Source organism: Sphingosinicella flava (assembly GCF_016025255.1).
GTDB lineage: Bacteria > Pseudomonadota > Alphaproteobacteria > Sphingomonadales > Sphingomonadaceae > Allosphingosinicella > Allosphingosinicella flava.
This window is the reverse complement of sequence record NZ_CP065592.1, coordinates 229122-455915: the sequence shown is the minus strand read 5'-3', so window position 1 is coordinate 455915 and position 226794 is coordinate 229122. Positions and strand designations below refer to the sequence as shown.

General features: G+C 62.8%; 221 protein-coding genes, 4 tRNA genes and 2 pseudogenes (1 of these 227 cut by a window edge). 107 read left to right on the top strand and 120 right to left on the bottom strand.

The annotated features are described in order from the left end of the window. A protein-coding gene (locus tag IC614_RS02315) for a L,D-transpeptidase family protein (protein ID WP_200972139.1) crosses the window boundary here: on the top strand, positions 1 to 859 show its 3' portion. 455 nt of this gene lie to the left of the window's left edge; 859 of the gene's 1314 nt are visible here — the last part of the coding sequence; the start codon falls outside the window, past its left edge; the stop codon is at positions 857 to 859. Here IC614_RS02315 and IC614_RS02310 read toward each other — a convergent pair. Then, positions 805 to 1932: a winged helix-turn-helix domain-containing protein gene (locus tag IC614_RS02310; protein ID WP_200972138.1), complete on the bottom strand. Its 1128-nt coding sequence runs from the start codon at positions 1930 to 1932 to the stop codon at positions 805 to 807. The two genes, IC614_RS02315 and IC614_RS02310, sit on opposite strands and share 55 nt — an antisense overlap. Positions 1933 to 2124: 192 nt before the next feature. Between IC614_RS02310 and IC614_RS02305 the strand changes: the two genes are divergently transcribed. Further along, the gene (locus IC614_RS02305; RefSeq protein WP_207791140.1) at positions 2125 to 2856 is read left to right on the top strand and encodes a LytTR family DNA-binding domain-containing protein; all 732 of its coding nucleotides are present in this window, start codon (positions 2125 to 2127) and stop codon (positions 2854 to 2856) included. Positions 2857 to 2958: 102 nt separating this feature from the next. Beyond that, complete coding sequence (locus tag IC614_RS02300) at positions 2959 to 3648, top strand: DJ-1/PfpI family protein (protein ID WP_200972136.1); 690 nt, start codon at positions 2959 to 2961, stop codon at positions 3646 to 3648. Between the two features lie 49 nt (positions 3649 to 3697). On the opposite strand, the gene IC614_RS02295 is transcribed toward IC614_RS02300, so the two are convergent. Next, a complete protein-coding gene (locus IC614_RS02295) occupies positions 3698 to 4390 on the bottom strand; it encodes a dihydrofolate reductase family protein (RefSeq protein ID WP_226372699.1) in 693 nt (230 codons plus the stop codon). A gap of 427 nt (positions 4391 to 4817) precedes the next feature. On the opposite strand from IC614_RS02295, the gene IC614_RS02290 reads away from it, so the two are divergent. Both IC614_RS02290 and rimO read left to right on the top strand, forming a co-directional pair. Next, positions 4818 to 5036: a hypothetical protein gene (locus IC614_RS02290; protein ID WP_200972135.1), complete on the top strand. Its 219-nt coding sequence runs from the start codon at positions 4818 to 4820 to the stop codon at positions 5034 to 5036. A 56-nt stretch (positions 5037 to 5092) separates the two neighbouring features. Next, on the top strand, positions 5093 to 6424 hold the full coding sequence (gene rimO, locus IC614_RS02285; RefSeq protein ID WP_200972134.1) for a 30S ribosomal protein S12 methylthiotransferase RimO: 1332 nt from the start codon (positions 5093 to 5095) through the stop codon (positions 6422 to 6424). Here rimO and IC614_RS02280 read toward each other — a convergent pair. The 5 genes from IC614_RS02280 to plsY all read right to left on the bottom strand — a co-directional run bounded on the left by IC614_RS02280 (position 6421) and on the right by plsY (position 11524). Next, the gene (locus tag IC614_RS02280) at positions 6421 to 6708 is read right to left on the bottom strand and encodes a hypothetical protein (protein WP_200972133.1); all 288 of its coding nucleotides are present in this window, start codon (positions 6706 to 6708) and stop codon (positions 6421 to 6423) included. The genes rimO and IC614_RS02280 overlap by 4 nt on opposite strands. Before the next feature lie 7 nt (positions 6709 to 6715). Beyond that, complete coding sequence (locus tag IC614_RS02275; RefSeq protein WP_226372698.1) at positions 6716 to 7183, bottom strand: FKBP-type peptidyl-prolyl cis-trans isomerase; 468 nt, start codon at positions 7181 to 7183, stop codon at positions 6716 to 6718. A gap of 2 nt (positions 7184 to 7185) precedes the next feature. Then, positions 7186 to 9711, bottom strand: coding sequence for a type I DNA topoisomerase (topA, locus tag IC614_RS02270; protein ID WP_200972131.1), 2526 nt, complete (start codon positions 9709 to 9711; stop codon positions 7186 to 7188). A 114-nt stretch (positions 9712 to 9825) separates the two neighbouring features. Next, the gene (dprA, locus tag IC614_RS02265; protein ID WP_200972130.1) at positions 9826 to 10920 is read right to left on the bottom strand and encodes a DNA-processing protein DprA; all 1095 of its coding nucleotides are present in this window, start codon (positions 10918 to 10920) and stop codon (positions 9826 to 9828) included. Then, a complete protein-coding gene (gene plsY, locus IC614_RS02260) occupies positions 10913 to 11524 on the bottom strand; it encodes a glycerol-3-phosphate 1-O-acyltransferase PlsY (RefSeq protein ID WP_200972129.1) in 612 nt (203 codons plus the stop codon). The genes dprA and plsY overlap by 8 nt, the downstream gene beginning before the upstream one ends. Positions 11525 to 11645: 121 nt before the next feature. Between plsY and murI the strand changes: the two genes are divergently transcribed. Both murI and hemA read left to right on the top strand, forming a co-directional pair. Beyond that, positions 11646 to 12437, top strand: a complete 792-nt coding sequence (gene murI, locus IC614_RS02255; protein ID WP_200972128.1) for a glutamate racemase — start codon at positions 11646 to 11648, stop codon at positions 12435 to 12437. 79 nt (positions 12438 to 12516) lie between these two features. Further along, positions 12517 to 13731: a 5-aminolevulinate synthase gene (gene hemA / locus IC614_RS02250; protein WP_200972127.1), complete on the top strand. Its 1215-nt coding sequence runs from the start codon at positions 12517 to 12519 to the stop codon at positions 13729 to 13731. Between the two features lie 41 nt (positions 13732 to 13772). Here hemA and IC614_RS02245 read toward each other — a convergent pair whose 3' ends face one another. Further along, positions 13773 to 14096 carry a hypothetical protein gene (locus IC614_RS02245; RefSeq protein ID WP_207791139.1) on the bottom strand — a complete coding sequence of 108 codons (324 nt, stop codon included), beginning with the start codon at positions 14094 to 14096 and terminating at the stop codon, positions 13773 to 13775. A 105-nt stretch (positions 14097 to 14201) separates the two neighbouring features. On the opposite strand from IC614_RS02245, the gene rpiB reads away from it, so the two are divergent. The 4 genes from rpiB to IC614_RS02225 are packed head-to-tail and all read left to right on the top strand — an operon-like array spanning position 14202 to position 17124. Continuing rightward, positions 14202 to 14660 carry a ribose 5-phosphate isomerase B gene (gene rpiB, locus IC614_RS02240; RefSeq protein ID WP_200972125.1) on the top strand — a complete coding sequence of 153 codons (459 nt, stop codon included), beginning with the start codon at positions 14202 to 14204 and terminating at the stop codon, positions 14658 to 14660. Further along, positions 14657 to 15949: a serine hydroxymethyltransferase gene (glyA, locus tag IC614_RS02235; RefSeq protein ID WP_200972124.1), complete on the top strand. Its 1293-nt coding sequence runs from the start codon at positions 14657 to 14659 to the stop codon at positions 15947 to 15949. The genes rpiB and glyA overlap by 4 nt, the downstream gene beginning before the upstream one ends. Further along, positions 15950 to 16411 (top strand): transcriptional regulator NrdR, encoded by a 462-nt coding sequence (gene nrdR / locus IC614_RS02230; RefSeq protein WP_200972123.1) that lies wholly within the window; start codon positions 15950 to 15952, stop codon positions 16409 to 16411. Then, positions 16408 to 17124, top strand: coding sequence for an RNA methyltransferase (locus IC614_RS02225; RefSeq protein WP_200972122.1), 717 nt, complete (start codon positions 16408 to 16410; stop codon positions 17122 to 17124). Before nrdR ends, IC614_RS02225 begins: the two co-directional genes overlap by 4 nt. Here the strand turns inward: IC614_RS02225 and IC614_RS02220 are convergent. Further along, positions 17121 to 17417, bottom strand: coding sequence for a chorismate mutase (locus IC614_RS02220; protein WP_200973057.1), 297 nt, complete (start codon positions 17415 to 17417; stop codon positions 17121 to 17123). The genes IC614_RS02225 and IC614_RS02220 overlap by 4 nt on opposite strands. A gap of 244 nt (positions 17418 to 17661) precedes the next feature. Between IC614_RS02220 and rpsD the strand changes: the two genes are divergently transcribed. Further along, complete coding sequence (rpsD, locus tag IC614_RS02215) at positions 17662 to 18276, top strand: 30S ribosomal protein S4 (protein ID WP_200972121.1); 615 nt, start codon at positions 17662 to 17664, stop codon at positions 18274 to 18276. Between the two features lie 126 nt (positions 18277 to 18402). Then, positions 18403 to 20058, top strand: coding sequence for a M28 family metallopeptidase (locus tag IC614_RS02210; protein ID WP_200972120.1), 1656 nt, complete (start codon positions 18403 to 18405; stop codon positions 20056 to 20058). Positions 20059 to 20120: 62 nt separating this feature from the next. Here the strand turns inward: IC614_RS02210 and IC614_RS02205 are convergent, their stop codons facing one another. Then, complete coding sequence (locus IC614_RS02205) at positions 20121 to 22217, bottom strand: prolyl oligopeptidase family serine peptidase (RefSeq protein WP_200972119.1); 2097 nt, start codon at positions 22215 to 22217, stop codon at positions 20121 to 20123. Between the two features lie 173 nt (positions 22218 to 22390). Between IC614_RS02205 and IC614_RS02200 the strand changes: the two genes are divergently transcribed. Then, a complete protein-coding gene (locus IC614_RS02200; RefSeq protein ID WP_200972118.1) occupies positions 22391 to 23368 on the top strand; it encodes an agmatine deiminase family protein in 978 nt (325 codons plus the stop codon). A gap of 19 nt (positions 23369 to 23387) precedes the next feature. Then, positions 23388 to 24236, top strand: coding sequence for an N-carbamoylputrescine amidase (gene aguB, locus IC614_RS02195; RefSeq protein WP_200972117.1), 849 nt, complete (start codon positions 23388 to 23390; stop codon positions 24234 to 24236). 2 nt (positions 24237 to 24238) lie between these two features. Here the strand turns inward: aguB and mutL are convergent, their stop codons facing one another. Next, the gene (gene mutL, locus IC614_RS02190) at positions 24239 to 26092 is read right to left on the bottom strand and encodes a DNA mismatch repair endonuclease MutL (protein ID WP_200972116.1); all 1854 of its coding nucleotides are present in this window, start codon (positions 26090 to 26092) and stop codon (positions 24239 to 24241) included. Positions 26093 to 26243: 151 nt separating this feature from the next. Here mutL and IC614_RS02185 point away from each other — a divergent pair, with 151 nt between their 5' ends. The 6 genes from IC614_RS02185 to IC614_RS02160 all read left to right on the top strand — a co-directional run bounded on the left by IC614_RS02185 (position 26244) and on the right by IC614_RS02160 (position 31892). Next, positions 26244 to 27287 (top strand): rod shape-determining protein, encoded by a 1044-nt coding sequence (locus IC614_RS02185; RefSeq protein ID WP_318963215.1) that lies wholly within the window; start codon positions 26244 to 26246, stop codon positions 27285 to 27287. A 12-nt stretch (positions 27288 to 27299) separates the two neighbouring features. Beyond that, positions 27300 to 28199, top strand: a complete 900-nt coding sequence (gene mreC / locus IC614_RS02180) for a rod shape-determining protein MreC (protein ID WP_200972114.1) — start codon at positions 27300 to 27302, stop codon at positions 28197 to 28199. Beyond that, positions 28196 to 28711: a rod shape-determining protein MreD gene (gene mreD / locus IC614_RS02175; RefSeq protein WP_200972113.1), complete on the top strand. Its 516-nt coding sequence runs from the start codon at positions 28196 to 28198 to the stop codon at positions 28709 to 28711. The genes mreC and mreD overlap by 4 nt, the downstream gene beginning before the upstream one ends. Continuing rightward, complete coding sequence (gene mrdA / locus IC614_RS02170) at positions 28708 to 30624, top strand: penicillin-binding protein 2 (protein WP_200972112.1); 1917 nt, start codon at positions 28708 to 28710, stop codon at positions 30622 to 30624. Before mreD ends, mrdA begins: the two co-directional genes overlap by 4 nt. Then, the gene (rodA, locus tag IC614_RS02165; RefSeq protein ID WP_200972111.1) at positions 30621 to 31730 is read left to right on the top strand and encodes a rod shape-determining protein RodA; all 1110 of its coding nucleotides are present in this window, start codon (positions 30621 to 30623) and stop codon (positions 31728 to 31730) included. Before mrdA ends, rodA begins: the two co-directional genes overlap by 4 nt. 86 nt (positions 31731 to 31816) lie before the next feature. Further along, a tRNA-Lys gene (locus tag IC614_RS02160) sits at positions 31817 to 31892 on the top strand. A 496-nt stretch (positions 31893 to 32388) separates the two neighbouring features. Here the strand turns inward: IC614_RS02160 and IC614_RS02155 are convergent. Then, positions 32389 to 33189 (bottom strand): hypothetical protein, encoded by an 801-nt coding sequence (locus IC614_RS02155; protein ID WP_200972110.1) that lies wholly within the window; start codon positions 33187 to 33189, stop codon positions 32389 to 32391. A gap of 113 nt (positions 33190 to 33302) precedes the next feature. Between IC614_RS02155 and IC614_RS02150 the strand changes: the two genes are divergently transcribed. The 3 genes from IC614_RS02150 to IC614_RS02140 are packed head-to-tail and all read left to right on the top strand — an operon-like array spanning position 33303 to position 42722. After that, positions 33303 to 36176 carry an SNF2-related protein gene (locus tag IC614_RS02150; RefSeq protein WP_207791138.1) on the top strand — a complete coding sequence of 958 codons (2874 nt, stop codon included), beginning with the start codon at positions 33303 to 33305 and terminating at the stop codon, positions 36174 to 36176. Positions 36177 to 36207: 31 nt separating this feature from the next. Next, positions 36208 to 39399, top strand: a complete 3192-nt coding sequence (locus IC614_RS02145) for a site-specific DNA-methyltransferase (protein ID WP_200972108.1) — start codon at positions 36208 to 36210, stop codon at positions 39397 to 39399. Continuing rightward, complete coding sequence (locus IC614_RS02140; RefSeq protein WP_200972107.1) at positions 39399 to 42722, top strand: DEAD/DEAH box helicase family protein; 3324 nt, start codon at positions 39399 to 39401, stop codon at positions 42720 to 42722. The genes IC614_RS02145 and IC614_RS02140 overlap by 1 nt, the downstream gene beginning before the upstream one ends. Positions 42723 to 42726: 4 nt before the next feature. On the opposite strand, the gene IC614_RS02135 is transcribed toward IC614_RS02140, so the two are convergent. Beyond that, positions 42727 to 42960 (bottom strand): DUF5818 domain-containing protein, encoded by a 234-nt coding sequence (locus tag IC614_RS02135; RefSeq protein WP_200972106.1) that lies wholly within the window; start codon positions 42958 to 42960, stop codon positions 42727 to 42729. Between the two features lie 98 nt (positions 42961 to 43058). Here IC614_RS02135 and IC614_RS02130 point away from each other — a divergent pair, with 98 nt between their 5' ends. The 5 genes from IC614_RS02130 to IC614_RS02110 all read left to right on the top strand — a co-directional run bounded on the left by IC614_RS02130 (position 43059) and on the right by IC614_RS02110 (position 44887). Then, positions 43059 to 43340: a helix-turn-helix domain-containing protein gene (locus IC614_RS02130; protein ID WP_226372695.1), complete on the top strand. Its 282-nt coding sequence runs from the start codon at positions 43059 to 43061 to the stop codon at positions 43338 to 43340. 111 nt (positions 43341 to 43451) lie between these two features. Continuing rightward, a complete protein-coding gene (locus IC614_RS02125) occupies positions 43452 to 43667 on the top strand; it encodes a hypothetical protein (RefSeq protein ID WP_200972105.1) in 216 nt (71 codons plus the stop codon). A gap of 23 nt (positions 43668 to 43690) precedes the next feature. Further along, the gene (locus IC614_RS02120; RefSeq protein WP_207791137.1) at positions 43691 to 44101 is read left to right on the top strand and encodes a hypothetical protein; all 411 of its coding nucleotides are present in this window, start codon (positions 43691 to 43693) and stop codon (positions 44099 to 44101) included. Between the two features lie 193 nt (positions 44102 to 44294). Further along, on the top strand, positions 44295 to 44522 hold the full coding sequence (locus tag IC614_RS02115; protein WP_200972103.1) for a hypothetical protein: 228 nt from the start codon (positions 44295 to 44297) through the stop codon (positions 44520 to 44522). A gap of 71 nt (positions 44523 to 44593) precedes the next feature. Further along, positions 44594 to 44887 (top strand): hypothetical protein, encoded by a 294-nt coding sequence (locus tag IC614_RS02110; RefSeq protein ID WP_200972102.1) that lies wholly within the window; start codon positions 44594 to 44596, stop codon positions 44885 to 44887. Positions 44888 to 45018: 131 nt separating this feature from the next. Here the strand turns inward: IC614_RS02110 and IC614_RS02105 are convergent, their stop codons facing one another. The 8 genes from IC614_RS02105 to IC614_RS02070 form a co-directional block, all read right to left on the bottom strand. Continuing rightward, entirely contained in the window at positions 45019 to 46809 is a 1791-nt protein-coding gene (locus IC614_RS02105) for a bifunctional DNA primase/polymerase (RefSeq protein WP_200972101.1), read from the bottom strand. Beyond that, the gene (locus IC614_RS02100) at positions 46806 to 47072 is read right to left on the bottom strand and encodes a hypothetical protein (protein ID WP_200972100.1); all 267 of its coding nucleotides are present in this window, start codon (positions 47070 to 47072) and stop codon (positions 46806 to 46808) included. Before IC614_RS02100 ends, IC614_RS02105 begins: the two co-directional genes overlap by 4 nt. After that, on the bottom strand, positions 47072 to 47281 hold the full coding sequence (locus tag IC614_RS02095) for a helix-turn-helix transcriptional regulator (protein ID WP_200972099.1): 210 nt from the start codon (positions 47279 to 47281) through the stop codon (positions 47072 to 47074). Before IC614_RS02095 ends, IC614_RS02100 begins: the two co-directional genes overlap by 1 nt. A gap of 114 nt (positions 47282 to 47395) precedes the next feature. Beyond that, positions 47396 to 48025 carry a hypothetical protein gene (locus IC614_RS02090; protein WP_200972098.1) on the bottom strand — a complete coding sequence of 210 codons (630 nt, stop codon included), beginning with the start codon at positions 48023 to 48025 and terminating at the stop codon, positions 47396 to 47398. Next, a complete protein-coding gene (locus IC614_RS02085; RefSeq protein ID WP_200972097.1) occupies positions 48018 to 49175 on the bottom strand; it encodes a tyrosine-type recombinase/integrase in 1158 nt (385 codons plus the stop codon). Before IC614_RS02085 ends, IC614_RS02090 begins: the two co-directional genes overlap by 8 nt. 223 nt (positions 49176 to 49398) lie before the next feature. Then, positions 49399 to 50676, bottom strand: a complete 1278-nt coding sequence (locus IC614_RS02080; RefSeq protein ID WP_200972096.1) for a type II toxin-antitoxin system HipA family toxin — start codon at positions 50674 to 50676, stop codon at positions 49399 to 49401. After that, positions 50673 to 50960, bottom strand: coding sequence for a type II toxin-antitoxin system Y4mF family antitoxin (locus tag IC614_RS02075; RefSeq protein ID WP_404829138.1), 288 nt, complete (start codon positions 50958 to 50960; stop codon positions 50673 to 50675). The genes IC614_RS02080 and IC614_RS02075 overlap by 4 nt, the downstream gene beginning before the upstream one ends. Positions 50961 to 51354: 394 nt before the next feature. Beyond that, positions 51355 to 52152: a hypothetical protein gene (locus tag IC614_RS02070; protein WP_200972095.1), complete on the bottom strand. Its 798-nt coding sequence runs from the start codon at positions 52150 to 52152 to the stop codon at positions 51355 to 51357. A 407-nt stretch (positions 52153 to 52559) separates the two neighbouring features. Here IC614_RS02070 and IC614_RS02065 point away from each other — a divergent pair, with 407 nt between their 5' ends. Beyond that, positions 52560 to 53645, top strand: a complete 1086-nt coding sequence (locus IC614_RS02065) for an endo-1,4-beta-xylanase (RefSeq protein WP_200972094.1) — start codon at positions 52560 to 52562, stop codon at positions 53643 to 53645. A gap of 6 nt (positions 53646 to 53651) precedes the next feature. On the opposite strand, the gene IC614_RS02060 is transcribed toward IC614_RS02065, so the two are convergent. Genes IC614_RS02060 through IC614_RS02050 form a run of 3 tightly spaced genes read right to left on the bottom strand, consistent with a single transcriptional unit; the run spans position 53652 to position 57335 of the window. Further along, positions 53652 to 54785 (bottom strand): NAD-dependent epimerase/dehydratase family protein, encoded by a 1134-nt coding sequence (locus tag IC614_RS02060; RefSeq protein WP_200972093.1) that lies wholly within the window; start codon positions 54783 to 54785, stop codon positions 53652 to 53654. A gap of 14 nt (positions 54786 to 54799) precedes the next feature. After that, a complete protein-coding gene (locus tag IC614_RS02055) occupies positions 54800 to 56266 on the bottom strand; it encodes a glycosyltransferase family 2 protein (protein WP_200972092.1) in 1467 nt (488 codons plus the stop codon). 13 nt (positions 56267 to 56279) lie between these two features. After that, entirely contained in the window at positions 56280 to 57335 is a 1056-nt protein-coding gene (locus tag IC614_RS02050; protein WP_200972091.1) for a UDP-glucuronic acid decarboxylase family protein, read from the bottom strand. A gap of 310 nt (positions 57336 to 57645) precedes the next feature. Here IC614_RS02050 and IC614_RS02045 point away from each other — a divergent pair, with 310 nt between their 5' ends. Then, the gene (locus IC614_RS02045) at positions 57646 to 58029 is read left to right on the top strand and encodes a hypothetical protein (RefSeq protein ID WP_200972090.1); all 384 of its coding nucleotides are present in this window, start codon (positions 57646 to 57648) and stop codon (positions 58027 to 58029) included. A gap of 3 nt (positions 58030 to 58032) precedes the next feature. Here IC614_RS02045 and IC614_RS02040 read toward each other — a convergent pair whose 3' ends face one another. Then, positions 58033 to 58815 (bottom strand): ZIP family metal transporter, encoded by a 783-nt coding sequence (locus IC614_RS02040; RefSeq protein ID WP_226372694.1) that lies wholly within the window; start codon positions 58813 to 58815, stop codon positions 58033 to 58035. 146 nt (positions 58816 to 58961) lie between these two features. On the opposite strand from IC614_RS02040, the gene IC614_RS02035 reads away from it, so the two are divergent. Then, positions 58962 to 59924: an NAD(P)H-dependent flavin oxidoreductase gene (locus IC614_RS02035; RefSeq protein ID WP_200972089.1), complete on the top strand. Its 963-nt coding sequence runs from the start codon at positions 58962 to 58964 to the stop codon at positions 59922 to 59924. Between the two features lie 19 nt (positions 59925 to 59943). Here IC614_RS02035 and IC614_RS02030 read toward each other — a convergent pair whose 3' ends face one another. From IC614_RS02030 to IC614_RS02015, 4 genes are all read right to left on the bottom strand, one after another. After that, positions 59944 to 60375: an acyl-CoA thioesterase gene (locus IC614_RS02030; protein ID WP_200972088.1), complete on the bottom strand. Its 432-nt coding sequence runs from the start codon at positions 60373 to 60375 to the stop codon at positions 59944 to 59946. After that, positions 60372 to 61517 (bottom strand): iron-containing alcohol dehydrogenase, encoded by a 1146-nt coding sequence (locus IC614_RS02025; protein WP_200972087.1) that lies wholly within the window; start codon positions 61515 to 61517, stop codon positions 60372 to 60374. Before IC614_RS02025 ends, IC614_RS02030 begins: the two co-directional genes overlap by 4 nt. Before the next feature lie 53 nt (positions 61518 to 61570). Further along, complete coding sequence (locus tag IC614_RS02020) at positions 61571 to 62029, bottom strand: DUF1465 family protein (RefSeq protein WP_200972086.1); 459 nt, start codon at positions 62027 to 62029, stop codon at positions 61571 to 61573. 90 nt (positions 62030 to 62119) lie between these two features. After that, entirely contained in the window at positions 62120 to 62329 is a 210-nt protein-coding gene (locus IC614_RS02015; RefSeq protein WP_200972085.1) for a DUF465 domain-containing protein, read from the bottom strand. A 158-nt stretch (positions 62330 to 62487) separates the two neighbouring features. Here IC614_RS02015 and IC614_RS02010 point away from each other — a divergent pair, with 158 nt between their 5' ends. Continuing rightward, entirely contained in the window at positions 62488 to 62646 is a 159-nt protein-coding gene (locus IC614_RS02010) for a DUF465 domain-containing protein (protein ID WP_200973054.1), read from the top strand. Positions 62647 to 62710: 64 nt separating this feature from the next. On the opposite strand, the gene dksA is transcribed toward IC614_RS02010, so the two are convergent. Next, entirely contained in the window at positions 62711 to 63163 is a 453-nt protein-coding gene (gene dksA, locus IC614_RS02005) for an RNA polymerase-binding protein DksA (protein ID WP_200972084.1), read from the bottom strand. Positions 63164 to 63379: 216 nt separating this feature from the next. Beyond that, on the bottom strand, positions 63380 to 63820 hold the full coding sequence (locus tag IC614_RS02000) for a host attachment family protein (RefSeq protein WP_200972083.1): 441 nt from the start codon (positions 63818 to 63820) through the stop codon (positions 63380 to 63382). A gap of 93 nt (positions 63821 to 63913) precedes the next feature. On the opposite strand from IC614_RS02000, the gene surE reads away from it, so the two are divergent. Beyond that, the gene (gene surE / locus IC614_RS01995; protein WP_200972082.1) at positions 63914 to 64678 is read left to right on the top strand and encodes a 5'/3'-nucleotidase SurE; all 765 of its coding nucleotides are present in this window, start codon (positions 63914 to 63916) and stop codon (positions 64676 to 64678) included. Between the two features lie 215 nt (positions 64679 to 64893). Here the strand turns inward: surE and IC614_RS01990 are convergent, their stop codons facing one another. Continuing rightward, on the bottom strand, positions 64894 to 65199 hold the full coding sequence (locus tag IC614_RS01990) for a helix-turn-helix domain-containing protein (protein ID WP_226372693.1): 306 nt from the start codon (positions 65197 to 65199) through the stop codon (positions 64894 to 64896). A 213-nt stretch (positions 65200 to 65412) separates the two neighbouring features. Here IC614_RS01990 and IC614_RS01985 point away from each other — a divergent pair, with 213 nt between their 5' ends. The 3 genes from IC614_RS01985 to IC614_RS01975 all read left to right on the top strand — a co-directional run bounded on the left by IC614_RS01985 (position 65413) and on the right by IC614_RS01975 (position 68650). Next, positions 65413 to 66750 carry an MFS transporter gene (locus tag IC614_RS01985; protein WP_200972080.1) on the top strand — a complete coding sequence of 446 codons (1338 nt, stop codon included), beginning with the start codon at positions 65413 to 65415 and terminating at the stop codon, positions 66748 to 66750. Then, complete coding sequence (gene cysK, locus IC614_RS01980; protein WP_200972079.1) at positions 66747 to 67664, top strand: cysteine synthase A; 918 nt, start codon at positions 66747 to 66749, stop codon at positions 67662 to 67664. The genes IC614_RS01985 and cysK overlap by 4 nt, the downstream gene beginning before the upstream one ends. 134 nt (positions 67665 to 67798) lie before the next feature. Continuing rightward, positions 67799 to 68650, top strand: coding sequence for an ATP-grasp domain-containing protein (locus IC614_RS01975; RefSeq protein ID WP_200972078.1), 852 nt, complete (start codon positions 67799 to 67801; stop codon positions 68648 to 68650). Here the strand turns inward: IC614_RS01975 and msrB are convergent. Further along, positions 68642 to 69097 carry a peptide-methionine (R)-S-oxide reductase MsrB gene (msrB, locus tag IC614_RS01970; protein WP_200972077.1) on the bottom strand — a complete coding sequence of 152 codons (456 nt, stop codon included), beginning with the start codon at positions 69095 to 69097 and terminating at the stop codon, positions 68642 to 68644. The genes IC614_RS01975 and msrB overlap by 9 nt on opposite strands. Positions 69098 to 69179: 82 nt before the next feature. Between msrB and IC614_RS01965 the strand changes: the two genes are divergently transcribed. The 5 genes from IC614_RS01965 to IC614_RS01945 are packed head-to-tail and all read left to right on the top strand — an operon-like array spanning position 69180 to position 72457. Beyond that, positions 69180 to 69974, top strand: coding sequence for a nucleotidyltransferase family protein (locus IC614_RS01965; protein WP_200972076.1), 795 nt, complete (start codon positions 69180 to 69182; stop codon positions 69972 to 69974). Next, a complete protein-coding gene (locus IC614_RS01960; RefSeq protein WP_200972075.1) occupies positions 69952 to 70686 on the top strand; it encodes a metallophosphoesterase family protein in 735 nt (244 codons plus the stop codon). Before IC614_RS01965 ends, IC614_RS01960 begins: the two co-directional genes overlap by 23 nt. Before the next feature lie 58 nt (positions 70687 to 70744). Further along, positions 70745 to 71047: an autorepressor SdpR family transcription factor gene (locus IC614_RS01955; RefSeq protein ID WP_200972074.1), complete on the top strand. Its 303-nt coding sequence runs from the start codon at positions 70745 to 70747 to the stop codon at positions 71045 to 71047. After that, positions 71023 to 71679, top strand: a complete 657-nt coding sequence (locus IC614_RS01950) for a hypothetical protein (protein ID WP_207791136.1) — start codon at positions 71023 to 71025, stop codon at positions 71677 to 71679. The genes IC614_RS01955 and IC614_RS01950 overlap by 25 nt, the downstream gene beginning before the upstream one ends. Before the next feature lies 1 nt (position 71680). Next, positions 71681 to 72457 (top strand): hypothetical protein, encoded by a 777-nt coding sequence (locus tag IC614_RS01945; protein ID WP_200972072.1) that lies wholly within the window; start codon positions 71681 to 71683, stop codon positions 72455 to 72457. Positions 72458 to 72492: 35 nt separating this feature from the next. Here IC614_RS01945 and IC614_RS01940 read toward each other — a convergent pair whose 3' ends face one another. Further along, entirely contained in the window at positions 72493 to 73569 is a 1077-nt protein-coding gene (locus tag IC614_RS01940) for a hypothetical protein (protein WP_200972071.1), read from the bottom strand. Between the two features lie 182 nt (positions 73570 to 73751). Here IC614_RS01940 and IC614_RS01935 point away from each other — a divergent pair, with 182 nt between their 5' ends. Continuing rightward, positions 73752 to 74747 carry a hypothetical protein gene (locus IC614_RS01935; RefSeq protein WP_200972070.1) on the top strand — a complete coding sequence of 332 codons (996 nt, stop codon included), beginning with the start codon at positions 73752 to 73754 and terminating at the stop codon, positions 74745 to 74747. Between the two features lie 44 nt (positions 74748 to 74791). On the opposite strand, the gene IC614_RS01930 is transcribed toward IC614_RS01935, so the two are convergent. From IC614_RS01930 to IC614_RS01920, 3 genes are read right to left on the bottom strand one after another with little or no spacing between them, the layout of a single operon-like run. After that, positions 74792 to 76588 (bottom strand): acyl-CoA dehydrogenase C-terminal domain-containing protein, encoded by a 1797-nt coding sequence (locus tag IC614_RS01930; protein WP_200972069.1) that lies wholly within the window; start codon positions 76586 to 76588, stop codon positions 74792 to 74794. Positions 76589 to 76606: 18 nt separating this feature from the next. After that, positions 76607 to 77029, bottom strand: coding sequence for a MerR family transcriptional regulator (locus tag IC614_RS01925; RefSeq protein WP_200972068.1), 423 nt, complete (start codon positions 77027 to 77029; stop codon positions 76607 to 76609). 40 nt (positions 77030 to 77069) lie between these two features. Beyond that, positions 77070 to 77501 carry a hypothetical protein gene (locus IC614_RS01920; protein WP_200972067.1) on the bottom strand — a complete coding sequence of 144 codons (432 nt, stop codon included), beginning with the start codon at positions 77499 to 77501 and terminating at the stop codon, positions 77070 to 77072. A 228-nt stretch (positions 77502 to 77729) separates the two neighbouring features. Here IC614_RS01920 and purF point away from each other — a divergent pair, with 228 nt between their 5' ends. Together purF and IC614_RS01910 are read left to right on the top strand one after the other, a co-directional pair. Beyond that, complete coding sequence (gene purF, locus IC614_RS01915) at positions 77730 to 79181, top strand: amidophosphoribosyltransferase (protein ID WP_200972066.1); 1452 nt, start codon at positions 77730 to 77732, stop codon at positions 79179 to 79181. Positions 79182 to 79207: 26 nt separating this feature from the next. Beyond that, a complete protein-coding gene (locus IC614_RS01910) occupies positions 79208 to 79918 on the top strand; it encodes an SDR family NAD(P)-dependent oxidoreductase (RefSeq protein WP_200972065.1) in 711 nt (236 codons plus the stop codon). A gap of 9 nt (positions 79919 to 79927) precedes the next feature. Here IC614_RS01910 and IC614_RS01905 read toward each other — a convergent pair whose 3' ends face one another. From IC614_RS01905 to IC614_RS01880, 6 genes are all read right to left on the bottom strand, one after another. Further along, the gene (locus IC614_RS01905; RefSeq protein ID WP_200972064.1) at positions 79928 to 80392 is read right to left on the bottom strand and encodes a hypothetical protein; all 465 of its coding nucleotides are present in this window, start codon (positions 80390 to 80392) and stop codon (positions 79928 to 79930) included. A 52-nt stretch (positions 80393 to 80444) separates the two neighbouring features. After that, positions 80445 to 81251 (bottom strand): PIG-L deacetylase family protein, encoded by an 807-nt coding sequence (locus IC614_RS01900; RefSeq protein ID WP_200972063.1) that lies wholly within the window; start codon positions 81249 to 81251, stop codon positions 80445 to 80447. Beyond that, on the bottom strand, positions 81241 to 82500 hold the full coding sequence (locus IC614_RS01895; RefSeq protein ID WP_200972062.1) for an SAM-dependent methyltransferase: 1260 nt from the start codon (positions 82498 to 82500) through the stop codon (positions 81241 to 81243). Before IC614_RS01895 ends, IC614_RS01900 begins: the two co-directional genes overlap by 11 nt. Before the next feature lie 12 nt (positions 82501 to 82512). Beyond that, on the bottom strand, positions 82513 to 83889 hold the full coding sequence (locus IC614_RS01890; protein ID WP_200972061.1) for a cryptochrome/photolyase family protein: 1377 nt from the start codon (positions 83887 to 83889) through the stop codon (positions 82513 to 82515). Between the two features lie 8 nt (positions 83890 to 83897). Next, the gene (locus tag IC614_RS01885) at positions 83898 to 84920 is read right to left on the bottom strand and encodes a 2-oxoacid:ferredoxin oxidoreductase subunit beta (RefSeq protein WP_200972060.1); all 1023 of its coding nucleotides are present in this window, start codon (positions 84918 to 84920) and stop codon (positions 83898 to 83900) included. 66 nt (positions 84921 to 84986) lie between these two features. After that, on the bottom strand, positions 84987 to 86867 hold the full coding sequence (locus IC614_RS01880) for a 2-oxoacid:acceptor oxidoreductase subunit alpha (protein ID WP_200972059.1): 1881 nt from the start codon (positions 86865 to 86867) through the stop codon (positions 84987 to 84989). A 146-nt stretch (positions 86868 to 87013) separates the two neighbouring features. Between IC614_RS01880 and IC614_RS01875 the strand changes: the two genes are divergently transcribed. From IC614_RS01875 to IC614_RS01860, 4 genes are all read left to right on the top strand, one after another. Next, entirely contained in the window at positions 87014 to 87481 is a 468-nt protein-coding gene (locus tag IC614_RS01875) for an RNA pyrophosphohydrolase (protein ID WP_200972058.1), read from the top strand. Positions 87482 to 87629: 148 nt separating this feature from the next. Next, positions 87630 to 88841 carry a hydrolase gene (locus tag IC614_RS01870; RefSeq protein WP_200972057.1) on the top strand — a complete coding sequence of 404 codons (1212 nt, stop codon included), beginning with the start codon at positions 87630 to 87632 and terminating at the stop codon, positions 88839 to 88841. Continuing rightward, positions 88838 to 89857 carry an arginine N-succinyltransferase gene (locus tag IC614_RS01865; protein WP_200972056.1) on the top strand — a complete coding sequence of 340 codons (1020 nt, stop codon included), beginning with the start codon at positions 88838 to 88840 and terminating at the stop codon, positions 89855 to 89857. Before IC614_RS01870 ends, IC614_RS01865 begins: the two co-directional genes overlap by 4 nt. Positions 89858 to 89859: 2 nt before the next feature. Beyond that, positions 89860 to 91113, top strand: a complete 1254-nt coding sequence (locus IC614_RS01860; protein ID WP_200972055.1) for an N-succinylarginine dihydrolase — start codon at positions 89860 to 89862, stop codon at positions 91111 to 91113. A gap of 26 nt (positions 91114 to 91139) precedes the next feature. Here IC614_RS01860 and pgl read toward each other — a convergent pair whose 3' ends face one another. Together pgl and IC614_RS01850 are read right to left on the bottom strand one after the other, a co-directional pair. Further along, positions 91140 to 91850, bottom strand: coding sequence for a 6-phosphogluconolactonase (gene pgl / locus IC614_RS01855; RefSeq protein WP_200972054.1), 711 nt, complete (start codon positions 91848 to 91850; stop codon positions 91140 to 91142). Between the two features lie 94 nt (positions 91851 to 91944). Then, a tRNA-Arg gene (locus IC614_RS01850) sits at positions 91945 to 92021 on the bottom strand. A 226-nt stretch (positions 92022 to 92247) separates the two neighbouring features. Between IC614_RS01850 and IC614_RS01845 the strand changes: the two genes are divergently transcribed. Further along, entirely contained in the window at positions 92248 to 92601 is a 354-nt protein-coding gene (locus tag IC614_RS01845) for a hypothetical protein (RefSeq protein ID WP_200972053.1), read from the top strand. Positions 92602 to 92610: 9 nt separating this feature from the next. Here the strand turns inward: IC614_RS01845 and IC614_RS01840 are convergent, their stop codons facing one another. From IC614_RS01840 to hemB, 4 genes are read right to left on the bottom strand one after another with little or no spacing between them, the layout of a single operon-like run. Then, complete coding sequence (locus tag IC614_RS01840; protein WP_200972052.1) at positions 92611 to 93165, bottom strand: gamma carbonic anhydrase family protein; 555 nt, start codon at positions 93163 to 93165, stop codon at positions 92611 to 92613. Beyond that, entirely contained in the window at positions 93153 to 93716 is a 564-nt protein-coding gene (locus IC614_RS01835) for a GNAT family N-acetyltransferase (protein ID WP_200972051.1), read from the bottom strand. Before IC614_RS01835 ends, IC614_RS01840 begins: the two co-directional genes overlap by 13 nt. Beyond that, the gene (locus tag IC614_RS01830; RefSeq protein WP_200972050.1) at positions 93716 to 95926 is read right to left on the bottom strand and encodes a spermidine synthase; all 2211 of its coding nucleotides are present in this window, start codon (positions 95924 to 95926) and stop codon (positions 93716 to 93718) included. Before IC614_RS01830 ends, IC614_RS01835 begins: the two co-directional genes overlap by 1 nt. Further along, the gene (gene hemB, locus IC614_RS01825; protein WP_200972049.1) at positions 95919 to 96917 is read right to left on the bottom strand and encodes a porphobilinogen synthase; all 999 of its coding nucleotides are present in this window, start codon (positions 96915 to 96917) and stop codon (positions 95919 to 95921) included. The genes IC614_RS01830 and hemB overlap by 8 nt, the downstream gene beginning before the upstream one ends. Positions 96918 to 96993: 76 nt before the next feature. On the opposite strand from hemB, the gene IC614_RS01820 reads away from it, so the two are divergent. Further along, on the top strand, positions 96994 to 97890 hold the full coding sequence (locus tag IC614_RS01820; RefSeq protein WP_226372692.1) for a diacylglycerol/lipid kinase family protein: 897 nt from the start codon (positions 96994 to 96996) through the stop codon (positions 97888 to 97890). A gap of 15 nt (positions 97891 to 97905) precedes the next feature. Here the strand turns inward: IC614_RS01820 and IC614_RS01815 are convergent, their stop codons facing one another. The 4 genes from IC614_RS01815 to IC614_RS01800 are packed head-to-tail and all read right to left on the bottom strand — an operon-like array spanning position 97906 to position 103190. Beyond that, a complete protein-coding gene (locus IC614_RS01815; RefSeq protein ID WP_200972047.1) occupies positions 97906 to 100614 on the bottom strand; it encodes a valine--tRNA ligase in 2709 nt (902 codons plus the stop codon). A gap of 41 nt (positions 100615 to 100655) precedes the next feature. Further along, positions 100656 to 101051: a DUF2497 domain-containing protein gene (locus IC614_RS01810; RefSeq protein WP_200972046.1), complete on the bottom strand. Its 396-nt coding sequence runs from the start codon at positions 101049 to 101051 to the stop codon at positions 100656 to 100658. 14 nt (positions 101052 to 101065) lie between these two features. Continuing rightward, entirely contained in the window at positions 101066 to 102526 is a 1461-nt protein-coding gene (locus tag IC614_RS01805; RefSeq protein ID WP_226372691.1) for a TolC family outer membrane protein, read from the bottom strand. Positions 102527 to 102539: 13 nt separating this feature from the next. Further along, the gene (locus IC614_RS01800; RefSeq protein ID WP_200972045.1) at positions 102540 to 103190 is read right to left on the bottom strand and encodes a protein-L-isoaspartate O-methyltransferase family protein; all 651 of its coding nucleotides are present in this window, start codon (positions 103188 to 103190) and stop codon (positions 102540 to 102542) included. Between the two features lie 174 nt (positions 103191 to 103364). Between IC614_RS01800 and IC614_RS01795 the strand changes: the two genes are divergently transcribed. The 5 genes from IC614_RS01795 (at position 103365) to IC614_RS01775 (ending at position 114188) form a co-directional block, all read left to right on the top strand. Next, positions 103365 to 103438: transfer RNA gene (locus IC614_RS01795), tRNA-Cys, on the top strand. A 246-nt stretch (positions 103439 to 103684) separates the two neighbouring features. Continuing rightward, the gene (locus tag IC614_RS01790) at positions 103685 to 105436 is read left to right on the top strand and encodes a ShlB/FhaC/HecB family hemolysin secretion/activation protein (protein WP_200972044.1); all 1752 of its coding nucleotides are present in this window, start codon (positions 103685 to 103687) and stop codon (positions 105434 to 105436) included. 22 nt (positions 105437 to 105458) lie between these two features. Then, complete coding sequence (locus tag IC614_RS01785) at positions 105459 to 111035, top strand: beta strand repeat-containing protein (protein ID WP_200972043.1); 5577 nt, start codon at positions 105459 to 105461, stop codon at positions 111033 to 111035. Between the two features lie 213 nt (positions 111036 to 111248). Beyond that, a complete protein-coding gene (locus IC614_RS01780; protein ID WP_200972042.1) occupies positions 111249 to 112949 on the top strand; it encodes a DEAD/DEAH box helicase in 1701 nt (566 codons plus the stop codon). Positions 112950 to 113096: 147 nt separating this feature from the next. Continuing rightward, positions 113097 to 114188, top strand: coding sequence for a sigma-54 interaction domain-containing protein (locus tag IC614_RS01775; protein WP_200972041.1), 1092 nt, complete (start codon positions 113097 to 113099; stop codon positions 114186 to 114188). Positions 114189 to 114192: 4 nt separating this feature from the next. Here the strand turns inward: IC614_RS01775 and IC614_RS01770 are convergent, their stop codons facing one another. Genes IC614_RS01770 through IC614_RS01680 form a run of 19 tightly spaced genes read right to left on the bottom strand, consistent with a single transcriptional unit; the run spans position 114193 to position 129858 of the window. After that, a complete protein-coding gene (locus IC614_RS01770) occupies positions 114193 to 114588 on the bottom strand; it encodes a flagellar export chaperone FliS (protein ID WP_200972040.1) in 396 nt (131 codons plus the stop codon). Positions 114589 to 114620: 32 nt separating this feature from the next. Beyond that, positions 114621 to 116234, bottom strand: a complete 1614-nt coding sequence (gene fliD, locus IC614_RS01765) for a flagellar filament capping protein FliD (protein WP_226372690.1) — start codon at positions 116232 to 116234, stop codon at positions 114621 to 114623. Between the two features lie 55 nt (positions 116235 to 116289). Beyond that, on the bottom strand, positions 116290 to 116712 hold the full coding sequence (locus IC614_RS01760; RefSeq protein WP_200972039.1) for a hypothetical protein: 423 nt from the start codon (positions 116710 to 116712) through the stop codon (positions 116290 to 116292). A gap of 58 nt (positions 116713 to 116770) precedes the next feature. Then, on the bottom strand, positions 116771 to 117910 hold the full coding sequence (flhB, locus tag IC614_RS01755) for a flagellar type III secretion system protein FlhB (protein ID WP_200972038.1): 1140 nt from the start codon (positions 117908 to 117910) through the stop codon (positions 116771 to 116773). Continuing rightward, positions 117910 to 118695, bottom strand: a complete 786-nt coding sequence (fliR, locus tag IC614_RS01750; RefSeq protein WP_200972037.1) for a flagellar biosynthetic protein FliR — start codon at positions 118693 to 118695, stop codon at positions 117910 to 117912. The genes flhB and fliR overlap by 1 nt, the downstream gene beginning before the upstream one ends. Beyond that, positions 118692 to 118970: a flagellar biosynthesis protein FliQ gene (gene fliQ / locus IC614_RS01745; protein ID WP_200972036.1), complete on the bottom strand. Its 279-nt coding sequence runs from the start codon at positions 118968 to 118970 to the stop codon at positions 118692 to 118694. The genes fliR and fliQ overlap by 4 nt, the downstream gene beginning before the upstream one ends. Position 118971: 1 nt before the next feature. Further along, on the bottom strand, positions 118972 to 119733 hold the full coding sequence (gene fliP / locus IC614_RS01740; protein WP_404829147.1) for a flagellar type III secretion system pore protein FliP: 762 nt from the start codon (positions 119731 to 119733) through the stop codon (positions 118972 to 118974). A 19-nt stretch (positions 119734 to 119752) separates the two neighbouring features. Then, a complete protein-coding gene (locus IC614_RS01735) occupies positions 119753 to 120022 on the bottom strand; it encodes a FliO/MopB family protein (protein WP_200972034.1) in 270 nt (89 codons plus the stop codon). Then, the gene (gene fliN / locus IC614_RS01730) at positions 120019 to 120348 is read right to left on the bottom strand and encodes a flagellar motor switch protein FliN (RefSeq protein ID WP_200972033.1); all 330 of its coding nucleotides are present in this window, start codon (positions 120346 to 120348) and stop codon (positions 120019 to 120021) included. The genes IC614_RS01735 and fliN overlap by 4 nt, the downstream gene beginning before the upstream one ends. Further along, positions 120345 to 121325, bottom strand: a complete 981-nt coding sequence (locus tag IC614_RS01725) for a flagellar motor switch protein FliM (protein WP_200972032.1) — start codon at positions 121323 to 121325, stop codon at positions 120345 to 120347. The genes fliN and IC614_RS01725 overlap by 4 nt, the downstream gene beginning before the upstream one ends. Then, a complete protein-coding gene (locus IC614_RS01720) occupies positions 121322 to 121900 on the bottom strand; it encodes a flagellar basal body-associated FliL family protein (protein WP_200972031.1) in 579 nt (192 codons plus the stop codon). Before IC614_RS01720 ends, IC614_RS01725 begins: the two co-directional genes overlap by 4 nt. 10 nt (positions 121901 to 121910) lie before the next feature. Further along, positions 121911 to 123128, bottom strand: coding sequence for a flagellar hook-length control protein FliK (locus IC614_RS01715; protein WP_207791135.1), 1218 nt, complete (start codon positions 123126 to 123128; stop codon positions 121911 to 121913). Then, positions 123128 to 123559, bottom strand: coding sequence for a hypothetical protein (locus IC614_RS01710; protein ID WP_200972029.1), 432 nt, complete (start codon positions 123557 to 123559; stop codon positions 123128 to 123130). The genes IC614_RS01715 and IC614_RS01710 overlap by 1 nt, the downstream gene beginning before the upstream one ends. Further along, positions 123556 to 124854, bottom strand: coding sequence for a FliI/YscN family ATPase (locus IC614_RS01705; protein WP_200973051.1), 1299 nt, complete (start codon positions 124852 to 124854; stop codon positions 123556 to 123558). Before IC614_RS01705 ends, IC614_RS01710 begins: the two co-directional genes overlap by 4 nt. Positions 124855 to 124883: 29 nt before the next feature. Beyond that, the gene (locus IC614_RS01700) at positions 124884 to 125528 is read right to left on the bottom strand and encodes a FliH/SctL family protein (RefSeq protein WP_200972028.1); all 645 of its coding nucleotides are present in this window, start codon (positions 125526 to 125528) and stop codon (positions 124884 to 124886) included. Further along, positions 125521 to 126540 carry a flagellar motor switch protein FliG gene (gene fliG, locus IC614_RS01695; RefSeq protein ID WP_200972027.1) on the bottom strand — a complete coding sequence of 340 codons (1020 nt, stop codon included), beginning with the start codon at positions 126538 to 126540 and terminating at the stop codon, positions 125521 to 125523. The genes IC614_RS01700 and fliG overlap by 8 nt, the downstream gene beginning before the upstream one ends. Beyond that, on the bottom strand, positions 126533 to 128269 hold the full coding sequence (gene fliF / locus IC614_RS01690) for a flagellar basal-body MS-ring/collar protein FliF (protein ID WP_200972026.1): 1737 nt from the start codon (positions 128267 to 128269) through the stop codon (positions 126533 to 126535). Before fliF ends, fliG begins: the two co-directional genes overlap by 8 nt. Before the next feature lies 1 nt (position 128270). Continuing rightward, a complete protein-coding gene (fliE, locus tag IC614_RS01685; protein WP_200972025.1) occupies positions 128271 to 128621 on the bottom strand; it encodes a flagellar hook-basal body complex protein FliE in 351 nt (116 codons plus the stop codon). A 16-nt stretch (positions 128622 to 128637) separates the two neighbouring features. Next, positions 128638 to 129858: a sigma-54 interaction domain-containing protein gene (locus tag IC614_RS01680; protein WP_226372688.1), complete on the bottom strand. Its 1221-nt coding sequence runs from the start codon at positions 129856 to 129858 to the stop codon at positions 128638 to 128640. Between the two features lie 264 nt (positions 129859 to 130122). Between IC614_RS01680 and IC614_RS12465 the strand changes: the two are divergent. After that, a pseudogene (locus IC614_RS12465) lies at positions 130123 to 130530 on the top strand (flagellin N-terminal helical domain-containing protein); the annotation flags it as partial. A gap of 690 nt (positions 130531 to 131220) precedes the next feature. Next, positions 131221 to 131481: pseudogene (locus IC614_RS12460) on the top strand (flagellin); the annotation flags it as partial. A 99-nt stretch (positions 131482 to 131580) separates the two neighbouring features. On the opposite strand, the gene IC614_RS01670 reads toward IC614_RS12460, so the two are convergent. The 9 genes from IC614_RS01670 to IC614_RS01630 all read right to left on the bottom strand — a co-directional run bounded on the left by IC614_RS01670 (position 131581) and on the right by IC614_RS01630 (position 138462). Then, positions 131581 to 132312, bottom strand: a complete 732-nt coding sequence (locus IC614_RS01670; RefSeq protein WP_200972022.1) for a sigma-70 family RNA polymerase sigma factor — start codon at positions 132310 to 132312, stop codon at positions 131581 to 131583. Further along, positions 132299 to 133120 (bottom strand): MinD/ParA family protein, encoded by an 822-nt coding sequence (locus IC614_RS01665; RefSeq protein ID WP_200972021.1) that lies wholly within the window; start codon positions 133118 to 133120, stop codon positions 132299 to 132301. The genes IC614_RS01670 and IC614_RS01665 overlap by 14 nt, the downstream gene beginning before the upstream one ends. Beyond that, on the bottom strand, positions 133117 to 135219 hold the full coding sequence (gene flhA / locus IC614_RS01660) for a flagellar biosynthesis protein FlhA (RefSeq protein ID WP_200972020.1): 2103 nt from the start codon (positions 135217 to 135219) through the stop codon (positions 133117 to 133119). The genes IC614_RS01665 and flhA overlap by 4 nt, the downstream gene beginning before the upstream one ends. Beyond that, positions 135216 to 136040, bottom strand: coding sequence for a transglycosylase SLT domain-containing protein (locus tag IC614_RS01655; RefSeq protein WP_200972019.1), 825 nt, complete (start codon positions 136038 to 136040; stop codon positions 135216 to 135218). Before IC614_RS01655 ends, flhA begins: the two co-directional genes overlap by 4 nt. Before the next feature lie 70 nt (positions 136041 to 136110). Next, positions 136111 to 136419 carry a hypothetical protein gene (locus IC614_RS01650; RefSeq protein WP_207791134.1) on the bottom strand — a complete coding sequence of 103 codons (309 nt, stop codon included), beginning with the start codon at positions 136417 to 136419 and terminating at the stop codon, positions 136111 to 136113. After that, the gene (flgM, locus tag IC614_RS01645; protein WP_200972017.1) at positions 136416 to 136694 is read right to left on the bottom strand and encodes a flagellar biosynthesis anti-sigma factor FlgM; all 279 of its coding nucleotides are present in this window, start codon (positions 136692 to 136694) and stop codon (positions 136416 to 136418) included. Before flgM ends, IC614_RS01650 begins: the two co-directional genes overlap by 4 nt. 57 nt (positions 136695 to 136751) lie before the next feature. Beyond that, positions 136752 to 137252 (bottom strand): flagella basal body P-ring formation protein FlgA, encoded by a 501-nt coding sequence (locus IC614_RS01640; RefSeq protein ID WP_200972016.1) that lies wholly within the window; start codon positions 137250 to 137252, stop codon positions 136752 to 136754. A 59-nt stretch (positions 137253 to 137311) separates the two neighbouring features. Next, positions 137312 to 137788, bottom strand: a complete 477-nt coding sequence (locus IC614_RS01635) for an OmpA family protein (RefSeq protein WP_207791133.1) — start codon at positions 137786 to 137788, stop codon at positions 137312 to 137314. Continuing rightward, positions 137785 to 138462: a motility protein A gene (locus tag IC614_RS01630; RefSeq protein WP_200973050.1), complete on the bottom strand. Its 678-nt coding sequence runs from the start codon at positions 138460 to 138462 to the stop codon at positions 137785 to 137787. Before IC614_RS01630 ends, IC614_RS01635 begins: the two co-directional genes overlap by 4 nt. A gap of 206 nt (positions 138463 to 138668) precedes the next feature. Here IC614_RS01630 and IC614_RS01625 point away from each other — a divergent pair, with 206 nt between their 5' ends. The 14 genes from IC614_RS01625 to IC614_RS01560 all read left to right on the top strand — a co-directional run bounded on the left by IC614_RS01625 (position 138669) and on the right by IC614_RS01560 (position 150129). Next, positions 138669 to 139022, top strand: coding sequence for a flagellar basal body rod protein FlgB (locus tag IC614_RS01625; RefSeq protein WP_200972014.1), 354 nt, complete (start codon positions 138669 to 138671; stop codon positions 139020 to 139022). 3 nt (positions 139023 to 139025) lie between these two features. Next, positions 139026 to 139430, top strand: coding sequence for a flagellar basal body rod protein FlgC (flgC, locus tag IC614_RS01620; RefSeq protein ID WP_200972013.1), 405 nt, complete (start codon positions 139026 to 139028; stop codon positions 139428 to 139430). After that, positions 139427 to 140086, top strand: a complete 660-nt coding sequence (locus tag IC614_RS01615) for a flagellar hook assembly protein FlgD (RefSeq protein WP_200972012.1) — start codon at positions 139427 to 139429, stop codon at positions 140084 to 140086. Before flgC ends, IC614_RS01615 begins: the two co-directional genes overlap by 4 nt. A 25-nt stretch (positions 140087 to 140111) precedes the next feature. Further along, positions 140112 to 141362: a flagellar hook protein FlgE gene (locus IC614_RS01610; RefSeq protein WP_200972011.1), complete on the top strand. Its 1251-nt coding sequence runs from the start codon at positions 140112 to 140114 to the stop codon at positions 141360 to 141362. Between the two features lie 14 nt (positions 141363 to 141376). Further along, positions 141377 to 142117: a flagellar basal-body rod protein FlgF gene (gene flgF / locus IC614_RS01605; RefSeq protein ID WP_200972010.1), complete on the top strand. Its 741-nt coding sequence runs from the start codon at positions 141377 to 141379 to the stop codon at positions 142115 to 142117. Between the two features lie 17 nt (positions 142118 to 142134). Next, positions 142135 to 142923, top strand: a complete 789-nt coding sequence (gene flgG, locus IC614_RS01600; RefSeq protein ID WP_200972009.1) for a flagellar basal-body rod protein FlgG — start codon at positions 142135 to 142137, stop codon at positions 142921 to 142923. Positions 142924 to 142925: 2 nt separating this feature from the next. Continuing rightward, complete coding sequence (locus tag IC614_RS01595; protein ID WP_200972008.1) at positions 142926 to 143579, top strand: flagellar basal body L-ring protein FlgH; 654 nt, start codon at positions 142926 to 142928, stop codon at positions 143577 to 143579. A gap of 11 nt (positions 143580 to 143590) precedes the next feature. Further along, positions 143591 to 144676, top strand: a complete 1086-nt coding sequence (locus IC614_RS01590) for a flagellar basal body P-ring protein FlgI (protein ID WP_200972007.1) — start codon at positions 143591 to 143593, stop codon at positions 144674 to 144676. Beyond that, positions 144673 to 144954, top strand: coding sequence for a rod-binding protein (locus tag IC614_RS01585; RefSeq protein WP_200972006.1), 282 nt, complete (start codon positions 144673 to 144675; stop codon positions 144952 to 144954). The genes IC614_RS01590 and IC614_RS01585 overlap by 4 nt, the downstream gene beginning before the upstream one ends. Further along, positions 144951 to 146297, top strand: a complete 1347-nt coding sequence (gene flgK / locus IC614_RS01580) for a flagellar hook-associated protein FlgK (protein ID WP_200972005.1) — start codon at positions 144951 to 144953, stop codon at positions 146295 to 146297. Before IC614_RS01585 ends, flgK begins: the two co-directional genes overlap by 4 nt. Before the next feature lie 11 nt (positions 146298 to 146308). Beyond that, positions 146309 to 147166, top strand: coding sequence for a flagellin N-terminal helical domain-containing protein (locus tag IC614_RS01575; protein WP_200972004.1), 858 nt, complete (start codon positions 146309 to 146311; stop codon positions 147164 to 147166). Positions 147167 to 147269: 103 nt separating this feature from the next. Then, positions 147270 to 148133 (top strand): flagellar motor stator protein MotA, encoded by an 864-nt coding sequence (gene motA / locus IC614_RS01570; RefSeq protein WP_200972003.1) that lies wholly within the window; start codon positions 147270 to 147272, stop codon positions 148131 to 148133. Next, a complete protein-coding gene (locus tag IC614_RS01565; protein ID WP_200972002.1) occupies positions 148134 to 149057 on the top strand; it encodes a flagellar motor protein MotB in 924 nt (307 codons plus the stop codon). Positions 149058 to 149079: 22 nt separating this feature from the next. Then, positions 149080 to 150129 (top strand): GGDEF domain-containing protein, encoded by a 1050-nt coding sequence (locus IC614_RS01560; RefSeq protein ID WP_200972001.1) that lies wholly within the window; start codon positions 149080 to 149082, stop codon positions 150127 to 150129. Between the two features lie 236 nt (positions 150130 to 150365). Here the strand turns inward: IC614_RS01560 and IC614_RS01555 are convergent, their stop codons facing one another. The 5 genes from IC614_RS01555 to IC614_RS01535 all read right to left on the bottom strand — a co-directional run bounded on the left by IC614_RS01555 (position 150366) and on the right by IC614_RS01535 (position 156966). Beyond that, positions 150366 to 150518: a hypothetical protein gene (locus tag IC614_RS01555; RefSeq protein ID WP_200972000.1), complete on the bottom strand. Its 153-nt coding sequence runs from the start codon at positions 150516 to 150518 to the stop codon at positions 150366 to 150368. 294 nt (positions 150519 to 150812) lie between these two features. Beyond that, positions 150813 to 151694, bottom strand: coding sequence for a carboxypeptidase-like regulatory domain-containing protein (locus IC614_RS01550; protein WP_200971999.1), 882 nt, complete (start codon positions 151692 to 151694; stop codon positions 150813 to 150815). Positions 151695 to 151860: 166 nt separating this feature from the next. Next, the gene (locus tag IC614_RS01545; protein ID WP_200971998.1) at positions 151861 to 153450 is read right to left on the bottom strand and encodes a peptide chain release factor 3; all 1590 of its coding nucleotides are present in this window, start codon (positions 153448 to 153450) and stop codon (positions 151861 to 151863) included. A gap of 198 nt (positions 153451 to 153648) precedes the next feature. Then, complete coding sequence (locus IC614_RS01540) at positions 153649 to 155808, bottom strand: M3 family metallopeptidase (RefSeq protein ID WP_318963121.1); 2160 nt, start codon at positions 155806 to 155808, stop codon at positions 153649 to 153651. 90 nt (positions 155809 to 155898) lie between these two features. Then, positions 155899 to 156966: a phosphotransferase family protein gene (locus tag IC614_RS01535; protein WP_200971997.1), complete on the bottom strand. Its 1068-nt coding sequence runs from the start codon at positions 156964 to 156966 to the stop codon at positions 155899 to 155901. Here IC614_RS01535 and IC614_RS01530 point away from each other — a divergent pair. The 9 genes from IC614_RS01530 to IC614_RS01490 all read left to right on the top strand — a co-directional run bounded on the left by IC614_RS01530 (position 156916) and on the right by IC614_RS01490 (position 164365). Continuing rightward, positions 156916 to 157575, top strand: a complete 660-nt coding sequence (locus IC614_RS01530; RefSeq protein WP_226372687.1) for an RNA polymerase sigma factor — start codon at positions 156916 to 156918, stop codon at positions 157573 to 157575. The genes IC614_RS01535 and IC614_RS01530 overlap by 51 nt on opposite strands. Continuing rightward, positions 157572 to 158195 (top strand): hypothetical protein, encoded by a 624-nt coding sequence (locus IC614_RS01525; RefSeq protein WP_200971995.1) that lies wholly within the window; start codon positions 157572 to 157574, stop codon positions 158193 to 158195. Before IC614_RS01530 ends, IC614_RS01525 begins: the two co-directional genes overlap by 4 nt. Positions 158196 to 158487: 292 nt before the next feature. Continuing rightward, on the top strand, positions 158488 to 158625 hold the full coding sequence (locus IC614_RS01520) for a hypothetical protein (RefSeq protein ID WP_200971994.1): 138 nt from the start codon (positions 158488 to 158490) through the stop codon (positions 158623 to 158625). A gap of 84 nt (positions 158626 to 158709) precedes the next feature. Then, positions 158710 to 159678: a HEAT repeat domain-containing protein gene (locus IC614_RS01515; RefSeq protein ID WP_226372755.1), complete on the top strand. Its 969-nt coding sequence runs from the start codon at positions 158710 to 158712 to the stop codon at positions 159676 to 159678. Positions 159679 to 159680: 2 nt separating this feature from the next. Then, positions 159681 to 160607, top strand: coding sequence for a transposase (locus IC614_RS01510; RefSeq protein ID WP_200971992.1), 927 nt, complete (start codon positions 159681 to 159683; stop codon positions 160605 to 160607). Positions 160608 to 160877: 270 nt separating this feature from the next. Next, the gene (locus IC614_RS12300) at positions 160878 to 161603 is read left to right on the top strand and encodes a cell wall hydrolase (RefSeq protein ID WP_226372686.1); all 726 of its coding nucleotides are present in this window, start codon (positions 160878 to 160880) and stop codon (positions 161601 to 161603) included. A 93-nt stretch (positions 161604 to 161696) separates the two neighbouring features. Next, positions 161697 to 162881 carry a non-hydrolyzing UDP-N-acetylglucosamine 2-epimerase gene (wecB, locus tag IC614_RS01500; RefSeq protein ID WP_200971991.1) on the top strand — a complete coding sequence of 395 codons (1185 nt, stop codon included), beginning with the start codon at positions 161697 to 161699 and terminating at the stop codon, positions 162879 to 162881. Next, the gene (locus IC614_RS01495) at positions 162841 to 164208 is read left to right on the top strand and encodes a 3-deoxy-7-phosphoheptulonate synthase class II (protein WP_200973047.1); all 1368 of its coding nucleotides are present in this window, start codon (positions 162841 to 162843) and stop codon (positions 164206 to 164208) included. Before wecB ends, IC614_RS01495 begins: the two co-directional genes overlap by 41 nt. A gap of 81 nt (positions 164209 to 164289) precedes the next feature. Further along, positions 164290 to 164365: transfer RNA gene (locus IC614_RS01490), tRNA-Glu, on the top strand. A 15-nt stretch (positions 164366 to 164380) separates the two neighbouring features. Here the strand turns inward: IC614_RS01490 and IC614_RS01485 are convergent. Both IC614_RS01485 and IC614_RS01480 read right to left on the bottom strand, forming a co-directional pair. Beyond that, complete coding sequence (locus IC614_RS01485; protein ID WP_200971990.1) at positions 164381 to 165556, bottom strand: zinc-dependent alcohol dehydrogenase; 1176 nt, start codon at positions 165554 to 165556, stop codon at positions 164381 to 164383. A gap of 10 nt (positions 165557 to 165566) precedes the next feature. Then, entirely contained in the window at positions 165567 to 166217 is a 651-nt protein-coding gene (locus IC614_RS01480) for an SRPBCC family protein (protein ID WP_200971989.1), read from the bottom strand. Positions 166218 to 166420: 203 nt separating this feature from the next. Here IC614_RS01480 and IC614_RS01475 point away from each other — a divergent pair, with 203 nt between their 5' ends. From IC614_RS01475 to IC614_RS01450, 6 genes are all read left to right on the top strand, one after another. Further along, positions 166421 to 167170, top strand: coding sequence for a prepilin peptidase (locus IC614_RS01475; RefSeq protein ID WP_318963702.1), 750 nt, complete (start codon positions 166421 to 166423; stop codon positions 167168 to 167170). 113 nt (positions 167171 to 167283) lie between these two features. Continuing rightward, on the top strand, positions 167284 to 167994 hold the full coding sequence (phoU, locus tag IC614_RS01470; protein WP_226372685.1) for a phosphate signaling complex protein PhoU: 711 nt from the start codon (positions 167284 to 167286) through the stop codon (positions 167992 to 167994). Beyond that, complete coding sequence (phoB, locus tag IC614_RS01465; protein WP_200971987.1) at positions 167994 to 168686, top strand: phosphate regulon transcriptional regulator PhoB; 693 nt, start codon at positions 167994 to 167996, stop codon at positions 168684 to 168686. Before phoU ends, phoB begins: the two co-directional genes overlap by 1 nt. After that, positions 168664 to 169467 carry a hypothetical protein gene (locus tag IC614_RS01460; protein WP_200971986.1) on the top strand — a complete coding sequence of 268 codons (804 nt, stop codon included), beginning with the start codon at positions 168664 to 168666 and terminating at the stop codon, positions 169465 to 169467. Before phoB ends, IC614_RS01460 begins: the two co-directional genes overlap by 23 nt. Before the next feature lie 174 nt (positions 169468 to 169641). Beyond that, positions 169642 to 171156, top strand: a complete 1515-nt coding sequence (locus tag IC614_RS01455; RefSeq protein ID WP_200971985.1) for a hypothetical protein — start codon at positions 169642 to 169644, stop codon at positions 171154 to 171156. Positions 171157 to 171235: 79 nt separating this feature from the next. Next, positions 171236 to 173917, top strand: coding sequence for a TonB-dependent receptor domain-containing protein (locus IC614_RS01450; protein WP_200971984.1), 2682 nt, complete (start codon positions 171236 to 171238; stop codon positions 173915 to 173917). Between the two features lie 41 nt (positions 173918 to 173958). Here IC614_RS01450 and IC614_RS01445 read toward each other — a convergent pair whose 3' ends face one another. After that, a complete protein-coding gene (locus tag IC614_RS01445; protein WP_226372684.1) occupies positions 173959 to 176079 on the bottom strand; it encodes a TonB-dependent receptor in 2121 nt (706 codons plus the stop codon). A gap of 195 nt (positions 176080 to 176274) precedes the next feature. On the opposite strand from IC614_RS01445, the gene bla reads away from it, so the two are divergent. Then, positions 176275 to 177495 carry a class A beta-lactamase gene (gene bla / locus IC614_RS01440; protein WP_200971983.1) on the top strand — a complete coding sequence of 407 codons (1221 nt, stop codon included), beginning with the start codon at positions 176275 to 176277 and terminating at the stop codon, positions 177493 to 177495. A 37-nt stretch (positions 177496 to 177532) separates the two neighbouring features. Next, the gene (locus IC614_RS01435; RefSeq protein ID WP_200971982.1) at positions 177533 to 178135 is read left to right on the top strand and encodes a TetR/AcrR family transcriptional regulator; all 603 of its coding nucleotides are present in this window, start codon (positions 177533 to 177535) and stop codon (positions 178133 to 178135) included. A gap of 109 nt (positions 178136 to 178244) precedes the next feature. Here the strand turns inward: IC614_RS01435 and paaE are convergent, their stop codons facing one another. From paaE to pcaF, 6 genes are all read right to left on the bottom strand, one after another. Further along, entirely contained in the window at positions 178245 to 179321 is a 1077-nt protein-coding gene (gene paaE, locus IC614_RS01430; protein WP_200971981.1) for a 1,2-phenylacetyl-CoA epoxidase subunit PaaE, read from the bottom strand. Between the two features lie 8 nt (positions 179322 to 179329). After that, positions 179330 to 179902: a 1,2-phenylacetyl-CoA epoxidase subunit PaaD gene (gene paaD / locus IC614_RS01425; protein ID WP_200971980.1), complete on the bottom strand. Its 573-nt coding sequence runs from the start codon at positions 179900 to 179902 to the stop codon at positions 179330 to 179332. Beyond that, positions 179896 to 180663, bottom strand: coding sequence for a 1,2-phenylacetyl-CoA epoxidase subunit PaaC (gene paaC / locus IC614_RS01420; RefSeq protein WP_200971979.1), 768 nt, complete (start codon positions 180661 to 180663; stop codon positions 179896 to 179898). Before paaC ends, paaD begins: the two co-directional genes overlap by 7 nt. After that, positions 180663 to 180947 carry a 1,2-phenylacetyl-CoA epoxidase subunit PaaB gene (gene paaB / locus IC614_RS01415; RefSeq protein ID WP_200971978.1) on the bottom strand — a complete coding sequence of 95 codons (285 nt, stop codon included), beginning with the start codon at positions 180945 to 180947 and terminating at the stop codon, positions 180663 to 180665. The genes paaC and paaB overlap by 1 nt, the downstream gene beginning before the upstream one ends. Before the next feature lie 120 nt (positions 180948 to 181067). Beyond that, positions 181068 to 182051: a 1,2-phenylacetyl-CoA epoxidase subunit PaaA gene (gene paaA / locus IC614_RS01410; RefSeq protein WP_200971977.1), complete on the bottom strand. Its 984-nt coding sequence runs from the start codon at positions 182049 to 182051 to the stop codon at positions 181068 to 181070. Positions 182052 to 182285: 234 nt separating this feature from the next. Beyond that, complete coding sequence (gene pcaF, locus IC614_RS01405; RefSeq protein ID WP_200971976.1) at positions 182286 to 183488, bottom strand: 3-oxoadipyl-CoA thiolase; 1203 nt, start codon at positions 183486 to 183488, stop codon at positions 182286 to 182288. Positions 183489 to 183535: 47 nt separating this feature from the next. Here pcaF and paaG point away from each other — a divergent pair, with 47 nt between their 5' ends. From paaG to lysA, 4 genes are all read left to right on the top strand, one after another. After that, a complete protein-coding gene (gene paaG / locus IC614_RS01400; protein WP_200971975.1) occupies positions 183536 to 184315 on the top strand; it encodes a 2-(1,2-epoxy-1,2-dihydrophenyl)acetyl-CoA isomerase PaaG in 780 nt (259 codons plus the stop codon). A gap of 90 nt (positions 184316 to 184405) precedes the next feature. Further along, positions 184406 to 186424, top strand: a complete 2019-nt coding sequence (gene paaZ / locus IC614_RS01395; protein WP_200971974.1) for a phenylacetic acid degradation bifunctional protein PaaZ — start codon at positions 184406 to 184408, stop codon at positions 186422 to 186424. A 187-nt stretch (positions 186425 to 186611) separates the two neighbouring features. Then, positions 186612 to 186977, top strand: a complete 366-nt coding sequence (locus tag IC614_RS01390; RefSeq protein WP_226372683.1) for a DUF1622 domain-containing protein — start codon at positions 186612 to 186614, stop codon at positions 186975 to 186977. A 13-nt stretch (positions 186978 to 186990) separates the two neighbouring features. After that, positions 186991 to 188253 carry a diaminopimelate decarboxylase gene (gene lysA, locus IC614_RS01385; protein WP_200971973.1) on the top strand — a complete coding sequence of 421 codons (1263 nt, stop codon included), beginning with the start codon at positions 186991 to 186993 and terminating at the stop codon, positions 188251 to 188253. Here lysA and IC614_RS12380 read toward each other — a convergent pair. Continuing rightward, the gene (locus IC614_RS12380) at positions 188250 to 188384 is read right to left on the bottom strand and encodes a hypothetical protein (RefSeq protein WP_264175501.1); all 135 of its coding nucleotides are present in this window, start codon (positions 188382 to 188384) and stop codon (positions 188250 to 188252) included. The genes lysA and IC614_RS12380 overlap by 4 nt on opposite strands. A gap of 157 nt (positions 188385 to 188541) precedes the next feature. On the opposite strand from IC614_RS12380, the gene IC614_RS01380 reads away from it, so the two are divergent. Continuing rightward, positions 188542 to 188982, top strand: coding sequence for a CBS domain-containing protein (locus IC614_RS01380; RefSeq protein ID WP_200971972.1), 441 nt, complete (start codon positions 188542 to 188544; stop codon positions 188980 to 188982). A gap of 115 nt (positions 188983 to 189097) precedes the next feature. Here the strand turns inward: IC614_RS01380 and IC614_RS01375 are convergent, their stop codons facing one another. The 3 genes from IC614_RS01375 to IC614_RS01365 all read right to left on the bottom strand — a co-directional run bounded on the left by IC614_RS01375 (position 189098) and on the right by IC614_RS01365 (position 193834). After that, positions 189098 to 190411: a dihydrolipoamide acetyltransferase family protein gene (locus IC614_RS01375; RefSeq protein ID WP_200971971.1), complete on the bottom strand. Its 1314-nt coding sequence runs from the start codon at positions 190409 to 190411 to the stop codon at positions 189098 to 189100. Positions 190412 to 190565: 154 nt separating this feature from the next. After that, positions 190566 to 192635 carry an alpha-ketoacid dehydrogenase subunit alpha/beta gene (locus IC614_RS01370; RefSeq protein WP_200971970.1) on the bottom strand — a complete coding sequence of 690 codons (2070 nt, stop codon included), beginning with the start codon at positions 192633 to 192635 and terminating at the stop codon, positions 190566 to 190568. Then, positions 192635 to 193834 carry an amino acid aminotransferase gene (locus IC614_RS01365; RefSeq protein ID WP_200971969.1) on the bottom strand — a complete coding sequence of 400 codons (1200 nt, stop codon included), beginning with the start codon at positions 193832 to 193834 and terminating at the stop codon, positions 192635 to 192637. The genes IC614_RS01370 and IC614_RS01365 overlap by 1 nt, the downstream gene beginning before the upstream one ends. A 121-nt stretch (positions 193835 to 193955) precedes the next feature. On the opposite strand from IC614_RS01365, the gene IC614_RS01360 reads away from it, so the two are divergent. Next, positions 193956 to 194426, top strand: a complete 471-nt coding sequence (locus IC614_RS01360) for an Lrp/AsnC family transcriptional regulator (RefSeq protein ID WP_200971968.1) — start codon at positions 193956 to 193958, stop codon at positions 194424 to 194426. 25 nt (positions 194427 to 194451) lie between these two features. On the opposite strand, the gene uvrC is transcribed toward IC614_RS01360, so the two are convergent. The 9 genes from uvrC to IC614_RS01315 form a co-directional block, all read right to left on the bottom strand. Beyond that, complete coding sequence (gene uvrC, locus IC614_RS01355; RefSeq protein WP_200971967.1) at positions 194452 to 196368, bottom strand: excinuclease ABC subunit UvrC; 1917 nt, start codon at positions 196366 to 196368, stop codon at positions 194452 to 194454. Between the two features lie 237 nt (positions 196369 to 196605). Further along, on the bottom strand, positions 196606 to 197253 hold the full coding sequence (locus IC614_RS01350; protein WP_200971966.1) for a F0F1 ATP synthase subunit B family protein: 648 nt from the start codon (positions 197251 to 197253) through the stop codon (positions 196606 to 196608). Further along, entirely contained in the window at positions 197246 to 197740 is a 495-nt protein-coding gene (locus IC614_RS01345) for a F0F1 ATP synthase subunit B family protein (protein WP_200971965.1), read from the bottom strand. Before IC614_RS01345 ends, IC614_RS01350 begins: the two co-directional genes overlap by 8 nt. 33 nt (positions 197741 to 197773) lie before the next feature. Further along, positions 197774 to 198001 carry a F0F1 ATP synthase subunit C gene (locus IC614_RS01340; protein WP_106639128.1) on the bottom strand — a complete coding sequence of 76 codons (228 nt, stop codon included), beginning with the start codon at positions 197999 to 198001 and terminating at the stop codon, positions 197774 to 197776. A 23-nt stretch (positions 198002 to 198024) separates the two neighbouring features. Further along, positions 198025 to 198810, bottom strand: a complete 786-nt coding sequence (locus IC614_RS01335; protein WP_200971964.1) for a F0F1 ATP synthase subunit A — start codon at positions 198808 to 198810, stop codon at positions 198025 to 198027. Positions 198811 to 198871: 61 nt separating this feature from the next. Continuing rightward, positions 198872 to 199192 carry an AtpZ/AtpI family protein gene (locus tag IC614_RS01330; protein WP_200973043.1) on the bottom strand — a complete coding sequence of 107 codons (321 nt, stop codon included), beginning with the start codon at positions 199190 to 199192 and terminating at the stop codon, positions 198872 to 198874. Between the two features lie 336 nt (positions 199193 to 199528). Further along, on the bottom strand, positions 199529 to 199918 hold the full coding sequence (locus IC614_RS01325; RefSeq protein WP_200971963.1) for a YdbL family protein: 390 nt from the start codon (positions 199916 to 199918) through the stop codon (positions 199529 to 199531). A 4-nt stretch (positions 199919 to 199922) separates the two neighbouring features. Further along, a complete protein-coding gene (locus tag IC614_RS01320) occupies positions 199923 to 200114 on the bottom strand; it encodes a YnbE family lipoprotein (protein ID WP_200971962.1) in 192 nt (63 codons plus the stop codon). Positions 200115 to 200125: 11 nt separating this feature from the next. Then, entirely contained in the window at positions 200126 to 203257 is a 3132-nt protein-coding gene (locus IC614_RS01315) for an intermembrane phospholipid transport protein YdbH family protein (protein ID WP_200971961.1), read from the bottom strand. Between the two features lie 518 nt (positions 203258 to 203775). Between IC614_RS01315 and radC the strand changes: the two genes are divergently transcribed. Continuing rightward, positions 203776 to 204459: a RadC family protein gene (radC, locus tag IC614_RS01310; RefSeq protein ID WP_200971960.1), complete on the top strand. Its 684-nt coding sequence runs from the start codon at positions 203776 to 203778 to the stop codon at positions 204457 to 204459. A 55-nt stretch (positions 204460 to 204514) separates the two neighbouring features. On the opposite strand, the gene IC614_RS01305 is transcribed toward radC, so the two are convergent. Beyond that, on the bottom strand, positions 204515 to 204997 hold the full coding sequence (locus tag IC614_RS01305) for an EF-hand domain-containing protein (protein WP_200971959.1): 483 nt from the start codon (positions 204995 to 204997) through the stop codon (positions 204515 to 204517). A gap of 150 nt (positions 204998 to 205147) precedes the next feature. On the opposite strand from IC614_RS01305, the gene purB reads away from it, so the two are divergent. Genes purB through IC614_RS01290 form a run of 3 tightly spaced genes read left to right on the top strand, consistent with a single transcriptional unit; the run spans position 205148 to position 209631 of the window. Beyond that, complete coding sequence (gene purB, locus IC614_RS01300; RefSeq protein WP_200971958.1) at positions 205148 to 206461, top strand: adenylosuccinate lyase; 1314 nt, start codon at positions 205148 to 205150, stop codon at positions 206459 to 206461. Continuing rightward, positions 206462 to 207022 carry a biliverdin-producing heme oxygenase gene (locus IC614_RS01295; RefSeq protein WP_226372682.1) on the top strand — a complete coding sequence of 187 codons (561 nt, stop codon included), beginning with the start codon at positions 206462 to 206464 and terminating at the stop codon, positions 207020 to 207022. A gap of 5 nt (positions 207023 to 207027) precedes the next feature. Beyond that, positions 207028 to 209631 carry an HWE histidine kinase domain-containing protein gene (locus tag IC614_RS01290; protein ID WP_207791159.1) on the top strand — a complete coding sequence of 868 codons (2604 nt, stop codon included), beginning with the start codon at positions 207028 to 207030 and terminating at the stop codon, positions 209629 to 209631. 138 nt (positions 209632 to 209769) lie between these two features. Here IC614_RS01290 and dnaJ read toward each other — a convergent pair whose 3' ends face one another. Then, positions 209770 to 210888: a molecular chaperone DnaJ gene (dnaJ, locus tag IC614_RS01285; protein WP_200971956.1), complete on the bottom strand. Its 1119-nt coding sequence runs from the start codon at positions 210886 to 210888 to the stop codon at positions 209770 to 209772. Positions 210889 to 210965: 77 nt separating this feature from the next. Then, positions 210966 to 212891: a molecular chaperone DnaK gene (dnaK, locus tag IC614_RS01280; RefSeq protein ID WP_200971955.1), complete on the bottom strand. Its 1926-nt coding sequence runs from the start codon at positions 212889 to 212891 to the stop codon at positions 210966 to 210968. A 152-nt stretch (positions 212892 to 213043) separates the two neighbouring features. Between dnaK and IC614_RS01275 the strand changes: the two genes are divergently transcribed. The 7 genes from IC614_RS01275 (at position 213044) to IC614_RS01245 (ending at position 216762) form a co-directional block, all read left to right on the top strand. Continuing rightward, positions 213044 to 213469, top strand: coding sequence for a copper chaperone PCu(A)C (locus tag IC614_RS01275; protein ID WP_200971954.1), 426 nt, complete (start codon positions 213044 to 213046; stop codon positions 213467 to 213469). A gap of 10 nt (positions 213470 to 213479) precedes the next feature. Next, complete coding sequence (locus IC614_RS01270; RefSeq protein ID WP_200971953.1) at positions 213480 to 213983, top strand: copper chaperone PCu(A)C; 504 nt, start codon at positions 213480 to 213482, stop codon at positions 213981 to 213983. After that, a complete protein-coding gene (locus tag IC614_RS01265) occupies positions 213980 to 214435 on the top strand; it encodes a vgr related protein (RefSeq protein ID WP_200971952.1) in 456 nt (151 codons plus the stop codon). The genes IC614_RS01270 and IC614_RS01265 overlap by 4 nt, the downstream gene beginning before the upstream one ends. A gap of 57 nt (positions 214436 to 214492) precedes the next feature. After that, positions 214493 to 214816: a hypothetical protein gene (locus IC614_RS01260; RefSeq protein WP_200971951.1), complete on the top strand. Its 324-nt coding sequence runs from the start codon at positions 214493 to 214495 to the stop codon at positions 214814 to 214816. Positions 214817 to 214936: 120 nt separating this feature from the next. Beyond that, the gene (locus tag IC614_RS01255) at positions 214937 to 215239 is read left to right on the top strand and encodes a TFIIB-type zinc ribbon-containing protein (protein ID WP_200971950.1); all 303 of its coding nucleotides are present in this window, start codon (positions 214937 to 214939) and stop codon (positions 215237 to 215239) included. 54 nt (positions 215240 to 215293) lie between these two features. Then, positions 215294 to 215854, top strand: coding sequence for a DUF484 family protein (locus tag IC614_RS01250; RefSeq protein WP_200971949.1), 561 nt, complete (start codon positions 215294 to 215296; stop codon positions 215852 to 215854). Continuing rightward, positions 215839 to 216762, top strand: a complete 924-nt coding sequence (locus IC614_RS01245) for a tyrosine recombinase XerC (protein WP_200971948.1) — start codon at positions 215839 to 215841, stop codon at positions 216760 to 216762. Before IC614_RS01250 ends, IC614_RS01245 begins: the two co-directional genes overlap by 16 nt. Here IC614_RS01245 and IC614_RS01240 read toward each other — a convergent pair whose 3' ends face one another. The 7 genes from IC614_RS01240 to rsmI form a co-directional block, all read right to left on the bottom strand. After that, positions 216763 to 217161 (bottom strand): hypothetical protein, encoded by a 399-nt coding sequence (locus IC614_RS01240; protein WP_200971947.1) that lies wholly within the window; start codon positions 217159 to 217161, stop codon positions 216763 to 216765. Beyond that, positions 217109 to 217516, bottom strand: coding sequence for a hypothetical protein (locus IC614_RS01235; protein WP_200971946.1), 408 nt, complete (start codon positions 217514 to 217516; stop codon positions 217109 to 217111). The genes IC614_RS01240 and IC614_RS01235 overlap by 53 nt, the downstream gene beginning before the upstream one ends. After that, positions 217504 to 217971: a hypothetical protein gene (locus IC614_RS01230; RefSeq protein ID WP_200971945.1), complete on the bottom strand. Its 468-nt coding sequence runs from the start codon at positions 217969 to 217971 to the stop codon at positions 217504 to 217506. Before IC614_RS01230 ends, IC614_RS01235 begins: the two co-directional genes overlap by 13 nt. Positions 217972 to 218112: 141 nt before the next feature. Continuing rightward, positions 218113 to 218736, bottom strand: a complete 624-nt coding sequence (locus tag IC614_RS01225; RefSeq protein WP_200971944.1) for a DedA family protein — start codon at positions 218734 to 218736, stop codon at positions 218113 to 218115. Next, the gene (gshB, locus tag IC614_RS01220; protein WP_200971943.1) at positions 218733 to 219680 is read right to left on the bottom strand and encodes a glutathione synthase; all 948 of its coding nucleotides are present in this window, start codon (positions 219678 to 219680) and stop codon (positions 218733 to 218735) included. Before gshB ends, IC614_RS01225 begins: the two co-directional genes overlap by 4 nt. Positions 219681 to 219735: 55 nt before the next feature. After that, positions 219736 to 220086: a YraN family protein gene (locus tag IC614_RS01215; protein WP_200971942.1), complete on the bottom strand. Its 351-nt coding sequence runs from the start codon at positions 220084 to 220086 to the stop codon at positions 219736 to 219738. Then, on the bottom strand, positions 220083 to 220913 hold the full coding sequence (rsmI, locus tag IC614_RS01210; protein ID WP_200971941.1) for a 16S rRNA (cytidine(1402)-2'-O)-methyltransferase: 831 nt from the start codon (positions 220911 to 220913) through the stop codon (positions 220083 to 220085). Before rsmI ends, IC614_RS01215 begins: the two co-directional genes overlap by 4 nt. A 15-nt stretch (positions 220914 to 220928) precedes the next feature. Between rsmI and IC614_RS01205 the strand changes: the two genes are divergently transcribed. Continuing rightward, positions 220929 to 222104 (top strand): penicillin-binding protein activator, encoded by a 1176-nt coding sequence (locus IC614_RS01205; RefSeq protein ID WP_200971940.1) that lies wholly within the window; start codon positions 220929 to 220931, stop codon positions 222102 to 222104. Positions 222105 to 222114: 10 nt separating this feature from the next. On the opposite strand, the gene IC614_RS01200 is transcribed toward IC614_RS01205, so the two are convergent. Both IC614_RS01200 and IC614_RS01195 read right to left on the bottom strand, forming a co-directional pair. Further along, entirely contained in the window at positions 222115 to 224862 is a 2748-nt protein-coding gene (locus tag IC614_RS01200) for a hypothetical protein (RefSeq protein WP_200971939.1), read from the bottom strand. Between the two features lie 149 nt (positions 224863 to 225011). After that, a partial coding sequence (locus IC614_RS01195) for a hypothetical protein (protein ID WP_200971938.1) occupies positions 225012 to 226794 on the bottom strand: 1783 nt, incomplete at its 5' end.

Genomic DNA, 226794 nt, shown 5'->3' with positions numbered 1-226794 from the left:
TGCCCTGAAGGCGGACGGCGTCGCGGGGCCGGGCACGATCGCCGCCCTCAACCTGGGCCCGGACCATTTCGAACGGCTCCTGCTCGTCAATCTCGAACGCGCCCGCCGTCTCCCGGCGGAGAGCGATGCGGGCCGCTACATCCTGGTCGATGCGGGCGCCGCGCAAATCAGTCTTTACGAAAATGGCAAGGCGGTCGACAGCATGCGCGCGATCGTCGGCAGCGCCAAAACGCCGACGCCGATGATGGCCGCCCTGATGCGCTTCGCCAGCGTCAATCCATATTGGAACGTGCCGCCCGATCTCGTGAAGACCCTCATCGCGCCGAAAGTCGTCGCCAATGGCCTCCCCTATCTGGAAGAGCGGGAATATGACATTCTCTCCGACTGGTCGGACGATGCCGAGCCGGTCGATCCCGCAAGCCTCGATTGGCCCGCCATCGCCGCCGAGGGCACGAGCATGCGCTTCCGCCGCCGCCCCGGCCCGTGGAATTCGATGGGCCGGATCAAGTTCATGATGCCCAACGATTACGGCATCTATCTCCACGACACGCCGGACAAATCGCTTTTCGCGGCCGAGGATCGCTGGATCAGCAATGGCTGCGTCCGGGTGGAGGATGCCGAGCGCCTTGCCACCTGGCTCTTCGGCCGCATGCCGGAGGGGAGTGATCCGAAGGTCGAGGAGCAGGTCGATCTGGAAGACCCGGTGCCGGTCTACATCACCTATATGACCGCCGCGCCCACGGCGGACGGCGGCGTGCTGTTCAGGGCCGATCCCTATGGCCGCGATCCGGCCCTGATCGCTCGCTATTTCGGCGCGGATGGCGGCGATGCATCGGACATCGCGCTCGCCACGCCCTGATCCGCGCCGAAACGCCGTTCCGCAAGGATCATCGCGCCCACCACGCAGCCCGCGAAGAGCGCCCCTTCCAATGCCCCCGTCGCCATCTGGCTGAGCGGCCCGAACCCCTCTTCGCGCAGCAACCCGCCAATGGCGTCGAGCCGGAAACGGGACGCGGGAAAATCGCGGGCGAGCAGGTCGAGGCTTCCGCCCATCAGCCGCCCGCCGAGAAAAGCGATGAGGATCCCTGCGACGCCGCCCGCCAGAGCGGCCATTCCGGCCCCCTGCCGCACCGATAGCGCCCCGGTCCGGCCCCAAAGCCAGGCACCAAGCCCGACGGCACCGCCGAGCAATGCCCCCTCGCCCGCTCCGGTCATGCCGCCCGGCGAACGGCCAACCAGCAATTCGAAGGCATCGAGCCCGATCAGCTTGACAGCCGCACCGACGATGGCTCCGCCCAACGCGCCGCCAACGATCGCCCATCCGCTCCCGCGCCCGAAAAGGTGAAGCGCCGCCGCGATTCCGAAGCTCACGCCCGCCCCGCCGATCAGGGCGAGAAGGGTGGTGACGACCAGCAGCACCAGCAAGACCGACAATGCCCCCATCCCCGGCTGGACCGGCGGCGCCGTCCCGGCAAGACCGTAAAACAGCCCGCCAAGCACCCCCGCCGTACCGCCGCCGATCGTTCCCGCCACCCCGGTTCGCGAAAGCGCGTGCCGGGAAAGGGAAGGCGTCGTCACCGGCATCCTGCCCGCGGCCACGCGATTCTCATCCTCTATCCACGTGACGGGCGCGATGAAGCGATAGCCATGCTTCGGCACCGTCTCGATGAAACGCGGCCGCCCCGCCTCGTCGCCCAGTGCCCGCCGCAGCGTCCGGACGCATTGCGTCAGCGCCTCGTCCGTCACCGGCACCCCGCGCCAGACCTCCTCCATGAAACGGTCCTTGGTCACCAGCGCCCCGCCCTCCCGAACCAGAAGCGCGAGGGCGTCGAAATAGCGTCCGTTCAGTTCGACCGGCATCGCGCCGTGCCGCAATCGCCGCTCGCTCACATCGATGGAAAAGCCTTCGAAGCGAAAGCGACCCGGCGTCATTTTCCTTGAGACCTTTCCCGCTCATCAACCTGTCGCTTGTTCGCAGGTCAGGGCCCATTCATACAGGGCGTCAGATCAATGACAACAAGGGCGGAGCCGCTCCAAATCGGGAAAATCGCTGATGGGACTTCGGGGCTAGGCCGTTATGAAAGCGATTGACTTCCGGTCATCTCGCGAACATCGACGCGGATCATGACGGCCGCTGCGCGCTCCCTCATTCGCCCTCTTCCACCCGGCCCCTCAGTGCTTGTCGCGCTCTTTCTCGTGTTGATGGGCGCTCTTTATTACGTGCTGTACGACCTTCTTCTCCACCAGCGCTCATCCGGGGCAAAAGCGGTCCTTTGGGCGGCCGTTACCATCTTACCCTGGCTGTCCGCATTCGAAGCCAACAAGCTGGTTTTGTACCGCGCCGGAACGGCATTCGGGCGTGCCGCCGGCATCGCGGCAATCATGCTGACGACGCTGATCCTTTCGGGCTTCGTCCAATGGCTTTTCCTCATGCCGCCGGGTTCGTCCATTTGGTCCGTTCTACCCCTTCATATGATTTCAGACCTGCCCAAAGTCATCATCGTGACTTTGCTGACGGTGATTACAGCCTTTCTGAGCTTCGGGCGTACCGAGGAAAGCTCCACGGCGATCGGGGCGCTTCCTGCCAATCCGGCCGATATCCTCTGGGTGAAGGCCGCCGGCAATTACGTCGAGTTTCGGACGGATGCACGCTGCCATATCCATCGCATGACCTTGCAAGGGGCACAGGCACTTCTTCCCTCCGGCCAATTCGTGCGCATCAGCCGGTCGGTCGTGGTCAATCGCAACGCGGTGGCCTCCAACACCCTCGCAAAGGGCGAACATATCCGCCTAACGGACGGCAGCTTGCACAAGGTTGGCAATGCCTACCGGGCCGATGCCGCCAGCCTCGTCTAGGACGGACGTCCCTCCGCCCCCTTTTTCGTCCCTTCATCCCAAATCTGTCGCCCTCCTTTTTTGCAAGCTCTAGGGCAAAGCGGATTTTTGGGGAGTGTGGGAATGAACAGACGCGAAATCATGAAGTTCGGGGCGGCTGGAACGGCGATTGCCATTCTGGCCGGGGGAAAAGTGCTGGCGTCCAGCAAGTCCATCAAAGTGGCCTTCATGATCGGGCCCAATGCGAATGTGATCGACACGGCGGGTCCATGGGAGGTGTTTCAGGATTATGCGCCATCGACGGCGGGATCGCTTGGAATGCCCGCCTCGCCTTTTGAAATTTATACGGTCGGGCCGTCGCACGATCCGGTGACAATGACGGGCGGTTTGGTGGTGGTGCCGCATTATAGCCATGCCGATGCGCCGCAACCCAACGTCATTATCGTCCCGGCCATGAGGCCAACTGAATCCGGAGACCGCTGGCTCAAGCAAGCAAGCGCGAAGGCGGACATCACTGCTTCGATTTGCACCGGCGCATTCCATCTTGCCCGCGCCGGATTGTTCGACGGCCTCGCCGCTACGACTCATCACGAATTTTACGATAGCTTTTCGCGGCAATTCCCGAATGTCGACCTTCGCAAGGGCCGCCGCTTCGTCGACTCCGGAAAGATCATGAGCGCCGGCGGCCTGACATCGGGCATCGACCTCGCCCTCCATGTGGTCGCGCGATATTTCAATGAGTCGGAAGCGGCTGGCCTCGCGGCCTGGCTCGAACATGACAGCGAGGGCTGGCGCACGGGCATTCGGGCTTAAGAGCGAGCGATTGGCCGCGCTCAACGGACCGAGGTGAGGCAACCCGCATTCACCAGAGTCCCTCCTTCATTCGGTGGCGCCGTTCAAGCTCGGCTGCGGTCGGTGGGATCGCCTGAAAGCTGCCCGGTTTGACGCCGCCATCCGGCTCGTAAGTGGCGATGACGGTGCCGCCGCCTGTCACTTCATGGTCGATCATCCGCATCGACAAAGGCGGCGTTCCATCGCCGAACAGTCGCTTCCCGGACCCCAGAACCACCGGAAACGTCATGACGGTCAGCCGGTCGATCAGGCCCGCCTTCAACAGTTGCGGGTAAAGCGTGCTGCTGCCCTGGATGATGAGGTCCGGCCCGTCGCCCCGCTTCAATTCGGCCAGCGCACTCATGTCCGGCACGCGGTGGCTGTTCTGCCAGGGCAGGGGCTGATCGCCGCGCGTGACGACATATTTGGCGGCACGGTCGAAACGCGCGCCCAGCGCCTTGTCCTCGCCTTCGACGAACGGCCAGTAAGCGGCAAAGATATCGTAGGTGCGCCGCCCGAGCAGCAGGTCGAAATCGCCGGAGAACAACCTATCGATCTGCTGCCCCACCTCTTCATCGAAAGAGTTGAACAGCCATCCGCCCAGCGCGAAGCCGCCGGTCGTATCTTCGTCCGGCCCGCCCGGAGCCTGCATGACGCCGTCAAGGGAAATGAACGCGGCGCCGATCACCTTGCGCATGGGATCCTCCATGGATTCGGCGGCCATTCTGCCGCGCAAATAGAAACTTTCCTACAGGGGCATGTTTGAGTCATAGACTTGTCGATGCACGACACCTCCCAAATCCCCGCCTTCGACCCGGTTCCTTCCGCCTCCACCCGGCACGACGGCTGGACGCCGGACAAGCAGCGCGCCTTCATTCGCGCGCTTGCCCGCACCGGCATCCAATCCGCATCGGCGCGGGCGGTGGGGATGAGCCCGAAATCCGTTTATGCCTTGTTGAAGCGCGCGGGAGCGGGAAGCAGCTTCATGCGCATCTTCGACGCGGCCTTGGCGCTGGGGCGGGCCCGGCGCCGGGAGGCGGTGAAAACAGCGTCAGGGTATCAATTTCATCATGTTCGTTACCTTCGGCAACGGGGCGGAACGGCCCTCCCCCGCCCCGCGTTGAGGGAAGAATCATTGCAAGGACAACAACATGAGCGACGACAAATCGGCCCCGCCGTCCGGCACCCGCGATCAGACGGGCGGTGAATCGCAGGGCGGCGCCTATCCCAATCCCCATTCCGGAAAGGCGGACAAGGACAAGGACTTCCACGGCGGGCAGAGCGGCCAGGCCTATCATGGCCATGGTCAGCTTGGGCAAAAGGACGTGCCGGACGCGGAGAATCTCAACGCGCCCTCGAAGGACGATTAGGCCGCTTCACCGCGCTCTAGGAAAATGGCGCCGTATCCACTATGTGGGCGCCACTCATGGCAATTCAGCTCCCCTCTCCGCCGAAAGTCGGCATGGTTTCGCTCGGCTGTCCGAAGGCGCTCGTGGATAGCGAGCGCATTCTGACCAAGCTGCGCTCCGACGGCTATCAGATGTCGCCCGATTACGATTCTGCGGACGTCGTGCTGGTCAACACCTGCGGCTTTCTCGACAGCGCCAAGGAGGAGAGTCTGGCCGCGATCGGCGAGGCGATCGCCGAGAATGGCCGCGTCATCGTCACGGGTTGCATGGGCAAAGAAGCCGAAGTGATCCGCGAACGCTTTCCGGACGTGCTCGCCGTCACCGGTCCGCATCAGTACGAACAGGTGGTCGGCGCCGTCCACGACGCCGCGCCGATGCCGCCCAACGCCTTCCTCAATCTCGTTCCGGAAGGCGGCCTGAAGCTCACGCCGCGCCATTACAGCTATCTGAAGATTTCCGAGGGCTGCAACCACCGCTGCGCCTTCTGCATCATCCCCTCGCTACGCGGCGATCTCGTCAGCCGCCGCCCCGACGCGATCCTGCGCGAGGCGGAAAAGCTGATCGCCGCGGGCACGAAGGAATTGCTGGTCATCAGCCAGGATACCTCCGCCTACGGCCTCGATCTGAAGCACGCCTCCTGGCCGTGGAAAGGCGGCGAGGTGCGCGCCCACATGACCGACCTCGCCCGCGAGCTCGGCAAGCTCGGCGCCTGGGTCCGCCTCCACTATGTCTACCCCTACCCCTATGTCGACCAGGTCATCCCGCTGATGGCCGAGGGACTGATCCTCCCCTATCTCGACATCCCCTTCCAGCACGCGTCCCCGAAGGTGCTGAAGGCGATGAAGCGCCCGGCCAACGAAGCCAAGGTGCTGGAACGCCTCAAAAAGTGGCGCGAAATTTGCCCGGACATCAATGTCCGCTCGTCTTTCGTCGTCGGCTTCCCCGGCGAAACGGAGGAGGATTTCCAATATCTGCTCGACTGGCTGGATGAAGCGCAATTGGACCGCGTCGGCGCCTTTCGCTTCGAACCCGTGCAGGGCGCGACCGCCAACGACCTGCCCGGCACCGTTCCGGAAGAGGTGAAGGAGGAACGCTACGCCCGCATCATGGAGAAGACCGCCCTCATCTCCGCCGCCAAGCTGCAGGCGAAGATCGGCCGCACCATCGACGTGATCCTCGACGTGGTCGACGAGGAAGGCGGCGCCACGGGCCGTTCCAAGGCCGATGCTCCGGAAATCGACGGCGAAGTCCACCTCCGCGATGCGGGGGGTTTCGCCCAGGGCGATATCGTCAAGGTGCTGGTCGAGGATGCCGACGAACACGATCTGTTCGGCGTGCCGGTCCGCTAGAAGAAGTCGGTCAGCACCGCGAGGGTCGGGCCGGCGAGGAGGCAGCCCCAGACGATATCGAAGGCCCGCACCCGCCGCATGATCGTGCCGCGCTTCCGGGTCGCCAGATCGTGGATGCTGATCGCCAGCATCGACAGCCCGCAAAAGGCGGTCAAGGCGAGGGCCGCGACAAAGACGGGCTCGACCTGCTCCCACGCCGCATAAGCGGGCCAGAGGAACAGGGCCGCGATGCCCGACAAGGTGCCGGTCCCCGCCGCCCGCTGGATCGTCCAGAAGCTCAGCATCGGGAGGTCAGGATTGCCCCGGAATGGCGATCAGCTCGATGGTGAAGAGCAACGTCGCCCCGCCGGGGATCGGCCCCTTCCCTGCCAGCCCGTAGGCGATGTGGGCAGGGATGGCGAATTCGAAGGTGTCGCCGACGCTCATCAGCGGCACGCCTTCCTGCCATCCTTTGATCAGGCGCGGCAGCGGGAAAGTGGCGGGCTCGCCCCGAGCGATCGAGCTGTCGAACTCCGCCCCGTCGATGAAGCGGCCCGCATAATGGATGGTGACGGTATCCGTCGGCGCCGGCCGCGCGCCCGTCCCGTCGCCCTTCACCCGGCGATAGCGCAACCCGCTCGCCGTCTGCATCCAGCCCTCCGCGGGTTTCAGCGCATAGAGGTAAAGCACCTGCCGGTTGTGATACTCCGCCGTCCGCTCGGCCGGGGCCTCCACAGGAGCCTGGAGCGCGGCCATCAGCGCCAGTGCAGTTGCGAACATCGTCATTCCCCCTTTTTCGCTTTCTTGGCGGGCGCTTTTTTGGCCGGCGCCTTGGGTCCCTTTTTCTTCGCCGGTCCCTTGGCGGCACGGTCGTCGATCAACTGCGCGGCTTCCTCGAGCGTCAGCGCCTGCGGGTCGATGCTGCGAGGCAAAGTCGCGTTGGTCGTGCCGTCCGTCACGTAAGGGCCGAAGCGGCCCTCCATCAGTTTGATCTCCGCCTCGGTGCGCGGATGTGCACCGAGCACCTTCAGCGGCTCCCGCGACCCGCCGCGCGCTCGCGCGCCGCCTGCCGCAGCTTCGGCGAGCTTCACGACCGCCGCGTTCATGCCGGTTTCGAACACTTCGGCGGTCGAGCCCAGCTTCGCATATTTGCCGTCATGGGCGAGATAAGGCCCGTAGCGTCCGATGCTGGCGGTGATCGGCTTGCCGCTTTCCGGATGGTCGCCGATCGTGCGCGGCAGCGACAGCAACTTCACCGCCCAGTCGAGATCGACATCCGTTTGCGGCACATCGCGCGGGATGGAGGCGCGCTTGGCGTCCTTCCCGTCGCCTTGCTGGACATAGGGGCCGAAGCGGCCGGTGCGGAGCGAGATTTCCTCGCCGGTCGCGGGATCGCTGCCGAGCACCTGCGGCCCCGCATCCTGCCCCGCTTCCTCGCCACCCTGGCCGAAGCGGCGGGTGAATTTGCATTCCGGATAGTTGGAGCAGGCGATGAACGCCCCGAATTTGCCGCCGCGCAGGGCAAGCCGCCCCTCGCCGCAAGCCGGGCAGACGCGGGGATCGGTGCCGTCGCCTTTGTCCGGAAAGAGATAGGGGGCAAGAAACTGGTCGAGCGCCGCCGTGATGTCGGACGGTTTCTGCTCCATGATCTCCGCCGTCTTCGGCTTGAAATCGCGCCAGAAGGCTTCGAGCACCTTCTGCCATTCCGCGCGGCCGCCGGAAATGTCGTCCAGTTCCTCTTCAAGCCCTGCCGTGAAATCGTAAGAGACATAGCGCTCGAAGAAACGCTCCAGGAACGCCGTCAGGAGACGCCCGCTCTCTTGCGGGGAGAAGCGATTCTTCTCCAGCGCCACATAGTCGCGGTCCTTCAGCGTCTGCAGGATCGCCGCATAAGTGGACGGGCGGCCGATCCCCAATTCCTCCATCTTCTTGACGAGGCTGGCTTCGGAATAACGGGGCGGCGGCTGGGTGAAATGCTGTTCGGCATGAACCGATTTCTTGTGCGGCTGGTCCCCCTCGCTTATGCGCGGCAGGCGGCGGCTTTCCTCGTCCGCCTCGTCGTCGCGGCCCTCCTCGTACAGCGCCATGAAGCCGGGGAAGAGCACCACCTGGCCCGTCGCCCGCAGCGCCGTCTGGCCGGTGCCGTCTTCCATCTCGACCGTCGTGCGTTCGAGCCGAGCCGACTGCATCTGGCTCGCCATCGCGCGCTTCCATATGAGGTCGTAGAGGCGCGCATGATCGCCGCTTCCGGCCTTGTCCTTCGAGAAATCGGTCGGACGGATCGCCTCGTGGGCTTCCTGGGCGTTCTTCGCCTTGGTCTGATAGATGCGCGGTTTGTCTGGTACATAGCCCGCATCATAGCGGTTAGCGATGGCGCGGCGGGCGGCGGAGATCGCCTCTTCCGCCATCTGCACGCCGTCGGTCCGCATATAGGTGATCGCGCCATCCTCGTAGAGCGTCTGGGCGATGCGCATCGTGTGGCTCGCAGCGAAGCCCAATTTGCGCGCCGCTTCCTGCTGCAATGTCGAGGTGGTGAAGGGCGGCGGCGGGTTGCGGGTGAGCGGCTTGGTCTCGACGCTCGCCACGGTGAAGCGGCCATCCTCGACCGCTTTCTTCGCGGCTTGGGCGGTGGCCTCGTCGCCGATGGACAGGCGTTCGACCTTATCCCCCCGGAAGCGAACAAGGCGCGCGAGGAACTCCGTGCCGTCCGCCTCCATTGTGGCGGAAACGCTCCAATATTCCTGCGGCTTGAACGCCTCGATCTCGCGCTCGCGATCGACAATGAGGCGCAGCGCCACCGACTGGACGCGCCCCGCCGACTTTGCGCCGGGGAGCTTACGCCACAGCACGGGCGAAAGCGTGAAACCGACCAGATAATCGAGCGCCCGCCGGGCCCGATAGGCGTCGATCAGGTCCACATCCAACCCGCGCGGTTTCCCCATCGCCTCGGTTACAGCCGATTTGGTGATCGCATTGAACGTCACTCGCTCGACATGTTTAGGCAATGCGCGGCGCTTCTCCAGCACCTCCTGCACGTGCCAAGAAATCGCCTCGCCCTCGCGGTCGGGGTCGGTCGCAAGGATCAGCGCGTCGGCCTTCTTCGCCTCGTCGGTAATGGCCTTCAGCTGCTTCGCCTTGTCGGCATAGGCCTCCCACTCCATCGCGAAGCCGTTGTCGGGATCGACCGACCCGTCCTTCGGCGGCAGGTCGCGGACATGGCCATAGGAGGCGAGGACGCGATATTCCTTGCCCAGATATTTCTCGATGGTCTTGGCCTTGGCCGGGGATTCGACGACAACAAGTTTCATGATCGCTTTCTTCTCACACGTACGCGCGAGGGTGGTGATCGGCCATGCGGTTCGTCAAGGGCCTCGGCTGGCCCATCATCCCGATCGGGCGGCGGCGCCTGTTTCCGAAAAGACTCAGGCCAGGCTGACTTTGCCGCCGGCGTGCCGCTCCAGCCGCCCGGCGAGTTCCAACTCGAGCAGCACCGTCTGCACGATGGCGGGCGCCAATTCGGCCTGCCGGATCACTTCGTCCACCGGCACAGCGGTGGGGCTGAGCAGGTCGAGCACGGTGCGCCGTTCCGTCTCGCTCGCGTCCGGCGCGGCCGTGGGAGGCGTGTAATCGAGTTTCCCTTGGGCGAATGGGCGCAAGTGGAAAGGCCGAATGGTTTCCAGCACATCCTCGGCATTCTGGATCAGGATCGCGCCGTCGCGAATCAGGCTGTTGCAGCCTTGCGCGCGCGGGTCGAGCGGAGAACCCGGAACGGCCATGACGTCGCGGCCGAATTCCAACGCATAGCGCGCGGTGATGAGAGAACCGGATTTGGGCGCGGCTTCAACCACGACTGTCCCATGGGAAAGGCCGGCGATGATGCGGTTGCGATAGGGGAAGTGCCGGGCATGCGGCTCGACGCCTGGCGGCTGTTCGGCGATCAGCAAGCCGCGCTCGGCAATCGTCTTTTGCCGTTCTTCATTTTCGGGCGGATAAAAAACGTCGATGCCGCCCGCGATCACGGCGATGGTGCCGCCTTCCAACGCGCCGTCGTGCACGGCCGTATCGATTCCCCGCGCAAGACCGGACACGACGGCCGCGCCGCCTTGCGAAACGTCCTGCGCGAGCTTTCGGGCAAAGCGGCAGGCGGCTGCGGATGCGTTTCGCGCGCCAACCATCGCGATAGCGGGCTTGTCCAGAAGCGAGAATTGTCCCTTGGCGATGAGAGCGGGCGGCGCCGTATCCAACTCCGCCAGCAAAGGAGGATAGAGCCCCTGTCCCAAGAACAGATAACGTGCGCCAAGTTCAGCGACCCGCGCCATTTCACGCTCGACGAGCGCGCGCGGCGCAATGCGCGGCGCCTTGCCTCCGCCACGGGCAGCCATGTCGGGAATGGCCGCCAACGCCGCTTGCGCATTGCCAAAGCGGGCCAGCAACTGGAAATAGGTGACCGGCCCGATATTGTCGGACCGGATAAGCCGCAATCGCGCGATCTGGTCTTCGGAAAAAGTCTCAACCATTCGTTTTTCGGCCCACCTTGGACTCCGTGCCTTGAAGCAGCCGGACGATATTGTCGCGATGCTTCCAGACGACGAGCAAGGCGAACCCGAGGAAGAGCATCGCGAGCGGCACATTCCCGTCTAGGAAAAGAACCGCGATGGGCGCTGAGAGCGATGCGCTCATGCCTCCCACGGACGAATAGCGGGTGAGCAGCAGGGCGCCGATCCAAACGCCAGCGAAGATCAGGGCCGCGAGCGGCGCCATGGCGATCAAGATGCCGAGGAAGGTCGCCACCCCCTTCCCGCCCCGGAATTTCAGCCAGACGGGGTAGAGATGCCCGATCAGCGCGCCGATCGCCGCGACCCCTTCGTGGCCGGGCAGCAGGTAATGCACGATGAGGATCGCCGCCGTCGCCTTCAGCATGTCGAGGATCAGGGTCGCGGCGGCCAGCCCCTTGCGGCCCGTCCGCAGCACGTTGGTCGCCCCGATATTGCCGGAGCCGATGCTGCGCAGATCGCCCGCGCCGGTCGCCTTGGTGAGGATGATCCCGAATGGAATCGAGCCCAATGCATAGCCGATCAGGAAGGACAGGATCGGCAGTACGGCAATATCAGGCGTCAGCATGGACGCCGGTTTAGCGCATCGCTTTGGGCACGCAACCACTGAGTGTTCCGGCGAAGGCCGGAGCCCAGCGGCGCCGATGGAAGGGCTGGACCCCGGCCTTCGCCGGGGTACAAGGGCGCCGATGGCGAAACCGCTTCTCATCTTCGATTCCGGCGTCGGCGGCCTGTCCGTGCTGAAGCCGATCCGGTCCCTGCTTCCCACCGCCCCCATCGTCTATACGGCCGACAGCGCGGGCTATCCCTACGGGACGAAGACGGAGGCGGAGATCGCCGCGCGCGTTCCCGCCTTGCTCGGGCGCCTTGCCGAACGATTCGATCCCGAGCTGATCGTCATCGCCTGCAACACCGCCTCAACGATCGCGCTCGATGCCGTGCGCGCGGCGCTCGATCTGCCGATCGTCGGCACCGTGCCCGCCATCAAGCCCGCCGCCGCGCTGTCGCAAACCCGCGTCATCGGCGTGCTCGGCACCGAAGCGACCGTCCGCCAGCCTTATGTCGACCGCCTCTCCGCCGAATTCGCGAGCGACTGCACCGTGATCCGCCACGGCAGCGCCGAACTCGTCGACGCCGCCGAAGCCAAGCTGCGGGGCGAGCGGGTCGATCCCGCCATCTTCACGCGCGCCCTAGAGGGCCTCTTCTCCCAAAGCGGCGGCGAACGCATCGACACGATCGTCCTCTCCTGCACCCATTTCCCGTTGGTCGAGGAAGAACTCGCGACCGCCGCGCCGCACCCAGTCCGTTTCGTCGACGGCAGCGAAGGCATCGCCCGCCGCACCGCCTGGCTCACGCGCAATCACATCTGGCCAGAGACACCCTCCCAAGGCACCGCCATATTCACCCGTCGCACACCCAATATAGACGCTTATGTTCCGGCGCTGAAAGGCTTCGGTCTGGATCGCATCCTTTCGCTTTAGAATTGCGATCCATTCGCACTGGCCTTTTCGAACCGCTTTAGGGTAAGGGGCGCGCAAGCAAGTTCCCGAGGACAGCATCTTGGATTATCAGCGGGTTTTCGCACAGGCGATCGAGCGGCTTCATGCCGAGGGGCGCTACCGCGTGTTCATCGATATCCTGCGCAACAAGGGCGCCTTCCCCAACGCCCGCTGCTTCGCCGGCCATAACGGGCCGAAGCCGATCACCGTCTGGTGCTCCAACGACTATCTCGCGATGGGCCAGCATCCCGCCGTCATCGCGGCGATGGAAGAAGCCCTGCACGATGTCGGCGCAGGCTCCGGCGGCACGCGCAATATCGGCGGCAACACCCATTATCACGTCGAGCTGGAGGGCGAGCTCGCCGACCTCCACGGCAAGGAGGCGGCCCTGCTCTTCACCTCCGGCTATGTGTCGAACGAAGCCACGCTATCCACAATCGCCAAGATCCTGCCCGGCTGCATCATTTTCTCGGACGCGCTCAATCACGCTTCGATGATCGCGGGCATCCGCAATTCGGGCTGCGAGAAGCACGTCTTCCGCCACAACGACGTGGCGCATCTGGAGGAGTTGCTCGCCGCGGCACCCGCCGACGCGCCGAAGCTCATCGCCTTTGAAAGCGTCTATTCGATGGACGGGGACGTCGCCCCCATCGCGGAAATCTGCGATCTCGCAGATCGCTACAATGCCCTCACCTATCTCGACGAGGTGCACGCGGTCGGCATGTACGGTGCGCGCGGCGGCGGCATTTCGGAGCGGGACGCTGTCGCGCATCGCCTCACCATCATCGAAGGTACGCTCGGCAAGGCGGTCGGCGTGATGGGCGGCTATATCGCGGCGGACCGCAACATCGTCGACGTGATCCGCAGCTATGCGCCCGGCTTCATCTTCACGACCTCATTGTCGCCGGTCCTCGTCGCCGGGGCACTCGCCAGCGTGAAGCACCTGAAGGCGTCGAGCGAGGAACGGGAAGCCCAGCAGGCCGCCGCCGCGAAGCTGAAGGGCATCTTCGCCGAAGCCAATCTCCCGACCCTCCCTTCGACGACGCACATCGTGCCCTTGATGATCGGCGATCCGGTCAAGGCGAAGCGGATTAGCGACATTCTGCTCGCCGAATATGGCGCCTATGTTCAACCCATCAATTTCCCGACCGTCCCCCGCGGCACCGAGCGCCTGCGTTTCACGCCCGGTCCCGCCCATACCGAAGAGATGATGCGGGAACTGGCGGACGCGCTGGTCGAAATCTGGGATCGGCTGGAGATGCGGCTGGCCGCCTAACCCGCCATGAATGGTCGCTCCGGATTGATCCGGCCCCAAACTTAGTCCGGCATGGAACAATAAGGGGCGCCATCAAGCCATACCCATTTCCCGGCGTCTTGTGCCACCACGGCGGTCCGCTCCTCCCGCCTATTCGCAGCGTCACGATATTTGCAGACGAACTCGCCAGGTTCCTCTTCCACCTCGCGGCATTTCACCTCGACCGGCTTGGCACAGACTAGATAAGCGGATTGTTCGGTTCCAATGTCGGTATGGACGCGGTTTATCATGGCGGAGTGGAGGTCGTCTGCCGTGGGGCTGTCGCTCACGACATGCGCGCATGCGGTTAGGACGAAAACGTAGAAAATGCCGGATATAGCTCTCATGCCCTCTCCCCATGCCCCATTGATCGCACGGAGCCTATATATCCAGTAGCGAATCCTGCTTCTCTCCACTAGAGGCTGTGGCTCACCTTACCGGAGACGCATGCCATGGCCCTTCGCATCGCCATTGCTTCCGATCACGCCGCCGTGGATCTGAAGGCCGTGCTGACGGACTATTTGCGTCAAAACGGTTATGATGTCTCCGACCTCGGCCCGCCGTCCACGGACAGCGTCGACTATCCGCTTTACGGCTATAAGCTCGCGGACGTGATCGCTTCTGGGCAGGCCGATTATGGCGTCGCCCTCTGTGGCTCCGGCATCGGCATTTCCATTGCGATCAACCGCAACCCGGCCTGCCGCTGCGCGCTCGTTTCGGAGCCCCTCTCCGCCACCTTCGCGCGCTCCCATAACGATGCCAACGTCATCGCCATGGGCGCGCGCCTGATCGGGCCGGAAATGGCGAAGGCCTGCCTCGACGCCTTTTTCTCCACCGATTTCGCGGGCGACCGGCATCAGCGCCGCGTCGACCAGCTTTCCAACCCCATCCTCACCAAGGACCAAGCATGACCGATATCCGCGACGCCGGTTTCTTCACGGACACTCTGGCGAATGCCGACAGCGCCGTCGCCGATGCGATCGCGGCGGAACTCGACCGCCAGCAGAACCAGATCGAACTGATCGCATCCGAAAATATCGTGTCGAAGGCGGTGCTGGAGGCGCAGGGCTCGGTCTTCACCAACAAATATGCGGAAGGTTATCCGGGCCGCCGCTATTATCAGGGCTGCGCACCCTCGGACGCGGTGGAAAGCCTCGCCATCGAACGCGCGAAGAAACTCTTCAACTGCGGCTTCGCCAACGTCCAGCCGCATTCGGGGGCTCAGGCGAACGGCGCGGTGATGCTGGCCCTGACCAAGCCCGGCGATACGATCATGGGCCTGAGCCTCGATGCCGGCGGCCACCTCACGCATGGCGCGAAGCCCGCGCTTTCCGGCAAATGGTACAATGCCGTCCAATATGGCGTCCGCCCTGACGACCATCTGATTGATTACGATCAGGTCGAGCGCCTCGCCAAGGAGCATAAGCCCACCCTGATCATCGCGGGGGGGTCGGCCTATCCGCGCCACATCGATTTCGCCCGCTTCCGCGCCATCGCCGATGAAGTGGGCGCGCTGCTCATGGTCGACATGGCGCATTTCGCAGGCCTTGTCGCGGCCGGGGAACATCCGACCCCGTTCGGCCATGCCGACGTCGTCACCACCACCACGCACAAGACATTGCGCGGCCCGCGCGGCGGCATGGTCCTCACCGACAATGAGGACATCGCCAAGAAGATCAATTCGGCCGTTTTCCCTGGCCTTCAAGGCGGTCCGCTCGTCCACGTCATAGCGGCCAAAGCAGTAGCGTTCGGCGAAGCGCTGCAACCGGAGTTCAAGGCCTATGCGAAGGCGGTGATCGCCAACGCCCAGGCCCTCGCTGGCCGTCTCAAGGCGCGCGGCGCCGACCTCGTCGCAGGCGGCACCGACACCCACCTCGCCCTCGTCGATCTTCGTCCGCTTGGCATCACCGGCAAGGATGCGGACGAGGCGCTCGAACGCTCGGCCATCACCTGCAACAAGAACGGCGTGCCCTTCGATCCGCTGCCCCCCTTGAAGACCAGCGGCATCCGCGTCGGCTCGCCCGCAGGGACCACGCGCGGCTTCGGGGTCGCGGAGTTCGAGGACATCGGAGACATGATCGCCGACGTGCTCGACGGCCTCGCCGCCAAGGGCGAGGATGGCGATCCCGCCGTCGAAGCCGACGTCAAAGCCCGCGTCCGCGCGCTGTGCTCTCGTTTCCCCATCTATCAGGGGCTGTAATTGCGCTGTCCCTTCTGCGCCCATGACAACAGCCAGGTGAAGGACAGCCGTCCGAGCGAGGACGGCTCGTCCATCCGCCGCCGCCGTCAATGCGAGGACTGCGGCGCCCGCTTCACCACATTCGAACGCATCCAGCTTCGCGACATCATCGTCGTAAAATCGGAAGACCGGCGGGAAATATTCGATCGCACGAAGCTGGAGCGCTCCGTCGCCATCGCCTGCCGAAAGCGCCCGGTGAGCCAAGAGCGGATCGATAAGCTCGTCTCCTCGATCCAGCGCCAGGTCGAGACGAATGGCGAAAGCGAGATCGGGTCCAGCGCGATCGGCGAGATGGTGATGAACGGCCTCCAGGCGCTCGACACCGTCGCCTATATCCGCTTCGCCAGCGTCTATAAGGATTTCCGCGAAGCCAAGGATTTCGAGGATTTCGCCGTCACCGTCGCGGAGGCGGTCCGCGAATGACCGCGCCCGCCATCGTCCTGGTCAGGCCGCAGCTCGGCGAAAATATCGGCAAGGCCGCGCGCGCCATGCTGAATTTCGGTCTCACCGACATGCGCCTTGTCCGTCCGAGGGACGGCTGGCCCAACCCAGCAGCGGGGCCCGCAGCCTCGGGTGCGGATATCGTCCTTGAAAAGGCAAAGGTTTTCGACAGCGTCCCCGAAGCGGTGGCCGATTGTCCGCATGTTTATGCTACCACGGTTCGCAAGCGCGGCCTCGTCATTCCTGTTGTGACGCCTGAAGTTGCCGCGCAGGAGATTTGTGGTCACGCCGAAGGGAGCGCCATCCTCTTCGGTGCGGAACGCTCAGGACTTGAAACCGAAGAGGTCGCTATCGCACAGAAAATCCTCACTGTTCCCATCAATCCGGATTTTCGCTCTTTGAATTTGGCGCAGGCCGTGATTCTCGTCGCTTACGAATGGTCCAAGCACCAGGATCTGGCGGTTCCCACTGAAGGCGAACCGGCAGAACCTCGCGCCACTCAAGCGCAACTCGAAGGCCTAATTGTGCAGATGGACGAGGCGCTCGACCAAGCAGGCTATTATTTCCCGCCCGACCGCGTCCCTGCCACGCGCAAGACGATGCGCACGATCCTCTCGAAGGCTGGCTGGTCAAATCGCGAAATTCAGGCGCTCCGCGGTATGCTCCGCACGCTCGTCAATCCGCGCAAGCGTTAGCCGCGCATGGCATCATAGCGGTCGAATTCGTATGCGATCGAGGCTTCCACCAGCCGCTCATAAAGATCGGCGATTACTTTATCCGGTACGCCTTCATCCTTCGCATGGCGCCTTACATTGGCAATGACCTCGGCCTTGCGCTTCTCATCGCGCACTGCGCCGCGATCGGATTTGATCCGCGCAGCAGCGCGCATATAGCCGAACCGCTCCCCCAGCAAGGCGACAATCTGCTCGTCCAGCCGATCGACACCATAACGGACTTCCGTCATGGTCTGACAATCGTCTGGCTTCACTCGGTTCCTGATCATGGTCGCTCTTTAGCGCCTTGGCCCTTCCTGTCGAGGTTGACTTTGCTGGCCTCTCCCGTCATAGGCGCGCCTTCGCAATTGGCTCCGCACCCCTGGTGAAGCGGCGGCCGCGTCGGATGCAATGTCCGGCGGTGCGGTTCCAGGGACAGCAGCTCTCCCCGAAAAGTGGGAACCGGTTTTCGGATCAGGAGGGCTGAAACAGAAATGTTAGCAAATTGGAGTATGACACATGTCGAAGCGCACCAGCGCCAAGTATAAGCTCGACCGCCGCATGGGCGAAAACGTCTTCGGACGCCCCAAGAGCCCGGTCAACAAGCGCGAATATGGCCCCGGCCAGCACGGCCAGCGCCGCAAGGGCAAGATGTCCGACTTCGGCATCCAGCTCCGCGCCAAGCAGAAGCTGAAGGGCTATTACGGCGACGTCACCGAAAAGCAGTTCAAGCGGACCTTCACCGAAGCCAGCAAGATGAAAGGCGACGCGTCGCAGAACCTGATTGGCCTGCTCGAGCGCCGCCTCGACATGATCGTCTATCGCGCCAAGTTCGCGCCGACCATCTGGGCTGCGCGTCAGATCGTCAGCCACGGTCACATCCGCGTCAACGGCGTGAAGTGCAACATCGCGTCCCGCCGCGTGAACGTCGGCGACGTGATCGAACTGGGCCCGAAAGCGCAGGAAATGGCGCTGGTCATGGAAGCGCAGGCCCTCGCCGAGCGCGACATCCCCGACTATGTCGCTCCGGACGGCACGGCGAAGGCCACTTTCGTCCGCGTTCCGACGCTCGACGAAGTGCCCTATCCGGTGAAGATGGAACCGAACCTCGTCGTCGAATTCTATTCGCGCTAAGGTTTAAAATCTTTTCCGTTAAAAATGAGGCGGCCCTTCCGGGCCGCCTTTTCTTATCGAGTCTCTTCCCTTGTCCGCTTGAGACAGAGATGCCAAACCTGACGTCCGCATCTTAAGGGAGAAACCATGTTCCTGCGCTCCGTTTCACTGCTCTCTCTCGCCTGTGCGCTGACCGCCTGCGCGACCACAGACACTCCGTCCGCCAGCGCCGTTGCGCCGCAAATTTCGCTCGACACTTTGAAAACCGTGACCCAGCAATTGTCTTCCGATGCATTCGAAGGCCGCGCGCCGACGACCCCGGGCGAGGACAAGACGGTCAACCTCATCGCCGAACGGTTTCGCGCGGCGGGGCTTCAGCCGGGCAATGATGGCAGCTGGTTCCAGGACGTGCCGCTGGTGGAAACGCTCGCCACGCCGACGTCGCTCACCATTACCGGCGGTGCTCAGCCGCTGACCTTCAACTATCGCACCGACATGGTTGCCAACAGCTACCAGGTGCAGCCGAAGATCGATTTGAAGGACAGCGATGTCGTCTTCGTCGGCTATGGCATCAATGCGCCCGAACGCGGCTGGAACGATTATGCGGGCGTCGATGTGAAGGGGAAGACGGTCGTCATCCTGATCAACGATCCCGATTATGAGACGAAGGGGCTGGAAGGTCCGTTCGAAGGCCGGGCGATGACCTATTACGGCCGTTGGACCTACAAATATGAGGAAGCGGCCCGCCAGGGCGCGGCAGCCGCCATCATCGTTCACGATACCGAACCTGCCGCTTATGGCTGGAACGTCGTCCAATCCTCTTGGACCGGCGCGCAATATAATATGGACGCCGCGAACAACCATATGGATCAGTCGAAGGTGATCGGCTGGCTCACCAACGATGCCGCGCGACGGCTGATGGCATCGGCAGGTCAGGATCTGGCCGCGCTCACCGCCGCCGCGAAGCAAAAGGGTTTCAAGGCCGTGCCATTGGGCCTCAAAGCGAACATTTCGCTTGAAAACCAGATCAAGCGGCAGAAATCGCGCAACGTGATCGGCGTCCTTCCAGGAAAGAAGCGCCCTGGAGAATATGTTCTCTACTCTGCACATTGGGACCATCTCGGCCGCTGCGATGCGGCGCCGGATGGGGACGACATCTGCAACGGGGCGCTCGACAATGCGACGGGAACTGCGGCACTGATCGCTCTGGCAGAAGCGCACAAGAAAGCGGGCCAGCCGGACCGCTCGATCATCTTCCTCGCCGTCACCGCCGAAGAATCGGGGCTGCTCGGATCCAAATATTATGCCGAGAACCCGATCTTTCCGCTTTCTCAGACGGTAGGCGGCGTCAACATGGACGGCGTCAACATCATCGGCCGAACCCGGGACGTGGTGGTGATCGGGCCGGGCAAATCCGAGCTTGAACCCTATCTCCAGCGCGCGGTCGCGGATCAGGGCCGCGTCATCGTTCCCGAACCGACGCCCGAAAAAGGCTTCTTCTACCGCTCGGATCATTTCAGCTTCGCCAAGTTCGGCGTCCCGATGATCTATTTCGAAAGCGGCGACGATCTGGTGAACGGCGGCGTAGCGGCAGGCCGCGCCGCGGCCGACGATTATACCGCCAACCGTTATCATGGCCCGAAAGACGAATATCGTTCCGACTGGGATTGGTCCGGCGGCCTGCAGGATATCGCCCTCTTCTACCGCATCGGCCGCGAGCTCGCCGACAGCGACAATTGGCCGAACTGGTACCCGACCGCCGAATTCCGTGCTGCCCGCGACAAGTCGCGGGCAGGCCAGTAAGGCTGGCGAACATTTAAAAAGTGGCTCCTTGGCTTACCTCCGAGGAGCCACTATCAGCTCGATTAATCTGCTTTTGTGGCCTGGTTCCAAGCGAAGGCGTAAATGTCCGCCATTTCCTGAATCTTGAGATCACGGGCCGAACCTACACCATGCCCATCTTCAGCCTCAGTACGGACTAAAACGCGCCGTTGACCTCCAAATTTCGCTACAGCTCGCGCTGCGAACTTGCCGCTCATCCACGGCGAGACGCGCCTATCATTCAAACCGATCGTCAATAGTGTGTCAGGAATGTCTTTAGCCCCCTCGAGCATGAGGTAGGAATCCTGCATTACAAGTCCCTTAAACCCGTCCTCAGTGCGGGGATCCCCCGCTTCGGCGAACTGATTGGCGCCGTTTTCAGCCGTTTCGAGGCGGGCCGGATTCAACATCGCCACCCTTAATATCATACCTGCGAAAAGATCGGGCCGTTTCATTACCGCTGGCGAGACGAGTTGTCCGCCAGCGCTAACGCCTATAGCTGTAATTTGAGAGGGCTTAGCATAACCGAGCTGAATCAGGCGTTCGGCACAAGCAATAAAGTCAGCATGTGCATTGGGCTTGTTGGCAGCACGTCCAGCTTCATGCCAGGCACGCCCATTCTCGCCGCCGCCGCGCGTCCCGCAATAGGCAAAAACTCCGCCTTGCTCCAGCCAAGCAAGGTTGTTCCCACTGTAAGTAGGCTCGGTGTTGAGGAGACCATAAGACCCATATCCATGAAGAATGGTCGGGCGCCCTGCCGGCAATTTCCCTTCCGCTGGCATTAATATTGCCATCGGCACCCGTGTACCATCGGAACTGATCGCCTCATCGGTGATAACTGAATGCTTTGATCCAGCTTCCCAACTAGCCGATTTCAAATTGACGGGCTGGATGATTCCTCCTGAAACGCGGTAGTGAGTTCTATTCCGCAACCATCCCGTAAGCCCCATCAGCAAGGATCGGCCTTGATCACCGACATCCCAACTGGAGATAGCTCCATCGAATGGAAGAACAACTTCCCGGAACTCTTCAGAACCGTTCGGCTGGAAAAAGAGCTTTTCGGCACCCCCTTTGCTGGCGAATAGATACAATCCGTCCGCAGCCTCGGAAATGCTCCTCAGGATCACTTCGCCGCCTTCCATGATAGGGCGCAGCTTCAGCTCCGGATCGTTCAGGGAACCCTTTAATAACGTTCTCGATGAATTTGTTTTGGAAGAGAGAAGATAGATGTTGTCGCCAACAATTGTCGCGCTGCGTACCTGGTCCGCATATTCGGCGATCGAACGCCACTTCGGCGTACCAGCTAGAACCTCATCAATGCGCGTAACGAGAATTCTGCTGTCAGCCCTAGCGCCAGTGCCAAAACCCATCGCCCAGCGTGTTGAGGCTGGATTGTAAAAAGTAGGAAATTCGCGCGGCTCGAACGCCGGAGCATTGGGGACACCGGCTCCGAGCAAGGGAATACCCGGGCCTTTCTCACCAAACCCGATCGTATACATCCTCATGTTCAGGATTGGATCCACGCCAGGCTGCGGGTCCGCCATTCGTGTGTAAACAACCTTCCTTGAGGACAGCCAGTTCACAGGGAATTCTCCCCAAACCGGCCCTATGCGTGGCGCTATCTCGCGTCCGCTCTCAACGTCCAAAAAGCGAACTTCGCCCGCCTCTCCGCCGCCTTCTGCGACATGCACGGCGACTGTCCCGCCATCGGGTGAGACAGTGTAGTTGTTGATAGCGGCTAAGGCTGCGCTTGATGTCGCAGGATCCAATACCACCCGTTCGACGCCATCCTTACGCACGACGAGCTTCGACACGCGCGCTTCCGGATCCAACCTTAGATAGAACAGGCGCTGATTAGATATCTGGGCACTCGTGTAACTGACCCCTGCCCGGTTCGCGAGATTGAGCAGTTCTTCAAATTTCTCTCGCTCCGGCAATTTGCTCAACTCTTCGCGCGCATGCTGGCCAGCATTTACAAGCCAATCCCGTACCTCACCCGCGCGTTCAGGCTTCTCCATCCAGCGGTAGGGGTCTTGGATAGTTATTCCGAACCTCTGCTCCTCGAAGGGCTCTGCAACCGGTACAGGCGGAACAGCCGCAGTAAGAGCGGAACCGGCGACCGCAGCCAAAAGCATGTGCATGATACAATCCTCCCCAAAGTAAAGCCTAGCGCTGGCTTAGTTAAAATCAATAGATGCCGCGACCTGTTGGTCTGGTGCCCCGTAATGAGGGCATGGATCAGAGGGAAACTGAACATGACTTTTCCGTTCGTGCTGGTAAGGGGCTGACCCGGACAGCACGAACGGATTTGCGCATGACCTATCGCCAGCCGCCCGAATGGGCGCATCATGAATGGGTATGGATCGGCTTCCCGAGCCATGGCGACTTGTGGCTAGAAGATCTGGAGGCCGCGCAGGAGGAGGTCGCCGCTTTCGCCCGTGCCGTTCATGCGAATGGCAATGGCGAGGAAGTGCGCCTCGTCGCCGCCGACCCAAAGGCGGTGGCGCGGGCGCAGGAGCTTGCCGGTCCCGACATCACGATAATCGAGGAGATTTTCGGCGACATCTGGCTGCGTGACACCGGGCCGATCATCCTCAAGTCCGGAGAAAACCGCCTTCCTGCCAGCTTCCGCTTCAACGGGTGGGGCGGCAAGTACGACCTGGAAGGCGACGATACGATTGGCTTGCGGCTTGCCGACACGATGGACATGGAGGCCCGGCGCCATGACTGGATCCTGGAGGGCGGCGCGATCGACGTGGACGGTGCGGGACTTGCCGTCACGACCGAGCAATGCCTCTTGAACCCGAACCGCAATCCGGGTCTCTCCAAGGAGGAAATCGAAATGCGTTTGAAGGCCGATCTCGGCCTCGATCGCATCCTGTGGCTGGGCGATGGCCTTCTCAACGACCATACCGACGGCCATGTCGACAATCTTGCCCGCTTCGTCGGCGAAGGGCGGATTGCCATTCCCGTGGCGGAAGAGGATGATCCCAACATTGCCGTCTATGCGGATGCTTGGGCCCGCGCCGAAGCCTTTGGCCTGGAGGTCGTGCCCGTTCCCTCCCCCGGCAAAGTCGTGATGGATGGCGAGATCATTCCGGCTTCCTATATGAACTTCTACATCGGCAATGCGGCGGTGGTGGTGCCGATTTACGGCCAGCCGAACGACGCTGCCGCTGTCGAGGCGATTGGCGCCCTCTTCCCCGGCCGCAAAGCCGTGGGTTTCCGCGCCGATCATATCCTGACCGGCGGCGGCAGCTTCCACTGCATCAGCCAGCAGGTGCCGGAGTAAGGCGCCTTTGGAGAACAGAATGACCCAGGTTACCCTCGCCGCCCTCCAACTTCCCTTCTCCGATTGCGTGGAGGAGAATATCGCCGCCGTCGAAAGGCTGGTGCGCGAAGCGGCTGCCAAAGGCGCCAAAATCATCCTGCCACCCGAATTGTTCGAGGGCCATTATTTCTGCCGCACGCAGGATGAGGGTCATTTCGCGCGGGCCCTCTCGACGGACGAGCATCCGGTCGTCCTGGCGATGCGGAAGCTCGCCAAGGAACTCAGCGTCTATATCCCGACCAGCTTCTTCGAGGCGGACGGGCACCACCATTATAACAGTCTCGCCATGATCGACGACGAAGGCGAGGTCATGGGTGTCTATCGCAAGAGCCACATTCCGGACGGTCCCGGCTATTCGGAGAAATTCTATTTCCGTCCCGGCAATACCGGCTTCAAGGTCTGGAAGACGAAATACGGCACGATCGGCGCCGGCATTTGCTGGGACCAATGGTATCCGGAAGCCGCCCGCGCGATGATGCTGATGGGCGCGGATATCCTCCTTTATCCCACCGCCATCGGCACCGAGCCGCATGACCCCGATCTCGACACCAGCCGCCTATGGCGGCGGGCGATGATCGGCCATGCGGTGTCGAATGTCGTCCCCGTCGTCGCCGCCAACCGGATCGGCATGGAAGGGGATCAACGCTTCTATGGGCACAGCTTCATCTGCGACGAGAGAGGCGACATGCTTGCCGAGTATGGCGCGCAGGAAACCGGCGTGCTGGTCGCCACCGTGGATATCGTTCAGGCAAAGAAGCACCGCGCCGCCTTCGGTTTCTTTCGCGACCGGCGCCCGGAACTTTACACGCGGCTGGCGCAGGATATCTGAGCCTACTTCCGGCCGAACAATTTCTCGATGTCGTTATGGCCGAGTTTCACCCAGGTTGGCCGGCCATGGTTGCACTGCCCGCTATGAGGCGTGACTTCCATTTCGCGGAGAAGCGCGTTCATCTCGGCGACCGAGAGGATGCGGCCCGCGCGGACGGAGCCGTGGCAGGCCATGGTTGCCGCGACATGGTCGAGCTTTTCCTTGAGCGACAAGGCTTCGTCGAAAGCGGCGATCTCGTCGACGAGATCGGTGACGAGGCCCTGAATGTTTCCTTGACCCAATAAAGCCGGAGTCGCGCGGACAAGGACAGCGCGGGGGCCGAAACGTTCGAGTTCCAAGCCCATTTCGGCCAGCTCTTCGGCCCGCGCTTCCAGGCGGTCGGCGGCCGGCTCGTCCATCTCCACCACTTCAGGAAGGAGCAGAGCCTGGCGGGCGACGCCGCCGTTCGACATCGCTTTGCGCATCCGTTCGAGAACGAGCCGTTCGTGGGCGGCGTGCTGGTCGACGAGGACGAGGCCGTCATCGGCTTCCGCGACAATGTAGGTGGCTGCCACTTGACCGCGTGCAACGCCCAGCGGGTAGCGATTGGCTTCCGGCGGCGGCGCATGAGCCGGTTCGGCGCGGGCCTGGGGCGGTGGCGCATAGGCCTGGTGGGCATCCCACACGCTGCCTTGTCTCCCCTCCCCTTCAGGGTAGAGACCGGTGCGGGTGAAGAATGAGGAGTTTGTCGACGCACGACTTCCCCACCCCAACCCAGTGGGGCCGTAGCCTTGTCCCCCGGACAAGGCTGAGGTCGGCCCCACTCCTAAAGGGGAGGGGCTTCCGGTTTGCCAGTTGCCTAGAGCCGCGACTGAGGGGCGCTGGGCGCTACGGTGACCAGCCGCATCCAATGCATGGCGTAGGCCGCCGACAATTAATCCACGTATGCCGCCTGGATCGCGGAAGCGGACTTCGGTCTTGGCGGGATGGACGTTGACGTCGACTTCGGTGCCCGGGAGGTCGATGAACAGGGCGAGGATCGGGTGCCGGTCGCGGGCGAGCAGGTCCTGATAGGCGCCCCGCACCGCGCCTATGAGGAGGCGGTCCTTCACCGGACGGCCGTTCACGAACAGATATTGATGGTCGGCGACGCCCCGGTTGAAGGTCGGCAGACCCGCCACCCCGCCAAGCCGGACGCCGTGCCGGTCGTAGTCCACCGGGACACTGTTGTCGGCAAGGCCACGGTCGGTGAGCGCGGCAACGCGCGCCGGGCGATCCTCGCCAGGCTGAACGTGGAGAGCGCGGCGGCCTTCATGCTCCAGGGTGAAGCCGATATCCGGCCGCGCCATGGCAAGCCGCTTCACGACATCGACGCAGGCGGCATATTCGGAGCGGGGGGAACGCAGGAACTTGCGGCGGGCGGGAACTTTCCCGAAGAGATCGGATACGCGGATACGAGTGCCAGGCGGCAGGGCGGCGGGCCCCTCCCCCACCACCTGGCCGTTGTCGACAGTCAACGACCAGCCGTCGGCGCCCCGCACGCGGCTTTCCATATGGAGGAGGGACACGCTGGCAATGGACGGTAGCGCCTCGCCTCTAAACCCCAAAGTCGTCACAGCGTCGATGGCATCGCCGGGCAGTTTTGAAGTGGCGTGACGCTCCAGGGCCAGCCGCATGCTTTCCCTGTCCATGCCGCAGCCATCGTCGGAGACTTCCAGCAGGTCGATTCCCCCGCCCATCAGTGTCGCCGCGATCCGCGTCGCTCCGGCGTCAATCGCATTTTCAACCAATTCTTTCAACGCACTGGCCGGTCTTTCCACCACTTCACCGGCTGCGATGCGGTTAACCAGATGTTCGGGAAGGCGGCGTATTGACATGAATCAGCCTGTAAACGATGCGACGGCTTCCTGCGACAACGTTAACTGTTTTGTGGACGGGAAGCGCGGGGGCATCCTATACAGCGAGAATCCGGGCAAGCGGGGAATTTTCCGAAGAGCGGCGCCCGTCAAGGAAGCGAGACCTGATCCTATGTCCTTCATGCGTTTTTTGAAGTTTCCGTCGCACGATATGGCGATCGACCTCGGCACCGCGAACACCGTTGTTTACGTGCGTGGACGCGGGATCGTTCTCAATGAGCCGTCGGTGGTCGCCATCGAGACGATCAACGGCGTCAAGCGCGTGAAGGCGGTCGGCGACGACGCCAAATTGATGATGGGCAAGACGCCCGACCAGATCGAGGCGATTCGCCCGCTTCGCGACGGTGTGATCGCGGACATCGACGTCGCCGAGCAGATGATCAAATATTTCATCCAGAAAGTGCATGGCACGCGCCGCTTCCCGCGCTGGCCGGAAATCGTGATCTGCGTGCCGTCGGGCTCCACCTCGGTCGAGCGCCGCGCGATCCGCGACGCCGCCTCCAACGCCGGCGCGAGCCAGGTCTGGCTGATCGAGGAGCCGATGGCGGCTGCGATCGGCGCCGACATGCCGGTGACCGAACCGATCGGTTCGATGGTCGTCGACATCGGCGGCGGCACGACGGAAGTCGCGGTGCTTTCGCTGCGCGGCCTTGCCTATACCACGTCGGTCCGTGTCGGCGGCGACAAGATGGACGAAGCGATTTCTTCCTACGTCCGCCGTAACCACAATCTCCTGATCGGAGAAGCGACGGCAGAGCGCATCAAGCAGCAGGTCGGCATCGCCAAGCCCCCCGCCGATGGCAGCGACGGCCTTACCGTTCACATCAAGGGCCGCGACCTCGTGAATGGCGTGCCGAAGGAAATTACCATCAACCAGCGGCAGATCGCGGAGGCGTTGTCGGAACCTGTGGGGACCATCGTCGAGGGCGTTCGCATCGCACTTGAGAATACCGCGCCGGAGCTGGCAGCCGATATTGTCGACCAGGGCATCGTCCTGACCGGCGGCGGTGCGCTGCTCCAGGGCCTGGACGAGGTTCTTCGCGACGAAACCGGTCTTCCGGTCACCATCGCGGACGATCCGCTGACCTGCGTCGCCCTTGGAACCGGCCGCGCCCTGGAAGAGGAAATCTTCCGCGGCGTCCTTCAGACCGCGTAAAAGACCGGTCTCATGGCGCCGCCCTCCACCCGGCGTCCCGGTTTTTCCCGCAGGGCGCAATACGGACTGTTCATCGGCTATATCGTAGCTGTGGGCGGCGTGTTGCTCGCAGTGCTGCTGCTCATCATCGCCGCCGTCGATCCGCGTGGCTTTGCCGCCTTGCGCGGCGCGGCGCTTGACGTCACTGCCCCAATTACGGGCGCGGGACGGAGCGTGGTTCGTTTCTTCGGCAACGCTGGCGACGAAATCGGGGCTTATTTCAATGCGGCTTCGCAGAACCGGGCGATGCGCGCAGAGCTTGAGGCAAGCCGCCAGAAGCTGATCGAAGCGCGCGCGATCAATTTCGAGAATCGGCGTTTGAAGGCATTGCTGAAGGTCAGTCAAGCGACCGGAGACCGTGTCGCCACGGCGCGCATCGTCGGATCAAGCTTCGATTCCAGCCGCCGCCTTGCAACCCTTTCCGCAGGAAGCGCCTCGGGCATACAAATAGGCCAGCCGGTACGTGGGCCCGAGGGATTGATCGGCCGCGTGATCGAAACCGGCCGCCATGCCGCGCGCGTCTTGCTGATTACGGATGGATCCAGCAACGTTCCGGTCCAGCTGACGAGATCCGGCATCCCCGCCATCGCGACCGGCAAGGGTGACGGCTTCATCGAGATCAAACCGCTGGAAGTCGGTGAAAACCCTTTCCGCAAGGGTGACATCCTCGTCACATCGGGCACTGGCGGCATCTTTCCGCCGAATATCCCCGTTGCGCAAGTGACCCGCGCCGACCGTGACGCCACCATCGCCCGGCCGCTCGCGGATCCGGCCCGCATCGACTTTGCGATCGTCCAGCATATCTACCAGCCCGCCGCGAACTTGCCGCTCAACGAAGCCGAGCCGCCCCCGGGAAGCGAGGCCGCGCAATGAGCTGGATCGCGTCGTCGAACCGCGATGTGGCCCGCCGTGATGCCCGCAGGCGCTATGTCCCCCTGGTCTCGACCATCGCGGCCATCCTCTTCGCAATCCTGCCGATCGTCGTTACGACGCCCATTGTTCCGGATTTCGCCTTTCTGGTCCTGATCGCTTGGCGGCTGTTGCGGCCGGAAATGTGGACGGCGCAAATGGCGCTTCCCCTTGGCCTGCTCAACGATCTCGTCGACGGGCTTCCGCTCGGGCAGTCCATGGCTTTGTGGACGCTGACCTTTCTCGCCTTCGACATTCTCGATGCGCGGCTTAATTGGCGCGACTACTGGATGGACTGGTTTTTCGCGGCGCTGGCCATCCTGACCTATAGTCTTGCAGGCTGGGCGATCGGACGACTGATGGGCAATATGGCCAGCTTCACCGTCCTTTTACCCCAGATCGTCTTGTCGGTCTTCCTCTATCCGGTGGTCGCCCGCATCATTCTGATGCTTGACCGATGGCGGCTCGCCCGATGAGACGCCGCGCCAAGCCGCTCGTTACCGAAAACTCGCAGAGCTTCACCTTCACGCGGCGCGCGATGGTGCTGGGTGGGCTCCAAGCCGGGGTCGCGGCCTTGCTCGCGGGGCGGGTCAGCTGGCTCGCCATCGCTGAAAATGACCGCTACAAATTGATGTCGGAAGAAAACCGGTTCCAGATGGTGCTGGTCCCTCCCCGGCGTGGCTGGATCGTCGACCGTTATGGCAAGCCGATCGCGGTCAACCGCAGCGACTATCGCGTCGATCTGATCCCCGATCAAATCCAGGATGCCGAACGGATCATTCGCGAGCTTTCTCAAATCTTGCAACTGCCGCCTGAGGAAGTGACGCGCATCCGCAAGGAATTGGCGAATGCCGCGGGATACCAACCGGTCCCGGTCGCCGAAAACCTGCCCTTCGAGCAATATGCCGCCGTCACCGTCCGCCAGCCCGAGATGCCGGGTGTTGCTCCTCTAAGAGGGTTCAGCCGCTTCTATCCGGATGGTGCTGCCGTTGGCCACCTTGTCGGTTATGTCGGAGCGGCGAACAAGGAAGAGTATCAAGCCGCAGGCAAGGATCCGCTATACATCACGCCGGGTTTCAAGATCGGCAAGGAAGGTCTTGAAAAGACGATGGAGAGCCGTCTTCGGGGAACGCCCGGCGCGAAGCGGCTGGAGGTGACGGCGGGTGGCCGCCTGATCCGGGAGCTGGCGTCCCTGCCCGACAAAAGCGGCGGCAGCCTGCCGCTCACCATCGACGCGGGTTTGCAAGCCTATGCGGCGCGCCGGCTCGGCAATGAATCCGGTTCCTGCATCGTGCTCGATTGCCATACGGGGGAGATCCTCTGCATGGCATCCATGCCGGCTTATGACCCCAATAATTTTTCCGATGGCATCAGCCATGACGAATGGGGGATGTTGTCGGCGGATGAGCGCCATCCGCTGATCAACAAGTCGCTGAACGCTCTTTACCCCCCTGGATCCACGTTCAAGCCGATGGTCGCGATGGCACTGCAAGGCGCTGGCGTCGATCCGGACGAGACTGTGCATTGCCCGGGCGGCTACCGGCTCGGAAATCGCTTCTTCCGCTGCCTGGGGCGTCACGGTACCGTCAATATGCGCCGGGCGATCGCGAAGAGCTGCAACACCTATTTTTATTCGATGGGGAACCGGGTCGGGATCGACGCCATTGCAAAGATGGGCCATGCCTTGAGCTTCGGCGAAAAATTCGACCTGCCCGTCGTGTCGCAGAGTTTCGGCACCATGCCGGACACCGCATGGAAGATGCGCCGCTATAAGCAGCAATGGACGGCGTCCGATACGCTCAATGCCGCCATCGGCCAAGGCTATGTCATTGTGAACCCGCTCCAGCTCGCCGTCATGGCCGGCAGGGTCGCGTCGGGCCTCAACATCCAGCCAAGGCTGCTGAGGGGGCGCCACGCTCCAGCCAAGCCTCTGCCCTTCCCCAAAGAGCATTTCGAGGCGGTGCGCGGCGGCATGTGGGAAGTGGTGAACGGCGATGGCACGGCCGGCCGCAGCCGCCTGGAGCTCCCCGGCATCGAGATGGGCGGCAAGACGGGAACCGCGCAGGTGCGCCGTATCGCGGGCGCCCAGCGCGGCCAGAGCGGGGACTGGAAATATCGCGACCACGGCCTGTTCGTCTGCTTCGCGCCGACCAGCAATCCCCGCTATGCGGCCTCGGTCGTCATCGAACACGGGCTGGGCGGCGCCCGCGCCGCCGCCCCGGTGGCGAAGGACGTGCTGACTTATCTCTTCGATAAAGAGAAAGCGATGGCCGCGCTCGCCACGTTCGAAGAAGGGTGGGGCGGCGACATCAAGACGCGGATGGAGCGTCAGGCGGCGGCCTGGCTCGCGAGCAAGGGCAAGACGCCCCCGCCCGGAGGCGCGGCATGAGCTTCATTCCCGCCGCCGTCGCGCGCCTGTCGTGGCCGGCCATCATTCTGGCGGCCGTGATCGCCCTGTTCGGGGGCGTCGTCCTCTACTCGGTTGGGGGAGGATCGCCCTCTCCTTGGGCGTTGAGCCATGTCATTCGCTTCTCTCTTTTCCTCACGATGGCGATCGGCATTTCCTTCATCAGCCCAAAGCGGATGAAGCCATTCGTGTTCGTCGCTTATGGCGGCGTTCTCTTCCTGCTCATCCTCGTCCAGGCGCTCGGCTTTATTGGCGGCGGCGCGCGGAGCTGGCTGAACCTGGGTTTTATCGTCCTCCAGCCTTCCGAGCTGATGAAGCCGGTGATCGTGCTGGTGCTGGCGCGATTTTACGATCTGCTGCCAGCCGGGCAGATACGCTCATGGTCCGCTATCTGGCCGGCCGGGCTCCTTATCGGCATCCCGTTCCTGATGATCGCCGCGCAGCCGGATCTCGGCACCGCCTCGCTCGTCGTTTTTTCCGGTTTGACCATCATGTTCCTCGCAGGAGTGCCGCTGCGCCTGTTCGTGGGCGGGATCGCCGCGATCGCCATGGTCGTACCGATCGCCTATAATTTCCTGCTGCTGCCGCACCAGCAAAGGCGCCTCACCATCTTCCTCGATCCGGAGCTCGATCCGCTCGGCGCGGGCTATCATATCAGCCAGTCGCAGATCGCGATCGGGTCGGGCGGCATTTTCGGGAAGGGCTATCTGAACGGTACGCAGAGTCATCTCAAATATCTGCCCGAAGTCCATACCGACTTCATTTTCCCGGCGATGGTGGAGGAATGGGGTCTGGTGGGCGCCCTGTTCCTGATCCTCTGCTTCTTCCTGCTGCTGCGATGGGGGATGAAGGTGGCGCTCGATACCAAGCCGCGCTTCGACCGGCTTGTGGCGGCGGGTCTGACGACCACCATTTTCTTCTATATCGCGATCAATTTGATGATGGTGATGGGTTTGGCCCCCGTCGTCGGCATCCCCCTCCCCCTCTTCTCCCACGGCGGATCGGCGATGCTGACGGTAATGATCTCTCTCGGTATCCTGATGTCCATCGATCGGAACAACCGCCTGAAGCGAAAAGGCCTCGTTTAGCCGTTGCATCCCGCATCGCCCCATGCTAGCGGGCACGCCTCGCCGGAACGGAACCTCGTTTTCTTCGGGCTTTGCCTTGCAGGCATGGACGCATAGCTCAGTTGGTAGAGCAGCTGACTCTTAATCAGCGGGTCCTAGGTTCGAGCCCTAGTGCGTCCACCATTTTCCAATGACTTAGAGGCGAGATTGAGCAACCGCCCATTCGCGGGGTCCCATTTGGGTCACAGGATCATGGTCATGCAAGCATGCACATCGGAGACAAGCTGATCTACTTCCTGAGTAGATGTCGGAAAGCTTCCGGCCTTATGCGCATATCGATTACGCCTAGGTGCAATTGCTGATGAAAACGCGGTAGCAGCTGCATGGTCAAGATAGCCTCTGACATGAGGCGGAAGTCCTTTGAGCTGGTGAAGCATGCCACCAATTCCATTCGCTGGAACTCTGCCATTGTTGCTCAGGATAGTAGCGAGGCACGTGTCGAGCGACCGCGTCGAGTGGATGATTTGTAAAAGCCGCTGACGGCGCAACGGTTGCAGTTTCTGGCAGCGGCCTAGTTCGGAAAGTTCGTCATCAACGTAGTTAAACGCTACGCTCGAACCATAGTGATGCGACCCTCGCACTAGCGCTTGCATCAGCAGATGCCTTGATTTTCGAGCGCTCATCCGACCCTCGTATAGCGAGAGACCAGTTCCGAAATTTCGTCGGGGGACTTGCCTGTTCCTGCTGGCGTTAGAACCCAACCGGCAAACGCAGCCGCACGGATGGCTTTATCTGGGTCACCAGGACTTGATGGGAATAACTCCGCGAAAGCGGCTCCTGCTGGAGCTTGGGTAGGAAACGGTTCTGCCCCATCCATATCGTACCACCGATCAGCTCCTTCGACGGACAGATTGGCGATGGCTTGTAAAGTTGGTGGATTAGCGAAGAATGCCGCCTCGATGTTGTGGGAGAGGCGGTCGCGTCGCGGCTTCCGCGTTGAGCGGTTGCCATGTGCAGCGGTGGCCTTCGAGCGACCGCGTTGCAACACGCGCGCGAGTTTGTAGGTGTCGCCAAAACGCGCACTCGCAAGCCGATGTATTTTTTCGGAAGACTTACCATCTGGGAAGCCTTGCGGGCGGGATGAGATTGACGTCAGATCATCCCAGACCCTCTGATCCTTAATAGATATCTCCGTTACAAATGCGTTGGTTGGAAGCGAGTACGGGCGCTCACCATCAATTGATACAAAAACAAAGTTTGTATGCGGCGGCAGAGCCATCTTGTTCAACGTTAATCGCGCGGTGAAATGTTCTTGGCTGCGGAGCTCTTGAGCTGTCATCGCCATGATAGCGGTTAACCCAGCCCGACCGCCCACAATGATATCAACCGAACGCATGACCAACGGATGATCGGGCGCGCCCACCACCACGAAGTCGCCGCCCATTGAACGCCTCAGGCGGTCGACGATCGCTTTTCGCACATCGATTATTGTTGGACGCAAAGTTTCCCCCCAATCGCCAAGCGAATCGTATCAACGGCGGTTGAATGGGCAACTGCGTCGACATTCAGCGATTTATGCACTTAAAGTGCAGCATGCCAACTGCATACCATGCCAAGTACTTCGCCCATGACCTGACCAAGCACGCTCCTCCCGGGGCGGCTGATCAGCTCTCGATGGCGCTGTTCGACGCGTCGGTGGACCTGAACCCTCACCAGATTGAGGCGGCCATGTTCGCCCTGCAATCGCCGCTGGCGGAAGGTGTGATCCTCGCGGACGAGGTTGGTTTGGGCAAGACCATAGAAGCCGGGATCGTTCTTTGCCAAAAATGGGCGGAACGGAAACGGAAACTCTTGATCATCTGTCCGGCTTCGATCCGCCAGCAGTGGGCGGCGGAGCTGACAGAGAAGTTTAATCTGCCCGCGATGGTGCTGGACGCGAAGACCTATCGCGCCCTTAAACGTGACGGACACGCATGGCCGCTCGAACAGAAGGCGATCGTGATCCTGTCGTATCATTATGCGGCACGCCTTCAGGACGAATTGCGTCCTATCGCATGGGACCTCGTGGTCGTCGATGAAGCTCACAAACTGCGGAACGCTTATCGCCCCAGCAACCGCATCGGGCAGGCCCTACGGTGGGCCACGGAGGGCAGAAAGAAGCTGCTGCTCACGGCTACCCCCCTGCAAAACAGCCTTATGGAGCTGTTTGGCCTTTCCACGTTCATTGATGAAAACCTTTTCGGGGACGCAAATGCGTTCCGGTCAAAGTATGTAAACGCGGGCGGCAACCTTGACGAATTGCGGTTCAGGTTGGCCGATTTCTGCAAGCGGACGCTCCGCAAGCAGGTGCTGGAATATGTCCGCTACACGGAGCGAAAAGCGATTACGCAGCCGTTTCGGCCAACTGACCCAGAACAGGCGCTATACGACGGTATATCGAAATTCCTGCAAGCCGAAAACAGCTACGCAATCCCCTCGCGCCAGCGGCACCTCACGGCCCTGATCCTGCGCAAGCTGTTGGCGTCTTCGTCCCATGCAATTGCTGGAACGTTGGACACGTTGGGAACGCGGCTAGGAACAATTCGGGATGGCAATGAACCCGAAACCGATTGGACAGAGGAAATCATCACTGCCGAGGAAATCGAAGAGGAACTCCTTGATGAGTGGCTCGACGAAGACGACGAAGACGATGATGCGGTTGAGCCATTCAATCCGGCCAAGCTCAGGGCGGAAATCGAGCAGGTCACGGCGCTTGCCGAACAGGCGCGCGGGATCGGAACCGATACAAAGACCTATGCACTCCTGAAAGCGCTCGACATTGGCTTTGCCGAGCAAGACCGCATGGGAGCGCTGCAAAAGGCGCTCATCTTCACCGAGTCCCGCCGCACGCAGAATTATCTGCGCGCCTATCTGGAAGCCAACGGCTACGCCAATCAGGTTGTTTCTTTTAGCGGCACTAACAGCAGTGCACAGACGCAGGCCATCTATGAACGATGGCTAAAGGCGAACGCGGAGACTGGCCGCATATCTGGCTCCAAGGCCATCGATATACGCAGCGCGCTGATCGACCATTTCCGCGACCACGCCCAGATCATGATTGCGACCGAAGCGGCGTCAGAAGGCGTGAACCTGCAATTCTGCTCGATGGTCATCAACTATGACCTGCCGTGGAATCCGCAGCGCATCGAACAGCGCATAGGCCGCTGTCACCGGTACGGCCAAACACACGACGTTATAGTCATCAATTTCCTGAATGAGCGCAATCAGGCCGATCAGCGGGTGCATGAGCTGCTCCGTGACAAGTTCAGCCTGTTCAGTGGTGTTTTCGGGGCGTCGGACGAAGTGCTCGGCACGATCGAGTCCGGCGTCGATTTCGAGAAGCGCATTCTTGCCATCTATCAGGATTGCCGCACGCCTGATGCCATCGACGCCGCTTTCAAAGCGTTGAGGGACGAGCTGGACGAGCAAATCCGTGCCCGGATGGACGATACCCGCCGCGCCCTGCTGGAGCACTTCGACGAGGACGTGCATGCTAGGCTGAAATTGCGACTTGAGACCACCCGGGCGCAGCTTGATCAGGTGGGCCGCAAATTCTGGGATGTTACGCGGTTCATACTGAACGATGCGGCCGATTTCGATGAAAACGCGCTAACCTTCGATCTCAGCGAACCGCCCGCCGACCACATCCCGAAAGGTCGTTACCATCTGATCTCGCGTGCGGGCAGCGATGATGCCAGCCCCAACCCACATGGCTATTTCCTTTACCGCCTGTCGCATCCCCTCGGCGAAACGGTGCTCGATGATGCCAAGGGGCGGCCTACCCCGCTAGCCGAACTGGTCTTCGATGTGGGCACTCACCCCGTCCGCAACGCTGTCGTCGAAGGGCTGAAGGGTCGAAGCGGATGGCTGACGTTGCGCCGCCTGATCGTTACCTCTTTTGACACCGAGGAATATCTGTTGCTCTCCGGGGTCGACGATCGCGGCGCGTCGCTTGATCAGGAAGTATGCGAACGGCTGTTCTCGGTCGGCGCGATTACCCGGCACGCCGATGCTCCATCGTCGATCATCGCGACCCGGATTGAGGCGGGTGCCCAGCAGGCAGAAAAAGCCGCGCTCAACCGTTCGCTTGAAGCCAACAGCCAGCACTTCGCCGCCGCGCGGGAAAAGCTGGAGCATTGGGCCGAGGACAAGATTTACGCCGCCGAGCGGGCGCTCAAGGACACCAAGGAGCAGATTAAGGCTATGCGCCGCCAGTCGCGGAGCGCGGCCACGTTGGAAGAGGAGCACGAAGCCCAACGCCGCCTCGCTGAACTGGAGCGCAAGCAGCGCAAACAGCGGCAAGAAATCTTTGCAGTTGAGGATGATATCGCCGAAAGGCGAGACTCCCTGATAGCTGCGCTTCAAAAGCGGATGCAGCGCGGGCAAACCAGCGAAACCTTGTTCACCATCCGCTGGTCGGTCGTATAGGGATGGCCGCCTAGGGGGAGTTTGATTCTCAATGAGTAACTACGACGCGCTCGTCACCAAGCTGCGTGAGATTTTCCAGATCGACCGGCCCGAGCTGGATTTCGGTGTCTATCGAATCCTCAATGCCCGCGCCGACGAGATCAATGCCTATCTCTCGACTCGGCTGAAAGAGCGCGTCGCGGAGGCGCTGGCAAGCGGCAATCAAGCGAGCAGCGAGCATCTCCAGCGCGATCTGGACGACGCCATCAAGGCAGCGCAGGGGCTTGGCTTCGATCCCGAAACCACCGTCAAGGTGAAGGACCTGCGCGCCGCGCTGAAGGATGCGGCATCCGGCGCATCGGAACACGAGAACGCCGTCTTCACCCACCTGCTCGCCTTTTTCAGCCGCTATTACGACAAGGGCGATTTCATCAGTCAGCGGCGGTACAAGGGCGACACCTACGCCATCCCCTACGCCGGGGAAGAGGTGGTGCTCCATTGGGCCAACAAGGATCAATATTACACCAAGTCGGGCGAAGCCTTTTCCAACTACGCCTTCAGGCTTGACGATGGGCGGACCGTGCATTTCCGGCTGGTCGCGGCGGATACCGCCAAGGACAATCGCAAGGACAATGACAAGGAACGTCGGTTCGTGCTGGCCGAAGCGCGGACGGTAGAGCTGATCGACGAGGACGGCGAGCCTTACGAGGACGAGATCGTCCCTATCACCGAGGAAGGCGGCGATCTGGTCATCCGCTTTGAATATCGCGCGATGCCCAAGGGCAGCAAACAGGATGTCTTGGTCGATCAGGCGGTTGCGGCGGTTCTGGGCGATGAGACCGTCAAAGCCGGTTGGCAGGGCCTGACCGAGCGCGCGCCGACGGAGAAGAACCCGCAGCGCACGCTGCTCGAAAAGCACCTGAGCACCTACACGCAAAAGAACACCGCCGACTATTTCATCCACAAGGATCTGGGCGGGTTCCTACGTCGCGAGCTGGATTTCTACGTCAAAAACGAGGTGATGAATCTCGACGATGTGCAGAACGCGCAGGCGTTCGCCGCGATCGAGAAGAATTTGCGGATGATCCAATGCCTGCGCGCCATCGCGCTGGATCTGATCACCTTCCTCGCGAGTATCGAGGATTTTCAGAAGAAACTGTGGCTAAAGAAGAAGTTCGTCGTCGCGGCGCATTACTGCGTGACCCTTGATCGTGTGCCCGAGACGCTTTACCCGGCCATCGCCGGCAATCAGGCGCAATGGGCGCAGTGGCACGATCTGGGAATGCGCGACAGCGCCGATGCCGGCAGTGTCGATGACCTGAAGGCATCGCCCTATCTGATGGTAGATACCGCGCTGTTCGATGCGGCGTTTCGGGCGGACTTGCTCAAGGCTATTCCCGATTTGGACGGCAGCATGGACGGGCTGTTGGTGCATGGGGACAATTTCCAGGCGCTGACGCTGCTCTCCGAGCGGTATCGGGAAAAGGTGAAGTGCGTTTACATCGATCCGCCCTACAATACGTCAGAAGCTACATTCTTCTACAAAAACCAATACAAGCATTCGTCTTGGCTTACGATGATAGAAGGTCGCGTCGGGGCCTCTAAGAAATTTATGACCCGTGACTGCATATTTCAAATCACCATTGATGACATGGAGCTTTATCGTCTCAAATCTTCTCTTGACGAGATTTTCTCAGAAGAAAAATATATTGGCACGATTGCAATTCAGAGCAACCCTCGTGGTAGAGGTATAAATAGCTTCTTCGCGACGAGTCACGATTATGCGGTTGCGTATGCCAATAACCCCGAAGTCGCTATAATATGCGATGAAGTATTGAGCGATGAGCAGGGCGAGGGATATAAGTACGAGGACGAAATTTCGGAGTATCGACTGCTCCCATTTAGGCGCAGCGGCGGCCTTTCAACACCTGACGATCGCCCAAATTCCGAATACCCTCTTTTTGTTGATCGAGAGTCCAATAGGATTGTGGGCATCGGTGGTAAAAGAACCGCCGATTACCCTTCTGAATATGAAGCAATTTCCGCGTTTCGTATCATTGATGGCGAAATAAAAGAGGTCACGTTCGAAAGCCTTACATCAGATGTCGCGCTTGCTCGCGTCATGCCAATAGACTCGAATGGAGAGCGTCGAGTCTGGCGGTGGTCAGATCGACAGAAAATCCTTGAGCATGTGCTGATAGGCGATTTTATCGCGAAACGGCAGGGTGAAGGCGAATATTCTGTCCAGCTCAAGGACCGGATCAAAGAAGGTCGCAAGCCAAAGACGATATGGATCGACCCCAGTTTGGATGCGTCGAGCCATGGAACCAACCTACTAAAAAACATAATCGGTGGGCGGAAAGCCTTTGGCTATCCCAAGGCGCTCTACGCAACAAAAGCCTCGATTTCCGCTGTAGTGCGAAAAGATAAAGAAGCGATAGTTTTAGACTATTTTGGCGGAAGCGGCACAACGGCCCACGCCGTGATGTCTCTCAACAGAGACGATAAAGGTGAGCGTCGATATATATTGGTCGAGCAGGGGGATTACTTTGATCCTGTGTTGCGGCGACGCGCGCAGAAGATCGTTTATTCCGACACTTGGAGCGATGGCAGACCTACTGCACCCGAAACCGGTATCAGCCACGCCTTCAAGGTGCTGAAGATTGAAAGCTATGAGGACACGCTCAACAATCTGAACCTGAAGCGCGACGACGCTCAGACCGGATTGCTCGACGCGGTTACGTCTGGTGCCCGCGATGACTATCTCATTCGCTATATGCTGGATGTCGAGGCGCGTGGTTCTATCCTGTCGGTCGAGGATTTGCGCAAACCATTCGATTATACGCTCAATATCGCTGTGGACAGCGCGGGTGCCTATGCCCCGACCAAGATCGATCTTGTCGAGACGTTCAACTATCTGATCGGCCTCACCGTCCGGCATATCGATATCCAACTCAAGCAGGGCTTCGTCGCGGTAGAGGGCACGCTGCCGACCGGCGAACGCACGCTCGTTCTTTGGCGCGATTGCGACACGCTCGATTATGAGGGCCTCGCCAAGCTGTGCGACAAGCTGGCGATCAACCCCGCCGATAGCGAATATGAAGTGGTCTACATCAACGGCGATCATAACATCCCGTCCGTGCTGACCAGCAGCGCAGAGGATGGTGAGGTCACCAAGACGCTCAAGCTCCGTCAGATCGAACCGGCATTTTTGGAAGCGATGTTTGAGACGGGTGACGCCTGATGGCTCGCGCCCCACGTCCTCGCCGCACCTTTCATCAGGAGCTGGTGCTCAATCGCTGGATGCTTGGCTTCTTCAAGGGAGACGGGCTTGCCGCGCTCAAGGGCCGGCTGGCTGACCCGCGCCATGAAGGCGTGGACGATGACGGCCAGACGGGTTTCTTCCACGAACTGACTCGAAACTTGTTCGATGTCGATCGGATCGATGCGGCCGAGCTACGCCGCTATGACCTGAACATCGTCAGCCACTGGCAGGCTATCACCCACAAGCGCAATGCCGTCGAGGGCAGCGTGCTGACGATGAAATATTTCCAATATTTGAGCCTGCTTTTCAGCGAAATCTATCTCGACTGGTATTTCAACCGTCGCGACGAGCTGCTCACCGGACTGAACGACGAGCTGGAGCGCTATCGCGCCGAAAATGGCGCCGAACCCTTCCGTGACTATGTGGAGGCCGACCTTTCCAAGATCGCATTTTGGAGTGCGACCGGCAGCGGCAAGACCCTGCTCCTGCACGTCAACATCAAGCAATACCTGTATTATTTTCGGGCCAAGGGCGGCAAGGCCTTCCCTGACAAGATCATCCTGCTGACCCCCAATGAAGGGCTATCGCGCCAACATCTCGACGAGTTGTCACTGTCGGGCTTTTCCTTCCATCGCCTGTTCGACAAGAACCGAGCACCCGACTTCCCTGGCACGATCGAAGTGATCGACATCAACAAGCTCGGCGACGAGATGGGGGACAAAACCGTCGCGGTCGATGCGTTCGAAGGCGACAATCTGGTGCTCGTCGATGAAGGGCATCGCGGCACCGGCAGCGCGGGCGGCGCATGGATGGCGCGGCGCGAAGCGCTGGTGAGCAAGGGCTTTGCCTTCGAATATTCAGCAACCTTCTCGCAGGCCGTGGCCAAGGGCTTTACCGTCGAAAAGGCCGAAGAGGATATCCTTAAGCGCAAAGCCCGGCTGAAGTTTGAAACGACAAGCCTCAGGTCGCTGACACAGCCCCAGCGGGATTCGATCGCACTCACGACCGCCGAGCAGCGCCGGGCCAAGCTGGATGCCGTCCGAGAAACCTACGCCAAGGCGATCCTGTTCGATTACAGCTACAAGTTCTTCTATGCTGATGGTTACGGCAAGGAATCCCTGATCCTGAACCTTGCCGACGATGCGGACGAGCAAGTCCGCGCGCTTTACTTCACGGCCTGCCTTTTGAGTTTCTATCAGCAGCTCCTGCTATGGGAGACCAAAGGCGACGCGATCGCCGATTTCAATATCGAAAGGCCCCTGTGGGTGTTCGTTGGCAACACGGTCGCGGGCGAGGATAGCGACATCCTAACGGTGCTGCGATTCCTTGGCCGTTTCCTGAACGACGACGCGCAGATGAAAGTATGGATCACCGAACTGATCGCCGATCACGCCCAACTGCTCGACACCAAGGGCCGGAGCATCTTCGAAGGTCGGTTCACGCCGCTACTTGGGCAGGACGCGGATTCGGTCTACGGCGACATACTGCGGAGGATGTTCAACGCCGGTTCTCGCCAGCGCCTGAAGCTCGTCAACCTGAAGGGCAGCAAGGGCGAGCTGGCGCTGCGGGTGGGCACGTCCGAACCCTTCGGCCTGATCAGCATCGGCGACGATAGCGGTTTCTTCAAAACCGCTGATGAGGGCGAAGAGCCTTTTGACAGCGAAACCGACGATTTCGGCGCAGGCTTGTTTCAGACGATCAACCGGCCGGACAGCAAGATGACCGTCCTGATCGGCTCGCGCAAATTCACCGAAGGCTGGTCAAGCTGGCGGGTTGCGACAATGGGCTTGCTCAACATGGGGCGAGGCGAAGGGTCTCAGATCATCCAGCTCTTCGGGCGCGGGGTGCGCCTCAAAGGCCGCAATATGTCGCTCAAGCGTTCCGTGCCCCATGAATGGCCCAAGGGAGCTTATCTCGACAAGCTGGAAACGCTGAACATCTTCGGTGTCCGCGCTGATTATATGGCGACCTTCAAGGATTATCTGATCGAAGAAGGCATTACGCCCAGCGACGAAATGATCCAGATCGACTTTCCGACCAAGGCGAACTTGCCCACGGACAAAAACCTCAAGACGCTCAAACTCCGCGACGGCTATAAGGACAATCAGGCGAAGGGTTTCAAGCGGACCCATTATCCTTGGCTGTATGAAGTGCCCGCCGACTTCGCGGGAAAGATCAAGACGCCGCATATCACGCTCGATCTGTATCCCCGTGTCGAGGCACTTAACTCACAGGATAAAGGCAAGATTGTCGAGAAGGGCGAGGCGCGCCACTCCGGCAAGCTCGACCGCCAAGCGATAGCGATATTCGACTGGGACCAGATCTTTCTGGCGGTGCAGGAATACAAACTCCTCAAGAGCTGGAGTAATCTGCGTCTTGACCGGAAGCGGCTGATCGATTTCTGCACCGGGCAGGATGATTGGTATACGCTCTTTGCCCCGAAAGCCGAGCTGGCGGTCAGCGGTTTTGGCGATGTGTTGAAACAGCAGTCGATCCTGATCCGATTGCTGACGGACTACACCAATCGCTTTTATCAGAGCCTGAAGGCCGGATATGAAGGGCAATTCTATGATGTGGCGGAAATTACCGCCGATCACGGTTCGATGCTCAAGCTTTACCAGATCGACGTTGACGATAGCGATGACGGCGAAGCCTATCGCAAGCGGCTGGAGGAGCTGAAGGCCATCGTGGCCGCCGGCGACATTGGCAAAGCGAGCAAATGGCACGCTGCGAACATGGTAGCGATTAGCTTTGGCAGGCATCTCTATTATCCCCTGCTCTCGCCCGAACATGGCAAAGAGCTGCCGCTGAAAATGAGGCCGATCGCCTTCGACGCGCCTAGCGAGGTGAAATTCGTTGAGGACCTCCAGGCGTTCTATGAATCGGCGGCGGGAAAGCAGGCAATAGGTAATCGCAGTCTCTATCTGCTGCGCAATGCCGACACGAAGTCGAAAGGCCTCGGGTTCGCGCTCGCAGGCAATTTCTATCCTGATTTTCTGTTGTGGCTGGTGGATGATGCGACCGGGCGGCAATGGCTCAGCTTCGTTGATCCCAAGGGCATTCGTAATCTCGACCTCGGTGATCCCAAATTTGCGCTTCATACGACGATTAAGGACATCGAGGCGCAACTCGGCGATGATCAGCTCGAGCTGAGCGCGTTCATCCTGTCGGAAACCGCGTTCGGGAATTTACTGAATCTCGGATCGGGCGTGACCAAGGCCGATTTGGAGGCGCGCAACGTGCTGTTCATGGACAGCGGGCGCGACGCCTATCTATGCAAGTTAGTGGCAAACGGCGCCTAGAACGCTAGCCGTCCCGCCGTTTTCTCCAGCGGTTGAACCAAGCCGTCCAGCTCTGGCTCGGCGGCCACTCATCCCCCTCGCGCTTGATCCGCACAACCTCTAGGCGGTTGAAGCCGGTTCGGACCCCTTCTATCACGACCGCGCAATCGACGTGGCGCACGACGTGACGGTCCGGCTCAAGCTCCCATTCTCCGCCGCCATGAACTGCAAGGATGAACCGGCGCGGTTCCCGGCGCACAATACCCTCAACGGTATGAAGCGTACCTAGCGGCATTGGTCTGTTTGGCGATGCATAGCCACCTCTCTATGTAGTCGATCAGTGACATCGATAAGAAAGTGGCGGCGGTCTGGCAAAGTGAATTGTCACCGATTGTCTGTAGACTGATTGGCTACATGGCGGTCCATGTCGCAGCGATGGATATTAGGGAACGTCTTGCGAGAAATCTGCGTCTGCTGCGGCAGGAAAAGGGTTGGTCGCAGGAAGCGTTCGCGGACGAGGCTGGCTTGCACCGGACCTATATCAGCGACCTTGAGCGTGGCGCGCGCAACCCGACGATTACCGTGGTAGACAAGCTCGCCACTGCCTTGGGCGTGACGCCGGGGCGGCTACTGGACTGAGGCCGGACCTACCCCAAGCCACAGTATTTCGTTGAAAAGCCAGCTTGAGAGGCACAGAGCCGCCGTCCGGAGAGCCGGAGGTTGGGCCTGAGACGGCGCTGGTCTCGATGTATGATGCTGTCCAAGACGCAGGAGATTTTCATGGGCGGCATCGGATCAGGCGCGCGGCGTTCAACGCATATCGGCAACGTCGAGCAAACGCTGGCACTCGACATTCGCATATTGCGGCGGCTGGGCGTTGTTCGCCCCGGCGAATGCATGTGCGACACGGTACACTGCTCAATCGGCGCCTCAGCACTGCCAGTGCGCGCCTGCGCATCGATTTGAGCGACATCGAACGGGGCGGCGTCATGACGATCAGCGGTGATATGCCAAATGGTGCCATCAATCAGCATGTCGCCGTCGAAATGGTGGCATCACCGTTCGGGGGCCACCGTTGCTACTTCATCTGCCCGGTCACGGCACGACGCTGCGAAGTGATCTACTATGCCGGAGGCCGGTTCGGTTCTCGAGAGGCGCAACGCCTCAGCTATACGGTGCAGGGCATGAATGAACTCTCCCGCGCCCGCCGCAAGGCCGCCAAGCTGCGGAGCCGCCTGTGCGGGTCGGGTGGTCATCCGCGCCCGCGTGGAGGCAATCGCATCGATACGGTGAGACGCCTGCGGGAAGCAGAATATGCGGCGAAGACGCTATATCTCGACCAGCTGCGCGTCCTTGCTGATCCTTCTGGTTTCCGGTGGATGCCCGGCGAAAGCCGGTAACCCACCTGAGACTCCGATTTCTGCGCATCTCGAAACGCCGATAGCCTGTTTTGGAATCAGCGGGTCCTGACCGCATGGCGCGAATTTGCGCACCGGCAGTCGCGGGGAAATCAGCGGGCCTTGCGCGGGATTTTTCCTGACTTCGAAGCACCCATGATCTTATTGGGAAGATGGTCAACGAAAGGAGGCCATCATGTCCAACGACGAGCGGCTCGACTGGTCGCATCTATTATCCCACGCGCAGGCGTTATTCCCCGGCGCGATGATCGACGTGATCCACACGCCCGACGAGATCATTCATATCGACGTGGACGGGCACCGATACACATTCGAGATCGGCAGCGATGACGACGAATATTTCTTCACCGATGGGAAAGCGTCGTTCTCGATCCCGCTCATGGAAATCGACTGGAATTTCTAGGATTTCTCCTGACACGCCTTCCGAACCCATCTTAATGGAAATGTCGTTCAACAACCAAGGAGTGAACGACAATGACCACTACGACGAACGCCCCCGCCCCGGCTGCAAAGCCGCAACTTGATACAAGCAAGAAGGCGACCAGCGACAAGGACAATCCGAACATGGTCACGCTCGATCAGCTTTCCCGCGAAATGAAGATGTCCCCGCGAGATGCGCGGATGCTGCTGCGCCTCGCTGCGAAGCAGACCAAGCTCTATCCGACATTGGGCAAGGATCACGTCGCCCGGCAGCCGTGGCAGTGGACGCCGGGATCGAAGGCGCTGGAGGAAGCCCGCAAGGCCCTATCATCCACCCCCGCAGTGTGACACCCACTTTCCAAGTTTCCATGTTTTCACCGCCGACAATGACGCAAAAAACAATGCCGGGGCCGCACGTAATCGCGTGAAATCGATTTGCGCGCACCCCGGCATGAAAACTTGGAATCTTGGAAAGTAGATCAATCCTTAGACGGCAGTGACCAGTACCACCGGCCATCTTCTCCCTTGGCCTTGATGACGTCCAAAGCGTCGGCAGCCCGGTTCAGCGTCGAAGACCCTATCCCTCGTGCCTCAGCGTCCGTTTTGAGCGCCTTAACCGGCTTAGGACCGTCTGCGAGGCGTTCGGACAAATAGCCCTTGGCGTCTTCCTGCTCGTTCTGGACCGGCCCACGTTTTGCTGTAGGTTCGGAAAAGAACGTGTCGGCATCGATGTCCTCGAAGCGGTCAAAGGCAATTTTCGGCTGCTCGCCTTTGCGTCCATCGGCATCGCCCATGGTAAAGAGCATGGCCTGCCCCTTCTCCGAGTTTGCCTTGAAGTGGAAAACGACAAAGCCGCGCACGCCGTCTCTGCGCCTCGCAAGGCCCCATTGACTGCGGGCAATGCCTACAAAGTCCGTCGCACCGATACCCTTCTTCATTGCCCTGTCTTGCGGGCCTTTGCCGAAATGTCGGACGGTGATGATCGCGCACCGCTGCCGTTCGGCGATCTCGACCAGCTTTTCCATGAAGCCTCGGACCTCAATGTTGTTGCTGGCGTCCACACCCGACATGAAAGCCTGTATCGGGTCCAAGAACACCAGCCGAGGTTGATGCTTCGCAATCTGGGCTTCCAGCCAATCGACCATCTCCTGCGTCAACTGAAAGCGGCGCGACTGTATGAACACCCGCGACAGGTCCGCTCCGTTTGCCTCCAGCCGTTTTCGGATCACCGCACCGGGCAGGTCTTCGAAATTGAACAGGAAACAGTTGGCAGGCGGAATGGGATCGCCGTTGGGCAGCAGATCGCCCCTACTGACGCGGGCACAAACCCAGACGCACAGCTGGCTCTTGCCTTCACCCGGATCGCCGTCGAGCAGCCCCACGGTCCCGGCGCAGATATAGGGATACCATATCCAATCTAGTTCCTCCTCTGGTATGTCCGAGAAGGGAATGACGGTTGGCCATTCCTTGCCGGGCTTCTTGGAGATGCTGCGCGCGATGGATCGCAGTTCGCTGTCCGGCAACGGGTCGTCGGAAAGAACGTCATTTGCCGCTCGCAAGGTCGCCAATATGGCCTTTCGTGGCGCGCCCAGACGCCGCAAATATCCCGCCCAGCCTGTCAGTATGGTGTTGCGCTGACCTTTTGGGATCAGGGCGTTGTCACTGACGGTTTCCTCTTGAGAACGTTCAGCCGTAATGCTGGAGATGTTATCCGGCAAATCCGCGATGGGCTCATCCTCCCACACCGCATAGATCGCACCGGATAGGTGCCGTGAACCCGGCCCGACGACATAGCTGTTTGCCTTGCTCTTGATGTCCAGTTTGGTCCGAATGCCGATCCGGGGAGACATTTCCCCCCGGAGATAGCAATGGAACCCTCTGGCCGTTTTCACGAGCAATGTTGGCGGCGGATCGCATTCAGCGCGAAAGGCTTGCCACGCCTCCCTGCTGTCGCAATCGATCACGGTCAGCCCATCGGTGGCCACCGCATAGTTCATGTCCGGGTGCTTGCGATGCCAGCGCCGGATCGTTTTCTGATCGGTCGTTGCGTCCTTTACACCGTGCGGCACCAGAGAACTGATCGGATGCTTACCGGGGCTTGAACATTGATTGTCGCCACAGGTGCAGCGACCATCGATGACGCCGTGGATCGGCAGGACAGGTATGCCCTGCCCGGCGAACCATTTCATCAGCCCCCGAAAGCTGGCGCGGCGATCAAATCGACATCGAATGATCGCCTTTTCACTGGCATTCGCCGAGAACGCGCTCATTGCGTATCCTCCAATGCCGCGTCGAGGAATGCTGCGATTTCACCGCTCAGGTCGTCGAACACGGTGTAAGCGGCCTCGGATTTCAACCAGTCGGCCGCCTTCTCGAAGTCATGGTCCAGCGAAAATGAAAAGGTTTGCGAGCGCTTGTCGCACAAGGTGCCGGTTCGGCAATGGACCTCCTGTATCGTGACCTTGAATTCAATATCGAGCTCGGTTGCCTGAGGAGCTTGCACCGCTTCGCGCTTCTTGCTTCGCTTGCCCATCACCCTGCCTCCCGATCGGCGGCGAGCGCTTCTATGTGCGCATGAATTTCCGACGCCAGCCACGCGACCGAGTGTGCGCCGATGCGAACCCGCTTGGGGAACTGTCCGGCGGCTTCGAGCCGCAGCAAAGTCGATGGCGAGAGGTTGAGTCCGAGACGCGGCAGGTCGCTCCGCGTTAACAATATCTTGTTTGATGGTGGTGCCGTCATGTGAATTTCCTTTCGTTGTCGTGATTGACGGCAACGAAATATTCCCAGACGGCGAAGAGATACTACAGGGCTCGATGTGCGCTGCGCGCGGATTTCTGCTGCAATGTGCAGCGGCTAGATTGGGCCTGAGGAAAATTGGGCTAAGAGCCGGTCGAGACGCTCGTCATAGGCGTCGGTGATTTCGTGATAGATGGCGATCACGGCTTCGGGGAAACTGCCGATATAGCGTTTGTCCACGGCATCGTATGTGCCCCGACTTGGCGGCACTTCAGGTACAAACTCTACCAGAGCGCGGACGATATCATAGACCAGCATCGCCCGGATTTCCTGACTGTGCCCTGCATCCTCTGACTGCTGATAGCGAAGGCAACCATGTAGATAATCAGCAAAAACGGCCAACTCTTCCAGTTGGGCATGTAGCGTGTCGAAGTCAGGGATGAGCGGCGGCTTCGAATCCTCCGGCCATGTCGAGAACATTGACCGCTGTGCTGGTTCGAGCGCTTCGGCAAGGCGTTTCAAGGGATTGATGACCTGCGTTTCAAGCCAGCTGGCCCGTTGCGTCAGGCTCTTGTTCATCGGCGCATTTGGAAGATCGGACGGTGTGGTTGCTATGACGTGCCGATAATGACGGCCGACCTCCTGCAATCGCGTTTGGAGCCGCTTTATTCGTTCGTCATGTGCGCGGCCCGCAATTCGCAACGTCCCGCGTAATTTCGCCATGAAGGCGTCGTCAAATTCATTCATGCTTTCCGAGTTGCTCAAGAACCCGCCCCCAATCGTCCAATGCCTCCCGCTTCTCGGCATCATAGGCATAGCGATTGTAGACGGCGGCCACACCGGAAATTGTGCCGCTGATGTGGTTCAGCACCTTTTCGACGACATGCGGGGCAACGCCCGCCCTCGCCATGCCTGATGCGGCGGTCCGCCTCAAATCGTGCAATCGCCAGTCTGATGTCTGCGAACCTTCGGACAGGCGGCGTAGCATCTTCGAAAAGCCGCTGACCGGCGAATTCCGGGTCGTGGTGAACACATAATCGCAGTCGAGAAAGCGCGGCACCTCGTTCAAGACGTCGAGTGCATAGGGACTGAGCGGCACGACATGCGGCTTGCCGTTCTTGGATCGATCGGCCGGAATGACCCACTGCTTGGCGGTAAGATCAACCTCGCTCCAGCGCATTTCAGCCAACTCTCCCCGGCGTTGCGCGGTCGCCAGCAGGATCGGTACGAACTGGCGGAAGGGGTAGACGTCATTGCGGCACGCGCGCAGCAGGCGTACGATTTCGTCATCTTCCAACACCCTATCACGCGACTCCTCCTTGGTCGGGGCTTTGAGGCCGTTGATGGGGCTGATCTCGACGATGCCGCGTTCAACACACCAATTGAAGAGTTTGCGGATGTTCGAGAGGATGCGGTTAGCCTGATAGGTCGATCCGCGCGCGACGGCGGCATCCATGATTTCCAAAACGTCGAACCGCTTGATCTCGCGGATATCACGCTGCCCGAAGGTGCCGACGAATTCCCGTACCAAGATGCGCTCGGCCTCGCGCCAGCTTTTGTTGCGGGCCTGCGCGTGAAGACGGATGAATTCCCCGCAAACGGCTTCGACCTTCATATTAGGCGTGCGGCGACGCTTGGTCGGATCGATGCCTTCATCAACCTGCCGCAAGATATCCATCGCTTTCTCACGGGCCGTGGCCAATGTAATGCGGGGATAGACGCCGAGCTTCATGCGCTTCTGATTGAGGCCATATCGAAACTTGACCGAGAAGACCTTTTGCCCCTGCGCTGAAACTCGGACGCTCATGCCGGGGCACAAGAGGTCATGGACCTCATAGCGCTTCGCATTCGGTTTCAGAGCTTCGAGCGTCTTGTTGGTCAGGGCCTTTACCGGCATGTGTCATCCTTTCGATGACACTTCAATAATCACGGAAATCGGCCAATCTCAAAGAAATTCCCAGTGTCCGAAGGGCCTGCATCGGGAAAGTTCAGCACGATGCGATTTGACTATGCCACCCGCAACCCGGGGGGTGCTTTAGATCGAGGCTCTACGTCGATACGCGGACCAGACGGCGCGACACTGATTCTGGGTTTTTCAGTCTCACGCGATTGCGCGTCGTCTATCGATCGCGCACACTTGCCTTGAGCGTGAAACGCTGAGCACGATCCTGAATAACGTTCGCCTGTGCCGCTATGAGTTCGGGATCATCAAGCCCCGGAACGTTCAAGTCACGCCCGATTGTATCGGCCACGGCTTCCGCCAGTTGCGATGCCCGACGCCGCACGAAGGGCGCTGCGACGCCCGCATCGGCTGCGAACCGATCGAAATGCTTGGCCTCCAACTGCTCCAACGTCGCGGCTCCGCCGAACGTCATCGCGAAGCGTGAAGACAGCTCGGGCCAGATCACCGTGCCGACCAAGTCATAGAGCGGAGCGAGGACAATAGGACCGCCCCGGTCCTCCTGCCGCAGCAGGCTGAAGTTCTTCGCATGGGCGTCGGCATTGCCGATGATAACATTGAAGATGGCGGCATCGACCAGCTTCAGCACCTCAAGCGCCGGACGTGCCGCCGCCTCACGCAGCAGGGCGAAGCAGTCGCGAAACACCGGCCCGCCTTCAGCCGCATATTTGCGGTTCGATGGAACACCAAGCGCCTGCGCAAAATCCTCTTGATGCAACCGCCGGACTTCGCCATCCGCTGCCACACGATCGTAGCGGGTCACAAGCAGATAGGGCCGCCCGTTGACCTGCCTCCATTCGGCATCAACGGCATCAAGGCCGACGGCGCGCGCAAGGGCGAGGCAGAGAGCCTCATTCGCGGCAAGACCGGAAAACCGGTCAGGCTCAGGCTTGATCAGATGGGTTGAAGGCTGACCGGGTAAGGGAACGGCGATCTTGCCGCCGACAAGCACAACCGGGAGCTTGGATTGCGCTCCGGCGAGGCTGAGACGTGCACCCCCTTCCCCGGCAAGCATCGGCACGCGCGGCAACCGGGCGATCAAACCGGCAAGCGCTGCATCGTCCAAGGGTTCCGGGTCGCCAGTCGTCGCCTCTGGTGGAATCTCACCTGTGGGAAGAAACGCGAGCGCACCCGCGACATCGCCACCCAGCGCCGCCAGCAAGCGAAAGGGGTTGTCGGGCGAAACACCGAGCGCGCGGGCAATCGCGGTGCGCTGCGCTTCTTCGGGGAGCAGACCGCCAAAGACCGCCTTGCAGATCGCATCGTCATATTCGGCTTCGCGTTTGGGCATCGCGCGCGACAATGAAGGCGCGTCGGGATCAGCCAGCCAATCGGCAACATAGGTGAAATGCATCGCGCCGCCCCGATCGATCGAAAGCGTCCCCGTAATGCGCTGTCCCCACCAAACGACAAGATTGTCGAGGATCGGCCCGCTCATTGCGGCCGCCGAATATCGAGCGAGCACCCCAGCGCCGCCAGCACTGCGAGAACACGACCAAGCTGGACAGTCGGCTTGCCTCGTTCCAAGTCCACAAGGAAGCGCACGCCAACACCGCTGGCAGCGGCAAGCTCTGCCTGACGCAGTCCCAGTGCCTTACGTTCCTCGCGGACGATTTTCCCTACGGTAGTCGTATCAAGCATGATAATTTTCCCGAACGGGACATTATCAACATTTTCATGCCGATGCAAGGCCAATATTCCCGATCGGTAAATTTCATTCAATCAGGTGATGCTAAACCAAAGATGTTACCGATCAGGAATTTTCCTGACGCACGCAATTGCGATCGATATGAAGCTGTGGCTCGGCCGGTAGACAGATCACACCGCCATTACCCTCTACGCTCTGATACCCAGAAATTTGACGATCTTCCGTGTGGGTATCACGGGGGTCCCGGGCGCCCAAACTTGCATGAATAGGCCTGAAGTAATACGCCTCGGAATCAGCGGGTCGAAGATACGTTTTCGCGTTCCCCAAGATGCGAAATGACGCAGAATAACTAGTAATAACAAGAGCTTATGGCCAGCTCTTAATCAGCGGGTCCTATGTTCGAGCCCTAGTGCGTCCACCACCTTCCCATATTTATAAATTGAGGATCGGCAGCATCATGGCATCCGATCAAAAATGCAGCCAAGCGCCTAGCAGCAACCCTCGCTCGCGCAGGGCATTTTCGCCATCGACGGTCATCAGACCGCCGAGATGCAGGGACACTGTGTCGTTGATGTCGTAGACGCCGCTCAGGAACAGGTTGTGGTAGCGGTAATCGGGGAAGCCGTTGCGCCCTTCGCCGTCCGAGAAGGTGTTATAGAGGTTGGCGAGGAGCAGAACGCGGGGAGCGGGGCGGTAGCCGAAGATGACGTCGGCGTGGATTTCGTTGGGCGGATCGTCTTCGCGGACGGTGTAGCCGGCGTCGCCGATGATGAAGGCATCTTTTCCGCCCATCTGGAATCCGTGGCCGATTTGGCCGCGGAAATCGTAAGCCGTGCCTTCGATGCTGACCTGCGCCAGTTCGTCGCGGAAGGTGTCGGCGGGAATGCGGACCTTTGCCTGCACCGAGAAATGCGTGTTGCCGATATGCGCGACGCGGTAGCGGGCGCCGATGTCGACGAATTGAAACCCGGTTTCGTCGCGCTCCGGCCGGTCGTCAATGCTGATGTCGCGAAAGCTGGGGGTGAGGAGCAGGGTGAGATCGTCGGTCAGGCCATATTCGCCGTTCAGGTAGATTTGCGCCTGGCGGTAATCCATGATGTCGATGACGTCACCGTCATCATCGAACTGCTTGCTGCTGTGTGAATAGATGCCGGTGACGATCACGCGGCCCTCACCTCGTTCCATAACGAAACCTTGCGCCCAAGCGCCGGACGGAAGCGCAACGGAAGCAAGGAGGAGGACGTTGCGCGCGATGCGGTTCAGCATGGTTCGACCCTTATTCGTTCGGCCCTTTCCTCCCCCTTGAAAGGCGTTGTTTTAGGGGCTGATTATCCTCCATCACCGCAGCCTGGACTATGGCGAAAAACCCGTAGGACGTTCCTCCATTCCATCCTCCGCCAATGGCATAAGCGTGGGGATCGATAGCATGCGGCACAGTGCGGGCGCCGATTTTAGCCAGAAACCAGGCATTATCCCCAACTTTTGCCGGCTCGCCCCGTACAAGATGTTGAAATGTCGGCTTTTCCCTCTGTAGAAACCGCCTTGGGCAGAAGGAGCGCGGTGGGGCGCTGCGGGGTGAGCATTCGTTAACCTCGATCCGGCATCCACCGCGCAGGGCAATAGCGGGGTGGCACGTGTCTTTTCACGTTTCGCGCAGACATTTTCTTAGTGCGATGGCGGCTGCGCCCATCGCGGGCGGCCAGGCGTTTCAAGAAGCCATGGCGGCTTCGTTCAAGACCGATCCGGCGCCCTCGCTGGCGCAGGCCGCGCGCCGCAAGGGCCGTTTCTTCGGCGCGGCGATCCGGATGGACCAGCTCGACGCGGATCCCGAGTTGCGCGATGCGGTGCTGCACGAATGTTCGTCGCTGACGCCGGAGATTCATTTCAACTGGAACAGCTTCCGCTATCACAAGGACAGCTGGTGGTTCGAGCATGCCGACAGCCTGGTCGCGCTGGCGCAAAAGCACGATCTCCACGTGCGCGGCCATTCGCTGCTATGGGAGCAGACAACGCCGAAATGGGCGCTGAGGCAGCTCGCCAGGACCAAGGATTGGGGCCTTGTTCAGACGTTCTTCAAGGAAGTGCTGCCGCGCTATGAAGGCAAGATCCACGAATGGGACGTGGTGAACGAGCCGATCGACAGCGAGCGCGGTATCGATGGCCTGCGCACCACGATTTTCTACAAGGCGTTCGGACCAAGCTATATCGAGCGCGCGATGCGCGAGGCGCGACGCTGGGACCGGAAATCCAAGCTGTTCATCAACGAATATGGCTTCGACTACGACAATCCCGTCGAGGAGGATCGGCGGACTTTGTTCCTGAAGCTGGTGGAGCGATTGAAAAGAGACGGCGTCCCGCTGGATGGCGTCGGCGTGCAGGCCCATCTCGATCTGTCGAAGGGGCCGTTCAAGCCGCATGTTGTGCGGAATTTCCTGAAAGAATTGCGCGGTTTCGGAGTCGATATCGTCATCACCGAACTCGACGTGAAGGAGCATGACAAGGGCGCCCCCCTCCCCCTGCGCGACAAAAGGGTCGCCGCAGAGGCGCGGTCGTTCGTGGAAGTGGCATTGGACGAACCGGCCGTCACCGGCATCGTCACCTGGGGCCTCAGCGACCGGCACAGCTGGCTGGAAGACCAATCGAAGGGCCTCCCCTCGCCCGACCGTGCGCACAAGATCAATCGCGGCCTTCCCTACGATGCGCGGCTGGAGCGCAAGGACATGTATTATGCCTTGCGGGATGCCTTCCTGCAGGCGTGAAGTCGCTTAGATGACAAGACGGCTGCCGGTCAGTTCGCGCAGGCAGGCTTCGCCCCGGTCCTCCGGCGGTTTGGCCATGCGAACCCATTCGATCAGCTCATCCATCCCTTCATCGAAGCTGCGCTGAGGCCGGACGCCGAATGCCTGTTCGAGCTTCCCGATATCGGCGAAGCAATGCCGGATGTCGCCGACGCGATATTTGCCCAATATCTCCGGCGCGATATTCTTGCGCAGGAGCCGCGACAGCGTGAAGGCGATGCCGTTCACGGAAATGGACCGGCCGCTGCCGACGTTGAACACGTCCCACAGCGCGAGGTCGCTGGCCAGCGCGGCCGCGAAGGCATTGGCGACATCATGGACATGGACGAAATCGCGCCTCTGCTCCCCGTCCTCGAAAATGAGCGGCGGCTGGTCGTTGAGCAGGCGGGAGATGAAGATGGCCGCGACCCCGGTATAAGGATTGCTGAGCGCCTGCCGGGATCCATAGACGTTGAACAGGCGCAAAGCGACCGTGGGGATGCCCAGCGCGCGGCCCACGGACAGAAACATTTCTTCATGATCGCGCTTGTTGATCGCATAGATCGAGGTCGGGTGGAGGGGCTTGTCCTCGCCGGTCGCAACGGGTGCAAGCATTTCGCCGTTCAGCGACAGCTCCCATTCCCGCCGCGCCAATTGCTCGTGGGTGCGGGCAGGAGGAGATGTGAGGACGCCGTTCGCCCCGCGATAGGCTCCCTCGCCGTAAATGGACATGGAGGAAGCGACCGCGATGCGCCGCACCGTGTGAGACACGCGGGAGAGGGTTTCCAGGATCACCGCCGCGCCCAAGGCGTTGTTGCGGGTATAATCGACGATGTTGGTCATGCTTTGGCCGACGCCGACCGACGCGGCCAGATGGCAGAGATGGGTGACGCCACCAAGCGCGGCTTCGAACACGCCATCGTCCAATATGTCGCCCCGGATGCGCCGCACCGCCGGATTGAGATAGGTGGGCCATCCATCCGCATCGACTTCCGCATCGCCATGGACCTGAGGCAGCAGGCAGTCGAGTATGGTGACTTCGAAGCCGCGGTCCAGCAGGGTGTCGGCAAGGTGGGATCCGATAAAGCCGGCGCCGCCCGTGATCAGCACATGACCCATCATCGCATCTCTTCCTTTCAGTTGACAGACAAGATCGCGCGGCGAAACGGAGCATTATCCGCTGGGCCCGCGCCATGGACTTCGCGCACCAATTCTTCATTGGCATTGATCTTGACCGTGCGTTCCCAGACGAGTCCCTCATCGCGCCGATACATGCGCCAGCCGATCCAAAGGGGGATCAGCCAGATCAGCCAGAAGATCATGATCGACAGCGGGTTGACCCGGATCATGTACTGGATGCGGTCGCGGCGGCGCTTCAGGACGAAAGCGGTGCGTTTCCAGGTGTTCCAATAGATTAACATCAATGAGCCGAAGAACAGGGCAAGGTTGAGCAAGGCGAGCCCGGTCGCCCAAATGGGCAAAGCCGGCGTGCCCGCCGCATATTCGGCGACTGCCCATATGCCGGCGGGAAGACCCACGGCGTTGAGCCACAGCGACATGCAGGGTAGGAAATTCATCCAGGCTTTCACCCGCTCCTGAAAGGTAAAGCCCATATGGTCGAGCGGAACGGCAAGGCTTTGGAAGAAGCCGCATACCCATCTTTTGCGCTGGGTGATGCCATGACCGATCGTATAGGGCACTTCCTCGATCAGCGGATTGGCGATGATGCCGAGGGTGCGGCCGTTCTTCCACATCCGCATGCCGACCTCCGGATCCTCGATGGTGATCCAGGGATGGAAACCGCCCAGCTCGATCAGGTCCGAAGCCTTGAAGAACAAGCCCTTGCCCAGCACCCAATAAGGATGGGTGCCATTGGCCGACAAATGCGGGTATTTGCAGCCGTCCCAGACCATATGGTCGAAACTGTGCCAGGTGGCCGCCATCGTGTCGTTGAGGTTACCCGCGATGTTGGTGGCTTGCAGGACGTCGTAATGGAGCATGCCGGCCGCCGCCGCCTTGAAATGATCGCGCGGGGGGGCGCTGTCCGCGTCGATGTAGTTGACGAGGAAGTCCCCCTTCCCTGCTCTCTCCTCGGCTGTGCGGTAGAAAGCGTAGATAAGCTGGCGGGTCTTCTTGGGCGGCAGCGCCCGGTCATAAGCGCGCGGTCCGTGATGCCACCAATAAGCGTGGGGGTTGGCATCCCAGGATCGCCAGACCGGCGCCCAGCCCGGATCGCCGGTGGGCGGAACCTCTATCACTTCCAGGAAGGAGAATTCTCGCGTCAGGCGCCTAAGGCTGGCGACCGTTTGGATATCGTCGGCATTGGGGATCGCGATGACACGGTATCGGTCGACGGGATAATCGAGATCCGTCAGCGACGTGAAGGTCGTGCGCATGGTTTCCTCAAGTTCGCGCAGGACGGGGTAGAAGAGGACGATGTAGGGAAGCTCGTCATGGCCAAGGTGATCGGCCTCGCGGACATCCACCCAATTGATCGGGCGGCTGAACAGGTAGAAGTCGACGATGAAGCTGCCGAAATAGAGAAGCTGAATCGCCACGAAGGCGGCGATAAGCCCGTCCGTCAGGCTGAAGGGAAAGCTCATCGCCTCTTTCCCATCAGGCTGCAGCGAAACCGCGTTCGGCCATCCCACGCTCCAGACCGCCGCTTTCGATCTGCTCGGCGAAATAGTCGATCGTGCATTCAAGGCCCGCGCAAAGCGCGATTTTCGGCGCCCACCCAAGGACCGTTCCAGCCCGGCCGATATCGGGCCTGCGGCGGCGGGGATCGTCCTGCGGCAAATCCCGATAGACGATGCGCGATGCGGAACCGGTCATTTCTATGATGATTTCCGCCAGCGTCCGGACGCTGATCTCGACCGGATTGCCGATATTCACGGCGCCTTCGATCGGCTCGTCCGACGCCATGAGGCCGATTATTCCTTCGATCAGGTCGTCGACATAGCAGAAGGATCGGGTTTGCGATCCGTCGCCATAAACGGTGATATCCTCGCCTTTCAGGGCCTGAATGACGAAGTTCGAAACCACGCGGCCGTCGTCCGGCTGCATGCGCGGGCCGTAGGTGTTGAAGATCCGCGCCATCCGCGTCGCGATGCCGTGGCGGCGGGCATATTCGTACATCAACGTTTCGGAGAAGCGCTTGCCTTCATCGTAACAGGCGCGCGGGCCGAGCGTATTGACGTTTCCCCAATAGCTTTCGGGTTGCGGATGAATGTCCGGATCGCCGTAAATTTCGGAAGTCGAGGCATGGAAGATGCGGGCACGATCCCGCACCGCCCGTTCCAGGCAGTTCCGCGTCCCGCGCGAACATATGTCGAGCGTCGCGAGCGGATCGGACTGATAATGAACGGGCGAGGCCGGGCAGGCGAGATTGTAGATTTCATCGAAGGCCGGAAGATCGTCGGGCAGCGGAGCGACGATGTCATGCTGCACCAAAGAAAATTGTCCGGAACATAACAGATGTTCCACATTGGCGCGTCTGCCGGTGTGAAAATTGTCGAGCGCGAAGACGCGGTGGCCGCTTTCGACAAGGAAAGTGCAAAGATGGGAGCCCAGGAACCCCGCGCCCCCTGTCACGCAGATCGTTCGAGTCCGGCCCTGCGCAGTCCGACCGATGCCGCCGAGAATCAGACTGGGGGCGCGAAGCTCGAACATCCCTTCCTCCCTGTTTTCAAATAGAAAATCAGTTTCGATGATGACAGGAGGCCGCGCCTTGCGATTTCGCAAACCATGACACTTCTTTTTGCGGTGAAGCAAAGGCCGATGGTTCGCGTCCCGTTTCGGAACGCTCTTTCAGGCCCGATGGCGATGCGAACCATCTAGGTGCATAATAAGGTTACAGGTCAACAAGATATGGAGGAACGCAATGCGGACGGCATATCATGGAGCGGCACTAGCATTCGTCCTGCTGGCAAGCTGCAATCGCAACCCCCAAGCTGCGGCGACGAACAACATTCAAGCTAACATGGCTTCCCAAGCGCCGGCACGCTCCGATCCGGAGATCGTGGAAGGGCTTTCGGGCCGCACGGCACGGGTGCAGCTGGCCGATGGCCGTACCCTGCTGGTGACTCACCACCGCGACGGCACGGCGCATATGACGGGCGACGGCGGGCTCGATATGACCGGGCGCTGGTCGGTGTCCAACGGCCAGCTTTGTTTCGACTGGACCGGGCAGCCCCGCGAATGCTGGCCCTATGGGGGGCCGCTGACACCGGGCGAAAAGGTGCAATCGACCAGCAGCCGCGGACAGATCATCACGACCACCCTGTTGATGGACGGCGAAACCGGAATGGTTGAGGCCGGGAATGAAGCGGTAGCGTCGAACATGGCCGGAAACGCCGTCGAATAAGGGTCAGCCAAGTCCGATGTCCAGGGTCATCATCGTGACCAGCCCGATCGCCAGGCTGATCATGGCGGGCTTGCGGCTGCTGACCTGGCGGCGGACGTCAGGGATGATCTCCAGGGCGACGATGTAGATCATCGCTCCCGCGGCAAAGCCAAGGCCCCAGGGAAGGAGCGCGGAGGCGAGCGACACGGCGGCAGCGCCGATCAAGCCCGCGACCGGCTCGACAAGGCCGGAGAACAAGGCTGTCGCGAGCGCCCGGCGGCGCGAATAGCCGAGGCTGGAGACCGCGCCCGCCACGGCCAGCCCCTCCGGCATGTTTTGCAGGCCGATACCGATCGTCGTCGCCATGCCCGCCGCCATGTCGCCGCCGCCGAAGCTGACGCCGACCGCCATGCCTTCCGGAAAATTGTGAAGCGTGATCGCAGCGACGAACAGCCAGACCCGCCGGAAGCGCGTTTCGGCCATGCCGCGCGGGCCGAGCCCGAACTGATCGAGCGAGGGCATGTAGGCGTTGAGAAGGGCGAGCGATACGCCGCCCAGCAGGACCGCCGCCATGACGACGCCGACGGCCGCGCCCAGATCGAAACCCATCGCCTGCGCCTGGCCGATCCCCGGGATGATTAGGGAGAAAAAGGACGCAGCCAGCATCACGCCTGCGGCAAAGCCAAGCAGCAGGCTTTGCCGCTTCTCGTCCGAGGGCCCCATGCCCAGGATCGGCAAGGCACCGAGAAACGTGGCAAGGCCCGCCGCCAGGCTGGCGAGGAAACCGATGAGAACGAGCGACGTCACCGCGCGGCTCTTGCTTTCGGGCTCCCCATCTCGATCGTCATATGCCGTCTCATGATCGCCCTCCTACGTTTGGCCTTCCGGCGGGTTCCCATGTGGGGGCGCCGCCGGGAACTTGCGGCTCGCACAGTTTACGTTAAGGGAAGGGCATGACCTTGCCCGCGTTATTCGATCGCCTCCGGCTGCCCGTCATCGGATCGCCGCTCTTCATCATTTCCAACCCCGATCTGGTGATCGCGCAGTGCAAGGCGGGTATCGTCGGGTCTTTTCCGGCGTTGAATGCCCGTCCGCAATCCCTGCTCGACGAATGGCTGCACCGGATCACCGAAGAGCTGGCGGCTTGGGACCGGGATCACCCGGAGGCGCCGTCCGCCCCTTTCGCGGTCAACCAGATCGTCCACCGTTCCAACGCCCGGCTGGAACAGGACATGGCGACCTGCGCCAAATGGAAGGTGCCGATCGTCATCACGTCATTGGGCGCGGTAGAAGAAGTCAACCAAGGTGTGCACGGCTGGGGGGGCATCACCCTGCACGACATCATCAACGACCGCTTCGCGCGCAAGGCGGTGGACAAGGGCGCGGACGGCCTGATCGCGGTCGCGGCGGGCGCGGGCGGGCATGCCGGACGCCTGTCGCCCTTTGCGCTGGTCCAAGAGATACGCGATTGGTTCGACGGGCCGCTGATCCTGTCCGGCGCCATCGCCAACGGCCGCGCCATCCTGGCAGCCCAGGCGATGGGCGCGGACCTCGCCTATATCGGCTCGCCTTTCATCGCGACGGAGGAAGCGAACGCCGTCCCCGCCTATAAGCAAGGGATTGTGGAGGGCCGGGCGGACGATATCGTCTATTCCAGCCTCTTTACGGGCGTGCACGGCAATTACCTGCGTCAATCAGTCGTCGCGGCGGGCCTCGACCCGGACGCTCTTCCGGAAGGCGATCTCAAGACGATGGATTTCGGCGCGGCCGACGGTGCCAAGGCGTGGAAGGATATTTGGGGGTCGGGCCAGGGCATCGGCGCCATTCGGGAAATCATGCCCGCGGCCGGCTATGTGGCCAAGCTCAGCGCCGAATATGAAGAGGCGAAGCGGGAATTGGCGGCGAAGGCCAGATAAGCCCCGCCAAAGCTGACGATCAGGCGAGAGTTTCGAATTGCCGCCGCCAAGCATCCGGCAAAGGCGCGGGCTTGCGGCTGTCGCGCTCGACATAGACATGCACGAAATGCCCCTCGGCCGCCGCCTCGTCATCGCCCTTGCGGAAAACGCCGAGCCGGTAACGGACGCTCGAGCGGCCGATATGCTCTATTGCCAGCCCGATATCGACCGGCTCTGGATAGGCGAGCGGCTTGGCATAGCGGCAGCCGGTTTCGACCACGAGACCGATGGGATCGCCCTTCTCCACATCGAGCAGGCCCGATTCGATCAGCCAGGCATTCACCGTCGTGTCGAACCAGGCATAATAGACGACATTGTTGACGTGGCCGTAGGCGTCATTATCCGCCCAACGCGTGCCGATTTCCCGCCATACCCGGTAAGCGTCTCGTCCCTTCAGTGGTTCCCGGCTCACAATGCCGCCTCGTAAAGGCGGCGGGCATCGGCCTCGCCGACCGGGCAGGGATTGTTGATGAGCAGCCGTTCCTGCTTCATCGCTTCCCGGGCCAGCATATCGAGGTGATCGGCGCCGACGCCGACTTCGGACAGGCGTTGGGGAAGGCCGCTTGCCGCCGAGAGCGCGCCCATCCTTTCGATCAGCGCGCTCGCCTGGGCCTGCATCCCTTCCCCTCTCACATCCGGGACCAACAGGCAGCCAAGCTCCGCGTACAGGGGCAAGGCATGCGCCATGTTGTGGCGGAGGACGTGGGGCAGCATCAGCGCGTTCGACAGGCCGTGCGGGACATGGAAATGCCCGCCGAGCGGATAGGCGAGCGCATGGACCGCTGCGACCGGCGCGTTGGCGAAAGCGACACCGGCAAGATGGGCGCCAACCAGCATCGCGCTCCGCGCCTCCATATTGGCGGGATCATCGCAAGCAATCAGCAGATTGGCGGACAGCAGGCGCAGCGCGTCCTTGGCGAGCAGGTCGGACAAGGGATTCTTGAGCCGGGCCGAGGTGAAGGCCTCGATCGCATGAACCATGGCGTCGATGCCAGTGGCGGCGGTGACGTGGCGCGGCAAGCCGAGTGTCAATTGCGCATCGAGGATCGCATGGTCGGCGATCAGGGCAGCGCTGCTGACGCCTCTCTTCTCGTTATCGCCCACGGTGATGATGGTGACGGGCGTGGCCTCCGAGCCGGTGCCCGCGGTAGTCGGCACCAGGATCAGCGGCAGCCTTTTTCCAAGCGCCCTGCCGACACCCCATAGCGTGTCGAGATCCTCGCCCGTGGCCAGCAGATAGGCGGCGAGCTTCGCCACATCCATCGGACTGCCGCCGCCAAGGCCGACAACGGATGTGCAGCCCATTTCCTGCCCCAGTGCCACGGCTGCTTCCAGAGTGCCGAGCGAGGGATCGGCCTCTACCGCATCGAAGATCACGGCTTCCATCCCCTGCGCGGCGAGGCTGGCGAGAGCCGCGTCAGCAAGGCCCAGATTAAGAACCTGCGCGTCCGTCACGAAAAGACAGCGGCCTTGGGGTAGCAAAGCGCCAATCCGCTCCGTCGCGCCCGCTCCCGCGATCAGGCGCGGGCCATAATGGAAATCGAACGCCTTCATGGCCGCAATGCTAATCGGAGATAGACATCTGTCCAGACGTCCGGACACCGAAGTCAGAGAGAGCGCTGGAGCCGGCTCAAAAGGCTGCGAGCGGGGCTCGGCTGCGGCTCGTCACCGCCCGTCCCTTCATCGAGACGCTGAACGCGCGCGTGAAGATCGATGCTCGCATCGACGATGCGGCGCGCCGCGGCGGGCAGCAGGGGCAGCAGTTCCGTTTCGCTTTCCGGCGCCTCGCCAAGCCGCCGCTCGGGCCGGGCCGCATCGTCGGCGCTCATCTCTCCCGCCTCCACCGCGCGCTGATTCAACAGCCAGGCGATAACGTGCATCAGCCGCGTCGTGACCTTCAGCGACTCGCAGGAAAATCCGACGCGGATTAGCGGATCGAGCGCCATCCGGTCCTCGCGCCCCTCCCGATCGAAATAGGTACGCGCCTCGTCCGCCAAGCGCATTGCGTCCGCATAAAGCGAGTCGACCAGCTTGGGCGTGATCCGACTATGGGCGGCATCGAACATGGCGGGCCTTTTGCCATAAAGCGGACCCGGCGGGAACGGTAATTGCGCGCGGGAAAGGGCTGGCCTTTAAAGGGGCATGAACCATGACGATCAGGCGATGATGTCGGGAATCATCATGTCCTGAACCGTTTTGATCTCATCCTTCAAACGCAGCTTACGCTTCTTGAGGCGCGCGATTTGAAGAAGGTCCGGCGTCGCTGTCGCGGCCAGCGCGACGATCGCCGCGTCGAGGTCGCGATGCTCGATCTGCAGCCGGGCAACCTTTGCGGCGAGATCCGGCTGCTGATCCTGGTTGGTCATCCTGGCCCCCTTCAAACACACTTCGCCATGCGCGCACATGATGGTGCTCCGATCAACGGCACGTCGCAGATTATCGGGCAATCGTCTAAAGGGGAAAGACAAAAGCAAGAAAGCGAGTCTAGCGTCAAATCCGTCACCAAGAAGAGGAGATCATGGGAATGGCCAATGCGCATATCTCGGCACTTCAGGCGAAGCATGCCGACCTTGATGCCCGCATCGAAACGGAGGAGCATCGCCCCCTCCCCGACATGACCCTGGTCTCGCAATTGAAGAAGCAGAAATTGAAGGTGAAGGAAGAGATTAACGGCTTGCACTAAAAGCAAGATTCATCATGTTCCGGCCTGCGCCGGAACATGATGAAGGCGCAGCCGAACCCGGCGATCAATCGTCGCGGGAAACGCGTTCGTTCTTTTCGTGGCGTTCCTGCGCCTCGACCGTCATGGTCGCGATCGGGCGGGCTTCCAGACGGGCAAGAGAAATCGGCTCGCCGGTGACTTCGCAATAGCCATATTCGCCTTGCTCGATCCGGCGCAGGGCCGCGTCGATCTTGGAAATGAGCTTGCGCTGGCGATCGCGGGTGCGAAGCTCGATCGACCAATCGGTCTCGCTCGACGCGCGGTCCGTCATGTCGGCTTCCTGGATCGGCCCGCTCTTCAGCGAAGCCATCGTGTCGCGCGATTCCCGGACGATCGCTTCCTTCCAGTCGAGCAATTTCGCGCGGAAATATGCAAGCTGCCGGGGATTCATGAATTCTTCGCCCGGTTCCGGCCGGTAGCCTGCGGGCATGTCCGCACTGAATTCCGGGTCGAACGATTCGTTCAAAGCCGTAGCCATCAACCCCTCCACTCACCTCGCGGCCAAAATGGCCGCAGTCCGTCAGCGCTTGCGCCACCCCCGGTGAACCGAGCCTGTTGGCGCTCGCCTCGCGGGCCTATACCGTCGCGATATAGCCAGCACAAGGTGAACATAAGCTGCTGAATTTGTTTGAAGAGATTAAGGCCGGCCCCTATCGCCGCGAAGGGGCCGGCCCCTGCCCATCGAATAATCCGATCAGCTTTCAGAAATGATTCGTTCAATATCGGAGACTGGGTGGCCGGTCAGATCCTTGGGGATCTCCCCGATCAGCCGTTTCTCGACCTCCTTATGATAATGTTTGCGCATTTCGCCGAGCGTTCGCGGCGGAGCGACAATGATCAGCGATTCATATTCGTTCTGAAGCGCCCGCTGCTTCAGCATTGCGGCCGCTTCAGCCGCGAACCGGTCTTCCTCAAGCTGGTGAAAGTCGGTTTCCTCCATCGCACTGCGGGCAAAGCCGACGGCGCTCGAGGAGCGTCCAGGGGCATCGGTCGATTGCTCGCGATCGGGAGGATTGTCCTGCACCGTTTTCGTTTCAACGGTCAGGTTGGGATAATCGCTGTCCCCCTCATTCCGGAAAAAAAGCATCTTCTGCCCATCGGCAACCAGCACGAAACTGTTGTGCGGGACTTGCATCGCATTCTCCTTGTTCTGCCGGTTCTTGAACGCGGTTGGATCGGGGATGGTTGCCGGTTGCTAAGACTTGGAGCCAGGGCCATAGCTTTATCCATGCGGATACTCCTCACCAACGACGACGGCGTGAATGCGAGCGGATTGAAGGTGCTGGAACGGATCGCGCGGCGATTTTCCGACGACATCTGGATCGTCGCTCCGGCGGAGGAGCAATCGGGCGCAGGGCATAGCCTGACCCTCACCACGCCCGTCCGCTTGCGCAAGCTGGGCGAGCGGCGTTTCTGCGTCACCGGCACTCCGACGGATAGCGTGATGATGGCCATCGCCCACGTCATGAAGGACGATCCGCCCAGTCTCATTCTTTCCGGCGTCAATCGCGGTGCCAATCTGGGCGAGGATGTTACCTATTCCGGCACGGTGTCCGCGGCCATGGAAGGCGCCTTGGCTGGCATTCCCTCTATTGCCCTTAGCCAGGTCTATGCCCGCGAAGGCATGGGCGATACCGTTCCTTTCGCCGCCGCGGAGGAATGGTGCGAAGGCGTTCTCCGCCCTTTGCTCGCCGAGCCCATGGCGCCGCGCACGCTTATCAACGTCAATTTCCCCGCATTGCCGCCCGGCCAGGTCCGGGGGGTGCGGGTGGTTCGGCAAGGGCTGCGCGATTACGGCCGCCTGCGCCTCGTTCAGCGCACCGATCCGCGCGGCTACGATTATTTCTGGTTCGGATTGGGGCCAATGGTGGAAACGCCCGGCCATTCGACGGACCTGGAGGCGGTGGCCGACGGTTATGTCTCGGTGACCCCCCTGCACCTCGACCTCACTCATTCACCATCCCTTGGACGCCTCGCGAGTCTCTATCCTTGATGGTGCCGCGGCCGCGAAACGCGGCCTGTCCGTCATGAGCCTGCTGGCCTGGCCATCGCCGCTCATGAGTTGTACGCGAGGGAAGTTGAAACGAAAGACCTTCAGGCTAGCGGCATGATCGTCGAGATCCTGCCGATGACGGCAGCCGAATGCGCTTTTTGAATTATGCCATCACTGCCCGGCTATGGAGTGCCGCAAGGCTGCTTTGCGCCCGTTCAATGAAAATCCAGTTCCTGTTGCATCTGCTCGATCGCGATCGCATGCCCTGCCGGCTCCACGGTGAGCATCCCTTGACCGACGGCGCAGGTCACCATGTGAACGCGGTTGCGCGCGCGCATTTTCATGCGCACATTTTCGACATGCCGCTCCACGGTCCGCGGCGCGATGCCGATCGACTGCGCGGCTTCTTTCGCCGAGAGACCATTGGCGATCATCGCGAGAATCTCAATTTCCCGATGGGTCAGCGTCGCTGGAGCATATGTCCCGTTGCGCATGCGCCCTGTCCTTTCCCAATGCAGCATCCCTTATGCCACAGAGCATCGTTTGATCCCATAACTCAATGCAAATATTAACTATTTCGTTCCCATACGGGACATGCGAGCGAGCAATGGCAAAGCCGCCACAATCTGATTGCGATTTGCCAGAAAGAGCGGGTCTATAACCCGGATTTTTCTACTGGCCCGTCCAGTGCGGGTTGGTTGCGATCAGCCATCGTTGGCCTTACGTGCCGAAGCATGCCTGCCGCCAATTCCCCTTTCCAATATCGCGATTATCGGGCCTTCTGGGCGGCGCGGCTCGCCTCCACCATCGCCAGCACGATGCTCGTCGTCGTCATCGGCATCCATGTCTACGACATCGCGCGGGAAACGATGAGCATCGCCGAAGCCTCATTCTGGCTCGGCATGGTCGGTCTGGCGCAATTTCTGCCTCTGTTCCTGCTGACGCTCGTCGCGGGATATGTCGCAGACAGGGTGGACCGGCGCTGGATCGTGCGGGCCAGCCTGACGCTGGAATTCGTCTGCTCTATCCTTCTCGCCGCCATGGTGTGGACCGATTCCATGTCGCTCATGCCCTTGTTCGCCGTAGCCATCGCGCTTGGAGTCGGGCGTGCATTTGCGGGACCAGCCCTTTCCTCGTTCGCGCCCAATCTGGTGCCGAAGGAATTGCTGCCGAGCGCCATCGCGCTCAATTCCATCGCCTGGCAAGCGGGCGCGGTGGCGGGGCCGCTGCTAGGCGGCGGAGCCTATGCACTCTCCCGCGCCCTGCCTTACGAGTCTTCGGCGGCCCTCTTCGCCATCGCGGTCGGCGCGATGCTCGTCATCCGGCCCATTCCACGCGGCAATGCCGGGCAATCGCATCCTTTGCGCGCGGTGATCGAAGGCATCGCCTATGTCCGCGATAACAAAATCGTGCTGGGCGCCATTACGCTCGACCTGTTCGCCGTCCTGCTGGGCGGCGCGACGGCGATGCTGCCGGTCTATGCCCGCGACATCCTGCACGTCGGATCGGAAGGGCTGGGCGCGCTTCGTGCGGCACCGGCGGTCGGCGCAGCGCTTACTGCTGCCGTCCTGGCACGCCGTCCCTTGAAGCGTCATGTCGGCGCTAAGATGTTTCTGTGCGTCGGCCTGTTCGGCATCGCGACGATGGTATTCGGGGAAAGCCGCATCATGTGGCTGTCGCTCGCCAGCCTTGTCGTGCTGGGCGCTGCCGATATGGTGAGCGTCTACGTCCGCTCCTCGCTCATCCAGCTTCACACGCCGGATGCGATGCGCGGGCGCGTGTCGGCGGTGTCGGGTCTCTTCATTTCCGCTTCCAACGAGCTTGGCGAGTTTCGCGCAGGACTCGCAGGCGCCGCCTTCGGACCGGTGCTCGCCGTGGTCGGCGGCGGCGCCTTGTCCGTGCTCGTGACCGGTCTCTTCGCCTGGGCCTTTCCCAGCTTGCGCAAGGCCGATCGCTTCGTCGCCCCGGATGAAGACATTCTTGCCGAAGCCTCTGGAAAGGACCGTCCGGACTTCCCAATTCCAGCGATGGTCGCGGGCCTCGACCCGAAAGCCGAGAAAGGACAGCCATGAAAGCCGCCAGCATTCTCGAAACCGTCGGCAATACGCCGCATATTCGCATCAACCGCCTATTCGGCCCCGCAGAGGTCTGGGTGAAATCGGAACGTGCCAATCCGGGCGGATCGATCAAGGACCGCATCGCTTTGTCGATGATCGAAGAGGCCGAGAGATCGGGCGCTTTGAAGCCTGGCGGCACGATCGTCGAGCCCACCAGCGGCAATACCGGCATCGGCCTCGCCATGGTCGCGGCGGTAAAGGGGTACACACTGATCCTCGTCATGCCCGAGAGCATGAGCATCGAACGGCGGCGCCTGATGCTGGCTTATGGCGCCACCTTCGATCTTACGCCCAGGGAAAAGGGCATGAAGGGCGCCATCGAGCGCGCGCATGAATTGCTGGCGGAAATCGAAGGATCGTGGATGCCGCAGCAGTTCGAAAATCCCGCCAACATCGATGTCCACGTCCGCACGACCGCCCAGGAAATCCTGAACGACTTTCGCGATACTCCGATCGACCTGCTGATCACCGGTGTCGGCACGGGCGGCCACATCACCGCCTGCGCTTCCGTGCTGAAAAAGGAATGGCCAAGCCTTCAGGTGTTCGCGGTCGAGCCGACCTTGTCCCCGGTCATTTCCGGCGGCCAGCCCGGTCCGCACCCGATTCAAGGAATTGGCGCGGGGTTCATTCCCGCGAACCTCCACACCGATCTTCTGAACGGTACGATCCAAGTCGATCCCAATGACGCCAAGGACATGGCCCGCCGCGCCGCGCGCGAGGAAGGGATGCTGGTCGGCATCTCGTCAGGCGCCACCCTCGCCGCCATTCGCCAGAAGCTCGCCGAAATCGGCGAAGGCAAGCGCGTGCTGGGCTTCAACTACGACACCGGCGAGCGTTATCTCTCGGTGCCCGAATTTCTGCCGGAATAGATAAGGCTAGAGAGGTGCCATACCCCCATCTGGCCATTTGACATGATCTTTACGCCAAATGGCATTCGCGCCGCTTTCCAGATCGTGGGGACATCTACATATCTAGCCCCATCACTGATGTCCGGGGGCTTTGAATGAAGATTGTGATTCTTACGCCGGCCATAGGCGACACCTGGGCCAGCGGGCGCTGGCAAGAGGTGATGGCGCGGATGCAGGCGCCGCTTGAAGCGGCAGGCGCAACGGTAGAAGCGCGGAGTTGGACCGAAACCGGCAGCTTGACGGGCGCATCCCTCGTTCTCCCGCTGCTCGTCTGGGGATATCATCAAACGGACGAAGCCTGGCTCGATCAGGTCGATACCTGGGTAGAAGCGGGCGTCCGTCTGGGTAATCCCGCCTCCGTTCTGCGTTGGAATACCGACAAGCTGTATCTCGATCGCCTTGCTCGGCATGGCGCCCCAGTCGTGCCGACGCATTTCGAGGACCGCTTGGATGAAGCTTCACTCTTGAACGCAACTGCCGCTTTCGGTTCGGACAAGTTGGTTCTGAAGCCGCAAATATCCGGCGGGGCATGGCGCACCATCCGCTGGTCGCCGGGACAGCCGTTCGATGCGGGGCCCAGCGGCCGCGCGATGATCCAGCCCTATCTTCCCTCCATCGAAACGGAGGGGGAAGTCTCCCTCCTCTATTTCGGCGGGCGGTTCAGCCACGCCATCCGTAAGCGCCCGCAGCCCGGCGACTTCCGCGTCCAGCCGGAATATGACGGGATCATTACCGCGCACCAGCCGGATGGCGATGAAATGGAGGCCGCCGAGCAAATTCTCGCCGCCGTCGAGGAGGATTTGCTCTACGCCCGGGTCGATTTGGTGCGCGGGCTAGACGGCAAGCCTGCCCTCATCGAACTCGAACTGATCGAGCCGGACCTCTATCTGGGCTACGATCCTGATGCTCCCGCCCGGTTCGCGGCGGCGGTGAAGAGCTTACTCTGATCCCAGCCGGTCCGGAATGTCCGCCTCATCCTCGTAAAATTCCATGGCGATGGAATTGAGGCAATAGCGCAGGCCGGTGGGTGGCGGACCATCCGGGAAGACGTGGCCGAGATGCCCGTCGCAGCGGGCGCAACGTATCTCGACCCGCACCATGCCGTAGCCGCGATCTTCGATCTCGCGGATGTGATCGGCATCGAAAGGCTCGGTGAAGCTCGGCCACCCTGTGCCGGATTCGAACTTGGTGCCGGATTTGAACAGCGGCAGCCCGCACAGGCGGCAGGCATAAACGCCGCCCGACTTGTTGTTGAGCAGCGTCCCGCAAAAAGGACGCTCGGTCCCATGCTCCAGGATGACCTGCCGTTCATCGGGGCTCAAATCCGCTGCCAGCCGGTCGCGCACGCCTGGCGTCAGGGGCGTCACGTCATATCCCGATGCGGATTGGGTCATCCTGTCTCTCCTCATTCTCTCCCTGCGAGATAGGGATGAGCGCGGGGAACGCAATCGCCCTGCCCGCCGTTACGGCTGTCCAATGAGCGACACCCTGCAAATCCTCGACACGGCGCATTTCGAGCCTCCGCCCGAAGCCGTGGATTTCTATCGCGACAGCCTGGCGCTGTTGAAGGAATCGGGCATTCCTTTCCTGCTGTCAGGCACATATGCGCTGAGCTGCTTCACCGGCATCGTGCGGCCGACCAAGGATCTCGACGTCTTCTGCAAACCGTCCGACGCGCCCAAGATCCTCGCCTTCTTCAAGGCGCGGGGTTATGAAATCGAGGTCGAGGACGAACGCTGGATCGGCAAGGTCTGGAAAGGCGACAATTTCTTCGACGTCATCTTCAACATCTCGTCCGCCAGCATCCCGATCACCGACGAATGGTTCGCCCGGGTCCACGAGGCACAGGTCTATGGCACCACGGTCCGCATCACGCCGCCGACCGAATTCGTGCTGTCGAAAATCTTTCTGCAGACCCGTTATCGCTATGACGGCGCTGACGTAGCGCACACCATATTGAAGCAGCATTCGGAAATCGATTGGCGCTGGCTGCTGTCCGCTATGGAACTCTATTGGGAAGTCCTTCTCATCCAGGTGCTGAACTTCCGTTTCATCTACCCCACGGAGCGCGATCTTATTCCACGCTGGTTGTTCGACGAATTAATCGATCGGGTGAAGGCGCAGGCTGAACTCCCTGCGGCGGGGGTCAAGATATGCCGGGGCCGTCTTCTTTCTCCTCGCGATTTCGTGATCGACATCAGCGAGTGGGGCTTCGCCGACGTTGTGGGTAAGGGGATCGACGAGAAGCATGAACGACCAAAGCACCACTAAAGCGATCACCCTCGCCGCGATCGGCGACCTTCATGTCAACGAGGAGAGCCACAACCGCTACCGCGCCCTGTTCGAAGAGATGGCGGGAAAGGCCGACGTGGTGGCCTTGTGCGGCGATCTCACGAATTTCGGCAAAACGAGCGAGGCTGAAATCCTGGCCGAAGACATGCGTCATTGCGGCGTCCCGATCGTCGGCGTGCTCGGCAATCACGACTATGAATGCGGCCAGCCGGGAAAGGTCGCCGAAATCCTCCACCAAGCCGGCATGAAGATATTGGATGAGCAGGCGGCAGTGATCGCAGATGTCGGCTTCGCGGGCGTCAAGGGGTTCATCGGGGGCTTCGGGCGCGGAGAACTCGGCGCATTTGGCGAGGAAGCGATCAAGGTTTTCGTCGATGAATCACGCAACGAGGCGCGGAAATTGGAAAATGCCCTGCGGTCGCTCAGGACGGAGCGCTGCGTCGCCATCCTTCATTATTCTCCGATCCCCGAGACCATCGAAGGCGAGCCGCCGGAAATCTTTCCCTTCCTCGGCTCCTCCCGCCTCGCCAACGCCATCGACCGCTTCGACAATGTGAAAATGGCGATTCACGGCCATGCCCATCGTGGCAGCTTCAAGGGGGCGACGCCGCGCGGCGTCCCAGTCTACAATTGCGCGCAATTCGTGGTGCAGGCGGAAACCGGAAAGCCTTACGCTCTCTTCCAAATTTAACGTTGACCGCCATCGTAATTCGATTATTTCCTAATTAGGAATCATTCGAAGGTGATCGATGGACGTTTTTTCCGCTCTTTCTAATCCGGTGCGCCGCGACATCCTCGCCCTCCTGAAGGACGGCGACAAGACAGCGGGTGAGCTTGCCGATCATTTCCAGCTGACCAAACCGACCATGTCGGGCCACTTCGCCGCGCTCAAGGACGCCGGCCTGATCCTTGCCGAGCGGCGCGGCACCCAGATCGTCTACAGCCTCAATCTATCGCTTTTGGAAGAAGCGCTGTTCGGCCTGATGCAGCGCGTGTCTCGCGAGCCGAAAGATGCTCGGGGGGGCACATGGTCCTTCGACAAACGCGGCTGATCGCGCGCGTCCTATTCGGATGCATCCTGGCGCTCGCGGCGATATCCATTCTTTATTTCGGGCCTGACCACCCATTTCCGGCGATGCGGCGCGGTGTTCCTATCGACGTGCCGATGACGGAGGCGGCGCTGCGGTCCAGCCTTGTCACCTTCGTCCTGATGATCGCTTATGAACAGGCGGCACGTGTCAGGAAATGGCGGCGCAACCTCATTCGAGCGGGCGGTGTCTTCGCGACCAGCTGGATCGGCGGGCTGCTCCTCGCCCTCACGCTTCAGATTGTCGGTCTGGCAAGCGCGGCGGGTTTCGACCTCAACCGCGACCATATCTATGCTGTCGTGGTCGGCGCGCTGCTGATCCTAAGGGCGGACCAGCTGCCGAAAAGCCGCCCCGCATGGTTCAACGGCATCGCCCTGCCCATTTTCGCGAGCCGCAACGATGTGTGGAGACGCGTGCATCGGGCTTCGGCCATCCGGCTGTTCGCGACTGGCCTCCTGGCGCTGCTGCTTGCCGCATTTGCGCCCAAGGACAGCAAGCCCATGGCCATCGTCATGGGCCTCATGCTGATCGAACTTTTTCTCGCGACCGGCCACGCCTTGTGGCTCGGCGCCACCACTTCACGACGGGAGGGATAGAATGAGCGGGGTTATTTCAACGATCGGGGCGGCCTGGGGACGGGCCGCGCAGGTGGCGGCAGCGAGGCCTCTGCCCTTCCTCGCCGCCACCTTGGCGCTGGCGGGCACGGACTTCCTTCTCTGGCAAATGGGTGTGTTCGACGGGATCAAGGGACGAGACGCGGATCGCGCCCTGCTCGCCACTTTCCTGATCGGGAAGCTCCTCATCATCCTCATCTGGTTGCTGGCCTCCTTCAGGCTCGCCGCGGATTCTTGGGCCGGCTCCGTGCTGCGCCTCGACAAAAAACAGGGGCTCTGGATCGGCGGGCTGTTCCTGTTCATGCCGGTTGCTTTGGCCTTCCGCGTCGCCCTGACGAAAATCGCCGCGATCCTGATGGCTCCGCTCGGTCCCGACCCGCGCATCATTTCCTTGGGGGGGATCGCACTCTACCTCATGACGATCATGTATTTTCAGATGCGGTTCGCACCGGCACTGATCGGTGTCCTTCTGGGCGACGGGGAGGCAAGCCTCCGCTGGTCGTGGCGCGCGATGAAAGGGAAAGTAGGAGCGGCGATCGCCGCCATTGTCGGCATGATGCTGCCGCTCTTCGCCATCCATTACGGCATCAGCCTGTACTGGCTGCCGCAATCGAGCGTAGCCAGGGGGGCCGTGCTGCTGTTCGACGGCGCGGTCATGGCTTTCCTGATGCTGGCGTCCAGCGCGGCCTATATTGCCATCTATCGCTTAGCGAAGGGTGACAACCCCGGTAGCGCCCTTCCGTCCGCCGCCTTGGTCTGAACGATGATTGGGGTGGGCTTTCGTCCCGGCCCCCATCATTCGCCGCCGGTCTCGCTATCCTCCTGTGGCACGTTCGGCAGCTGGGTGCCCGCCGGGATGTATCCGGTGCTCACAAGGAAATCAGAAAGGGCATCCGGATAATTGGGTTGGACGAATTGCTGATCGTCCGGGCACGGCTCCGCCTTCACCTTGCAGCTCGGCGGCAGATCCCATTCTTCACTCTGGCCGTACGATGTGAGCATTTCCCCCCACGCCTGATCAAGGCGCCCGGCGCGGGCGGCGCTGGCGACATAAGCGGCACAGGCGCCATTGCGGGGATTATCGTCCTGCGGCGTGATGCAGTCCGCGCGGCTATTGGCCATGCTTTTGGCGAATAAGGGACGAAAGGCGGGCGCCTTGGACACGTCCCTGAATTTCGTCCCGACGAGATTGTAGACGAGCGGAGGCGCGTCGCTGAACGCATAAGGCGCGAAGGCGTAGAGGAAGGCATTGTCGTAGAGAACGAAGTCGGCGACGCCGTCGCCCGATATATCCTTGGGGAATTCGTTCAGCCCCGCCCCGTCCCATTCGCCGAGGTCGACGGTCGTGAACCCCTCGCCCAGTGGGGCCGCGACCTGGATCCTGGTGCAGCAATGCGCGCCGCCCGAATAACTGGCGAGGATGATATGATCGATCCGGGCTTGCGGATTGAGCCGTCCGACCCCAATGCGGTGCGTTGCCGTCGGCTGTGCCAATTCGCCTTTCATGACATGGTCTTTCATGCCCGGAGCGGTCACCCGTACTTCGGGGGCAGCCATGCCTTCGTCCAAGACGGCCGTAACGGTGACGCGCAACTCGCCGGCTTTGAACGTGACGGCTTCGGGATATCGTTCGGCACTCCACTCGGCGAACGTGCCGGGCGCGATCGCCTGCGCATCGTCGGCGGCCTGCATATCATTGACCATGCTGGCTTCGGGAGCGGCGATGGATGAGGGGCTGGCCGGACGTACTCCGTCCTTGGGCCAAGCGAAAAGCGCCGCCACGCCAAGGACGACGATGGCGATCAAACCGATGAGGATGCGATTGCCGATCCGCCGCCCGTCTTTATTGGCTTCCATCTTTTCATTCGACATGCCGGCCCTCCCGTCGCTTCACTCTAGAACAGGCGGGATCGGCCGCCAATATATCACTGTCCGGAAGGACTTCACGAACGAAGGGCTTAACCCATCCTGCTTCAAGCCTCGCCTTGTTGGCGCCCAGCCGGTCATGTTAACGCCGTGGCGGGATTCGGCAGATTGGCTGACGAAGGGGAATCATGATGACAAATGGAAGGCCGCTCGGCGCTCTTTATTCTCTCGCCGCGCTCATGGCCGTGTCCGGGTGCGGCGGGGCGGATACGCAGAATGCGGCGGCCGAAGGCGAAGCGACGGCCGAGGCGCCCAACGTCGACCCTGCTTTGCTGATCGCCGGCACCGTGACGGCGCCTGATGGGCACTCGCTCGACGGCGCGAAAGCGATCGCGTGCCTGACGCCGCAGGAAACGTGCGCCAAGGACGCGACGGTTCCGGTGACAATCGAAAACGGCGTCGGCCGCTATGAAATCGTCGTGCCGCAAAAAGGCGATTATCACGTTATGGTCTGGAAGGACGTCAACGCCAACGACACCCCGGACGGCGGCGACCTTCTGGCCTTCGCCAACAATATGGAAGCGGTGGCATCCGGCGAACGGCTCACGCCAATGGCGGCTTTCGTTAGAACCGCCGATGCCACGATGACGACCAATCTTGGCGGACTGCCTTACCGCATGGGCAATGCGCAGAACGCCGCGCAAGCGGTGGCGAATGCCGGGATCGGTGGCAATTGGTCGCAGCAATCCTTTGGGAGCGAACTTGTCTGGGGACCGGAAATCAAATTCCAGGCGGCGGCCGCGACGGCCGGTTTCGGCAGCGACCTTGGCGGCACGTTCGGCCCGGGCTCGGCGACGAACACGACCATCGTCTATTCCTATAAGCCGGTGCAGGTGAAGCGGACCATGTCCCTCAACGTCGCGCCCGACGGCACTTTCCACATGATCGCCGACATGGAACGGCGCCAGGGCAAATGCACGCCGGTCCATCAGGAAAAATTCGGGCACGTCCGGATGGAAGGCGACAAGGTGATCTTCGCGGTCGCCGATACCCGCCAGCGCTGCGGCAAGGGTGCCCTGGAAAAGGTGAAGCAGGAGGATGAACGCTACACCCTCGCCCGCAATGGCGATGGCTTCACCCTGTCCGGCGACAATGGCGTCAACTGGACCTTCACGAGGCGTTGAGCCCGGAATGATGAAGGGAGCGGCGCGAAGGCCGCTCCCGGTTTTCAGAACGCTTCGGCCGGCAGGGCCATGATGCTCTCCGCTCCGCCCTCGATCTTGCGGCGAAGGGCGCCGGTATCCGGCATGATCCGCTCGGCGAAGAAACGCGCGGTGACCTGCTTTGCTTCGTGAAAAGCCCTGTCCTCGGTGCCGGAAGCGAGGATTTCACTCGACGCCTTCAGCATGCGGAGCCACATGAGGCCCAGCGACACGATGCCCATCAGGGTCATGTAGGGATAAGCGGCGGCGCCCGCATTGTTGGGGTTCGCCATGCCGTTCTGCATCAGCCACATCGTCGCAGTCTGGAGATCGCCATTGGCCTTTTCGAGCGCGGCGGCGAAATCCTTCGTCGCGTCGCTGGCCTTTGCATCCGCCACCTCAGTCGCGACAATCTTGAAGAATTGCTGGATCGCGCGGCCGCCATCCTTGCCGAGCTTGCGGCCGACAAGATCCATTGCCTGAATGCCGTTCGTGCCTTCGTAAATCTGGGCGATGCGGGCGTCGCGGACGAACTGCTCCATGCCCCATTCGCGGATATAGCCATGGCCGCCGAACACCTGCTGTGCGTTCACGGTGGACGTGAAGCCGATGTCGGTCACATAGCCTTTTATGACCGGGGTCATCAGGGAAATGAGGTCGTCGGCGGCAAGACGCTCCTCTTCGGTCGCCGCCTTGCGCGCGAGATCGACCTGCAACGCGCCCCACAGGATCAGCGCGCGGGCGCCCTCATTATAGGCCCGGATTTCCATCAGCATGCGGCGCACATCCGGGTGGACGAGCAAGGTGTCCGCCCTGGCGCTTTCATCCCTCAATTCCGGCACCAGCGCGCGCCCTTGACGGCGGTCCTTCGCATATTGGACGGCATTCTGATAGGCGACCTCGCCCTGCGCCAGGCCTTGCAGGCCGACGCCCAGGCGCGCCGCGTTCATCATGATGAACATCGCCGCCAGGCCCTTTTCAGGCTCGCCGATCAGATAGCCGGTCGCACCGTCATAATTCATGACGCAGGTCGAGTTGCCGTGAATGCCCATCTTATGTTCGATCGACCCGCAGGTGACGCCGTTGCGCGGTCCAAGCGATCCATCGTCGTTCACCAAGAATTTCGGGACGATGAAGAGAGAAATGCCCTTCACATTGTCCGGCGCGCCGGCGCGTTTGGCGAGGACCAGATGGATGATGTTGTCGGAAAGGTCATGCTCGCCCGACGAAATGAAAATCTTCGTGCCGGTAATCTTGTAGCTGCCGTCGTCCTGGGGCTCCGCCTTGGTGCGGAGCAGGCCGAGATCGGTGCCGCAATGCGGCTCGGTGAGGTTCATCGTGCCCGTCCATTCACCGGCGATCATTTTCGGGAGATATTTGGCCTTCTGCTCGTCCGAGCCCTTGACGAGAATCGATGCGATCGCGCCGGCGGTCAGGCCATGATACATTTCGAACGACTGGTTGGCGGAGAGCAGATATTCGCTGAACGCGGTCGCGATCACCTGCGGCAGGCCCTGCCCGCCATATTCGACCGGTGCCGACAAGGTGCCCCAGCCCGCTTCCTCGAATTGCTTATAGGCTTCCTTGAAGCCCTTCGGCGTCGTGACCGAGCCGTCCTCATGCCGGGTGCAGCCTTCTTCGTCGCCGGTGCGATTCAGCGGAAAGACCACTTCCTCGCAAAAGCGAGCACCCTCGGTCAGTACCGCCTCCACCATATCCGGCGTGGCATTCTCGAAACCAGGGACATTCGAATAGCGGTCGAGCCCCACGACATGCTCCAGAACATAGCGCGTGTCGCGGACGGGGGCGGAATAGATTGGCATGTCGGCTCCTGATGCTTGTTATTTCGCTTGGTGATCGGCGCCTTCGACAAGATCGATGAAACCTTCCAGCTCGTGGATGGTCGCATCGATATCGACCTTCTGCTTCTTCAAGAGGTCGACGCGCGCCTTGCACTTGTCGATCGTCACCCGGCGCTGCTCCTGCCGGTTGTCGCCCCGATCGTAGAGGTCGATCATCTCGCGAATGTCGGCGAGGCTGAAGCCGACGCGCTTGCCGCGCAGGATCCAGGCAAGGCGCGCACGGTCCCGCCAGCTGTAGACGCGGGACAGCCCCTGCCGTTCCGGCGCGATCAGCCCTTCATCCTCATAGAAGCGAAGCGCGCGCGCGGTCACGGCGAATTCCTCGCAAAGATCGGTGATGGAATAAGTGCGATTGGCGGCATCGGCCGATTGAAAGTCGGAGTGGAGCGCGGTTTGTGGCATGAAGCCTTGCTACTTTACGTTCACGTCAACGTCAACTGCCTCAACGCGTGCCGCACAGAGGCTCCCCGACGAGATCGCGGGCCCGGCGGGCGTCCTCGATGGACGGCGCGACCAAAGACAGGCGCGCGCCGGAGAAACTGGTTCCGGCGGTGCAATAATAAGCGCAACCCGCCGGGACGGAGCGCGGGAAGACGATATCCATGCCCGCGACCGCGGCATCGAAAGCGCAGTCCGATTCTCCCGCCATGACGATATGGACGGTGGCGCCATCGCGTCGCAACGTGCCGCCGCCGCTGCAGCTCCGCTCCCCCTGCCCGCGCAGTACGACGGCGAAACTGGCGCCGACCTTTGCATCCTCAATGATGCACATCTGGCTTTTCGCCCTTTCCGTTCCAGCTTCCCATAAGCCGGTCAGATCGGCGAGTGCCCCGTCGGCGCCGAGTACTGGCTTGGTTTTCGGTGGCCTCGTCATTTGCCGACCCTCGCGCTCGCTTTCCGAACCAGCCGGCGCTTCGCGGCAGCCGCTGGCGAAAAGTGGCAGGAAAAGACAGAGGAGCAGGGTTTTCCGGGACTCTATCCATCGCATGTCTGCCCAAGCGGTGCGAATGGCGGTTCGGTTCCACATCTTTTATGACAATAGGGCGACAAAGCCGTCCGGGCTTCCTATATGGCGGGCGGAAACGGGCAACGGACGGGCTTCATGCTGACCACCAATCCCTTCGACGACGACAAATTGCGTGAAGAATGCGGCATTTTCGGCATTTGGGGCGCGGAAACCGCTTCGGCAGTGGTGGCGCTCGGCCTTCACGCGCTTCAGCATCGCGGCCAGGAAGCGGCGGGCATCACCAGCTATGACGGGCGATTGTTCCACAGCCATCGCGCACAAGGCCATGTCGCGGGCAATTTCGACAAGGACGAGATCATCCGCAATCTCGCCGGTCCGTCCGCGATCGGCCATGTCCGCTATTCGACAACCGGCGAGACCGCGCTGCGCAACGTCCAGCCGCTCTTCGCCGAATTGTCGTCCGGCGGCTTCGCGGTCGCCCATAACGGCAATATCTCCAACGCGATGAAGCTGCGGCGCGAACTCAATGCGCGCGGCTCGATCTTCCAGTCGACGTCCGATACCGAAGTCATCATCCACCTCGTCGCCACGTCCGGCTATACGGCGCTCGTCGACCGCTTCGTCGACGCCTTGAAGCAGGTCGAAGGCGCCTATTCGCTCATCTGCCTCACCGCCGAAGGCATGATCGCCTGCCGCGATCCGCTCGGTATCCGGCCGCTTGTCATGGGCCGGCTCGGGGATGCGATCATCTTCGCTTCGGAAACCGTGGCGCTCGACGTGGTCGGCGCGACCTTCATCCGCTCGGTCGATCCGGGCGAGCTGGTTCTGGTCACGGAAGCGGGCGTCAAATCGCTGCGCCCGTTCGAGGCGCGGTCACCCCGGCCCTGCATCTTCGAGCATATCTATTTCGCGCGGCCCGATTCCATCATGGACGGAACCTCGGTCTATTCGGTGCGAAAGGAAATCGGCGCGGAGCTCGCCCGTGAAATGCCGGTGGACGCCGACTATGTCGTGCCGGTGCCGGATTCAGGCGTGCCGGCTGCCATCGGTTATGCCCAGGAATCGGGCATTCCGTTCGAGCTCGGCATCATTCGCTCCCACTATGTCGGCCGCACCTTCATCCAGCCGGGCGACCAGGTCCGCCACCTGGGCGTGAAGCTGAAGCACAATGCCAACAGCGCGCTCATCAAGGGAAAGCGCATCGTCCTCATCGACGATTCGATCGTGCGGGGGACGACCAGCCTCAAGATCGTGCAGATGCTCCGCGACGCGGGCGCGGCGGAGGTTCACATGCGGATCGCTTCTCCGCCCACCGCGCACAGCTGCTTCTACGGCGTCGACACGCCCGAACGCGGCAAGCTCCTCGCCGCGCGCATGGATTTGGGGGAAATGGCCCGCTACATCGATGCGGACAGCCTTGCCTTCATATCCGTGGACGGCCTTTATCGGGCGCTTGGAGAGAATGGCCGTGCGGCGGCGCAGCCGCAATATTGCGACGCCTGCTTCACCGGCGATTATCCCACCACCCTGACCGATCAGGGTGAGGCCGAAGCGGGTCAGCCCGCCCTCACCCCAAGCTACGCCTGATCCGCGTTCGCCCCCGGAGATATCGAATGAGCACCCAGTTTCTTGAAGGGCAGGTCGCGCTCGTCACCGGCGCAAGCCGCGGGATCGGCGCGGCGACGGCCGAAGCTCTTGCCCGTGCGGGCGCCCATATCCTCCTGACCGCCCGCACGGCAGCGGACCTGGAAGAGGTGGAGGAGCGAATCCACGCCGCCGGGGGCAGCGCGACGATCGCGCCGATGGACCTTACGGAGAAAGATGGCATTGCCCGCCTCGCGGCGGCGGTCGCCGAACGTTGGGGCAAGCTCGACATTCTGATGCTGAACGCCGCCATGCTCGGCACGCTGACGCCGGTATCGAGCATCGACGGCAAGGAATGGAACAAGGTTCTCACCCTCAACCTGATTGCACAACAGGCGTTGATCGCGTCCTTCGATCCGCTGCTCCGCAGGAGCGAAGCGGGCCGCCTGATCGCCGTCACATCCAGCGTCGGCCAAAATCCGCGCGCTTATTGGGGCGCTTATGGCGCGTCCAAGGCCGCGCTGGAAACCTTGGTTTCGGCTTATGGCGAGGAAGTGAAGAACCTGTCGCCAGTGAAGGTCGCCATTCTCGATCCGGGCGCGACGGCCACGCAGATGCGCGCCAGGGCCTATCCCGGCGAAGATCCTTCGACTCTTAAACAGCCAAATGAGGTGAGCGAAGCAGTTGCCGCGATGCTGAGGAAGGGATTCGAGACGGGCTATCGTCTCGCACTTGGTTAACCTTCGCCGCTATACCGCCCCGCTTGAATTCCATTTTCGATAAATAGCTTGGCGGGTTTGTTCCAGTTGACCCTCCCCCTCCGGCGTCGAGCAATCGGACGCGAAATAGACGACGGCCAAGGCATTATACTGGCCCTCATACTGGCCGATACCCCGCATAAGTCTGACGCCTTCTTGGAAGGATAGAAGTGGACCAGCAATCAGGGCCTGCGCGCAAGGCGAGCATAAATCCTTCAAAGGGTGGTCGGAATGGCGAGCCCATTCATCCAAAAGATGCTGCTGCCTCTCCCTGCTAACCGAAACCCCGCGCGGCGGACGGCATATTTCATGCAGCGCAAAAAAGGCCGCGTTGAGCGATATCTGCCAGCCTTTCAGGATGAGCTTCGTTGCGGCGGCAGGATCCTCATAGGGAAAATCGGCGTCGAATGAGCTTATGAATGCCTCATCTGCCGGAGAGTTGTTCGGGATCGCCATGTCTGTTCTTTTGCACCTGCAGGAATGGCGCGCAACGTCACGTAAGCGGGGGTCATGTGCTTCTCACTGGCCAAAAGCGCTCGGCGGGCGTGCCGTTACCCACTTCGCAAGCATAACGCTGCACCGCTGCCCGATAATCATCCGTAAAGCGAAAGATAACCGGCAATTGCGAGCGGTAACGGGAAATCGCGTCAAGTTTTGCGTCCATCGTGCCCGCAACGCCATGGGAGAAAGGCTCCCCGACCGCGTCGCCAACCTGCGCCAAGCGGGCGGCGCGCCCTTCCGGGCTATGAATGATGTAGGGCGTGTCTTCATAGGCGAACACGGCATAACCTCGGGCCGCCAGCAGCGCGCCGGTTTCGAACAGAATCTGATGGTCGACATGCGCGCCGATACCCAAGGGCACGAAGACCATGCTGTCCCGCCGCCATTCGGGCAGTCCCTCCAGTTCCTCCACCAAATGATCGGCGAGCGCCAATTCCTCATCGCTCAGCTCGCCGAAAAGCTCCTCATCCCGCTTATACCGATCGCCGCGATAAATGGCGTCCGGCAAGCCCAGCCAGCGGAGCGCACAACCGAGCACGGCCGCCGCTTCGATATCCTCCTGCCGACGCGTTTCGCGCACGGCATCGACATCGTGGAGGCTCCAGCGCGAATGCTTCCACTCGGCGAAAGGCCCGACCATTTCGGGTACCGTTTCCCCAACGAAGACGGTGATGATGCGGGTGTCCCGTCCCGCCGCAGCGAATCCGGCCGCCGTCGCGCCGCACGACAAGGCGATGTCGTCGGAATGCGGCTGCAAAAAGAAAATCGTATCACATTGCGGATCGAAAATGGTCGCCTCGCCTTTACACGTCATTTTTTATCAAGGTCACCTGCGCCACATCGATGCCGCCGCCGCGAAAACCGCCTTCGCAATACATGAGATAATAACGCCAAAGATTGTGGAAATGATCGTCGAAGCCGGACGGCAACCGCTTTCCGGCCACTGCGGCACCGTAGCGCGCGTGCCAGCGTTTCAACGTCTCGGCATAATGAAGGCCGAAACCCGTGCGGCCCTGCCAAACCAGCCCTTCTTTCGCCGCCAAGGCTTGAAAACGCGGCTCGTCGATGAGGAGGCCGCCGGGGAAGATGTAGGTCTGGATGAAATCGGCGCTCGCAGCATAATTGTCGAACAGTGCATGGCGGATCGAGATGAACTGCAATGCCGCCTTGCCGCCGGGCTTCAGCGCCCTGGCGATGGCGTGAAGGTAAGCGGGCCAATAATCCTGCCCCACCGCCTCCACCATTTCGACGCTGGCAACGGCATCGAATTGTCCTGCCACATCACGATAATCGGTCAGTTCCACCCGCGCCAGGTTCGCCAATCCCGCCGTGGCAAGCCTGTGATCGGCATAGGCTTTCTGTTCCGCTGAAAGCGTGATGCCAACCACCGCCACGCCATAATCCTGCGCCGCGATCTCCATCAACCCGCCCCACCCGCAGCCGATTTCCAGCAGGCGCTGGCCCGGCTTCAAGTCGAGCCGGTCGAGCAAAGCGCGCACCTTCCGCTCCTGCGCCGCTTCCAGCGGTTCGGCGAAGTCGTCGAACAGGGCGCTGGAATAAGTCATCGTTTCGTCCAGCCAGGCCGCGTAGAAATCGTTGCCGAGATCATAATGGAACGCGATGTTGCGCCGCGCCTGATCCTTGCTGTTGCGGCGGAGAAGATGCGCCGCCTTGTTCACCCTGCGCCAAAACCCCTTGGCACGCGCGGCGTCGCCCAGGCTTTCCCCATTGCGCATGAAAAGGTCGAAGAGCGGCACCGGATCGGGGCTGGACCATTCGCCATATTCCCAGGCCTTGTACCAGCCCACCGACCCTGATGTGACAAGGCGGACGAGCGCGTTCCAGCTATGAAGGCGGACGACCGGCATCGGCCCCGGCTTCCGACCGCCAAGTACGCGCTTGCTGCCGTCGGGAAGCGTGGCATCGATGCCGCCCTCCTCCAGCCCCGCGTCTATGCGATCGAGTATCCGCGCGAAACCACGTCCGGAAAGACGGGCGAAAAGCCCGCCGCCGGTCGCAAAGGCACGATCGGCCCGGGTGAGATGCTTGCCGCGGCTGGCCATGGGCCGCACTTCCTAGGCCGTGTTCCGCGCCCTGCCAAGCGCCGCCAGCGCCCGCTCCCGCGCCTCGCGATGGCCGATCAGCTTGGCGGGATAAGCCGGGCACAGGAGGCCCGATTCTTCAGGGTCGTGAATGGCCGCATCTGGCACATCGGCCAATTCGGGAACCCAACGGCGGATATAGCCGCCTGCGTCGAATTTGGGCGACTGGGTGAGCGGCGCCATGATCCGTCCGAACGGATTGGAATCGAGACCGCTCCCGGCGATCCATTGCCAATTGAGGCTGTTATTGCCGTAATCGGCATCGACCAGCGTGTCCCAGAACCAACGCGCACCGCGCCGCCAATCGATCAGAAGATGCTTCACGAGGAAACTCGCCGCGATCATCCGAACGCGATTGTGCATCCATCCCGTCGCCCATAGCTGCCGCATTCCGGCGTCGACGATGGGATATCCCGTCATGCCTTTCGTCCAGGCGGCGAAATCGGCATCGGCTTCTGAACCGGTGCGCCAAGGGAAATGATCGAACGCCTCCCGTCCGTTGCGGTCGCCCATGCCCGGCAGGACCAGCATCATGTTTTGCGCGAAATCGCGCCATGCAAGCTCCTTCACGAACTTGGCTGCATCCGCCTTGCGGGAGAGCGCGTGCCAGACGATAGCCGGAGAGACTTCGCCGAAGTGGAGATGCGGCGAAAGGCGGCTGGTGCCTTCAACCGAAGGCAGGTCGCGTCTTACGGAATAATCGTCCACGCCAGACAGGAAGGCGTCGAGCCGGGCCTTTGCGCCCGCCTCACCCGGGGTCCATTCCGCGTCGAAGCCTTTCGCCCAATTGGGCCGGACGGGCAGCAATCCCCAATCTTCCAGTTCTTCGCTTTCCGGCCACTTGTCCGGCGTGGTGATGCGCGGCTCCAACAGTGGCGACGGCGGCGGCATCCGCCCGGCAAGTGCGCGCCAAAAGGGCGTGTAGATCTTGTAGGGTCCGCCCGATCCCGTGCGGATGGTATCGGGCGGCGCCAGGCAATTGCCATCGTGGAGACAAAGGTCAAAGGCTTTTGAGACACCCTCTTCCGCCTTCTGCCACCAGGGTTCGTAATGGCGGACGGCATGGATACGCGTAGCGCCGGTCTCCCGCGCGATCCGGACGATTTCCTCAGCCGCCAGACCTTTGCGCAGGACTAAATGGCTGCCATGGCGGCGCAGATCCTTGTCCAGCGATGCAAGGCTATGATGCAGCCACCAGCGCTGCGCCGCGCCCATCCGCCAATGGCGGGGCGCTTGGTCGTCGAGAATATAGACCGGAATGACCGGGCCTTCCGACGCCGCCGCCACGAGCGCGGGTTGATCGGCCAGGCGCAAATCCTGGCGGAACCAGAGGATGACCGGGGCAGTCACAAGCGCGCTTATTCCGCCCGGGGTTCTTTCTCGACCATCCAGCTCTGCCCTTTCGACACGAGCGCCTGGAGGTTCGGCGTCTTGCCGGTCGAAACCGCCTTATTCTGGTCGATCACCGCGCTTTCGAAGGTCGGCGCCGGGCTGTCGAAGATGACACCGAGTGCAACCGGGAAAATATCGGACGGCATGTCGACGAGCATCTGGGCGAGAGCCTTGTTTTGCGGATTATGGACGAGGACGCCCGCACCCTGCCAATCGCCGTCCGCTATCTCGACGACTCTAAGGCTCAGGGTCGCCATGTCGAGCGCGATACCCTTGGCGCCGCCATCGAACAGCATCGGCTCGCCCGCCTTCAGCCAAAGCTGCTTTCCGGCATTTTCCTTCGCGGTAAAGGGCGCGAACACGTCGTCATTATAGACGATGCAATTCTGATAGATTTCGACGAAGGCCGCGCCCTTGTGGGCATAGGCCGCCTTCAGCACGTCCGGGAGATATTTGCTGACGTCGATGCCGCGCGCGACGAAGCGGGCGCCGGAACCCAAGGCAAAGGCACAGGGGTTGGCCGGGCGATCGACCGAACCATAAGGCGTCGAGGGAGAGCGGGTGCCCGCGCGGCTGGTCGGCGAATATTGCCCCTTGGTGAGGCCGTAAATCTCGTTGTTGAACAAGAGGATCTGGCAATCGAGATTGCGGCGCAGCACGTGCATCGTGTGGTTGCCGCCGATCGACAGCGCGTCGCCGTCGCCGGTGATGATCCACACGTCGAGCTCGGGATTGGCGAGCTTAACCCCCGTCGCGATCGCCGGCGCGCGGCCGTGGATCGTGTGGAAGCCATAGGTTTCCATATAGTAAGGAAAGCGCGACGAGCAGCCGATGCCGGAGATGAACACGGTGTTTTCTGGCCGCGCGCCAAGCTCGGGCATAGTGCGCTGCACGGCTTTCAATACCGCATAATCGCCGCAGCCTGGACACCAGCGCACTTCCTGATCGGTCGCGAAATCCTTCGCCGTGAGTTTCGTCAGTTCGTTCATTCTAACCTCGTTCACCGGCGAAGGCCGGTGTCCAGACTGGGCTCCGGCCTTCGCCGGAGCACATTATTACGCCAAAGCCTCGTCGATTGCCGCTTCGATCTCGGCGATCATGAAGGGTTGGCCGGACACTTTCAGCACCGGCTTCGCATCGACCAGATATTGATCGCGGAGCAGGGTCTTCAATTGCCCATTGTTCATTTCCGGAATGATGATCCGGTCGTAAGTGGCGAGAAGGTCGCCGAGATTCTTCGGCAATGGCCAGATGTGACGGATGTGAACGTGAGATACATCCAGACCCTTCTTGCGCGCCCTGCGGACGGCCTGGTGGATCGGGCCGAAGGTCGAGCCCCAGCCGACAACGGCAAGCTTGCTGCCCGCTTCACCCAACGTCACGCCCTGCTCCGGAATGCTGTCGGCGACGCCCAGGACCTTGGCGGCGCGAAGGTCCGTCATCTCCTGGTGGTTGGCGGGCGCATAGTCGATATGGCCGGTCACCTGGTTCTTCTCGATGCCGCCGATGCGGTGCATGAGGTCCGGCGTACCCGGTTTGATCCAGACGCGCGCCAGTTTGTGATCCCGGGCATAGGCACGGACATTCTTGAGCTCGGCGGGAGGATCTTCGTGGAAAGTCACCGGGAAGGGAGAATAGCCGGTCATGTCCGGCACCTTCCAAGGCTCGGCGGCATTGGCGATATAGCCGTCGGTCAGCAGCATGACCGGCGTCATATATTGCGTGGCGATCCGCACCGCCTCGATCGCGCAATCGAACGCGTCGGCGGGCGAGCGGGCGGCGATGACCGGCATCGGCGCGTCGCCATTGCGGCCGTAGACGGCCTGATAAAGGTCCGACTGCTCGGTCTTGGTGGGCAGGCCGGTGGAGGGGCCCCCGCGCTGCGAGTTGACGATGACGAGCGGAAGCTCGGTGATGATCGCAAGGCCCATCGCCTCGGTTTTGAGCGCGATGCCCGGGCCGGACGAGGAGGTGACGCCGAGCGAACCCGCGAAGCTCGCCCCGATCGCGCTGGCAATGGCCGCTATCTCGTCCTCTGCCTGGAAGGTCGTGACGTCATATTCCTTGAGCCGCGACAAATGGTGCAGGATCGCGGAAGCTGGCGTGATCGGATAGCCGCCGAAGAACATCTTGAGGCCCGCAAGTTGCGCGCCCGCGACGAGGCCGAGGGAAATGCTCTCGGCACCGGTAATCGTACGGTAAAGGCCCGGCTCGGCGGGCGCGGGATCGATATGATGCTGCTTCAGCGGGCCGCCGATTTCCGCCGTCTCGCCGAAAGCATGGCCCGCGTTCAGCGCCGCGATGTTCGCTTCCGCCAATTCCGGCGCCTTGGCGAATTTGGACTTGAGCCAATCCTCGATGGGTTGCCGGTCGCGGTCGAACATCCAGAGCGCGAGGCCGAGCGTCCACATATTCTTGCAGCGGAGCGCCTCCTTGTTGCCGAGGCCGAACGGCTTCACGGCATCGAGGGTGAGCTGCGAGATGTTGAACTTGATGAGCTGCCACCTGACGAGGCTACCGTCTTCCAGCGGATTGGTGTCGTAACCCGCCTTGGCGAGGTTGCGTGTGCCGAACTCACCCTCGTCGGCGATGATGAGGCCGCCGGGCTTCAACGCATTCACATTCACCTTCAGCGCCGCCGGATTCATCGCCACCAGCACGTCGGGCGCATCGCCCGCGGTTTCGATGGCCGAAGATCCGAAATTGATCTGGAATGCAGACACGCCAAAGGTCGTCCCCTGCGGCGCGCGAATTTCGGCCGGGAAATCTGGGAACGTCGCCAAGTCATTGCCCGCAAGCGCGGTGGACAACGTGAATTGCCCGCCGGTCAGCTGCATGCCGTCGCCGCTGTCGCCCGCGAAGCGGACGACGACCGCCTCCAGCGGACCGTGCGGTTCGGCTTCCTCGGGGGTCACGATATGGGTGGCGGTCGCCATCTACGATCCTTCGAATAGTCTTTGAAGCGTCCCCTACGCCTCAAGGGACGATGCTTCAACGCTCAAGATGCTTTTATCGCGCCGCTTGATTCAGGCGCCGAGGGCGATAAGCGGAACCGTCTGAAACCGCCACGGAAGCCGCACGCATGACCGACCTCCCCTATCGCCCCGCCGCCGGCGTGATGCTCCTCAATCGGGAGAGCCAGGTGTTCGTCGCGCAGCGCCTGGATAGCACGCTGGAAGCCTGGCAAATGCCGCAGGGCGGGCTGGATGACGGCGAAGACGCCGAAGCCGGAGCGCTGCGCGAGCTGGAGGAGGAAACGGGGATTGCCCCGCATCTTGTCGAGATCATCGCACGCGCGCCGGCGGAGCTGCTTTACGATCTGCCCGACGACCTGATCGGCAAATTGTGGGGCGGGCGCTGTCGGGGGCAACGGCAGACCTGGTTTTTGTGCCGGTTTCTGGGCGAGGATGGCGACGTGAATTTGGAAACCGCCGAGCCGGAATTCCGCGCCTGGAAATGGGCGGACCCGGAGGAGCTTCCGGCGATGATCGTTCCGTTCAAGCGGAAGCTGTATGAGGATGTGCTGGCGGCGTTTCGAGAGTGGCTTTGAAATAGCCCTCCCCCTTGATGGGGGAGGGTTGGGTGGGGGTGATATTCGGCGTAGAGCGGCTTACTTCCCCAGCATCACCCCTCCCCAACCCCTCCCCATCGAGGGGATGGGCTTTGCAGCAGCGCCATTCCCCCGCTACACACCGCTCATGGAGAGGCTATCGAAGCATGAGACGGCAGCCGTCGAGCGCGCCGCCGCCGGGCCGTTGCTCGACAAGGTCGAACGGTGGGCGGCGATCAATAGCGGATCGTCGAACCTGCTCGGCCTCGCGACGCTGGCGGCAGTATTGGCCGACGAGTTTTCGGACCTTCCCGGCGAGTTGCACCTGCGCGATGCGGCGCCTGTCGATACGATGGATGGGACAGGCGCGCTCCGGGCGGTCCAGCACGGGCAGAACCTCCATCTGATCGTCCGTCCCGACGCGCCCTGCCAGTTGCTCTTCACTGGCCACATGGACACGGTGTTCGGCATCGACCATCCATTTCAGGAGCTGACGTGGCGCGAGGAAGGCGTGCTTGGCGGCCCGGGCGTGGCCGATATGAAGGGCGGTATCGCCGTTCTGCTCGCCGCTCTCAAAGCCGTCGAAGCGGCGCCGGAAGCGCGTGCCTTCGGCTATGAAGTCGTCATCAACAGCGACGAGGAGGTGGGGTCTCCAGGCTCAGCCGCCCTCATCGCCGCGGCCGCGCGGGGCAAGCGCGCCGCCTTCACCTACGAGCCCGCCGCCTTGCCGGACGGGACGCTGGCGGGAGCGCGCCCGGGTAGCGGCAATTTCTCCATCCATATTCAGGGCAAAAGCGCCCATGCCGGCCGCAATCCCGAGGACGGCCGCAACGCCATCGTCGCGGCGGCGGACCTCACCTTGCGGCTCGCCAAAACAAAAGCAGTGGGCCTGTCCGTCAATCCAGCGAAGATCGAGGGCGGCAGCCCGAACAATGTCGTGCCCGATCATGCGGTGCTACGGGTGAACATGCGCCCCCAGACTCTCGAAGATCAAAAGCGCGCCCAATCCGCGCTGGAAGCCGCTATCGCCATGGTTGGGGCGGAACATGACGTCCGCATCCATGTCCATGGCGGCTTCGCGCGTCCGCCAAAGCCCATGGATGCAGAGGCGGAAAAATTGTTTGGCCTTGTCCGCCGCTGCGGCCTCGATCTGGGGCAGGACATAAGCTGGCGCGCGTCGGGCGGCGTGTGCGACGGCAACAATATCGCCGCCTGCGGTGTCCCGGTCGTGGACACGATGGGCGTACGGGGTGGTGCCATTCATTCCGATCAGGAATATCTGATCGTCGACAGCCTCGCCGAACGCGCCCGGCTGTCTGCTTTGTCCATCCTGCGCCTCGTCACCGGAGCCTTTGCGTGAGCTTTCGAATCCGTCCCGTCACCAATGACGATTTCCAGGCCGTCTACGAGATGGCGAAGCTGACCGGAGGAGGATTTACGAATTTGCCCCCGGACCGCGGGGCGCTGGTCGAAAAACTGGTCCGATCGGAAGAGGCTTTCGCGCGCGAAGCCGATACGCAGAGCGATGACTGCTTCATGATGGTATTGGAGAATAAAGATACCGGTCAGATCCGGGGCACGTGCCAGATTTTCGGCCAGGTGGGTACCAAGCAACCCTTTTACAGCTACCGCATCACCACGCTGACGCAAACGTCCAAGGAGCTTGGACGGACTTTCCGCGCCGAAATGCTGAACCTCGTTACCGATCTTGAAAGTTCTTCGGAAGTCGGCGGATTGTTCCTTCATCCGGGTGAGCGGGCCGGCGGCCTCGGCCTTCTTCTGGCGCGCAGCCGCTACCTCTTCATTCGCCAGCACCGGGCCCGCTTCGGGCCCCGTCTCATCGCTGAATTGCGCGGGGTGATCGACGAAGCGGGCGGCTCCGCCTTTTGGGATGCGATCGCCGGAAAATTTTTCGGCATGAATTTTCAGGAAGCCGATGAATTCAACGCCATGCACGGAACCCAATTCATCGCCGACCTGATGCCAAAGACTCCGATCTACACGGCCATGCTTCCGGAAACCGCACGATCCGTCATGGGCATTCCTCACCCGTCCGGGCGCGCCGCGATGAAGATGTTGGAGCGGGAGGGCTTCGCCTTCGAATCCTATATCGATATCTTCGATGGCGGCCCCACGATGATCGCGCAGACGGATCAAGTCCGCACCATTCGGGATGCCAAGCAATATCGCTTCGTAGGGACGCTCGAGGATTGGGATGGGGAGCAATTGATGCTCTCCACGGGACACCTCAATAATTTCCGCGCCTGTTACGGCTATCTGAGTTTCGAGGAAGGCGACAGGGTGCGGCTCGATCCGCAAAGCGCGGAACTGCTGGAAATCCGCGAGGGCGACACTCTCTTCGCGATTGGACGCTGACGATGCCCCTGCAGGAGATCAATTTCGACGGCATCATTGGCCCCAGCCACAATTATGCCGGGCTTAGTCTCGGCAATCTTGCCTCGTCGCGCAATGCGGGGCTGGTCTCGCACCCGCGCGCGGCGGCGCTGCAGGGGGTTGAGAAGATGCGCCACAATCTCCGCCTGGGCCTCGCGCAAGGGGCCTTCGTGCCCCTCCCCCGCCCCAATCACGAATGGCTGAGCGACTTGGGAACGACAGCGGACGAGGCGCCGGACACGGTCCGCGCCGCCGCTTATTCGGCGTCGGCCATGTGGGCCGCCAATGCGGCGACCGTCTCCCCCGCGCCGGATACGGCGGATGGGCGCTGCCACCTGACCGTCGCCAACCTGCGCACGATGGCGCATCGCAGCCATGAATGGCCCGACACGCTCGCCCAGCTCCGCCTCGCTTTCGCCGACGGCGCCCATTTCCGCGTCCATGCGCCGGTGCCGCCGACTTTCGGCGACGAGGGCGCGGCCAATCACATGCGCCTGTGCACCGGCCATCCCCAGCCAGGCGTCGAGGTCTTCGTCTACGGCAAGCGTGGCGGCGCCTTTCCCGCGCGCCAGCATGTCGAGGCGAGCCGGGCTGTCGCGCGGCTCCACGGCCTTGATCCCCAGCGGACTCTCTTCGTAGCGCAGTCAGAAGAGGCGATTGCAGCGGGCGCGTTTCACAACGATGTCGTCGCGGTGGCGAACGAGCATGTGCTGTTCGCGCATGAGAGGGCGTTCGAAGAGCGCGACGTCTTTTATGCCGACCTCTGCCGCCTTATGCCGGAAGTGGAGATCGTCGAGGTTCCGGCAAGCGCGGTCAGCCTCGCCGATGCCGTCAAGAGCTATCTCTTCAACGCGCAGCTGGTGACCTTGCCTGAAGGGGGCATGGCGCTGATCCTGCCGGAAGAAGCGCGCGAAACGCCGTCCGTCTGGTCTTGGCTGCAGACAATGGCGGCGGGCAATGGGCCGATCCGCAAGCTCCTTGTCGTCGACGTGCGGCAATCGATGGCCAACGGCGGGGGCCCCGCATGCCTGCGCCTGCGCGTCGCCGCCGATCCGCTTGCCGTCGATCCGCGCTTCATCATGAATGAAGCCAAGCTCGACCGGATTTCGGACGTAATCACGCGCGCCTGGCCGGAAAGGATCGTTCCCGCCGACCTCAAAACCCGCGATCTGCGCGAAGCGGTCGAAGCCGCGCGCGGGGCGCTGCTCGAGGAAATGGAACTAACCGAGCTTCTTTAAGTCCGGCCTGACGTCTCAAGTGAAAGTCAGTCAGCGCACCAGAAGATATCGACCGGCGTCTCGATGTCGGCGAGCAGGCGGCCGATGGGCTTGGACGACAGGGGTCCATCCTCGATCGCCGTTTCGAGAACCCGCTTCTTCTCATCGCCAGTGATGACGATCATGATCGTACGGGCGGAAGACAAAGCGGCGGCGGTCAATGTCACCCGATCGTAGGGCGCATTAGCCGGCATCGGATCGGGCCGCACGCCGACGGCACGACGTTCGCGCGGGCCGGTCAGGGCATTGTCGAAATCGGGGCCCGGGAAGATGGAGGCGGTATGCCCGTCCGCGCCCATGCCGAGACAGACGAGGTCGAGCGGCCAGTCGATCAACGCGAGGCGCGCATCGCCAAGGCGCCCAGCCTGCTTGTAATCGCCGATTGCCGATTCATCGACCAGGGAGATGATTTCCGCACCCTTGGCGCCGAAAAACCGGCTAAGCTTGGCATAATTGCTGGAGGGATCGTCGAGGCTCACCAGCCGGTCGTCCGTGGGGATGAGCGTGACCTTTTCCCAATCGATATCTTTGGCGAGCAAAGCCTTGTAGATCAGGTCTGGAGTGGAGCCCCCCGGCACCGCGATCCGCGCGCCGCCATGCGCCTCGATGGCGCTTTCGATCACGAAAGCGATGTCACCCGCCACCTGCTCGGCCAGATCCTTCGCGCCGTCGAAATCCCACCACTCGATCTCGGTCATCGTGCCTTCTCCATTCGATTTCGCGCGCCCTATGGCAGAGGCCGATAGGCCTTGTCGTCACAAAAAGACGATCTTTGCCAGCGATGGAGGAAAATGGCGCGCCCGGAACGATTCGAACGTCCGACCCTCAGATTCGTAGTCTGATGCTCTATCCAGCTGAGCTACGGGCGCGCGGTAGGACGGGCACATAGGGGGAAGATTTCCGGGGCGCAACCCTGTTGCTGTGAAAAGCCGCGCGCTCTACGGAAAAACAATGCACTTTCCCCGCCGCTTCACCCCCCTCGCTTTGGCTCTTTTCACGTCCGCTTGCGCATCGCAGGGAAATTTCCCCTCCCTTGCGCCCCGTCCCGTCGAAAGCCTGGGGGACAATCCACCGGAAAAACCTGCCCCAACGGTCATGAGCGATCCTGCCCTGCGGCAGGAGGCGGGCGCGCTGGTTGCCCGCGCCGGAGCTGGGCAGCGCGCCTTCGATAATGCAATGCCCGCGGCAGAGCGCGCGGCGGCGCAAGCGGGTGCATCGGGCAGCGAAAGCTGGATCGCGGCGCAACAAGCGATATCCCGCCTGGAAGCCGCGCGCGCGCAGACGGTGGAAGCACTTGCCTTGCTCGACCGGCTGGCTGTCCAGCGATCCGCGCTGCCGACCAATCCGGACGATTTCCGGACGATCGTCGATGCTGCGGAGAAGGCCGGAGCCCTGGCGACGGCACAACAGGATGCCATCGATCGTCTGCGCGCCCGCATCGCACCCTGATAAGAGCGTTTAGACGGACGCTGCGACCGCTTCGGCATGCCTCCGGGCCAGTGCGACATAATGGGCGACGCCCGCTTGCTGGGCCTGCAGCCCATCTTCTGGAATATCGCGGAGGTGCCGGGCCGGCCGTCCCGCCCAAAGCTGCCTTGCCGGTATCGTCCGGCCCGGCGTCAGCATCCCGCCCGCCGCCAGCATGCCACTGCTTTCGATCGTGCAGCCGTCCATGACGATGGCGCCAAGGCCGACGAAGGCGCGGTCGTGCAGGATACAGCCATGCACCATCGCCATGTGACCGATCAGCACATCATCGCCGATGATTGTCGGATGTCCGTCCGGCTGCCCGGGCTTGGGAGAATCGCAATGGATGACCGTGCCGTCCTGAACATTGGTGCGGGCGCCGATGCGAATGCGGTTCACATCGGCGCGGATCACGCAATTATACCAGATGGATGCTTCCGGCCCAATTTCGACATCGCCGATCAACCTGACGCCCGGCGCGACGAAGGCCGTGGGGTGGATGCGCGGCGCCTTTCCGCCGAATGGTATGATACTCACCCCTTCCATCCATCTCTCTCCATTTCGTAGACGATGACGGGGTTCATGCTTTCGGGCCAGCGCGGATCGATATAATCAAGGTCGGCGCGCCGTGTCATGCCGAGGCGAAGCATGAGGCCCCAGCTCGCTTCATTGCCATTGACGGTCAATGCCACGACCTTTTGGGCGCCCAGCGGTCCGAAGGCGAAGGCAAGTGCCGCGCTGGCCGCTTCCCGGGCGTAACCCTGCCCCCAGGCATCCTCCCTCAGGCGCCAGCCGATTTCGGGGCAACCCGTGACGCTGCTGTCCATGCCGTCGGCAATCTTGATGCCGCAAAAGCCGAGAAAGGCGGCGTCGGCCTTGCGTTCCACGACCCAGAAGGTGAAGCCGCGCTCCTCTTGCCAGCGGGTCAGGCGCGCCGCCACCTCATCATAGACTGTCCGGCTTTGCACGCCCCCCAGCCAACGCATCACATTCGCATTATTGCAATGGCGGTCGAACGATTCGGCATCGCCGTCCCGCCAATTCCGCAGGATCAGCCGATCGGTTTCGATCACGGTCTCGCCAGGCGCGGTTCGCATCAATCGTCCCACAGCTTGAGGAGCGGCAGGATGGAGGCATAATCGTCCGTCCAGCCGGCGAAGCCCGGACGCGCCGGGAGCTTTTCCCATTCGTTGCCGGCTTCGGCCAGGCTGGTGACCGTGCGGAGCTTGGCCGGATCGCGGGACAAGGCGATCCAGACGGAAACGGTCGCGAAATCCGCCTTTTCCTTCTTGGTCGGCGCGTAGAAATGGAGCGCGCTGTGCCAACCCTCCGCCAGCGCTGCAGCCGCGACGACCGGTTCGAGATCGATATAGCGGTTGGACACGTGGAAGAGCAGGACGCCGTCCTGCCGGAGCGCGCGTCCATACACCCGCACCGCTTCCCGGGTCAGCAAGTGCATGGGCACCGCGTCGGACGAAAAGGCGTCGATGGCGAGAATATCGAGCCTGTTCCCGGGTTCCTGCCCCAGGCTGATCCGCGCATCGCCGATCACCATGCGAGCGTCCGGCGCGCAATTGCCGAGGAAGGTGAAATAGCCGCTTTCCCGCGCCAGCCGCACCATCTTCGGATCGATTTCGAAGAAAGTCCATTGCTGACCGGGCCGGGCATAGCAGGACAGGGTTCCGGTCCCGAGGCCGACGACGCCGACCCGCGCACCTTGCCCGAATAGGGAGTCCGCATTCGATAACACCTGTCCCACCCCGGACCGCGGCGCATAATAAGTCGTCGGCTGGGTCAGGCGGCCGGGCCGCATGTCCTGAATGCCGTGCAAGGTGGTGCCATGGGTCAAGACGCGCGCTCCGTCCCGATCCCCCACCGAATAGATACCGAAATAGCTCCGGATCCGGGTGTCGAAGCGGGAGATGTTGAGGATCGACCAGCCGCCATGGCTCAGCATCAATGCCGCGAGCAGGGCCGTGAAGAGCCAGCGGCGCCCGACCGCCGCGACCGCCAACAGCGCGATGGCCGTGGTGGCGAGCAACGCCCAGAGCGGCGACACGCCCTGCCATAGAATATCGTCGGCAGCGAAGGAGAGGGCGAAGGCGAGGATCAGGAAGGCCGCGACGATCGCCGGGCGCAAGCGCATGACTCCGGGCCAAAACGGCGTTTGCGGCACCAGCGCCGCCCCGGCAAGGATCAGGATCGGATGCTCATAGGCCCAGTCGAAAATGGCGGGCGCCACGAGCGCGCAGAAAACGCCGCCGAGCATGCCCCCGACCGACATGGTGAGATAGAAAACGGTCAGCCGGTCGGACGGCGGACGCAAGCGGTATAATTCCCCGTGCAAGGCGACGGCGATGGTGAAGAGGAGGACGATGCCAAGCCCGGCCGACGTCATGGCGTGGCGGCTGCCGTCGAGAAAGGCGAAGCCGCCGCAGATCAGGATGATGATCGGGGCAAGGCGCGTGACCGCATCCGCAATGCCGCGACGGGTCGCGAAGGCGATGACGAAACTCAGCAGATAGAGGCCGAGCGGCACGACCCACAGAAGCGGCATGGCGACGATGTCGGTGGTGAGATGAGTCGTCGTCGACAGCATCAGGCCCGACGGAACGGCGGCAAGCGCCATCCAGTGCAGGATCCGGCGACGCGTTGGCATCGGCGATTCCGGCGCGGGTTCGGCGCGGGCATGCGCATGCCGCACGGTGATCGCACAGGCGATCAACAGCAACGACAGCAAGGTATAACCGCCGCTCCAGAGCCAGCTTTGAGCGTGCAGGCTCATCACTGGCTCGACCAGCAGCGGATAGGTGAGCAACCCCGCGAAGCTGCCAAGATTCGAAGCGGCGTAGAGAGCATAAGGGTCGCCGCGCTCGCTTTCCAACGCATACCAGCGCTGCATGAGCGGTGCTTGCGCCGATACCACGAAGAAAAGTGGCCCCATGGAACTTACCAAAAACAGCGGCACCCAAAGCGTGGGCGATACCGTGCCGGGTGGAACGGCATGGTTGAGGCCGATCGGCAACCACAAGGCAGCGATGGCGAAGGCCGTCAGATGGAGACCTGCCTGCCGCGGCGGCTGGAACCGGGTCAGCCAATGCGCCCAGGCATAGCCGCCGAGGAGCAGCATCTGATAGACCAGCATCGCGCTGTTCCAAACGGCCGGCGCGCCGCCGAGACGCGGCAGGGCCATGCGCGCGATCATCGGCTGGGTCAGGAACAGCAGGAACGATCCGGTGACGATCGTCGCCACGAACAGGGGCCGGGCGAACCGTTCCAGCGGCCCCGGCGCAATCGCCTCATCCATCAGCGAGAAGCCGGGCCGCCAGCGGTGCGTGATAGGAAAGGATGCCGGAGGCCCCGGCGCGCTTGAAGGCGATCAGGGTTTCGAGGACGAGCGCGTCGCGATCGCCCATGCCCGCGGCGGCAGCCGCCTCGATCATCGCATATTCGCCCGACACTTGATAAGCGAAAACAGGCGCTTCGAAGCGATCCTTCACGCGCCTTACGATGTCGAGATAGGGAAGCCCCGGCTTCACCATGACCCAGTCTGCGCCCTCGGCGAGGTCCAATGCCACTTCGCGCAATGCCTCCTCGGCATTGGCGGGATCCATCTGGTAGTTTTTCTTGTCGCCCTTCAGCAGGCCGCGCGAGCCGACGGCGTCGCGGAACGGCCCATAGAAGGCGCTCGCATATTTGGCAGCATAGGCCATGATGCGGACGTTCACATGGCCTTCCTGTTCGAGCGCTGAACGGATGGCGCCGACGCGGCCGTCCATCATGTCGGATGGCGCGACGACATCCGCCCCAGCTCGCGCTTGGACCAGCGCCTGTTCGACCAGAACCTTGCTGGTCTCGTCATTGAGGACATAACCCGCCTCATCGACGAGGCCGTCATGGCCGTTCGCGGTATAAGGATCGAGCGCGACGTCGGTTAGAATTCCGATCTCTGGAACCGCGTTTTTAACCGTCTTGATCGCGCGGCACATGAGATTATCCGGATTGAGTGCCTCTTCACCCCGCTCGGTCCGCAATTCGCGCGGTGTGTTGGGGAATAAAGCGATGCAGGGGATGCCAAGATCGCGCGCTTCCCGTGCCCGTTCGACCAGCCGGTCGACCGACCAGCGCGACACGCCCGGCAGGGTCGCGATCGGCTCCTCTACCCCCTGTCCGTCCGTGACGAACAAGGGCCAGATCAGGTCGGCTGGGGTCAGCACCGTCTCCGCGACCAGCGCGCGGCTCCAGGCTGACGAGCGGGACCGGCGCATGCGGAGAGCGGGAAAGGATGCGGGGTTCATGGCAGCGGCTGTAGCGTTCGCTTCGCGCTCTGCAAAGTTCCATGGACATAAAGCGCGATTGGGCAGTTGTGCCGGTGTGGAAGCGACCCGCCCCGTCCCCAAAGAAGCCGTCCTCGTCGTCAATGCCCATTCCCGTCGGGGCGAAGCCCTTTTCCAGGAAGCGAAGGCGAAGCTGGAAGCGGCGGGCATCCGTCTCATCGCGGCGCATCCGATAAAGGATCCGAGCCAGCTCGACATCACGGTGCGCGAAGCCGTCCTGGCAGGTGCGCCCATGGTGATCGTCGGCGGAGGCGATGGCTCCCTCTCCTCCACGGTGGACGATCTGGTCGGCCGCGACTGCGTGTTCGCGCTCCTGCCATTGGGCACGGCGAACAGCTTCGCCCGCACGCTCGGTATTCCCCTGACGCTGGACGGCGCGATAGAGACGATCGCGACGGGCACGCGGCGGCGGATCGACCTCGGCATCATCAACGGCGATTATTTCGCGAATTGCGCGGCCATGGGCCTGTCGCCGATGATCGGCGAAGGCATTCCGCACAAGCTGAAACGCACGCTCGGTCGGGTGGGATATTTCCTCTGGGCAATGTGGTGCTTTGTCCGCTTTCGCCCTTTCCGCCTCACCGTTCACGACGGAAAGGAGAAGCGCACGCTCTGGGCGACCGAAGTGCGGATCGCCAACGGCCGCTATCATGGTGGCGTGGAATTGATCGAGGATGCGGACGTGGAAAGCGGCGAGATCGTCGTTCAGGCGGTCACCGGCCGCAGCAGCCTGCGCCTCGCCTGGGACTGGTTCGCCAAATATTTCAAGCTTCCCCACCGTCAGGCGGTAACCGAGGAATTTCACGGGCAACGGATCGAGATCGATACAAAGCCCCGCCAAAAAATCTCGATCGACGGCGAAGTGTTGGCAAAGACGCCGGCGGTGGCGGAAATTGCCCACCGCGCCATCGAGGTCGTGGTGCCGCGCGGCTGATCAGTACTCCTGAACTCAACCTAGTCGCGCCAACGCCGCGGCAAGGCGCTCCGCTTCTGCCGCCTTATCCGCATGATCGGCGCGGGCCTTTTCCACCGCTTCCGGCTTCGCCTTTTCGACGAAGGCCGGATTGGACAGGCGTCCAGCAAGGCTATCCCGCTCCTTCTCCGCCACCGCAATGGCCTTAGCGAGGCGGGCACGCTCGGCTTCGAGGTCGACGACACCCTGGAGGGGCATGACAAAAACGTCTTGATCAACGATCACTTGAATTGATCCACCTGTAGCAAGATCACCATGAATAAACGGCGTATACTGCGTTCGCGCCAGCCGCTTTAGGGCCGCCTGATTTCCCTCAAGTCGCTCTCGTGTCGCTTCATTGTTCAAGTCAGAGATCTGCAGGAATATCTCCTTTCCCGGCGGCACGTTCAACTCCGTCCGTGCGGCACGAATTTCGCTCACCAGCCGGATCAGCCAGTCGATTTCCTTTGCCGCTTCCGGATCAATGGCGCGGGCGTCGGCCATCGACCATTGCGCGACGATCAGGTCATGGTCGCGCGGCCCCATCTTCGACCAAAGCTCTTCGGTGATGAAGGGCATGAAGGGGTGGAGCATGACCAGGATCTGGTCGAGCGCCCAACCCGCAACCGCGCGGGTCTCATCGGCGCCTTCCGCTCCCTCGCCCTGCAGCACCGGCTTGATGAGTTCCAGATACCAATCGCAGAAGCGGCTCCAGACGAACTGATAAATGGTGTTCGCCGCCTCGTCGAAGCGCAGCTCGGCGAGCGCGATATCGAGAGCCTGAACGGTGGCCACCGTCTCCGCGATGATCCAGCGATTGACGGCGAGGGTCGCGGCGGGCGGCTCGAGATGCGCACTCGCGCCGATGCCGTTCGACTGGCAGAAGCGCGCGGCATTCCACAGCTTCGTCGCGAAATTGCGATAGCCCTCGATGCGCTTCTCATCCATCTTGATGTCGCGGCCCTGGCTTTCCATCGCAGCCATGAAGAAGCGCAGCGCATCGGCGCCATATTTGTCGATCAGGCCCAGCGGATCGACCGTATTGCCCTTGGATTTGGACATCTTCTGCCCGTCCGCCGCGCGGACAAGGCCGTGGAGATACAAGGTCTTGAACGGCACTTCCTTCATGAAGTGCAAACCCTGCATCATCATCCGCGCATCCCAGAAGAACAGAATGTCGAAGCCGGAGATCAGCACATCGTTGGGATAGCGTCCGCCAAGGGTAGGATCGGTGTTCTCCGGCCAGCCGAGCGTGGCGAACGGCCAGAGCGCCGAGGAGAACCAAGTGTCGAGGACGTCGGGATCGCGGCGGAGCGTGACGCCTTCGCCCGCCTCGGCTTGCGCTTCCGCTTCCGTTTCGGCGACATAGACTTTGCCCTGGTCGTCATACCACGCCGGAATCTGATGCCCCCACCAAAGCTGGCGAGAGACGCACCAGGGCTGGATATTTTCCATCCAGTGGAAATAGGTTTTTTCCCAGCTCTTCGGCACAATCTTGGTCGCGCCCGATCGGACAGCCTCGATCGCCGGCTTGGCGAGCGTTGCGGCATCGACATACCATTGGTCGGTCAGCCACGGCTCGATCACCACCCCCGAACGGTCGCCGAACGGGGTCTGGATCGTGCGGGGTTCGGCGTCGTGCTCGACCCCGTCCTTGTCGACATGCGGGACGAGGAAGCCGCCCTCCTTCAAGCGCAGGACCACCAGGCGGCGGGCGTCCTGCTCGGCCTTCTGGTCGTTGGCGGGCAGACCCCGCAACTCGTCGGGAATGCCTCCGGCGCTGGTCTGGATCACGCGCGCCTTGGCATCCAGCATGTTGAGCATGTCGGCGGGCTTGATCCCTGCCCGCTTGCCGACTTCGAAATCGTTGAAATCGTGACCCGGGGTGATCTTCACCGCGCCGCTCCCGAGTTCCGGATCGGCATGTTCGTCGGCGACGATCGGGATCAGGCGGCCGGTGATCGGCAGCCGCACCTGCTTGCCGATCAGCGCCTTGTAGCGATCATCGTCGGGATGGACCGCGACCGCCATATCGGCGAGCATCGTTTCCGGACGCGTCGTCGCGACTTCGATGAAACCGCTGCCATCCTCGAGCGGATAGCGCAGCCGGTAGAATTTCCCCGCCACTTCGCGCGTTTCGACTTCCAGGTCGCTGATGGCGGTGCCGAGGCCCGGATCCCAATTCACCAGGCGCTTGTCGCGATAGAGCAGACCTTGATTGTAAAGCTCCACGAACACCTTGAGGACAGCCTTGGAAAAGCCCTCGTCCATCGTGAAGCGCTCTTCCGCCCAATCCATCGAGCAGCCGAGGCGGCGGAGCTGGCGGGTAATCTCCCCGCCGCTCTCTTCCTTCCACTCCCACACCTTCGCGACGAATTCCTCGCGCGTGAAATCGGTGCGTTTCTGCTGACGTTCGTTCAGCTGCCGCTCGACCACCATCTGCGTCGCGATGCCGGCATGATCGGTGCCGACCACCCAGCGCGCGTCCTTGCCCTTGAGGCGGGCGTGGCGAACGAGGATGTCCTGCAAAGTATTGTCGAGCGCGTGGCCGATATGGAGGCTGCCCGTCACGTTGGGCGGCGGGTTGACCAGGGTCCACGGTTCAGCGCCAGGCCGTTCGGGACGAAACAGCCCTTTCTCTTCCCAATAAGGATACCAGCGGGCCTCGATCTCGGCCGGGTCGAACGTTTTCGGAAGGTCGGTCATGGAAGTGCCGTTAGACGAAGCCCCGGCATGGGCCAAGCCGCTTAGATGTCGCGGCCGGTGATCCGCGCGATCTCGCGCTTCACCATATCCTCGACCATTTCGGGCAGCCGTTCGTCGAGCCACTGCTTCAGCAATGGACGGAGCATGTCGCGGACGACCGCTTCCAACGGCCCTTCACCCACCGCTGCAAGGGGATTTTGCTGGGCAATCTCGCTTAAAGTGCTGAGCGCATGGCGGCTCGACTGGGCGGCGTTGTCCGACATAAGCGGCTCGCCAATATCGGCAGGCTGGTTGAGTTCCAGCACATCTTCCGCTTCCCCAGCCTCGACGCGGCGCGCCCGCGCCCTTGAGGAAGGGGGCGGTACTTCCTCGGCGATCACCTTTTTGATGGAGGCGAGAATCTCCTCCATGGATGGATCGTTGTTCACGTCTGCCATGGACGGACTATCGCTTATTGAGCGGGCGGAGTCACGGGCGTTGTGGAGGCGTCGGGATCGACCGGGCCGACCACGGTGCGCGTGGCGACCGGCGTGGGCGTTTCATCCTGCGACCAGTCCGACCAGCGGCGAGACACGCGATCGTAATTGGCGACTGGGTCGTAGAGCGCCGTGCCGCCGTCGAGGTTGAGATCCTCGATTTCCGCCTGCCCCATTGCGTTCAGAAGCGCGAAGCCCGCGACATAGGCATCCCGGCGCGCCGTCACGAGCGCGACTTGGCTGTTCAGCAATTCCTGCTCCGCATTCAGCACGTCGAGCACATTGCGCGTGCCGACCGTCTGTTCGGCGCGTGTGCCCTCCAGCGCGAGGCTGTTGGCCGACACGGCGATTTCGTTCGATTCGATCGTATCGAGCGCGGCCCGGTAGCGGGCGAAGGCGGCACGGGTCTGGGCGACCACGGCGCGTTCGATCTCGACTCCTTGCTCCAGAAGGCGGCTTTGCACCGCCTGGCTCTGCCGCACGCGCGCGCCGACAAGGCCGCCTTGGTAGAGTGGGATGCGCGCCTGCACGCCCGCACCCGTGGCGGTCTGGGTGTTGTCGACCGAGCTGCCGCCGCCAAATTGATCGTCGGCGGTTCCCAGATAATTGGTCGCCCGGCCCGAAGCCACGGCCGACACGGTGGGCAGGCGCCCGGCCTGCGCCACGCGCACGTCAAGGCCAGCGGCGCGAATCTGCGCGGCGACAGCGACAAGATCGGAATTGTTCTGGAGCGCGGTTTCCACCGCCTGGTCGGCCGTCATGGGCAGCGGCGGTAGCGGCGGGGGCGGCGCAAGATCGTCCGGCATTGTGCCGATCACCCGCCGGTAATTTTCCTCGCTGGCCGTCAACTGTCCCTCGGCCGTCTCGAGGTTGCTCCGGGCGAGAGCGAGGCGCGCTTCGGATTGCGCCACGTCGGTCCGGGTCAGGTCGCCTACTTCGAAGCGATCACGCGATGCCTGGAGGTTGGTTTCCAGCACGCGCACCTGATTCTGGTTCAATTCGACGATGGAGCGGTCGCGAATGACGTCCATATAGGCGCCGACCGCCTCGGTGAATATGTCGCCTTCGGTCGCCCGCAATGTCGCGCGCCCGGCCAGCACACGCTCATCGGCCGCCCGGATCTGGTTGCGGACCGATCCGCCGTTGAACAAGGGGTAGCCCAATTCGACGCTGGCATTGAGATTGCGGCCGGTGCCGCCGCCGGTCTTGGTGATGTCCTGATTGAAGCCCGCATTTGCCGTGACTTGCGGGCGCCCCGCCGCGCGGGCGATGGCGACCCCCTCGTCCAGCGTGCGGAGCTGCGCCCGCTGCCCGGTCAGCGTGGGATTGGTATTGTAGGTCCGGACCAGCGCCTCGCGAAGCGTATCCGCACTGGCAATGCCGCCGGTCGCCAACGCCAATGCGCTTGCCGCCATCAAGAAACCACCCCGCATCATGTCAACTCCGCACTTAGAAACTGAAGACCCGCGGCTTTGCAAAGCCCGGAAGAACGGCCGAAGCGGCGTCGGACAGCGAGACCATTCCAAAACCGCCGCCCGCCTTGCGGCCCACCGAAAGGCGCGCCACGCCGCCATCGATAAGCGCAGCCGCCAGGCGGCCATTGCCGTCCAATTGTTCGACGATGGCATCCGGCACGAATTCCACGGCGCCGTCGATCAGGATAAGATCATAGGGGCCGCCGCGTTCATAACCCCTTTCGAGCGGCCCTTCGACCAGCTTTACGCCGGTTCCAGCCAGGGCCTGGCCCGCCAGTGCGGCAAGCGCCGGATCCTCCTCGACCGCCACGACCGAAGCCACAAGCCGGTCGAGAACGGCGGCCGCATAGCCTGTCGCCGCGCCGATCAGCAGCGCGCGATCCACCGGCTGGGGACCGGCTTCGGACAGCAGGCGTCCGAACGACATGGGCGTGTTGAGCTGGCGTCCGTTACCGAGCGGGATCAGCGTGTCGGCATAAGCCAGTTCGGCGCGATCGGCCGGCACGAACCGCTCGCGCGGCACCGCGCCCATCGCGGCAAGGACGCGCGGATTGTTGACGCCCGTGGTGCGAAGCTGACTCGCCACCATCATACGCCGCATTTCGTCGAAATTCTGCTCGCTCATCGAAAACCCTATTCGCACAACTGTTTTACAAGTGCAATACACCAAAATCGTCTCCGGCTTCTAACCCGTCGCCCCGGCGAGGCCAAGGAGAGTTTCGTTCCAAGACCGCGGCTTGGCCATTGGTGCCAAGTTCATGTTGACAGAGACAGCAAACCCGCACACATGCCGCCCAGCGGCCCGATGGCGGAGTGGTTACGCAGAGGACTGCAAATCCTTGCACGCCGGTTCGATTCCGGCTCGGGCCTCCACCGTCGGCATACCAAGCATCGATGTGACGATAAGGCCTGTGCACCAGGCTTCATCGGTGCGATCCGATAGCGTCAGTATCGTGAAGAAACGGCTGCGAATTTGGCGCCGTCATCCGCCTTGACGCCTCATTTGTCGATGCAGATCGCGGCTTTCGTCTATAAGCCGTCGCAAAAGATAAATTTTTTCCTAATGGGTTACCTCCGAAACGCGCTGGCGTCGCGTCGTATCTCTTTAGGGGTCTTTAAGTGAACAAGCTCAATTCCGTCTCTGCTGCCCTTCGCTCCACCGCCGCCATCAAGGCCATGCTTGTCCTCGGGAGTGCCGCGCTTCCCGCGCTGGCCTCCGCGCAGGTCGCCCCGGGCACGCTCCCGAGCCGGGAGCAAGTGCAGCCGCAGGTTCCGGAAACCGCGCCTCCCCCTTTGCAAGTGCGAGTCGACGGGCGAAAGGCCTTTCGCGAAACTCCTTGCGCTTTCGAGACCGCAACCAATCCCGTGACGATCGATCGCCTTCGCTTCACCGGCAATGGCGGCGCAGTATTGCCGCCTGAAATCCTCTCCCTGCTGGCTGGTATCGAGGGAACCGGAGGGCAGCAGCCGTTGAGCGCCGTCTGCGACATTCGCGATCGTGCCAACGCCGCGTTGCGCGACGCGGGCTATATCGCGTCCGTGCAAATTCCGCCGCAGGAAATCACCGGCAACGAACTCGCCCTCGTCGTCATCACGGCGAAGCTCGTCGACGTCCGCGTCGCCGGGAAGCCCGGCCGCTATGCCGATCTGGTCGCGGCCCGCGCCGAACGGCTGAAGGGCATCGACCCCTTCAACCAGCATGAGGCCGAACGCCTCCTTCTCGTCGCGGGCGACGTTCCGGGCCTCGACGTGCAACTATCCTTAAGCCCGGCTGGAACGGTTCCGGGCGAGGTAGTGGGAACGCTGACCGTCGCTTATTCCCCCTATGCGCTGATCGGCAATGTCCAGAATTACGGCTCCCGCTCGATCGGCCGCGAAACCGCTTATCTCCGCGCCGAAGCCTATGGTCTGACCGGCATGGCCGATTCAACCTATGTCGGCCTCTCGACCACGCTCGATACGGATGAGCAGCAAGTCTTCCAGCTCGGCCACAGCTTCGGCGTCGATCCGGATGGCACCCGGGTCGAAGGCAGCTTCACCTACGCTTGGTCGCAACCGGATGTCGGCATCCTCGACGTTCGCTCCCGCTCGCTCGTCGGCACGCTCGCCGTCTCCCATCCGCTGGTGCGCACCGGCTTGCGCAATTTCAACCTTTCGGGCGGCCTGGATTTCGTCGAGCAACGCACGCGTTTCTTCGGCCTTCCCTTGACTCGCGACAAGCTCCGGATCGCCTTCCTCCGCCTGGACGGCAATTTGGTGGAACCGGATGAAGGGTACGGCTATGCCCTTTCAGGCGGCATCGAGCTCCGCCGCGGCCTCGACATCTTCAATGCCACCGAACGCTATGAAGAGGCGCCGGAGGGGTGGACGCCGTCGCGGATCTTCGGCGATCCAACCGCGACCGTCCTTCGCCTGGACCTCGACAGCCAGGTCAAACTCAACAGCATCTTCACGGTTTCGAACAGCGTTCGTGCCCAATATGCGTCGCAGCCGCTTCTAAACTACGAGGAATTCTCGGTCGGTTCGCTCAGCATCGGGCGCGGCTACGATCCCGGCGCGAATGGCGGCGACAGCGCCATCGGCACGCGCAGCGAGCTTCGCGCCGCCGCCTACCGGACAACGAACGTGGCCGCAGAAGTGTTCGGCTTCGTCGACAATGCCTGGATTTGGAACAAGGACCGGATCACGACGGAAAAGGAGCGCCAGCTCGGCTCGATCGGCTTCGGCACACGAGTCTCCCTACCCGGAAACCTCTTCCTAGAGGCGATGTACGCCCACCCGATGGATCGGGCGCTCAGCACCGACGCGAAACGCGCGCCGGATCGCTTCCTCGTCTCCCTCACCGCGCAATTCGCCCCCCGTGCCCGCTAATCGACATTCAGGAGTATCCGTCATGACCGCCCCAGCCCGCACCGCAAACCTCCGCCGCCGCCTTGCCCTCACCACTGCGCTGTGCGGCGGATTCATGGCGATCGCCGCGCCCGCCCAAGCCCAGACCTATGGCGATTTCGGCACGGTCAGCAGCACGGTTGGAACGCCGGCTATTTCGAACAGCGGCAACACACTGAACGTCAGCGCCAACCAGAATGCGATCATCAACTGGAACGACTTCAATGTCCCGACGAATGGCCACACCGCCGATTTCCGTCACAGCGGCGGCGGCGGGGCGCCGCGAATTGGAATCCTCAATCGCGTTTCCACGGGGCAGACCACGATCAACGGCAACCTGACGTCTGGTGCCAATGTCGATGTCTACGTCATCAATCCCAACGGCGTGATTTTCGGGAACAACGCGCGCATCAATGTCGGCGGCCTGGTCGCGAGCACATTAGACGTGGACAATGCCGATTTTCTCGATGGTAATAGCGCATTGACATTCACCGGCACGAGCAACCCAGGCGCTCAGGTTGAGGTTCGAAATGGCGCCCAAATTCGTGCGTCACGAAATGGAGGAACCGGCGGCCACATCGTGCTGGTTTCTCCACAAATTACGAACGCCGGCCTCTTGGACGCGGCTGGTGAAGCCGTTTTCGTGGCTGCTGAAGATGTCGAAGTGAATTTTTCAAGCCGCTTGAGCGTTGTAATCGGTCGCGGCACCGCCATTCAGTCGGCAATTACATCGAGCGGGATTGTACAGGGCAAGGAAGTCCTGTTTGCCGTAGCGAACCGTTCCGCCGTGCAGGATGCATTGCTCAACATCAGTGGCGTTGTGACAGCTGAATCCGTCGATGCTACTGACGGTGTATATTTGGCTGGCGGTAGCCAAATACAGGGGAAGGCTCAGTTCGGCCCCTCAGGTGTGGTAAATGTTCAAACTGGCGCGCTTTCCGGCGGCCGGGGCTTCATCGCTGCTAATGGCGACTTGACTGCATTGGGAGACTATAGCTTTCAGAGGCTTGTCTCTGTTGGTGCCGAGAGAGCTATAGATTTGCAGGGCGTGACGAGCGCGAGCGGCAACATTAGCATCACCTCTTATCTTGCGGATTTGCAGGTAGGCGCTTTGAACGCCGGCGGATCGATTAACCTTTCGGCCAGCAACCAACTCGTCGTATCTGGCGCGGTCGCAGCGGGTGGAGCATTCGTAGCTGATGCGAATAACACCATTGATCTAGCCGACAACGTCTCAGCCGGCGAAATTCAACTTCGGGGGCTTGTAACCACTGCGCACGCGGATCTGACGAGCACTGCGGGCAATATCATTATCAGGGATGCAGGGGGTCCGTTCGGGGGGGCAACACTTTCGGGCAACGTATCTGCGGCAGGCGATCTCGACATTCAGCTTTCAAACGCTCTAAGCTCTCTTGTGCTGGGTAACGACACCGATGCGACGAGTTTCACGGCTGGCGGTTCCATCGTAATAAGCGCCAGCGATATAGATTCCGCCGATGCAGCCGTCACGATTGCAGCAGCCAATGCTGGCGGTGATGAAACTCTTGCAATTGGACGTGCTGGCAGCGTTATCAATCTTGGTGGCGATGACATCTTGCGGGGAGGCCGAGTCCGCATAACTGGCGCGGATGTGACTGTTGGAAACATCGAAGCGACCGCAGTTTCAGCCGACGCACTGGACAACGTAGTTAACGTTGACGCGACTATGGCATCCCTAGGTAATATCGCCTCGGCGGGTCATGTGAACATCCAGGCTTTGGACGATGTCAGCATCAGCGGCAATGTCAATTCAGGCGGCAATTATAGAGTGACTGGAGCCGCAGTGTCCCTCGGCGCCGATGCGGATTCTGAACTTCAGCAAGCATTAGGCGCCGTCAGCATCACCGCCACCAACGGGCTGATCAGAGGCGGCGAGAATCTTACTCTTGCTTCTGGATCGGGGGGAATTGGGCTCAACTGGGTGGCTGCGAACCAAGGGTTCGACTTTGCGGATACGAGCACCATTCGTGCAGGAACGAACAGCGATCAGGCCTTGACCCTCGCCATTAACTTTTCCGGCCTCAACGGCATTTTCAATTTTGGCAACATCACTGCTGGCAGCATGGTCGATACCGATGGTGGTGTTATCGACGTTAGGCCTGCCGTTCGCATCGGCAACTTAACGCTTACGAATGGCGGGCTCAACCTCAACAATGTCGCGCAAAATGACAGTGCCCGGGCGATGACCCTGGGCAATGTCACCGCCAGGGGCGACATCATTCTACAAAGCGCGGGCCTTATCAGTTCCCCCAGCATTGTCAGCACCAATGGCAGTGTCGAAATATATGGCCGCAACGGACCGGCAATTCCGTCCACTACGCCCCAAAGATATCTCGCTTTGGATATTGGTTCGATCACGGCCCGAAACGCTATTCGCCTTGGTGCCTCGCTAGGCGACATGATCGTCGACTCCATCGAGTCCACCAACGGCAACATAGTGGTTCTATCCGGCGCCTCTGCAGGCCTAGAAAATAGCCGTTTCACCTTCGGAAACATGCTAGCGACGAGAGGCGTCATATCTGTCGCAGTGCAAGGCGCGGTCAATTTCACGGGCGATCTGACAGCGTCCACGGATATTGGAATCTATGCGCTGGGGGGCGGAACATTTGCCGGCACGGTAACCGCGCCTGGCCTGTTCCAACTTCAAAGCAATGCTTTCAACACAGCTTTCGGTTCGTTCAATCAGTTGGCGGGATCCAGATTCAACGTCGGTGAGCTCAGCACGAATTTTCCGGCATTGTCCCTCGACTTCATGGGTGCCAACAATATTGGCCGGCTGGCGGTTTCCGCAGTGAACGACATTCGGGTCAACGACGTGAGCGGCGGATTGCAGATCGTGCGGCCAGTCCTTTCATCATCGAATGGCACGGTTGAAATCCGTACTTTGGGCGGCGACCTTTCATTCTTAGGCTCCCCGAATACAACGATGGTCAGCGGCGGATTGGTCACATTGTCCACCGATGGCGCCTTCTTGAATACCATCGGCTCAACCGTCGTGACGGCGAGCAATCGTTGGGCCATCTATGCCGGCCGTGCCGCGGAATATGATCCGGTTACAAATCCCACCGGCAATATTTATGGCGGCCTTGATAGCGGCAGCATCGCTTATTGGGGCAGCTCTGTCGACGGCCGCAACGGCACGGCGCAACTCGACATCAACAGCCTTACCGGCAACCGCTACATCTTCGCCGAAGCCGCGACGCTGACGGTTCGTGCTAACGATGTCCGCAAGACTTATGGCCAAACGTTCAATCCAACCGCTTATACGATCAGCGGCACGCCGCGCAGCGGCATTGCCAATGCCTTTTTGGGCGCGAGCGAGGATGACATCCTTGGACCTGTAGCAACCCGCATCGCCCCGACCTTGGCATCCGCCGGCACGGTAGCCAATGCCGACGTTCTGAACGGCGGCGCGGACGGATATGCGATCAGCGTCGATACCAGTCCGATGCAGCCGAATTACGGTTACACCTTGGTCGCCGACAATAGCGGCCGCCTCTTCGTCGATCGCAAAACCGTCAATGTCGGCGTGAGCGCGAACGGCAAGACTTATGACGGGTCGGCAGCCGGATCGGGGGCACTGGATTTCCGCGCCGGGGCGGCCAATGGCATCCTTTCCGGTGATGACGTTAGGGGCAACGCGACCTTCACGTTCGTCGACGGCGCGGGCCAGGCCGACAAAAATGCCGGAGTCAACAAGCGGGTCAGCGTCAGCAACACGACTTATTCCGGCGGAGATGCAGACAATTACACCTTCGTTCTTGACGATACCAGCAGCCTGGCGGCTACCATCGACCCCAAAATCGTGAACGCCGCTTTCACCGTCAGCAAGACGTATGACGGCAACCGGACCGGATCGGCGTCCGCCCGCTTCACCAATGCGGACGGCACCGGAACCGGCGTGATCGGCACCGATGAACTCACCATCTCCGGCCTGACCTTCACCTATGACAATCAGAATTGGGGCTTGTCAAAGACTGTAACGATCAGCGGAAACGCGGCGATCGGCGGCCGCGACGCCGGCAATTACCAAGTGACGATTCCGACCTCCGTGATCGGCGAAATCCTGCGCAAGCAGCTGATCGTCACCATCGGCGCGCAGGACAAGGTTTATGACGGCACCGCCGATGCGACGGGCCGAATCATAGGCTATGATGGCATTGTCGGGTCGGAGTCCCTGACGCTTAGCGGCGGCACTTTCACCTTTACCGGCCTTAACGGTCAGCGGGATAAGGATGTGGGAGATAAGGGTCTGTCTGCTACCGGCATACAGGTGAGCGGCGCCACAGCCGACAATTACGTCGTCACCACACAAATCGCTTCCGGAGCGGCTCCAAAGATAACGCCCAAGGCGATCGTCGGGCGGGCGAGCGTCAATGGCAAGACGTATGACGCCACGACCAATGCCACTGGCTCGATCAACGTCAATGCCAATGGAGGGGTCATCCAAGGGGATCAGCTGGGTGCGACTGCTGCCTTCGCCTTTGCAGACAAGAATGCCGGCACACAAAAGACGGTGAATGTCACCAACCTTCAACTGACCGGCGCGGATGCCGGAAACTACACGATCACCCTTGAGGCCAATCAGCTCTTCGCCGACATCTTGAGGGCGGTGCTGAACGTAACCGTCAGGGCCGACAATAAAACTTATGACGGCACAACCACCGCCACAGGCTCGATCACCGGGGTGCAGGGCGTCCTCGGGACGGACAGCGTTCAGGTAACGGGTGGGACTTATGCCTTCGCCGACAAGAATGCGGGCACCGGCAAGACGGTGACGGCGAGCGGCTTTAGTGTCGGCGGCGCGGATGCGGGCAATTACAGCATCGCTGGTCCAGCCACGAGCGTTGCGGATATCGCCCGAAGGCTGGTGACGGTAACGGTCGCCGCCAACGGCAAGACCTATGACGGCACGACTGCGACCACGGGGCAGATTACCGGCGTCAATGGCGTGGTTCAAGGCGATCAGCTGAACGTCACCGGCGGCACTTATGCCTTCGCTGACCCGAATGCCGGTACCAGCAAGACGGTGAATGTAAGCGGGGTCACGGTGGCCGGTGCCGACAGCGGCAATTATCAAGTCATCATTCCCGCCACCGTTCTGGCCGATATCCTCCGCCGGGCGATCACGGTTCGCGCCAACGATGTCCGCAAGATGGAAAATGCCGCGGATCCGGCACTCACCTATGCGGTGGTGAATGGCTCCTTGGTCGCGGGCGACGCCTTTACCGGGGCGCTCAGCCGACAGCAGGGCGAAGCGCCCGGCACTTACGGCATCAATCGCGGCACCCTCGCCTTATCGGCCAATTACGACATCACCTATCAGCCGGGGACGTTCACCATCGAAGGCAGCGATGCCGAAGTGGCGGTGCCCCTGACGCCCAGCCCATACAAATCCGTCGAACTGGGCGGACGGGCACAGACGCTGCAGGTGAACATGGAGCCTCTGGTGTGGACCGAACCGATGGTTCCGCTGGTTTGCGCACCGGGTAGCGATGCCAAGGACGATCAGTGCAAAGTGAACGTCACGGTCGGCCAATAAAGCTTCGCGCATCTTTCAAGACTCGAACGGGGAGCCATGCGCTCCCCGTTTTGGTATGAACGGGGAATCAAGCGCGATTTATCGCCTTTTGGGACGGTCACTGATCCTGGATCCAGGGTTCGGCCATGACTGCGCAGCGATTTAGCAGGACTTGACCGGCCATTCATGTTAGACCCGCTTCCACGCGATGTAGCGCCAAGCTTTCGGAAAAATATGATCGACACCCTCCCTCCCCTCCTCGCCGAGGCGCTTTCCGCGCGCGGCTACGATTCCCTGACGCCCGTGCAGAATGCCGTTCTCGAAGCAGAAGCAGAGAATCGCGACTTGATCGTTTCCGCGCAGACGGGGTCGGGAAAAACGGTCGCCTTCGGGCTTGCAATGGCGCCCCAACTTCTTGGGGAGAATGGCAGTTTGCCCTTCATCCGCGAGCCGCTTGCCCTCGTGATCGCGCCGACCCGCGAGCTAGCGCTTCAGGTGAGCCGTGAACTCGCGTGGCTGTATGAGAAAGCGGGCGCACGGATCGCGACCTGCGTCGGCGGCATGGATCCGTCGCGCGAACGGCGCACGCTTGCGCAAGGAGCGCATATCGTGGTGGGCACGCCCGGCCGTCTGCGCGATCACCTTGAACGCGGCGCGCTCGATCTTGGTGCGCTTCGCGTCGCGGTCCTCGACGAAGCGGACGAAATGCTCGACATGGGCTTCCGCGAGGATCTCGAGGAAATCCTCGATGCGACACCGGACGAACGGCGCTCTCTCCTGTTTTCGGCGACGATGCCAAAGCCCATCGTGGCACTCGCCAAACGGTACCAGAAGGATGCCTTGCGGATATCGACGGTGGGTGAAAATCGCGGCCATGGCGACATCAGCTATCAGGCCGTCGCCATCGCCCCGTCCGACATTGAAAATGCGGTGGTCAACATCCTCCGCCTGCACGAAGCGGAATCGGCGATGCTGTTCTGCGCGACGCGGGAGAGCGTTCGCCGACTGCACGCCAGCCTTATCGAGCGTGGCTTCGCAGCCGTCGCACTTTCCGGCGAGCATAGCCAGAATGAGCGCAACCAGGCGATGCAGGCCTTGCGCGACCGGCGGGCGCGCGTGTGCGTCGCAACCGATGTGGCTGCGCGCGGGATCGATCTTCCCACCCTCTCGCTCGTCATCCATGTCGAGCTGCCACGCGACGCGGAGACCTTGCAGCACCGCTCCGGCCGCACTGGGCGGGCAGGCAAGAAGGGCATCGCGGTTCTGCTGGTCCCCTATCCGCGCCGGAAACGGGTTGAATCGATGCTGCGCGGGGCGAAGATCGCCGCCGACTGGATTGAAGCGCCGACACCTGCCGACATTCATCAGGCCGACCGCGAACGCCTGGTCGCAGCCCTGACCAAGCCGGTCGAGCTTGATGAGGAGGATCGCGCGTTGGCGGCGCTGGTGATGCAAAGACTCCCTGCCGAAGACATTGCAGCCGCGCTTGTGAAAGCCCATCGCGCACGCATGCCAGCGCCGGAGGAGCTGCTGGACAAGGGCCCCGCTCCCGCGTCCACGGGGCCTCGCCCCGGTTTTGAGGATACGGTCTGGTTTCGCATGGATGTCGGCCGGCGCCACAATGCGGATCCGCGCTGGATCCTGCCGCTGTTGTGCCGACGCGGCCATCTGACGAAGAGCGAGATCGGCGCGATCCGGATCGCCGCCAACGAAACCTTGGTTGAAATACCGCGTGCCGTCGCCAGCCGCTTTTCGGCGGCGGTAAAGAGAACCGCCAAGGCGGGCGCGCAGGATGAGGACGGCATTTCGATCGAACTTGTCGCTGGTTCGCCTCGAGAAACGGCCCGGCAAAACCGCCGCGCCGGGCCGCCCCCCAAGCGGCACAAGGCGCGGCCAGCATTTGAACGGGGCCCAAAGAAAGCCAAACGCTTCTAAAGATTTCAGGCAAAAACCGTTCGGCGCAAAAAAGCGATCGCGTTTGCCGATCGTTAACCGCTCCGGGCCTATTGCACCTTCAAAGCAAAAGATTGGGGGGTGTTACATGCGAGGTGACCGCAGCCGTTTATCCGGCGCATTGCGCCTATGTCGGTAGCTTGGTCTCCACCGGTCGGCGAAGGAGCGTGCGCCGACAGCCTTATCGTCGGCGTCAGCCCGGGTATTGCCGAGCTGAAATATCTGATCCGTCAGGTCGCTCCTACTTCCGCATCCGTTATCGTCACCGGACCGTCGGGTTGCGGGAAGGAGATGGTGGCGCGCGCCATTCATGCCGAAAGCCGCCGCGCCGCCAAATCCTATGTCGCCCTGAATTGCGGCGCCATTCCCCGCGATCTGCTGGAATCCGAGCTGTTCGGTCACGAAAAAGGCTCTTTCACTGGGGCGCTGGCGCAACGGCGCGGCCGTTTCGAGGAGGCCGACGGCGGCACCCTTTTTCTGGATGAAATCGGCGACATGCCTGCGGACATGCAGGTGAAACTGCTTCGGGTGCTGGAAGGAAAATCGATTCAGCGGGTCGGCGGGCGCGGCGAGATCGCGATTGATTCGCGCATCGTATCCGCTACGCATCGCAACCTCGACGACGCCATCGGACAGCAGAATTTTCGCGAGGATCTCTACTACCGCCTGGCCGTCTTCCCGCTTGAGGTTCTGCCGCTGTGCGAACGGCGCGAGGACGTACCCCTGCTCGTCCGCCACTTCCTTCGACAGATTGCGGACACTAAACAGACTGTCCGCTTCACGCCCGATGCCATCGAAAAGCTGGCGGCGCATCCTTGGCCGGGCAATGTCCGCGAATTGCGCAACATCGTCGAACGCGCGGTCATTCTTTATGCCGGCCAGACGGTCGGCGCCGAACAGATCGAACTTCTTTTCAGCCGCCGCCCGCGTATGAACAGGGCGGAGCGGGACGCCATTTGGCAGGCAAGCGGAATGGTGTCGCCCATCGCCGATGCCGCCTTTATTCCCGCAGCCTCTGCAAAGCCGGCGCCATTGTCATTGAAGGACGAGCCGATCGATTTGCGCGCTGTCGTCGCCGATCTCGAGCGTCAGCACATCGCCGATGCCCTGAAGTCGGCCAAAGGCGTCGTCGCCGACGCGGCCCGCATGCTGTCCCTGCAACGCACGACGCTGATCGAGAAGATGCGGAAATACGGCCTGGCCAAGGACGATCCTTCCTGACGCTTTACTGCCCGATCGCGCTCCAGGCTCCTGCGATCTCGCCCAGCATGTCGCGGGCGCGGACGATCTGCTCCTCGTCATTTTCCCGTCCGCCGTTCACCACCAGGCGCCGCGCCTCGCGGTAGACGGTTGCAAGCCCCGCCGCGATTTCCGCGCCCCGGTTGAAATCCAGACTGCCTTCCAGGCCGTGAAGGATCGACAGCGCCCGCGCCTGCGTCCGCCCCCGTTTCACGATGTCCCGCTGACGCACCGCCGCCGCCATCGTGTCGAGCGCCTTCAAAAGCTCCTCGTACATGATCTGGACGAGCATGTGCGGCGACGCGCCTTCGACACGGCTCGCGATATCGATGCTCTGATAACGAGCCCGCGCCATGCCAAATTGCCCCTGCGACATGAACATATACTCATTCCCTTCCGAAAACTGATGGCCGGTCAATCATTGTTGCCGGTCCAAATCTTGACCTGTTGCTCAAGGTAGCTCTGGGTCGCTTTGAAAGCCGACACCCGCTTCTCCATCGCCGCATAATCGTTGACGAGGCGGTTCTTGAAGGTCGTCATGCGCCGCTCCATCGTCTCGCGCGCATCGGCCAGATCGTCGGCCTCTTTCCTCAACCGCTCATTGCTGTTGGTCAGCGGCCCGCCGAGCGCGAACAGCCTGTCCTTGATAGCGGCGAGAGCGCCGCCAAGCCCGGCGTCGATGGTAATCGTCGCTGCCACGACCGCGCCCTTGACCTGAAGGGTCAGTCCCACGGCGGGAGAACCCGAAGGGGCAACGAGGTAATCGCCCACGGCGCCGGCGGCGACGCCGTTGATCTTGCCGCTCGCATTGCCCCCGTTCACGCCGGGCACGACGTCGGTGATCGTATAGGTGCCGGGCTTCACCTTGCCCAATGCGCTTGAGATGACGAGATTTGGATTGCTGCTGAACTGCCCCGGATTGAACAATGCTTCGACTGCGTCGGGACTCTCCTTCAAGGCCCGTTCCAAGGAGGCTTCGTCGATCGCGACGCTTCCGTCGCGGTTGGTGCGGACGCCGATGTCGCCAAGCGTGCGGATGCCATTCTGGCTGCTGAGGATCGTCGTGGGCAATTGGGCGAGCTGACGCTGCATGTCGCGAATGCCGACATCCTGGCGGAGCGGCCCGGCGCCCTTTCCGGGCACGCCCGGTCCCGCCATATCCTTAAGAACAGTATTCAATTCGTTGAAAGCCGTGACGAAATCACTGACAGCCTGGCGAATAGCCGCGACCGGGCGCTGGGTACCGATGGTGACGGTCGTTCCGTCCACGGCCTTGACCAGGTCCAGTTGCATACCCGGGATAAGATCCGACACGCTGTTCCTGTCGCGCAGAACCTGCACGCCATCGAGGATGAGAACGGCATCTCGCGCTTCCTGCGCGCGCGTCAGGCCGCCACTCACATTGGGATCGTAAGCGAAGCGTTCGAGACCCGATGTCGTACCGCCCGGCACATCCAGCGTGAAGGCTTGAGCGGCGCCGGTCTGCCCTTTCAGCATCAACTGCACGCCGGTCGATCCCTTGACGAGCGAAGCGGTGACGCCGGCCTTCTTGTCGTTGATCGCCTTGGCAAGGCCTTCAAGGCTGTTATTGGCTGGTCCGATCGCGACTTGGGTCGCGACGCCGCCAATCCTCAACGTGAGCGTTCCTTCGCCTACCGGATCGGACGCATTGGCGAAAGGCGCGCCGACCAGGGTTTGCGCCTGGGCGAGGCGTTTCACCTCAAGCGTCGCGGAATAATCGCCAATACGGGAACCGGCCAGCGCCTTGGCGGAGAGAATGGAGGGATCGGAAACGGTCGGCTGGGTGAAAAGCGTTCCTCCGGAAATCAGGGAGGACAAGGCGCTGGAAAAAGAGGCGAGCGCGTTGGACGCTTCGCCGAGCGCGGAGATTTTCGCGGCATTCGCCTCTTCCCGCTTCTTGATGGCGGCTTCCTTGGGCGCGCGGCTGGCATTGTAAAGATCGTCGACCAGCTTCGCAGTGTCGATGCCGGACCCGGCGCCCAGCGCATATCCGATCGATGAAACCATTGGGCATTCCCCCTTGCTTTCCTTAGAACGGCAGCAAGGAAGATTGCTTTAGGCTTTATCCGGTCAAAATGTGGACGTTGGCGCGCGCGACGCCGGCCTGGGCGCACAGGGTGCGGGCCGGGTACGCCGCCATCCGCCCGACGAGGGAGAAAACCGTCTCCAAGGCGGCATTGTCCGGGGCGCTGCCTGTTGCGCTGATGTCGTCGGCCACGCCGGAAAGCCAGCCCTCCAGCGGCACGCCGCGCCGGTGGGCCCGTTCCCGAATAAGATCGATCTCGGCGATGGCGGCGGCAAGGTGATCGCGCAGGCTTCCTTCCTCCATCGTCGGAGACTGGCGCTTATCCAGTGCCTTGATGATCCGGCTGAGGCGCTGCGTACCCGCTTCGCCTTGAAAGGCACGCTGCAGCACCGCCTCGATCTGGTCCACCGCCCGATCGTGCGCCGTTCTGCCCGGCCTTTCCTCTTCCGTCTCTCGCATCCGTGGCCTGCTTTCACCCACCTCGCCGCAACCAAGAACGGCCGGGGGGAAAGAAACTTTAAGGCTGCGGACGTCCTTTTTCATCGAAACGCGCATTTTCCGGCACGTCGACCCGCGGCTGCGCGGCGCCGGACGCCAATGCCGCGTCGAGATTGAAGACGAAGGCGAGGATGGCGGCGACCGCCATATAAAGGTCTTCGCGGATCACCTGGCCCGTGCGCGCGGTGAAATAAAGCGCACGCGTGAGCTGCGGGTAGCTCAGCATCGGCACGTTCGCCTCACCCGCCATCTCGCGTATGGCTTGCGCCGTCTCTCCCTTCCCTTTCGCGACGATGAAGGGCGCGGGATCGACCCCGGGGCGGTAGCGAAGCGCGACGGCGAAATGAGTTGGATTGGTAAGCACGACCGTCGCGTCCTGCACGGCGGCACGGGCGGAATTGCGCACCATCTCATGCTGGCGGCGGCGCAGCGCGGCCTTCAGCTCGGGCGAGCCTTCGGTCTGTTTGTGCTCGTCCTTGATCTCCTGCTTGCTCATGCGCAGGCGGCCCATGCGCTGCATGATCTGGGCCGGCACATCGACCAATGCGATGAGCGCAAGCGCGAGGGCCATGATGAGGATGGCGAGGGTAAAGGTCCGTCCAACGTCGCCAAGCGCGGCATTGAGATCCTGCGCCGCAAGGCCCACCAAGGCGGTCGACTGATCGAGAAGCAGCCAAACCGCGACCGAACCCAGGAGAATGACCTTGGCGATCGACTTTACCAATTCGATCACGCCATGCATGCCGAACATGCGCTTGAGGCCGCTCATCGGATTGAGCTTGCTCGCCTTGAAGGCATAGGCTTTCGATCGGAAGCCCAGCGATCCGAGCGCGGCCGGCGTGCCGATTGCCGCGGCAATGGTAATGGCGAAAAGCAGAATGAGCGGAACCGCAACCATGCCGACGAGACGCAGCGCGATTTCCCCTGGCTGAAAATTGCGCAAGGCGGAGGCATCGAAGGTCAGCGCGTCGGCGAGCATGTCCTGAAGCGCGCCGAGCATCATCGGGCCCGCCATGGCGATCCAGATCGCGCCCCCGACGATCACGAGCGCGGTGCCAAGCTCCCGCGACTGGAGGACATCGCCTTTCTCAATCGCGTCCTTCCTGCGCTTCGGCGTCGGGGCTTCCGTTTTTTGGTCCTTATCGGCCTCCTCCGACATCAGGTGCCTCCAAGCGCGAGGCGGCGCGCTTCCTCAAGGCCCATCTGGATGGCGGCGAGAATCCCCTCCCCGATCACCGGTGCCGCTATGGCGAGTAGAACCAGACCGGCAAGCAAGGCGGCGGGCAGGCCGACCGCGAACAGGTTGAGCGCGGGCGCGGAGCGGGACAGCATGCCCATCACCACTTGGACGAGGATGATCGCGAAGCCCACCGGAAGCGCGATGGACAGACCCGCCGCGAACACCGTTCCGCCGAACAGGACGAGGCCGTTGATGCTTTCGGCGGGCATCCAGGCATTGCCGGGCGGCAACGCGCGGTAGCTTTCGACGATGATCGCCGCGAGCGCGAGATGGCCGCCGACGGCGAGAAACAGGAAGGTGCCGAGGATCGACAGGAACTGGCCGAGCGCGGGGCTGGACTGGCCGCTCGCCGGATCGATCATGGACGAAAAGCCGAGGCCCATGGCGTTGCTGATCGTTTCCCCCGCAACCAAGGCGGCCGCGAAGCCGATCTGGACTGCGAAGCCTAAAGCAAGGCCCGCCAATACCTCGCCAAGGACGAGCATGAAGCCTTCAATGGTCGCTAGACCGCCGTCCGGAAGCACGAAATTGACGGCCGAGAGCGACGGAATGCCGATCGCCAACGCGATGACGAGGCGCAATTGAACAGGCACGGACGGGGCGCTGAATACCGGCGCGGCGATGAAGGCGGCGCCGGGGCGGATCATGGCGACCATCCACAGCCACAGCTGCGTCTCGACGGCCGCGAAGCCCGCCGGCATCATCGCGTCAGATCGGGGATGCGCGCGAAAATGTCCTGGGTGAAATCCATCAGGAGCATCAGGATCGCGCTGCCGAAGAGAATAAGGCAGAGGCCGACGACGATCAATTTCGGCACGAAGGATAAGGTCGCCTCGTTGATCGACGTCGCCGCCTGGATCATGCCGAGGACGACGCCCGCGATCAGCGCCGGGATGAGGATGGGAGCGACCGCCAGCGAGACGACCCATAAGGCCTGCTGCGCGACGCCGATGAAATAGTCCGGGCTGTCGACGACCATCCTATCCCCCCGCGAAGGATGCGGCGAGCGAGCCCATGGTGAGCGCCCAACCGTCGACCAGCACGAACAGCAACAGCTTGAACGGCATCGAGATGATCGTCGGCGAAAGCATCATCATGCCGAGTGCCATCAGCGTCGATGCGACCACCAGATCAATGATGAGGAAGGGCAGGAAGATCAGGAAGCCGATCTGGAATGCGGTCTTCAGTTCGCTCGTTACGAAGGAGGGCAGGAGGATCGAGAAGGGAATGTCCTGCGGCCGTGCGAAGGGTTGCGCGTCGGCGAGATCCATGAACAGCTTCAAATCGGTCTCGCGTGTCTGGGTCAGCATGAAACCGTGAAGGGCGTTGCCCGATCGTGAAACAGCCTCCTCCACGCTGATGCTGCCTTGCCCGTAGGGCGTGTAGGCGGTCTCGTTAATCTCCGAAATCACCGGCCGCATCACGAAGATGGACAGGAACAGGGCAAGCCCGACAAGCACCTGGTTGGGCGGCGTCTGCTGAAGGCCGAGCGCCTGCCTGAGGATCGACAGGACGATGATGATGCGGGTGAAGCTCGTCATCATGAGGATAAGCGACGGCAGCACCGTCAACAGGCTCATCAAAACGAGGATCTGGAGGGAAAGCGAGAGCGGACGGCCGTCGCCGGAAATGGTTTGGACGGCGCGATCCAAGGCGCCCGGTTGGCCGCCTGCTTGCGCCAAAGCTGGAGACGCGACGGCGAATATAGCGAGGATCAGACCGTAAATAGCGCCTGCGCGGATGGCCCCCCTTGCCCTCACGTCAGTCGGCCTTTGCAGGATTGGCCGTTTCGGACAAAAGCTGAACCTGGCCGCGCGACACGGCGATCAACAGCTGCTTGTCGGCGAATTCGACCACCGCCAGCCGGCCGGTGGCGCCGAGCGGAATCGCGTCGATCAGCTTCACCGCGCGTTCGCGTTGGCCCATGGCGAGCCCGGGCTGCGCTTTCCGCCACAGCCAGAGGGCGCCGAAGGCCATCCCCGCCACCAAGGGAACGAGGAACAGCAGTTTCAGGATATAGGACAGCATCATCGGCGGCGTTCGAGCCCGGCGAGACGCGCTTCGGCCGCAATCACCTCGACGATGCGGATGCCGAAACGGTTATTGACGGTCACCACTTCGCCCTTGGCGATGAGGCGGCCGTTGACCATGATATCGAGCAGTTCGTGCGCCTGGCGGTCGAGCTCGACGACGCTGCCTTCTTGAAGGTCGAGGAGCTGCGAGAGTTTCAACGAGCTGCTGCCCACCTCCACCGACAAGCGGAGCGGGATGTCGGCGAGGAGGCCGTAATTGCGGCCGTTCAGCACCTTGTCTTCGGACCGGGAAGCGTCCTCAACACTTTCGTCCACATCGCTCATGGAGCGTAACTCCTCTCAACTTTTTCGATCCGGAGCGCGGCCCGCCCTTCCTGGTCGCCGATCGACCCGAAGGCGACAAGGCGGCCCGATACGAGAAGGGGAACCTGGGGCGGCAGACTGATCGGGATCACGTCGCCAGGTTCCAGCGCCAGCAACTCGGACATTGAAATAGACGGACGGGCCAGAACGCTGCGCGCCTGAAGCCGGACCTCGCTCAAAGCCGAGGCCATGCGTTCGCGCGCCGTCTTGCTGTTGTCGTCATGCACTTTCGACGAAAGCTCGTTCTCCACCGACCGCAGCGCGGACACCGGATAGAGAATGTCGATCTTCGCCGGGCGGCCCTGACCCAACGTCACCGTGAAGCGCGACACCGCCACCGGCTCGTCGCCGCGAACGAGACTGGCATAAGCCGTGTTCGTCTCACGCGACATGAGTTGGGGGGTTACCGTCATGACTTCGGACCAGACCTCCGTAAGCGTATTGATCAACGCTTCCGAAAGCCGCACCAGAAGCCGTTCTTCCGTAGCGGTGAACTCGTTAAATTTCCGTTCGTCATAATCGCCGGACCCGCCATAGAACATGTCGACAAGGCGGCTGATGAAGCTGGGTTCGAGAGAGACGAGAACCGCGCCCTTCAACGGCCGGAAGCGGTAGAGGCTGATGCTCGAAAATTCGGGCTGTTCAAGGCGCCAGCTTTCGAACCGGCGGACGGTGGTGCGTTCAGCCTCGACACCCGGCTTGTCGCGGGCGAAGGGTTCGATCACGTCGCGCAGGCGGCGCGCCATCCGGACGGACAAACGGTCCACCGCCGGCAGCATCGGCATAGGCGGGATCGTCTCGTTGCCGAACAGATAGGGGCGTGCGCCAGGTTCGGCCGCCTGTCCTTCCGACGCGGCATGTTCGTTGAGGCCGTCGATCATGGCGGCCACCTCGTCGCCGGACAAAGCGGCGGAAGAGGAAGGTGCGGTTTGGCTCATTGCATCACCAGACTTGTGAAATAGACGTCGTCGACGCCGCCAAAACCTTCCTTGGCCTTCAGCACGCCGTTGATCGATTTCTTGAGTTCAGCGCGCAGCTGGTCCTTGCCAGCCGGGGTCGCGAGCGCGAGCGAGTCTTGGTCGGACAGGTGAAGCAGGATCGCGGACCGGATCGCCATTTCATGCGCCTTGATATTTTCCAGAACGCGTTCGTCGTAATAGGTCGAGACCCCCAACCCCATCTGGATGAAACCGTCTGTATCGCGCAGATTCACAGTGAAGTTGTTCTCAAGCGGATAATAAGAGGCTTTGAATTTTTTTGGATCGGGCGACTTGTCGCCATGTTCCGATTGATATTTCGCGGCCTCCGCTTCCGAAGTTCCTTCGCGCGCGACGAGATGCGGCAGGTTGGGGTCGACCTTAGGCTTGGCGTGACCGCCCGTGCCCGGCAGCATGCCGCCCGCATAGAGGCCCGCCCCGACGCCGCCCCCGCCTATGCCTAGGACGAGAACCGTCAGCAGCAGGATCTTCTTCATCTTACCCGGCTTCTTGGCCGGCTTTTCGCTCTCGCTCATCTCATCATCCTCATGCGTAGCGGTCGGAGCCCGACGCCCCGGCGCGCTCCGAATTTTCGTCTGGGGGCGCATCGCGGCCAGCCGTCCTCACCAAGACGCGGCGCGCGGCCTCGCCTTCCTGATGGTGACGGGCATCGCTGGAGCCATGCTGGCTGCCCGTGCCGAGATCGACATGCGTTTCCATAATCCTCACGCCTTGGGCACGCGCTTCGCTCACCAGGCGCGGCTGCGCGTCCGCGACGATCGCGCGGGCCGTTTCGGTGTCGGCGGTCATCCTGACCGACATGCCTGCTTGGCTGCTGGCCACTTCCACCTTCAGGGTGCCGAGCGTTTCAGGATTGAGGCGGAAGCGTAAAATGCCTTCCTTGCCGCTTGTCTGCGCAATGTCCTTCGCCAATTGGTCGAGCCATTCGCTGTCCTTGGCGAGATCCAGATGTTGCTCGATCTCGATGTCTTGTCCGGGCGCAATGTCCGAAAAGCCAATCCTCAAGTCAGGAAGAGCGGCGGGCGCGGGGCCTTGCAAAGCGTCGAGCGGCGGCAGGGGAAGGGCGGCCAGGTTCTCGGGCTTAGGCGCCTGGGATAGCAATACGACCACCGGCTGCCGGGCCTTGCCGGTTCCGGTTTCCAGTGAGGGCGTCTCTTTCTCGTGCCCGCGCATATCAACCCGCGCTGAGGCCGGCGCCGTTTCGACCGCGACTTTGTCGAGCATCGGCCTGATTCCGGCTTTCACGTTCACCGGCATGTCTTCGGCGGCACATTTCAGGCCCTCAAGCTCGACCGCCACTTCAACAACTCGCGGGTCAGCCAAGCGTGTCTCCGCAGGCGAGACAGAGGCCGCGACTGGGGCATCGGAGCTTACATCCGGTTGTGAAGATCGGCTGCCTGGGGACACTGATACGAGGGTTTCCGCTGCCGGTGTGGCAACAACGCCGGGAACAGGCAGCGGCAAAGGGATCGCAAACAGACCCGCAAGCGCCAAGGCTTCCTCCGGGCTATCTTCTTTCTCCTCATTCTCGTTGCCTGAAAGGAGCGCTTCGTCCTGGTCCGGCGCCGAAAGCTCCGGCATGGCGGCGACCGGGCGGAAAGCGTCGGCCAAAGCCATTTCGGGCGAAAGCACAGCCGTCGAAAGAAGCTGGGTGAACAGATCGGGCTCGCCGCCCGCGGATAAGGGCTCCACGAGACGGTCGGCGGGCGCACCCGCGAGCTTGATGGTGGAATGGAGCGTCATCACATGCGATCTCCCTTTTTCGCGGCACGTCCGCGATGGCGGATGGATGCGGCGATCCGCCGTTCCTCCGCCGCTTCGTCTTCGGCGGCCGCTTTGGTCTTCAGCTTGTCCGCGCTTTCCTGCTGCAGACGCGCGGTGAGGCGCACCGCGTCCTTGGCTTCGACGGCGATGCGAGCGGCCTTGATCGTTCGCGCCAATCCTTCACCCGCTTTTTCGAGCCGCATCGCGAGTTCGCCAGTGCTGGCCATCGTCGCGCCGGAGGTCAGTCCCAGATGCGGTGCGAGCCCCGCTCGCAGCCGCGCAATCTGCCCGGCATTGAGTTCGAGCGCCTGCACTTTCCTTTGCGCTTGCGCGGCTTCGGCGGCGGCGAGATCGTGCTGAACATGACGAACGCGGGCGATGCGCGCGCGCTGGCGTGAAACCGGGCTCATTGTCCGAACCCTTCGATCAGCGCGGCTTTCGATTCGGCGAAAGCAATCCTTTCGCCCGGAGCCTGTTTGAGGAAAGCCAGTATGTCCTGCCGGCGCGCAATGGCATCATCGATCGTCGCATCTCCGCCCGGCTGATAGGCGCCCATCAGGATGAGGTCGCGATTTTCCTCATAAGCCGACCAGAGGCGGCGCAGCATCGCGGCAGCCGCCAAATGATCTGGCGTAACGCAATCCGGCATGACCCGCGAGAGCGAACGGCCGACATCGATGGCCGGATAGACGCCTTGCTCTCCAAGTGCGCGGGATAAGATGATGTGCCCATCGACAATGGCGCGGGCTGCGTCAACGATCGGATCGTTGGTGTCGTCGCCATCGGCCAGCACCGTGTAAAGCGCCGTGATCGACCCGCCGGAACGGGTGTCGGCGCCCGCCCGCTCGCAAAGACGCGGGATAAGGCCGAGCGCTGAAGGCGGATAGCCCTTGGCGGTCGGCGGCTCGCCCAACGACAGGCCGATTTCGCGCTGCGCATGGGCGACGCGGGTCAGGCTGTCGATGAGGAGCAGGACTTTCTTGCCCTGGGCGCGGAAATATTCGGCAATGGCCGTCGCGCGCATCGCCGCACGAAGACGGAGCAGCGGCGCGTGGTCGGCGGGAACCGCGACGACCACCGATTTTTGACGGATCTTGCCCGCCAATTTGGTGGCGAGAAAATCGCTGACTTCCCGGCTGCGCTCGCCGATCAGGCCGACGACTACAACATCGGCGTCAGCGCCCGCGATCATTTGGCCCATCAGCACGGATTTGCCGACGCCCGATCCGGCGATGATCGCGATGCGCTGGCCTATGCCGGCGGTCAAAAGAGCGTTCACCGCGCGAACGCCGATGTCGAAAGGTTCGGTCACGCGGCCCCGGTCGAGCGGATTGCTCTGCTGCCCGGCGAGCGGCCAGCGTTCCACCGTCGCGATGGGGCCCAGGCCGTCCAGAGGCGCGCCGAGCGCATCGACCACGCGGCCGAGCAGTCCGGGCCCGACATCGGCCATGTTGCCGCCCGCAAAAGGCTCGACCCGCGCCCCGCTCGCATGCGGCGCATCGCCATCGAGCGCCATGAGAAGCGTGCGATTGCCGCGAAAGCCTACCACTTCGGCGCGCGCTGATGCTCCATCCGCCGTGATGATGCGGGCGCCGGCGCCGATCGGCTGGTTGAAACCGGTGGCCTCCAGCATCAACCCATCATAAGCGGCGAGCTTGCCGATGCGCTGGGCGCGGCCGTCCGGAACCTGCACGCGGTCCAGCATGGCCTGGGCCTGCTCTGCGAGCGCGAGCGTCACTCCGCAGCTCCCATCTTATCGAGCGCGATGCGCAGGCGCTCGAGGCGTACGGCAGGGCCGTCCTCGATCCAGCCTTCACCGGTTTCGAGGAGCAACGTTCCGCGTTCCAACGACGGGTCCGGCACCATCGCCACGGAAAGGCGGGCGGGTTCGAGGAGCGTGAGATCGGCTGGGTGGAGGCGAAGACGCGCGGGATCGGTATCTTCGCCGATCATCGCGGCAACCCGCTCCGCACGCTGCATCAGGGTGTCGCGATCGATTTCGACCGAGCCGACGACCTGCCGCACCAAGCGCTCCACGGCCTCGGCCATCAACACGGCGAGCGCATTGGTCGGCTGCGGCTCGAGAACTTGCAGGTTCTCAGCAAGGCGCGCGACGGCATCGCGTTCGGCCGCCATCTCCATCTGCGCGGTTCTGCGGCCAGCCTCGAAGCCCTGGGCGAAGGCATCGGCCTCAATCGCTTCCATGTCGGGCCGGGCACCTTCATCCAAAGTGTCTTCGCCACCGCCGAACAGATTTGTTGTGATGGCATCGGACTGGAAGGAGGTCCACGGCGTGAACATCGGTGCTTTGTGCTCGATCGCGAAGCTGCCCACGCTCGCGGCGTCCGCCACGATGCCGTGACGCCAAACGTTAGACATAGTCGTTCCCGCTATCGAGGAGCATGATGGTTCCGGCGTCGGCGAGGCGTCGGGCGGTGGCGAGGACTTCTTTCTGGGCATCCTGTACTTCTGCTAGGCGGACCGGTCCGCGGGCTTCCATTTCATCCTTGATCGCGTCGGCGGCGCGGCTCGACATGCAGCCGAGAATCTTTTCCCGAAGGCGGGGCGTGGCGCCTTTGAGAGCCAGGACCAACGCATCATTCTCGATGTTGCGGAAAAGCGTGGACAGGCTCTTCTCGTCGATGGCGATCAGGTCGTCGAAGACGAACATCTCTTCCTCGATCGTCTGAGCCAAGCGCTTGTCCACCTTGTTCAGCGACCGGATGATGCGCTGGCCCGTACCCGGACGGAGGTTGTTCATGATCTTGGCGGCTTCACCCGCGCCGCCGCGCGCCGTCGCCGGCGTTGCCGAACGCGACACTTCGCCGACGAGGATGCGCTCGAGCTCCTCAAGCGCTTCGGCGGTCACGATTTCGAGGGTCGCGACGCGGTGGATGACATCGGGCTGGATTTCGGGCGGCAGAAGCTGAAGCACGTCGCCCGCGGCGGTCGGCTCGAGATGGGCGAGGACGAGGGCCGCGATCTGCGGATGCTCCTCCTTCACCAAAGTGGCGATGGTGCGTGCATCCATCCAGTGCAGCGCATCGAGGGCGCGGCTGCTGGTCGGCGGCGTGATGCGAGCGAGCATCGAATCCGCACGCGTGGGCCCAAGCGCATGCGTCATGACCGAACGCACACGGGTCGATGCGTCGAAGCCGAGCGTAGTGCGGGCTTTCGCCATCGTCATGAATTGCACCACGACGCTGTCGACCTGCGTTTCGGTGATGTCCGCAAGCTCGAACATCGCGCTGCCGACCTGCTGCACCTCGTCCGGGCTGAGACGAGTCAGAACTTCGGCGGCCTCCGTCTCTTCCAAGAGCATCAGCAGGATCGCGGCGGCCTCGCTCCCGCTTGCTGCACCCGCCGCGTCGATCGCGCCAAACTTAGCCATTTTTTTCAACTCCACCTTTGCCGTCCGTGCGAATGAGATCGCGGACGACGAGCGCGGCGCGGGTCGGATCCTGGCGCACGAAATTCCGGACCAGCTCCGCGCGCGCTTCATAAGTCTTGGCGGCCTCGATCATTTCGAGCGTTACCTTGGTTCCGGCATTTTCCCGTGCTTCAGCATTAAGGGCGGCGGCAATCTCGTTGCCGAGCGTCGCAGATCCGCGCGCCGGCAGAGCCGCGCGCTTCGCCATCGCGGCGCTGCCTTTTTTGAGCAGCGGTTTGCCGACGCCGAAGATGAAAAGGGCGGCAAGAGCGAGTGCGGTCAGATTGCGGGCGAGCAGCGAAACCCAGCTCGCTTCCCACCAAGATTGGCTGGCCTCCTCGACCGGCGCGAAGGCGCGCGAGGTCAGCGCGACCATGTCGCCACGTCCCTGGTCGAAGCCGATCGCACCCTTCACCAGATTTTCGATCGCGGCGAGTTCCTGCTGAGACAGCGGCTTGCCGCCTTCCGGCCGCTTGAGCGCGACTGCGACGGAAAGGCGCTTCACCTGGCCGCTTTGTTGCTTGGTATGGGAAACTTCGCGGCCGACCGCAAAGTTGCGGGAATAATTTTCGGTACGCCGTTCATTGGCGGTTGCCGCCTGTTGCGCGGCAGTATCCTTGACGCCAGGGGCGGGCGCCGCGACGGCGGCCGGCGGGGCCTGATTGGCGAGCGCGCCGGGAATGCCGGCCGCCGCCTGCCCGCCGGCTGACGTGGTGCCGTCGCTGCTCGTGCTGCCTTCTTCGGACCGCAAGGCACGGGATTCTTCCGGAAAGCCTTCGCGGGTCGCTTCCTTTTCGGAAAAGTCGACCTCGGCATGAACTTCGGCGGTGAAATTGTTGGCGCCGACGATCGGCGTCAGGAGCGAGGTCAACGCCTGGCGATAACGGTCCTCGATCTTGTCCTGCACGGCGACCTGCCGTTCCGAGGCCGCAAGGGCATCGCTGCCTCCGCTGCCCGACAGCAAGCGTCCATTCTGATCGACGACTGAAACGCCTTCGGGCGCTAGGCCAGGAACCGAGGAAGCGACGAGGTGGACGATCGCCTGAACCTGCGCATCGCCGAGCGCGCGCCCCGCAGCGAGCGTCAGCATCACCGAAGCGGCGGGGTCGGCGCGGTCACGCAGGAATACGCTCTGCTGCGCGACCGCCAGATGGACGCGCGCCGACTGGACCGCGTCGATTGCCTCTATAGTGCGAGCGAGGTCCATCTCGCGGGCTGAGCGCAACCGCTCCCCCTCCACCGCGCGGCTGGAGCCGAGCGGCATGTTGCTGATCAGCTCGTCGCCGCCGGGCGCGCTCTTCGGAAGCCCCTGCTGGGCAAGAAGCATCTTGGCCTGATGATAATCGTTTTCCGAGACGGTCAGCGCGCCTGTGCCGCTGTCAATCCGATATTCTATGCCCGCGGTTCCGAGCGCTTCGGCGACGGCGGCTTTGTCGGCATCGGGCAGGCCCTGGAAGAGATCGCGCGACGGCGGCGCGCTGAACGTCATCCAGAGCAAGGCGGCGAGGCCGAGCAAGGCGAGGATGCCGAGCGCGGGCAAGCTCTTCGCGACAGCCGGCTGTGCAGTGAAATTCTGCATGCGTTCAAAGATCGAGCCCATCTGTGCGCCGGGGCGCATCGTGGCGGCGGATGCGACGGAGCGGCCGGAAGCGGCGACGACGTCGTTCGAAGTGGCGGCGAGTTCGCTCATGTCAGACCGGCATGCTCATGATGTCTTTGTAGGCGGAGAGGAGCTTGTTCCTCACCTGAAGCGTGGCTTCGAAACCAACCGATGCCTGCTGGCGGGCAAGCATTACGGCGGCGATATCCGTTGTTTCACCGCGTTCGTAAGATTCGGTTACCGCGCTTGAATTTTCCTGCAGTTCGTTGACTTTGGCGAGCGCGCTTTGGAAAACGTCCCCGAAAGCGCCTGCTTTCTGGCTCTCCCCGGCGCCGCCCAGCGGGTTGGCGGAACCGATGCCGGCCGCCTTCTGGAGGGCGCTGCTTTGTTCGACGAACGCGGCGCGCATCGAAAGAACCCTGCTGCTGTCGATGGTCGGCATTGCCTATCTCCCCCCTTTACGCCGCCGCCGCCCGCATGTCGGCGAGCCGATAGCGTAGCGTCCGCTCGCTGATCCCCAGCCGCTCGGCGGCGCGTGAGCGGTGTCCGCCCGTGGCCGCGAGCGCGGCGCGAATGACGTCTTCCTGGGCCACCCGTCCGGCTTCGGCGAAGCGCGGCGAGGAAAAACCGGGGACCGGAGCCGCCTCGATCTGAAGATCGGCGGCTTCGATCCTGTTGCCCTCGCGGAGCAGGATCGCGCGCTGCAGGACATTTTCCAGCTCCCGGGCATTGCCCGGCCAGCTATGCGCCATCAGGCGGTCGAGCGCGGCCGCGGTCGGCCAAGGGAGCCCCGTCGCCGGGATATGGCGCAGGATCATCGCAGCCGCGATCGCGCGCACGTCGAGCCGGCGGCGGCTGAGCGGCTGCAGGTGAAGCGGCATGACATTGAGCCGCCAGTAGAGATCGGCGCGGAAGCGGCCTTCGGCAACGTCGGCTGCAAGGTCGCGATTGGCACAGGCAATAACGCGGACGTCGACCGTTTCGGGACGCACGGCGCCGACAGCGAGCACTTCCTTTTCCTGAAGGGCGCGCAACAGCTTCGCCTGAAGCGCCAGCGGTAATTCCGAAATCTCGTCGAGCAACAGGGTGCCGCTATCCGCCGCGCGGAACAGCCCCTCCCCGTCCGCGCTAGCGCCGGTAAAGCTGCCTTTGCGATGGCCGAACAGGATAGCTTCGATCATCGTCTCCGGGAGAGCGGCGCAATTGACCGCCACGAATGGGCCCTTGGCCCGTCTGGAGCTGGCATGGATGAAGCGGGCTAGCCCTTCCTTGCCGGTGCCGGTTTCGCCGAGCACGAGAACGGTCGCATCGCTCGCCGCGACCTTTTCGGCCAGTGCCAGCAGCCGCGCGCTCTCTGGTTCGCCGCAGGCCGGCCGCCAATGCTGGCGCATAAGCTCTGCGGCGAGCGCATGGCCGAAACTCATGTCCTCGAAGCCGAAACGGAGCAAAGATGGACGAGTGCCGTCGCCCAGGATCAGCGCCGGTTCGGCATCGGCATAGTCGAGGAGAAGATCGCCGCTCCGTGCGTGCGCTTGCTCCGATGCATCGAGGACGTAGGGTATATCGTCCTGCCGCGTCGCGGCTTCCGTCACCGTGCAGGCGATACCGGCGCCACCCAGCCACCTTTGCAGGAGTGGGTGCTTGGCAACGGTCTTTTCGCTCAATCCGATCATCGACAACCCCGAGTTTTGAGAAACGGCGAAGGTCTCCAGCGTCTCCCGGACTGTGTTTAAGCAAGGGGTGTGCCAGTTTATCGAAAAGCCCCGTTTTACCGGTGCCCGCAAACGCGCCCACGTGCGCGTCGGGAGGCCGACAGATCATCCGTCAGAAAGTCGACGCCGAAATTTTTCGATTAAAGTTCCCTGGAAGAGCACCGTTATCCCAATCGTGGCGACCCTCGCTTGATCCCGGGCCGCCGAATTTGAGCGGGAAAGGATACCCCAATGACTGCAATCAACACCAATTCTTCTGCGCTTCGGGCCCAGAATGCCAGCCGTCTGGCCAATCAGAGCCTGTCGACGGCGATGGAACGCCTGTCGACCGGCAAGCGCATCAACAGCGCGAAGGACGACGCCGCCGGCCTTGCGATTGCCAGCCGCATGACCAGCCAGGTTCGTGGCTTCGCTGTAGCCGTGCGCAATGCCAATGACGGCATTTCGCTTGCGCAAACCGCGGAAGGCGCGATGGGCGAAGTCACCAACATGCTGCAGCGCATGAAGGAGCTTGCGACCCAATCGGCCAACGGCACGCTGAAGGACAGCGACCGCGCTGCTCTCCAGTCCGAAGTCAATCAGCTGACCAAGGAAATCGCCAATATCGCGGAAACGACGACTTTCAACGGCGTCAAGTTGCTTGATGGGTCAACGAAATCCCTCAACCTTCAGACGGGCCTTAATGCGAGCGAAAAGACCGCGCTTTCGTTGGTCGATGCGACCACCGGCGAGCTTGGCCTTCAAGCGCAGGTCAAGGGCGGCGTGGTTACGGCAACGGCTCTGGTCGCTGGTGCTCTCACGGTGAACGGTGTAGACGTAGGCGCTGTTGCGGCCGACGCGAAGGCGATCGCCGCAGCTGTCGAAGCGGTAGCTGGCACGACGATGGTTCATGCCAAGGCCGAAAATTCCATGACGGCAGCGGTTGGGTCGATCACGGCCGGCACTTTGACCGTCGGAGGCGTCAGCGTGACGCTGACGGCTGCCGACAATGCGATCTCAATCGCTGGAAAGATCAACCTTTCCTCCGGCCCTTCGGGCAACATCGTCGCCAGCGTTGAGGATGACGGCCGCTTGAAGATCACGTCGAAGGACGGCAGCAACCTGGCTTTGAGCGGCGCTGCATCGGCCTCTTTCACCGCCGGTAAGGATGTTGCGGGCACCGCGCTCGCCAATATCACCGACACGGCTCGCGGCAAAATCACCCTGACCGCGGACTCCGGCGTGAACGTGGTCGTCGGCGGTACGGCCGAAGCCAACGCGGGCTTCGTCAACGATGCCAATGATGCGGGTATTTCCATCGCTTCGCAGGCATCTGCGTCGGCTGCCATGTCCCTGATCGATACGGCGCTCGATACGATCAGTGCTGGCCGTGGCAACCTCGGCGCCGTGCAGAACCGTCTTGAAGTCACCGTCAATAATCTGACCACGACCTCGACGAACCTCGAAGAAGCGCGCAGCCGCATCGAGGACGCCGACTTCTCGGCCGAGACGACCAACCTCGCCAAGGCACAGATCCTGAGCCAGGCTTCGCAGGCGATGCTTGCCCAGGCCAATCAGAGCGCCCAGGGCGTGATGAGCCTCCTCCGCTAAGCTATCCGGCTTGTGGGGGAAAGCCCCGGCGCGGTCTGACCGCGCCGGGGCTTTTCTCATTTATAAAAGGACTTGTGATGCGACGGCGCGGCGTGGATCTTAACTCCAGTCGCTGAGCGTTCCCCGCAAGCGATCAAGCGCGGACTTCTTGATCTGACAGACGCGGGCGGCACCGATGCCGAGGGTCTGTCCGATTTCCTCAAGGTTCAGCTCCTCGACGAAATAGAGCTGGAGAACCATCGCCTCACGTTCGGGGAGTTCACGAATGCCGTCGGCGATGGCTTGCTTCAGCCCTTCGCGCTCAAGCGCGTCATCAGCGCGATCTTCGACGTCGGCGAACCACAGAGACTGGTCGGAATAAACGTCGTCCAGGCTTTCGTGGCGAACGGTGATCGTCTCGTCGACCATCGAACGATAATCGGCGGCGGTAATGCTAAGCTCGGCAGCCATTTCCCCATCGCTCGGCGCACGGCCCAGCCGGTTTTCAAGCCGTTCCCGGGCGCCCGCCATTTCCCGGCGCTTCACCATGGCGGAACGGCAGATGGTGGCGTGCCGGCGGAGGTGGTCGATCATCGCACCGCGGATACGCATCTGCGCATAGGTCGCGAAGGCATGGCCGCGATCCTCATAGGCATTGGCCGCCTCGACGAGCGCGACCATGCCGATCTGGACGAGATCCTCCACGTCGATGGCGGTCGAGACGCGGCCGTGGACATGCCAGGCGATCTTGCGCACAAGGCCCATATGGGCGCGCGCCAGCGCTTCGGGCTGGGTGCGGGATGGCACGCGTTTATACGTGGTCGCCAATTCTTCCGGATCAACGAGCGCCATGAAGGGCCTCCATTCCAAAGAAGCGGTCGCCGCTTTCGCGCGGCTTGGGATCGAGTTCGGCCAAGGCATGAGCGATGAGGCCGAAGGCCTGCGCCGCCTGGCTGCGGGGAAAGGCTTCGATGCAGCATTGCTTCCTGAGCACCGCTTTCCGGACATGATCGTCGTTGGGCACGGAGCCCAGATAGAGCAGGTCGGTCGGCAAAAAACGGCTCACCACGTCGCGGAAATGGCGGAACAGCTCGCGCCCCCTGCCCTCGTCGTCCACCATGTTGGTGACGACGGCGAGCGACGTAATGCCGTGATCGAGCGCCAGCACTTTGGTCAGCGTATAGGCATCCATGAAAGCGGTCGGCTCACCCGACAGCACGATCGTCACAAGATCGGACATGGCGGTGAGGCGCAGCGCTTCGGGTGCGATGCCCGTGCCGGTGTCGAGCACCAGATAGTCGAGCGTCGAGGCATAAGGACGGAACACGTCGGCCAGCCGCCGCCGGTCGCTCCGGTCGAGATGGGCGGTGACGCCACTGCCGTTATGGCCGGGCACGATCTTCAACCCCGCGGGCCCTTCGATGATGATGTCGGAAAGGCCGCATTGCCGCGCGAGAACGTCGCCGACCGTCAGCGGCGCGTTGAGGCCGAGAAGGATGTTCGCATTGGCAAGCCCGATATCGGCGTCGACCAGCATGGTGGCCTTGCCAAGCCGCGCGAGGGCGACCGCCAGATTGACGCTGCAATTGGTCTTGCCGACCCCTCCCTTGCCGCTGGCGACCGCGACGATGCGGACTTTTCTGACGCTGTTCCACATCATTGAACGGCTTCCGGCAGCATCATTGGCTCCTTTGCGCCGCCAACGACGGCGACGACTTCAACGGATTTGCCGTCCGGAATCTCGAGGAAGGAGAGGACGCGCACATCGGGAATATGCGGGGCCAGCAAACGTGAAAGCGCCCGGCGCGCGACTGGCGATGTGACGACGACGAAGCGCCGCGCCTCGCCGAGCAAGGGCCCGGCCACCTCGCCCACCGCCTGGACCAGTTTCTGCGCAAGACCTGGCTCGATCGGATGATGGGCGTTCTGGCCGGTGCGCACCGCCTGGGCGAGCAGGGTTTCAAGCTCGGCATCCAGGGTAATGACGGGCAGCGGCATCTTGATCGGCACGATCGTCTGCACGATCAATGCGCCGATCCGCTGGCGGACCTTTTCGACGAGCTGAACCGGATCGGCTTCCTCGCGCGCCGCATCCGCCATCGCTTCGGAGATGCGGCGGAAATCCTTCAGCGGCACGCCTTCGGATAGCAAGGCACGGCACAAGGTCGCGATGGAAGCGAGCGGCAGAGGCTGAGGAGTGAGGCCGGTGACGAGCTGCGGCGCGACCTCCTTCAAAGCATCGAGCAGGTTCTGTGCTTCATCCATGCCGAAGAGTTCGGCCGCCTGCATTTGGACGACATGGTTGAGATGGGTCGCAACCACCGTTGCCGGATCGACAACCGTATAACCGGCAACGACGGCATCGGCGCGTCTGGCGGGCGCGATCCACACGGCGTCGAGGCCGAAGGTCGGATCCTTGACCTTGCGGCCGTCCACATCATGGAGGAGATCGCCGGAATCGAGCGCCAGCAGGTCTTCCGGCCAGATTTCGTCTTCGCCGCAAATGACGCCCGCGACGGTGATGCGATAAGTGTTGGGCCCAAGGGAAAGCTCGTCGCGAACCCGCACCAGCGGCACGACGAAGCCGAGTTCGCGCGAAAGCTGGCGGCGGATGCCGGTGATGCGCGCCATCAGCGGCGCGCCCTTGCGCTCGTCCACCAATCCGATGAGGCCGTAGCCGAGTTCGAGACCGAGAGCCGCGCCGTCGCTGACTTCGTCCCAGCCGATGGCGCTCGGCGACGGGGCCGTCGCAGCCTCCACCTCCGCCTTTTCTGCGGGCTTGGGCGCATTGTGAAGGCGCCAGGCAATATAGCCGGACACCGCCGCGGCGGACAGGATGATGAAATGCGGCATGCCGGGAAGTACGCCAAGGAAGAGGAGGATGGCGGCGACCGGCGTCCATGCTCGGGTCGAAGCGAACTGGCTGGTAATCTGACCGGACAGGTCGAGCGGCGAAGACACGCGCGTCACGACCGAAGCGGCGGCGACGGAAAGCAATAGCGCGGGCACCTGCGCGACGAGCGCGTCGCCGATCGCGAGCAGGATATAATTTTCCGCCGCCTCGCCCAGCGACAAGCCATGGCTGACCGTGCCGAGAATGAGGCCGCCGACGATGTTGATGACGAGGATCAGGACGCCCGCGACTGCGTCGCCCTTCACGAATTTCGACGCACCGTCCATCGAACCGTAGAAATCGGCCTCGGTCGCCACTTCCTGGCGGCGTGCCTTGGCTTCTTCCGGCGTCATCAGCCCGGCGTTCAAATCGGCGTCGATCGCCATCTGCTTGCCCGGCAGGGCGTCGAGCGTGAAGCGGGCGGATACTTCGGACACGCGCCCTGCGCCCTTGGTGATGACGACCATGTTGATGATCATCAGGATCGCGAAGACGAAGATGCCGACGGCATAATCGCCGCCGATCAGGAAGCTACCGAAGGCTTCGATGACATGGCCCGCCGCCGCACCGCCTTCATGGCCGTGGACGAGGACGACGCGGGTAGACGCCACGTTAAGCGCGAGGCGCAGCAGGGTGGCGAACAGAAGAACGGTTGGAAAAGACGAAAAATCGAGCGGCTTGGCGACGTTCAGCGCCACCATCAAAACCGCGAGCGAGATCATGATGTTCGTGACGAAGCCGATGTCGAGCAGGAAAGCCGGGATCGGCACGACCATCAGCATGACCAGCATCAACGTCGCGGCCGGCAGCACCGCGCCGCGGCCCGCGCTCAGCCACACGGCTTTCTTCACGCCCGCCGCGCTCATGCCTGACGTCCGATGTTCGAGAGCATTTCATAGGAGATGCGGGCGAATTCGGCGGAAGGGCGGGCGATCGGCCGGATACCGGTGTCGACTTGGCCTTCGCGGGCCGCACCGAAACGGCGGGGCGCGGCATCGGACGGCGGGAACGCTGTGCGTTGCGCGAACGCTTGAGCGGGCATCGGCCTTTCCGTCCCGTCGCCGAGCTTGGCGGCGAAATCAGCGCGGATTTCGGCAACGCTGCGGGCGCTGCCATCTTCACGATAGAAAATGGAGCGATTGGCCTTCGCGGCCTGGGGCAGGATCGCGGCAGCAGCCGTGGATGGATCGGCATCGAACGCGGTCAGGAATTGCTCCGCGCCCGCCGGCCCCAGGAAGTGCGCGAGATAGAGGTCGACGCTCTCGACCGGACGGCCGAGACGGGATTCGAGATGCGCGCGATTGCCGGCGGCATATTCGGCGGCCATAGCCGACGCCGCTTCGGGCTGATTGCGCAGGTCGAGGATCGCCGCGCGAGCGGCGCTATCGGCGACATAATAATGACCGTTGGAATGCTGACCGATGGCTTCCGCCGCCCAACCAAGGCCATGCTGGGCGCCATGATCCTTGACCGTGCCGAGCCAGGTCTGGTCGATGAACTGATAAAGGCCGGTGGCACTCGACGTGCGTGCTTTGGCGGTTGGGTTGAAGCCGCTTTCAATCCGGGCCTGGCTCATCAGATATCGGAAATCCACGCCGGTGCGCGCGGATGCCGCTGCGATCGCTTGGCCGACCCGATCGCCGGATGGGCGTTCTGCACTGGTCCTGAAATTCGTCGTCGGAAACATGACGTCCTCTGATGATGCCAGAGGACTTTAAGCAAAGACTATGCCAAACGGGGCATAGCGCGATTACGCCCTATCGTTTCCCGCTATAATGATGAACGGCCGGCCGGCCGCGCAACGCCGAGAGCGTTTCCAGGCGCTGGCGGGTCAGATCCGTCAGAAAATTGACGCGCATCATCGCGGCTTGGGCCAGCGACTGAATGCGAACGGCCCGATCGCGCAAATCTGGCTCGTCATGCCAGCCGCCCACGCCACGCGCCGCTTCGACCGTATGGCGCAAGGCTTCGATGCTTTGTTCCAGAGCGTCGATGTCATCGCCGTCGAGAGCGTGGACAAGCGCCTCCTGGCACTCCTCCAACTTCACGAGGGGGCAAGCGCTCACTGCGCCGCCTGCAGCGGAAGGTCGAGCGCGATCATCCGCTCGGCAATCTTGTCCGGATCGACCGGATAGCGCCCTTCGGCGATGGCAGCCTTCAACGCCGCGATCTTTTCCGCATTGACTGGCGGTCCGGCAGCCAAATCCGCGAGCAGATTGCCCGGTGCCGCAACAATGCCCTGGCCCGACCTGTCATTCGAAGCGGACTGGCTGCGGCTTACCTGCCCCCGCTGAAGGCCGATCTGGCCGACGCCTTTATTCCCCACACCGTCGATCATCATCTTATCCTTTCGAGGCTATGCTGCCTTCCTGGCCTCTATAACGGCGAAAGCTGAAATTTATTTAAATCCGGCGAGGGCGACCCGTCCGTCGGCCGTGACTTCGCCGATGATCGGACCTGCCTTGCGCTCCGAACGAATGCGGATGCGATCGCCGGGGGCGCCGTCTTGCTCGGCGACGCCCAGCGTGCTGACCGTGAAGGCGGCGCCCCGAACAGTGATCTCGACCTGATCGCCCTTGCGAACGATGGGATCGGCCTTGACGGTGCCCATCGACGCAGCAGCGCTCACGATTACCGGAACGCGGATACGCCAGCCGAGCGGCTCGCAGCGCAGGGTCGCCGCGCCGAGCGCGGGGGCGTCGACGGTGACCGGCGCCGGACAGGCGGCGAGTTTCAGCCTGCGGTCGAGAGGGCGGGCCGGGCCGCCCGCCTCGCCAATGCCCGCCCCCAAAGCGGCGATCACGCGCGCATCGAGCGCGTCCAAATCCTCGAAACCTTGCCCCCAGGCGGGAGCGGCCAGACATGCGGCAAGCAGGATCGTGCGTCGGAAAAGCGTCATCTGCGCCCCCTCTCGAAAAAGTTCGGGACTCGTAAAGCAATATATATGCCAGCTGCTCTCTAACGCGCGATGACGGTGATCTGCTGACCCGGCGGCGGCGGCGGCGAGCGCCTTTCGGGCGGCATGGAGATTTCAATATGTTCGGCCGGAACCCCGCCCTCCTTCACTACCCGTGCCACGGCGGCGGCGCGCGCGGCGGACAGCTCCCAGCCGTCGAAGCGGACCGCATCGGCGGATTTGCCGACGCTTTCGATCTGTACTCTGCGCCCCAGAATGGCCGCGCGCCGGCCGATGGCCGCGAAGCGCGATCGTCCGTCCCGCGTCAGACGAGCCTCCCCCTCTTCGAAGAAGAGATCCGCGGGCGCCTCGACGACCAGAACATCATCCGTCTCCTCCGATCCGAACGCTCCGCGCGTCGCCCGCGCGACCTCATGGATATCGGCCTTGCCGGTATAGAGGATGACGAAGAAACCCAGGAGAAGAAGGCAGAGATCGGCGAGACTCATCGCCCATCTGGGAATGCTGACCTGACTCATCCCCTTGCGCCGGAGCGCTTGGGCCAGGCTGCGAGCGGAGGGGTTTCTTCCGCGCGCGCCAAAGCTTCAAGGCGGGCGAACACCGCTTCCTGCCAGCGCCGTTCGGCGAGCGACAATTGCTCCAATCTGCCGGCAACCGGCACGGCAACAACGCTCGACAATATCAGACCGTAAAGCGTGGTCAGGAGGGCGATCGCCATGGCGGGGCCGAGCGTCGCGGGATCGTCCATCGCCGCGAACATCCCGATGAGGCCGAGAACCGTGCCGATCATTCCCATGGAAGGCGCCGCGTCCGCCGCCGATTTCCAGACATTGATGGCCGCATCATGGCGCAGCCCACGCTCTTCGATGTCCGCACGGGCCCAAGCTGCGAATTCGTCCGCCCGATGGCAATCCGCCAGCTTCACCGCGGCGCGGCGCACGAAAAGGCTGGAGGTGTCCACGCGGTCGGCAAGCGCGATGCCTTTGATGTCGCTGATCCGCTGGATCTGGCGCACCGCGCGCTCTGCCATAATCGCGTCGGCGGCCGGGCGGGCCTTCACCAGAGGCTTCAGCGCCCGGAATGCCGATTTGAATCCTTCAGCCGTCGATCGAAGCGCCGTTACCGCAATGGTGCCGCCTCCCACCAGAAGGAGGGATATTGGGTCTATCAGGCGTGCCACAATCTCGAACATCCTTCCCCCTCTCCGCTTTTGGCATGCACCCCGGCAAAAAATTGCCGCACCCCGGCAAGAAATTGCCGCTTCCATGCAGCCCTGGCTCCAGCGGCGCCTGATTTCACCCGGCCTCGCAATTTGGCACGGCTGTTGCATCAAGCGGACCGGCAGTCCTTCCATTCCGATAACGGCGGGCGGGACAATGACTTTAGAAGGTTTTTGAAATGGCAGGCTCAAACCCGCTTTTCGGAATACACGGCACGGCCTTGGCGCTCCGTTCGCAGCGGTTGTCGATGCTGGCATCCAATATCGCGAATGCGGCAACGCCGGGCTACAAGGCGCGGGACATCGATTTCGACAAGGCGATGGGCCTTGCCGCGCAAGGCCAGGGCCTCGACGGCGCAGCGGATGGCGCCATTTCCTATCGCGTGCCTGTCACGCAGTCGCTCGACGGGAACACCGTCGAATTGTCGACGGAGCAGACCCTCTTCGCGGAAAATGCGGTCCAGTACCGGACGACGCTCGCCTTCCTCGAAGGCCGCATCTCCACCGTCAAGCGCGCGTTGCGGGGAGAATAAGTCATGGCCGGTCCCATGAATGTCTTCGATATCGCCGGGCGCGCCATGTCGGCGCAACTCGTGCGGTTGAACACGACCGCGTCCAATCTTGCCAATGCCGGATCGGTTTCCGGCACCAAGGAAGGCGCCTTCCGCGCGTTGAAGCCGGTTTTTCAAAGTGTCGGCGACGCGCCCGGCATGGCGACGGTTTCCGTGCAGGATGTCGTGCAGGCGGGCACCGAGCCTACCAAGCGCCACGACCCCGGCCATCCTTTGGCGGACGAGAATGGCGATGTGTGGGAAGCCGGCGTCGACAGCGCCGCCGAGCTGGTCGAAATGATCGAAGCCGCCCGCCAATATCAGAACAATGTGCAGGTTTTGCAGACCGCAAAGACCCTTACCCTCGATACCTTGAGGCTCGGCCAATGACGACGATTACGGGAACCGCCGCACCCGCTGCGGCGCCAGGTGCAACCGGCGGGGCCAGCGCGACGCTCGACCAGAATGCCTTTTTGCGCCTGATGACCACGCAGCTGACCACGCAGGATCCCTTCGATCCGATGGACAATACGCAGATGGTCGCGCAGCTCGCGCAATTCTCGCAGGTGTCCGGCATCGCGTCGATGAGCCAGGCGCTGCAAAATCTCGCGCAGACGCTGACGGGCGGCCGCCTTTCCGACGCCGCGGGCTGGATCGGCCGGTCGATGCTGGTTCTGTCCGATCACGCCGCCCCGCTCGGCGATGGCAGCTATTCGGGCGAGGTTCATCTCGCCGAAGCGTCCGATGATGTGACGGTGAACTTCGTCGACGATACCGGCGCGGTCGTCCACAGCCAGCAGATGGGGGCGAAGGACAAGGGCTCCTTCGCCTATCAATGGGACGGCAAGAATGAAGCGGGCCAGGCCGTTCCCGGCCCCTTGAAGGTCGTCGTCACCGCCAATGATGCGGACGGCAAGCCCATCCAAACCGCCAATGCCAGCTGGACCCGCGTCCACAGCATCCAATCGCCCGCCAGCGGCGGCACCGCAGGCCTGTTGACCGGCCTCGGCACCCTTTCACCCGACGATGCGATCCGCCTCGCCTGACTTTCAAGACACGGAGATCTGACCCATGTCCTTTTACACTTCCCTTTCCGGCCTCAAAGGCGCCCAGGCCGACCTCGCGACCGTGTCCAACAACGTCGCCAACGTGAACAGTTACGGCTTCAAGAAAAGCATGACCCTGTTCGGCGATATCGCATCCGGCTCACGGACCACGCCAGGCTATGGCACGCGTCTCAAGGCAATCGAGCAACAGTTCATGCAAGGCGGCTTTGAAGCAACGGCCCGGGAATTGGATATTGCGATCACCGGCAATGGCTTCCTTGTCACTAGAAGCAGCCTGACCGGCGGCCCCACCTTGTTCACGCGCAACGGGCATCTTTCCCTTAGTGAAGACAATTATTTGATGGATGCTGCGGGCGGGTATGTGCAGGTAATGCCCGTCGACAATGACGGCAACGTGACCTCAATGGAGCTGGAGGCGGTGTCATATCTCCAGGTTCCGGAATTATCGGGCACTCCCCGTGCCACAAGCGAGATGAATATCTCACTGACGCTTCCGAGCAGTGCGAGCATTCCGGTTGCGCCCTTCGACAGGCTGGATCCGAACAGCTATAATCACAGCGTTCAGACGACGGTGAACGACAGCGAGGGACGCTCCATCCCCTCGACCATTTACTATCGCCGCACGTCGGCCACAACTTGGGAAACCCGCTTGTTCGTTGGGAACACTGAGGTCAGTTCCAACCCCCTGATTCCAACACCTCCCACCCCCTTGACCCTGACCTTCGACGCCGGAACCGGTGCGCTGACCGCGCCGCTGACACGCGTCAATTATGCGCCGGTGACGCCCGGCGGCTCGTCGACGCCATTGAACATCGGCATATCCTATCCAGCGGCGACAACCCGGCAGGCCGCATCCGCATTCGATCTTGCAAGCCTGACCCAAAATGGCGTGGCGGTAGGACGGCTGGACGATATTTCCATCGGCGATGACGGCATGGTTACGGCCACATATTCCAACGGGGACACACGCGGGCTTGGGAAGGTCGCCATCGCGAATTTCGGCAATCCAGTGGGGCTAAAACAGCGCGGCGACGCCCACTGGTCAGTCACGGGAGAGAGTGGCGATGCGGTGCTTGGCGAAGCGGGCAGCCAAGGTTTCGGAGCCATCCAATCGGGCGGCCTCGAACGCGCCAATGTCGACATTACCGAGGAATTGGTCGCGCTCATCTCCGCGCAGCGCAACTTCCAGGCCAACGCCAAGGCGATCGAGACGGCCAGCAACATGACCCAATCCATCATGAACATGCGGACCTGACGAGGGGCTGACCAATGGACCGGCTGATCTACACCTCCCTTTCGGCGATGCGCGGCGCGATGGCGCGGCAGGCGGCGACGGCGAACAATCTCGCCAACGTCAACACCGCAGGCTTTCGCGGCGAAATTGCCGCCGCCCAGGCGCTTTGGGTCACGGGCGGCGAAATTCAGCCGCGCGCTCTGGCGTCCGAACAGGTGCTCGGCGCCGACATGCGCGAAGGCGCGGTGACGGAAACCGGCCGGTCCCTCGATATCGCCATAGACGGCGATGCCCTGCTGGCGGTTCAAGCGCCCAATGGCGACGAAGGCTATACGCGCCGCGGCGACCTGCAGCTGTCCGACAGCGGTCTGCTGACGACTGGCGACGGCAATCCCGTTCAGGGGGATCAGGGCCCGATCGCATTGCCGCCCGCCGATAACGTGAAGATCGACAGGGACGGTTCGATCTGGGTCGTTCCCCTAGGCGGCGACCCGAACCAGCCCCAGCTTATCGACCGCTTGAAGCTTGCATCGCCGGCCGGATCGGCGATCGTGAAGGGCCTCGACGGTCTGTTCCGGGTCGAAGGCGGCGGCGCCCTGCCCGCCGACCCGCAAGCCCGCGTGACATCGGGAAGCCTCGAAGGTTCGAACGTGGAAACCACCAGCGCGCTCGTCGAAATGATCGAGGCGAGCCGCGCCTGGGAAACCCAAATGAAGCTCATCAGCGCCGCGCGCGAAATCGATACCGCGTCCGCCGACCTGATGCGCCTCGACTGATCTGAAGGAATGAAGCCATGACCAACGCAGCTCTCCATGTCGCCCGCACCGGCCTCGACGCGCAGTCGGCCAAGATGCGCGTGATCGCGAACAACCTCGCCAACGTGAACACGACCGGCTTCAAGCGCGAACGTGCCCAGTTCGAGACTTTGGCCTACCAGACGCTGGTGACGCCGGGCTCCGCTTCCTCGGCCGAGAACCGCTATGCCACCGGCCTGTCCCTGGGCGGCGGCGTGCAGATGACCGGCACGGCGCGGATGAACACGTCCGGCTCCGTCAACACGACCGACAATCCCTATGATCTTGCGATCGAGGGTGACGGTTATTTTCAGCTGACGATGCCCGACGGCTCGATAGGATATACCCGCGCGGGCGATTTCAGCCTGTCGGCCGACGGCACGATCGTGACGCCGGATGGCATGCCGCTCCAGCCGCAGATTCAGGTGCCCGAAGGCGCCGAAAATGTGACGATCGGCGCGGACGGCACCGTGTCGGCCCAGCTCGCGGGCCAGAATGCCCCGACCGAGCTTGGCCGGATCGAGCTCGCCCGTTTCGTCAACCCCGCTGGCCTTCAGGCAAAAGGCAACAATATCCTCGTCGAAACCGCCGCGAGCGGGGCGCCGCAAATCGGCGCGGCCGGCCTCGACGGGCGGGGCTCGATCCGCCAAGGGGCGCTTGAGGGCTCAAACGTCAACGTCGTCCAGGAATTGGTCGACATGATCGAAACGCAGCGCGCTTACGAGGTCAATTCGAAAATGATCTCGGCGACCGATGAAATGCTGCGCACCGCGAACCAGCAGCTTTGATCATGACGGCTCACGCCCTCCTCATCGCCGCCGGCATTTTCGGCAGCCTGTTCGGTTCGAAGGAGCCGAAGCCGAATTACGAAGCGGCACTTCCTCCGCCGCCCGTCGTGCAAGCGCCCGCCAATGGCGCGATCTTCCAGGCGGCGAACGGTTATGCTCCGCTCACCAGCGGCTATCGCGCGGCCATGGTGGGCGACATCGTCACGATCGTGCTGGTCGAACGCACGCAGGCCGCGAAATCCAATGCCACCTCGCTCGACCGGAGCGGGGATATCGGCCTGACGCCGCCATCCACGGGCCCCCTTTCCGTCTTCAGCCCGAGCGACGTTGCCATGGGCGGGGACCAGACGTTCGGCGGCAAAGGCGAAGCCACGCAATCCAATCGTCTGACCGGCGAAATCAGCGTCACCGTCGCCGCCGTCTATTCCAACGGCAACATGCTGGTGCGCGGCGAAAAGCTGGTCACGCTCAACCGGGGCGACGAATATATTCGCATTTCCGGCCTCATCCGCCCATCCGACATCGGTCCGGACAACCGGATCGCGTCGACCCGCGTCGCCGATGCCCGCATCACTTATTCGGGCAAAGGACAGCTGGCGCGGGCGAGTCAGCAGGGCTGGCTCCAGCGTTTCTTCTCACGCGTCAGCCCATTTTAAGGAAGTTATCGATGCTGAAGCGCCTCTTCGCCGCCCTCCTGATTTTCGCCGCGCCTGCGCAGGCGGAGCGGGTGAAGGATCTCGGCACCTTCCAGGGCCTGCGCGCCAACCAGCTGGTCGGCTACGGCATCGTCGTGGGCCTCGCCGGGACAGGTGACGACAGCCTGGATTATGCAACGCAGGGCATGAAAGGCGTCACGTCGCGCTTCGGCCTCACCTTGCCCGCGGGCGTCAACCCCGCCCTCAAGAATGCGGCGGCCGTCATGGTCACCGCCGAACTTCCGGCTTTCGCCAAGCCCGGCCAGCGCATGGACGTCACCGTTTCCGCATTGGGTAAGGCAAAGTCGTTGCGCGGGGGCACATTGATCCTCGCGCCATTGCGCGGCGCCGACAATGAAATTTATGCCATGGCCCAAGGCAGCCTTGCTGTCGGCGGCCTCGGTGTCGAGGCGGCGGACGGATCGAAAGTGTCGGTCAACGTGCCTTCGGCGGGCCGCATTCCGGGCGGCGCCACGGTCGAACGCGCGGTCGACGCCGGTTTTGCCACCAGCCCCACCCTGGCCTTCAACCTTTCCGAAGCCGATCTCACGACCGCCCAGCGGGTGGCGGAGGTAATCAACCGGAACCTCGGCGCCATTGCCCGGGCGACGGATGCCGTCACGATCGCGATCGATGCGCCAGTGGGCGCGGAAGTGCGGACCGCCCTGATGAGCCGGATCGAAAATCTCACCGTCAGCCCCGCCGATGCCCCGGCCCGCGTCATCGTCAATGCCCGCACCGGCACGGTGGTCGTGAATGGCGCGGTTCGCATCGGCCCGGCCGCCGTCAGTCACGGCAAGCTCACCGTCGCCGTGCAGGAAGAGCCGCGCGTCATCCAGCCCGCGCCTTTCTCGCGCGGGCAAACCGCGCTCGAACAGTCGAGCGACATTGAGGTGATCGAGCAACAGGCCCCGATGTTTGAAATTTCCGGCGGCGCGTCGTTATCGGATATCGTGAAGGCGGTGAACGCCATTGGCGCGGCCCCGTCCGATCTGGTGGCGATTCTGGAAGCGCTGAAGCAGGCGGGTGCCCTGAAAGCGGAACTGGTGGTGCTATGAAGACGGGTGGGATCACGACCGCGGTTCAGCCGCAAGCGTTGGCCAAGGCGGCCGATATCAAGGCCGCCGCCAAGGCGTTCGAGGCCGTGTTCCTGCGCCAGATGATCGGGTCGATGCGCCAGGCGAACCTTGGTGAGGATATTCTCGGCAACCGCGCCACCGACCAGTTCCGCGAGCTTTCGGACGCGAAGCTCGCCGACAACATGGCTGAAACTGGAGGCTTCGGCATCGCCGAGATGCTGCTCAAGCAATTCGGCGCGAGCGGAGGGACGAAATGAACGATCTCTTCAATATCGGCCAGACCGGCCTCTCCGCCTATCGGACCGCGCTCACCGCGATCGGCGACAATGTCGCCAACGCGCATACACCCGGTTATGCGCGCCGCTCCGTCAATATGCAGCAGCTGAACGTCTTCAGCGCGCGCAGTCCGATCTTTCGCGAGGAGAGTCTGTTTTCCGGTGTGGAGGTGGCTTCGGTACAGCGGGCATGGGACGCTTTCCGTGCCGCCGACGCGCGCCTTGCCTCGTCCGCGGCGGGCCATTCGGCCACCCGCAAGCAATGGCTGACATCGCTCGAAACCGCGCTTGACGACGGACCAAGCGGGATCGGCAAGGTCATTACCGGCTTTTTCAACGCCGCGGAAATTCTTGCCGCGACACCGGACGACATGCCGAGCCGCGTCGCGATGCTGGCGAAGCTCGACGAATTTGCGGGCGCCGTGCGCCAGACCGGCGATGGCATCGACCGCATTTCCGACAGTATCGGCACCGCTGCGGGCCTTGAGATCGATGGATTGAACGGCGAGCTTGAAGCGCTGGCCAACGTCAACAGCGCGCTACGGCAGTCCAAGCCTGGCACCAACGGCCGCGCGGCGCTTGAAGACGAACGTGACCGCCTGATCGACGGCATCGCCAAGCGCATCGATGTCAGCGTCAGCCTGCAGGAAAACGGGTCTGCCATCCTGACTCTTGCCCGCGCGACAGGCATCACCCTCATTGAAGGGGGGGAGCGCGGAGTCGTAAAAATGACTCGTGCCCTGGATGGGCGCCTTTCCCTGGAATTGGAAGCGAATGGGACGACCGTTCCGCTCCCGGCCACCGGAGGTGCGCTCGCCGGTCTCGTCGATGTCGCCGCTCGCACCGCAGACCGGCGCAGCGTGCTGGCCGACATGGTCACCGACTTCGCTGCAGCACTCAATACCTGGTCGGCGAACGGCGAAGATCTGAACGGCGTTCCTGGCGGGCAGCTTCTGTCGATGCCGGCGGGGCTGCAGTCGCTTCAACTGCTCGTCACCGATCCCGCGGAGATCGCCGCCGCCCTTCCGGGGATTGAAAACGGCAATCTCCTCAATCTCGACGCACTGCGCGGCGTGCAGGGCATTGAAGCACGCTGGAACGCGCTCGTGGCCGAGCAAGCCCATCACCTGTCGGCAGCCAAGGCGGAAGATACGACGGCATCCAACCGCCGGGACAATGCCTATGCGGCATTGGACGAGGTGACGGGCGTCGACCTCGACCGCGAAGCGGCGGAGCTGCTCCGCTTCCAGCAGGCCTATAATGGCGCGGCGCGCATCATTCAGGTCGCGCGCGAAACCGTCGATTCCATCCTCAATCTGTTCTGAAGGCGCATCCGATGATCAACGCCACACGCTACCGCCTTGATGCCGAAATCAACCGGCAGGGCAATCTCGCCAAGCGCATCGCCCATATCCAGGCGCAGATTTCCACCGGTCTGCGCATCCAGGCGCCGTCCGACGATCCCATCGCTTCCGCACGGATTGCGGAGATTGGGCGCACCCAGGCCGATCACACGGTCTGGATCCGCAATCTCAACACTGCTGCCAATCTGGCAGCCAACGGCTATACAGCGCTCGCATCCCTGAAAACGGCCGTCGACAATGCCATGGGTCACGTCATGTCGGCCCGTACTGGCTCATCGTCCGATCAGGCGCGGGCGGTATCGGCTGCGGCATTGCGTGACATCGCCGCGCAGATCACCGCTTTGTCCCAAACCCGCGACGATCGCGGCGAGCCGCTTTTCAGGCAAACGCCGATCGAAATCCCGGTCGGTCCAAATCAGCGAATTGCTCCAGCCGCCAGCATAGAGACCGTATTTGGGCCGATCGACGTTCCAAACAGCGATCCTATGACGCTGGGTCAGATCGCTCTTGCCGCAGCCAATGCTGCAGAATTGCCCGATCCGGTTATGCGCGAAACCGCGCTTGCCCAAGCGCTTACCACCCTCAATGCCGCAATCGACCATGTCGTCCGAGTCCAAGGCGACCAGAATCTGCGCGGCGAACGGATCGAGCGGTTTGAGAAAGCGATAGAAACCAATGGTCTGGACCTCGAAGAGCAGAGAAGCAGTCTCGAGAGCACCGATCCATTGAAGGCGATCGCCGATTTCAAGGCCTTGGACGTCACCCTCGACGCCGCTCAGGCGGTGTTCGCGCAAGTGACGCAGAAGAGCCTGTTCGATCTACTGCGCTAAGCCTTCATATTCGTTCGATAGTGACCTAAATTTTCCCATCCCTATGCCGTTATGATCTGTGGAGGCAGCGAGCTTCCGTGTGTTGGGCAGGCGGGGACGGGTAATGTTCGCAGCGATCGGAGTGATTGTGGTTCTCGCCATGGTATTCGGCGGCTTCACGATCACGGGCGGCGATCTCGGTGCCGTGATGCACGCCATGCCGCATGAAATGCTGATTATCGGCGGCGCTGCCGTCGGCGCTACCATCACCGGCAACAGCATGAAGGAATTGAAGGCGCTGGGCGGCGGCTTCATGAAGGTCTTCAAGGGGCCCAAATACGGCAAGGATGATTTCCTGGGCGTCATCTTCCTCGTCTCCAAGCTGATGAAGATGCTGCGCACCGACGGCCCCGTCGCGGTCGAGCCGCATATCGAGGATCCCCAGAACAGCGCGATCTTCCAGGATTACCCCAAGCTGCTGAAGGACGAGACGCTGATCCACCTGATCTGCGACACCCTGCGCCTCGTCGTCGTGTCTTCCGGCACGCTCGATCCGCACGCCGTCGAAGATGTGATGGACAGCTCGATCAAGACCCATCACCACCATGTCATCCGCCCCGCCGACACGCTGCAGAATATGGCGGACGCCCTCCCGGCGCTCGGCATCGTCGCCGCGGTCCTGGGCGTCGTGAAGACGATGGGCTCCATCGACCAACCGCCCGCGATCCTCGGCGGCATGATCGGCTCGGCGCTCGTCGGCACTTTTCTCGGCGTGCTGCTCGCCTACGGCATCGTCGGCCCGTTCGCGAACCGCGCGCGGCAAGTGATCGAGGCGGACGCCGCCATCTATCATGTCGTGAAGCAGATCATCGTCGCTTCGCTCCATGGCCATCCGCTGCCGCTGGTGATCGAGGCGGCGCGCTCCAGCATCGATCATTCCAACCAGCCCGCCTTCGCCGACGTCTTCGACGGGATGAGGGGCCGGTAAATGGCCAGCGCCGCCAAGAAGAAAAACGAACCGCCGGTCCGGCCGATCATCGTCAAGAAGATCGTCGAGGAAGGTCATGGCAGCCATCATGGCGGGGCATGGAAGGTCGCCTATGCCGACTTCGTGACGGCTATGATGGCCTTCTTCCTGCTGATGTGGATCCTGGGGCAAACCGACGCGCAGAAGCGCAAGGGCTTGGCCGACTATTTCACGCCCACGCTCGTCGAGCTGAAGCAGAATAGCGCCGGTTCGAATGGCGTCATGGGCGGCGATTCCATTGTTTCCGCAGACAATTATCCCAATCGCGCCGCGCAGACCGGCAACCAGGCGATCACCATTCCGACATCCGCTGAAGGCGGGCCGAGCCAGGGCAGCGGGCGCGATAAGGACAAGGAACGATTCGAGCGCCTGAAAAAAACGCTGGTCCAGCGCATGGAAGCGTCGGCGGCGTTAAAGAAGCTGAAGGCGCATGTCCGTTTTACCGACACGCGCGAAGGGCTGCGCATCGATCTGGTCGACGAGGCCGACTTCTCAATGTTCGCGGTCGGCACCGACAGACTGCTGCCCCAGGCGCGCAACCTGCTTGGCGAAGTGGCGCTGGTGATCGAAGGCCTGCCGAACGACATCATCGTCCGCGGCCATACCGATGCCCTTCCCTATGCCAATGGGCGCGGCATGAACAATTGGCTGCTATCGAGCGCCCGCGCGGAAGCCACCCGTGCCGCGCTTCATGACAGTGGCGTCGGAATCGTGCGCTTCGCCCGGATCGAAGGCGTCGCCGACCGCGAGCCTTATGTGCCTGGCGACCGCTACGATCCGCGCAACAGGCGCCTGTCCATCACCCTCGCCTGGACCAAAGGCGATCCGGCCCCTTCACTTCCGCCAAAATCCGCAGCCGCCGGCGCGGCAGGAAATCAACGCTGAGGAGGTCAGCCCGGGTAAGATTATGGCGACACCTGCGAAAAGTGTGACGGACCGGCGCGTTTTCGACGCGGTCGGGGCGTTTCTGACCAAACATCGGCTGGATCCCAGTCCCGGCAATTATCTGCTCGCCTATCGTGCCATCGTCAGCGCCGACGAACCTCTGGCTCGCGAGATCGAGGACGTCACCCGCGACGGTGTGCGCCTGTCGCAGGACGATGCCGATCGCCTGTTCGTGAAATTCGGGCTCCAACGTCCCCAGCCGGACGATCACGATAGGGCCTATGCCGAAGAAACGGCGCTGGTCGAGGAAGCGCGGAGCCAGATCGAGCGGTTCGCGCGCGTCGTCCAGGCGACGCGCGAGGGCAATGCCGCTTACGGCCGGGAACTCAACCACACCGCCGATCGGCTGTCGCGTATGACGGGCGCGGAATCGATCGAAGGGCTGTTGCGCCTGACCACGGCAATGATCGATCGGGCGCGGCTGGCGGAGGAACGATTGGAGCAAGCGGTCGGCGAAGCGGAAACGCTCCGGCGGAAACTGGCGAGCGCGACCGAAGAGGCGCATAGCGACGCCTTGACCGGACTCGCCAATCGCCGCGCTTTTCAGGAACGGCACGCCCTGCTGTCCGAAAGCAAGGTGCCGATGTGCCTTGCCTTGTGCGACGTCGACAGGTTCAAGACGATCAACGATACGCACGGCCATGCGGTAGGCGACCGCGTGCTGAAAGCGGTCGGGCGGATCCTGACCGACGCCTGCGGCAAGCATCTCGTCGCCCGCTATGGCGGCGAGGAATTCGCCATTCTGTTTTCAGGCGTTCAGATGCGCAACGCCGTCGCGATGGTGGAGACCGCGCAGGCCGAACTCGCGGCAAGGCATTTCAAGGTCCGCAACACCGATGTCGCGATCGGCGTCCTCACCTTCTCAGCCGGAATGGTCGAGGCCGCCAGCGGCGAAAGCGGCGACAGCCTCATCCAGCGCGCGGACGCCCTCCTCTACCGGGCCAAGCAATCAGGGCGCGATCGGATCGAGGTGCAAGGCGAAGGATCGGGTGCGATCGCCAACGACGCCTAAGCCAGATGCGCTCTAGCGATCATGCGGATAAGAAGCGGGGGAGGCACTGCGGAAATGCCTCCCCCGGTTTCCGGACGGTCCCCGCCCCCCAGCGTTCGTCCGAAACTCGCCGGCCTGATCGATGGCCGATCTGTCGTGCCAACAGCCCCGCGCTCTGGCGCCAAAACAGCAAGCCTTAAAATCAAAGACTTGTCGCGGCCGGATCGACGAGCAAGGGAAGTTGGGTCGACGAGCGGTCAGCTCTTCTTCCTGCCGTCTTTGGCACGGTTGGCATAGAGCAATGCGGCGACGATCGCGGCCGAGCCGATACCGACGGCGACGCCGGTCTTCACCCATTTCTTCTCGCCTTTGACGGGCGCTTCCTGGGCTGACTTCTTCTCGTCCGGCATATTCATACTCCTACTTCCGCATCTCGATAGCGTGAGGCCGTACCCGCCATCAAGGGCGGTGTTCGATGTGGCGGCTCCCCTGCAAGCGGGAGGAAACGAATTGTCTTCGTCACCCCGGCGAAAGCCGGGGTCTCAAGCCAGCAATTGCACATTTACGAGATTCCGGCTTTCGCCGGAATGACGGCGGGGAGAGGGATTGGTCGAACGTGCAAGCGTAGCGGAAATGCAGCAATGGGGTGAATGATGCCAGGCGTTTCGCCTTTAGCAACGTCAACCCGATCCAAATCCCAGCTGTTACGGTTTTTGGAACCTCCATCTCACCCCGCCCGATCCGTTGACCAAAAGCGTGTTTCCGGACCGCGAATAATCGTAGGTCTCATGGCTTTTGCCGATCTTGCCGGAACCGCCCTTTCCACACGTATTGCTCCAGCTTTCCGTGCCATTGGCGGTGGCGAAGGTGATCTTGCCATTGTCGGTCAACAGCCGCCCGATCTTTTCCTGCTTGATCGTCTTGGTGCAGCCGCCGTCCGGCATCGTCTTGGTGATGTTCCAGCGATAGGTGCCGTCGGCGGCGACGTTCAGGGTCATCTTGCGCGACACTGTGACAGGCTTCGATTCCGTGACGATGACGCTGTTCGTTTGCGACCCTGCGCCGAAGGTGCCGCCAAGGTCCGTGCCGTAGCCGACCGGGACTGCGGACGACGCGATCTGCTTGATGGTCGAACCGAGAACCAGCTCGTTCGATGTCGCCGAGTGCGTCCAGGTGCCCTGCAAGGCGGGCACATCGGTGTTCGTGGCGGCGGCGGCACGCTGCTGCTGGCCGACTTTCCACATCGCTATGGCAAGACCAGAAGTCGGCGCATTGATCGCGGCGGCGTCCCGGGCCACGGCGAGATACTCGCCATTGCTGTCGCCGTCCTCGTCCAGCGAAGCGAGAACTTGATAGGGGCCTTTTCCGGGCAGCCTGAGGGTGAATTGGCCGTTTGCATCCACCTCAGTCGAAACTTCGATCTTGCATTCCTGATAGGGGACGGAACAGGCGATGACCTGGGTTCCCTTAACCGCAACCCCGCGCGGGGCCGTCACCGTACCGGTGATCGTATAGCTTTGATAGGCTTGGGCCGCGCCGGATGACGCCATCAAGATCAGAACCGCAATTTTCTTGGACTTCAGCATGACTTCACCTTTGATCAAACGCTGCACTGCGTAAGGCTATGTGGCAGCTTAAGGAAAGCATGATGCTTTTTCAAAGGATTGGCACAGATACTCGACGAAAGGCCGATTTCGCTCGACGAGAATGGCGTGCCGGAACGGCGGTGATGAAGGGAAAGAATGACGCCCCTTACGCCCGTTCTTTCGTCGCGGTGAAGCGGATCGTGGGATTCCGGCCCTCGTGATAATTCAGCTCCCACAAATCCTTCGCCATGAAGACGGGCGCGCCGTCCCGGTCCTTGGCGACGGCATTGCGGTGCGTGCCGATGAAGGCCTTCAAATCCGCCTCGCTGTCCGACGCGATCCAGCGGGCCGTATCCCAGGGTGACGCCTCGAACTTGGCATCGACCTTATATTCCGCGTCGAGGCGCGAGATGAGCACGTCGAGCTGAAGCTGGCCGACGACGCCGACAATCCATTGCGATCCGATTTCCGGATGGAAGACCTGAGTCACGCCCTCCTCCGCCATGTCGTCCAGCGCCTTGCGCAGCTGCTTGGTCTTCGTCGGATCGACGAGCAGCACGCGGCGCAGGATTTCCGGCGCGAAATTCGGCAGACCGGTATAGTGGATCGCCTCATCCTCGGTCAGGGTGTCGCCGACGCGAAGCGTGCCATGGTTCGGGATGCCGATGATGTCGCCTGGCCACGCCTCGTCCGCCAATTCGCGATTCTGGGCGAAGAACAGGATCGGGCTGTGCACCGCGATCGCCTTGCCGGTGGAGGGCTGCAGCAGCTTCATGCCGCGTTTGAACCGGCCCGAGCAGAGCCGCATGAACGCCACGCGGTCGCGATGCTGCGGGTTCATATTGGCCTGTACCTTGAAGATGAAGCCGCTGACCGCCTTCGTATCGGGATCGACCGAGCCGGCCGCCGAAGGCTGTGGCTGTGGCGAGGGCGCGTGATCGGCAAGGGCACCGATCAGCTCCGCGACGCCGAACTCCTTCAGCGCCGATCCGAAATAGACCGGCGTCAAATCGCCGCTTAGGTAAGCCGCGCTGTCGAATTCCGGATAAGCAGCGGTCGCCAATCCCGCTTCCTCGCGGAATTTCGCAAGACCGTCCGCCGATAGGACTTCGTCGAGCTTGCTATCATCGAGGCCCGAAAAGCCGCGCTGATCGCCTTCATAATGGCCGCTGTCATTCTTCGCAGGAAGGTTCAGCTTGTTTTGCGTGAAATCGTAAATGCCTTCGAACGTGCCGCCCATGCCGATCGGCCAGCTCATCGGGGCGACGTCGAGCGCCAGCACGTCGGCGATTTCGTCCAGCAGCGCGAAGGGCTCCTTACCCTCGCGGTCGACCTTGTTGACGAAAGTGATGATCGGCACGTTGCGGATGCGGCAAACCTCGAACAGCTTGCGCGTCTGCGGCTCGATGCCCTTGGCCGCGTCGATCACCATCACCGCGCTGTCGACGGCCGTCAGCGTGCGGTAGGTATCCTCGGAAAAGTCCTCGTGGCCCGGCGTGTCGAGCAAGTTGAAGGTGACCCCTTCATGCTCGAACGTCATGACCGAGCTGGTGACGGAAATGCCGCGCTGCTGCTCGATCTTCATCCAGTCCGACCGCGCGCGCCTGTTCTGACCGCGCGCCTTCACCTCGCCCGCGAGATGGATCGCGCCTCCGAACAGCAGCAGCTTTTCGGTGAGCGTCGTCTTGCCCGCGTCGGGGTGCGAAATGATCGCGAAGGTGCGCCGGTCGGGGCGGCCGGTGGGTCGATCTGGCATGAGGCTTTCAGGGGTGATGGTGATGTCGGGCGAGGCTTTAGCTGAATCCCGCCAATCAAGAAAGCCTCTCTCCCCTTTGCGGGACAGGGGTTGAAGAGAGGAGTCAGCGCTGCGAGCCCTAAGATGTCCTCGGCCGCGTCGAGCGGCCTCAGCCATACCCCTCTCCCAACCCTCTCCCGCGAGGGGAGAGGGATATTATCAATTCGTCGGAAAACCGCGCTTCTTGAGGAGGGCGTTCACGTCCGGATCGCGGCCGCGGAATGCCTTGTACGCATCCGCGCGGTCGGTTTCGTTCCCCGTCGACAGCAATGTCGCCTTGAACTTCTCCGCCGTCGCCTTGTCGAACGGATTACCGGTTTCCTCGAACGCCGCCCAGGTGTCGGCGTCCATCGTTTCCGACCAGAGGTAGGAATAATAGCCGGCCGAATAAGCGTCGGACGAGAACAGGTGGTTGAACTGCGGCAGACGGTGCCGCATCACCAGCTCGCTCGGCATGCCGAGCTTCGCCAGCGTTTCCTTCTCGAACGCCTTGGGATCGACCACGCCATCCGGATCGACATGAAGCGCCATGTCGACGAGGGCCGAGGACAGATATTCCACCGTCGCGAAGCCCTGATTGAATTTGGACGATGCCTCGATCTTGTCGAGCAGGGCCTTCGGCATCGGCTCACCGGTCTTGTAATGCTTGGCGAATTTCGACAGCACCTGCGGCGTCAGCAGCCAATTCTCGTTCACCTGGCTCGGATACTCCACGAAGTCGCGCGGCGTGCCTCCGAGGCTCGGATAATAAACGTTCGACAGGAAAAAGTGGATGGCGTGGCCGAATTCGTGGAACAGGGTCTCGGCATCGTCGAGGCTGATCAGCACCGGCTCGCCCGCGCCCGGCTTCACGAAATTATTGTTGTTCGATCCCAGCACGATATCGTCGCCCAATAGGCCCGAACGGCTGCGATAGGTGGTCGCCCAGGCGCCGGATCGTTTGCCTGTGCGCGCGAAATCGTCGCGGTAGAAAAGGCCGACCTGCTTGCCCGTCGCGCGATCGGTGACGCTCCAGGTGCGGATGTCCGGGCTCCAGGCCGGAATGCCGGTCACTTCCTTGAAGTCGAGCCCGTAAAGCTCACCCGCGGCCCAGTAGGAGGCGTCGATGATGTTGTTGAGTTCGAAATAAGGCTTCACCTCATCCTGGGTGAGGTTGTAGCGATCCTTGCGGACCTTCTCCTGATAATAGCGATAGTCCCAGGGCGCGATTTTGATCTTCGCGCCCTCCTTGTCGGCGATCGCCTGCTGGTCGCGCACTTCCTCCTTCACACGCGCGACGGCGGCCGGCCAGACCTTCATCATCAGCTCGGTCGCCTTTTCCGGCGTCTTCGCCATCGTGTCTTGCATCCGCCATTCCGCGTGGCTGTTGAAGCCGAGCAGCTTGGCGCGGTCGGCGCGCAGCTTCACGATCTTGGCGATGGTCGCATTGGTGTCGTTCGCGTCGCCATTGTCGCCGCGGCTGACGAAGGCGCGCCACGCCTTTTCGCGAAGCGCGCGATTGTCGGCGAAGGTCAGCACCGGATCGACGGCGGAGCGGGTATTGACGATGGCATAGGTGCCGGCGGGGAGCTTGCGCTCCTTGGCCGCCGATGCGGCAGCGGCCTTCACATCCTCCGGCACGCCCTTCATCTCCGCTTCGGTCGCGGTGATGAACGTGCTTTCGTCGGCCAGCACCTTCTCGCTGAATTCGGCGAAGGCGGCGGCGAGCTGCTGGTTATAGGCCGACAATTGCTGCTTCTGCGCGGCATCAAGGTTCGCCCCGCGACGCACGAAACTGTCGTACAGGCGCGTCACTACCCGCTTTTGCGTATCATTGAGGCCCGACGTTTCCCGCGCATCATAAACAGCCTTTACGCGCTGGAAGAGCTTGGGATTGAGCGTGATCTCATCCGATGCCGCTGCGAGCTTCGGTCCCCATTCGCGCTGAATCGCCTGGTAAGCGGGGGTCGACATATTGCTCGTCATGACGCCGAACGGCGCAAAGACGCGGCTGAGAAGATCACCGCTCTTCTCCAGCGCCTCGACCGTGTTGGCGAAAGTCGCGGGGGCAGGATTGTCTGCGATGGCGAGGATTTCGGCGCGCTGCGCGTCGATGGCCGCCTGGAGCGCGGCTGGGAACAGTTCCGGCGAAACCTTGTCGAAGGGCGGCACGCCGTCATAGGGGCCGGTCCAATCGGCAAGCAAGGGATTGCTCTGCTTGTTCAACGAGGCCTGGGCGGCATCCGGAGCCACCTTTGCAGAAGCTGTGTCTTGAGCCATGGCGGCTACAGAACCGCCGAGCGCGAGCACAGTTGCGCTCGCCAGGAACAAACTCTTCAAATCCTATCTCCCGAAATGATGGGCGCCCGATCAGGAGCGGGCATTGCCGAATGCCTTATAAGGGGGGTGCTGAACGCTGGGCAACGGGGTTCAGGCACCCGCCTTTACCGCCTGAGCCCAGGCGAGATCGGCGAGCCCTTCCAGCCCCGCGACGGTCTTTTCGGCATGGGCCGAAGACGCCGTGCCGCGCGCGAGCCTTCCCTTGATGCCGTGAATGATGGCGGCGAGGCGGAACATGTTGAACGCGATGTAGAAATCAAGGTGCGGAATGCCCGCACGGCCGGTTCGGGCGCAATAAGCGGCGACATAGTCCCGCTCGGAAGGAATGCCCTGGGCGGCCAGATCGAGCCCCGCCAGTCCGGCTGTGATCCCGGTCGGCATGCGGTACATCATGAGGTGATAGGCGAAATCGGCGAGCGGGTGCCCGAGCGTCGACAATTCCCAATCCAGAACCGCGATGATCCTGGGCTCCGTCGGGTGAAAGATCATGTTGTCGCAGCGATAATCGCCGTGGATGATCCGCGCCTCATCCTCCCCCGGCGGGATGTTCGCCGGAAGCCATTCGACCAGGCGGTCCATCGCCGCCACGCGTCCAGCCTCGGCATCATTGAGATATTGTTTGGACCACCGTCCGATCTGCCGCTCGAAATAATTGCCGGGCTTGCCATATTCGCCAAGGCCGATCGCAAACGGATCGAACGCGTGGAGGGACGCGATCGTGGCGTTCATCGCGTCGAAATAGGACCACCGCGCTCCGGCCGGAACCTCCGGTAGGCTCGCCTCCCAGAAAATACGCCCTTCGACCATGTCCATGACATAGAATTCGGTCCCGATCACATCCGAATCGGTGCAAAGCCCGAGCGGCCGGGCGACGGGGAAATTCTGCGCATGGAGCGCTGAGATGACTCGATATTCCCGGTCGACGGCGTGGGCACCCGGGAGCAGCTTTCCAGGCGGCTTGCGGCGCATGACATAGGACCGATGCGGCGTGTCGAGCCGGTAAGTGGGATTGGATTGGCCACCCTTGAATTGAACGATCGACAAAGGGCCTTCAAAATCAGCCACTTCGTTCCGCATCCACTCTTCCAACCGCGCGGTGTCGAACCGATGCGCTTTGCGAACTTCGATTGTGCCGCTATTCTCCGCGCTTCTACTCATCTCTCCACCTCATTTCTCCGGCGGCATGATCATAAAGAGAGGAACATCCGGCGAAACAATGCGCTGCGCAAGCCGGGCTTTCCTTCCCTCCGGCGTGTAACGGACGTGGCGGCCTCTCCCGACGACCTGTTTCGCGATGTCACCAAGAATTGCAGCGGCCTTATTTCCCGTATCGCCTTGTCCTATGAAGCCGATCCGGCGCTCCGCCGAGAACTCGTGCAGGACATCATGCTCGCGATCTGGCTGGCCCTGCCTTCTTATCGCGGCGAGGCCAGCCTAAAGGCCTTTTCCGCCAGCATCGCTCAGAAACGGTGCATTTCGCACGTGACAAAGAGGGCGCGGGAGCCAAAGCCGTTGGAACTTCCGCCCGACCTCATTTCCCCGGCATTGGCGCCGGACGAAATCGCCCTTCAAAACGACATGAGAAAACAGCTCATCGCTTCCATTCAGCAACTGCCCCTGCCACAACGTGAAGCTATGGTCCTGTCGCTGGAGGGTTTCAGCTATGCTGAGATGGCGGTCATGCTCGGCATATCCGCCAACGCCGTGATGCTGCGCTGCCAGCGCGCCAAGGCGGCGCTGAAATTACTGATCGAGAAGAAATCGTGATCGGCGAACAAGAAATCGACGATCTGGCCGCATTGTGGCAGGAAGAACCCTCCCCGGTGGACCAGGAGAATTTCGAGGGCCTGGCCGCGAAGGTCAGACGACGGGCACGGATCGGCCAATATCTTGAAATCGGTTTCGGCCTGTTTCTGCTCCTTTTGCTCGCCGCCGGCCTTTTTCTAACGCCCTCGACCGCAGCCCTTGTCGTGGGCGCGGGCTTCGCCGGCATCCTTTCATGGTCGGCTTGGCGCCGATACCGCCTCAATCGGATCGCAATCCTCGTCCATACCGGCGATCGGGAAGTGGTGATCGAAAGCCTTATCAAGGGTACCGAAGCCCGCATACGCCGCTCGCATATTAACATGGCGCTTGCCCTTCCCGGATATCTACTTGGCGGAATGGCCCAATATGCGATCATGAACGGCAACCTCAGTGGCTTCCCCTCCTTTATCGCACAAAGAACGCTGCCGATTTCGCCGGGCGGGATTGCCGCGACTCTCCTCATGGGTGGCCTATTCGCCTATCTCGGCCGTTATCACGGGCGCCTGCGGAGCGAGTTGGCGCGTCTTCGCGCCCTGCACCGCGAATATCGCGCAGAGCGGCAATTCGAAAACCGGATCTGATCAATCGGCCTTGGGCTGCGCCTCCGGCGTCCCGGACTGCCCCCAATTTTATTCCCATTTAAGTTCTTGATATCAGACATATTCACAAAATTGGTAAAATTTTTTTTTACCATAGCGACAGATTTCCCCGCCGCGAGAGACTGGCGATGTTGGGGGAAGAGTGAAATCGAATTTGTCAGAACGATTTCCACCCTGCGCGCCAATGCGTGAGGTTGGAATCGACTGCAGGCTTTTGGCCGAGCCGCGACGAGCCCGCCCCCCGGAAACGACAATTGTCACACGAGGGAATATTATGACCAAGATCGACATCTCTTCCGTTCCGGAAATCCGCACGCCCGTCGGCATTCACAGCTCCAGCCAGCAGCGCGAAGTCGCTGGCGCATTTTGTGTCGGCGGAATAATCGCTGTTGCTATTTTGATATTTGGGTAATTAAAATTAAGGGGCGGCCTTCGAGCCGCCCCTGCTTTGCGTTTGATCGTAGATAATCGCTAAGCCAGCATTTAAGATGTGGCTATGCTCATGGATGCAACACTTGCCGAATGGTTGAACAACGCCGAAGACCAAAATGCTTCAATTGAGCGTTCCACAACCTTTGCGAAACGCTGGCTAAAGCATCCTCTGTTCACAGACTTGGTATCGTCATTGGACGGCGAAGAAGGGCAAACTGTCGATGGCATATTGGCCATAGCCCAACGCTTCGTCGCGTCCACAAACGACATTTCTCACATGATCGACGATCTTATCGTGGAAGCTGCCAAGGATCCATTCTTTCGGCCGCCTTTTGGATTGCAAGCAAGCGAAATCAGCAAAGGCTATGTGCTTTACGATAATCACCAATTATGCATATTAATTAATATCATCAGTGCAGATGCAGTCGCTGCAAAAAAACTACTCCATAGAGGCGAAGGGACCGTCTCATTTACAGGTTTTGTTACTCTCTATCATTATCTTAAGTCAGGTGATGCAACGCTTTCCCTTTGGAACGCGCCAGCCATTAACGACAGCTTCAGCGCGCCTGAGAATGCGGTTCTTACAGTCAAGGAAAGACGAAGAGTTGCGGATGGCGACAGCTGGGTCATGGATGGGCGGCACCAAAGCTTCATTATCGAGCATGCTGATTCCGACATCGTTCAATTACAAGCGCTCGTGAAAATCGATGCCGCGCCGCTTGCCGTGGAATATGACATTAAAACCGGTGTTTTCGCTGGCGCTTCCGCGACTGACGACCTTAGCTCGCGAATACAAATGATGGTCACTCTGCTTCGTCTCATGGAACGAGACGATGCTGTTCCAATCATTGAAAGCCTCCTCGCCAATCCACATTTCTTCGTGCGTTGGCACCTTATGCGGGAATTTCTGGCGATGAATGCGGATGCGGCTTTTCCGCATTTGAAAGCCATGGCGTCCCATGATCCTCATCCCGAAGTGCGCGATGCTGCAGCGCAAACGCTCCACCTGTTCTTTTCAGGCAAGGAAATCTGACAATGCCTCGCATCATTCAGTCCGACACTGCCGACACTATTGAACTAGCGGAGTTGGTCGAAGCATTGGAAATGAGCGATTTCGATCCAAGAGATGAAGATTGCTTCGCCTCTTGGGGAGAAATGTTAAAAAAACTTGCAAACAACCGGAGTTTTTTATCCGATTTAATTATTTCGGAGCTGAAAGGCCGATTTTCTGAACAGAAAGAATTTAGCGACTATAATAGTCAAGTGATGATGCTTTACAATCGGTCTAATCGCTTTGCCATCAGAGCCAATTTTTGGCCCGCCTTAACAGATCAAGTTGTTAAATATAGCGGAACACGCGCCTTCCTTTACAATGTTGCACACAACCATAATTTCTCTTTTCTAACTGTGGGCTATCTTGGGCCGGGCTATTGGAGTGACTATTACGAATGCAATTACGAGCAAATTATCGGCTATGATGGGGAAAAAGTTGATCTTACCTTCATTGAAAAGGCGCGGCTTGAGCCAGGGAAAGTGATGCTTTACCGGAAGCATAAAGATGTTCACCGTCAATTGCCTGCCGATGCCATGTCGGTTTCGCTTAATATCATGGAACCATTGATGGGCGGAGACTATATCGACCAATATGGCTTTGATATTGAATCCGGCCGTATTTCAACCATCATGAATTGGTTGAGGATCGAACCCCTACTGGCTTTGTCTGCGCATTTCGGCGGAGAAAAGGGGAAAGATCTGCTCCACCATTATGCGGCACGGCACCCAAGTTCGCGCGTTCGGATGAGCGCAATCAACGCGCAAGCTGGCGTTGCAGGTGATTTGGACGCTCGGATCGAGCTATTCGAACAAGCGGCCCGGTCAAGCGATGCTTATGTCTCCGCCATGGCAGCAAAACAGGCACATTCTCTAGAGCGTGGAAGAACCTGGTTGGAACGGCAGGTGTGAACGCATAACATTGGCCCGCATCTAAAATAATGCGCCATTTCAAAAAGTTCCTTAATTCTATTCTGCCTACCCCCGGTATGGAACGCCTTGTCCCGCATTCCGCTTCGTCCGATTGACTCCTCGCACGGCGTCGGCAATTGGGGCCTCATTGAACGAGCGGGATCGTCACGAAGAGGTGGCGACAGAGCAAGACGGATGGACCTTGCAGGCGGCTTCATCAGTAAATGAAGCGCCAGCCTGACAGTGCCGGCCGCCAATTTTCGATAGTGGATGAACCGACTTTTTTCGACCGCGGGTTTTGCCGCGGCCTCGCTGTGCTTTGTCGCAGCCATCGCCTCCGCCGCGCCCTCGCAAGCGGATGAAGCCAACCTTGCCGCTGCCGCGCCGGTCTTCACCGACCATGCGAGCGCGACGATCGTCGATCCGGCCGCAACCGCCATATCTCAGCCGGGCGCGCAGGCGCAGGTTGCCACCGCCCCGGCCAACCAGGGGATCCGCGCCGTGGGGCGCGCCATCAAGGCCTTGCTTCCTGGCGAGCAATATCCCGATGCCAAGTTTCTCGCGCCCTTTCCGGCCGCTCCCCAAACGCTTGATCAGGCCGTCTTGAGCTATACCGGTTATGAAGCGATGGACTCCGAGAAGGACTGCCTCGCCCGAGCCGTCTATTACGAAGCGCGCGGCGAACCGTTGGAAGGCCAGCTCGCTGTCGCCAATGTCGTGCTCAACCGCGCCGCTTCCGGCCGCTATCCAGCCTCGCTTTGCGCGGTGGTTCGCCAGCCCGCCCAATTCTCGTTCGTCCGGCGGGGACATATTCCCGCGGCGCCCCGCAATGCCGCATGGGCCCGCGCCGTCGGCATCGCGCATGTCGCGAGCGCCCGCTTCGCGAGCGGGCTGTCGTCGAACGTCCTTTGGTACCACGCCGATTACGTGGCTCCGTCGTGGGGTCGCCGCCTGACCCGGGTCACCAAAATCGGCGCGCATATTTTTTATAGCTGATTCAGCCCCTTGCCTGTCGAGGCAGGATAGAGCGCCAGCATCGGCTCCGGAATGGACTTGACCTGATCCATTTCGGAGTCAAATCATTCGACGATGCGTCAGTTCGTCGTTGCCTCGGTGATCGGAACCCGGCCGGAGGCGATCAAGATGCTGCCGCTTATCCGGGCGCTGGCTTCGATACCGGCTATCGCGCAAAAGATTGTCTTCACCGGACAACAGCCCGGCCTTGCTTCCATGATGAAGCTGGATACCGAGACAATTCACCTGCCGCATGTTCCGGGCAAAGCGCCTGTCGGCCAATCGCGATGGCGCCTCCGGGCGATGATCGCGGCACAGATCAAGCGCAGCGGGCCAGACCTTCTTCTCGTCCACGGCGATACGACCAGCGCGGTCGCGGGCGCGCTTGCGGCATGGGACCGCGGCGTTCCCATCGGCCATGTCGAAGCGGGCCTCCGCTCTTTCGATCCGCGTGCGCCCTGGCCGGAAGAAGGCAATCGCATCGTCATCGACCGCATGGCCGACCTCCTGTTCGCGCCGACATCGGATGCCGCCGACAATCTTCTCGACGACCATCTGGTGAAGGGACGGATTTTCATCACCGGCAATACCGGCATCGACGCCCTTTTCGCGGCGCGCGATTCCACCCGCAAGCCGCCGCCATCTGCGGAACGGACTCTGGTCGTCACGTGTCACCGGAAGGAGAATCAGGGGCGGAGGACGCGCGACATTTGCACGGCCTTGATCGCCATCGCCGACCGGTTGCCGGTCAGCATCGCCTTCCCGCTTCATGCCAACCCGGCCGTCCGCAGGCCCATCGAGCAGATGCTCGGCGGTCATCCGCGCATTCGCCTCCTCGAACCGCTTACTTATAGGGAAATGGTGCGATTGATGACGCAAAGTTGGGCGATCCTGACCGACAGCGGCGGGCTGCAGGAGGAAGGAACCGCGCTCGGCCGCCCAGTTTTGGTTCTTCGCGACGTGACCGAGCGGGGCGAGGCGATCGCGTCGGACAACATCCGCCTGGTCGGCACCGATCCGGACCGGATATTCGCTGAGGTGGGGGCCCTTTGCGCCAATCCCACTCGCTACCGGGCCATGTCCATGCCCTCCCTCACCTTCGGCGATGGACGGGCGGCGCCACGTATTGCTTCCATCATCGCGGAATGGCTTGCGCGGTGCGAAAACAGCCGCGCCCTGCCCTTGCCAGCGCAGCCCATATCCGCGAATGACCTGGATCATGACGACGCCATGGTCTCCCGGCAGCTGGAAGCAGTGTGAGGCGCGGCAGCAGCCGGATTATCCCGATCCGGCGCTGCTCAATGCGACATTGCGGGAGCTTGCCGGTTATCCGCCGCTCGTCTTCCCCGACGAAGCCGATGCGCTGAAGGCCGATCTGGCCGATGCAGCCGCCGGCCGGGCCTTCCTGCTTCAGGGCGGCGACTGCGCGGAGAGCTTCGCGGAATTTTCCCCGGACACGATCCGCGGAACGTTTCAGCTCATCATGCAAATGGCGATGGTGCTGGCCTTCGCCTCCAAGCTGCGGGTCATCAAGGTCGGCCGGATGGCGGGCCAGTTCGCCAAACCCCGCTCCACGGAGATCGAGCGCAGCGGGGACGACGCCCTCCCCGCTTATCGCGGCGATATCATCAACGACATCTCCTACGATGCAGATGCGCGGATTGCGGACCCAAAAAGGATGCTGCGGGCTTATGCGCAATCGGCGGCGACCCTCAACCTGCTGCGCGGCTGCGCGAGCGGGGCGCAGGGCCGCGTGCATCAGGCGGCGAGCAGCACCGGGATAATCGATGCCAGCCCATCGGCCAGCCGCTTCCGCGCCCTCGCCGCGCGTGTCGACGAGGCATTGGACTTCCTGGCCGCGTGCGGGCTCGATCCGGCCAGCGCGCCCCAATTGCAAACCACGCAATTCTATACCAGCCACGAGGCTTTGCTGCTTCCCTATGAAGAGGCGCTGGCACGGCCGGCTCGGGCAGGAGGCTATTATGGCAGCTCCGCGCACTTCCTATGGGTGGGCGACCGGACGCGTTTTTCGGGATCGGCTCACGTCGAATTCCTGCGCGGCCTAGCCAATCCGATCGGCATCAAATGCGGGCCGACGCTGGCGCCGGACACTCTTCTTCCCCTTCTCGATACGCTCAATCCGCACCGCGAAGCGGGCCGGATCACGCTGATCAGCCGGATGGGTCATGACCGGGTGGAGACACTGCTGCCGCCCTTGATCCGGGCGGTCGAGACAGCAGGACATCCGGTGCTATGGTCGTGCGATCCGATGCACGGCAATACGATCAAAACCAACGGCTACAAGACGCGCCCCTTCGACCGTATCCTGGACGAGGTCCGGCGCTTCTTCGCCGTCCATGCCGCCGAGGGCACGATCGGAGGCGGCATCCATATCGAGATGACCGGGCAGAACGTCACCGAATGCACGGGCGGCGCGTGGGGCGCGAGCGAACAGAATCTCGGCGACCGCTATCACACCCATTGCGACCCGCGCCTCAACGCCGGGCAGGCGATCGAGCTTGCCTTCCTGCTGTCCGAAATCCTGAACGGCGCGGTCCGCGACCGAACCGTCGACGCGGCCGCCTAACCTTCCGTCACCGATCGCATGACGGCCTCCGCCTTGACAGCGCCCCGCCCCGGCCCATATGCGCCCTCACTCAAGCCGCATGGCCCCTTCGTCTAGCGGTCTAGGACGTCGCCCTCTCACGGCGAAAACACGGGTTCGAGTCCCGTAGGGGTCACCAGCGGCATCTTTGCGATCAGCCGCCTGGTTTCAGCACCACCTTCGTCCATTCATTCTGATTTTCCTTGAAATTCTTGTATCCCGTCGGCCCGTCTTCCAAGGGCAGGCGGTGGCTGATGAGGAAGGTGGTGTCGATTTCGCCCGCCTCGATCCGTCTTAACAATTCATCCTTGTAGCGATGGACGTGGGTTTGCCCGGTTTTGACCTGCAGCCCCTTTTCCATCAGCGCCCCCAGCGGGAATTTGTCGGTCATGCCGCCATAGACGCCGGGGATCGAGACGCGCCCGCCCTTGCGCACCGCGAGGATCGCCTGTTTGAGCGCCGATGCCCGGTCCGCGCCGATGCCGACCTTTTGCTTCACCACGTCCATCATATTGTCGATCGCGAAACCATGCGCTTCCATGCCGACGGCGTCGATCACCGCATCCGGGCCAATGCCGCCTGTCATTTCCATCAGGGCTTCGCGCACGTCGGTGATGCGGAAGTCGATCGTTTCGGCACCCAATCCGCGCGCGAGCTCAAGCCTGTTCGGATAGTGATCGATGGCGATGACCTGCGCCGCCCCCATTAGGAGCGCGCTCTGAACCGCGAACAGGCCCACCGGGCCGCAGCCCCAGACCGCAACCGTGTCGCCCTCTTCGATCTCCGCATTTTCCGCGGCCATCCAGCCGGTGGGGAGAATGTCGGACAGGAAGAGCACCTGCTCATCCTCCAGATGGTCGGGCACCACGATGGGCCCGATATCGGAAAAGGGCACGCGCACATATTCCGCCTGGCCGCCCGGATAGCCGCCGGTGAGGTGCGAATAGCCGAAGATGCCGCTCATCGCATGGCCGTAGAGCTTTTCCGACATGTCCTGCTTGTCGGCAGGATTGCTGTTGTCGCAGCAGGCATGCTGTTGCCGCTGGCAAAAGAAGCAATTGCCGCAGGCGATGGGAAAGGGAACCACGACCCGCTGCCCCTTGCTAAGCGCGCTTTTCGGCCCCGTTTCGACGACTTCGCCCATGAATTCGTGACCCAATATGTCGCCAGGCATCACGGCGGGGATGACGCCGTCGTAGAGATGGAGGTCGGACCCGCAAATCGCCGTCGATGTGATCTTGATGATCGCATCGCGCGGATTGACGATCTCCGGATCGGGCACGGTGTCCACGCGGACGTCATTCTTTCCATGAAAAGTCAGGGCGCGCATATCATTCTCCTCAGGCGTCTTCGCGGCGATTGGCAGCGGTGGCGATCTCTCCGGTTTCCATCAGCATCTTGAACCGCCGCAGCTCGCGGCGCGCCTGGATGCCCGGCTCATGCTGGAACAGCTTGGCGATGGCCCGCCCGGCATTGCCGCCCGGGGGATCGTAGGCGATGATCGCCTCCACGACGGTGCCGCGCCCGGAAGGGGCATCGGTGAAGGTCACCTTGCCTTGCGTGTCGATTTCGGAACCTTCGACGGACCGCCAGGCGATGAATTCGCCTTCGCGTTCCTCGGAAACCTCGGTCTCGACCCTGAACGATTTTCCGGCCGGGCCGCGGATCGTCCATATGTCGCGGTCCTGCCCCGTCGGCTCGATACTTTCGACATCCTCCATGAATTGCGGCAGGTTCTGAAAGTCGCGCCAAAAGGCGTAAAGCTCCGCGCGAGGGCGATCGATGGTAATGGCCCGCGCCACGACCGCATATTTGCCGAAGCGGTTCTTGCGCGCCGCGCTGCCGGGAGCGGTGTCGGAACGTTCGCCCTCATTGGCGCGGCTGGCGGCGACGACAGCGGCGGCCGCGCCGATCAGAAAGGCGCCGGCGCCGATCGCGGCGGCCGCCTTCTGCTTGCCCGTCAGGTCGCGGGTGAAATCGTTGAGTGGCATGTTCGTCTCCCTTCTCGGAAAAGGGGAACGAGGGGGATCGTCGTTTCGATCCGCACGCTAACCGCAAATCCGCCTCGACTCGACGGTAAGGAAGCTATGGACGGAAAGGCGAAACGCTCCTCGACAACGCTCCATATCCGTTTCTAGATGAGTTGAAGTTCAAGCTAGTCGACCAGACGTAACCGACATATCAGGAGGCAAGAATAGCCGCGCCAGTTCCGTTTCTGCCCGCGATCGGCCTTGCGGTCGCAGGCGCCATCGCTGGAAGTTTTCTCGCGACCATCCTCATTCGATGGCCGGCCGGCCGCAGCGTATCGGGAGGGCGATCGCAATGCGACGGATGCGGCCGGACGCTTGATGCGCGAGACCTAATTCCCCTTTGGTCCTACCTGCGCGCACGGGGACAGTGCCGGACATGCGGCAGCCGGATCGATCCGCGTCATCCCGGCATCGAAGCGGCGGCGGCGCTGATCGGCATCGCCGCCGCCATCGCCCACCCCCTCCCCCTCGCCATCGCGACCGCTTTTTTCGGCTGGTGGCTGCTTATCCTCGCGGCGCTCGATGCCGAGCATCAATGGTTGCCGGACCGGCTTACCCTTCCCTTATGGATGGCGGGCTTGCTCGTCGCTTTGGCCGGTATCGGCCCGCCGATCGGCGACCGCCTGACCGGATCGGCGATCGGCTTTGGCGGACTGTTTCTGTTGGGTGCGGCCTATCAGATCTTCCGGGGACGGCAGGGCCTGGGCGGCGGCGACCCCAAGCTGCTTGGCGCGCTTGGCGCGTGGCTGGGCTGGCAGGCTCTCCCGTTTCTCATCCTGATCGCCGCCCTGCTTGGCCTCATCGCCGTCGCGCTTGCCCCCTTGCGCGGGACAATCGTGGACCGGCAAACGCGCCTTCCTTTCGGGACATATCTCGCTTTGTCGGGATGGTTGCTCTGGCTCGTCCGGGCCTGACGCCTTTCATCAAAACTTCACACGACTGTCACCGAAGTCACGCGCAAATTTCCTAGGCCATGCCGGAGAATGATGCGCCGCCCATACCCGAAGCGGCGCGACAGGGAGGCGATGTGACTGCACCGGCCGCACATACGGTCAAGGCGTTCGACGACGATCTGGAGCGGTTGCGCGCCCTCGTCGCCGAAATGGGCGGGCTCGCCGAAGCCGCGATCGACCATGCGACCCAGGCGCTGATGCGTCGCGACTCGGCGCTCGCGGCCCGCGTGATCGCCGAGGATGGCCGCATCGATGCGCTGGCGGCGGTGATCGAGCGCGAAGGCGTCTGCATCATTGCCCTGCGCGCGCCCATGGCCGACGATCTGCGCGAAATCGTCTCAGCGCTGAAGATCGCGGTCTTGATCGAGCGCTTGGGCGATTTCGCCAAGCATATCGCGACCCGCGTGGCGATCATGCAGGATCATCGCTGGATCGAACCGATCTCCGTCCTGCCCGCCATGTTGGCGACGGTTAAGGGGGTGGTGACGGCAGCGCTTGACGCCTTCGCCGCGCGCGATCCGCTGCCAGCCCTCGCCATGACCCAGCAGCGGCGCGTCGTGAACGATTTCTACGACAGCCTCTTCCGCGCCCTCCTCACCCACATGATGGAAGATGCGCAGACGATCACGCCCTGCGCCCACCTCCTCTTCATCGCGCAGAGCCTGGAGCGGATCGGCGACCATGCCGCGATCGTGGCGGAGGTCGTTCATTTTTCCGTCACCGGAGAGCGGCTGCGCGCCGCCAGCCAGGATCCCGATCTCGCCCCTCGCAGGACCGAACGATAATGCCCCAGAGCCGCATGCTGATTTTGGAGGACGACGCCCCGCTCGCGCAGCTCCTCACCTATAATTTCGAGCGGGAGGATTTCGACGTCCAGCACAGCCCAAGCGGCGAGGAAGGCCTGGTCATCGCGCAGGAATTCAATCCCGACGTCATTCTGCTCGACTGGATGCTGGAGGAATTGTCGGGCATCGAAGTGTGCCGCCGCCTGCGCCGCATGCCGGAAACGGCGAACATCCCGATCGTCATGCTGACGGCGCGCGGGGAGGAAGCGGACCGGGTCCGAGGCCTCGAAACCGGCGCCGACGATTATGTGACGAAGCCGTTCAGCCCGCGCGAGCTTGTCGCACGGGTGAAGGCGGTGCTGCGCCGCGTCCGCCCCGCCTTGGCGGGCGCGACGCTCAATTATGCCGATGTCGAAATGGACATCGCGACGCACAAGGTGCGACGCGACGGACGCGTCGTGCCGCTCGGCCCCACCGAATTCCGGTTGCTCAAGCATTTCATGGAGCATCCCGGCCGCGTCTTCTCGCGCGAGCGGCTGCTCGACAGCGTCTGGGGCCGCGATGCCGATATCGAGGCGCGGACCGTGGACGTCCACATCCGGCGCCTTCGCCTCGCCCTCAACGAAGGCGGTGGCAAGGATCTCGTTCGCACCGTAAGGTCGGCGGGCTATGCTCTCGATCACGAACGTTAGACTCGCCGCCGCTTCGACACCCGCCGAGAAACGCCGCCAAGCCGCCGTGCTCGCCGGGGGCGGCGCGGTCATCGCTGGATTGCTCGCCTATCTGTTCTGGCCCGATGCCGAGGAGGCGGCCGTTCCGGCAGTGGAGATCACGGCCCAGGCTCCCATCACACCCCCCGCGCCTCCGCAACTGGCGGTTGCCCCGCCGGTCCCCACCGCCGTCCCCCCGGCAGATCTCTCGCAATATATTCTGTTCGGTGTCGGCGGCGGCGGCGCGAAAGGGCGCGCGGCGGTCATCGGTCTGCCGGGCGGCGGGCAGCGCCTCCTCACCGCGGGACGGACATTGGCGCCCGGAATCACGGTGAAGGCGGTGGGTGCCGATCATGCGATTCTCGCCACTCCCACCGGCGACATGCGCCTCGACTTCAACAAGCCCGCGCAACCCGTGACGCAATCGCAAGCCGCGCCTGCGGGGACGGCTTCAACCTCCGCACCCGTGACTGTCATGCCCGTCGCTCGGCAGGAGGCGACGACCCGCTATCGTCTCGGCCTGGAACCCCGAAAGGTTGGACCCAACATCGTCGGCTATCGCGTCAAATCGGCGGCGGCCTTGCCGATGCTCGGCACCGCCGGACTGCAGCAGGGCGATATCCTGCTGTCCGTCAACGGCGAGATGTTGGACAGTGAGGAAAGGCTCCATGCCTTGGCAGAGCAACTGACGAGCGCGCCAATGGCGCGGCTCGTTTTCGAGCGCGACGGCCAAAGGGCCAGCCGGGACATCCGCATTCGCTAATATGACAATATTGTTAAGCTCTTTTGAAAGTTATGTGTCATAACTATTTGAGTTAACAGCAATATTGTTCCTGTCCTGTAATATTACCGCCATAGAGGACGCCTAATCCCCGCAGCAACGGAATCGCCAAGGACGCGACGCCGGGACTGCAACTTGTTTCAACAAGGGGGTTTTATGTCTTCTCTTCGCCACATCCTGCTTCTTGGCTTCGCCGCGCTTCCATTGGCGGCGTGCGGCGCCGACGATGTCGCTTCACCGGGAGAGGGCGTGATTGTCCCTGGCGGCAATGGCGGCACGCCGCAGCCTCCGCCCCCGCCCCCACCCGGCACTCCCGCCTCTTCCTGTCCAGCCGGCACGACCGATGGCGGTGAGATTCTCGCCAATCGCCGGGTCTGCCGCTTGCCGAACCAGATCAGCGGCCAGACGGTCGTCCGCAATGTCCAAGGCGTGGCCTATGCGCTCTCCGGCCGCGTCAATGTCGGTGTCGATGTCGGCGGCGACGGCGCTGCCGCCGGCGGCCAATCGGCCAGCCTGACGATCGAGCCGGGCGCCGTCCTCTTCGGCGCGTCGGGCGCTGACTTCCTGGTCGTCAATCGCGGCTCGCAGATTTTCGCGGACGGCACCCAGACCAACCCGATCATCTTCACCTCGCGCCAGAATTTGCTCGGGACTGCAACCGACAACAGCTCGAACCAGTGGGGCGGCATCATTCTCCTTGGCCGCGCCCCGATCAGCAATTGCGACGGCGGTGCCGAAGGCGGCACGGCGGGCTGTCAGAAGCTGGTCGAGGGCCCGGGCGCCAACGCTTTTTATGGCGGCAATGTCGCGGCCGACAGCAGCGGTTCGATGCGCTATGTCCAGATCCGCTACACCGGCTTCTCCCTCATCGAGGGCAACGAGCTTCAGGGCCTGACCACCGGCGGCGTCGGTTCGGGCACGAACCTGCAATTCATCCAGGTCCACAATAGCGGCGACGACGGCATCGAGATTTTCGGCGGCCGCCAGAACATGAAGAACATCGTCATCACCGGCGCCGACGATGACGGCCTCGATACCGATGTCGGCTACAAGGGCTTTATCCAGTTCGTCCTCGCGATCCAGCGCGACCAGGCGGCGGGCGCCACCGGCGACACGATGATCGAGGCGGACTCCACCGACGACGGCCTGTTTGACGCGACGCCGCGCCAGAATACCCGCCTCGCCAACTTCACCTTCATCCAGCGCCGGACGGGCCGCAACGCCATCCTGCTGCGCGGCGGCACCGATTACGCGCTCTACAACGGCGTCGTGGTCGGCCCGACCGGCTGCCTCGACATCGACACCGCGCAGACGGTGCAGACCGCCGGCCCGGACGAAGCGGGCATCCCCGTCTTCCGCTCGGTCGCCTTCTCCTGCCCCACCGCTTTCGACGCGGACGCGGACAATTTCGAGGCGCCGACGTTCAGCGCGGGCACGAACAACAATTCGGCGCTCGTCTCGACCCTCACGAACCTTTTCGTGAATGGCGCGAACGAGACGGCGGTGCCCGCCTTCACGACCCTGTCCACGATCAGCGCCTTCTTCACTAACACCAATTATATCGGTGCGGTGCGGGATGCGCAGGACACCTGGTATCGCGGCTGGACCTGCGATTCCGCTTATGCGCCCTTCGGCAGCGGCGCGGCCTGCACGGCCATTCCGGTCAGCTGACCCAGTCGACGCACCTACCGGGGGCGGCGGCAGCGATCGCCGCCCCCTTTCCTTCATTCAAGAATTTCGGGGGATTGTTATGACGAAGGCGCTCAAGCTCGGGAGCCTCCTTCTCCTCACCACCGCGCTCAGCGCGCCCGCTTTGGCGCAAGACGAAACGGCCGGGACCAGCCCGCCCGACGCTGAAGCCGGCGTGGTGCAGGAAGAGCAGCTGGACATTTCCGGTCCCGGCGCGGACGCGGATGAAGGGCAGGAGATTGTAGTCGTCGGCAATGTGCCGAACGTCATTCGCGTCGCGCCCGAAGTCGTCTCCGTCCTGTCGGCGGCGGACATCGCGCGGACCGGCGACGGCGACATTGCCGGAGCGCTGCAGCGCGTGACTGGCCTCAGCGTCGTCGGCAACGGCTATGTCTATGTGCGCGGGCTTGGCGACCGCTATTCGCTCGCGCTTCTGAACGGCCTCGCCCTCCCCTCGCCCGAGCCGCTGCGCCGCGTCGTGCCGCTCGACATCTTTCCGACCAGCATACTCGCCAGCTCGGTCGTGCAGAAAAGCTATTCGGTGAATTATCCCGGCGAATTCGGCGGCGGCGTCATCAACCTCACCACCTCCGCCATTCCGCGCGAACCGTTCTTTTCGATCGGGGGCAGCGTCAGCGGCGACACCGAAACCACGAATCAACTCGGCTATACTTATTATGGCAGCGACACCGACTGGACCGGCTTCGACGATGGCGCGCGCGACATTCCCTCCCCGCTGCGGGCGGCGCTCGATGCCGGTGCGCTCGTCAACGAGGGCAATGTGTTCAGCCGCGAGGACATTCAGGCCATTGCCGCAAGCCTGCTCAACGCGCCGACGACGCTCGTCCAGCGCAACCGCAATATCCCGGCCAATTTCGCCTTCGACGTCAATGGCGGGACCGCCTGGGACAATGGCGACATCCGCCTCGGCCTCATTGCGACCGCCGGTTTCTCCAACAGCTGGAAGACGCGCGACGCCGTCCAGCAGTCCGGAGGGCTCGATACCATCGCCAGCGATTTCCGGTCGGTCCGCACCGACAACCGCATCGTCGTGAACGGCCTTATCGGCCTTGGCGCCGAATTCGGCGCCAATAAGCTGCGCTGGACCAATCTTTATATCCGCGACACGTTGAAGCAAGCGCGGCTGGCGTCCGGTTACAGCCTGTCGGTGGGCGACCCCGACCCCGATCTGCCGCCGCAGCTCATCCGCCAGAACACCGGCTGGTTCGAGCGGCAGTTGATCAATTCGCAGCTGGTCGGCGAATTCAAGATCGCGGACGTCAACATGGACGTCCGCATCGGCTATGCCAATTCGCAGCGCGAGGCGCCCTATGAGCGCGGGTTCAGCTATCTCTACAGCGAAGAAGCGGGCGACTATGTCAACAACCTGACCGCGACCGGACAGAGCGCGACGGTGTCGTTCAGCGACTTGAACGAAGACGTCTACAATGCCGGGCTCGATTTCAGCCATCGCCTGCCGGACACCCGTCTCACCCTGTCGGGGGGCCTGTCCTATCTCAACACGCAGCGCGACTCCGTCCGCCGCGACTTCGCCTATCGCCCGGCCGACGGCCTCGGTCTCGCCGTGTCGCAGGAGCGGCCCGATTATCTGGTCTCGGATTACAATATCTATACTTACGACATCCTGCTCGTCGAAACCTCCGCGCTGGCCGGTGCCGCCGCCTATAAGGCCGGTCTCGAAGTTTTCGGCCTCTATGCCCAGGCCGCGGCGGACCTTGGCTCGACGCTCAGCTTCAACGCGGGTGTCCGTTATGAGGATGGCAAGCAGTCGGTGGAGCAGATCGACCTGTTCAACCAGGGCGGCATCGTCCAGCCCGACGCGATCGAGAAAAGCTATCTGCTCCCCGCCGCGACGGTGACTTGGAACATCAATCCCGACATGCAGCTGCGCGTCAACGCGTCCAAGACACTGGCCCGCCCGCAATTTCGCGAGCTGGCGCCGCAAATCTATCTCGACATCGATTCGGATCGCCAGTTCGTCGGCAACCCGTTCCTGGTCGACAGCCAACTCTACAATGCCGAAGCGCGCTACGAATATTATTTCGGCCGCGAACAGCGCCTGAGCGTCGCGGGCTTCTTCAAGCGGATCGACAATCCGATCGAAGCGGTCGCCTCGTTCGCGGGCGGCGGCACGCTGCAGACGACCTTCGCCAACGCGCCGGCGGCGGACCTCTATGGCTTCGAGCTGGAAGTGCAGAAATACTTTCCGCTCGAAGGCCTCGGCGGCTTTTTCGCCAATCGCCGCGCGGTCGCGATCGCCAATTACACCTTCAGCCAATCGAGCCTGAAGGTCGATGAGGATGACGAGACGATCATCAACGACAATCGCGGCCTCCGCCCCGCGTCGGAAGTGTTCGGGGACGGCGACCCGCTGACCGGCCAGTCGAAGCATCTCGCGAACCTGCAGCTCGGCCTCGAAAATAGCGAGCGCCTGTCGCAGCAGACCCTTTTGCTCACCTATGCGAGCGAGCGCGTCACCAATCGCGGTCCGGTCCTGGGCGACGTCCGCCAGGCGGATATCGTCGAACGGCCCGGTCTGCGCCTCGATTTCGTGGCGCGCGAGGGATTCATGATCGGGGATAAGGAGATCGAGCTGAAGTTCGAGGCGCGGAATATCACCGGCACCGACTATCTCGAATATCAGCAGGACGAAGTCCGCATCGTCAACAATGGCTACGATGTCGGCACTACCGTCTCGCTGGGCCTCGGCGTCAAGTTCTAGCAGAACCTCACCCCGGACCTGATCCGGGGTGACGACTGGATTTAGAAGCTCAGCCGGACGCTCGCCCGCAAATCCCGCCCCGCCAGCGGCACATAATCCTTCGTGAAGGAGGCGTGGCGGCGTGCCTCGACGTCGAAGATATTGCTGGCCGACAGGACGAGGCTGACATTGCGGTCGCGGCCCCAGGGGCGCCAGGCGAGCGAGGCGTTCACCATGGTGAAGCCCTCGGTCATTGTCTCGTAGGCGGCGACCTTGGCTTGATCGGCGGTCCATTCAACCTCGACGCGTCCGTCGATCTTTTCCGATTGCGCCTCGATCCCGCCGAGCAGGCGGAGGGGCGGGATGCGGGGCACGTTGCCGCCATCCTTGATCGTCGCGCGGACATAATCGCCGACGACATCCGCGACGAAACGGAAGCCGCCCATTTCGGCGACGGGCGCGGAAAGCTCGCCCTCCACGCCATAATAAGTCGCGTCTTTCTGGTCATAAGCGAAGACCGGCAGGCCGTCTTCTTCATCCCCCGTCGCGGCTTCGAAGATGTAATCGTCAAAGCGGTTGCCGAAGACCGAGACGCCGAAACGGTAGCCGCGCGATTGGCCGCGCAGATAAAGCTCGCCGCCCCAGCTCTTTTCGGTTTTCAAGTCCGGATTGCCGACCTCGAAGGCCTGGGTCGCGATGTGCGGGCCGTTGGACAGCAGCTCCTCCGCCGAGGGGGAGCGCTCTGCGCGTGACAGGCTCATCCCCGCAACCATCTGCGGCGCGATATCGTAGGACAGGCCCGCGGCAGCGGAGAAGGACGTGAAGTCGCGATCGAAACCGGCCGGCCGGGATACGATGTCGCTATGTTCGTATCGCAAGGCCCCCTCCAGGCCCCATCGCCCAAGCGTTATTTCCTGCAAGGTGAACAAGCCGATATGGCTGGTGAGGTTTTCAGGCACGAAGGCTTCCGCGCCGATGGCCGCAAAATCCCGGTTGAAGAATTGGACGCCGGTAACGCCCCGCCATCCGCCGCGATCGGCCTGAACGGCCTCCAGCCGCCCCTCCAATCCCTGAGTGCGAAAAACGGTGCCGACTTCTCCGCCTTCGAACTCCGTATGGGAATAATCGGCGAAGCCGATGCGGCTGCGCAATTTTTCGATAAAGCCGCCGGTCTCCACTTCGGCGCGCAAGTCGGCACGGGTCTGGCGAAGGCCGATGGTCACATCCTCTTCGCCATGGCCATGCTCTTCCTCCGGCTCCTCCTCGCCATGGGCATGTTCGGCGCCGGGACGGGCGGGCACGCCATAATCGCTTTCGTAGCGACTGACCGAAAAGCCGATATTGCCGCCGTCGCGAATGAAGGAGAGGCCGCCCGCATAAGTGGTCGTTTCGGTCGCGCTGTTCGGCACGCGGCCTTTGAGGCTTGCCAATTCCCGTGCTTCCTCCGCTTCCCCAACATGACCCTCGGCCTCTTCCTCGGCCGCGATGTCCAGCTGTTCGGCACGCAGGGCTTGCGACAAGACATAGCCGCCAACTTCCACGTCACCCGTCTTGCGGTGGCTGCCGTCGAAATGAAGGACGAAGCCGCCGCCAAGCGGCGTGTCTACCGCCCCGCCGACGCTGCGTTCGTTCGCGGCCGAGCCATAAGTGGCGATGATATCGGTATGGAGGATCTCGTCGGGAACGCGGCGCGGAATGCGCTTGTCGAGAACGTTGACCGCGCCGCCGATCGCCTGGCTGCCGAACAGCAGGACGGCGGGACCGTGCAGCACCTCGATCCGCTCGGCGGTCAGCGGATCGATGGTGACGGCATGGTCGGCCGAAGTATTCGACACGTCGATGGAGCCGATACCGTCGGTCAGCACGCGCACGCGTTCGCCCTGAAAACCGCGAAGCACCGGCCGGGAAGCGCCCGCGGTGAAAGAGGTCGCCGAAACTCCGGGCAGGCGGGTCAGCGTATCGCCGATCTGTGGACGCAGGTCGCGGACCAATTCGTCCCCGCTCAACGTCTGCGTGCCGGCGAGAATGCTGAGGTCGCGAACGTAATCGGCCGTCACGATGATGTCCTGCGGCTCCTGTTCGTGAAAATCGTCATTCTGGGCTTCGGGAACAGCCGCGTCCTGGGCGGCAGCCGGAGCAGCGGCAAAGATCGTGGTGGCAAGCAGCAGGGCAGTTTGGGACACAGGTGACTCCTTATATGGCGCCGCTGGTACGAGAGATGTTACACTGTCACAACATTTATTGCTGCGATGGGACTCGTTTCATCGCTTCTGGAAAACGGTCCATCCGACAGCATTTCGATTAAGCTGACAGTCACACCGTATTGGTTATGGTGCCAAGGCTCTGAACACCATGCGATTTGGAAGGGCCTTCCTGATATGACGGAACACCGGCGTAATTCGGCGAGCATCGGACGGACGATCGGCGTCATCGCTTTGTCTTGCGCCTCCTTGATCGGCATTTCAGTTTCGCAAAGCGCCGCCAGAAGCGCGGATACAGCGCAAGGCCGCGGGCCGGTGGCGGCGAAGCCGCTCGTCCAGACCCAGGCCCTATCTCCAGCCGAACGGGCGTTGGCGCAGCGGATCAACGCACTTGGTGCTTCATTCAACGGCGATGTCGGCATTGCGGTGAAGGATATTCAAAGCGGCTACACCGCATCGTTCGACGGCAGCACCTTCTTTCCGCAACAGAGCGTCAGCAAATTCTGGGTCGCACTGACCGCCATGGACAAGGCCGACCAGGGCCTTCTGAGCCTTGAATCGCCAGTCACCGTGCGGCGGGAAGACCTGACGCTTTTCCACCAGCCCATCGCCGCGCAGGTTGGCCCCGCCGGTTACACGACCACGCTCGACAGCCTGATCCATCGCGCGATCACGCAGAGCGACAATACATGCAACGATTTCGTGCTGTGGAAAGCGGGCGGGCCCGACGCGGTGCGCGCGTTTCTGAAGAAGAGCGGGATCAGCGGCATCCGCTTTGGCCCGGGCGAGCGCATGCTGCAAAGCCGGATTGCGGGCATGGAATGGAAACCATCCTATGTTGGCCAGAACTTCTACGCCGCGCGCAATGCCCTGCCGATGGCCGTTCGCCGCGCCGCCTTTGAAAACTACATTCGCGACCCAATGGACGGCGCGACGCCGCTCGGCACAGTGGATGCGCTGACCAGGCTCAAGAAAGGCGAGCTGCTTTCGCCTTATTATACCCAGAAACTGCTCGGCATCATGTCGAACACCAAGACCGGCGCACAGCGATTGAAAGGCGGGCTCGCGCCGGGCTGGAAGCTCGCGCACAAGACCGGCACGGGCCAGGTGCTCGGCGGCGAGCAGGCGGGCTATAACGATATCGGCATCGTCACCGGGCCGGACGGCCGTTCCTATGCGGTCGCCGTTTTCATCCGCCGCACGTCCGCGCCGCTCGGCCACCGGATGGAGACGATGCAAAATGTCGTCCGCGCGGTCATCGATTATTCGAAGGGCGATCACGGCGTGGCCCAGTTCGCCGTTCAGCAGCAACCGCCAGCATCGAAGGCAAAAGCGCCCTTGAGCCGCCAACAGGCCATTGCAGCGGCGGTGAATGGCCTGGAGGAAGAAGGCGAATAAGCTGGCCCGCCCAGCCGCCCTCACTTAAGATGCGGCCATGGCCCGGCCGCAATCCCCCGATTATGACAAGAGGCGCGAGGCGATCGTCGCGACGGCGGCGAAGCTGTTCGCGCGGCGTGGCTTTCAGGGCGCTTCGGTCGCTGACTTGGCGGAGGCGTGCAGCACGTCCAAGTCGCTCGTCTATCATTACTTCCCCTCAAAGGAAGACATCCTTTTCGAGGTGATGTCGAGTCATCTCGAGCAGCTCGTCACCGCGGCAGACGACGCGATGCTCGGCGCGCCGAAGCCGCGCGACAAGCTGCACGACATCGCGCTTGCCTTCATGCGGCTCTACGTGACGGCCCAGGCCGAGCACAAGGTGCTTCTGAACGAACTCGACAATTTGCCGCCCGACCGGCGCAATGAGATCGTCTCCAAGCAACGGCGGATCATCGCCATCGTCGAGGAGCAGATTGCGGAAATCCGGCCGGACGTCAGCGCCGCGGGGACGCTGACCCTGCCGCTCACCATGCTCTTTTTCGGCATGATCAACTGGAGCCACACTTGGTTCAGGGCGGAAGGACCGGTGTCGGCGGAAAGGCTGGCCGATCTAGCCATGGAGATCATGCTGCACGGATTGGAGGGGATGAGCGCAACTTAGCCCTCCCCCTTGATGGGGGAGGGTTGGGTGGGGGTGATGTTCGACGTAGAGCGGCATGCTTCCCCAGCATCACCCCCACCCCAGCCCTCCCCCACCGAGGGAGAGGGAGTTAAGCGTCGTAGTCGACCTCGACCCCTTCGCCCTTCGGCACGGACTGGCAGGTAAGGACATAGCCAGCCACGATTTCCTCGTCGGTCAGGCCGTAGCGGGCGGCCATTTCGACTTCACCGGATATGACTTTTGCCCGGCAGGTCGCGCAAACGCCCGCCTTGCAGGCGAAGGGCGCGGGGAGGCCAGCCTCGCGCGCGCTGTCGAGGATGTTGCCGGCCGCCGCGTCGAAAGGCACCTGACGAGTGCGGCCGTCGAGAGTAACGCGCATTTGCAGGCCTTGCGCTTTTTCCTGAAGCGCGTGGATTTCGGCCTGGAGCGCGGCGGAGGGGCGCCCGGCGGTAAAACGTTCGATGTGGATATGGTCGTGCGGCACATTCCTAGCTTGTAGCGCCTGTTCCGCCGCGTCCATCATCGGGCCGGGGCCGCAGATGAAGAAAGCGTCGACCTCCGCCGGATCGATCAGGGTTTCCAGAATCTCGTCGCATTTGGCGCGGTCGAGGCGGCCGTTGAAGAGGTCGACATCCTCCGCCTCCTGGGAGAGGAAATGATGGACCTGGAGGCGGCCCATATAACGGTTCTTGAGGCGCGCCAGCTCCTCCAGGAAGATGACCGAGCCGCTGTGGCTGTTGCCGTAGAAGAGCGTGAAGCGACTCTCCGGCTCGACGGCGAGCGCCGTTTTGAGCAATGAGAGGATCGGCGTGATGCCGGAGCCCGCGGCGAAGGCGGCGTAAGTGCGCGCCTGGCCAGGTTCGAAGGCGTAGGTGAAGCTGCCGTGCGGCGCCATGACGGCGATGCTGTCGCCAGGCTTCAGGTTGTCGGCAGCCCAATTCGAAAAAAGACCGCCCGGAATCCGCTTTACCGTGACCGCGAGCATGTCTTCATTCGGCGCTGTGCAGAGCGAATAGTTACGCCGCACTTCCTCGCCGCCAATGTCGGCGATGAGGGTGAGATGTTGACCAGGCTTGAAACGGAAGGTTTCGCGCAGCGCGTCGGGCACCGCGAAACGGATCGAGCGCGCTTCGGGCGTTTCCGGGACGATCTCCGCGATCTTGAGGGTGTGGAAACTGACGCTCATTCAGGGTCTCAATGGCATTTGAAATGGTCGAAGGGCTCGAGGCAGTCGCGGCAGCGCCACAAGGCTTTGCAAGGGGTCGAACCGAAGCGGCTCACCTCCTGGGTATGGGACGATCCGCATTGCGGGCATTCCACGGCGCGGCTTCCGGCGGGGACCGGGGGGGAGATGCCGTAGGCACGAAGCTTTTCGCGGCCTTCCGGGGTGATCCAGTCGGTCGTCCAGGGCGGGGAGAGGGTTGTTTCGATTTGGACGTTTTCGAACCCGGCTTTGTCGAGGGCGATGCGGACCATCGTTTCGATGACCTGGGTGGCGGGGCAGCCGGTATAGGTCGGGGTGAGGGCCACGCGATCCGGCCTCACGTCGCGGACGATGCCGAGGTCGACGATGGAGACGGCGGGCACCTCAGGGTCAGGAACGCTCGCCAACACTTCCCAAATCTGCCCCTCCCCCTCGATGGGGGAGGCTGGGTGGGGGTGATCTTCGACATAGGGCGGAGTGCTTCCGGAAGCATCACCCCCACCCAACCCTCCCCCATCGACGGGGAGGGCTTTTGAGCGGTCATGATCGTCTACAATCACCATGTCGCGTCGGGATAAGCGCGGGGCAAAAACTGCATCTGGGCGAGGAGATGGCCGAGATGTTCGCTGTGGTGGCCCTGACGACCGCCGAGGATCGGGCGCTGGTCGTGCGGCACAGTGAGGGTCGCTTCCTCGATCACGGCCCGGACTTGCCGGTCATAATCCTCGCGAAAGGCCATCACGTCCGCCCCAATTCCGCGCTCCGCCATTTCCACGGCGACCCCATCCATTTCGAACAATTCCGGCACAAAGCGCCAAAGCCACTCGAAGCCGTCCTGCATGCGGACGTGGCTGTCGTCCGTGCCGTCACCAAGGCGGATCACCCATTCCTGGGCGAGCTCCTGGTGATAGGTGACTTCCTTGACCGCTTTGGCGGCGACGGCGGCAATCAGCTCGTCCTTCGATGCGGTGAGCGCGTCGAACAGCATCTTCTGCCAAGTCGAGAAAAGGAACTGCCGCGCCATGGTGCGGGCGAAGTCGCCATTCGGTTGCTCGACGAGCAGGCAATTGCGGTAATCGAGCACGTCGCGGTGGAAGGCGAGTTTGTCACCGTCCCTGCCCTGCCCTTCGACCTTGCCGGCCGCGTCAAGGAAATGGGTCGCCTGCCCAATGAGGTCGAGCGCCATGTTGGCGAGGCTGAGATCCACCTCGACCGTGGGACAAGCCCCCGTCCATTCGGACAGACGCTGGCCGAGCACCAAGGCATCGTCGCCGAGGCGCAGGAGATAGTCGAACAGAGCCTGGTCCTGCGCGATGGTCGCCATCAGATGTGCTTCACGTCGTCGGGAATATTGTAGAAGGTCGGGTGGCGATAGATCTTGTCTTCCGCCGGTTCGAACATCGCGCCGTCATCGGCGGGATCGGAGGCGACGATCGCGGCGGAGGGAACGACCCACAGGCTCACCCCTTCCATCCGCCGCGTATAGGTGTCGCGGGCGTGGCGCAGCGCGATCTCCGCATCGGGTGCGTGGACGCTGCCGACATGGCGGTGGGAGAGACCGCCTTTCGACCGGACGAATACTTCCCAGAGGGGCCAATCCTTACTCATGCTCAAATCCCCAATCGGCCAAAATCGTCATTCCGGCGAAAGCCGGAATCTTGCGTCGGCCACGCGCACAAGGAGAACTGAGATCCCGGCTTTCACCGGGATGACGGTTCAGGACGAAACTCACGCCGCCTTCCTCTTCCCTGCCTGCTTGGCTGCATAAGCATCCGCCGCCTCGCGGATCCAGGCCCCGTCTTCCCAGGCCTTGCGGCGGACGGCCATGCGCTCCTTGGCGACCGGGCCTTCGCCCTTCACCACGGCATAGAATTCCGACCAGTCGACCTCGCCGAAATCGTAGCCGCCCTTCGCCTCGTTCCATTTCACAGCTGGATCGGGAACGGTGAGGCCGATGGCGTCCGCTTGCGGCACGGTGATGTCGACGAACTTCTGGCGCAGCTCGTCATTGGTCTCGCGCTTGATCCGCCAGCGCATCGACTGGGCGGTGTTGGGACTGTTCTCGTCTGGCGGGCCGAACATCATCAGCGACGGCCACCACCAGCGATTGAGTGCGTCCTGCGCCATGCGCTTCTGCGCATCCGTGCCGGCCGCGAGATGCATCATGATCTCATAGCCCTGCCGCTGATGGAAGCTCTCTTCCTTGCACACCCGCACCATGGCGCGGGCATAAGGGCCGTAGGACGTCCGCTGCAACGGCACCTGGTTCATGATCGCGGCGCCGTCGACCAGCCAGCCGATCGCGCCGATGTCCGCCCAGGTGAGCGTCGGGTAATTGAAGATGGTGCTGTACTTGGCCTTGCCCGAATGCAGCGCCTCGATCATTTCCTCGCGGCTGGTGCCCAATGTCTCGGCAGCCGAATAGAGATAGAGGCCGTGCCCCGCCTCGTCCTGCACCTTGGCGAGCAGGATCGCCTTGCGGCGCAATGAAGGCGCGCGGGTGATCCAGTTGCCCTCGGGCAGCATGCCGACGATTTCGCTATGCGCGTGCTGCGAGATTTGGCGGACGAGCGTGCGGCGATAGGCCTCCGGCATCCAATCCTTGGGCTCGATAAATTCGTCGGCGGCGACGCGCGCCTCGAAGGCCGCGAGTTTGTCCGCATCCTCTGTCGAAGCGACGGACGCCGATTTTTGCAATTCGGTCGTATACATGGCTTCTTCTCCTATGCCGTGACATTACCATTCGCCGACCGATCGGTCAAATAATTCTCTGTGAATGTCTACGAGGCAAAGTTGATGAAATTGATGCTCTGCGAAAGTTTTCAACACGCCTTTCCTGTCCAATGAAAGAAGCAGTCGCACAAGGAGATAAAATAGGTCATGCGCGAGCCTAACCAGAAGCGTGCATGTAGGAAAATTCCACATGCGCGATGAGCGAGAAGGCGGTTAGACCCGTTCGATGACGGTCGCAATTCCCTGTCCAACGCCGATGCACATGGCGCAGAGGGCGTAGCGGCCGCCGGTGCGTTGGAGTTCCTCCGTCGCGGTGAGGAGCAGGCGCGCGCCGGACATGCCAAGGGGATGGCCGAGCGCGATGGCGCCGCCGTTCGGATTGACGTGCGGCGCATCGTCGGGGAGGCCGAGTTCGCGCAGGACGGGGAGCGCCTGGGCGGCGAACGCCTCGTTGATCTCGATCACGTCCATGTCGGCGATGGTGAGGCCCAAACGGGCGAGCAGTTTCTGCGAGGCGGGCGCGGGGCCGATGCCCATGATGCGCGGCTCGACGCCGACCACCGCGCCACCAAGGATGCGGGCGCGGGGCGTGAGGCCGTTCGCCTGCGCGACAGCTTCCGACGCGACGATCATCGCCGCCGCGCCGTCATTGACGCCCGAGGCGTTGCCCGCCGTCACCGTGCCGTCGGTGCGGACGATGGGCTTCAATTTGGCGAGGGCTTCGACACTGGCCTGGCGGGGATGCTCGTCGCGTTCGACGATGAGGGGGTCGCCCTTTCGCTGCGGGATGGAGACGGGCACGATCTCGGCGGCGAGGCGGCCATTTTGCTGGGCGCGGGCAGCCTTGTCCTGGCTGCGGACCGCGAAAGCGTCCTGATCAGTGCGGCTGACCTTCCAGGCGTCGGCGACATTCTCGCCGGTCGACGGCATGGTGTCGTCGCCATAGACCGATTTCATCTTCGGATTGACGAAGCGCCAACCGATCGTCGTGTCGTAGATTTCGGCATTGCGGTCGAAGGCGCTGGTTGCCTTGGCCATGACGAAGGGCGCGCGGCTCATGCTTTCCGAACCGCCCGCGATCACCATCTCCGCCTCGCCGCCCCGAATGACGCGCGCCGCCATGGCGACGGCGTCCATGCCGGAGCCGCAGAGGCGGTTGAGGGTGACGCCGCCCGAGGATTGCGGAAGGCCTGCAAGGAGACCCGCCATGCGCGCGAGGTTGCGATTGTCCTCGCCCGCCTGATTGGCGCAGCCGAGGATCACGTCATCGACCCTGTCCCAATCGACGCCGGGATTGCGGTCCATCAAAGCCTTGATCGGAATGGCGGCGAGATCGTCGGCGCGGACAGAAGACAGCGCGCCCGCATAGCGGCCGATGGGCGTGCGGATCGCATCGCAAATATAGGCTTGGGACATGCGCACCTTCTCCTTGGGTTTCCCGACCGGGCGGTCTATCAAAGGCCATGGCTTACGAAACCATCGACTTCAAGGTGGAAGGCGGCGTTGCGCGCCTCACCCTCAACCGCCCCGATCGACTGAACAGCTTCACCGTGCAGATGCATGAAGAAGTGGCCGACGCGCTGGACAATCTGGGCGGCGCGCGGACCCTGGTGCTGACCGGCGCGGGGCGCGGCTTTTGCGCGGGGCAGGATCTCAATGACCGCGCGGTGGCGCCGGGCGAGGCGGTCGACCTCGGGGAATCGGTGGAGAGACGCTACAATCCGCTGATCCGGCGGCTGACGTCCCTGCCGGTGCCGGTGATCGCGCGGGTGAACGGCGTGGCGGCGGGAGCGGGAGCGAATATCGCACTCGCCTGCGACATCGTGATCGCCGCGAAATCGGCCAAGTTCATCCAGTCCTTCGCCGCCATCGGGCTTATTCCGGACAGCGGCGGGACGTGGGTGTTGCCCCGCTTGGTGGGCCAGGCGCGGGCGCTGGGGCTGGCTTTGACCGGCGAGCCTTTGGCGGCGGAGAAAGCGGCCGAATGGGGGCTGATCTGGAAGGCGGTGGAGGATGAAGCGCTGGACGCGGAAGTGGATGCGCTTGCCGCCCGCTTTGCTTCTGGCCCGACGCGGGGCTTGGCGGCGATCAAGAAGATGATCCGCGAAAGCTGGGATCATCGGCTGGACGAGGAACTGGACCTTCAGCGCGACATGATGCGGGAGCTGGGATTCAGCCAAGATTACAAGGAAGGCGTTGCCGCCTTCATGGAGAAACGGACGCCGAATTTTACCGGAAGATGAGCGTCATTCCAGCGAAAGCTGGAATCTCCTTTCTTCCGGGACATATCAAATGAGATTCCAGCTTTCGCTGGAATGACGGGATGGAATGATATGAAAACCCTGAACCTTCTGAATTATGCGCAGGACGGCTGGTACCAGGCGCCGGGCGGGCTCGCCGAGGTGCAGAGCGCCGTCACCGGCGAGGTGATCGCGACGACCGGCAGCCAGGGCCTCGATTTCAAGGCGATGCTGGATCATGCCCGGACCGTCGGCGGCCCTGCCTTGCGCGCGATGACCTTCCACGAACGTGCCTGGATGCTGAAGGATCTCGCCAACGCGATCATGGCGCGCAAGGAGGAGCTCTACGCCCTCAATTACCAGACCGGCGCGACGCGCACCGACGGGTGGATCGATATCGAAGGCGGCGCGGGCACGCTTTATTCTTTCTCGTCCAAAGGGCGGCGGGAGCTTCCCAATCAGCGGGTGCTGATCGACGGCAATATGGAGCCGCTGTCGAAGGGCGGTACGTTCGTCGGGCAGCATGTGTGGACCTCGCTCCAAGGCGTCGCGGTCCACATCAACGCCTTCAACTTCCCGGTATGGGGGATGCTGGAGAAGCTGGCGCCCACCTTCCTCGCGGGTGTGCCGGCGATCGTGAAGCCGGCATCGTCGACCGGCTATCTCGCCGAACAGTGCGTGCGCATCATGCTGGAGGCAGATGTGCTGCCGAAGGGCGCGCTGCAGCTCGTCATGGGCGGGGTCGGCGACCTGATGGATCATCTGACCTGCCAGGACGTGGTATCCTTCACCGGCTCCGCCGCGACCGCGATGAAGTTGCAATCCCATCCGGTGATCGCGCGGGAAAGCGTGCGCTTCATCGCCGAGCGGGACAGTTTGAACGCCTCGATCCTCGGCCCCGACGCTGGGCCCGGAACGCCGGAATTCGACCTGTTCGTCAAGGAAGTGGCGCGCGAGATGACGGTGAAAGCGGGGCAAAAATGCACTGCCATTCGCCGCGCCATGGCGCCTGCCGAACATATCGATGCGGTGCAGGAGGCGCTCTCCGCCCGTCTCGCCAAGGTGAAGATCGGTGACCCCCGTGAGGAAGGCGTGACGATGGGCGCGCTCGCCAGCCGGTCCCAGCTCGAGGCGGTGCGGTCGGCGGTCGAGGAATTGAGCAAATCGGCGCGCATCGTGTCGGGCGACCCCGCCGCCTCGCCGGTTCAGGGCAACGGCGCCTTCATCGAGCCGATCCTGCTGCGGTCGGACGATCCGTGGGGATCCGACGCCGTGCATGACGTGGAGGCGTTCGGCCCAGTGTCGACGATCATGCCCTATCGCGATCTGGCCGACGCGGTCGCGCTGGCGAACCGGGGCATGGGCAGCCTGGCGCTATCGCTCTTCACCTTCGATCCGAAGGTCGCGGAAGAGTTCGTGCTGGGCGCGGGCGCGTTCCACGGCCGCATGATGATCCTCGACCGCACATCGGCGAAGGAATCGACCGGCCACGGCTCCCCCCTCCCCGTCCTGGTCCATGGCGGCCCGGGCCGCGCGGGCGGCGGCGAAGAAATGGGCGGCGTGCGCGGCGTCACGCATTATATGCAGCGCACCGCGCTTCAGGGCTCTCCCGCCTTGCTGTCGGGCATCGTCAAGCAATGGCTGCCCGGCGCGCCGAAGCCGGAGGGCGATGTGCACCCCTTCCGCAAGCGGATTTCGGAACTGGAGGTGGGTTATACGCTCAAGACCGCGAGCCGCACCGTTACGCTGGAGGATGTGGAGCATTTCGCCCATTTCACCGGCGACACCTTCTACGCTCATATGGATGAGGAAGCCGCCAAGGCGAGCCCGATCTTCGAGGGCCGCGTGGCGCACGGCTATCTGATCCTGTCCTTCGCCGCCGGATTGTTCGTGGAGCCCGCGCCCGGCCCGGTGCTCGCCAATACCGGCCTTGAAAACCTCCGCTTCATGACGCCGCTTTATCCGGGCGACAGCATGCGCGTGGAATTGACGGTCAAGTCGAAGAGCGTCCGGGACGAAGAAAAAGGCGAGGTCCGCTGGGCCGTCTACATCTTCAACCAGAAGGACGAGGTGGTCGCGACCTACGATCTGCTGACGATGAACCGGCCTTAGCGTTCCCCCCTTCATCCTCCCGTCATGCTGGACTTGATCCAGCATCCATGAACGCCGTCCTTTCCGGATACACCCGTGTTGATAGACCCCCGATCAAGTTCGGGCTGACGGTTAGGCCGGGAATCTAGGGACGGGGAAACCAATCGATCCCGGCATCCGTTTGCCGCCTCGACAGGAGGGAAACGGCGTGGACGACAGGCTGCTGCAGGGCATTCATTGGGTCACGCGCGGGATCGAGATGATCGGGATCGCGATTATTGTCGTTGGGGCGCTTGGGGCGTTGATCGCCTTCGTTCGCAGGACTGGGCAGCCGGGTAAGGAGGAAAGGATTGGCGATTTCCGGTCCGACCTTGGCCGCTCCATTCTCCTCGGCCTCGAGTTTCTCGTCGCGGCGGACATCGTCAACACCGTGGCGATCGAACCCACGCTCCAAAGCCTGGCGGTGCTGGCGGGGATCGTCCTCATCCGGACGTTCCTCAGCTTCTCGCTCGAAGTGGAGATTGAAGGGCGCTGGCCCTGGCAGCGCGTCTCTGGCACTGGCCGCGAAACCTGATTAGGGCGCGGCCATGGATCATTTTCATCTCAAGGGCGGCGTCCTTCATTGCGAGGACGTGCCGCTGCCCGCCATTGCCGAAGCCGTCGGAACGCCGGTCTACGTCTATTCCGCCGCGACGATGCGGCGTCATGCGCGGGTGTTTCGCGAGGCTCTGGCGGGCCTCGACGATCCGCTGGTCGCTTATGCGGTGAAGGCCAACCCCAATGCGGCGGTGCTGGCGGTCCTCCGCGACGAAGGGCTGGGCGCGGATGTCGTTTCGGGCGGCGAATATCGGCGCGCGCGGGCGGCGGGGATCGCGCCCGAAAAGATCGTCTTTTCGGGCGTCGGTAAGACAGCGGAGGAAATGCGCCTCGTCCTCGACGGCGGGCTGTGCCAGTTCAACCTGGAATCGGTGGAGGAAGCGGAGATGCTGTCCGCCGTGGCGTCCAATATGGGCCGGACGGCGCCGGTCGCATTCCGCGTCAATCCCGATGTCGAGGCCGGAAGCCATGCCAAGATTTCGACCGGCGCCGCGCATAATAAATTCGGCATTCCGATCGGCGAGGCCGTTGCCGCTTACGCGCGCGCGCGCAGCCTGCCCGGCCTCGACCCACAGGGTGTCGCCGTTCATATCGGCAGCCAGCTCACCAGCCTTGCCCCGCTCGAAAGCGCATTCCGCAAAGTCGGCGAACTGATCGCCGATTTGCGCAAGGCCGGACATGACATCGTGAAGGCCGATTTGGGCGGCGGTCTTGGCATTCCTTACGATCCCGAAGCGCCGCTGCCGCCAAGTCCGGAGCTTTACGGCCGGATGGTCGCGGACGTGACGGCGGATTGGAACGTGCGGCTGATCTTCGAACCAGGCCGTTTGATCGTTGGCAATGCGGGCGTTTTGTTGACCGAAGTCATCCGGGTGAAGCCGGGCGCGACCGACCCGTTCGTGATCGTCGACGCGGCGATGAACGATTTGATGCGCCCGAGCCTTTACGATGCCTGGCACGCGATCGACGCCGTGACGCCGAAGGGGACGCACATGACCGCCAATGTCGTAGGACCGGTTTGCGAGACCGGCGATACTTTCGCGACTGCCCGCGAAATGGACGGCGCGCGGGCGGGCGACCTGCTCGTCTTCCGCACGGCGGGCGCCTATGCCGCGACGATGGCGAGCACCTATAACAGCCGTCCCTTGACGCCCGAAGTGATGGTGGACGGCGGCCGGTGGGCCGTGGTCCGTGAGCGGCAGGATGTCGAAAGCCTGATCCGGGCGGACCGAATACCGGACTGGCTAGCTTAGATCGGCAGCAGCCCGAAATAAGCGAGGATCGCGACGACCAGGATCAGCAGCGCTATGGCGGCGATGGTGCCGCCCGCGCCGCCCCGTTCCACAACCACCGTTCTTTTCTCGACAATATTGCGTTCGTCCATGCGAAAACTCCTTGCTTTCCGGCTGAACGCCATGGCGCGGCAGCCGTTCCGCCGGTTGAGCGCCGAACCGAGGCTGCGTGGCGGTTGTCCGCCCGTCCGAGCCGGAACGCGCGCGCCGTCAATCTGTTGGGGGATCAACAGCTTGATGGAGGATGCCATGAAAGTTTCGGAATGCATGTCGATGGATGTGGAAGTCGTCGGCCCCGACCAGCCGATCCGGGAAGCGGCGCGGTTCATGCTGCGCGAAGATGCCGGATCGATGCCGGTCTGCGACGGCGACCGGCTGGTCGGCATGATCACCGACCGCGACATCGCGGTGCGCGCGGTCGCGGAAGGCCGGGGGCCGGACACGCCGGTGCGCGAAGCAATGACCGACGAAGTGCTCTATTGTTATGACGATGACGATGTCGACGAAGTGGCGCTGAAGATGAGCGACGCGCAGGTGCGCCGTTTTCCGGTCGTCAGCCAGGAGGACAGGAGACTGGTCGGCATCATCTCGCTCGGCGACATCAGCCGGTCCAGCGAGGAGGATGCAGCCCATGTCGCCATGCAGGGTGTTACCGATCCGGGCGGGATGCACAGCCAGACGGATGAGTGATCGGGCTTTAAAGCCGCTCCCCTTGATGGGGGTGGGGTGATGTTTGGCGTAGAGCGCAGAGGGCCCCGCATGACCCCCGCCAACCTCCCCCATCAAGGGGTAGTCTTTTAAGAGTTTAATCCTGCGGCCAAGTCTCCAGCACCTCGACGAAGCGGGTGAGCCATCCGTTGGTCTGGTGCCCATCGACGACGCGGTGGTCGATGGTGAGGCTGACATAAGCCATCGGGCGGATCTGAATCGTATCGATGCCGCCCACTTCGCGGACGACGACGCGCTTTTCGAGTTTGCCGACGCCGAGGATCGCCGATTGCGGCTGGTTGATGATGATCGGGCTGGCGAATAGCGAGCCGGAGACGCCGTGGTTGGAAATGGTGAAGGTGCCGCCCTTCACGTCATTCTGCGAGAGCTTTTCGGCGCGCGCCTTTTCAACGAGCGTGTCGAGCCCTTCGGCGATGCCCTGGAGCGAGAGGCTCTGCACCTTGCGCAGGACGGGGACGATCAGCCCCTTGTTGCCGAGAGCGGTGCCGACGCCGATGTTGATGTCGTCGTAGATTTCCAGGCGATCGTCGTGCCAGCGGCTGTTGATCGCGGGCGCGACCTTCATCGCTTCCGCCGCAGCCGCCACGATATAGGCGGTATAGGTGAGCTTCGCGCCCGCTTTGGCGAAGGCATCCTTGTGGCGCGCGCGGTGGGCCATGATCGCGCTGAAGTCGCATTCGAACATCGCGGTGACGTGCGGGGCCTGCGTGACCGAATTCAGCATGTTTTCCGCGATGCGCAGGCGCATGCGATCGTGCGGCACGCTGTGCGAGGCGATCGAGGCGTCGGATGGGGCGATTTGCGGCTGTGCGGTGGTGCGCGGGCCGGTTTGGACCGTGGTGACCAGTTCGACCGCTTTGTCGACATCGGCACGGGTGATGCGGCCGTCGCGCCCGGTGCCTTGAATGCGGCTGGGATCGATGTCGTGCTGCAGGAGCGCGCGCTTTACCGAAGGGGAGAGGCGAAGTTCGGGATTGGGTCTTCTTAAGCCCTCCCCCTTGATGGGGGAGGATTGGGTGGGGGTGAGGGTTGTCGTCGGGCTGCGCTCTTCCCCGGCATCACCCCTCCCCAACCCATCAGAGCCGCAGGCTTGTCCCCCGGACAAGCCCAAGAGCGGCTTTGATCCATCGAGGGGAGGGGCTTCAGGGGTGATCTCCGCCATTAATGCGATGCGGCCCAGCACTGCACCGGGCGCGGCTTCCTCATTTGAGTGAAGAACGATCTCGCGCAAGATTCCGGAGGCGGGCGCGGGCACCTCCACCGCGACCTTGTCGGTTTCCAGTTCGACCAGCGGGTCGTTCACTTCGATCTTGTCGCCGACCTGCTTCAGCCAGGCGCGGACGACGGCCTTGGTGCCTTCCTGTTCGATGGGCGCGGTGACGTCGATCATGAGATGGTCCTGATAGCCCCTCCCCCTTGATGGGGGAGGCTGGGTGGGGGTGAGGGTTGGGCCAGGTTCGGTGCGGGCGGAGAGATCACCCCCACCCTTCCCTCCCCCATCAAGGGGGAGGGTTTACCGCCGGCGCGGGTGCCGCCTCTGTGCATCAAAACACTACCAATTCGTCGATCTTGGCGCGGATACGCTCCACGGACGGCACCGCCCAGTCGAGCAGCACCGGATTATGCGGGCTGGGGATGTCCGGCATGGTGAGGCGCGAGACCGGCGCGTCGAGATCGAGGAAGGCCTCGTCCGCGACCACCGCCGCGATCTCCGCGCCGAAGCCTCCGGTCAGCAGGTCTTCGTGGACGATCAGGCAGCGGCGGGTGCGGCGGACGCTGTCCAGCACCATTTCGCGGTCCCAGGGCATCAGGGTGCGGAGGTCGATGACGTCTGCGGAGATATCCTTGGCCGCTTCTTCGCAGCGCGGGACCATGGCGCCCCACGTGACGATGGTGATGTCGTCGCCGGAGCGGGTTTTCTTCGCGCGGCCGAAGGGCAGGACGTAATCGTCGCCCGGATAGGGACGGCGGGCCCAGCTATCGTCGAGCATGGCGCGATGTTCGAAGAAGACGACGGGATCGTTGCCGCGCAAGCCTTCGCGGAGGAGGCCCACGGCGTCCTCGGCATTGGACGGCACCGCGACCTTCCAGCCGGGATTGTGAACGAACTGCACTTCGTTGGTCTGGCTGTGCCAAGGATCGCCGCACTTGAAGAAGCCGCCCGGGATGCGCAGCACCATCGGCGCCGCGAAGCGGTTGTTGGTGCGCCAGCGCATCGTGCCGCAATCGTTGATCTGTTCGAGCGCGGGTTCGGCATATTTGCGGAACTGGATTTCGGGCACCGGCATCAGGCCCGCCATCGCCATCCCCACCGCGCGGCCCACAATGCCTTCTTCGGACAGGCTGGTATCGAACACCCGCTCGATCCCGAACTTCTCCTGAAGGCCAAGGGTCACGGCGTGGACGCCGCCCTTCGGGCCGATGTCTTCGCCGAACAGCAGGACGCGGGGATTGATCTCCAGTTCATGCTCCAGCGTGCGGCGGATCGCCGTCACCATGTTGATGCGCTGGCCTTCGGGCTTCGGTTCGTCCGTGGAGGGCGGGGGCGTGTAACCATGCGTCCACTGCCCGCCGATCGTCTGCATCTCGCCTTCGTAGAAGACGTGGCGGAGGACGTTCTCCGGGCTGGAGACGCCCCGCGCCTCCGCCTTTTCGCGGGCGGCTTCGACCGTGTCGGCGGCTTCGCGTTCGATGCCGTTCCATTCCTCTTCGGAAAGAAGTGAACCGACGAGGTAGGATTTCAGCTTCGGCAACGGATCGCGCGCCCATTCGGATGCGACGAAATCTTCCGATTTGTAGGTCTGCGTGTCCTGGAAGCTGTGGCCTTGGAGGCGCGGCACGGTGAGGCGGAGCAAGGCCGGGCCGCCCTGCCCGCGCACATGATCGACAGCGGCGGAGAGCAGGCGGGCCGCTTCGGCGGGCTCGGTGCCGTCGCCGGAAAAGACTTCGAGGCCCGTGAAGCTTTCCAGGTTCTTCGCGATGTTGCCGCCCGGCGTCTGATAGGTCGACGGGACCGAGATGCCGTATTGATTGTCCTCGATATAGAAGAGCATCGGCAGCTTCTGCGTGGTCGCGATCGTAAGCGCGGCCCAGAAGCCGTTCGTCGCGACCGAAGCATCGCCGCCGAGAACGACCGCCATCGCATCCTTGTGCGGCTCGCTGCCAAGGACCGTGCGGTAATAGTCGATCGCCTGCGCCCAGCCAGCCGTCGGCGTATATTGCGCGCCAACGCCGCCAGACATGGGAAGGGCGGGCGCGCCGTTCGGATTGGGATAGTTGAACACCACGCCAATGTCGCGGCCGTCCGAATAGCCCCCTTGCCGGCCCATCGCCGATCCAAGCGCATCCTCCAACGGCACGCCGAGGGAGAGAAGCAAGGGCCGCGAGCGGTAATAGCCGCAAACCGCGTCCTTGGGCCGGTCGAGGCGCGATCCCAACATGATCTGCGCCATGTCGTGCCCGCGCGCGGAGAATTGGTAGAGCACCTTCTTCTCGGGAACGAGCCGCGTCTCCTCCAGCTTGTCGAGCGCACGGCTCACCTGCATGAGATAGGCGATCTTCCGCCAATCGTAGGCGGGATCGGGCGCGTTCGAGCGGAGGGGTGCGGTGGCCATCAGAGCCGCGCCGCGACCGCCTTGGCGAAGCGGTCGACATTGTCGTCGGACAGCCCCGCGACGTTGAACCGGCCGGAACCGGCCATATAGATGCCTTCCTCCGCCTGAAGCGCCTTCACCTGTTCGGGAGACAGCGGGAGCATGGAGAACATGCCGTTCTGTTCGTCGATATAGGCCAGGCGCGGGTCGGAAGCGGCGAGGCGGGCGCGGAGGCTGCGGATGCGGATGCACATTTCCTTCACTTCCGCTTCCCAATCGGCGCGCAGTTCGGGCGTGTCGAGGATGATGCGGGCGACGGCGGCGCCATGGTCGGGCGGCATCGACCACATGGTGCGGGCGAGCGAAAGGAGGTTGCGGTAGATGAGCTGGGCCGTTTCGTCATTCGCGCCCTTGACGAAGAGCGAGCCGGTGCGGTCGCGATAGACGCCGAAATTCTTGTCGCAGCTATGGGCGACGAGGGCCTGCTCGCACCGCTCCACCGCCATCCGCATGCCCGCCGCGTCGGCTTCCAACCCGTTGCCCAAACCCTGATAGGCAAGGTCGATGAACGGCACGAGTCCGCGTCGCGCCATGAACGCGGACACAATGTCCCATTGCTCGAGGCTCAAATCCGCGCCCGTGGGATTGTGGCAGCAGCCGTGGAGCAGGACGAGGTCGCCAGGGCGCGCCTCCTCCAGCGCCTCCATCATCTGCGGAAAGCAGATCGTGTGGCTGTCGCGGTCGTAATATTTATAATCGACCATCGGCAGCCCCGCGCAGCCGATCAGAGGCGCGTGATTGGGCCAGGTCGGCTGGCCGATGAAGATGCGCGCGCCGCCGCCCGCCTGGCGGATCAGCTCCGCGCCGAGGCGGAGCGCGCCGCAGCCGCCCGGCGTTTGAACGCCGACGATCCGGCTGTCGGACGCGCCCGGACCGAAAGCCAATTCCTTCATCAACTGCACGAAGCGGACGTCACCCTCGGCGCCGAGATAGGCCTTCGTCTCCTGCGTATCGAGGAGAATCAGCTCGGCTTTCTTCACCGCGCGCAGGATGGGGGTGCCGCCCGCCGCGTCGCGATAGACGCCCACGCCGACATCGATCTTGGTCGGCCGCTTGTCGGCGTTGGCGAGCGCGATGAGGGCGAGCAAGGCGTCCGGCGCCTGCGGCTTCAGCCGGTCGAAAAGCAACGTCGATCCGGTGCCAGTGCCAGCGTCCGCCATAAATCCTCCTGTTCGCGCAAAGAGCGACGCTTAATCCTATGCCAGATAAGCGCAAGGCGCGTATCAAAATGTGCGAGATTCACAGTAGATCGGCTAAAATCGTTTCGCTATCATTCCGATCATGAAAGAAATTCATCGCCTGGACGAAGTGGACCGCCGACTCGTACGCGAGTTGCAGCGTGACGCGAGCCTCAGCCACGCGGCGCTCGCCGAACGGATCGGCGCCTCTCCAGCGTCTGTCTGGCGGCGGGTGCGCAGCCTTGAAAATGCGGGCGTACTTGGCAAGACGGTGCGGCTCGCCGATGCCGAACAGCTAGGCCGCGCGGTCAACGTGCTTTGCCAGGTGCGCATGAACCGGCAGACAATGGCGGACCGTTCGGAGTTCGAATCCTTCATCCAGTCCCGCGAAGAGATCGTCGAATGCTATTCGATGTCGGGCGAATGGGATTATCTGCTGCGCATCGCGGTCAAGGACGTGGCGGATTATGACCGCTTCGTGATGCGCGGCGTGCTTGCCCATCCCTCGGTGGCGAACGCGGCGTCCAATTTCGCGCTCAGGCAGGTGAAATATACGACGGAAATACCCGTCTAACGTTGCCGCCGCGACACGAGCTCCCTCACCCGCGCGGATGGAAATAATCGTAGATGCCGCGCGCCATGGCCTTCGATATGCCGGGCGCGCGTTCGAGATCCTCGAGCGCTGCGCCCTTCACCGCCCGTGCCGTTCCGAAATGCATGAGCAAGGCGCGTTTGCGGCCGGGCCCGATGCCGGGAACATCGTCCAGCGGGCTCGTCACCATATTCTTGGCGCGTTTCTGGCGATGGGCGCCGATGGCGAAGCGGTGCGCTTCGTCGCGCAGGCGCTGGAGGTAGAAAAGAACGGGATCGTTGGGCGGCAAGGTGATCTCGCGCCCGCCAGGCAGATGCATCACCTCTCGTCCCGCATTGCGGTCCGGGCCCTTGGAAATGGCAACCACCGGGATGTCGTGGACGCCCGCTTCTTCCATCGTCTCGCAGACGGCGGAAAGCTGGCCCTTGCCGCCGTCGATGAGCAGCAGGTCCGGCCATTCGCCGCTGACGCGCTCCGGATCCTCTTTTTCCAGCCGCGCGAAACGGCGTGAAAGCACTTCGCGCATCATCGCGAAATCGTCGCCCGGCACCGTCTCGGCCCGCTTGATGTTGAACTTGCGATAGGCGTTCTTGCGGAAGCCCTCCGGCCCCGCGACGATCATCGCGCCCACGGCATTGGTGCCCTGAACATGGCTGTTGTCATAGACTTCGATGCGATTGGGCTGCCCCGGCAACTCGAACAAATCGGCAAGCGCGCGCAGATTCTGGTTCTGGGTCGCGGATTCCGCGAGGCGGCGGTCCAGTGCTTCCTCGGCGTTGCGCTTGGCCTGGCCGACCATCTTCACATGATCGCCGCGCTGGGGGTTGCGGAGCGTGACCTTGCGTCCGGCCCGATCGCCGAAAGCCTCTTCCAGCAAGGCCGCCTCGCCCAACGCCCGATCGAGCAATATGGTGCGCGGCGGCGGAACCTCTTCGTAGAATTGGGTGAGGAAGCTGGTCAGCACTTCCTCTTCCGGCACGTCGTTGGTGTGGGTCGGGAAGAAGCTCCGATGCCCCCAATTCTGCCCGCCGCGGATGAAGAAGGCCTGGATGCACATATGGCCGCCCTTGCAGGCGAGCGCGAAGATGTCGGCGTCGCCCAGCCCCTCGGCGTGGATCGTCTGCGTTCCCTGAATGAAGGTCAGCGCGCGGAGGCGGTCGCGGTAGACGGCGGCGAGTTCGAAATCCATATTCTCGGCCGCTTCCGTCATGAGCTTGCCGAGCTTCGCCTGCACCTTGGTCGATTTGCCGCCCAGGAAATCCTTCGCGTCCTGAACCAGTTCGTTATAGCCAGCCGTATCGATGCGGCCGACGCAGGGCGCGGAGCAGCGCCGGATTTGATAGAGCAGGCACGGCCGCGAGCGATTGGCGAAGAAGCTGTCGGAGCAGCTTCGCAGCAGGAACAATTTCTGAAGCGCGTTCAGGGTCCGCGTCACCGATCCGGCGCTGGCGAACGGCCCGTAATATTGCCCCTTCGCCCGCCGCGCGCCGCGATGCTTCTGGATGCGGGGAAAGGCATGATCCTCGCGCAGCAGGATGAACGGGAAGCTCTTATCGTCGCGGAGGAGGACGTTGTAGGGCGGCCGGTAGCGCTTGATGAGCTGCGCCTCGAGCAGCAGCGCTTCGGCCTCCGTATTGGTCGTGACGATAGTCATCGACCGCGTCTGCGCGACCATGCGCTGCAGCCGCTTGGTGAGGCGCGCGACCTGCGTGTAATTGGTGACGCGGTTCTTCAGCGCTCGCGCCTTGCCGACATAGAGGACGTCCCCCCGCGCATCGAGCATCCGGTAGACGCCGGGACGAACCGGCAGCGTCTTCACCACGCCGCGAATGGCGGCGACGCCGATCTCCAGATCCGGCTGGTCGCTGCCACGGACGGTGTAGGCGGATTTCTCTTCGTTGAAGCGGTCGGATGGCGTGGTCACAAGGGGGATTTAGGGATTTCCCGTCGGTCCCGCCACCCATTCTGGATGCTAGTTGACAGCTGGGTTGCCCTGGACCGGCCGGCAACATGGAAGTCCCAAGCCTTAAGCAGATAGGACAAGGTCTTATAAGAATGCCTTATAAGACGATCTTATAAGATAACTATGCGATGGCTGCTGCGAGACGGACGCCATGCTGCCCGGAGGCCGGCGCTGGCAAGCGCCACTTTCCAATCTCGATCAGTTCGGGCGCAGACTTGAAATCGCCTTGTCGACCAAGCCCTTGTCCGCAGCAACGTCATGCGCCTCGGCGATAAGCGCCGCGGCGGCGGCGGCGGCGGCATTGGCCGCCTTGGCGCGGACTTCCGCGATGGCGGCACGTTCGGCGGCGGCGATCTTGTCCTGCGCCATGCGGGTGCGGCGCTCGACGAGGGCGGCGGCATCCGTCTTCGCCTGGGCGACGATGGCGTCGGCTTCATGCTGGGCGCGTTCCAGCATGGTCGCGGCTTCGACACCGGCCTGGGCCGACCTCGCTTCATATTCGGCCTTCAGCGCCTCGGCTTCGGCGCGAAGCTCGGCGGCTTCGTCCAATTGCTCGCGGATATGGGCGATCTTCCTGTCCAGCGCCTTGCCGATCGCGGCTGGCACTTTCTTCCAGATCATGATCGCGATCACCGCGATCATCGCCAGCGAGACCCAAACGGTCGCGTCCATGCCGAGCGCCTTGGGCTCAGCATGACCGGCGCCATGCGCACCTTCGTCGGCTAATGTGCCGGCGGCATGCTCGGGGCCGCTGGCGGGCAGGCCGTGCTCGCCTTCGGCGCCATCGATATGGGTGTTGAGTTCAGTGGCGACTTCGGTCGCGCCCGGGTGGGTGGCATTAACCATTGGCCAGAACCGCCTTCACTGCCTTTTGCGCCTTCGCCTTGGTGACTTTCGCACCGGACAGCTTGGCGACCATGTCCTGCGCAGCGTCGACCGCGACGGCTTCGACTTCCGCCAGCGCCGCATCCTTGGCGGAGCGGAGCTGGGCTTCGGCGGCTGCCGTCTTTTCGGCGAGGGCCGCATCGGCCTTGGCGAGCTTCTTCTCGGTCTCGCGGGCGGACTTGTCCTTCGCCGCCTGCGTAACCTTCAACGCCTCGGCGCGATTTTCCTCGGTGCGGGCGCGATAGGCTTCCTCGGTCGAGGTCGCATTTTCGCGCGCCGCCTGGGCCGCGGCGAGATCGTCGGCGATGCGCTTGTCGCGCGCCTCGACGGTCGCACCGATCTTCGGAACCATGCCCAGGCCGACCGTGAAAAAGATCAGGCCGAAGGTCACAAGAAGCCAGAAAATCTGCGAGCCATATGTGCTCGCGATCTGGTCCAGTTGAGGCATGGTTCCGAACGTCCCTTGAGAGGAGGAGTGTTGTTAGGCGACGAAGAGCAGGATCATCGCGACGACGAACGCGAGCAGGCCGAGAAGCTCGGCGGCCGCGAAGCCGATGAAGAGACGGCCCTGCTGGCTGTCGGCGGCGCCCGGATTGCGGAGCGCGCCCGCGAGGAACTGGGCGAAGACGTTACCCACGCCCAATGCGGCGAGGCCGAGACCGACGGCGGCGAGACCGGCGCCGATGAATTTTGCTGCTTCTGCGTCCATTTTAGAAACTCCCTGGATTGAACTTAGTGAAGGTTGATCGCGTCGTTGAGGTACAGCGACGTGAGAAGGGCAAAGACGTAAGCCTGGATGGCGCACACCAGCAGCTCGAGGAGCGTGATGCCGATCATCAGGATGAAGCTCGGCAGCGCGACGAGCGGCGCGACCCAGAGGGCTTCGGCGTTGAGGCCGTTGATGACGAACCCGGCCAGAACCTTCATCAGGATGTGGCCCGCCGTCATCGCGACGAAAAGCCGCAGCGCGAGGCTGAACGGGCGGATCATGAAGCTGAACAGCTCGATCGGGAACAGAATCGGGATCATCGGCACCGGCGTGCCCGACGGCACGAACAGGCTGAAGAAGTGGAAGCCGTGCTTGAAGAAGCCGACCAGCAGCACGATTCCGAAGGAGATGATCGCGAGGACGCCGGTGACGGTGATATGGCTCGTCACCGTGAAGGGATGCACGCCGATCACGCCGAACGGCATCATGCCGAGCAGGTTGGCGATCAGGATGAACATGAAGAGGGAGAAGACGTAGGGGACGAATGTCTTGCCCTTCGGCCCAATATTCGCGTCGACCATCGAAGCGATGAAGCCGGTGAAACCTTCGACCGCGGCCTGCCAGCGGCCGGGCACGATCTCCCGCTTCATGCCGCCCAGCATGAACAGCCAGAGCGCCACCGCCGTCAGCACCATGAACAGCGCCGAGTTGGTGAAGGCGATCTGCTGCCCGCCGATTTCAAACCCGTTCCAGAGGTTCTGCACCTGGAACTGATGCATCGGGTCGATCCTGCCTGATTCGGCCGCCACGCGTCTCTTCCCCAATTCTAAAGCCGGACGAACCCGGCGGATAAAGCGAAGCGCCCGAAGATCAGTCCGGACGCCGACTTGAATTCCGTATGATGTTCCTGAACGCCACCCCGATCCCGAGGAACAGGAAGACGAGCAAGAGCAATGGCGTCGTATCGAACAGCTGGTCCAGGGCCCAGCCGATCACGGCGCCGCCGACGAGACCGCCGATGAGGTCCGCAAGCACGCGGTTGCCCTTTTGGTAATCGCTGTCACCGGGCTTCCGCGCCATGCCGGTCCGCACCTTTTCGTCCAGTTGCGCCTGCCGGAGCCGCTCGTCGAGCGAGTTCAGGCGCGCATCCTTCGGAAGCTGCTGGTCCTGCCCGGATTCGTCTTCCGTCATGCCATTCTCCCAAGTGCGGCGCCGCGCCTTTAGAAGCGGGGCGACAAGGGCGTGAAGCATGCCGGCGAACGAACCCGCCAAGGCACCGGCCCTTTAGGAAGGGGACGCAGCCAAGTCAACAGCGTGGAAGTGCAGGGTCACGGGGCTCTGGTCGGGAACCCACGGGCACCGCGCTCCCCATCCCTTCATCGTCACTCCAGCGAAAGCTGGAGTCTCGGCTGGGTGCCTGGGATATTTGATGGAACAAGGAGATTCCAGCTTTCGCTGGAATGACGCAGGAGGTTGGGATTGCTTGTCGCGTCAGATTTAAACCGCCCGCCAAAATGCCCCAGGTGCTTACCCGCAATAAGTCGGGCGCGGGATCGGAGCGTCGTCGCGCTGGCGCCAGACGCCGTCCTGAAGCTGGTAATATTGGCCGGGCTGCACCTTGGTCGCGAAGATCGTGCAGGCGGTGGTGGCGCCCACTTCCTCGATCTTGGCGCCGCGCTTGGCCGCGAGATCGGTGTAGAAAGCGCGCCGCTTGATGTTCACCGCGTCGATTTCCGCCCGGACGGAAGCCGGCGCGTCGCCGACGGCACCGAGATAGCCGTCATACCGCTCGCCCGCCTGGCCGCTCGCCCGAAGGGCGGCCGAGGCATCGGCCTGGAAGGCATAAGCGGCGCCCGCGTTCGCCGTTGCCACGGAGAGCGCCAGAGCGGTGAGGATGGTTTTCGTGCGGCGCGTCATGGAATCAGAATACCCCCGGATTATCCTCTATCAGCTTATTTACGTCTTCTTGCAGGCGGACGACAACCTCCTGCCGGATATTGATGTTGAGATTGATCTCGATCGGCTTTTCCGGCGCGCTCAACTGCACGCATCCGGTCAGCATCGCGGGCAAGGCCAGAGCGGCCACCCCGCGCCCGAGACGATCTCGCGTCATTATCGCCGTCTTCATTGCACAGTCTCGCTTTCTTCTCGCTGAACGTCGGTTGTCGTGGGGACGACCTCCAGATTTTCCGGCAGCACCGGCAATATGAGGTCGGATGGATCGTCGAAGGACCGCGTCATCGCGATGATCGACCGGAACGGGCCCTTGATGTTGATGTTGAAATCGATCGGCACCTTGGCGAATTGCGCCAGCACGGCGCCCACGATGCCGCCATTGGAATTTTCGACCGCGCGGCTGATGCTGTCCAGCTCGATCCGCGAGGTGAATTCGCCCGCGAGAGAACCATCCAGCTGGATGATGAGTTTCGAATAGCGCAGCGATTTGAGCGCATTGAAGGCGACGATGCCCCAGGTGCCGAGATTCTTGTCCGACAGTTCGCCGACATAGGACAAGGTGCCGCCGCCCGGTCGCGCCTCCAGCCGCCCGCCGACGATCCGGCCGCCGCTCTCGTCGAAGATCATCGGCAGCACCCCATCGAGCGTGCCGGTGGCGGAGATGTTCGAAAATTCCATCTGCTGGACGAAGGCGGCGGCGTCCATGCCGACGATGCGGAAGGTCAGGCGCTTCTCGCTCGGTTGGCTGAAATCGAGGATCGTTTCCTCCAGGATCAGCTCGCCGCCCGCGAAGGGCCAGCGGCCTTCTTCGACCTTCACGCGCAGATCGGGCAGCACCTGGTAGCGGATGCGTCCGTCGAACACGTCGATGCCCGCCTGGATGCGCTCAACGGTCGCGAGCTGCGACGGCGCGGTGACGAGGCCGAGCAGGTCGGTGAAGCGCATCGTCGTGTTGAGGCCCTGAACTGGGCCGAAGCTCGCCGCGAGATCCATGTCCTCCAGCGAGAAGGTGCCGTCGCTGGTCGTGCCTTCCGGGCCCCAGCGTATGTCGCCGCGCCCTTTCAGCGTGCCGTCCACAAGCGCAACGACGCCGAGGGTCAGGCGCGTCAAATCCTCGGGCTGGTAGCCGTCCAGCCGGAAGCGGATGCCGGGCACGTCCAGCGCCGCAGTGCCGCGCCCGCTGTCGAGATTGTGGGCGATGGTCGCGTTCGTGATGTGGACGTTGCTTTCCGGGTCGAAGAGCGAGGCGGTCGCATCGATCCTGTCTCCCTCGAGCGTCAAATGGAAATCACGGCCGATCAGCGGATAGAAGCGCGGCTCGGGATTGTCGTCGGCAACGGTAATGCCGCCGTCGACGGTCAGGCGGCCGTTCACGACGCTCCACCGGCCCGCGCCCTTGCTGACGAGGATCGGCACTTGCGCGATCTTGCCGTCCGCCCCTTCGAACGTGCCGGTAACGCCCGCATCGGTGATGCGCCCGGCAAGCCGCTCAAGCGCGAGGCGGTTCACATAGCCGCCCTCGCCGAGCAGGATCACCACGTCCGTGCCGGAGAAATCCTTGTTCGCGAGGCCGAAGCGCAGGTCGTCCGCCACGAGATCGAGCGGCGAGCCGCCGAGGCGCCCGATGAGGCGCGGGCTGCGAATCTGGACGCCGCCCTGGATCGATCCGCCCGGCGCCTTCGATACCAAGGCGCGGCCATTCGGGCAGACGGGCAGGCGCGCCCGGCCCAGCGTCAGGCTGGAGTAACGGATCGAATCGAACGCCGCCGTGACGCAATTTTCGTTGATCGCGAAACCGCCGCCGCCGAAGCGGCCGGTGACGGGCATGACGAGATTGGTGACGAAGCCGTCATCGATCGGTCCACTCATCGCCGCCACCGTGCGGAAGCGGGTCATGCCCCCCTCTCCGGCCGTGAAGGCGATGTCGCCGAGCGCGAGGCGCGCCTTGCCCGTCCGCATCGGCGCGATCCGCGCGCGACCCCGGATCGGCGCGCCGGCGCGCGGCTGATCGAGGCTAAGGCGCATCGCCGGGAATCCGCCGCCGAACAAAGCGATCTCACCGTCGAGGCGCATAACGCCCTGCGGCCAGTAATAAGTGACGCCGTCACCGCCCGCGATGCCGAGACGCGCGCCGCTCGGGCTTTCGGCATCCATCGTGTCGAACCGCACCGCGCCGCCCTGCGGCCCATTGACCAGCCGCACCGTTGCCCGCGCATCGAAATCACTGCCCGCGCGGCGAAAGGCGGCGGCCAGCGCGTCGCCGATCGGCTCGACAGGGGTGCCCCCCGCCGAACCCAACGCGTCGACGATGGGACCGAGCAATGTCTCTGCCGCCGCGATGTCGCGCGCGCTACCGTTGCCGACCAGCGAAAGGCGCCCTTCGGTCATCGAGAAAGCATAACGCCCGCCAAGGCCGAGCCGCCGGCCCGCAAAGTCCGCGATGCGGATGCGCTGGCTTGCAATGTCGAGGCGTCCTTTGGTCTCCTCCGGCTTTCCGTCGAATGAGATCCGGCCGCTGACCGCGCTCAGCTGGTTGATGCCCGAGCGGACCGATGCCGCCGCGATGCGCGCGCCGCCATTCCATTCGCGCACGTCCTCCGGGAAATTGGCGTCGAGGAACAGGGTCGGCGCAGTGACCTCCAGCGCCTGCCCGCAGGTGAAGCGCCCGGCGCTCAAGGGGCCGTCGACCACCGGATGGCGCTTGTCGATGGCGACGTTCAAATAGGCGGCGGGCGCCACGACCGTACAATTGCCGAGATCGACAAGGCGTGCGAGCGCCGCCACCCGGCCTCGGAAACCGTTCGACAGATTGCCTTGCCCCTCAAGCGCGAGGCCGAAGCCGCCCACCGGCGTGCTCAAGGACACGCTGGTGTCCGCGAGATCGACGTTGAGGTCGGGCAAGGCGAAGGGCTTGCCGCTCGGCGGCGGCATCAATTTGTCGAGCTCGCCCAGCCGCAGCTTGCCGCCTTCGACCCTTGCGCGCAGCCGCACGCCGCGCGCGGTGATCTTCTCGACACTCGGATCGAGCAGGCTGACGAGCGGCAGCTTCACTTCGACGAAACGAGCCGTGAGGTCCGGATTGCGCGGATCGCCGATGACGAGATTTTCAAGCTGCTGGGTGCGAAAGCCGATGCGGCGGATGGTATAGCTTGCCTTCACGCCCCGCCGGGTCAGTTCGCGGTCGATGAAACCGGTCGCGATATCGACGCGCTGGCTCCAGACGATGGCGAGCATGACAAGGATCAACAGGGCGGCGACGCCCGCGATCACCCGCTTGCGCGGCAGGCGCCGCCGTCTCACTCCCCTATCCTCGTCCACTGGCGCCTTGTCTGATTGAATGAAGCTGCACCCGGTTCACTTGGAACCACCGGCATAACCTTCACCATCGCGCTCCGTTCCGCAACCGTCACTTTGCGTGGGCACCCATCGCAGAAAAGCCCTCCGCAATGCCGCAGGCCTTTCATACCTCCTCACAGGAATGAGAAAGGAGGAGAATTAAGGAATTAAGGAATTAAAAGGTAGCGAACATAATGAGAAACCACGACAATCCCCCAAGAAGCAAAGCAAGATCACTCTTATAAGGCCCCTAATAAGACATTCCTTATAAGGATATGCCCATCCTGGCCAAAAGAAGGGCTGTCCCAAGAGGTCGAACAGTAGGCGAAGGCAGAAGCCTAAAGATTGGAAGCTAGAACACGGCGACTGCCTCGTGATGACAAGGCAGACACTGGAAGAAGCGGACGATGGTCGAGGCCGGTTCCAAACGCTTTTCCACAAGGCGATTTACTTGGCCCCCCTTCCCGCCTTACATCCGTCTCATGGCGGACGACCCCACCGACGGCACCGGTCATCGTGCGCGGCTTCGGGCGCGCTTGTTCGCGGGCGGGCCGGAGGCATTGCTCGATCATGAGCTGGTCGAATATCTGCTGGCCCTCGCCCTGCCCCGCCGCGACACCAAGCCTCTGGCGAAGAGGCTGATCCATGCCTTTGGCGGCTATGGCGGCCTGATGACCGCCGATGCGGAGGCGATCATGCGCGTGGGCGACGTTTCGGAGGGCGCCGCCGCGGCGATCAAGATCGCGCAGGCTTCCGCGCTTCGCCTTCTCAAATCGGCCGTGCGGGATCGGCCGGTGCTGGGCAGCTGGCAGGCTCTGCTCGATTATCTTCACGCCGACATGGCGCATCAGCCGATCGAGCGCGTCCGCATCCTCTATCTCAACGGCAAGAATATGCTGATCCGCGACGAGCTTCTTTCGGAAGGGTCCGTGGACGAAGCGGCCGTCCATGTCCGCGAGGTGATCCGCCACGCGCTCGACTATCATGCCACCGCTTTCATCATCGTCCACAATCATCCGAGCGGCGACCCGAGTCCGAGCAGCCAGGACATCGCGCTGACCCGCCAGATCGTCGATGCGGCCAAGCCTCTCGGCATTGCGGTCCACGATCATGTCATCATCGGCGCCCGCGGCCATAGCAGCCTGCGCGCCATGGGCCTGATGTAGACAAAAAGAAGGCGGCCGCTCCAGCGCGGCCGCCTTCAGGATGCCGAGGAACCCATTACTCGGCGATCAAGGCGAGCTCTTCGCGCGATATCCGCCAGTCGCCATTCGCATCGACCTGGACGAGCGCGGCGGACGTTTCGTTCAGCAGGCCGACCGCGGCATTGCCCGGCGAGCGTCCGCGCAACTCTTTTTCGACCGCTGCGCCCATATCCTTGCCGCTGGCTTCCATGACCCACAGGCCGAATTCGAGCGGGCTGAGGCTGTCGTCGCCGTCCGTGTCGAAGCGGCCCCAATTCGTCTCGATGTTGAGCGGCCCGCCCATGCTGAGCCGCTCCGCCATGATCCGCGCGGGCGACGCGATGCTTTGCGCCCGACGCCGCATGTCGGGACTGTCTGGCGATATCGGCTCGCCCACGTTCGTCTGCTCACCCTGCGCGGCGGCGGGCAGGGTTTCGTCAGTCTGCGGGTCCGCCGGGACTTGGGCTGAGAGAGGAAGGGCGATCAGCACCGCACCGGCGGACAGAAGAAGGCGGAGCATCGGTCTCTCCAGTCGGAGCCGCTCCGGCGCGGCACCATGTTCAACCCCCAAACGTTCCAGCAAGCCGCCCGATCCCCGCTTCGTCGGATTGAAGGCGCGGCCCGACTTTGCTACCCGCCCGCCAACGCCTCCACTTCAGGACAAGAGCCCATGATCCCTCGTTACGCGCGTGCCCAGATGACCGGCATCTGGGAACCGGAAAGCCGTTTCCGCATCTGGTTCGAAATCGAGGCGCATGCCCTGGATGCGATGGCGGAACTGGGCGTGGTGCCGGAGAGCGCGACGAAGGCGGTATGGGATTGGTGGGCGACGAACCCGGCCATCGACATCGCTCGCATCGACGAGATCGAGGCGGTGGTGAAGCATGACGTCATCGCCTTCCTCACCTGGGTCGCCGAACAGGTCGGGCCGGAGGCGCGGTTCCTGCACCAGGGCATGACCAGCTCCGACATGCTCGACACCTGCCTTGCCGTGCAGCTGACGCGCGCCGCCGACCTGTTGATCGCGGACCTCGACGAACTGCTCGCGGTTCTCAAGCGCCGGGCTTACGAGCACAAATTCACGCCGACCATCGGCCGCAGCCACGGCATCCATGCCGAACCGGTCACGTTCGGCCTGAAGCTCGCGCAGGCCTATGCCGAATTCAGCCGCAACCGCGCCCGCCTAATCGCCGCCCGCGCCGACATCGCGACCTGCGCCATTTCAGGGGCCGTCGGCACCTTCGCCAATATCGATCCCAGCGTCGAGGCGCATGTCGCCGACAAGATGGGCTTGTCCGTCGAGCCGGTCTCCACCCAGGTCATTCCGCGCGACCGGCACGCCATGTTCTTCGCGACCCTGGGCGTTATCGCCTCGTCGATCGAGCGCCTCGCCACCGAAATCCGCCACCTTCAACGTACCGAAGTGCTGGAGGCGGAAGAATATTTCTCGCCCGGCCAGAAGGGTTCGTCGGCCATGCCGCACAAGCGCAATCCGGTGCTGACCGAGAATTTGACCGGCCTTGCCCGCATGGTGCGCGGCTATGTGACGCCCGCGCTGGAAAACGTCGCCCTCTGGCACGAACGCGACATCAGCCACTCATCCGTCGAGCGCTATATCGGCCCGGACGCGACGATAACGCTCGATTTCGCCCTCGCCCGCCTGACCGGCGTGATGGACAAGCTCGTCGTCTATCCGGAGCGGATGCGGAAGAATCTCGATCGCATGGGCGGCCTTGTCCATTCGCAGCGGGTTCTCCTCGCCCTCACGCAAGCCGGCGCGATCCGCGAGGACAGCTACCGCCTCGTCCAACGCAACGCGATGAAGGTGTGGGAATCGGACGGCCGATTGTCTCTGCTGGACTTGCTGAAAGCGGACCCGGAAGTGACCGCTTTGCTGTCGATTCACGACATCGAGGAACGTTTCGACCTCGATTATCATTATAAGCATGTGGATACGATCTTCGCGCGCATTTTCGGAGACTGAATGGGAGCCCGTCAGGCGCTGCGAGCGGCTACGGCCGCATGCCATGAGCGGGTGGACGCCTTGTTCTCGGCTTTCGACCTCTCGACGCTGGAAGGCTATAGCGCCTTTCTGGCCGCGCAGGCCGAGGCGCATGTTCCAATCGAAGCCGCGCTAGATGACGCGGGAATCGAACGGATCGTTCCGGATTGGGCGGAGCGGAAGCGGGGGAGCTTTATCCTCGCGGATTTATCCGATCTCGGCCGTCATCCCGAGGGGTGGGATTGGGACGATGCCGGCGCTCTCCGGCTCGACGATAAAGAGGGGAAGGCCGCGCTTCTCGGTGCCCTTTATGTCCTCGAAGGCTCGCGGCTGGGGGGATCGGTGCTGAAGCGACAGGTGCCCGCGCATCTGCCGACCCGCTTCCTGGGCGCGCCGCAGCAGCCGGGCGCTTGGCGAAAGCTGCTGGAAATGCTGGATGTTTTTCTTTACGAACCCGCTCTTGTCGATGCGGCGGCGGGGGCTGCCCGGCAGGTTTTTGAGAGCTTCGAACGCGCAGGTAAGCGCGTGTTGGAGAATGTATGAATGCGATGAGTCCCCCCGATCCCGTCAATCTTTCCAATTGTGATCGCGAACCGATACACATTCCGGGCGCGATCCAGCCGATCGGTTTCCTCCTTGCCCTTTCGAACGACTGGTTGATCCTGCGCGCATCGGAAAACGCCATCGACTATCTGGGCGCCGGGGCCACGGAACTGATCGGCCGTCCCCTTGCCGATTTCTTCACGCCTGCCGCGCTGCACAATTTGCGCAACCGCCTCGCCATGCTGCGGAGCGGGGACAGCGTCGAGCGCATCTTCGATTGTGCCCTGACGAAGAGCGGAGACAAGTTCGACGTCGCGCTGCACATGTCCAGCGGCCAGATCGTCATCGAAGCCGAGCCCGCGTCGGACGAGCATGGCGACGCAACCGGCATCGTGCGTTCGATGATCGCCCGGCTGGATCAGGCCGATACGATCAGCGCCTTTTTCAGCGAAGGCGCCCGGCAGGTGCGCGCCTTGACGGGCTATGATCGCGTCATGGTCTATCGTTTCGCGCCCGACGGTTCGGGAGAGGTGGTCGCGGAAGCCGCGAAATCGGCCATCGGCTCGTTCCTCGGCCTCCATTATCCGGCGAGCGACATTCCGGCCCAGGCGCGCGAGCTTTATCGCCGCAACCTGCTGCGCGTGATCGCCGACGTGAATGCGCAGCCGGTGCGCATCGTGCCGGAGCGGGATGAAGCGGGCCGCCCGCTCGACCTGTCCTTGTCGACCCTGCGCTCGGTCTCGCCCATTCACATCGAATATCTGAAGAATATGGGCGTCGCGGCGTCCATGTCGATCTCCATCATGGTCGAGGGGAAGCTCTGGGGCCTGTTCGCCTGCCATCATTATTCGCCGCGCCAGATCACGTTCGAGCGGCGTTCGGTCTGCGAACTGTTCGCGCAAATGTTCGCGATGCGGCTTGAAAGCCGGGAGCGGCAGCAGACGGTGGAATTCGAACGCCGCGCGCGGGATATTTCCGACCAGCTCCTCGGCGCGGTCGCGTCAGACGAGACTCTGCTCAACGATCCCGATTGGTTGAGCGACATCCTGACCAACGCCATTCCGGCGGATGGGGTCGGGGTCTGGATCAACGGCAATTACGCTTTCTCCGGCGTCACCCCCCGGACGGACGAATTCGCGCGCATCGTCAAGGCGTTGAACGGCACCGCGGCGGGCAAGATTTTCGCGACCGACTGCATCGCCTCCATCGTGCCCGGCGCCGAGCGTTTCGCCAACGCGGCGGCGGGAATGCTGGTCATTCCCATTTCCCGCACGCCGCGCGATTATGTCGTGCTGTTCCGCCGCGAAATCGTGCGATCCGTCCGCTGGGCGGGCGATCCGCACAAGCCGGTGGAATATGGCCCGAACGGACCGCGCCTCACGCCGCGCGAGAGCTTCGAAGAATGGAAGGAACTGGTCCAGGGCCGGTCCAGGCCTTTCACGCCGTCCGAAATGCGCGTCGCCGAAACGCTGCGCGCGACCTTGATCGAGGTCGTGCTGCGCCTGTCCGACGAGGCGAGTAGCGAACGGCAGCAAGCGAGCGAAAGGCAGGAATTGCTGATCGCGGAACTGAACCACCGCGTCCGCAACATTTTGGGCGTCATTCGCGGCCTCATCCGCCAGTCGCAGACGAGCAGCGATTCCATCTCCGACTTCGTGAAGCTGGTCGACGGGCGCATCCACGCGCTCGCCCGTGCGCACAACCAGATCACCGAGGATCATTGGGGACCGGCGCCTTTCCAGAACATCATCGACGCGGAGGCCGCGGCCTTCCTCACCGACCACGCAGACCGCATCACCGCGACCGGGCCGGTCGTCCTTCTCAATCCCCAGGCTTATTCGACCATGGCGCTCGTCGTGCACGAACTGGTCACCAACAGCGCCAAATATGGCAGCCTGTCCGACAGTGGCCGAGTCGTCGTCGAATGGTGGATGGAAGACGCTGGCGATCTGGCGATCAGCTGGCGCGAAGAAGGCGGTCCGCGCGTCAAGGAGCCCACGCGCAAGGGTTTCGGATCAACCATCATCGACCGTTCGGTGCCTTACGATTTGGGCGGTACGGCGCGCATGGATTACAAGCCGAGCGGCGTCGAAGCGGTGTTCCGCATCCCGGCACGCCACGTTTCGAAGGCGGCGACGGAAAGCGTCCGCCGCATCGATTTCCCGCAGACCCATGGCGGCGATCTGGTTGTGGAAAGCATATCCAATGTTCTTCGCGGCCAATGCGTCCTGCTGGTGGAGGACAGCCTCATCATCGCTCTGGATGCCGAAGACATCCTGAAACGCCTTGGCGCGAAAGAAGTGGTGACCGCGGCCTCCGTCGGCGTTGCCCTTGCGCTGATCGAAGAAGCCCGCCCGGATGTCGCCATGCTCGACATCAATCTTGGCGACCAGACCAGCTTCCCGATCGCCAACCGCCTGTCGGAAAAAGGCATTCCTTTCCTTTTCGCCACCGGTTACGGCGAACAGGCCCAACTTCCCCCAGACCACAAGGCGCGGGTCGTCCTGCAAAAGCCTTATACGCTGAAGAACGTCGCCCGCGCGATGCCGATCCTGATCGGCAATGCCGCTATGGCATCGGCGGAGACCGAAACGGAAGCGGCCAAGTAGTGCCGGAGCATCATCCCGGCGTTTGAATGTCCCCTGCGCTTGAACGTCACCCCAGCGGAAGCTGGGGTCTCAGGCCGAAGAGGCGCTTTTCCGTAATGAGATTCCGGCTTTGGCCGAAGCGCACTGCAACTTCTCTCCTTAAGTCAAATCGCCCCACATCGACTTGATCTTGGAAAAGAAGCCGGACGAAGCCGGGCATTCGTCACCCGTTTCGGTCTTGCGGAATTCCTCCAGCAATTCCTTTTGCTTGGGCGACAGCTTGGTCGGCGTTTCGACCTGCACCTCGATCACCATGTCGCCTGTGCCGCGTCCGTTGAGAATGGGCATGCCCGCCCCGCGCTGCTTTAATTGCTTGCCCGACTGGATGCCCGCCGGGATCTTGATCTCATGCCTGGTGCGATCGAGGCCGGGCACCTCGATGCAGCCTCCGAGCGCCGCAGTGGTGAAGCTGATCGGGCAACGCGCGAACAAAGTCGTGCCCTCGCGCTGGAAGAGCGCGTGCCGGGCGATATGAATGAAGATATAGAGGTCGCCGGGAGGGCCGCCGCGTGAGCCCGCCTCCCCCTCGCCGGACAGGCGGATGCGCGTGCCTTCGTCGACCCCGGCGGGGATCCGCACTTCCAACGCCTTGCGGGTTTCGGCACGGCCTTCGCCACGGCAACTCGCGCAGGGATCGGCGATCACCTGGCCGGAGCCCCGGCAGGTCGGGCAGACGCGCTCGACCACGAAGAAACCCTGCTGCGCCCGTACCTGGCCGCGTCCTTCGCAATAGGTGCAGGTCCGCGCCGCCGTGCCGGGCTTCGCGCCCGATCCGCCGCACGGCGCGCACGAGGCCGTCGTCTCGATGTCGAGCTTCACATCCTTGCCGTGATAAGCATCCTCAAGCGTGATCTCGAGGTCATAGCGCAGGTCTGACCCGCGCAAGGCGCTGCTGCGCTGCTGTCCGCGCGCGCCGCCCATGAATTCGCCGAAGATATTCTCGAAAATATCAGAGAAGGAGCCGAAATCCTGCGCCGCACCCGCGCCGCCCTGCCGGAAGGCGGCATGTCCGAAACGGTCGTAAGCCGCGCGCTTCTGCGGATCCTTCAGGCAATCATAGGCCTGGCTGACGGCCTTGAACTTCTCCTCGGACACCTTGCAGCCCGGATTGCGGTCCGGGTGGCATTCCATGGCGATGCGGCGGTATGCGGACTTGATCGTCTTCTCGTCCGCATTGCGTTCGACCTGGAGCAGTTCGTAATAATCGGTATCAAGCATACAGCCCCCGCACATAAGCATACGGCCCCCGCCCAAGTCTGACCAGGATCAGATCGGACAGGGGCCGCGTCATTTGCTTAGGCCTTGTTGTCTTCGTCCACTTCGGAGAATTCGGCGTCGACGACCTCTTCGCCACCCGCTTCGCTGCCCGTGGCGGCACCGGCTTCCGGCGAAGCGGCCGAGGCCTGCTCCTTCTCGTAAATGGTCTGGCCAAGCTTCATCGCAACCTGCGCCAGCGCCTGCGATTTTTCGGTCATCGCGTCGGCATCGCCGCTCTCGACCGCGCTCTTGGCTTCCGCCACCGCGGCCTCGATCTCGGACTTCAGGCTCGCGTCCACCTTGTCGCCATGCTCTTCGAGCTGCTTCTCGGTCGTGTGGATGAGGCTTTCAGCATTGTTCTTGGCTTCTGCCGCTTCACGGCGCTTCTTGTCGTCTTCCGCGAACTGCTCGGCATCCTTTACCATCTTCTCGATGTCGTCGTCGCTAAGGCCGCCCGAAGCCTGGATGCGGATCTGCTGTTCCTTGCCCGTGCCCTTGTCCTTGGCGCTGACGCTGACAATGCCGTTAGCGTCGATGTCAAAAGTAACCTCGATTTGCGGCACGCCCATAGGGGCTGGTGGAATGCCAACCAAATCGAACTGGCCGAGCAGCTTGTTGTCAGTTGCCATTTCGCGCTCGCCCTGGAAGACGCGGATCGTCACCGCACTCTGGTTATCATCCGCAGTCGAAAAGACCTGGCTCTTCTTAGTCGGGATCGTCGTGTTGCGGTCAATCATCCTGGTCATAATCCCGCCCTTGGTTTCAAGGCCGAGCGACAGCGGCGTGACGTCGAGAAGCAACACGTCCTTCACGTCGCCCTGCAGCACGCCCGCCTGGATGGCGGCGCCAATAGCCACGACTTCGTCCGGATTGACGCCAGTGTGTGGCTCCTTGCCAAAGAAATTCTTCACGGCTTCGCGGACCTTGGGCATGCGGGTCATGCCGCCGACGAGGACGACTTCGTCCACCTGATCGGCCTTGAGGCCCGCATCGGCGAGCGCCTTCTTCATCGGCTCGATCGTGCGCTTAACAAGATCGTCAACCAAACGATCCAAATCGGCACGAGTAATCGTCTCAACGAGGTGAAGCGGGGTCGATTCCCCATTATCCATACGAGCAGTGATAAAAGGAAGATTGACCTCGGTCGTCTGCGCGGAAGACAATTCAATCTTGGCTTCCTCAGCGGCCTTTTTCAAACGCTGCAGCGTCAGGCGGTTGGAGCGAAGGTCAACGCCTTCCTTTTTCTTAAATTGATTTGCGAGATATTCGACGATTTTGTTGTCGAAATCCTCGCCGCCAAGGAAGGTGTCGCCGTTGGTCGACTTCACCTCGAATACGCCGTCGCCAATCTCGAGGATCGACACGTCGAACGTGCCGCCACCAAGATCGTAGACCGCGATCGTCTTGTTGTGTTCCTTGTCGAGGCCGTAGGCGAGCGCCGCGGCCGTCGGCTCGTTGATGATGCGCAGAACCTCAAGGCCGGCGATCTGCCCGGCGTCCTTCGTCGCCTGGCGCTGCGCGTCGTTGAAGTAAGCGGGAACCGTGATGACGGCCTGCGTCACCGTCTCGCCGAGATAGGCCTCGGCGGTTTCCTTCATCTTCTGGAGGATGAAGGCCGAAATCTGGCTGGGGCTGTAATCCTGTCCGCCCGCCTGAACCCAGGCGTCTCCATTCGGACCCTTCACGATATGATAGGGGACGAGCTCCGTGTCCTTCTTGGTCACCGGATCGTCGAAGCGGCGGCCGATGAGGCGCTTCACCGCGAAAATAGTATTATCGGGATTGGTCACCGCCTGGCGCTTAGCGGGTTCACCGATCAGCCGTTCGCCGTCCTTGGTAAACGCGACGATGGACGGCGTGGTGCGAGTCCCTTCCGTGTTTTCGATGACTTTCGGCTTGCCGCCTTCCATCACGGCAACGCAGCTGTTGGTGGTGCCGAGGTCGATACCGATTACTTTTGCCATAACCTTCTAAAGCCCCTCAATAATGTTCGCGTCCGCACCCAAGAAACGAGGCATGCGAACCTGTTGCGGGAGCGATATAGGAGCGGTTTTATTTGCTGCAAGGATGCCGCCGTCGCTAAAGATGCACGGGGGAAATGGGAGGAAATGAAAAGATGAAACGCCGGTTCTTCATTCTCGCGCTCGCTTCTCTCGCCAGCGCCTGCTCCTGGAACACCGATGTGCAAAAGGCCTGGATCCGTCTCCCGCCCGCACCCGGCGCGCCAGGCGCCGCTTATTTCGACGTCACGGCGGAAAGCGGCGGCACGAGGGTGCTGGGCCTGGAAGGCCCCTTCGATGCCGCCAGGATGCTGGATGGAGAGGGCCGCGCGATTGCTGTCTTGCCGCTCAGCAGCGGAGAGAAAGGCCGCTTCCTTCCGGGTGGCCCGCATTTCGCGATCGACGGCCTCTCGCCCGAGCTTCGGCCCGGCGCCGCTTTGGAGCTGCGCCTCGTCGAGGACAGCGGAACGGGGCCGAGGGCCGTCACCACCTTTTCCGCACGCCTCGTCGGCGCTAATGAGCCGCCACCCTATCGCGATTGAGGATCCGATCATGCGCCGCCTTTTTGTACCGACGTCCGCCGCCCTCTTGCTCATGCTTGCGGGGTGCGACGCGCCGAATGCGCAGGGCAATGCCGCCGCCGGCGGCAACGAGGCGGCGGTGATTGCGCAGAGCGGGGGCATCGGCATTTCCAATGCCTTCGTTCGCCTGCCCGCTGTCGCCGGCCGCCCCGGCGCCGCCTATTTCACCCTGCGCAACGAGGGCGAGGCGCGCATCCTCGCCTCGGTTTCCTCCAGCAAGGCCAAGCGCGCCGAAATCCATGAAAGCAAGATGGAGGGCGGCATGATGCGGATGGCGAAGCTCGAGAACTTGCCCCTCCCCGCCGGCGCGACGACCACGCTGGCATCGGGCGGCCTCCATATCATGCTCTTCGATCTCGATCCCGCGCTGAAAGCGGGAGACAGCGTCCCGCTGACGCTCGAATTCGCCGACGGCGATTCGCTGCGCATGGAGGCGATTGCGCAGACTGTGGCGGGCAGCGCTGGCGGCCATTGACGACCCGCCCGCTCACCCCCGGGGAAATCGCCCTCGCCTGTTCGATCTTTGGCGATGCGATCGATTATCGACGGGTCACGATCCGGCGCCGCAAATGGTTTCCCTTTCAGCCGCGCGAGACGGTGATGGCGCCATGCGGGCACATCCATTTCCACCCGGACAGCAGCTTATGGCGGGAGGATTATAGCGTTGCGTCTCTTGCCGGCCAGGGCCTGTTCATTCACGAAATGACCCATGTCTGGCAGACGCAGCGGCGCGGCCGTTATTACCTTCCCTTGATGCGTCACCCCTTTTGCCGCTACCGGTATCGCTACCGCCCGGGCTGGCCGCTCCAACGCTATGGGCTGGAGCAGCAGGCCGAAATCGTCCGCCATGTCTTCCTTCTCCGGCGGGGCGCCGCCGTGGCGGGTGCACTGCCAATCGATGCGCTGGAAAGCATCCTGCCGTTCTGATCCGCCTTGCGATCGCCGCAATCGGGGAGGACAAGGCTCGCCCCGGCGGAGAACGGCATGTCATTGACCATCCTCATGATCCTGCAGGCGTCGGCCGCCATCGGGCCGCCGGGCGCGGCCGGGTTCGACCTCAAATCCGTTCCCGCACGCCGCGGCGATTGCAAGACGGCGGCGGCTGGCGAAATCGTGGTCTGCGGTCGACGCGCCGCGCCCGACCGCACGCATTACCTGTCGATGGAAGCGGAGTTCCGGGACAAGCCGGTCCGCGCAGAGGCCGGTATCGGCGGCGGCGTGTCGGCGAAGGTCCATGCCGAACAGGCCGAATTCCCCAACGGCCAGGTCAGCAAGCGGGCACTCATCACCCTGACCAAGCCTTTTTAAAGAGGCTTGAAAGCCGCGCCGCCGTCGGCCATTTCTGGTATGCGGGCCGGGCCCCTCTGGCAGCCTCGCGGCTGTGATGTCGGACCGCTTTTCGATGTCTTGAACCAAGGAGCCCCTTTCATGCCCAATCCCGCCGTTGGAATGCCCTGCCCCGTCTGCCAGGTGCCGCTCGTGATGAGCGAACGTCAGGGCGTCGAAATCGATTATTGCCCGCAATGCCGGGGCGTCTGGCTCGACCGGGGCGAGCTCGACAAGATCATCGAGCGCAGCCAGGAGAATACGGCCCCCGCTGCGCCCGCTCAGCATCAACCGCAACCCGCGCCGAGCTACCAGCAGCCCTACGGTTACGGGCACGGCCACCAGGGCCATCACGGCCATTACAAGAAACGGCGCAAGTCCTTCCTCGAAGAATTGTTCGACTGATAGGCTGTCATTTTCCCCATCGCTTGTTAACCATCTAAGGGTTACATTGGCGAAATGGGAACGGTGATCAGTTTCGAGGATCGGGCGGTGGCGGCGCTTCAGGCGCGCGTCGCGGCGGCGGAGGAGGCCAATCAGGATCTCATCGCCTTCGCGCGCGGCCATTCGGGCGCCGTCTCCTCGATCCACGCCGCCGTCCTCGCCGCGATCGAGGCGGAGGGCTTCGATCACCTCATCCATATCGTGACGCAGGAATGGCCGCACATATTGGGCCTCGACGCCGTCGCGCTCGCCCTGTTCGCGGGCGGCAAGGGCATGCGCGCCGACGCGTCCGGCCTGCAATTCGTCGATCCGCGCGTCATCGAACACAGCATATCGGGTTTCGACGGCGTGCTGTTGCGCGGCGTCGAGCGCGGCCATCCCCTGTTCGGCCCGGCCTGCGAGCTCGTCCGCGCCGAAGCCCTCATTCCCCTGCAGGGGGAACCGCCATTGCCCCGCGGCCTGCTCGCGCTCGGCCAACGCGCAAGCCAGGCGTTCGAGACCCGGCACGGGTCCGAACTGCTTGTCTTCCTCGGACAAGTCCTCACCCGCGCGATGGGCCGATGGCTGCTGCCCTGACGGACCATCCCGCCAGCGCTCTCGCCATGCGCTGGCACGACCATCTCTCCCAGGATCGCCGCCGCTCCGAGCATACGGTTCGCGCCTATGTCGCGACCGCCCATCGGCTGATCGCCTTCCTCGGCGCTCATCTCGGGCAAGAAGTGGACACCGCCGCGCTTGCCAGCCTTCAGGCATCCGATCTGCGCGCCTTTCTCGGCCATCGCCGCATGGCAGGTCTCGGAAATGCATCGGCCGCACGCGAGCTTTCCGCCGTGCGCGGCTTCCTGAACTTCGTCGCGGAGCAACAAGGCATCCCCGCCGCGCTTCCCCGGATCAAGGGGCCGAAGAAGCAGCGCAGCGTTCCCCGCCCGGTGTCCCCCGACGAAGCGGTCGCCCTTGCGGAAGAAGCGGCGGAGGAAGGATCGGAGGAATGGATCGGCGCGCGCAATCTGGCCGTCCTCCTCCTTCTCTACGGCTCAGGCCTCCGCGTCGCCGAAGCGCTTGGCCTGACCGGCTGCGCCCTTCCCTTGGGCGAGACGTTGACCGTCACCGGCAAGCGGAACAAGACCCGCATCGTCCCCCTCCTCCCACCCGTCCGCGCGGCGATGGAGGATTATCTTCGCCTCTGCCCCTATCGGATCGTGCAGGATCAGCCCTTGTTTCGCGGCGCGCGCGGCGGCCCCTTGCGCGGCGAGATCGTCCGCCGCGCCGTTCGTGCCGCCCGAACCCGTCTCGGCCTGTCGGACCGTACGACGCCGCACGCCTTGCGTCACAGCTTCGCGACGCATTTGCTAGGCCGGGGCGCGGACCTGCGCTCGCTCCAGGAATTGCTCGGCCATGCGAGCTTGTCGTCGACGCAAATCTACACGGCGGTTGATGCCGCGCATCTCATGGACGTCTACCGCAACGCCCATCCCAGGGCTTAGCTATTCCGCCGCCATCTTCAGCAATTCGACCTCGCGCTGCAGACGCTGGATTTCCAGCTCGTAAATGCTGGAGCAATCGATCCGCTTCGGCCGTTTCCCGATCGGCACCGTCACCCTGACATAGGCCATGGCCTGCTGGTCGCGCGTATCGGTGAAGTAATTGCGTCCCGCATCCGGCATTGGCTTGGCCGCCGTACCCGCGACGCCGGCGTCCAGATAGGTGCCGTTGCTGTTGATGCTCTGGCGGCAGCGCGTCCCGCTCGACGTCTCGATCGAATCCTCGCCGCCCGGCCCGTTGGGGGCGAGCGGTATGTAAATCTGCTCGGCCGTAGCGCTCGCCCCGCCGCTAAGCGCGAGGAGCGATGCGGCGCGCAGACAGTTTCGAACAAACGCGCGCATGAACCATTCCTTCCACCATTTCTGCCTTCGCCGCGCAGACCCGGAAGGCGAACGTCTCACCGGGCTCCAGATCGTCGGCGACGACCAGGATGCGCCTATTCTGCTTCGCGCCGATGCGGATCGTCGCTTCGGGTAGGATGCGCACGCGCGATTGGACCTCTTCATCGTCGACGCCGACCGCATAGGCTTTGAACGATGCCGCCGCCGGATAAGGATTTATGACGGTGAGGTAAAAGGCCTTGCGCGGCCCGTCAGTAAGGCCGCTTTTAGCGAGCGGGCCCATTCCCACTGCAAAAGCGGGTGCGGCGGCCGCCATTAAAGCGGCGAGCATCCACCCGCATTTCACTGCTGGCATGTCACCACCGTCGTCACCGTATAGGTGCCAGTGGTAAAGCCCGCATTGTTCGTCACGCGGCTATGAACGGTGAAGGTGTCGAGCAGCGCCCCGGCCGCCCGGCTCGACGTCCCGGACGTGTAGGCTTGGTTCGCGCCCTGCAAGGATGTGTAGCGGATCTGCGTCGTCGCGCCGCTCGTCGAAGCCGAGGGTCCGGACAGACTCGGCGCCGCGAAATTCACTGTCGGCGCAGCGCCGACCGCGACCAAAGTCATAGTGGCGGGAAGGCCGCCGCCTGTTTCGGACGTCATCGTCGTGCCGTCGCTCGTCGCCGCCAGGGTGCCGGGCACGCTTAGGGACAGCACGCAGCTGTTGACGAGCGCGGCTGAAAAAGTGACGTTTTCAGCCTGTGCCGGGGCGGCAATCGAAATTGCCGCGATCAACGCCGCCGCGCTTTTATGAAGATTGGAAGCCATGCATCCTCCTCCTGCTTGTGTAAGCGAGGAAGCCAGGGCGGCATGAACAACTTCTTAAATATCCACTATGGATAGAATGGCTTAGATCGCCGATCGGACGCCTTCCGTCATCGCTTCATGTCGGGAAGGTCCGGAATGGAGTCAGTCTTGCGCCTCTTCATCGGCCGGATGACGCTTCCGCCAGGTCAGCTGGCGCCAGATATAAGCAAGGACGATGCTGCCCATGACCGCTATCGATAGCGGGCCCAATATCGTTTCGATCTCGCCGAATTGGCGGCCAAGCACGTAACCCGCGATAGCTAATGCCGAACTCCAGCCCGCAGTGCCGACGCTTGACCAGAAGAGGAAGGTTTTCAGCCGCATGCGGAGGAGACCGGCGGGGATCGACACGACCGAGCGGACAGTGGGCAGCAACCGTCCGATGCCGACGATGATCGATCCGAAGCGGCCGAACAATTTTTCGGCCTTGATCACGTCATACCAGTCGAGCGTCAGCCAGCGGCCATGCCGCTCGATGAAGGGACGAAATCGCTCCACGCCGATCACGCGGGCGACGAGATACCAGAAGACATTGCCCAGCATCGCGCCGGTCGTCCCGCTCGCGATCACGCCCCCTAAGGTCATCGGCCCGTCCACCGCCGCGACCCCCGCGATCGGCATGATGACCTCCGATGGAATGGGCGGAAAGACGGTTTCCAGGAACATCAGGAAGCCGACGCCGAGATAGCCCGATTGCTCGATCAGGCGGATGACCCACTCGCTCATGCCTTTACCCTTGCCTCGATCGCGTCCCAGATGAGCGCGGGCGTGTCGGTGCCGTTGAAGCGGTCGATGGCGACGATGCCGGTCGGCGAGGTCACGTTGATCTCGGTGAGATAGCCCGCGATCACGTCGATGCCGACGAAGAGCAGCCCGCGCCGGGCGAGTTCCGGGCCCAGCGCGTCGCAAATTTCCTGTTCACGTGGGGTCAGGTCGGTCGCCTCCGCCCGTCCCCCCGCCGCGAGGTTCGACCTGATTTCGCCCTCGCGTGGCAGGCGGTTGATCGCGCCGGTCGGCTTGCCGTCCACCAGCACGATGCGCTTGTCGCCCCTCGACACGTCGGGCAGGAAAGCCTGCACCATGAAAGGCTCGCGCCACACCTGGCCGAACAGCTCCGTCAGCGCCGCGAGATTCGCGTCGTTCCGCCCGACATGGAAGACCGCCGACCCCGCATTGCCGTAAAGCGGCTTCACGACCACCTCTCCATGCTCGGCATGAAAGGCGCGCGCCTCCTCCAGCCGCCGCGTCACGAGCGTCGGCGGCATGAAGCGCGCATAATCGAGCACGAAGAGCTTTTCCGGCGCGTTCCGGACGGACGCGGGATCGTTCACCACCAATGTCTTATGCTGGATGCGCTCCAGCAGATGCGTCGCCGTGATATAGGCGAGGTCGAAGGGCGGATCCTGCCGCATCAGGACGACATCGACATCCTCGGCCAAATCAAGCGTCTCCGCCTCTCCGGCCGTGAAATGATCGCCCTCGACCCTCTGCACCGTCACCCGCCGCGCGGGCGCCGTCACCCGCCCGTCCCGATAGCTGAGGTCACCCGCTTCATAGTGGAAGAGCTTATGCCCCCGCGCCTGTGCATCCAGCATGATCGCGAAGGTGGAATCCCCGGCGATATTGATGCTTTCCAGCGGGTCCATCTGAACGGCGACGCGGAGGGTCATGCGGGCAAATCCTAAACAAGCGGTCGCCGGCCTCTACGCATAGGGAGCCGCTTTGTCACCCATGCCAGACGTTCGGAAGGTGGCGCGGCAGACGTCTTGGCACGACGAACAGGGCGTCGATCCGCATGTCTTGGCCCGGTTTCACGTACCGGGGCGCCACCGCTTCTGCTGCAGCCGCAACCCGCTTCAGCCGGTGCCGGTCGAGGGCCAGTCCGGCGCCATCCACGCTTCTGCGCGCCTTCACCTCGACGAAAGCGACCATCCGCCCGCGCCGGACGACAAGGTCGATCTCCCCCACCGGCGTCTTCACCCGCCGCGCGATCACCCGCCAGCCCTTGAGACGCAGCCAGAGCGCGGCGAGGCTTTCCGCCCGCCGCCCTTGCCTCTCCGCATCCCGCCGGTTCATTTGAGCTGGAGCGCCCGTTCGTAGACGTCCCGTCTGGGGAGGCCGAGCGCCTTGGACACCTCCGCCGCTGCGCGCGACACGGATAGCCGTTCCAAGGCACCCTTTAGCGCCGCATCAAGATCGGCTTCGCTCGCTGCTTCCGGTTCACCAGGCGGACCAACCACCACCACGATCTCCCCCTTCGGCGGCGCATCGGCGTAGCGGGCGGCGAGCTCGGACAAAGTGCCGGTCACCGTCTCCTCGAACTTCTTCGAAATCTCTCGCGACACGGCGGCCTCGCGGTCGCCCAGCCCCTCCGCCATCGCGGCAAGGGCGGCGTGCAGGCGCGGCCCGCTTTCGTAAAAGACAAGCGTCGCGCGAACTGCCGCGATTTCGGCAAGGGCGGAGGCCCGGGCGCCCGCTTTGGCGGGAAGAAAGCCCATGAACAGAAACCGGTCGGTCGGAAGGCCCGCCAGCGTCAGCGCCGCGATCGCCGCGCACGGACCCGCCACCGTATGCACCGCCCGCCCCGCCGCCCGCGCGTCGCGGACCAGCTTGAAGCCGGGATCGGAGATGAGCGGCGTTCCGGCATCCGAAACTAGGGCCACCGCCTCCCCCGCCATTCGGGCGATGAGGTCCGGCCGCACCTTGTCGGCATTGTGATCGTGATAGGGCGTCATCGATTTCCGCACGCCGATATGGGCGAGCAGCTTCGCCGTCACCCGGCTGTCCTCGACCGCGATCATGTCGGCCTTCGAAAGCACGTCGGCGGCGTGCGGGCTCAAATCGGAAAGATTGCCGATTGGAGTCGCCACGATATAAAGGCCTGGGGCAAGGTTCGCGTTCATAAGATAAGGTGCGTCATGGCAGACCAGTCCCGCAATCCGCAAGCACGCCGCTCTTTCCTGAAAGGCGCAGGCGCCGGTTTGATCACCCTCGCGCTCGCCGCCTGCCAGGTTGTGCCGAAGGAACCGCGCGGCCCGGTGCCGCCGCCAAGAACGGAGGAAGGCCCGCGCCTTCCGGCCGAAGAAACCCGCAATCGCGTCGCCGTGCTGGTGCCGCTGACCGGCGAGAATGCGGGCGTCGGCACCTCGATTGCCAACGCCGCCAACCTCGCCTTGCTCGATACGGGCGGGGAACGCATCCGGATCACTGTCTACGATACCGGCAAGGGCGCGGCGCTTGCCGCCAATCAGGCGCTGGCGGAAGGCAATGGCCTGATCCTCGGTCCCTTACTGTCGGAAGATGTGCGCGCCGTGGCGCCGATCGCGCGAGCCGTCGGCGTTCCGGTCATTTCCTTTTCCAATGATGCCGGCGTCGCGGGAGACGGCGTCTACGTGATGGGCTTCACGCCGACCCAATCCGTCCGCCGCGTCGTGTCCTTCGCCCGCGAACGGGGCGTGCAGCGCTTCGCCGCCATCGTGCCGGACGGCGTCTACGGCCAGCGTGCCGGCCAGGCGATGATCGACGCCGTAAAGGCATCGGGCGGCCGCCTTGTCGCCATGCAGAATTTCAACCGCACCCCCGCCTCGCTTCGCGCCGCCATCCGAACGCTCAACGGCCAGGGCAATTACGACGCGGTGCTGATCGCCGACGGCGGTCGCATCGCCGTCGCCGCGGCGCCGCAGATCAAGGCGGGGCCCTCGAAGAATGCCCGTATCCTCGGCACCGAACTCTGGTCCACCGACCGCGACCTTTACAAGACGGCCGCCCTGCGCGGCGCCTGGTTCGCGGCGCCTGCCGATACGCTCTTCACCCAATTCGCGACCCGCTACCGCGCCCGTTACGGCAAGACGCCTTACCGGCTCGGCAGCCTCGGCTACGACGCCGTGCTGCTCGCCGTCCGCATCGCGAGCGACTGGCGCCTCGGCCGTCCCTTCCCCGCGCGCGACCTCCTGTCGACCGAAGGCTTCACCGGCGTCGACGGAGCATTCCGCTTCACCCGCGACGGCACAGCGGAGCGCATGCTGTCGGTGCAGGAAGTGAACGCGAGCGGCACAGCGAGCGTATCGCCCGCGCCGAAGGGATTTGGGGACTAAAGGTCGCCTCTCAAAATTCCCCGGCCACTCCGACGCGCACCGAATTGTTGCGATTGCCGCCATAAGCGAAACCGGCGGTTACGGCGATCGGCTCGCGGAACGGCAGACGGTGCGCCAGGGCGCCGCCTATGGCCTGCTCGCCCCTGAACGCCGCGCCGTTCAGCACATAGGAGGTGCGCCCTTCCGCCGACGGCATCGGCGCCGTGCCCATGGCGATCGCGGTCGCGATACCCTGGCGGGCATCGCGGCGGTCACGTTCCATCCGGTCGTCGATGAGGCCAAGATCCGGCCCGATGTCGCTGATCGCCAAATTGCCGTTGGCATCTGCCGTGACGTAGCCGACCGCGCCCGTCTGTGCCGCCCGGCTTGCTGCCGATCCAAGGCCCGGCAGCGTGTAGGTCGCGCTTCCGCCGCCCAGCACGATCTGCCCAGGGCGGCTCGCCAGCGCGCCATCCCCGATGGCTACGCTGCCCGCGCCGTTCGCGCGCGCGCCGCTGCCGAGGGCAATCGCCGAATTGCCGTTCGCGACACTGTCCGCGCCAAGGGCGATGGCGCCAATGCCGGTGGCGGTGTTGTCCGCGCCGATCGCGACCGCGCCGCGCCCGGTCGCGACATTGGGGTCGCCGATCGCGACCGCGCCCGCGCCTGACGCGCGATTGCCCATGCCGATCGACACCGCCGCGCCATTCTCCGCGACCGCGCCCTGGCCGATCGCCACTGAGCTGTCGCCGCTCGCCACGCTGTTCCCGCCCATTGCGATCGCGTTGGCACCGCTGGCATTCGGCCCCGCGCCGTTGCCCTTGACCTCCATATAGGCCGTCTTCGCAAGCGCACGGTCCGCCGTCGCCCGCGCCGCTGTCGCATTGCTTGCCGCATTATCGGCGATGGAGCGGGCAATCGTGGCATTCTGCTCGGCCGCGGCCGCCTCCGCAGCTGCCGCGTCTGCCGCCGCTTGGGCCGTCGCGGCGTTCGCGAGGGCCATGTCCGCGACTTCGCGTGTCACCGTGCCGCTGGCCGCCACTTGGCTCGCCAAGGTATGGGCTGCATCGGCCCGGGCTTGCGCCTGGCTCGCTTCGGCCCGTGCCGTCGCCGCGTCCGCCGCCGCGTTGTTGGCGGTCTGGAGGGCGGTCGTCGCCGTGGTCTGGGCGGCATCGGCGCGGGCGATGGCGGTGTTCGCTGTCGCCTGCGCCGCGCTGGCGCCTTGGACGGCGGCGGCGGCTTCCTGACGCGCCGTATTCGCCGTCGCCTGGGCCCCGTTGGCACCTTGGGCTGCTGCCGCCGCTTCCTGGCGAGCGGTGTCAGCCGTGGCTTGGGCAGTGTTCGCGCCCTGCTGAGCGGCGGCGGCTTCCTGCCGCGCCGTGTTCGCCATCGTCTGCGCCGTGCTCGCGCCCTGCGCCGCCGCCGCGGCCTCCTGCCGGGCGGTATCGGCCGTCGCCTGCGCGGCATTTGCGCTCTGCTGGGCTCCTGCTGCTTCCGTTCGCGCCGTGTCCGCCGTCGTCTGAGCGGCGGCGGCGGACGCTTGCGCCGCGGCGGCGGCCTGGCCGGTCACGTAGAGCTGATCGCCGTTCACCGCATCGGTGCTGCCCGCCGCGACGGTGCCGGCGGCGATATTCACAACCCGCCGTTCCGCGCCAACCCTGCCGAAGGACACAGTATTGGCCTGGCTCGCCACCGAATAAGAGCCAATGGCGATCGCGTCGGCGGCACTGGCTTGCGCACTGTAGCCAAAGGCGGCGCTTTGAAACCCTGTCGCCGCGCTGGCACTGCCGAAGGCTGCGGCCGCCGTGCCAGACGCCTGGCTGGCATAGCCAAGGGACAGGGATTGCAATCCGGTCGATTGGGCTCTGGTCCCGATGGCGATGGTGTCTCCGTCGCTGGCCCTCGTGGTTTCCGCCGCCTGAATAACGCCATCGCGGTTCAGGTCGACCCAGCCGCCGATGGCGATGCCGCCCGCCCCTTCCGCTTGGCTGCGAAAGCCGATCGCCGTGCTTCCTTGACCGGTCGCCAGGGTCCGATCGCCGATGGCCGTGCTTCCTCCAAAGGCAACGGTGCCATTTCCCAGCGCGGTGGCGAGAGAGCTTGCGCTGCTTTGAAAGCCGATGGCCGTCGATCCCGACAGGGACCGCGCATTCGCGCCGAGCGCGGTCGCCCCCAGCCCTTGAGCCAGGGTCAGTTCGTTGCCGTCGATCATCCCGTCGATGTCCAAATCGATCCAGCCGCCGATGCTGGTGGTATAATCGCCGGACGCTTGGGCGTATGAACCGCTGGCGATGCTGGATAATCCTGAGCTTTGGGCCGTATAGCCAAGCGCAAGGCCGTAATTGTCGTTGGTGCTGGCCCCCGATCCGAACGCCGCGGAAAAATTGCCGTTGGTGGTGCTCAAGAAACCGGCCGCCGTGCTATATTGCCCCCAGGCGTTGCTGAGCACGCCGAACGCTGTCGCCGCTTCGGCGCCGGCATAGCTATATGCGCCCAAGGCTGTCGTATTCAGCCCTCTGGCCTCGGCAACCGCACCGAAGGAGGACGCATTTTCGCCCCTAGCGATGGTGCCCGAACCGACCGCAGCAGCGTTGACGCCGTTCGCAACGCTTCGCGTGCCGCAAGCCAAGGCGTCCGTTCCCGTCGCCGTTCCCAAGCCCGTTTCGCAAACGAGCTGCGCCTGCGCGCCCGAAGGCCAAATCGCGAAGGCGCTGGCGAAAGCCAAGGGCGCGGCGGAGCGCAGGAACGCGCGACGAGAATGACGATGAATACCCGGCATAAATCCCCCTGATTTCCCCGCCGCGGCTTCCCCGAAGCCGCCCTCAAGCGGTTTCGCTGGCACGTATCAGGGCAGGGGAGCGGGCTCAATCGGAAGATTGAACCCGCGCGAACGTCTCCCCGCGGCTGCACTACCGGGCTGGGATCAGGTCAGAATTCGCCGGCGATCCCCACGCGCACGCTGTTGTTGCGATGGCCGCCATAAGCGAACCCGGCCGTCACCGCGATCGGCTCGCGGAAAGGCAGGCGGTGGGCCAATGCGCCGCCGATCGCCTGCTCCCCCCGGAACATCGCGCCGTTCAGGACATAGGAGGTGCGCCCTTCCGCCGACGGCATCGGCGCGGTGCCGATGGCAATGGCGGTCGCGATTCCGACTCGCGCATCCCTGCGATCAACCCAAAGCTGATCATACACCGCGTCCAGGTTCGGGCCGAGCGCACTGACCGACAAATTGCCGTTTGCATCCGCCGTGACATAGCCGATCGGACCCGACTGGGCGGCCCGGCTGGCCGCCGAGCCCAAGCCTGGCAGCGTGTAGGTCGCGTTTATGCCGCCAAGCACGATTTGGCCTGGCCTGCTCGCCGCCGCGCCTTCACCGATGGCGATGCTGCCCACTCCATTGGCGCGCGCGCCAAGGCCAAGGGCGATCGCCGAATTGCCGTTGGCGAAGCTGTCCGCGCCGATCGCGATCGCGCCATTCCCGGTCGCGGTGTTGTCCGCGCCAAGTGCGACCGCGCCGCGCCCTGTCGCGATGTTGGGATCGCCGATCGCGACAGCGCCCGCGCCGGACGCGCGATTGCCAAAGCCGATGGAAACCGCCGCGCCATTTTCCGCGACCGCGCCTTGGCCGATGGCGATAGAATTCGCGCTGCTGGCAACGCTTTGCCCGCCCATGGCGATGGAATTCCTACCCGTGGCGATTGGGCCTTCACCGGTGCCATTGACCGACATGTAAGCGGTTCTGGCGATTGCGCGATCGGCCGTTTGCTGGGCGGCAGCTGCATTGGCCGATGCGCTGTCCGCGACCGTCCGGGCAAGCGCGGCGTTTTGTTCTGCCGCGGTGGCGCGGGCAGAGGCTTCATTGGCGGTCAATTGGGCATTTTGCGCATTGACGCGCGCGGCCTCCGCAGTTTCACGCGTCGCATATATATTGGTGCCGATTTGCTCCGCTAATGCGTGTGCCGCATCAGCCCGCGCTTGCGCGGTTGTCGCCTCGGCGCGCGCGGCCAAGGCTTCGGTTTCGGCACTGCTCGCGGTCTGTAATGCATCATTTGCCGCTTGATTGGCGGCGTCGGCGCGCGTCACCGCGGTTTGGGCAATGCCTTGAATACCGTCAGCCGTTGCTCGCGCGCTGCGCGCCTCATCCAAGGCAGTGCCTGCCGTTTGATTGGCGGCATCGGCGCGCGCGAGGGCGGTTTGGGCAATACCCTGCACACCCTCAGCGGCCGTGCGCGCGACACGCGCCTCATCGATTGCCGCATTCGCGGTCGTTTGCGCATTGTCGGCAATCGTTCGCGCCGCCCCCGCTTGGGTCAAGGCTGTATCCGCCCGGCCCAAAGCCGTGTCAGCCGTGCCTTGCGCCGCCGTGGCCGCTGTTTGAGCCGCCGTCGCTGTTGTCTGGGCCGTGCTGGCCGCGGTCTGTGCGGCGACGGCCGTCGACTGCGCGGTATTCGCGGTGCTTTGAGCGGCAGCGGCAGCGCTTTGGGCGGCTCCCGCCTGGGTCAAGGCTGTATCGGCCCGGCCCAAAGCCGTGTCAGCCGTGCCCTGCGCCGCCGTGGCCGCTGTTTGAGCCGCCGTCGCTGTTGTCTGCGCCGTGCTGGCCGCGGTCTGTGCGGCGACGGCCGTCGACTGCGCGGTATTCGCGGTGCTTTGAGCGGCAGCGGCAGCGCTTTGGGCGGCTCCCGCCTGGGTCAAGGCTGTATCGGCCCGGCCC

Coding starts and splice junctions, on each gene's coding strand:
- IC614_RS02310 (WP_200972138.1), bottom strand. CDS start 1,932: ATGACGCCGGGTCGCTTTCGCTTCGAAGGCTTTTCCATCGATGTGAGC.
- IC614_RS02305 (WP_207791140.1), top strand. CDS start 2,125: ATGACGGCCGCTGCGCGCTCCCTCATTCGCCCTCTTCCACCCGGCCCC.
- IC614_RS02300 (WP_200972136.1), top strand. CDS start 2,959: ATGAACAGACGCGAAATCATGAAGTTCGGGGCGGCTGGAACGGCGATT.
- IC614_RS02295 (WP_226372699.1), bottom strand. CDS start 4,390: ATGGCCGCCGAATCCATGGAGGATCCCATGCGCAAGGTGATCGGCGCC.
- IC614_RS02290 (WP_200972135.1), top strand. CDS start 4,818: ATGAGCGACGACAAATCGGCCCCGCCGTCCGGCACCCGCGATCAGACG.
- rimO (WP_200972134.1), top strand. CDS start 5,093: ATGGCAATTCAGCTCCCCTCTCCGCCGAAAGTCGGCATGGTTTCGCTC.
- IC614_RS02280 (WP_200972133.1), bottom strand. CDS start 6,708: ATGCTGAGCTTCTGGACGATCCAGCGGGCGGCGGGGACCGGCACCTTG.
- IC614_RS02275 (WP_226372698.1), bottom strand. CDS start 7,183: ATGTTCGCAACTGCACTGGCGCTGATGGCCGCGCTCCAGGCTCCTGTG.
- topA (WP_200972131.1), bottom strand. CDS start 9,711: ATGAAACTTGTTGTCGTCGAATCCCCGGCCAAGGCCAAGACCATCGAG.
- dprA (WP_200972130.1), bottom strand. CDS start 10,920: ATGGTTGAGACTTTTTCCGAAGACCAGATCGCGCGATTGCGGCTTATC.
- plsY (WP_200972129.1), bottom strand. CDS start 11,524: ATGCTGACGCCTGATATTGCCGTACTGCCGATCCTGTCCTTCCTGATC.
- murI (WP_200972128.1), top strand. CDS start 11,646: ATGGCGAAACCGCTTCTCATCTTCGATTCCGGCGTCGGCGGCCTGTCC.
- IC614_RS02245 (WP_207791139.1), bottom strand. CDS start 14,096: ATGAGAGCTATATCCGGCATTTTCTACGTTTTCGTCCTAACCGCATGC.
- rpiB (WP_200972125.1), top strand. CDS start 14,202: ATGGCCCTTCGCATCGCCATTGCTTCCGATCACGCCGCCGTGGATCTG.
- glyA (WP_200972124.1), top strand. CDS start 14,657: ATGACCGATATCCGCGACGCCGGTTTCTTCACGGACACTCTGGCGAAT.
- IC614_RS02225 (WP_200972122.1), top strand. CDS start 16,408: ATGACCGCGCCCGCCATCGTCCTGGTCAGGCCGCAGCTCGGCGAAAAT.
- rpsD (WP_200972121.1), top strand. CDS start 17,662: ATGTCGAAGCGCACCAGCGCCAAGTATAAGCTCGACCGCCGCATGGGC.
- IC614_RS02210 (WP_200972120.1), top strand. CDS start 18,403: ATGTTCCTGCGCTCCGTTTCACTGCTCTCTCTCGCCTGTGCGCTGACC.
- IC614_RS02205 (WP_200972119.1), bottom strand. CDS start 22,217: ATGCACATGCTTTTGGCTGCGGTCGCCGGTTCCGCTCTTACTGCGGCT.
- IC614_RS02200 (WP_200972118.1), top strand. CDS start 22,391: ATGACCTATCGCCAGCCGCCCGAATGGGCGCATCATGAATGGGTATGG.
- aguB (WP_200972117.1), top strand. CDS start 23,388: ATGACCCAGGTTACCCTCGCCGCCCTCCAACTTCCCTTCTCCGATTGC.
- mutL (WP_200972116.1), bottom strand. CDS start 26,092: ATGTCAATACGCCGCCTTCCCGAACATCTGGTTAACCGCATCGCAGCC.
- IC614_RS02185 (WP_318963215.1), top strand. CDS start 26,244: ATGTCCTTCATGCGTTTTTTGAAGTTTCCGTCGCACGATATGGCGATC.
- mreC (WP_200972114.1), top strand. CDS start 27,300: ATGGCGCCGCCCTCCACCCGGCGTCCCGGTTTTTCCCGCAGGGCGCAA.
- mreD (WP_200972113.1), top strand. CDS start 28,196: ATGAGCTGGATCGCGTCGTCGAACCGCGATGTGGCCCGCCGTGATGCC.
- mrdA (WP_200972112.1), top strand. CDS start 28,708: ATGAGACGCCGCGCCAAGCCGCTCGTTACCGAAAACTCGCAGAGCTTC.
- rodA (WP_200972111.1), top strand. CDS start 30,621: ATGAGCTTCATTCCCGCCGCCGTCGCGCGCCTGTCGTGGCCGGCCATC.
- IC614_RS02150 (WP_207791138.1), top strand. CDS start 33,303: ATGCCAACTGCATACCATGCCAAGTACTTCGCCCATGACCTGACCAAG.
- IC614_RS02145 (WP_200972108.1), top strand. CDS start 36,208: ATGAGTAACTACGACGCGCTCGTCACCAAGCTGCGTGAGATTTTCCAG.
- IC614_RS02140 (WP_200972107.1), top strand. CDS start 39,399: ATGGCTCGCGCCCCACGTCCTCGCCGCACCTTTCATCAGGAGCTGGTG.
- IC614_RS02125 (WP_200972105.1), top strand. CDS start 43,452: ATGATGCTGTCCAAGACGCAGGAGATTTTCATGGGCGGCATCGGATCA.
- IC614_RS02120 (WP_207791137.1), top strand. CDS start 43,691: ATGACGATCAGCGGTGATATGCCAAATGGTGCCATCAATCAGCATGTC.
- IC614_RS02115 (WP_200972103.1), top strand. CDS start 44,295: ATGTCCAACGACGAGCGGCTCGACTGGTCGCATCTATTATCCCACGCG.
- IC614_RS02110 (WP_200972102.1), top strand. CDS start 44,594: ATGACCACTACGACGAACGCCCCCGCCCCGGCTGCAAAGCCGCAACTT.
- IC614_RS02105 (WP_200972101.1), bottom strand. CDS start 46,809: ATGAGCGCGTTCTCGGCGAATGCCAGTGAAAAGGCGATCATTCGATGT.
- IC614_RS02100 (WP_200972100.1), bottom strand. CDS start 47,072: ATGGGCAAGCGAAGCAAGAAGCGCGAAGCGGTGCAAGCTCCTCAGGCA.
- IC614_RS02095 (WP_200972099.1), bottom strand. CDS start 47,281: ATGACGGCACCACCATCAAACAAGATATTGTTAACGCGGAGCGACCTG.
- IC614_RS02090 (WP_200972098.1), bottom strand. CDS start 48,025: ATGAATGAATTTGACGACGCCTTCATGGCGAAATTACGCGGGACGTTG.
- IC614_RS02085 (WP_200972097.1), bottom strand. CDS start 49,175: ATGCCGGTAAAGGCCCTGACCAACAAGACGCTCGAAGCTCTGAAACCG.
- IC614_RS02080 (WP_200972096.1), bottom strand. CDS start 50,676: ATGAGCGGGCCGATCCTCGACAATCTTGTCGTTTGGTGGGGACAGCGC.
- IC614_RS02070 (WP_200972095.1), bottom strand. CDS start 52,152: ATGCTGAACCGCATCGCGCGCAACGTCCTCCTCCTTGCTTCCGTTGCG.
- IC614_RS02065 (WP_200972094.1), top strand. CDS start 52,560: ATGGCGGCTGCGCCCATCGCGGGCGGCCAGGCGTTTCAAGAAGCCATG.
- IC614_RS02060 (WP_200972093.1), bottom strand. CDS start 54,785: ATGATGGGTCATGTGCTGATCACGGGCGGCGCCGGCTTTATCGGATCC.
- IC614_RS02055 (WP_200972092.1), bottom strand. CDS start 56,266: ATGAGCTTTCCCTTCAGCCTGACGGACGGGCTTATCGCCGCCTTCGTG.
- IC614_RS02050 (WP_200972091.1), bottom strand. CDS start 57,335: ATGTTCGAGCTTCGCGCCCCCAGTCTGATTCTCGGCGGCATCGGTCGG.
- IC614_RS02045 (WP_200972090.1), top strand. CDS start 57,646: ATGGCTTCCCAAGCGCCGGCACGCTCCGATCCGGAGATCGTGGAAGGG.
- IC614_RS02035 (WP_200972089.1), top strand. CDS start 58,962: ATGACCTTGCCCGCGTTATTCGATCGCCTCCGGCTGCCCGTCATCGGA.
- IC614_RS02025 (WP_200972087.1), bottom strand. CDS start 61,517: ATGAAGGCGTTCGATTTCCATTATGGCCCGCGCCTGATCGCGGGAGCG.
- IC614_RS02020 (WP_200972086.1), bottom strand. CDS start 62,029: ATGTTCGATGCCGCCCATAGTCGGATCACGCCCAAGCTGGTCGACTCG.
- IC614_RS02015 (WP_200972085.1), bottom strand. CDS start 62,329: ATGACCAACCAGGATCAGCAGCCGGATCTCGCCGCAAAGGTTGCCCGG.
- IC614_RS02010 (WP_200973054.1), top strand. CDS start 62,488: ATGGCCAATGCGCATATCTCGGCACTTCAGGCGAAGCATGCCGACCTT.
- dksA (WP_200972084.1), bottom strand. CDS start 63,163: ATGGCTACGGCTTTGAACGAATCGTTCGACCCGGAATTCAGTGCGGAC.
- IC614_RS02000 (WP_200972083.1), bottom strand. CDS start 63,820: ATGCAAGTCCCGCACAACAGTTTCGTGCTGGTTGCCGATGGGCAGAAG.
- surE (WP_200972082.1), top strand. CDS start 63,914: ATGCGGATACTCCTCACCAACGACGACGGCGTGAATGCGAGCGGATTG.
- IC614_RS01990 (WP_226372693.1), bottom strand. CDS start 65,199: ATGCTGCATTGGGAAAGGACAGGGCGCATGCGCAACGGGACATATGCT.
- IC614_RS01985 (WP_200972080.1), top strand. CDS start 65,413: ATGCCTGCCGCCAATTCCCCTTTCCAATATCGCGATTATCGGGCCTTC.
- cysK (WP_200972079.1), top strand. CDS start 66,747: ATGAAAGCCGCCAGCATTCTCGAAACCGTCGGCAATACGCCGCATATT.
- IC614_RS01975 (WP_200972078.1), top strand. CDS start 67,799: ATGAAGATTGTGATTCTTACGCCGGCCATAGGCGACACCTGGGCCAGC.
- msrB (WP_200972077.1), bottom strand. CDS start 69,097: ATGACCCAATCCGCATCGGGATATGACGTGACGCCCCTGACGCCAGGC.
- IC614_RS01965 (WP_200972076.1), top strand. CDS start 69,180: ATGAGCGACACCCTGCAAATCCTCGACACGGCGCATTTCGAGCCTCCG.
- IC614_RS01960 (WP_200972075.1), top strand. CDS start 69,952: ATGAACGACCAAAGCACCACTAAAGCGATCACCCTCGCCGCGATCGGC.
- IC614_RS01955 (WP_200972074.1), top strand. CDS start 70,745: ATGGACGTTTTTTCCGCTCTTTCTAATCCGGTGCGCCGCGACATCCTC.
- IC614_RS01950 (WP_207791136.1), top strand. CDS start 71,023: ATGGTCCTTCGACAAACGCGGCTGATCGCGCGCGTCCTATTCGGATGC.
- IC614_RS01945 (WP_200972072.1), top strand. CDS start 71,681: ATGAGCGGGGTTATTTCAACGATCGGGGCGGCCTGGGGACGGGCCGCG.
- IC614_RS01940 (WP_200972071.1), bottom strand. CDS start 73,569: ATGTCGAATGAAAAGATGGAAGCCAATAAAGACGGGCGGCGGATCGGC.
- IC614_RS01935 (WP_200972070.1), top strand. CDS start 73,752: ATGATGACAAATGGAAGGCCGCTCGGCGCTCTTTATTCTCTCGCCGCG.
- IC614_RS01930 (WP_200972069.1), bottom strand. CDS start 76,588: ATGCCAATCTATTCCGCCCCCGTCCGCGACACGCGCTATGTTCTGGAG.
- IC614_RS01925 (WP_200972068.1), bottom strand. CDS start 77,029: ATGCCACAAACCGCGCTCCACTCCGACTTTCAATCGGCCGATGCCGCC.
- IC614_RS01920 (WP_200972067.1), bottom strand. CDS start 77,501: ATGACGAGGCCACCGAAAACCAAGCCAGTACTCGGCGCCGACGGGGCA.
- purF (WP_200972066.1), top strand. CDS start 77,730: ATGCTGACCACCAATCCCTTCGACGACGACAAATTGCGTGAAGAATGC.
- IC614_RS01910 (WP_200972065.1), top strand. CDS start 79,208: ATGAGCACCCAGTTTCTTGAAGGGCAGGTCGCGCTCGTCACCGGCGCA.
- IC614_RS01905 (WP_200972064.1), bottom strand. CDS start 80,392: ATGGCGATCCCGAACAACTCTCCGGCAGATGAGGCATTCATAAGCTCA.
- IC614_RS01900 (WP_200972063.1), bottom strand. CDS start 81,251: ATGACGTGTAAAGGCGAGGCGACCATTTTCGATCCGCAATGTGATACG.
- IC614_RS01895 (WP_200972062.1), bottom strand. CDS start 82,500: ATGGCCAGCCGCGGCAAGCATCTCACCCGGGCCGATCGTGCCTTTGCG.
- IC614_RS01885 (WP_200972060.1), bottom strand. CDS start 84,920: ATGAACGAACTGACGAAACTCACGGCGAAGGATTTCGCGACCGATCAG.
- IC614_RS01880 (WP_200972059.1), bottom strand. CDS start 86,867: ATGGCGACCGCCACCCATATCGTGACCCCCGAGGAAGCCGAACCGCAC.
- IC614_RS01875 (WP_200972058.1), top strand. CDS start 87,014: ATGACCGACCTCCCCTATCGCCCCGCCGCCGGCGTGATGCTCCTCAAT.
- IC614_RS01870 (WP_200972057.1), top strand. CDS start 87,630: ATGGAGAGGCTATCGAAGCATGAGACGGCAGCCGTCGAGCGCGCCGCC.
- IC614_RS01860 (WP_200972055.1), top strand. CDS start 89,860: ATGCCCCTGCAGGAGATCAATTTCGACGGCATCATTGGCCCCAGCCAC.
- pgl (WP_200972054.1), bottom strand. CDS start 91,850: ATGACCGAGATCGAGTGGTGGGATTTCGACGGCGCGAAGGATCTGGCC.
- IC614_RS01845 (WP_200972053.1), top strand. CDS start 92,248: ATGAGCGATCCTGCCCTGCGGCAGGAGGCGGGCGCGCTGGTTGCCCGC.
- IC614_RS01840 (WP_200972052.1), bottom strand. CDS start 93,165: ATGGAAGGGGTGAGTATCATACCATTCGGCGGAAAGGCGCCGCGCATC.
- IC614_RS01835 (WP_200972051.1), bottom strand. CDS start 93,716: ATGCGAACCGCGCCTGGCGAGACCGTGATCGAAACCGATCGGCTGATC.
- IC614_RS01830 (WP_200972050.1), bottom strand. CDS start 95,926: ATGGATGAGGCGATTGCGCCGGGGCCGCTGGAACGGTTCGCCCGGCCC.
- hemB (WP_200972049.1), bottom strand. CDS start 96,917: ATGAACCCCGCATCCTTTCCCGCTCTCCGCATGCGCCGGTCCCGCTCG.
- IC614_RS01815 (WP_200972047.1), bottom strand. CDS start 100,614: ATGACCGACCTTCCGAAAACGTTCGACCCGGCCGAGATCGAGGCCCGC.
- IC614_RS01810 (WP_200972046.1), bottom strand. CDS start 101,051: ATGGCAGACGTGAACAACGATCCATCCATGGAGGAGATTCTCGCCTCC.
- IC614_RS01805 (WP_226372691.1), bottom strand. CDS start 102,526: ATGATGCGGGGTGGTTTCTTGATGGCGGCAAGCGCATTGGCGTTGGCG.
- IC614_RS01800 (WP_200972045.1), bottom strand. CDS start 103,190: ATGAGCGAGCAGAATTTCGACGAAATGCGGCGTATGATGGTGGCGAGT.
- IC614_RS01785 (WP_200972043.1), top strand. CDS start 105,459: ATGACCGCCCCAGCCCGCACCGCAAACCTCCGCCGCCGCCTTGCCCTC.
- IC614_RS01780 (WP_200972042.1), top strand. CDS start 111,249: ATGATCGACACCCTCCCTCCCCTCCTCGCCGAGGCGCTTTCCGCGCGC.
- IC614_RS01775 (WP_200972041.1), top strand. CDS start 113,097: ATGTCGGTAGCTTGGTCTCCACCGGTCGGCGAAGGAGCGTGCGCCGAC.
- IC614_RS01770 (WP_200972040.1), bottom strand. CDS start 114,588: ATGTTCATGTCGCAGGGGCAATTTGGCATGGCGCGGGCTCGTTATCAG.
- fliD (WP_226372690.1), bottom strand. CDS start 116,234: ATGGTTTCATCGATCGGATATGCGCTGGGCGCCGGGTCCGGCATCGAC.
- IC614_RS01760 (WP_200972039.1), bottom strand. CDS start 116,712: ATGCGAGAGACGGAAGAGGAAAGGCCGGGCAGAACGGCGCACGATCGG.
- flhB (WP_200972038.1), bottom strand. CDS start 117,910: ATGTCGGAGGAGGCCGATAAGGACCAAAAAACGGAAGCCCCGACGCCG.
- fliR (WP_200972037.1), bottom strand. CDS start 118,695: ATGATGCCGGCGGGCTTCGCGGCCGTCGAGACGCAGCTGTGGCTGTGG.
- fliQ (WP_200972036.1), bottom strand. CDS start 118,970: ATGGTCGTCGACAGCCCGGACTATTTCATCGGCGTCGCGCAGCAGGCC.
- IC614_RS01735 (WP_200972034.1), bottom strand. CDS start 120,022: ATGATGCTGTCCTATATCCTGAAACTGCTGTTCCTCGTTCCCTTGGTG.
- fliN (WP_200972033.1), bottom strand. CDS start 120,348: ATGAGCGATGTGGACGAAAGTGTTGAGGACGCTTCCCGGTCCGAAGAC.
- IC614_RS01725 (WP_200972032.1), bottom strand. CDS start 121,325: ATGAGCCAAACCGCACCTTCCTCTTCCGCCGCTTTGTCCGGCGACGAG.
- IC614_RS01720 (WP_200972031.1), bottom strand. CDS start 121,900: ATGAGCGAGAGCGAAAAGCCGGCCAAGAAGCCGGGTAAGATGAAGAAG.
- IC614_RS01715 (WP_207791135.1), bottom strand. CDS start 123,128: ATGACGCTCCATTCCACCATCAAGCTCGCGGGTGCGCCCGCCGACCGT.
- IC614_RS01710 (WP_200972029.1), bottom strand. CDS start 123,559: ATGAGCCCGGTTTCACGCCAGCGCGCGCGCATCGCCCGCGTTCGTCAT.
- IC614_RS01705 (WP_200973051.1), bottom strand. CDS start 124,854: ATGCTGGACCGCGTGCAGGTTCCGGACGGCCGCGCCCAGCGCATCGGC.
- IC614_RS01700 (WP_200972028.1), bottom strand. CDS start 125,528: ATGTCTAACGTTTGGCGTCACGGCATCGTGGCGGACGCCGCGAGCGTG.
- fliG (WP_200972027.1), bottom strand. CDS start 126,540: ATGGCTAAGTTTGGCGCGATCGACGCGGCGGGTGCAGCAAGCGGGAGC.
- fliF (WP_200972026.1), bottom strand. CDS start 128,269: ATGAGCGAACTCGCCGCCACTTCGAACGACGTCGTCGCCGCTTCCGGC.
- fliE (WP_200972025.1), bottom strand. CDS start 128,621: ATGCCGACCATCGACAGCAGCAGGGTTCTTTCGATGCGCGCCGCGTTC.
- IC614_RS01670 (WP_200972022.1), bottom strand. CDS start 132,312: ATGGCGCTCGTTGATCCGGAAGAATTGGCGACCACGTATAAACGCGTG.
- IC614_RS01665 (WP_200972021.1), bottom strand. CDS start 133,120: ATGATGTGGAACAGCGTCAGAAAAGTCCGCATCGTCGCGGTCGCCAGC.
- flhA (WP_200972020.1), bottom strand. CDS start 135,219: ATGAGCGCGGCGGGCGTGAAGAAAGCCGTGTGGCTGAGCGCGGGCCGC.
- IC614_RS01655 (WP_200972019.1), bottom strand. CDS start 136,040: ATGTTTCCGACGACGAATTTCAGGACCAGTGCAGAACGCCCATCCGGC.
- flgM (WP_200972017.1), bottom strand. CDS start 136,694: ATGATGATCGACGGTGTGGGGAATAAAGGCGTCGGCCAGATCGGCCTT.
- IC614_RS01640 (WP_200972016.1), bottom strand. CDS start 137,252: ATGACGCTTTTCCGACGCACGATCCTGCTTGCCGCATGTCTGGCCGCT.
- IC614_RS01635 (WP_207791133.1), bottom strand. CDS start 137,788: ATGAGTCAGGTCAGCATTCCCAGATGGGCGATGAGTCTCGCCGATCTC.
- IC614_RS01630 (WP_200973050.1), bottom strand. CDS start 138,462: ATGTTCGAGATTGTGGCACGCCTGATAGACCCAATATCCCTCCTTCTG.
- IC614_RS01625 (WP_200972014.1), top strand. CDS start 138,669: ATGGCAGGCTCAAACCCGCTTTTCGGAATACACGGCACGGCCTTGGCG.
- flgC (WP_200972013.1), top strand. CDS start 139,026: ATGGCCGGTCCCATGAATGTCTTCGATATCGCCGGGCGCGCCATGTCG.
- IC614_RS01615 (WP_200972012.1), top strand. CDS start 139,427: ATGACGACGATTACGGGAACCGCCGCACCCGCTGCGGCGCCAGGTGCA.
- IC614_RS01610 (WP_200972011.1), top strand. CDS start 140,112: ATGTCCTTTTACACTTCCCTTTCCGGCCTCAAAGGCGCCCAGGCCGAC.
- flgF (WP_200972010.1), top strand. CDS start 141,377: ATGGACCGGCTGATCTACACCTCCCTTTCGGCGATGCGCGGCGCGATG.
- flgG (WP_200972009.1), top strand. CDS start 142,135: ATGACCAACGCAGCTCTCCATGTCGCCCGCACCGGCCTCGACGCGCAG.
- IC614_RS01595 (WP_200972008.1), top strand. CDS start 142,926: ATGACGGCTCACGCCCTCCTCATCGCCGCCGGCATTTTCGGCAGCCTG.
- IC614_RS01590 (WP_200972007.1), top strand. CDS start 143,591: ATGCTGAAGCGCCTCTTCGCCGCCCTCCTGATTTTCGCCGCGCCTGCG.
- IC614_RS01585 (WP_200972006.1), top strand. CDS start 144,673: ATGAAGACGGGTGGGATCACGACCGCGGTTCAGCCGCAAGCGTTGGCC.
- flgK (WP_200972005.1), top strand. CDS start 144,951: ATGAACGATCTCTTCAATATCGGCCAGACCGGCCTCTCCGCCTATCGG.
- IC614_RS01575 (WP_200972004.1), top strand. CDS start 146,309: ATGATCAACGCCACACGCTACCGCCTTGATGCCGAAATCAACCGGCAG.
- motA (WP_200972003.1), top strand. CDS start 147,270: ATGTTCGCAGCGATCGGAGTGATTGTGGTTCTCGCCATGGTATTCGGC.
- IC614_RS01565 (WP_200972002.1), top strand. CDS start 148,134: ATGGCCAGCGCCGCCAAGAAGAAAAACGAACCGCCGGTCCGGCCGATC.
- IC614_RS01560 (WP_200972001.1), top strand. CDS start 149,080: ATGGCGACACCTGCGAAAAGTGTGACGGACCGGCGCGTTTTCGACGCG.
- IC614_RS01555 (WP_200972000.1), bottom strand. CDS start 150,518: ATGCCGGACGAGAAGAAGTCAGCCCAGGAAGCGCCCGTCAAAGGCGAG.
- IC614_RS01550 (WP_200971999.1), bottom strand. CDS start 151,694: ATGCTGAAGTCCAAGAAAATTGCGGTTCTGATCTTGATGGCGTCATCC.
- IC614_RS01545 (WP_200971998.1), bottom strand. CDS start 153,450: ATGCCAGATCGACCCACCGGCCGCCCCGACCGGCGCACCTTCGCGATC.
- IC614_RS01530 (WP_226372687.1), top strand. CDS start 156,916: ATGCGCTTTGCGAACTTCGATTGTGCCGCTATTCTCCGCGCTTCTACT.
- IC614_RS01535 (WP_200971997.1), bottom strand. CDS start 156,966: ATGAGTAGAAGCGCGGAGAATAGCGGCACAATCGAAGTTCGCAAAGCG.
- IC614_RS01520 (WP_200971994.1), top strand. CDS start 158,488: ATGACCAAGATCGACATCTCTTCCGTTCCGGAAATCCGCACGCCCGTC.
- IC614_RS01515 (WP_226372755.1), top strand. CDS start 158,710: ATGCTCATGGATGCAACACTTGCCGAATGGTTGAACAACGCCGAAGAC.
- IC614_RS01510 (WP_200971992.1), top strand. CDS start 159,681: ATGCCTCGCATCATTCAGTCCGACACTGCCGACACTATTGAACTAGCG.
- IC614_RS12300 (WP_226372686.1), top strand. CDS start 160,878: ATGAACCGACTTTTTTCGACCGCGGGTTTTGCCGCGGCCTCGCTGTGC.
- wecB (WP_200971991.1), top strand. CDS start 161,697: ATGCGTCAGTTCGTCGTTGCCTCGGTGATCGGAACCCGGCCGGAGGCG.
- IC614_RS01495 (WP_200973047.1), top strand. CDS start 162,841: ATGACGACGCCATGGTCTCCCGGCAGCTGGAAGCAGTGTGAGGCGCGG.
- IC614_RS01485 (WP_200971990.1), bottom strand. CDS start 165,556: ATGCGCGCCCTGACTTTTCATGGAAAGAATGACGTCCGCGTGGACACC.
- IC614_RS01480 (WP_200971989.1), bottom strand. CDS start 166,217: ATGCCACTCAACGATTTCACCCGCGACCTGACGGGCAAGCAGAAGGCG.
- phoB (WP_200971987.1), top strand. CDS start 167,994: ATGCCCCAGAGCCGCATGCTGATTTTGGAGGACGACGCCCCGCTCGCG.
- IC614_RS01460 (WP_200971986.1), top strand. CDS start 168,664: ATGCTCTCGATCACGAACGTTAGACTCGCCGCCGCTTCGACACCCGCC.
- IC614_RS01455 (WP_200971985.1), top strand. CDS start 169,642: ATGTCTTCTCTTCGCCACATCCTGCTTCTTGGCTTCGCCGCGCTTCCA.
- IC614_RS01450 (WP_200971984.1), top strand. CDS start 171,236: ATGACGAAGGCGCTCAAGCTCGGGAGCCTCCTTCTCCTCACCACCGCG.
- bla (WP_200971983.1), top strand. CDS start 176,275: ATGACGGAACACCGGCGTAATTCGGCGAGCATCGGACGGACGATCGGC.
- IC614_RS01435 (WP_200971982.1), top strand. CDS start 177,533: ATGGCCCGGCCGCAATCCCCCGATTATGACAAGAGGCGCGAGGCGATC.
- paaE (WP_200971981.1), bottom strand. CDS start 179,321: ATGAGCGTCAGTTTCCACACCCTCAAGATCGCGGAGATCGTCCCGGAA.
- paaD (WP_200971980.1), bottom strand. CDS start 179,902: ATGGTGATTGTAGACGATCATGACCGCTCAAAAGCCCTCCCCGTCGAT.
- paaC (WP_200971979.1), bottom strand. CDS start 180,663: ATGGCGACCATCGCGCAGGACCAGGCTCTGTTCGACTATCTCCTGCGC.
- paaB (WP_200971978.1), bottom strand. CDS start 180,947: ATGAGTAAGGATTGGCCCCTCTGGGAAGTATTCGTCCGGTCGAAAGGC.
- paaA (WP_200971977.1), bottom strand. CDS start 182,051: ATGTATACGACCGAATTGCAAAAATCGGCGTCCGTCGCTTCGACAGAG.
- pcaF (WP_200971976.1), bottom strand. CDS start 183,488: ATGTCCCAAGCCTATATTTGCGATGCGATCCGCACGCCCATCGGCCGC.
- paaG (WP_200971975.1), top strand. CDS start 183,536: ATGGCTTACGAAACCATCGACTTCAAGGTGGAAGGCGGCGTTGCGCGC.
- paaZ (WP_200971974.1), top strand. CDS start 184,406: ATGAAAACCCTGAACCTTCTGAATTATGCGCAGGACGGCTGGTACCAG.
- lysA (WP_200971973.1), top strand. CDS start 186,991: ATGGATCATTTTCATCTCAAGGGCGGCGTCCTTCATTGCGAGGACGTG.
- IC614_RS12380 (WP_264175501.1), bottom strand. CDS start 188,384: ATGGACGAACGCAATATTGTCGAGAAAAGAACGGTGGTTGTGGAACGG.
- IC614_RS01380 (WP_200971972.1), top strand. CDS start 188,542: ATGAAAGTTTCGGAATGCATGTCGATGGATGTGGAAGTCGTCGGCCCC.
- IC614_RS01375 (WP_200971971.1), bottom strand. CDS start 190,411: ATGATCGACGTCACCGCGCCCATCGAACAGGAAGGCACCAAGGCCGTC.
- IC614_RS01370 (WP_200971970.1), bottom strand. CDS start 192,635: ATGGCCACCGCACCCCTCCGCTCGAACGCGCCCGATCCCGCCTACGAT.
- IC614_RS01365 (WP_200971969.1), bottom strand. CDS start 193,834: ATGGCGGACGCTGGCACTGGCACCGGATCGACGTTGCTTTTCGACCGG.
- IC614_RS01360 (WP_200971968.1), top strand. CDS start 193,956: ATGAAAGAAATTCATCGCCTGGACGAAGTGGACCGCCGACTCGTACGC.
- IC614_RS01350 (WP_200971966.1), bottom strand. CDS start 197,253: ATGGTTAATGCCACCCACCCGGGCGCGACCGAAGTCGCCACTGAACTC.
- IC614_RS01345 (WP_200971965.1), bottom strand. CDS start 197,740: ATGCCTCAACTGGACCAGATCGCGAGCACATATGGCTCGCAGATTTTC.
- IC614_RS01340 (WP_106639128.1), bottom strand. CDS start 198,001: ATGGACGCAGAAGCAGCAAAATTCATCGGCGCCGGTCTCGCCGCCGTC.
- IC614_RS01330 (WP_200973043.1), bottom strand. CDS start 199,192: ATGACGGAAGACGAATCCGGGCAGGACCAGCAGCTTCCGAAGGATGCG.
- IC614_RS01325 (WP_200971963.1), bottom strand. CDS start 199,918: ATGACGCGCCGCACGAAAACCATCCTCACCGCTCTGGCGCTCTCCGTG.
- IC614_RS01320 (WP_200971962.1), bottom strand. CDS start 200,114: ATGACGCGAGATCGTCTCGGGCGCGGGGTGGCCGCTCTGGCCTTGCCC.
- radC (WP_200971960.1), top strand. CDS start 203,776: ATGGCGGACGACCCCACCGACGGCACCGGTCATCGTGCGCGGCTTCGG.
- IC614_RS01305 (WP_200971959.1), bottom strand. CDS start 204,997: ATGCTCCGCCTTCTTCTGTCCGCCGGTGCGGTGCTGATCGCCCTTCCT.
- purB (WP_200971958.1), top strand. CDS start 205,148: ATGATCCCTCGTTACGCGCGTGCCCAGATGACCGGCATCTGGGAACCG.
- IC614_RS01295 (WP_226372682.1), top strand. CDS start 206,462: ATGGGAGCCCGTCAGGCGCTGCGAGCGGCTACGGCCGCATGCCATGAG.
- IC614_RS01290 (WP_207791159.1), top strand. CDS start 207,028: ATGAGTCCCCCCGATCCCGTCAATCTTTCCAATTGTGATCGCGAACCG.
- dnaJ (WP_200971956.1), bottom strand. CDS start 210,888: ATGCTTGATACCGATTATTACGAACTGCTCCAGGTCGAACGCAATGCG.
- dnaK (WP_200971955.1), bottom strand. CDS start 212,891: ATGGCAAAAGTAATCGGTATCGACCTCGGCACCACCAACAGCTGCGTT.
- IC614_RS01275 (WP_200971954.1), top strand. CDS start 213,044: ATGAAACGCCGGTTCTTCATTCTCGCGCTCGCTTCTCTCGCCAGCGCC.
- IC614_RS01270 (WP_200971953.1), top strand. CDS start 213,480: ATGCGCCGCCTTTTTGTACCGACGTCCGCCGCCCTCTTGCTCATGCTT.
- IC614_RS01260 (WP_200971951.1), top strand. CDS start 214,493: ATGTCATTGACCATCCTCATGATCCTGCAGGCGTCGGCCGCCATCGGG.
- IC614_RS01255 (WP_200971950.1), top strand. CDS start 214,937: ATGCCCAATCCCGCCGTTGGAATGCCCTGCCCCGTCTGCCAGGTGCCG.
- IC614_RS01250 (WP_200971949.1), top strand. CDS start 215,294: ATGGGAACGGTGATCAGTTTCGAGGATCGGGCGGTGGCGGCGCTTCAG.
- IC614_RS01245 (WP_200971948.1), top strand. CDS start 215,839: ATGGCTGCTGCCCTGACGGACCATCCCGCCAGCGCTCTCGCCATGCGC.
- IC614_RS01240 (WP_200971947.1), bottom strand. CDS start 217,161: ATGCGCGCGTTTGTTCGAAACTGTCTGCGCGCCGCATCGCTCCTCGCG.
- IC614_RS01235 (WP_200971946.1), bottom strand. CDS start 217,516: ATGCCAGCAGTGAAATGCGGGTGGATGCTCGCCGCTTTAATGGCGGCC.
- IC614_RS01230 (WP_200971945.1), bottom strand. CDS start 217,971: ATGGCTTCCAATCTTCATAAAAGCGCGGCGGCGTTGATCGCGGCAATT.
- IC614_RS01225 (WP_200971944.1), bottom strand. CDS start 218,736: ATGAGCGAGTGGGTCATCCGCCTGATCGAGCAATCGGGCTATCTCGGC.
- gshB (WP_200971943.1), bottom strand. CDS start 219,680: ATGACCCTCCGCGTCGCCGTTCAGATGGACCCGCTGGAAAGCATCAAT.
- IC614_RS01215 (WP_200971942.1), bottom strand. CDS start 220,086: ATGAACCGGCGGGATGCGGAGAGGCAAGGGCGGCGGGCGGAAAGCCTC.
- rsmI (WP_200971941.1), bottom strand. CDS start 220,913: ATGAACGCGAACCTTGCCCCAGGCCTTTATATCGTGGCGACTCCAATC.
- IC614_RS01205 (WP_200971940.1), top strand. CDS start 220,929: ATGGCAGACCAGTCCCGCAATCCGCAAGCACGCCGCTCTTTCCTGAAA.
- IC614_RS01200 (WP_200971939.1), bottom strand. CDS start 224,862: ATGCCGGGTATTCATCGTCATTCTCGTCGCGCGTTCCTGCGCTCCGCC.